The sequence below is a fragment of the Pseudomonas sp. Arb-4-2C genome (assembly GCF_055755015.1).
This window is the reverse complement of the sequence record NZ_CM146899.1, coordinates 5579694-5810379: the sequence shown is the minus strand read 5'-3', so window position 1 is coordinate 5810379 and position 230686 is coordinate 5579694. Positions and strand designations below refer to the sequence as shown.

Below are 230686 nucleotides of genomic sequence, written 5' to 3'. Positions count from 1 at the left end.
GGTCCAGCTTAACTGCGTCGCCGGTCTGTCGTACAGGCTGTGTTTCGTCGCATACTGCGCGGCTTGAATTTCAATCGTTTTACGGAATAACCCGAATGAAACGTACGCCTCATCTGCTCGCCATTCAGTCCCATGTGGTCTTCGGCCATGCCGGCAACAGCGCTGCGGTTTTTCCGATGCAGCGGGTCGGGGTGAATGTCTGGCCGCTCAACACCGTGCAGTTTTCCAACCACACCCAGTACGGCCAATGGGCCGGTGAAGTGCTGGCGCCGCAGCAGATTCCCGAACTGGTCGAAGGCATCGCTGCCATTGGCGAGCTGGGCAACTGCGACGCGGTGCTCTCCGGCTACCTGGGTAGCGCGGCGCAAGGCCGGGCGATTCTCAGTGGCGTTGCGCGCATCAAGGCGGTCAACCCGAAGGCGCTGTACTTGTGCGACCCAGTCATGGGCCACCCGGAAAAAGGCTGCAGTGTGCCGGCTGAAGTCAGCGACTTCCTGCTGGAGGAAGCAGCGGCAGTGGCGGACATCATGTGCCCGAACCAGCTGGAACTGGACAGCTTCTCCGGGCGCAAGCCGCAGTCGCTGTTCGATTGCCTGGCAATGGCTCGGGCGCTGCTGACGCGCGGACCCAAAGCAGTGCTGGTCAAGCATCTGGATTATCCGGGCAAGCCGGCAGATGGTTTCGAGATGTTGTTGGTGACCGCTGACGAAAGCTGGCACCTGCGCCGTCCGCTGCTGGCGTTTCCGCGTCAGCCGGTGGGCGTGGGCGATCTGACGTCGGGGCTGTTCCTGGCGCGGGTGCTGTTGGGCGACAGTCTGGTGGCGGCGTTTGAGTTCACCGCAGCGGCGGTGCATGAAGTGCTGCTGGAGACCCAGGCGTGTGCCAGCTATGAGCTGCAACTGGTACGGGCGCAGGACCGGATCGCGCATCCGCGGGTGAAATTCGAGGCGACGGCGATCAGTCTGTAAGACCGCGTTACGTCCATTCGCGAGCAAGCCCGCTCCCACATTCGGCCGCGTTCTCATGGGGGAACGGCGATTAAATGTGGGAGCGGGCTTGCTCGCGAAGGCTATCTGTAAAGCGACATCATTCCAAAGGGCTGATCAGGCGTCGCCCTTGATCTCCTGATAACGCTTCTCCAGCTCCTGGCGAATCTGCCGGCGCTGCTGAGCCTGCATGTAGCGGCGCTTGTCTTCGCTGTTCTGCGGTTGCAGCGGCGGTACTGCCGCCGGTTTGCGCTGGTCATCCACCGCGACCATGGTGAAGAAGCAGCTGTTGGTGTGGCGCACCGAGCGCTCGCGGATGTTCTCGGTCACCACTTTGATGCCGACTTCCATCGAGGTGTTGCCGGTGTAGTTGACCGACGCGAGGAAAGTCACCAGTTCGCCGACATGGATCGGCTCGCGGAAAATCACCTGATCCACCGACAGCGTCACCACGTAGCGGCCGGCATAGCGGCTCGCGCAGGCGTAGGCCACTTCGTCGAGGTATTTGAGCAGGGTACCGCCGTGGACATTGCCAGAGAAGTTGGCCATGTCGGGGGTCATCAGTACCGTCATCGACAGTTGGGCGTTTCCGGGTTCCATAACGTTCTCACGGATCAAGGCTGGATTGCTGGAAGCACCTCTGCGGGTGCCTGGTCGCTTTTTCAAAAGCACCGTTATCGGGACGCCAGGCGACTGGCTGCCGTCACGCCGGTATCGATCTGTTTCCTTATATTGCACCGCCTTCCAGCCGGAAGTCGCGGTGTTAACCTGCAAAAGGCCCTGTCCAAGGGCAATTCCCACACCAAAAGCGGATTTTTACCCAGCTCGCTCAGACCTTTCTGATGTCTGACCGCGGGTCACGTCATACAAGGAGCCCACACCATGCATGCCATCAGCTTTATTCAGGACCTGGCAGTGATCATGCTGGTCGCAGGTGTGGTCACCGTGCTGTTTCACCGCTTCAAGCAGCCGGTGGTGCTCGGCTACATCGTCGCCGGTTTCATCATCGGTCCGCACACGCCGCCGTTCGGCCTGATCCACGACGAAGAAACCATCAAGACCCTCGCCGAACTGGGGGTGATCTTCCTGATGTTCTGTCTGGGTCTCGAATTCAGTCTGCGCAAGTTGTTCAAGGTCGGCGCCACGGCGTTCATCGCGGCGTTCCTCGAAATCGTGCTGATGATCTGGATCGGCTACGAAATCGGCCGCTGGTTCGACTGGAACACCATGGATTCGCTGTTTCTGGGGGCGATCCTGGCGATTTCCTCGACCACCATCATCGTCAAGGCGCTCAATGACCTGAAGATGAAGAACGAGCGCTTTGCCCAGTTGATCTTCGGCGTATTGATCGTTGAGGACATCCTTGGCATCGGCATCATCGCCTTGCTGTCGAGCATCGCTGTCAGCGGTACGGTCAGCTCGGGTGAAGTATTTTCCACGGTCGGCAAGCTGTCGCTGTTCATGATCGTCGCGCTGGTGGTCGGCATTCTGCTGGTGCCGCGCCTGCTGGCGTACGTCGCCAAATTCGAAAGCAACGAAATGCTGCTGATCACCGTGCTGGGCCTGTGCTTCGGCTTCTGCCTACTGGTGGTCAAGCTCGAATACAGCATGGTGCTCGGCGCCTTCCTGATCGGTGCGATCATGGCCGAGTCGCGGCAGTTGCTGAAAATCGAGCGCCTGATCGAGCCTGTGCGCGACTTGTTCAGTGCGATCTTCTTTGTGGCGATCGGTCTGATGCTCGATCCGATGATCCTGCTGCAATATGCGTGGCCGATCGCGGTGATTACCGTGGCTGTTGTGCTCGGCAAGATGTTGTCCTGCGGCCTCGGCGCGTTTATCGCCGGCAACGACGGACGCACCTCACTGCGCGTCGGTATGGGGCTGTCACAGATTGGCGAATTTTCCTTCATCATCGCTGCACTCGGGATGACACTTCAGGTCACCAGCAACTTCCTGTATCCGGTAGCGGTGGCGGTTTCGGTGATTACCACGCTGCTGACGCCGTACCTGATTCGCGCGGCCGACCCGCTGTCGATCAAGCTGTCTGCCGCAGTGCCCAAGCGTCTCGGGCGGGTGTTCGGACTGTACGGCGAATGGCTGCGCAGCATCCAGCCGCAAGGCGAGGGCGCGATGCTGGCGGCGATGATTCGGCGGATCCTGCTGCAGGTCGGGGTCAATCTGGCGCTGGTGATCGCGATTTTCTTCAGCGGTGCGTTCTTTGCCGGACGGCTGTCGGTGTGGATGCAGGACTGGATCGGCGATCCGAGCTGGCAGAAAGCCTTGATCTGGGGCGGGGCGCTGATGCTGTCGTTGCCGTTTCTGATCGCCGCTTATCGCAAGCTCAAGGCGCTGTCGATGCTGCTGGCGGAGATGGGCGTGAAGCCGGAGATGGCCGGGCGGCACACCCAGCGAGTGCGGCGGGTAATCTCCGAGGTGATCCCGATTCTCTCGTTGCTGGTGATCTTCCTGCTGCTGGCAGCCTTGTCGGCCAGTATCCTGCCGACCAACAAGTTGCTGGTGCTGATCGCCGTGGTCGCGGCCGCCGTGGCGGCGATGCTCTGGCGCTGGTTCATCCGCGTGCACACGCGGATGCAGGTGGCCCTGCTGGAAACCCTCGACAACCACAAGGAGTCGTCGGGGCACTGATCAGTCGGGGCGTCTGGCCACTCAGCTTTCCAGCCAGACGTCCCGTGCCCAATGCCAGACCGATTCCCAGGACTCTTCGGTGATCAACTCTTCTTCGCCGGACCACAGCACCACGGTGCCGTCCTCTTCGACGCAGTAGTAGTTGTCGCCGTCCTGGCAGATCGGGATCAGGTCGCGCGGTACACCGATGTCCCACGCATTGGCTGCGACGTCCGGCAAGTAGGTGTGCGATTGCGGGTCGGTGACAGTCACCGGCTCAAGGCTGCCGTAAACCACATCGCTGACGGTCAGCAAAAACTCTTTGAAGACAAATGGGATGTTGATGAAGAGTTCTTCTTCGACTTCAACCAACTGGTCTTCGTCAGGCAACTCCAGGGGAACCGGTACGGGTTCGTTGGCTTCGCGCAGTTGTTCGATGATTTCTTCCACGTCCGGGATCCTCTTGCTTGAATGGCGCGGTTTATATGGGCCGGTTTATACAGTAGCTCGCTATAGATGCAACCGCGAAATAGAAAACCCCAGCCGAGGCTGGGGTTTTTATTACCACATGCGTAGCGCAGAGGGATCAGCCGTTCTGGCGGATACCGGCCACCAGCCAAGGCTGGTTGTCGCCCTGCGGACGTTCCATGTTCCAGCTTTCGCTGAACACTTCGCCCTGGTCGAAACGCGAGGTCTTCGACACGCCGCTGAAGGTCAGGGTGGCGATGGTCTTGTCGGCACGATCATCCACGCCGTCCAGCTGCACTTGCAGGTTGTCGATGTAGGTCGACTGGAAGCCTTCGCCCAGGTCCGCACGCTCACGCTTGAGGAAGTCGAGCATCTGCGGGGTCACGAACTCGGCGATCTTGTCCATTTCGTTGGCGTCCCAGTGCTGCTGCAGCGACTGGAAATGACTACGAGCGGCGGCAAGGAAGTTCTGCTCGTTGAACCAGGCAGGTGCGTTGATCACCGGACGAGCGGCAACCGGAGCGGCCGAGCCACCGAAGATCGAACCCATGGCAGCAGGCTTCTGCTCGAACACTTCACGCTGCATCGGCGCGCCGGCCGGAGCCAGGTGCTCCTGCTGCTTGCGTCGACGGGCGGCAATGAAGCGGAAGATCACGAACGCAATCACGGCCATGATCAGGATGTCGAAGATCTGCATGCCCTGGAAGCCGCCGCCCATGAACATGGAAGCGAGCAGGCCACCGGCGGCGATGCCGGCCAGAGGGCCGAGCCATTTCGAGGCGCCACCGGCCTTGGCAGCGGCGCCAGCGGCACCGGCAGCACCAGCGGTCGCTGCTGCGCCGCCCATGCCTGGAGAAGAAGGAGCCATCTGGCTGGTCTGGTGCGTCGGCGCAGCGCCGGCGCTTTTGCCACCACCGAAGCGCTTGGCGTTGGCGTCGAGGCTCATCGTCAGGCCGATGCACAACGCCATGGCGATGCTAAGAAAACGTTTCATAAAGGGAATTCCCGTTTGTGGAGACACGCGCGCCATGTTGCACAGCTGAAGTGTTACTGGCTAGCGAGAGAGTGTTTCGGGCTTTTGCCTGACAGGTTACGTTCAGCTCGGTCGAGGCAATCAGGCCATGTACTTTTGGCTGTAGGAAAACTGGATAGGTTCAGTGAGAAATTGCTTAGCGACGAAACGCCAGCATCACCACACCCGCCGTGATCAGACCGATGCCGCCCCATTGGCGCAGGTCGAGTTTCTCGCCCAGCAGGATCACGCCGAGCACCGCCACGAGCACCACGCTGAGCTTGTCCACCGGGGCGACCAGCGAGGCCGGGCCGACTTTCAGCGCGCGGAAGTAGCACAGCCATGATGCGCCCGTACCCAGACCGGACAACAGCAGGAACAAGTAGCTCTTGGCGGAGATCGATCCCAAGGACTGATATTGGCCCGTGGCGTACAAAATCAAGGCCAGACTGACCAGTACCACGATGGTGCGCAGCAGGGTGGCGAAGTCGGAATTGACGTTTTCGATGCCGACTTTGGCGAAGATCGCCGTCAATGCGGCGAAAGTCGCCGAGAGCAGGGCCCAGAATGTCCAGGAAGAAAAGAAGCCTGAGCCCATGAATTGCTCCCGTGTCGAATCGAGGTTTACACAAAACCCTGTGGGAGCGAGCCTGCTCGCGAAAGCTTCACTGCGGTTTATCAGATAAGCCGTGGTGATTTCATTCGCGAGCAGGCTCGCTCCCACAGAAACGCAAAACCAGTATTCAGATCGCTTCCAGCTTGGCGTAACCCAGCATCAGCCACTTGCTGCCCTCGCTGAAATTCACCTGCACCCGCGCCTGCGCGCCGGCACCTTCGAAGTTCAGGATCACACCGTCGCCAAAGATCGAATGGCGTACGGTCTGGCCCAGGCTGAAGCCGGTTTCCGGAATCTCGCTGCCGCTGAACAGGTTGCTGCCGCTCATCGACTGGTTGCCGCCGAACGGTCGGCTGACGCTGTTCGACAGGCGCACTTCCTGAATCAGGCCTTTCGGCACTTCTCGGACGAAGCGCGAGACCTTGTTGTAGGTTTCGCTGCCGTACAGGCGTCGGGTTTCAGCATAGGTCATCACCAGATTCTGCATGGCCCGGGTGATGCCCACGTAGGCCAGGCGTCGTTCTTCCTCAAGACGCCCAGGCTCTTCCAGGCTCATCTTGTGCGGGAACAGGCCTTCTTCCATGCCCACCAGGAACACGTAAGGGAATTCCAGACCTTTGGCGCTGTGCAGGGTCATCAGCTGAATGCTGTCTTCGTGCTCGTCGGCCTGGGTGTCGCCGGCTTCCAGCGAGGCGTGGCCGAGGAACGCCGCCAGAGGCGACAGCTCTTCGTCTTCTTCGGTGTTCTCGAAGTTGCGCGCGGCGCTGACCAGTTCCTCAAGGTTTTCCACCCGGGCCTGGCCTTTCTCGCCTTTTTCCGCTTCGTGATAGGCGATGAGGCCCGATTGCTCGATGACAGTTTGCGTCATCAAGTGCAGCGGCATCTCCATGCACTTGGCGGCGAGGTTTTCGATCAGCTCGATAAACGCTCCCAGCGCACCGGCAGCGCGTCCGGTCAGACCTTTATTGGCCACCAGTTGGCGCATCGCTTCCCACATCGACACGTCGCTGTGGCGTGCATGGTCGCGGATCGCTTCGACGGTTTTTTCGCCAATGCCACGGGCCGGCACGTTGATCACCCGCTCCAGCGCCGCATCGTTGCCGCGCCCTTCGAGCAAACGCAGGTAGGCCATGGCGTTCTTGATTTCCGCGCGCTCGAAGAAGCGCTGGCCGCCGTAGATGCGGTACGGAATGCGTTCGCGCAGCAACGCTTCTTCGAGAACGCGTGATTGGGCGTTGGAGCGGTAGAGAATCGCGATATCGCTGCGTGCCAGGCCGGTTTTCAGCGCGCTTTCGATGGTTTCGACAACGTAGCGTGCTTCGTCGTGCTCGTTGAACGCGGCGTACAGGTTGATCGCTTCGCCGTCGCCGCCATCGGTCCACAGCTCTTTACCCAGACGCCCGGTGTTGTTGGCGATCAGGGCGTTGGCGGCCTTGAGGATGCCGGCGGTGGAGCGGTAGTTCTGCTCCAGACGAATGGTCACCGAATCCGCGAAGTCGGACGAGTACTGATGAATGTTCTCGATTTTCGCGCCACGCCAGCCGTAGATCGACTGGTCGTCGTCGCCGACCACCATCAGGCTGTCGCCGCCCTTGCCCAGCAGACGCAACCAGGCGTACTGCACGGCGTTGGTGTCCTGGAACTCGTCCACCAGAATGTGCCGGAAGCGCTTCTGATAGTGCGCCAGCAGGCCCGGGTGATCGCGCCACAGATCGAGGGCGCGCAGCAGCAGTTCGGAGAAGTCGATGACGCCGGCGCGCTGGCAAGCGGCCTCGTAGGCCTCATAGATGCCGCGCATGGTGGCCAGGTACAAATCGCCGCTGGCCTGAATGTGTTGCGGACGCAGACCTTCGTCTTTCTGCCCGTTGATGAACCACTGGGCCTGACGGGCCGGCCAGCGTTGTTCGTCCAGCCCCAGCTCGCGGATCACCCGCTTGACCAGCCTTTGCTGGTCGTCGCTGTCGAGAATCTGGAAGGTCTGGCTCAAGCCCGCTTCCTGCCAGTGCGCCCGCAGCAAGCGGTGCGCCAGGCCGTGGAAGGTGCCGACCCACATGCCGGCCGGGTTGATACCCAGCAACTGCTCGATGCGGTGACGCATCTCGGCAGCGGCCTTGTTGGTGAAGGTCACCGACAGAATGGAGTGGGGCGAGGCGTTTTCGACCTGGATCAACCAGGCGATACGGTGCACCAGCACTCGGGTTTTACCGGAACCGGCACCGGCCAGGACCAACTGACGGCCAACGGGGGCTGCTACGGCCTGGCGTTGGGCATCGTTGAGGGAGTTCAGCAGAAGGGAGAGATCATCGCGCATCGGGGCATTCTAGGGTGCGCCGCAGGCCCGGGCAAACCGAGCTTTGCATTAGCCGATGAAAGTGCCGCCAATGACGACCGGTCGGTCACTGGCTACAGGCTTTGGCCCGCCTCGCTCTGCGGGTTTTGCCAGCGATCGGGCGGGGAAAAGTTTCGCTCAAATTATGATCTGGAGCAGTTTGGCAACGGGATCGGCTTGTGTATGCTCCGTCCACGTTTCGGGCCCATGCTCACTCCTATAAGAACAAAAACATTGCAAAAGACCCTCAGCTCAGACCTGTCGGGCCCCTCTGTGGAACCCCGGGTCATCCGCAAGCATTACGCCACCGAAATGGCGGTGGAACGCACGCGCCTGCTTTATCAGGGCTCACTGCTGCCCACGTTGTTCATGTTACTCAATGGTCTGGTCTGCGCCGGTTTGCTCTGGAGTCCGCAGCGCTATTTCGTGGTCAGCATCTGGCTGGTCTGGTTGTTGTCGCTGGTGGCGCTGCGAGTGATTCAGGTCGCCGCGTTCGATTCGGCGATCCCGGACCGTCAGGCCCAGCCGATCTGGTTCCGCATGTTCCTGCTGGGCTCGACGATGACCGGTCTGACCCTGGCCGGCGCCGGTATTGCGCTGGTGCCCGCCGACAACTTCATGCAGCAAGCCTGGGTGTTCGGCCTGATCGGCGCCGCGACGTTGTCCGCCAGCGTCGCCTACGCGGTCAGCCTGCCGGCCTTCCTGTCCTTTACCTTGCCGTGCCTGCTGCCGGCGATCGGTTACCTGTTCTGGGGCGGCGATGAACAGGCGCGCGGCTGGGGCTGGCTGGGGCTGATCCTGCTCGGCTCGCTGAGTGTGGTGGCGTGGCAAGTCAATCGGTTGATCGATCGCGGGCTACTGCGGCGCTTCCAGAATCAGCACCTGATCGAGCATTTGCAGCAGGCGCAGAGCCGTAGCGAACAGCTCAATCAAGCACTGGGCAAAGAGGTCGAGCAGCGCCGTTGTGCCGAAGGTGCATTGCGTGAGGCGCAGGTCGAACTGGAAGACCGCGTGGCACAGCGCAGCCGCGAACTGGACGCGGCCAATCAGGCGCTGAGCAAAAGCGAAGCCCGTCTGGCTCTGGCTTTGAAGGCCAGCGAGCTGGGGCTGTGGGACTGGAACCTGCAAACCGACGAAGTTCACCACACACAGATCCAGGAGCTGTTCGGCCTGGCACCGGAATACGTCACGGCGATCCTGCGCGACCTCAAGCCACGCCTGCACCCCGAGGATGTGCCGTCGCTCAAGCAGGCGCTGATCGAGCACCTGAAAGGTCGCACCGAGGACTATCAGATCGAGTACCGCGTACGTCACGGCGACGGTCATTGGGTGTGGATCGAGGATCGCGGCCGCGCCGTGGAGCGCAGTGACAGTGGGCGGGTGATCCGCATGGTCGGCACCCGGCGCGACATCAGCGCCAGCAAAAGCCTTGAAGAGCAGCAAAGGCTGGCCGCCACGGTGTTCGAAGCGGCCAGCGAAGGCATCGTGATTCTCGACCCGAACTACGCGCTGATCGCGATCAATCAGGCGTTCAGCCGGGTCACCGGTTATGACATCGAAGACATGCTCGGGCGCAATGTCGTCGAACTGCCGTGCAGTCGTGATGCGCGGCGCCATTACGTCGCGATCCGTCACGCGCTTGAGCAGCACGGCAGTTGGCAGGGCGAACTGGTCGAGACCCGCAAGAACGGCGAGCTGTATCCGCAGTGGCTGCAACTCAACGCGGTGCGCGACCGTCGGGGAAATGTGAGCCATATCGTCGGCTTTTTCGCCGATCTGTCCGCGCGGCGCGAATCCGAAGAACGCATGCGCTACCTGACGCATTACGATGAACTCACCGGGCTGGCCAACCGCTCGCTGTTCCGCGAGCGCCTGCACGAAGCCCATCAGCGCGTGCGTCAGGGCGGACGGCGCAGTCTGGCATTGCTGCATATCAACCTGGATCGCTTCAAATTGCTCAACGACAGCCTCGGTCACGAGGTGGCGGACCAACTGCTGCAGAAAATGTCCCGGCGACTGGTCAACGCGTTGCCGGAGGCTGACACCATCGCGCGCTTGTCCGGTGATGAATTTGCCGTGCTGTTCGATGCCTATGGCAACTTGTCGAGTCTGGCGCGAGTCGCCACGCGACTATCGAGCAAGCTGCGCCTGCCACTGACCGTTGAGGGGCATGAGTTGGTGGTCAGCGCTTCGATGGGCATCAGCATGCTACCGGACAACGCCCGGGAAATTTCTGCGCTGGTCAGTCAGTCGAACATGGCCATGCAACACGCCAAGCACTTGGGCGGCAACAATTTCCAGTTCTATACCGACAGCCTGCAGGCCAGCACCCTGGAGCGGCTGCAACTGGAAAACCAGCTGCGCAAAGCCATCGAGGACAAACAGCTCAAAGTGTTCTATCAACCGAAGCTGTGCCTGCAAACCGGGCGCCTGAATGCGGCGGAAGCGCTGGTGCGCTGGGACCATCCGAGCATGGGTCGAGTGCCGCCGGGGGACTTCATCGGGCTGGCCGAGGAGACCGGGCTGATCGGGCCGATCGGCGAATTCGTCCTGCGCCAGGCTTGCTGGCAGGCGTGCGAGTGGCAGCGCCAGGGTCTGGAACCGATCCGCGTGTCGGTGAACCTGTCGGTGCATCAACTGCGTCAGGGCAAACTGGTCAGTCTGGTGCGCCAGGTGCTGGAAGAAACCGGGCTGGCGCCGCACTACCTGGAACTGGAGCTCACCGAAAGCCAGTTGCTCGACAGCGTTGAACACATCATCGCCACTTTCCAGCAACTGCGCGATCTGGGCGTGAAGCTGGCGATCGATGATTTTGGCACCGGCTATTCGTCGCTGAGCTACCTCAAGCGCATCCCGGTGGATTACGTGAAGATCGATCAGGCGTTCATTCGTGGACTGGGGCAGAGCAGTGAGGATGCGGCGATCACCCGCGCGATCATTGCCATGGCCCATGGATTGTCGTTGAAGGTGGTAGCCGAAGGTGTCGAGCGGCAAGAGCAGCTGGAGTTTTTACGCGTCGAGCATTGCGATGAAGTGCAGGGCTATCTGATCAGTCGCCCCGTGGAGGCTGCCGCTCTGGCCGGGCTTTTGCGCGAACAGGAAAAACCGTTTTAAGGGCTACATGCACCCCATCGCGCCTGATATGGGGACATGGAGTTACGCATTGAGCAGGCAAAAAGCCAATTCATGTAGTATAACTACAAGCGTGCTACATCCTTGCCCATAAGAAGAGTCCAGCCCCTTGAATCTGCTGCAACACATCGCCCAGTCACGTCACCTGTTACGCAAGTCGGAGCTCAAGGTCGCCGACCACGTGCTGCTTGACCCTGCGGCCGTGATGCACAGTTCCATGGCCGACCTGGCCCACAGCGTTGGCATCAGCGAGCCGACCATCGTGCGCTTCTGCCGGGCCATTGGCTGCTCCGGGTTTCAGGATCTCAAGCTCAAGCTGGCGCAGAGCCTGGCTGCCGGGGCCAGCTTCGGTCAGTTCGCGATTCACGAAGACGATTCGGTCGCCGACTACAGCCTGAAGATTTTCGACACCACGTTGCACACCCTGATGGAAGTTCGCGAGAAGCTCGATCCGGTGGAGTTGCAGCGGGCGGTGACGTTGATGTCGCAGGCGCAGCGCGTCGAGTTCTATGGCTTCGGCGCGTCCGGCGCGGTGGCGGCGGACGCGCAGCACAAATTCTTCCGTTTGCTGCTGACCGCAGCGGCGTACTCCGATCCGCACATGCAGGCGATGTCAGCGGTAACTTTGAAGCCGACCGACGTGGCGATCTGCATTTCCCAGTCCGGCCGCTCGAAGGACCTGCTGATCACCGCCAACCTTGTTCGCGAGAGCGGCGCTTCGCTGATCACCCTGTGCCCGAGTCAGACACCGTTGGCTGAGCTGTCGACCGTCAACCTGGCGATCGATGTGCATGAAGACACCGAAATCTACACCCCGCTGACCTCGCGCATCGCCCACCTGGTGGTGATCGATGTGCTGGCGATGGGCGTGGCCATGGCGCGCGGGCCGAGCCTGGTCAATCACCTCAAGAGCGTGAAACGCAGCCTGCGCAGCTTGCGTTTGTCGCCGAAGGCCGTAAAGGCGCTGGACGATTAAGCAAGGTCATTGCGACCTTGTTCGCGAGCAAGCCCGCTCCCATAGTTGATCTCGATAGACACAGAATTTGTGGTCACCGTAGATCCTCTGTGGGAGCGGGCTTGCTCGCGAAGGCGGCCTCGAAAACACCACAGCTCTATGAAACCTTCATCGCACTGTCATCCCCGCGCAGCCAAACCGTCATCCCCGGCGCCTATCGTGAAACTCCCGTACTCGCCTTGGGAGACTCGAAATGGCTCAGCCCTACGAAGAACGCAACAGCGCCGCGAAAACCCGTCGTCAACAGGAAGACCAACGCCGCATGGAATTCCGTCGCGCGATCGAAGATCGCTTCGAACTCCGTCAGCTTCAGAGCGAAATCAGCGATTTTCCTGAGGACATCGAACTCAACTACTGGCAGGCCGCACCGGCAGCTTCCCGTCGAAGCGCTCAACCAGCGCGCTGATCTGCACCCGTTCGCTGCGGATAAACGCCAGGAAGGCGTGCGCCACCGGTGACAGCCGTTTGGCCTTGGCCTGCACTAGGCACCAGCTGCGAAACAGCGGCAATTCTTCGACCGGCAGCTCGACCAGGCCGCCGGTCGCCAGCTCCAGGTTCAGGGCGTGGCGCGTCAACAGCGCCAGTCCCAGACCCGCCACCACGCATTCGCGCTGGGCTTCGGCCGAGGCCACTTCCTGAGTCTGGGTGAAGTGCACGCGTTTCTCTTTGAAGTATTCCTCGCAGGCCAGTCGCGTGCCTGAACCCGGCTCGCGGATCAGCAGCGTGTAGGGCTCAAGATCCTGCAGGCGCAGCGGCCCCATGTGTGCCAACGGATGGTCCGGGCGCGCCACGGCGACAATCGGATTGTTCAGAAACGGCAGAAACTCCAGGCCCATGTCCTGCGGCACCATCGACATGATCACCAGATCGTCGCGGTTGTCCGAGAGGCGGCGGATCACCTGGCCACGGTTGACCACCGTCAGTTGCAGGTTCACTTCCGGGTGCTGGCGCTTGAAGGCGGCGAACAGGTGTGGCACGAAGTACTTGGCGCTGGATTCCACTGCCAGCTTCAGTTGGCCTTGCAGCGAGCCCTGCATGTCCGACAGCTGCATGTCGAGGTTTTCCAGGCGGCCGAAGATATCTCGGCTGGCCCGCTGCAGGGCTTCGGCAGCCTCGGTCATGTAGAGTTTTTTGCCGACATAATCGAATAATGGCTGGCCGATCAGCTCTTCGAGCTGACGAATCTGTAGGCTGACGGCCGGTTGTGTGAGAGACATTTCATCGGCTGCGCGGCTGTAGGAGCGCAAATCACACACTTCGTTGAAAATCTGCAATTGGCGTAATGTCATACGCATCAAGGACTTACGCATTTCTTATGGGCTCTGACGGCGGGCTGATGGTTTAACTATAAGTCTTTGCTTATGCCTGACCCAATTTTTATTCATTTTTGTTAATCCCTTGCGAGCGCTAGTGTGGGGCTGCGACTAAATTGAAACATTTAGTCACGCGTCGACCTGGGTCTAGCAGGTCGTGGTGCCACCGGCTCAAGGGAACCTCCAAGTGATAACAAAGATCCTGATCGCCAACCGTGGTGAGATTGCCGTACGAATCGTGCGAGCCTGCGCCGAAATGGGCATTCGCTCGGTTGCGATTTTTTCCGACGCCGACCGCCATGCCTTGCATGTAAAGCGCGCGGACGAAGCCCACAGCATCGGTGCCGAGCCACTGGCCGGTTACCTGAACCCGCGCAAGCTGGTGAACCTGGCGGTGGAAACCGGTTGCGATGCACTGCACCCCGGTTATGGCTTCCTTTCGGAAAACGCTGAGCTGGCAGACATCTGCGCCGAACGCGGAATCAAATTCATCGGCCCGTCGGCAGAAGTCATTCGCCGCATGGGCGACAAGACCGAAGCCCGGCGCAGCATGATCAAGGCCGGTGTACCGGTGACACCGGGCACCGAAGGCAACGTTGCCGACATCGAAGAAGCCTTGGCCGAGGGCGACCGCATCGGTTACCCGGTGATGCTCAAGGCCACCTCCGGTGGCGGCGGTCGTGGCATCCGTCGCTGCAACAGCCGCGAAGAGCTTGAACAGAATTTCCCTCGCGTCATCTCCGAGGCCACCAAGGCTTTCGGTTCGGCCGAAGTGTTCCTGGAAAAATGCATCGTTAACCCGAAACACATCGAAGCGCAGATCCTCGGCGACAGCTTTGGCAACGTGGTGCACCTGTTCGAGCGTGACTGCTCGATCCAGCGTCGCAACCAGAAGTTGATCGAGATCGCCCCGAGCCCGCAACTGACTCCGGAACAGCGCGCCTATATCGGTGACCTGTCGGTGCGCGCAGCCAAGGCCGTGGGTTACGAGAACGCCGGCACCGTGGAGTTCCTGCTCGCCGAGGGCGAGGTGTACTTCATGGAGATGAACACGCGGGTGCAGGTGGAACACACCATCACCGAAGAAATCACCGGGATCGACATCGTCCGCGAACAGATCCGTATCGCCTCCGGCCTGCCGTTGTCGGTCAAGCAGGAAGACATTCAGCACCGTGGTTTCGCGTTGCAGTTCCGCATCAACGCCGAAGACCCGAAGAACAACTTTCTGCCGAGCTTCGGCAAGATCACCCGTTACTACGCCCCCGGCGGTCCGGGTGTGCGCACCGACACGGCGATCTACACCGGTTACACCATTCCGCCGTTCTACGATTCGATGTGCCTGAAGCTGGTTGTCTGGGCACTGACCTGGGAAGAGGCGATGGACCGTGGGCTGCGCGCCCTCGACGACATGCGTCTGCAAGGCGTGAAGACCACCGCCGCGTATTACCAGGAAATCCTGCGCAATCCGGAATTCCGTAGCGGCCAGTTCAATACCAGCTTCGTTGAAAGCCATCCTGAACTGACCAACTACTCGATCAAGCGCAAACCCGAAGAGCTGGCCCTGGCCATCGCCGCCGCCATCGCCGCCCACGCAGGCCTATAAATCCAGCTGCGAGCTGTCAGCCACAAGCTTCAAGTGAGAGCGACTCGGCTTTTTCTTGCAGCTCGTAACTTGAAGCTTGCCGCTATGAGGAGATACCAATGACTAAGAAGATCTTCGTTACCGATACCATCCTGCGCGACGCTCACCAATCGCTGCTCGCTACCCGCATGCGTACCGAGGACATGCTGCCGATCTGCGACAAGCTCGACAAAGTCGGCTACTGGTCGCTGGAGTGCTGGGGCGGCGCGACGTTCGATGCCTGCGTGCGCTTTCTGAAAGAAGACCCGTGGGAGCGCCTGCGTCAACTGCGCGCGGCGTTGCCTAACACCCGCCTGCAAATGCTACTGCGCGGGCAGAATCTGCTGGGCTACCGCCACTACAGCGACGATGTGGTCAAAGCCTTCGTCGCCAAAGCTGCAGTCAATGGCATCGACGTGTTCCGCATCTTCGACGCGATGAACGACGTGCGTAACCTGCGCGTGGCCATCGAAGCAGTGAAGGCTGCCGGCAAACACGCCCAAGGCACCATCGCCTACACCACCAGCCCGGTGCACACCATCGACGCTTTCGTCACCCAGGCCAAGCAGATGGAAGCCATGGGCTGCGACTCGGTAGCGATCAAGGACATGGCGGGTCTGCTGACCCCGTACGCCACTGGCGAACTGGTTCGCGCACTGAAGGCCGAGCAGTCGCTGCCGGTATTCATCCACTCGCACGACACTGCCGGTCTGGCGACCATGTGCCAGCTCAAGGCCATCGAAAACGGCGCCGACCACATCGACACCGCGATCTCCAGCTTCGCTTCGGGCACCAGCCACCCAGGCACCGAGTCGATGGTCGCGGCGCTCAAGGGCACCGAGTTCGACACCGGTCTGAACCTCGAACTGCTGCAAGAGATCGGTCTGTACTTCTACGCCGTGCGCAAGAAGTACCACCAGTTCGAAAGCGAATTCACTGCGGTCGACACCCGCGTACAAGTCAACCAGGTGCCGGGCGGGATGATCTCCAACCTCGCCAACCAGTTGAAAGAGCAGGGTGCTCTCAACCGCATGGGTGAAGTCCTCGCGGAAATCCCGCGCGTGCGTGAAGACCTCGGCTTCCCGCCGCTGGTGACCCCGACTTCGCAGATCGTCGGCACTCAGGCGTTCTTCAACGTGCTGGCCGGCGAGCGCTACAAGACCATCACCAACGAAGTGAAGCTGTACTTGCAGGGCGGTTACGGCAAGGCGCCGGGCGTAGTGAACGAAAAACTGCGTCGCCAGGCGATTGGCAGCGAAGAGGTCATCGACGTGCGGCCGGCCGATCTGCTCAAGCCGGAAATGACCAAGCTGCGTGCCGACATCGGCGCGCTGGCCAAGTCTGAAGAAGACGTTCTGACCTTTGCGATGTTCCCGGACATCGGCCGCAAGTTCCTTGAAGAACGTGCCGCCGGCACTCTGACACCGGAAGTGTTGCTGCCGATTCCTGAAGCGGGTGGTGTGACGAAGGCGGGCGGCGAAGGCGTTCCGACCGAGTTCGTCATCGACGTCCACGGCGAAACCTACCGCGTCGATATCACCGGTGTGGGCGTCAAGGCTGAAGGCAAGCGTCACTTCTACCTGTCCATCGACGGCATGCCGGAAGAAGTGGTGTTCGAACCGCTCAACGAATTTGTCAGCGGTGGCAGCAGCAAACGCAAGCAAGCGTCGGCACCGGGTCACGTCAGCACCACCATGCCAGGCAACATCGTCGATGTGCTGGTCAAGGAGGGCGACACGGTCAAGGCCGGTCAGGCCGTGCTGATCACCGAAGCGATGAAGATGGAAACCGAAGTCCAGGCAGCCATTGCCGGCAAGGTCACCGCGATTCATGTCGCCAAAGGCGACCGGGTGAATCCGGGTGAAATCCTGATCGAGATCGAAGGCTGAGATAACTGCCGCGATCCAGCGTTTTAAACCTCGGGGGGGCATGTGCTCCCCTTTTTTTTTGCCTGCGAGGCCCTCTGCAGGAGTGAGCCTGCTCGCGATAGCAGGGTATCGGTCTCTACACAGGTCGACTGATCTACCGCTATCGCGAGCAGGCTCACTCCTACAGGGGGCTCAACGCATCAGAAGGCCATGCGCCACTGGCCCATCACGCCGTAGCTGCGGCTGTCGCTGCCGGCCTCGCCAGTGATGCCGACGCCCAGGGTATTGCGCGCGGACAGGCTGAGGTCGAGACCGGCATTGAGCAGTGCGCTGTTGCGATCCATCTCGGCACCGGTCACCTCAAAGCTTTTCCCGCCCCTCACCAATTGCTGACGCGTGTCGTTGTCGAGCTCGCCGTAGGTGTGCTTCACGCTGGCGCTGAGACGCGGCGTGAGTTGCATGCCATTGGACAGGTGACTGGTTTTCGCCAGACGCAGGCCAACGGTGCTGCTTGGGTTCGCTCGGGTCTGCCCCTCAACGCTCAGCGCCGCATCGCCACCTTTTTCGGTGTATCCGTCTCGCTGGTAACGCTGATAACCAACGCTGGCGAACGGTTCGATGCTGACGTTGCCACGGCCCAGGTTGTAGCCGACTTCGGCAAACAGCTGCTGGGTATTGGCGTCGTAGTTACTCTTGAGCCGGTCGCTGAAACCATTGAAGTCGACATGCCGTTTGCCGCTGCCATCGTGCCTGCCGTAGGAGGCCCCCAGCCGCAGGGCGAGCGGTCCATCCTGGCGCAGGGCGTAGGCACCGAGGTGCCAGCTGTCGAGGTCGCCATCGAACTGCCGGGCATCGAAGCGGGTTAGCGCTTTTGCGCCCATCAGGCCGACATGCCATTGCTCGGCGAGTTGCCAGTCGGCACCCAGGACCAGGCCTTGTGTGGAGTGTTTCAACGCACTGTCGACGTCACGGTCGACCTTGCCGCCATGCCCCAGCGCTTGCAGCCAGACCCGTGCGGATCCGCCATCGCCCGCCGCCAGGCGCGGCGCATTTCCCGTCCCCTGCGCAGGCGTGCGTTTGTCCAGCTGGTGCATCGCCGAGAGCATGCTGGCGCTGACCGGACTGACGCTGCTCAATGTGGCTTTGGCGAGGTTGGCGTTGCTGCCGGCGGCCAACTGTTCCAGTGCCATGTTAGCTGTTGGCTTGTCGGCACCCAGCAGGGCAGTGACAGCCATGCTGGGAGCAACGGAAGAACCAATGGCTTTCGCAGACTCGCCAGAGGGCTCAGGCTTTTGAGGTTGCTGAGGTTGCTGAGGTTGCTGAGGTTGCTGAGGTTGCTGAGGTTGCTGAGGTTGCTGAGGTGAGGAGGAGGGTTCGTCGATGCTTTGAGCGAGCGCCTGGCTATTCTCCGTGGTCGCGAGGCTTTCAAGTGGTATGTCGTTACGGGCGTACAGCAGACCTACGCGTTGTGCTTCGTAATGCAGCGTGGGAGTCATGAACGCCAGATCGTTTTCGACAGTGCCGAACTGTCCCTCAACCTTTCCCGCCTCAAGAATGGTGTGCTGGCTGCTTTGCGGATAATCGCCGGTGGTCACCAGTTTCAGGGTGGCGTCGCCCAGATGGGCAGTGCCTTTGACGAAGACGGTCGGGCTATTGCCGGAGGCATCCACGGCATAAGCCAGTACGGCGGTGCGAGAAAGGCTCAGGTCTCCCGAGACGTTGGGCGCGCCGTACACATCGTCGACGCTCATGCGTCCGTCCACGTTCAGATGGTTCATCGCGCCACTGCCGGCAAAGTGACCGTTCTCCTGAACATTCACAACGCCGTCAATGAGGCCCTGGTTGGTCAGGTCGCCTCCTGACTGGACAGTAGCGCCGCCGCTGATTGCACCTTTGTTGATCAAGATGCCCTCGGTCATTGCCGTGCCAAGAATATGCCCGTCATTGACCAGCAAGGCCTTCGGATGAACCAGTACACCGAGGCTGAAGTCTCCCGGCCCACTGCGTATCCAGCTCCCGCGCCTGACCTCCAGTGCGCTGAAGTTACGGGTTTCACCCAGCGTCCCTTTCTTGTCTGCGTCGAGTTGCAGCAGGTTGTCACCGTCGCCTCCGTCAATCAGACCGGCGAAACTGCCTCGGGTTTGAACGGTGACGAGGTCATTGCGCCCGTCGAGCGCCAGAGCCACGCCATCCTGCGCTTTGTAAGCCTTGTTGACCTTGAGTTGAACGGTATCTGGATGACTGGCGAAGGTATCGATCTGTGATTTGAGTGTTTTTGGGGGGGCGGACGAGGTGTCTTGAAAGTCGAGCGGTGCCTCCTGGGCCATGGACAGATCAGCACATCCCAGTGCCAGGGCAATGGCCAGTGTCAGGTGTTTGGGTCGATAGTGGAATTGAACGGGCATCGAGTTCAGCCTCGGGTGGAAGGAGGCCAAACTCTAAGTCTGCGCCGGCAGACGCCGATGTCAGCTGGATCGCACGGTGCTGCGGGCTACGTCGGTTTGATCGGCGGAAAAGGGCAGCCCGGCGCAGAAGTACCGATTGCATCCTGCCGGTCTGTCGCCCTTTCCTACAAGTTGTGCTGCCGCTAGCCGCTGGTAATGATCAGAAACCCATCAGCCACTGCCCGATCAGCCCACGGCGAAGGTTTGCTGGCTGTTTGCTTTAAACACTCAGGAACGGCATTCGACCAACCCCTTCACCTGCCCCGTCGGCGTCTGGTTCTCATCGCTCAGCCATTGCTCGAACCCCGGCGCTATCGCCGGCCACTCCGAATCCAGAATCGAGTACCACGCGGTATCGCGGTTCTGGCCCTTGACCACCATGTGCTGGCGGAACACGCCTTCGAAGCTGAAGCCCAGACGCTCGGCGGCATATTTGGAGCGGGCATTGCCGTTGTTGCATTTCCACTCCAGGCGCCGGTAGCCCAGTTCGAAGGCGTACTTGGCAAGCAGGTACACCGCCTCGGTGCTTTTCGGTGAGCGCTGCATCGGCGCGCCGAAGGTGACGTGGCCGATTTCGATGCGGCCTTGCGCCGGGACGATCGACATCAGGCTGAGGATGCCTTGCACCTGACCGGTGGTACGGTCGATGACGCTGAAGAAATACGGGTCACTGCTGGCGGCGTGGTTGTTCAGCCAATCGTTGAAGGCACTGCGTTGCGGGAACGGGCCATAAGGCAAGTAATCCCAGAGTTTCGGATCGGCACCGGGACCTTCGAGTGCGGCGAACAGTTGGTCGCCATGGCGTGCCGGGTCGAGTCTTTCCAGACGAATGAAGCGGCCTTCGAGCAAGATGGCGGTGGGGGCGGGCACGCCTTTCCAGTCGGCAAGTGAAGTGGTCATGTACGTGGCTCCTTAAATGGCTTTGCGAAACTGGATGAATCCCGGGCGCTCGGCGATGCGCTCGTAGAGCTGGATCGCAGTGGCATTGGTTTCGTGGGTCAGCCAATGCACTTTGCAGCAGCCGTCAGCCTTGGCCGTAGCGTAAACGTGTTCGATCAGCAGACGGCCCACGCCGGTACCACGGGTTTGCGCAGCCACCAGCAAATCCTGCAAGTAGCAGGAGTTTTCGATGCTCCAGTTCGAGCGATGATAGATGTAATGCACCATGCCTACTGCTTTGCCATCGGCCCAGGCCAAGGCCGCGTGGGTCGGTTCGCTCGGGTCGAGAAAGCGCTGCCAGGTGCTGTCGGTCACCGCGTCCGGCAGTTCGCTGTTGTAGAAACCCAGGTAGGCCTGCCACAGCGGCAGCCATGCGGCGTGGTCGGCGGTGCTGACCTGGCGGATGTCGATCTGACTCATGGTGATTTCCTTAGCGCATCAATTGGGCGAGGGTTTGATCATTGATTTCGGGACTGGCGGCCAGAGCGTCGCGCACGCCGGCGATGTCTTCGGCGCTGCGGTTCTGACTGAGCTTGCGCTTGCCTTCGAGGCGGTCGATGGGAATGGCAAAACCGACGATGGCCTTGAGCATGCCGTCGATATAGTCGGCAGGGGCATCGTCGACCGACCAGGGCTTTGCGCGGCCGGCTTCGTGGCGGTCGGTGAGGGTACTGACGATATCGAGCAGACGACCGCCATCGCTGAAGGTTTCGGCGTGGCCGTAGGCGTGCACGGCGACGTAGTTCCAGGTCGGCACGACTTTGCCGTGTTCGGCCTTGCTGGGGTAAAAGCCCGGGCTGACGTAGGCGTCCGGGCCGGCAAAAATCAACAGGGCTTCGGCGCCGTCGCGTAGATCTTTCCACTGTGGATTGGCCTTGGCCAAGTGTCCGTACAGCGTGCCGTACTCGCCTTGTTCGCAATGCAACAGCACTGGCACATGGCTGGCTTGCAGACCATTTTCACCGTGCGTCACGAGGATGGCGAGGCGGGTGGCGAGGATCAACTCGTGCAGTTGGGACAGCTCATCGATGGCAAAGGCGCGCGGCGTGTACATGGAGATATTTTCCTTGGCGAATGCCTGCATCCTAGGCAGGCTATTGGTCTGTTGTAAGAGCCATTGATGACCAATTTCATAGGTCCATTGCCATGCCCGAATCGCCCACACTGTCCATGCCGTTCAATCCGGCGGGAATCGAACTCGACCGCCGTCAGGGCTTGAGTCGCCAGTTGTATCAAGCGCTGCGGCTGCGTGTGCTGGACGGGCGTCTGGCCAGCGGTACGCGGTTGCCGGCCAGTCGCGATCTGGCGGCGGCGCTGGCCATCTCGCGCAACAGCGTGGTGCGCGCCTACGATCAGTTGTACGCCGAAGGGTTCATTGAAGGGCGGGTGGGTGATGGCACTTACGTTGCGCAATTGCCCCAAACGGTGTTGCCGGCGAAAAAACTATCCACAAAAGTATCCACAGGGTTTTCAACAGGCTTACCCACAGCCTTATCCACAAATTGGCTGGATTTACCTGTGGATCCATCCAGCAAAGTTATCCACAGCGACCCGCTGACTCGAGTCAAAAACAATCATTTGGCGCATCCTCCCAGTGGTCCGCCGCGGGCTTTTCGGGTCGGTGTGCCGGCCTTCGATCTGTTCCCTTTCGACGTCTGGGCCAAGCTGAATGCGGCTTTTTGGCGCAAACCGGATTTGCAGCAGCTGTGTTATGGCGACCCGGCCGGCGATGCACGGTTGCGCGGGATGATCGCGGCCTATTTGCGCAGCTCCCGTGGCATGCAGTGCACGGCTGAGCAAATTGTGATCACCAGCGGCGCGCAGCAGGGGATCAGCCTTTGTGCACAGTTGCTGGTGGAGCCGGGGGACGGCGTGGCAATCGAGAATCCAGGCTACCGCGCGGCCGGTCATGCCTTCGCCGTGGCCGGTGCCCGGTTGCACGGGGTGGCGGTGGACAGTGAGGGCATCGACTGCCAGCAATTGGCGGGACTTGCCGATTGCCGTCTGACCTATGTCACGCCTTCCCACCAGTACCCCACGGGGGTGGTGATGAGTCTGGCGCGGCGGCTCGAACTGCTGGCGTGGGCCGAGCGCACGCAAGGTTGGATCGTCGAGGATGATTACGATGGCGAGTACCGCTACAGCGGGGCTCCGCTGGCGCCGTTGGCCGCGCTTGATCGACAGGGGCGGGTGCTGTATGTCGGCACGTTCGGCAAGGTCGCGTTCCCGGCGTTGCGCTTGGGGTATCTGGTGCTGCCGCCAGGGTTGGTCGATGCCTTTGCCCAGCGACGCGCGGTGGATGTGCGCCATTCCGAAGTCAGCACCCAGGCGGTGATGGCCGAGTTCATGGCCGCCGGGCACTTCCAGCGGCACATCCGCCGCATGCGCCGCGCGGCGCTGAGTCGGCGTAATGTTTTGCTCGATGGCTGGCCGCAGGCTATTGCGGGCGTCGGCCCGTTGCCCGGTGTCGCCGCCGGGCTGCACCTGACCGTGCCGGTCGAGAGCGTGGCGCGCGAAACCGAACTGATCGATCTGGCGCTTAGCGTCGACGTCGAGATCAACGGGTTGAGCAGCTATTGGTTACCGGACTCCAGCACCCCGGTCGATCAACGAGCCGGTCTGGTGCTGGGTTTTGCTGCGGTGCCCGAACGTGAGATCGAGGCGGCCCTCAAACGATTGCGTACGGTATGGCACAACCGCTGAAGCGGACGCCGGTCAAGGTCGCGCTTCCAGTTGCAGGAACGGGCTCGGGTCGCCAATCCGGCGCAGTACATAGTCGAGCGGCGTCAGGCTGGTCAGCGCCTGACGCCGTTCTGCGTTCAGGCTCTTGAGGTGTGCATCGGCGATTTTCAGGTGCGCCGCCGTGAACTGCTCCGGCGGTGCTTCAGGCGAGTCATAGTGAAAGTGTGCCACCCACAGCGGTTGGTCCTGCTCAGTGATGTCGAGCACCTGATATTCCTGGAAGTAATCCTTGCGCTTTTGGGTCTTGATCCGGCCTTGGGCGTTTCTGACGATCCGTACCTGGTGATTGTCCAGCAGCCATTGCACATAGGCCTGTCGAGGCTGGCGTTGCTTGAGCAGGCTGGCCCGCACCGCGACACCTTGAGCGCGCAGGCGGACGGCGGCGCTGTTGAGTTCGGCGCTCAGGTCGCCCACCGGAAGTCGCGTCCCGCCTGAGGCGAGCAAGCGCGCCCGGGCCTGCTCGACACTGATCGCGCTTTGCTCCAGTCGGCGGGCCTGATGGTCGAACAGGTCCTGCATGTCCGCCGGAATCCGGTTGGGCCTCAGTGCGTCGCGACGAGTTCGCTCAATGAATCCATGCACGTCCTCGTTTTGCGTCAGGGCGTTGGCAATGATGTCGATGTCGTCCAGTTGCATCGCTGGCGAGGGTTTGGGTCTGACGGGAAGCATTTCTTCCAGGGGCGACTCAGCGGCGGTCGAAGGTTTGCCGGGCGCAGGGTCGCGTGGCCGGCTCTTGGTGACCTTGGCAACCAGTCGGGAAGGCCCGGCAACGGCGGGTTTGGCGGCGGGCGGCGGGGAGCTGGTGCCGGTTCCCGGCAGCAGGTCGCTCAACTGCTCCTGGGCGCGCTGCCTGAATTCGCCGATCAAGGCGCTTATCCGCGCCAGTTCGTCCGGTTCGACCATGCCGGGATGTTCGCCTGGCAAGTCGCCAAGACGCTGGTCGGCATCGACATAGATATCGAGCAGCCGACTCAGCCAATCGATGCGCTGAGCGGCGGATTCGGCGTTTTCAGGTCTTCTGATCAGGGCGGCATGCCGATGGGTGGCGGTTGCCGCTTCGATAATCAACAGGCCGGTCGCTTCGCGGGCCGCCTCGGTGGCGGTGTCGCGCATGCACACCTCATGGGACATGCCGATGGCATTGGATTTCAAGTCCCACGGGGTGAATGTCGGGAGCAGGTTTCGCAAGCGCTGCGCGGTGGTCATGCCCGCGCTGCCGCTAGCGTCGAGGGGCTCCAGCGAGGTCTGCGACAGTTGCAGGCGCTCGATCATGTCCTGGCTCAAGGCCAGGGCCTGGCGCACTTCTTCGACGTAACTGTGCCGGGCCGGCTCTGATTCGATCACGCGGTTATCTGCCAGGTTGCGGGTCAGTATCGAATACGCGTTCCGTTTGAGGACGAACCACAGGCTGAGGTTTTTTTGCAGCAACGTGGTCATGCGTTGCAGCTCAATGAAATAGCCGTCGCTCCCACCCTTGAGGCGCCACCGCCCAAGCGTTTTCAAGGCCTCGTGGTAATCGTCGATCTGCTTTTCGACCTGTTCGAGGTAGCGTCGGGTTGCCTCTTCGTAGGCATGCCCGGTGTTGCCGAGCAAGGCTTTCTGGGCTTTCTCCAGCTCGGCATGGCCGGCCGCTTCCCGGCTTCTGAATGTCTGCAGAGCGGTGCCCAGTTGTTGCCTTTGCAGTTCCTTTTCCTTGCGCTGAGCCTTGAGCTGGCTTTGCAGGCTGGTGCCGCCAGCACCGCCGCGCAGGCGCAAGCGCGTGTCCACGAACCACTGGCCCTGCGCGTTGTGAATCAATAACGGCCCGGTTTTCGAGGGCGCGTCGGGATAGACGATCTGGACCTGCTGGTCATCGTTTTCCGTCACTTCAAACCAGCGTTCGCCTACCTGCGCATAGGTCCGGGAATCGAGGCGATACAAGCTGGCCTTGTCGCGCAGCAGGGTTTCGATGGCCGTTGCGGTGAGATCCGGGGCCGGTACGGCCAGGCTGTTCAGAAACGTGGTCAATGCCGCAGGCGAGCGACGAGGCACCGAGCCGCTGGCCTCAAGCGAGGTGTAGTGGCTGGAGGGCAACTCGTCGCGCAACAAGGTCGGGAGGTGGGTGACCTTGGGTAGTGCAGGCTTTATCACCGGGGGCAGTTGAGGTTGGGGCAACAGTCCCCTGTCATTGCGCGGCACCGTGCGGGAGCCGGTTTTGCGGCGTACGGCGGCATGATGGGCGAGGATCATCCCCAGGTTCAGCAGCATGTCGGCAACGGCGCCCCACTGAGCCTGCGTATCCCCACGTTGATGGGCGTCCACCACCTGGTCGACCTCACTGATGCTTTGCCAGACCCAGATCGCCGCGCCTGCCGGGCCGCAGAGGAAATTCGCGGCAACGTTGAACAGCGCCCAGCCGCTATCACGCAACAAGGTCCAGCGACGTTGCGCGTTGGACAGCGACTGGCGGTCAGCGAGTTCGGCCATCGCCAGCGCATGGGTCTTGAACAGGACCGGGAACACATCGCCGCTCAGCGTTCTGGAGGAGAGCCTGACCGGCCCGGCCCAGTTCACTGAAGTCCAGGGTTCGGAAAGTAATTGCGCGCCCAGCCATGGGCTGGGCAGGCCAGTGGGGAAGGTGTATTGGGCATATTTGAAACTGGTGTCCGAGTCTGGCAGCCAGGCCAGCACCGAATCCCTCAGTTCGCCTGGCTGATGCAAGGCGTACAGCAGGTTTTGCGCGGAAGGGAATTGCAGCAACGGCTGATCAAGTAACGGGCGATACAACAGGCATGGCCCGGCGTCTGGCCGATGCGCGGCAATGATGAACATGTTGGTGACCGTGTCGCCCTGGGTTTCCCCGGCATGGACGAAGGTCAGCGGACGAATGACCACGGTTGGCGGCTGAGCGGGTGCCGGTTTCAGCCAATCGAGGACACGGCGATAGCCTTGTTCATCCACACCACCGAGGCGACGGAGCTTGCACTCCAGTGCAATCAACGGCAGTAGCGCACGCAGTTGACTGATGTAAAAACGTTGTTGCAAAGGGGCCTGGAGCGGGTCGTCGATCAGGCTGTTCTTGATCAGTTCGGGGTACACCTCACCGATGTTGACCTGGCTTGCCATCTTCGTCAGATAGGCGACGGTCAGCCATGACGGCAGCGCTTGTGGCGGGCTGAATTGCAGCGAGGCCCGATACGGCGCGTTGTTCTGCAAGGCGTACTCACCCAGGGTTTCGGTATGGGTGTCATGCGGGTTGGGCAGGGTCAAGCCGCCGGATTCGAAGCTGTTGGTGATGTTGATATGCAGGCGGTCCAGTGGCAATCCGGCAGCCGTCGCATGATCAGCGATGATCGCTTCACGCATACGGTTCTGTGCATAGGTGTTGATCGGTAGAACCGGTTTCAGTGCCGGGTCTGCCTGGCGGTACAGCAGACCCAGCGCGTTGATCGATTGACTGTACTGATCAAGGTCGGACGCCGTAGCGCCGATCAGCCATTCGGGGATTGAATCGTCCAGGCTAATCAGGGCTTTTTTCTGCGACTCACTGGCTTGCTCGATCAGCGGCGGGAAGTTGCTGCCGTCCTCGGCATCGGTGTCGAGACTTTGCTGGGTGATCGCCCGGATGGCATCGAGCTGATTGGCGATCAGTGCCCAGGCCATGTGGTCGAAAAAATTGCCCGCCGGTTCGAACAATTGCCACTGCAGGTTCTGTCCGTCTGGCTGCAAGTCGATACGTTGCGGCAACGACGCGCCCAACTGCTCCAAGGAGTCGAACGATTCATAACCGTCTTCTACGGTGTACATCATCACCACATTACGCAGCCCATAGCGGCCGGTCAGTACGGCTGCCCCGCCCAGAGTCAGGTGCTGGCGGTGGCCTTGGGCGTCGACAGCGTCAATGTCGATCAGGCAGACCTGGATGGCCGAGAGTGTCTGGTCATGGTTGCGGCGCTCCTGCTTGTCGGGGTGCAGCGAGACTGCCCGGGCGATTCGGCACTGTTCATCGTCCCAGCCGTGCGCGCTGCGAACGTTCAGCGCCTTGCGCAGTGCATCGGATAGCTCCTGCCAGTGCGGCATCTGGTGCCGGGTGCTGTTCCAGTAACCCAGTTGGTGCTCTGCAAAGGCCATGAACAGCAGAGGCGCGTAGTCGTTCAGCAACGCGGCAATGGCTTCGATATCGATGTCCAGATGCACCACGGGCGAGGCCTGGGGATTCAAGGTGAGAAAGTGTTGGCCCTCAAGGTAGTTGGCGTGGGAGCTGTTGAAAAATTGCCGGATCAGCGCCTGGGTCAGCGATTCAAACCGGGTGGGCAGAGCGGCCGGCTCGCCGTCGAGCCATTGCCAGTGCGGTGTGCCGATCATCGCCTGGTCAGGGTCGATGTCCTTGTGCGGATACAGCTGCTTCAGCGCCCGGCGCAGTATGCTGGCGGCAACTTCATCGATCGTCGGTCCACGACTGGTCTGATGGACGATCTGGCTCTTTTGCAGCAAAGCCTGGGTTTCGGTGTCATCTGAGTGCTCGGTCATCGTCATTTTCCTTTTTGACGTTCGGGGCTTATGAGAAAAACAGCGAGCGCGCCAGCTGTGGGCTGATGGCGCTGCGATAGATGGCGATCACTTGTGGGCTGCTGCTGGCGGCATTCAGATCGAAGGTGCCGGTCAGTCGTTGATCCTGCAGTTTCAAGTGGGCGGCGGTGAACGCATCGACTGGTGCGTCGAGGCTGGCGTAATGGAAGTGGGCGTACCACAAGGTCTTCCCGGTGCGCCGCTCGCGAATTTCGTATTCCTGCAGGTAATCCCGACGCGGCCCTTTGAGGCGGCGTCGATCAGCGCCCGCCACAATCTCGATTTCATCCTTGCTCAATAGCCATTCGACACGGGCGGCAGTGGGCGGCTGTTGCTTGATCATCTCGACCCGTACCCGGTAACCCTCGGCGTACAAACGATTTCGCGCCTCCTGCAATTGCGCGATCAGCGCTGGAGGCTCCTCGATGCTGTTCGCTCGCAGCCGGGCCTGCTCCAGGCTCCTGGCGCTCTCATCGAGTTGCTCGGCCCTGTGCTGGAACAATTCCTCGATCTCCACCGGGATACGACCGGGCTTTTTTGCATGCGCTTCGGTTTTCCGCACGAAGCTTTCCACGCCGTCGAGCAGCGTCTGCCCTTGAGTGATCTGGGTCGCGAGGTCCGGGGCCGGAGCGCTCGGGCGGCGACGTCGGGGTTGAACGCGCTCGAGCCAGACGCCGGGGGTTTTCTCATGAAAGGTGGCGATCACGTTGCCGGTCAACGGTGCTTTGACGTCCAGCAGAGTCGGCTGCCCCGGTGCCGTTGGGCGTAATTCACCGACCACCGTGCCCTTGAAGCGGGTTTTGATCACTCGTTTGCGTGACGGTGGTGCGGACCTCGAGGGGCCGGGGCGAGGTTCCACCGGCCGGTGTTCGAGCAGCAGGTTCGCCAGGTGTTCTTCGGTTTGCTGCTGGAATTCGCTGATGCGTGAGCGCAAGTGTCCGAACGGCTGATCGAGGAGTACCTCCTGATGGTTGAGACTGAAGTCTTCAAGCGTCTGGTCGATGGCGGCAAACTGTTCGAGCATGTCATTGAGGCCCTCGATTCGCTCGTTGGCATCCAGGTTCGGGTGTTCGAGCATCAGTTCCTGCGAGGTCTGGATGATCAGGTCGGCCGTTTCGAGCAGCTGAAGCAGCTCGCCCTTGGCCTGACTCAGCGCAACAGAGGCCTGCTCTTTCAGGCAGATATCGCGCCCCAGCGAAACCTGCAGTGCCTTGAGATCGTTGAGGCTGAACGCGGGCAATTTTGCACGGTAGGTATTGGCGATTTCGGCGGCACTTTTGCCCAGTCGGCTCATTTCCTGAAAACGCGACTGAGCAAATTCGACTTTGTTGATCACTTCCTCGGTCAGATCGAACATTTGGCGGTAGGTCGCAGGATCACCGGAACCTTCAGCCGTCTCTTCGGCGTCAAGCAGCACCAGGGTGTCCTTGAGGGTTTGAGTGAAGGCGGGATTGCGTTGATCGAGCCAGGTCTGGTTGAAAAACAACTGGGTCCCGAGCATCTCGGTCATGGCGCTGCGATAGTTGGGAACCGCCTCCAGCAGATTCAGTGATTTGAGCTGGTCGATGGGGATGACGTATTCCCCGGTGCGGCGCTCCAGCGCCTCGAGAAACTTCGCTTGTTCGGCAGGCCGGGTGTCGTCGCTGGCCGCCCTCATGGCGATGTGCGCGGCTGTCAGCTCTTTGCGTGCCTGCTCGCGCTCGGTATCGAATTCGGCCAGTTGTTTCCTGAGCTCGGCGATGTGCTCGAGGTTTTTCTGTTTTTTGGCTTTGCGTCGACTCGACAGACCGCCGCCACGCAGGCGCAGGCGCGTATCGACGAACCATTCGCCGCGCCGATTGCCGATCAATGCAGGTCCTTCGCGTCCTGGTTGCTCGCGTGAGTCGAAGATCGATACTTCGCTCTCGTCCCCGACCGTCACCTCGAACCAGCGTTCAGCCACCTGTGCGTAATAACGGGTGCCCTGGCGATACAAGTGGCGATAAGGTCCGGTTTCGCTGGCTGGCGGGATGAGTGATTCGGGGCGAGTGATCGCGAAGCGATCGAGTGTCTTGGCCAGGCTCAGGGCGGCGTCGGTCAGCAACGCCACCGGGTGCCGCGCTGGGGGCTCGCCGATCACATCAGGCCGTTGAACGATGTTCACCAACGGCTGTGGCGCGGGCTCCTTGGTTTCGACTGCAAGGGGCGCCGGCGCTTTTTCAGCCATGTGGCGGGACGGCGAGTTGCGCGTGCTGGCGTGATGCGCGAGGACCATGGACAGGGTCAGCAACAGGTCGGTCATCGCGGTTTTCTGTTGCCCGGTGTCGCCGGTTTCGGCGGCATCCAGGGTTTGTTGCAGATCGTCCAGGACCTGCCAGATCCAGGCGGCCGTGCCGACTGTTCGACCGAGAAAGGGCAGCGCCGTGTTGAGGAGCAACCAGCCGGTGCGCTTGAAGCTTTCCCAGCGACTTTCGGCATTGGACAGCGATTGCCGATCGGCCAGTTCGACCATGGCGCTGACGCTGGCCTTGAACAGGGACGTCAGGTAATCCTCGGCGCCGACCCGAGTACCCAACGCCAGTGTGCCGCTCATTTGCAGGGAGGTCAGTGGATCGGCGAGCAATTGTGAAAGTGTCCATACCGACGGCCGATCGTCGCTGAACACGTAGTTGGCGTAATTGGCCCGCACACGGTCCGGCAACCAGGCGAGTACCGATTGGCGCAGTTTCGAAGAGTGTTTGATGGCATACACCAGGTTGGCCGGCGACGGGTATTGGGCCAGCGAGTGATCGAGCAGTGGCCGGTAAAGCAGGCACGGTCCCTTGTCCATCTGCCGCGGACCAATCACGAACATGTTGACGACTTCGTCCGTGGTTGTGCCCGGGCGCCACGAGGGATTGAAGGCCAGCGGCCGAATGACGATCTCCTGACCGTCCACCCAACGGTTGGCATCGAGGACCTGAACCGCGGCTGCGACATAGCGATAGCCCAACGCGTCAATCCCGGCCTGCGCGCGGATTTTCTGTTGCAGGGCCAGCAACGGCAATTCGACGCGCAGCCGACTGGTAAACAGGTTCTGCCGCCGCAGGCTTTCCAGCGGATCATCGTGCAGCGTGCGTTTGATCAGCGCGGGATAGTGCTGACCGATGTCGACGCTGACGATCAATGCCTGCAGGTAATTGGCCGTCATCCACTCCGGCACCACGGTGCTGCCGATACTGCGCACGGTCTTGTTGCCCAGCGGCAGCGCGATCAGGTTTTGCAGCGCCAGGTCGGCCAGGCTGAAGGTGTTGCGCTCGGGCTCCAGCAACGGCGTATAACTGCCCCAGACCACCACGCTCTCGACCACGATCTGAATATCGGCCAGGTTCAGTTGTGCGGCATCCGCGTGCTCCTGAAGCATGGCCGCGTGCAGTTGCTCCAGCGCATATTCGCGGATCGGTTTGATGCCGTCGTCAAAGGATTGCTCGGCGTTCTGGCTTTGCACCTGCGCAAGATCCATCAGGTGACGGCTGTAGGCAGTCAAGTCGCTGGGCGAGGCGTCGAGCATCCACTGCGGCAATGCCTGCTCGACCTGGTTGAAGCGTGAGGAGGATTGTCTGTCTGTCGGGTCGAGCTCGTTGGTGGTGCGGCTGATGTGCGGTGCCAGGTTCGTCGCTGCGGGCTGCGTGGCCAGTGCGCCAATCGCTTCGGCCTGCAGCGCAATCAGATTGCAGGCCAGGTGATCGAAGTAGTTGCCATCCGGTTCGATCAGCCGCCATAGCAGATTCGCAGGCGGAGGTCCGTCGATCTGCGCCTGCAGTGACGCCCCCAGTTCCTGCAGCGAGTCGAAGGCCTGAAAGCCGTGAATGAGGGTGTGCGTGAGTATCAGCGTGCGGCTGCCGAGGCTGCCGACCAGTACCGCCATGTCGAGCACGTCGATGTGTTTCGAAGTCCCGTTATGCGTGGTGTCCAGATCGATCAGGCAGGCGCGCGACTGATAGCGGTCATTGGCGCTGCGGGTACTTTTCTGCGGATCAGTGAAGAGACCTCGGGCCATGGCGCGCTGGTCGTCGTCCCACTCAGGATTGGTTTCGACGTTCCACAGATCGCGCAGGGACTGGGCCAACTCTTGCCAGCGCGGGGACGAGGCGCGGGTGAACTGGTTCCAGTACTCGACCTGCTGTTCCTGGAACGCGATAAACAGCAGCGGCGCGATTTCGTTGAGCAGCCTGGCGATGGCTTCGATGTTGACCGGCAGTTGCACCGGCCTCTCGTCCAGTGGTTGCAAGGTGAGGTAGTGCTCGCCATCCAGGTAGGTCACCGGGGTATTGGCAACACCATGGTGTACCAAGGCGTCGGTCAGCGATTCGACATGCGTGGGCCCGGGCACGACGCGCTGGTCGCGCAAGGTCCATCGCGGTGTTATCACCATCGCCAGTCGGGGGTCGATCTGCAATTGCGGGTACAGCGCTTTCAGCGCTGGTTGCAGGGCGCGGGTGGCGACTTCCCTGATTGAGGGACCGGCGACCAGTTGGGTGAGCAGGGCATCCTGAGCGTTGGACAGCACGGGTTCGGCAGGGGGGCTGGAAGTTTCTGACATGGTCACATCCTTTGTGGGAGCAACAGGCACCGTGGCGGGTGCGGTGGGCGATCCGTTGCAAGGTAGTGACGGGCGGAGGGCTCAGGGTGGTAGATAGATATCGCAGGCAAAAAAAGACCTGCGCAGGCGCAGGTCCAGGTGACGGCGGGAAAGTGATACGGCTCAGGTGCCGGACTTGATTTTGGTCCAGGCCCGGGTTCGCGCCCGCTCGGCATCGCGGGGCAATGGCTGCAGGGTGTACAGCGTATTCATCGCCGCGTCGGTCGGGTACAGATTGGGGTTGTTGCGGATCGCCGGATCGACCAGCCCGGTGGCGTCCTTGTTCGGGTTCGGGTAGCCGACGAAGTCGCTGACCGGGGCAATCACTGCCGGTTGCAGCAAGTAGTTGATAAAGGTGTAGGCGTCCTCGGTGTTCTTCGCACCCTTGGGAATCGCGAGCATGTCGAACCAGATCGGCGCGCCTTCCTTGGGCAGGCGCATGTCGACCACCACGCCGTTCTTCGCTTCTTTGGCGCGGTTGGCCGCCTGCGAGAAGCTGCCGGAATAGCCGACCGCGACGCAGATGTCACCGTTGGCGATATCGGCCATGTACTTGGAGGAGTGGAAGTAGGTGATGTACGGGCGGATCTTCATCAGCAGCGCTTCGGCTTTTGCGTAGTCCGCCGGGTTTTTGCTGTTGGGGTCCAGGCCCAGGTGTTGCAGGGCCAGCGGCAGAATCTCCGACGGCGAGTCGAGCAGGGCGACACCGCACTGCTTGAGCTTGCTGATGTTCTCTTCCTTGAAGATCAGGTCCCAGCTGTCCACCGGTGCGTTGTCACCCAGCGCGGCCTTGACCTTTGCCGGGTTGAAGCCGATCAGAATGGTGCCGTACATGTACGGCACGGCGAACTGGTTGCCCGGGTCGTTGGCTTCGATCAGCTTCATCAGTTTCGGATCGAGGTGGTTCCAGTTCGGCAACTTGCTGCGATCCAATGGCTGGAACACCCCGGCTTCGATCTGCTTGGCGAGGAACACGTTGGACGGTACCACCACGTCATAGCCGGAGTTGCCGGTCAGCAGCTTGGCTTCCAGGGCTTCGTTGGTGTCGAAGATGTCGTAGACCAGTTTGGTCTGGGTGTTCTGTGCCTTGAAGTCTTCCAGCGCCTTGGGCGTGATGTAGTCGAACCAGTTGTAGACGCGCAAGGTGCGTTCTTCGGCGTGGGCAGCGCTGCTCAGCAGCGCCGCGCACAGGGCTGGCGCGATCAATTGCTTGAAGCGGTTCATTGTTCAAACCCTTCCAGCACGTTCACCGCGTTGATGCCGATTTCTTCCACCGCGTAACCGCCTTCCATGACGAACAGGGTTGGTTTGCCAAGCGCGGCAATGCGCTTGCCCATGGCCAGATAATCCGGGCTGTCGAGTTTGAATTGCGAGATCGGATCGTCCTTGAACGTGTCGACGCCCAGCGACACGACAATGATGTCGGCGCCGTAGCTGTCGATTTCGTTGCAGGCCTGCTCCAGCGCCGCACTCCACACGTCCCAGCCGGAGCCGGCAGGCAGCGGGTAGTTGAAGTTGAAGCCTTCACCGGCGCCTTCGCCGTGCTCATCGTCGTAGCCGAGGAAGAACGGAAACTCGGCTTCCGGGTGGCCGTGGATCGAGGTGAACAGCACATCACTGCGCTCGTAGAAAATCGACTGCGTGCCGTTGCCATGGTGGTAGTCGACGTCGAGGATCGCGATCTTTTTGTGGCCCTGATCGAGGAAGGCCTGAGCGGCGATGGCGGCGTTGTTGAGGTAGCAATAACCGCCCATCAAATCGCTGGCGGCATGGTGTCCCGGTGGACGGCACAGGGCGAAGGCACTGCGTGCGCCACGCTGGATTTCCGCTTGGGCGGTCAATGCCACTTGCGCTGCGCTGTACGCCGCCTGCCAGGTGCCGGCGGTGATCGGTGCACCGCCGTCGAAGCTGTAATAGCCAAGCTCGCCGTGCAGGCTGGTCGGTTTGATCTGCCGCAGCGTACGTGCCGGCCAGGTGTACGGCAGGAGGTCGCCGTCGGTGTTGAATTCGGTCCAGCGCTGCCAGGCACCCTTGAAGAAATCGAGGTAGTCGCGGCTGTGGATCCGTGCGATCGGCTCGAGGCCGAAATCCTTCGGCGCTTCGACTGCGCCGAGGTTCTGGTTTCTGACCCGCTGCAGCACGTGGTCGGCGCGCGAGGGCATTTCGAAACATGGCTTGAGCTGGCCGTCGATGAGTTCGCAGCGGCCATGGTGCAGGTGGTGATCGTCTGAGTAGATCGTCAGCATTTGTTGTTCTCCGCAGGGCTGATTCGGTTGTCCCCAGTGTTGCGGCGCGCGGCGAATCGGAGAACGGCAGGAAAGGCCAAAAGGGGATCGATATGGCCAAAAGATCTGACCGAAATTCGCCCCTCCTTCAATGCAGCCATGCCTCGATTCAAGGTATGGAATGCGTTCCCTGTGGCAGCGGGCTTACTCGTGAATACAGTGTGTCAGATGTATTGATGGCGACTGACACGCCGCCTTCGCAAGCAAGCCCGCTCCCACAGGACTCCGTGCATGACAGCAAATCGCTGAGCGCCCGCCTTTCAATGTGGGATATCAGTGCGGGCGAAACTGGCTCGGCGCCACACCGCTCCAGCGTACGAACGCGTGGCGGAAACTCGCGGTTTCGCTGAAGCCCAGCGTCTCGGCGATGCGGTAGATCGGCAACTGATCCTCACACAGCATCTGCTTGGCGCGCTCGAAACGCAGTTCGTCGAGCAGCTCCTGATAACTGCTGCCCATGTCTTTGAGGTGGCGGCGCAGGGTGCGCGGCGAGCATTTCATCTGCTGGGCCAGGCCTTCCAGCCCCGGCGCGGCATTCAGTTGAGCGCTAAGCAACTGGCGGATACGCCCGAGCCAGGCCTGGCGGCCGGTAAATTCGAGGTTCTGCTTGCGGCAGCGCTCGGCCATGGCCTGATGGGTGATGGCGTCGGCCAGCGGCAGCGGCTGTTCGAGCCAGCAGCGGTCGAAGGCGAACGCGTTGTCCCGGGCGGCGAAGTGCAGCGGGCTGTCGAAGTGTTCGGCGTAGCTGTCGCGGTAATCCGGCGCCGCGTGCTCGAACCGCGTGGCGAGCAGGGGCAGGGGATGGCCGAGCAGGTCGTCGCAAATCACTTTCAGCGACACCAGGCAGAACTCGGCGTTGAACACTGCCATCGCCGGGCTCTCGCGGTAATCGGCGGCGACGAACCAGATGCGCTCGCCATCGTCTTCCAGGCTCAGTTCGAAAAGTGTTCCCAACAGCGCCGGATAACGAATCGCCAGACGCAAAGCGTCACCGAAGGTGGCACAGGTCAGCAGCGCGTAACCGAGGATGCCGTAGCAGGACACGTGCATGCGTCGGCCCAGTTCAAGGCCGATGTCGTGCTTGAGCGCGACCGCGTTGGCGCAGACCTGCATTTCCTGATTGGTGGTGATGCGCGTGTCGGCGCGGTTCAGGTCCGCGGCACTGATGCCGCTGCCGGCCAGCAGCGCGTCACCGCAAAGGCCCTCGGTCTTGAAGGTGTTGAGGATCAGCGAGACGGCATTGAGGGTGGTGAGGTGGGAGTGCAGCATACGATCTTCCAGCCTGGGGATGGCTGGAGCGCAGCAAGTTACATGCCGGACGCAGATCCCATTGCGGGAGCGGGCTTGCTCGCGAAAGCGTCGTGTCAGTCGACATCAGCCTGTCTGACCTGACGCCTTCGCGCGCAAGCCCGCTCCTACAGGGGGAGTGTGTGGGGTCAGATCAGCTCGCCACACAGGTCCAGTTCGATCAGTCGGCGCACTTCAGCCGATTCCAGGCCTGCACCCAGCAACGCCTGCAACTTGCCGAACGCCGCCTCGCGGGTCATGCCGCCACCGGACAGCACACCAACGCCACGCAACCGGCTGCCGGCTTCGTAAACATCCAGCTCGACGCCGCCTTCGTGGCACTGCGTGACCGCGACCACCACCACACCGTTGTCCCGCGCGCGGCCAAGGCTTTCGAGGAACTCGGGATTGTCGCTCGGTCCGGTGCCGCTGCCGTAGCACTCCAGCACCAGGCCTTGGATGCCGCCGTCGAGCAGGCCGTCGACAATCCCGGCGCTGATGCCGGGGAACAGCGGCAGCACTGCGACATTCGCCAGTTGCTTGGGCTGGTTGTAGTTCAACGCTGCAGGAATCGACGTGGCCTTCACGCCGCCACCTTGACGCTCCAGGCGTTTGAATGGATGACGGCCGAAACTGCGCACTTTCGCGCAACGGGTCGGGGCCAGCAGTTCGCCGTGGAAGTACAGGTGCACGCCCGGCGCCAGGCCCTGGCCGAGGGCAACCAGTGCGCCGCCGAGGTTTTCCCAGGCATCGCTGTCAGTGACGCCCGCCGGCAGCATGGAGCCGGTGAAGCAGACGCGGGCATGCAGGCCGAGCAACTGGAAACTCATCGCGGCGGCGCTGTAGGCCAGCGTGTCGGTGCCATGCAGGATCAACACACTGTCGCAGCCCTGCACGTCAACGGCATCGACCACCGCTTCACGCAATTGCTGCCAATAGGCCGGGGTCATGTTGGCGCTGTCGATCAGCGGCGACATTTCCCGGAAGCGCCACTGCGGCACCACCAACTCAGGCTGGCTGTGCAGGTAGTCGCGCATGCGGGCTTCGAAACCGGACGCCGGGGCCAGGCCATTGGCGCAGGCCTGCATGCCGATGGTGCCACCGGTGTAGAGCACCATGACGTGTTGGGCGGCGGGGAAGGAATTGGCAATCATCTGAGGGTCTCCACAAGAGATGACAGGTGGGAGCGGGCTTGCTCGCGAAGGCGGTGGGTCAGCTAACGATATTTGACTGATTCACCGCCTTCGCGAGCAAGCCCGCTCTCACAGGTAATGCATTGCACTGTAACTGACGGGCGCAGGGGATGCGCCCGTCATTCACCTGTCAGCGTTGCGCTGCAGGGACGCCTTGCGGCTCGACTTCGGTCTTGCCGGCGGCTTGCGGGCTGGTCGGCCAGGCCTTCAGGTCCAGGTCCAGATCGGTAAATTTGCTGGAGTCGAACACGGGCTGTTTGACGCCGGCGCGGCGCTGTCCGTCGTAGTCGCGCATCACGCGCATGCCGACCTTGAACAGCATGGCCAGGGCCACCAGGTTGACGAAGGCCAGGCAGGTCATGGTGATGTCGGCGAAGGCGAACACGGTCGACAGGTCCTGCATCGAGCCCCAGACCACCAGCGCCAGCACCAGACCGCGGAAAATCATCAGCGCGGCGCGGTTGCGGGTGAGGAACTGCAGGCTGTTTTCGCCCAGGTAGTAGTTGTAGAGGATGCAGGTGAAGACGAACAGCGACAGCGCGACGCTGACGAACATGCGACCCCAGTCACCGACCACCGCGGCCAGCGAGTTCTGGGTCAGGACGATGCCGTCACCTTCGAAGCCCGGGGTGTAGAAGCCCGACAGCAGGATCAGCAGCGCGGTGCAGGTGCAGATCACGAAGGTGTCGAGGAACACGCTGAACGCCTGGACCACACCTTGGGCGCCCGGGTGCTTCACGGCAGCCACGGCGGCGACGTTTGGCGCACTGCCCAGGCCCGCTTCGTTGGCGAACACGCCGCGCTTCACACCCATGACGATGGCGCTGCCGAGCAGGCCGCCGAAGGCCGGGTCGAGACCGAAGGCGCTCTTGAAGATGGTTTCGAGCATGGCTGGCACGTGTTCGATCTGGGTGCCGATCACGTACAGGGTCACGCCGATATAGGCCAGGGTCTTGATCGGTACCAGCAGGTCGGAAACCGAGGCAATGCGCTTGATGCCGCCGATGAAGGTGATGGCCAGCAGCACCGCCAGGACGATACCGGTGTGTTGCGGGTCAAAGGCAAAGGCGTTTTGCAGCGAGTGGGTCACGGTGTAGGACTGCAGGCCGATGAAGGCGAAGCCGTAGGTGACCAGCAGCAGGATCGAAAACACCACCGCCATGCCTTTGAGTTTCAGGCCGTGCTGGATGTAGTAAGCCGGACCGCCACGGTACAGGCCGTCGCCATCGGCGCGCTTGTAGACCTGGGCCAGCGTACATTCGAAGAAGCTGCTGGACATGCCGACCAGTGCGGTCACCCACATCCAGAACACCGCACCCGGCCCACCGAGGGTCACGGCGATGCCGACACCGGCGATGTTGCCTGCACCGACACGGCCGGCAAGGCTGAGCATCAGGGCCTGGAACGAGCTGAGCTGCCCGGCGCTGCCTTTGAGGCTGTCGCGGAACACCGCAAACATGTGGAAGAAGTGGCGCAATTGAACGAAACGCGAGCGAATCGTGAAGTAGCTACCGAGCCCGACAATGAGCACGATCAGTACTTTCCCTGAGAGGAAGTCGTTAATGACTTCGAGCATGGATTTTTCCTCGCTGTTTTTTGTGTGAGCAAATGCTGGATGGAAGAAACATCGTGTTACACCGGTGTGCGCACGGCACGACGGGTGAGGCGAAGGTTTCGTCCCGGTTCCATATCGCGGGTTTGTTATTAGTTCGGGTTTCGCATGGGTTGTGGCCTCGTTACCGACGACCGCTCATGCGAAGAGGGGCGGCACTATACCGATCAGTGACGCGCCCGTCTGCACAGTCGTGGTGCAAGCGACGAAACGAGGCTTTGAAACACCCGGCGTTACCGGCGCCGGGCTTGTGCGGGGATTGCTCTTTTGTGGGAGCGAGCCTGCTCGCGAAAGCGGTGGATCAGTCAACCAATGCATCAACTGACAGGCACATTCGCGAGCAGGCTCGCCCCCACATTGATCAGTCCCCAGACATACGGGTCTCAGGATCAGAAAGTTAAAAAAAAGGGCTTGGGGAATCATCCCCAAGCCCTCAAAAGGTGAGAGGTGTCTAGTCCCTCGACCTGGTGAGCGGTGCTACAAGTTACGCGCGGGCTCAGGCTTTGAGCGGAACCAGACGCGGAGCAATCATGTTTTCCGGGCGCAGGATGTCGGCGAGCATGGCTTCGTCGAGCAGACCTTCTTCGCGCACCAGTTCCAGCACGCCACGGCCGCTTTCAAGGGCGATACGGGCGATGCGGGTGGCGTTTTTGTAGCCGATGTACGGGTTCAGCGCGGTGACCAGACCGATCGAGTGTTCGACCAGTTCGCGGCAGCGGGCTTCGTTGGCGGTGATGCCGACGATGCAGTGCTCGCGCAGCATGTCCATGGCGCGTTGCAGCAGGCGGATCGAGTCGAGGATCTTGAAGGCGATCAGCGGCTCCATCACGTTCAGCTGCAGTTGGCCGCCTTCGGCTGCCATGGTCAGCGCCAGATCGTTACCGATGACCTGGAAGGCCACCTGGTTGACGGCTTCCGGAATCACCGGGTTGACCTTGCCAGGCATGATCGAGCTGCCTGGCTGGCGCGCCGGCAGGTTGATTTCGTTGATCCCGGTACGTGGGCCGCTGGACAGCAGGCGCAGGTCGTTGCAGATCTTCGACAGCTTGACCGCGGTGCGCTTGAGCATGCCGGAGAACAACACGAACGCGCCCATGTCGGAGGTGGCTTCGATCAGGTCGGCGGCTGGAACCAGCGGTTGACCGCTGATCAGCGCCAGACGCTGAACGGCCAGCGCCTGATAACGCGGGTCGGCGTTGATGCCGGTGCCGATCGCGGTGCCGCCCAGGTTCACTTCAGTCAGCAGTTCCGGGGCCAGCGTCTTCAGACGGGCCAGGTCTTCGCCCATGGTGGTGGCGAATGCACGGAACTCTTGACCCAAGGTCATCGGCACGGCGTCTTGCAGTTGGGTACGACCCATCTTCAGGACGTGGTTGAATTCTTCACCCTTGGCGGCGAAGGCCTGAATCAGGCTGTCGAGGCTGGCCAGCAGCGCGTCGTGACCCAGCAGCAGACCCAGGCGGATTGCGGTCGGGTAAGCATCGTTGGTCGACTGCGCCATGTTGACGTCGTCGTTCGGGTGCAGGTACTGGTACTCGCCTTTCTGGTGACCCATTGCTTCCAGAGCAATGTTGGCGATCACTTCGTTGGCGTTCATGTTGGTGGAAGTACCGGCGCCACCTTGAATCATGTCGACCACGAACTCTTCGTGGAAATCACCGCGGATCAATCGGGCACAGGCTTCGCTGATGGCAGCGTGCTTGGCTTCGCTCAGGTGACCCAATTCACGGTTGGCGTCAGCGGCGGCCTGTTTGACCATCGCCAGACCTACAACCAGTTTCGGGTAATGCGAAATCGGAACGCCGGAGAGACGGAAGTTGTTCACCGCTCGCAGGGTCTGGATGCCGTAATACGCTTGAGCCGGTACTTCGAGGGCGCCAAGCAGGTCGTTTTCTGTGCGGAAAGATGCAGCGGAGGACATGATAGAAATCATCTCGATATGGACCCGGTCTATGCCGGAACGCTGCGAATGCTAGGCTTGTGGGATTTTTTGGGCCAATGCTGTTAAACACTGGCCTATGCACATTCGGCATAATGCCCGTGTGACGCCGCGTGCGCGGCAGACGTGTGACCTGTTTTGGTGCGTTCCCGGGAGGACGTGATGAATCTGGAAAGCAAATGGCTCGAGGACTTCAGTGCTCTGGCCGCCACTCGCAGCTTCTCGCAGGCGGCCGAACGGCGCTTCGTGACCCAGCCGGCGTTCAGCCGACGGATTCGTAGCCTCGAAGCAGCGCTCGGGCTGACGCTGGTCAACCGTTCGCGCACGCCGATCGAGCTGACGGCGGCCGGGCAGTTGTTTCTGGTGACCGCGCGCACCGTGGTCGAACAGCTCGGGGAAGTGCTGCGTCACCTGCACCATCTGGAAGGCGGGCAGGGCGAGGTGATGCAGGTTGCTGCCGCGCACTCGCTGGCACTGGGCTTCTTCCCGCGCTGGATCGCACAACTGCGCAATGAAGGGCTGAACATCGCCACGCGACTGGTGGCGACCAACGTCGGCGACGCGGTGCATGCGCTACGCGAAGGCGGTTGTGACCTGATGCTGGCGTTCTACGACCCGGATGCAGCGATGCAGATGGACCCGGAAATCTTTCCGTCGTTGCACCTGGGCCAGACCGAGATGCTGCCAGTGTGCGCGGCGGATGCCGATGGCAAGCCGTTGTTCGATCTGGAGGGCGAGGCCAGCGTGCCGTTGCTGGCCTACAGTGCCGGGGCGTTTCTCGGGCGTTCGGTAAACGGCTTGTTGCGCCAGCGCCAGCTGCGTTTCACCACCATCTACGAAACGGCCATGGCCGACAGCCTCAAGAGCATGGCCCTGGAAGGCCTCGGCATCGCCTGGGTGCCGCAACTGAGCGTGCGTGCCGAGCTGGCCCGTGGCGAGCTTGTGGTCTGCGGCGGCCCGCAATGGCACGTGCCGCTGGAGATTCGCCTGTACCGCTGCGCGCTGGTGCGCAAGGCCAACGTTCGGTTGCTCTGGCGCAAGCTCGAAGGCGGCGCTGCACAGGCTTCCTGAACCACGGTAGATCCACGTGTGGGAGCGGGCTTGCTCGCGAAGGCGACGTGTCAGTCGACATCCATGTAGCCGACCTGGCGCCTTCGCGAGCAAGCCTGCTCCCACCGGGGGATTTGCGGTGTTCTAGCGCTGACCTTTGAGTCAATAAAACCGGGCCTTTCGCTCATTTGACAGATGGTCGCATCGGGGGCTGTTTATTGGCTTCTTTGCGGTATACTGCGCGGCCTTCGGCCGGTACGTCCGGCCATTTTTCGTACAATCAAGCCACGCAACCTGCGTGGCTTGTTGTTTTATGACGCGCCTGCGGGCGCTCCAGAGAGAAGAGGCGCGACGATGAGTGCACTGGTTGGCGTGATCATGGGCTCCAAGTCCGATTGGTCCACCCTTAGCCACACCGCCGATATGCTGGAAAAGCTCGGCATCCCGTACGAGGTCAAGGTGGTTTCCGCCCACCGCACCCCGGATCTGCTGTTCCAGTACGCCGAAGAGGCTGAGGGCCGCGGCATCGAGGTGATCATCGCCGGTGCCGGTGGCGCAGCCCACCTGCCAGGCATGTGTGCGGCCAAGACCCACCTGCCGGTGCTGGGCGTGCCGGTGCAGTCGTCGATGCTTTCGGGCGTCGATTCGCTGCTGTCGATCGTGCAGATGCCAGCCGGCATTCCGGTTGCCACCCTGGCCATCGGCAAGGCCGGCGCGATCAACGCAGCCCTGCTCTCGGCGAGCATCCTGGGCGCCAAGCATCCACAGTTCCACGCGGTACTGAAAACCTTCCGTGCCGAGCAGACAGACAGCGTCCTGGACAATCCAGACCCACGTATTGCCTGAGGTTGTTGAGATGAAGATCGGTGTAATCGGTGGCGGCCAGTTGGGCCGCATGTTGGCGCTGGCGGGGACTCCGCTGGGCATGAACTTCGCTTTCCTCGACCCTGCGCCGGACGCTTGCGCCGCGGCACTGGGCGAACACCTGCGGGCCGATTACGGCGATCAGGATCACCTGCGCCAACTGGCCGACGAAGTCGATCTGGTGACCTTCGAATTTGAAAGTGTCCCGGCCGAAACCGTGGCGTTCCTTTCGCAATTCGTGCCGGTGTACCCGAGCGCCGAAGCCTTGCGCATTGCTCGCGACCGCTGGTTCGAGAAGAGCATGTTCAAAGACCTGGGGATTCCGACCCCGGCCTTTGCCGACATTCAATCGCAAGCTGATCTGGACGCCGCCGTGGCTGCCATCGGTCTGCCAGCCGTGCTGAAAACCCGCACCCTGGGTTACGACGGCAAGGGCCAGAAAGTCCTGCGCAAGCCAGAAGACGTGGTCGGCACGTTCGCCGAACTGGGCAGCGTTGCCTGTCTGCTGGAAGGCTTCGTGCCGTTCACCGGCGAGGTCTCGCTGATCGCCGTGCGTGCCCGTGATGGCGAAACCAGGTTCTACCCACTGGTGCACAACACCCACGACAGCGGCATCCTCAAGCTGTCGGTCGCCAGCACCGATCACCCGTTGCAGGCCCTGGCCGAAGACTACTCCAGCCGTGTGCTCAAGCAGCTCGATTATGTGGGCGTGATGGCGTTCGAGTTCTTTGAAGTCGACGGTGGCCTCAAGGCCAACGAAATCGCTCCGCGCGTACACAACTCCGGGCACTGGACCACCGAAGGCGCCGAGTGCAGCCAGTTCGAAAACCATCTGCGTGCCGTGGCCGGTCTGCCGCTGGGTTCGACGGCCAAGGTCGGCGAGAGCGCGATGCTCAATTTCATCGGCGTGGTTCCGCCGGTGGAGAAAGTCGTCGCCATCGAAGATTGCCATCTGCACCACTATGGCAAAGCGTTCAAGGCCGGACGCAAGGTCGGCCACGCCAACCTGCGCTGCGCCGACATGGCCACGCTGCAGGCGCAGATCGTCAAGGTCGAAGCGCTGATCGCCGAGTAACGACAGTTTCATCTGGCAGCGGCGGAACCTTCGGGAACCGCCGTTCTCTGATGGCAGGATGCCAAAGTCTGGCTAGGCTATAGCCAATCAATCAGAGGGAAATGTCATGGGAATTATCGGAACCATTTTTATCGGCTTGATCGTCGGCCTGCTGGCACGCTTCCTCAAACCGGGCGATGACAGCATGGGCTGGATCATGACCATCCTGCTCGGTATCGGCGGTTCGCTGGCGGCCACTTACGGCGGCCAGGCCCTGGGTATCTATCAGGCCGGTCAAGGCGCAGGTTTCATTGGCGCGCTGGTCGGTGCGATCGTGCTGCTGGTGATCTACGGCCTGATCAAAAAGAACTGATCCAAGCGACCAAGCCCTCTCTGCCAACGCGGCAGGGAGGGCTAGAATGCTCGGCGATTCAACGTCCTTCCTTTATCCGAGCATCTTTTACCGAGCACTTCCATGCGCCGTCTTTTGTTGACTCTCCTTTTGCTGGGCAGCGGTCTGGCCCACGCCGGCGAACTGCCGGAAACCGACTGGCTGGAACTGATGCCCAAGTCGGACCAGAAAGCCCTCGAGGCCATGCCCGAAATCGATCACAACTCCCCCGAAGCCACCGGCACCTTCACCGAGAAGGGCGGCATGAAACAGGCCAAGGGCCTGCCGGCGGTGATGTATTCGACCAAAACCGTGGCGTCGATGAACGACAAGCACATCCGCATCGGTGGCTACCCGGTGCCGCTGGAGTCGGATGCCAAGGGGCGTAGCACGCTGTTCTTCCTCGTGCCGTACCCGGGCGCGTGCATCCACGTGCCGCCACCGCCGCCGAATCAACTGGTGCTGGTACGTTATCCAAAGGGCTTGAAGCTGGATGACATCTACACGCCGCTGTGGGTGACCGGCACGCTGAAGATCGAGAAGGTCAGCAATGATCTGGCTGACGCGGCGTATGCGCTGGAGGCGGACAAGGTGCGGGTGGTGAAAGAGTCCGATCTCTGACACCTGCGCAAAACAACTGTGGGAGGGGGCGTGCTCCCGAAGGCGGTGTGTCAGTCAATGGATCAGTTGACTGAAGCATCGCCTTCGGGAGCAAGCCCCCTCCCACAGTTCGTTCTGTTGTTTGGTTTAAAGCGGTTTGCTGCCGACGCTGACGCCCATGGTGTGGCTGGCGCCCGAGGCCAGGTTCACCACGTCATCCATCACATTCGCGGTCTCGATGCACAGCATGCGCTGCCAGCCATCGTTGTCCATGTCGCTAAACGCCGCCGCGCGGTCGATCCACGGGTTCCAGATCACCGCGGTGCGCGAACCAGTGGCGGTCAGGGCGATTCGCCGTTCCCAGGCCGGGTCGACAATGCTCAGTTGCGGCGGCGCATTGAGGTAGATGCGGTCGGTTTCCCCGGCAAAGCGCAGTTCGCCTTGCTGGCTGTGGGTATTCCAGTTGTCCAGGGTCTCGATGTAATTCAAACCATCGACACCGTCGACATGCACGTTGCGCACATCGCTGACGGCGAAATAAGTATGCAAAGCCTGGCTGAGGCTGACTGTTTCGGCGCCCCGGTTATGACTGGTCAGGCTGATGTGCAACTGATCATTCAGATGCAGGGTCAGGGTCAGCTCGACCTGATGCGGCCAGCCCGGGAAACCCGCTTCAGGGTAGGGCAGCTTGAACTCGACCTTGATGCCATCGCCTTCGGCTTCGATGCCGCCCAATTCCCAATCCATCGCCCGGACAAAACCGTGAGCCGGCGCCGGTTCGTCGCTGACGCGCATGGCTTTGACGCTCTGCGGGTTGCGCTCGAAGACGCCGAACCACGGCCAGCACACCGGCACGCCGGCGCGAATGCTTTTGCCGGTCTTGAACACGGCCTTGTCGTTGAGCCAGATGATCGGCGGCTGGCCGTCGATCTGATAACTGAGGATGTGCGCGCCTTGCTGGGCCACCAGCACTTCGGCCTGACCGTGGCGGATGCGCCAGCAGTTCAGTTCATCCAGTTTCACCGCTTCAACGTTGGGCGTGTTCATGGGACAGCTCTCGATCAGACACTTGGGACGACTATCGACCGCAAAACCGCGGCGAGGTTTAACGCGCGCGCGGCGGTACCGAACGGGTGCGCCCGCTGCCATCGATGGCGACGAAGACGAATACCGCTTCGGTCACTTTACGCCACTCGCTGGACAGCGGATCGTCGCTCCACACCTCGACCATCATCTGGATCGAGCTGCGGCCGATTTCCAGGGTCTGGGTATAAAAGGACAATTGCGCGCCGACAGCGACCGGCACCAGAAACGCCATGCGGTCGATGGCTACGGTCGCTACACGACCACCTGCCACGCGGCTGGCCATCGCGGTACCGGCCAGATCCATCTGCGCCACCAGCCAGCCACCGAAAATATCGCCGAAGCCGTTGGTTTCGCGGGGAAGTGCGGTAATTTGCAGGGCCAGGTCGCCTTGCGGGATCGGATCTTCTTGTTCGAGCTCTATCATGCCGGGGGTGCCTCTGACCCGTGACTCTTCGTTGGTATTGCTGGTGGTAGCCGTCTTCAGGAAAAACGATTCAGCACCGAACATACTACGTTCGTCACGTTTTCCATAAGGCGCCTAAAGGGGAAACTCTGCGAAAGCGGCTGGATCCACGCACCAAGGCGACCAACGACGTTTTCGCACAGCAACCCCCTACAAACCGGAGCAAGGTTGCGAGTATATCGGTCGGTAGACTCCGCGACGACCATCGGGTTCTGATTTTGACCGTCAAATACGCGCCTCTATGTGCTTTTTCGAACAATTTGCTATGGTGCCGAACCTGCCCAAGCCACAGCCAGCGTTGTTGTGGCGGTAGATCCGACTATAAGAGAAGCCCTTGCCATGACCACAGCGCCTTCGAGCCTCGCGCAGCCCGAGCAACCCGCACGACCGTTGACCCGCAATGACTACAAGACTCTGTCGCTATCGGCCCTGGGCGGTGCGCTGGAGTTTTACGACTTCATCATCTTCGTGTTCTTCGCCACTGTGGTCGGCAAGCTGTTCTTCCCGGCCGACATGCCCGAGTGGCTGCGGCTGATGCAAACCTTCGGTATTTTCGCCGCCGGTTACCTGGCGCGGCCGCTGGGCGGCATCGTCATGGCGCACTTCGGCGACCTGCTGGGACGCAAGAAGATGTTCACCCTGAGCATTTTCATGATGGCCGTGCCAACGCTGATCATGGGTCTGCTGCCGACCTACGCGCAGATCGGCCTGTGGGCACCGATTCTGCTGTTGCTGATGCGGGTGATCCAGGGCGCGGCGATTGGCGGTGAAGTGCCGGGGGCGTGGGTCTTCGTTTCCGAACACGTGCCGCAAAAGCACATTGGCTACGCCTGCGGCACGCTGACCAGCGGCCTGACGGCGGGCATCCTCCTCGGGTCGCTGGTTGCTACCGCGATCAACAGCCTCTACACACCACTGGAAGTTGCGGATTACGCCTGGCGGATCCCGTTCCTGCTCGGCGGCGTGTTCGGCCTGTTCTCGGTTTACCTGCGCCGCTGGCTGCACGAAACGCCGGTGTTCGCCGAGCTGCAACTGCGCAAGGCGCTGGCCGAAGAGGTGCCGCTGCGAGCGGTGCTGCGTGACCATCGCGGGGCGATTGCGGTCTCGATGCTGCTGACCTGGTTGCTGTCGGCCGGGATCGTTGTAGTGATCCTGATGACCCCGACCGTACTGCAAACGGTCTATCACTTCTCACCGACGGTGGCACTGCAATCGAACAGTCTGGCGATCGTGTTCCTGAGCGTTGGCTGCATCATTTCCGGCGCCCTGGCGGATCGTTTCGGCGCCGGCCGGGTGTTTGTCTTCGGTAGCCTGGGGCTGCTGATCAGCTCCTGGACCTTCTATCACAGCCTCGCCGATCACCCGAACTGGCTGTTTCCGCTGTATGCCCTGACCGGCCTGCTGGTCGGCACCATCGGTGCGGTGCCGTACGTGATGGTCAAGGCGTTCCCGCCAGTGGTGCGCTTCAGCGGGTTGTCGTTCTCGTACAACGTGGCATACGCGATCTTCGGTGGCCTGACGCCAATGGTGGTCAGTCTGCTGCTTAAAGAAAGTGCGATGGGGCCGGCTTACTATGTAGCCGTCCTTTGCACGATGGGGATTCTGGTCGGCGCATGGCTGTGGAAGAAGGGGCGCTAAAAATCTTCACCAGTGGGAGCGGGCTTGCTCGCGAATGCGGTATGTCAGTCTCTATATGAATAGGATGACACGGCCTTTTCGCGAACAAGCCCGCTCCCACATTGGTTCTGCGTTGTTCTCTAATACCTTCGAATCATCTTGTAAAACCCCGATGCTGGCCTTTCATCCAATTGTCATATTTCAGCCATAGAGTGTTCACACGGCCTGCTGATACTTGGCCCCGACTTAACACACCCTATCTGCTAGGAGTAAGGCATGAAACTGAAGCGTTTGATGGCGGCAATGACTTTTGTCGCCGCTGGCGTTGCGACTGCCCACGCGGTAGCCGCTGGCGTTGACCCGGCAATTCCGGCTTACACCAAGGTCACCGGTGTATCGGGCAACTTGTCCAGCGTTGGTTCCGACACTCTGGCCAACCTCATGACCCTGTGGGCTGAGAACTACAAAAAAGAATACCCGAACGTAAACATCCAGATTCAGGCCGCTGGCTCCGCCACTGCGCCACCTGCGCTGACTGAAGGCACCTCCAACCTGGGCCCGATGAGCCGCAAGATGAAGGACACCGAACTGGCGGCCTTCGAGCAGAAGTATGGCTACAAGCCGACCGCTATCCCGGTTGCCGTGGACGCCCTGGCTGTGTTCGTGCACAAGGACAACCCGATCCAGCACCTGACCATGGAACAGGTTGACGCGATCTTCTCGTCCACCCGTCTGTGCGGCGCCAAGGCCGAAGTCAAAACCTGGGGCGATCTGGGCGTGACCGGCGACCTGGCCAACAAGCCAGTGCAGCTGTTCGGTCGTAACTCGGTATCCGGCACCTACGGCTACTTCAAGGAAGAAGCCCTGTGCAAAGGCGACTACAAGCCTAACGTCAACGAACAACCAGGTTCGGCGTCGGTTGTGCAGTCGATCAGCTCCTCGCTGAACGGTATCGGTTACTCGGGCATCGGTTACAAAACCGCCAGCGTGAAAACCGTTGCACTGTCGAAGAAAGGCAGCACCGAGTTCATTGAAGATTCGGAAGAGAACGCACTGAACGGCAAGTACCCGCTGTCGCGCTTCCTCTACGTTTACGTGAACAAGGCACCGAACAAGCCTCTGGCCCCGCTGGAAGCCGAGTTCGTGAAACTGGTTCTGTCCAAACAGGGTCAGGAAGTTGTGGTGAAGGACGGTTACATCCCACTGCCAGCCAAGGTTGCTGCAAAAGCACTGGCTGACCTGGGTCTGCAGGAAGGCGGCGCTGAAGTCGCAAAAAAGTAACAAACTGAGTCCGGAATAAACCCCTCCGGACTCGAGTGTGGGAGCGGGCTTGCTCGCGAAGAGGCCTTCAGATTCAGCACCTCAGTGACTGAGTCACCGCTTTGGCGAGCAAGCCCGCTCCCACACACCCTTCGAATTCTTTGATCCTCCTCCAGTCCCCGCTGGCGGTGGATTTGTTGCGTCACTGCACTGTCATCTTTCTGTCATACAGGATCGCTAGGGTGAGCGCATGAATGATCTGGCCAATTCCCCAATGACTACGACTTCCCCTCCCAAGCGCATTGATTTCAATACGCCTGAGCTGCAACGCAAGCGCCGCATTCGCGCGCTCAAGGATCGCTTCACCCGTTGGTACGTCCTCGTTGGCGGGCTGGCGGTGCTGGCAGCCATCACCCTGATCTTCTTCTTTCTCGCCTACGTCGTTGCGCCGTTATTCCACGGTGCCAGCCTGACCGCGAAAGATGCCGTTACCCCGGCCTGGATGCAGGACGCCGGCAAGCCGCTGATGATTTCGCTCGAAGAGCAGAATCAGGTGGCGATGCGCGTTTCCGACAAAGGCCAGGCGCTGTTCTTCGACATCGACAGTGGCGCTGAATTGAAGCGCGTCGATCTGCCAGTCCCCGCAGGCACCAGCGTGACGTCCATCGGCGAAGATCAGCCAGGTCATCCGCTGGTGGCCGTGGGCCTGTCCAACGGCCAGGCACTGGTGTTCCGCCACACCTATAAAGTCAGCTACCCCGATGGCAAGAAAACCATCACCCCGGCCATCGAATACCCATACGGCAACACGCCGATCGCGGTGAACGAGAGCGGCGGGGCGCTGGAACACGTGAGCCTCAACGCCACCGATTCGACCCTGATGCTGGTGGGTTCGACCGGTTCGCAACTCAATGTGTTGTCGCTGACCAGCGAAGAAAACATGATGACCGGCGAAGTCACCAACGAGCAGAAGCGTATCGATCTGCCGCAGATGACCGAGCCGGTGAAAAACATCTTCGTCGACCCGCGCCAGCAATGGCTGTACGTGGTCAACGGGCGTGCCCAGGCCGACGTGTTCAGCCTGCGTGACAAGAGCCTCAACGGTCGCTACAAACTGCTGGAAAACGCCGACGCTGAAGTCACCGCGTCGACGCAGCTGGTCGGTGGTATCTCGCTGATCATCGGTGACTCCAAGGGCGGCCTGGCCCAGTGGTTCATGGCCCGTGATACCGATGGCGAGCTGCGCCTGAAACAGATCCGTACCTTCCAGATGGGCACTGCGCCAATCGTGGAAATCACTGCCGAAGAGCGTCGCAAAGGCTTCGTAGCCCTTGATGCTTCCGGCAAACTCGGAGTGTTCCACAGCACCGCACACCGCACCTTGCTGGTCGAGCCGGTGGCCGAAGGGCAGGGCCTGTTCGGTCTGTCGCCACGCGCCAACCGGGTGATCGTCGAAGCCGGCGGCAAGCTGCAACCGCTGCTGCTCGACAACCCGCACCCGGAAGTGTCGTGGAGCGCGCTGTGGAGCAAGGTCTGGTACGAGAACTACGACGAGCCTAAATACGTCTGGCAATCGACCGCAGCCAACACCGACTTCGAACCGAAACTGAGCCTCTCGCCACTGACCTTCGGCACGCTGAAAGCCGCGTTCTACGCGATGCTGCTGGCCGCGCCGCTGGCCGTTGCCGCAGCGATCTACACCGCGTATTTCATGGCCCCGGGCATGCGCCGCAAGGTCAAACCGGTGATCGAGTTGATGGAAGCGATGCCGACGGTGATCCTCGGCTTCTTCGCCGGTCTGTTCCTCGCGCCGTATGTGGAAGGGCATCTGCCGGGCATTTTCAGTCTGCTGATGCTGCTGCCGATCGGCATTCTGGTCGCCGGTTTCACCTTCAGCCGTCTGCCTGAGTCGATCCGCCTCAAGGTGCCGGACGGCTGGGAAAGTGCGCTGCTGATTCCGGTGATCCTGTTCGTGGGCTGGCTGTCGCTGTACATGAGTCCGTTCATGGAGAACTGGTTCTTCGGCGGTGACATGCGCATGTGGATCTCCCACGACCTGGGCATCACCTACGATCAGCGCAACGCCCTGGTGGTCGGTCTGGCCATGGGTTTTGCGGTGATCCCGAACATCTACTCGATCGCCGAAGACGCCGTGTTCAGTGTGCCGCGTGGCCTGACCCTCGGCTCCCTGGCCCTCGGTGCCACGCCGTGGCAGACCATGACCCGCGTGGTGATTCTCACCGCCAGCCCGGGGATCTTCTCGGCGCTGATGATCGGCATGGGCCGCGCGGTCGGGGAAACCATGATCGTGCTGATGGCCACGGGTAACACCCCGGTCATGGAAATGAACCTGTTCGAAGGCCTGCGCACCCTGGCCGCCAACGTCGCGGTGGAAATGCCCGAGTCGGAAGTCGGTGGCAGCCACTACCGCGTGCTGTTCCTCTCGGCGCTGGTGCTGCTGTTGTTCACCTTCGTCATGAACACCCTGGCAGAACTGATTCGTCAGCGTCTGCGCAAGAAATACTCGTCGCTTTAAGAAAGGTAGAAGTCTGTGAAACAGAACTCCCTGAATGGATGGTTCAAGAGCGGCGCCCCGGGCGTCTGGATCAGCGGTGGCGCGGTGTCCATCGCGGTCATCATGACCATTGGCCTGCTGGCGGTGATCGCCGTGCGCGGCCTCGGTCACTTCTGGCCGGCGGACCTGATCCACGCCAACTACGACGTACCGGGCCAGGCCAATCACCTGGTCATCGGCGAAGTGGTACAGAAAGAAGAAGTGCCTCGCGCCCGCCTGAAAAGCGCCGGCTTGCCGGTGCCCGACCAGGGCCCGGAATTCATGACTCGCGAGCTGATCAAGGTCGGCAACCGTGACTTGAATGGCAACGACTTCACCTGGATCGTCGGCGAGTGGCTGACCAACCAGACCACGCCGCCAGAATTGATGACGATCGAGCGTCGCGAGTGGGGCAACTTCTACGGCTACCTGGTCAACGTCAAACAGGACGGCAAGGTGATCGCCGAGGGCGAAGCCGCCTGGCCCGAGCTGCAAGCGCGGATCGACCGCGTGAACAAGCTCGCCGCGCAGCTCAAGTCCCTGGAAAAGACCGACATCGGCGCGATCAACTCAGGTCTGGAACGCATCCGTCTGCACGGCCGCAAACTGGAACTGGACGGCAAACTCGATGCCACCGCGCAAGCGGACATGGACGCCGAGCGCGCCGAGCTGAACGCTCGTTATCAGGACATCGAAGCACGTCTGGCCGATCTGCATGCACAGTTCAACCGCGACGCTTTGACTGCCCGCGATGCCAACGGCAAAGAGATCGAAATCGGCCTGGGCAAAGTGGTTCACGCTTACCAGCCGAATGCCATGGGCACGATGGCCAAGATCGGTTTCTACTTCGGCAAGGTCTGGGAGTTCCTGTCCGACGACCCGCGTGAAGCGAACACCGAAGGCGGGATTTTCCCGGCGATCTTCGGCACCGTGATGATGACCCTGATCATGGCGATGATCGTCACCCCGTTTGGCGTGCTGGCGGCGGTGTACCTGCGTGAATACGCCAAGCAGAACGCCTTGACCCGGATCATCCGCATCGCGGTGAACAACCTCGCTGGCGTTCCGGCGATCGTTTACGGCGTGTTCGGTCTGGGCTTCTTCGTCTACGTGCTGGGTGGCTCGGTCGACCGTCTGTTCTTCCCCGAAGCACTGCCGGCACCGACCTTCGGTACGCCGGGCCTGCTCTGGGCTTCGTTGACCCTCGCGCTGCTGGCGGTGCCGGTGGTGATCGTGGCGACTGAGGAAGGTCTGGCGCGTATCCCGCGCACCGTCCGCGAAGGTTCGCTGGCACTGGGTGCGACCAAGGCGGAAACGCTGTGGAAGATCGTCCTGCCGATGGCCAGCCCGGCGATGATGACCGGCATGATCCTCGCCGTGGCCCGTGCTGCCGGTGAAGTGGCGCCGCTGATGCTGGTGGGTGTGGTGAAGCTGGCGCCGTCGCTGCCGGTGGATGGCAACTACCCGTACCTGCACCTGGACCAGAAGATCATGCACCTGGGCTTCCACATTTATGACGTCGGCTTCCAGAGCCCGAACGTCGAAGCCGCACGGCCACTGGTGTACGCCACGGCGCTGCTGCTGGTGCTGGTGATCGCCACGTTGAACCTGTCGGCAGTGTGGATTCGTAACCACCTGCGCGAAAAATACAAAGCTTTGGACAGTTGATATCCCGGTGGGAGCAGGCTTGCTCGCGAAGGCGGTGGGTCAGGCGACATTGAGGTTGAATGTGCCGACTGCTTCGCGAGCAAGCCCGCTCCCACCCTAGATTGAGTACAGCCGCACCAAGCGGCTAACCGAACCGAATTTGTTAGCACAGGGAGCCTCCCATGCAGCACGAAACACATACCCACGGCATCAACATGTCCGCCCTGGGTCGCGATAAACAGAGCCTGAACCTCGCGCAGGAAACCGTTGCCATCGAAGTCCCGGGCCTGAGCCTGTTCTACGGCGAGAAGCAGGCGCTGTTCGACGTCAGCATGAACATCCCGAAACAGCGCGTGACTGCCTTCATCGGCCCGTCCGGTTGCGGCAAGTCGACGCTGCTGCGTACCTTCAACCGCATGAACGACCTGGTTGACGGCTGCCGCGTCGAAGGCGCGATCAACCTGTACGGCAACAACATCTATCGCAAGGGCGAAGACGTCGCCGAGTTGCGTCGTCGCGTCGGCATGGTGTTTCAGAAGCCGAACCCGTTCCCGAAGACCATCTACGAAAACGTGGTCTACGGCTTGCGCATCCAGGGCATCAACAAGAAACGCATCCTCGACGAAGCGGTCGAGTGGGCGTTGAAAGGCGCGGCGCTGTGGGACGAAGTGAAGGATCGCCTGCATGATTCGGCACTCGGTCTGTCCGGTGGTCAGCAGCAGCGTCTGGTGATCGCTCGCACCATCGCGGTTGAGCCGGAAGTGTTGCTGCTCGACGAACCATGCTCGGCCCTCGACCCGATCTCGACCCTGAAAGTCGAAGAGCTGATCTACGAGCTGAAGTCCAAGTTCACCATCGTCATCGTGACCCACAACATGCAGCAGGCCGCACGGGTTTCCGACTACACGGCGTTCATGTACATGGGCAAACTGGTGGAGTTTGGCGACACCGATACCCTGTTCACCAATCCGGCGAAGAAGCAGACCGAAGACTACATCACCGGTCGTTACGGCTGATTGAAGCAGCTGCGAGCGGCAAGCTTCAAGCGGCGAGTTAGAAGCGAAGCGGCATGGATCACCACATAACAGCTTGCAGCTTGTAGCTAGCAGCTCTTGGTTAAACGCTTTTTCGGAGCGAATGCATGATTTCCAAAGAAGGTCTTACCCACCATATCTCCGCGCAGTTCAACGCCGAGCTCGAGGAAGTGCGCAGCCACCTCCTGGCCATGGGTGGGCTGGTCGAGAAGCAGGTCAACGACGCAGTCACCGCGCTGATCGAGGCCGACTCCGGCCTGGCCCAGCAGGTGCGCGAGATCGACGACCAGATCAACCAGATGGAACGCAACATCGACGAAGAGTGCCTGCGCATTCTCGCCCGTCGGCAGCCGGCGGCGTCCGACCTGCGGCTGATCATCAGCATTTCCAAATCGGTGATCGACCTTGAACGCATCGGTGACGAAGCGACCAAGATCGCGCGCCGCGCGATTCAGCTGTGCGAAGAAGGCGAAGCACCGCGCGGTTACGTCGAGGTTCGCCACATTGGCGACCAGGTGCGCAACATGGTGCGCGATGCGCTGGACGCGTTTGCCCGTTTCGACGCTGATCTGGCGTTGTCGGTGGCGCAATACGACAAGATCATCGACCGCGAATACAAGACGGCCCTGCGTGAGCTGGCGACCTACATGATGGAAGATCCGCGCTCTATCTCGCGGGTTCTGAGCATCATCTGGGTGCTGCGTTCGCTGGAGCGGATTGGCGACCACGCGCGCAACATCTCGGAACTGGTGATCTACCTGGTGCGCGGGACCGATGTGCGGCACATGGGCCTCAAGCGCATGAAAGAAGAAGTTGAAGGCACAAGCGGCGAAACCGCTAATGTTCCGGGCGATGCTGACGATAAGTAAGATTGCCTGAGAAAAACGCCCGGCCCTTTGGCCGGGCGTTTTTGTTTATGGCGCTTGAGTCAGGAAATCGAATTGAAAAGCAGCACCCGCGAACGAAAAGTCCCGGCGTGACTGAAGATTGTTGGCAATGTGCCATCAGCAAAAGCGGTATGCTTGCCGGGATTTTTATAGGGGTGTTGGATGAGCAAGATCAGTGTGTTGGTCGTGGACGACGCTTCGTTCATTCGCGACCTGGTGAAAAAGTGCCTGCGTAACTACTTCCCGGGGATTCGCACCGAGGATGCCATCAACGGCAAAAAGGCCCAGGCGATGCTGGCCAAGGAAGCGTTCGACCTGGTGCTGTGCGACTGGGAAATGCCGGAAATGTCCGGTCTCGAACTGCTGACCTGGTGCCGCCAGCAGGACAACCTCAAGTCCATGCCGTTCATCATGGTCACCAGCCGTGGCGATAAAGAGAACGTGGTGCAGGCGATTCAGGCTGGCGTTTCTGGCTATGTCAGCAAACCGTTCACCAACGAGCAACTGCTGACCAAGGTCAAGCAGGCGCTGAACAAGGTCGGCAAGCTCGACACCCTGATGAACAGCGCGCCGACCAAGATGAACTCGGCGTTCGGCAACGACTCCCTGAGCGCGTTGACCGGCGGCAAGCCTGCCGTGGTGGGTGGCGCTCCGGCAGCTGCTGCAGTCAACCCGTTCGCCAAGCCTGCGGTCGCTGCACCAACGCCTGCCGCTGCACCATCGCGTGGCTTGCTCAACAGCCCGCCGGTGCAGGCACCGGCAGCCTCGAAAGCCCCCGTCGGTGGTCGTGGTCAGGGCCAGTTGCGCCTGCCGAGCGGCAACCAGCAATGCGTGATCAAGGCCCTGAGCATCAAGGAAGCGCTGTTGGTGGTGAAGCGCACCGAGACCCTGCCGCAGATCCTCGACAGCGCCGTGCTCGACCTGGAGCAGGGCGACAACGCTGAAATCGCCCGTCTCAACGGTTACCTGCATGCCATCGTCGCCCACGAGCAGAAAGCGGACAGCGACTGGCTGCAACTGACCTTCCGCTTCGTCGACCAGGACGCGCAGAAGCTCGACTACATCTCCCGCCTGATCGCCCGCGGCACGGCGCAGAAGCACTTCGTTCCGGGCGCGTGATTTTCGTCGCCTGACAGTCCGCTTTCGCGAGCAGGCTCGCTCCCACATTGGAATGCATTTCAAAGGTGGGAGCGGGCTTGCTCGCGAAGGGGCCATCACTTGCACGATCAACCTCCCAGACCGCCCAATTTGAAACATCTGTCGACTAGCCTGGTCTGTCTCACCTGCTAGGCTCATTCCCAGGCCTTCCTTCGACAGACTCTTGCCCATGCTCGCGCGCCTGCTGTTTTTCTGTGGTCTTTTCATGGCCTCCACCTCGGCTGTGGCCATGACGATCTACAAATCCACCGATGCCAACGGCGTGGTCTCGTACAGCGACCGACCGAGCAAAGGCTCGCAGGTGTTCGTGTTTCAGGACCGTATGGTCGAGCACCTGGAGCGCCAGGTGTATCTCGACATCAAGAAGCAGAAGGGCACCGATGTGGTGTTTGTGCGCAACGATCTGTACGCACCGGTCGAGGTCGCACTGGCATTTACCGGAATGAGTAACGTGCGTGGCGCACCGGCTCAGACCATTCGCCGGGTGTTGCCGGCGCGCAGTAATACGCGTCTGGCGCTGCTGACGGCGATCACCGGCAGCAAGCCGTTGGTGTATACGCCGCAGTTCCAGTATGCGCTGGGTGACCCTGCGGGAGCCGCTCAGAGCTATCGCTATCCGTTGCCATGGCGGGGCGGGCCGTTCCGCCTCAGTCAGGGTGCCAACGGCCAATACAGCCACTACGGGCCGAAGAACAAATACGCGATGGACATCGCCATGCCGGTCGGCACACAGATCATCGCGGCGCGGGCCGGGGTGGTGGTGAAAACCGAAGACTCGCAGAGCGGGCGCGGCAATGATGCCTCGGGCAATTTCGTCCGGGTGCTGCACGATGACGGCACGATGGGCGTGTACCTGCACCTCAAGCAAGGCTCGGTGAGCGTCCGTGAGGGGCAGCGGGTGACGGTCGGCAGCCCGCTGGCGCTGTCCGGCAACACCGGCAACAGCAGCGGCCCGCACCTGCACTTTGTGGTGCAGCGCAATACCGGGCAGGGCCTGGTGTCGATTCCGTATCAGTTCAACCAGCCGCTGGGGGCGTTGCCCAACTTTGCGTTGGGCAAGCAGTGATGTGTTGCCGCTGCAGGCCCATTCGCGAGCAAGCCCGCTCCCACAGTTGAAATGCATTCCAGTGTGGGAGCGGGCTTGCTCGCGAAAGGATCGGCGTGGTGCCGGATCAGCCGATCAATCCAGCATCAACACCTTCGCCAGCACAATCTTCGGCCCTTTCATCTTCTTGATGATGATCCGCAGGCCTTCGACTTCCAGTACTTCTTCCTCTTCCGGCACCCGTTTCAGAGTCTCGTAGACCAGCCCGGCGAGGGTTTCGGCTTCGATGTGGTCCAGATCAATGCCGAGCAGGCGCTCAACCTTGAACAACGGTGTATCACCGCGTACCAGCAGCTTGCCCGGCTGATAGGCGAGAATCCCGCGTTCGGCCTTGCGGTGTTCGTCCTGGATGTCGCCGACCAGCACTTCCAGCACGTCTTCCATGGTCAGGTAGCCGATGATGTTGCCGTCGGCTTCTTCAACCACAGCGAAGTGCGAGCCGCCCTTGCGGAACTGCTCCAGCAACTGCGACAGCGGCATGTGCCGTGACACGCGCTCCAGCGGACGAGTCAGTTCTGCGAGATTGAACGACTCGGGAATATGGTCCAGCGCCGCCAGCTCCAGCAGCAGGTCCTTGATGTGCAGCAGGCCGACGAACTCCTGGCGCTCGCTGTCGTACACCGGGTAACGGCTGAACTTGTGGCGACGGAACATCGCCAGGATTTCTTTCAGCGGCGCATTGAATTCGAGGGTGATCAGGTCTTCCCGGGAGTTGGCCCAGTCGACCACTTCCAGCTCGCCCATTTCCACCGCCGAGGCCAGCACGCGCATGCCCTGGTCGCTCGGGTCCTGACCACGGCTGGAGTGCAGGATCAGTTTCAGTTCTTCGCGGCTGTAATGGTGTTCGTGGTGCGGGCCGGGCTCGCCTTGGCCGGCGATACGCAAAATCGCGTTGGCACTGGCGTTGAGCAGGTAGATCGCCGGGTACATCGCCCAGTAGAACAGGTACAGCGGCACCGCTGTCCACAGCGAGAGCAGCTCGGGTTTGCGGATCGCCCACGACTTGGGCGCCAGCTCACCGACCACGATGTGCAGGTAGGAAATGATGAAGAACGCGGTAAAGAACGAAATGCCTTTGACCACTTCCGGCGACTGCACGCCGATCGCGCTCAGCAGCGGCTCGAGAATGTGCGCGAACGCCGGCTCACCGACCCAGCCCAGGCCAAGGGAGGCCAGGGTGATACCGAGCTGACACGCCGAGAGGTAGGCATCGAGCTGACTGTGTACGGTGCGCAGGATATGCCCGCGCCAGCCGTTCTTGTCGGCGATGGCCTCGACCCGGGTCGAGCGCAGTTTGACCATGGCGAATTCCGCCGCAACGAAAAAGCCGTTGAGCAAAACCAGGATCAGAGCGAAAAGAATCATGCCGAAATCGGCGAATATTGTTGCGAGGGACAAGCCAGGGGAAGGGTCCATGATGGAGTTTTGCGGGTTCCGTGTGATTCGTAAGAGAGAAAAAATCGCGCCTGAAAGGCAGACGCAAGTCAGCCAATGTAGCGGCTGACATGGCGATTGCCTAGTGGCGCGTGCTGGCCGGCATCACTCGGCGGCGCTGATTGCCCGTGCCTGAGCGACCTGGGCCGGGGCGAAATGGCAGGTGAACGTGCTGCCGTGACCGGGCACGCTGCTGATCTCCATCCGCGCGCGGTGGCGCAGCAACACGTGTTTGACGATCGCCAGGCCCAGGCCAGTGCCGCCGGTATTGGAATTGCGACTGGAATCGACGCGGTAGAAGCGTTCGGTCAGGCGCGGCAGGTGTTTGCTGTCGATGCCGATCCCGGAATCCTGCACGCTCAAGTGCGCGCCCTGATCGTCGCCCCACCAGCGAATGCGGATGTTGCCCTCGGCCGGGGTGTACTTCACGGCGTTGAACACCAAATTGGAAAACGCGCTGCGCAGTTCTGCCTCACTGCCCTTGAGCAGGATCTTTGCGTCAGCTTCGAGAGTAATGCGCTGGTTTTTCTGTCCGGACAACTGCTGCGCATCGCTCTTGATCGATTGCAGCAGCGCATCGACCTGCACCGGCTGGTTGTCCGACGGGTAATCGGTGGCTTCCAGTTTCGCCAGCAGCAACAGATCGTTGAGCAGCGTCTGCATGCGTCCGCCCTGTTGTTGCATCTGTTGCAGGGCACGACTCCAGCGCGGATTCACCTCCTCGACGTTGTCGAGCAGGGTTTCCAGGTAGCCGCAGATCACCGTCAGCGGCGTGCGCAATTCGTGGGAGACGTTGGCGATGAAGTCTTTGCGCATCTGTTCCAGTTGATGGATGCGCGTGACGTCGCGCACCAGCATCAGATGCTCGTTGTTGCCGTAGCGGGTGAGGTACAGCTGAATGCGCACGCGATCATTGGTCGGTGAAGGGATTTCCAGCGGCTCGGCGTAGCTTTCCTGCTCGAAGTACTCCTTGAAGCGCGGATGGCGTACCAGGTTGGTCACCGGTTGGCCGCTGTCCTGCGGGGTCTTGAGGCCGAGCAGGGTTTCGGCGGCGCGGTTCCACCATTCCAGGTTGCCGTCGCTGTCGAGCATGATCACCGCGTCTTTCAGCGCGGCGGTGGACTCCTGCACGCGGTCGATCACCGCTTGCAGACGCCCGCGCACCCGTTGGTCGCGACGTTGCAGGTGGTAGATGCTGTCGAACACCTCGCCCCACAGGCCGTAGCCGTCGGGCGGTGCTTCATCGGGTTGGTGCAGGCGCAGCCATTCGTGCAGGCGCAGCAATTGCTTGAGCGTCCAGGCCAGGTACAGGCCCAGGCCTGCAGCGAGGCTCCAGCCGTAATAGCCGCTGATCAGGCCGATCACCAGACAGGCGGTGACCAGCAACAGCATGTGGCGAATCAGGGTGCCATGCCAGTTTTGATTCACGGAAAATACGGTCCTTGTCAGCGAGTCTGGCGGTCGGGTCAGGCCTTGGTGGAAAACCGGTAGCCAGTGCCGCGCACGGTTTGTACCAGATTTTCGTAGGCGTCGCCGAGGGCCTTGCGCAGGCGCCGGATGTGCACGTCGACGGTGCGCTCTTCAACATAGACGTTGCCGCCCCAGACTTGATCCAGCAACTGCCCGCGGGTGTAGGCGCGTTCCTGGTGGGTCATGAAGAATTGCAGCAGACGGTATTCGGTCGGGCCCATCTCGGCGGGTTTGCCATCGATGGTCACGCGGTGGCTGATCGGGTCGAGCAGCAGGCCGCCGACTTCGATCGGCGCTTCGCCATCGGTCGGGCCGGCGCGGCGCAGCACAGCCTTGAGGCGGGCAACCAGTTCGCGTGGCGAGAATGGCTTGGTGATGTAATCGTCGGCGCCGACTTCAAGGCCCTGGATCTTGTTGTCCTCTTCACCCTTGGCGGTGAGCATGATGATCGGGATGTCCCCGGTCAGCTCGTCGCGCTTGAGGCGTCGGGCCAGTTCGATGCCGGAGGTGCCGGGCAGCATCCAGTCGAGCAGGATCAGGTCCGGTTTGCGGTCAACGATAATGGCGTGTGCCTGCTGCGAGTTCTCTGCCTCGAGGCAGTCATAGCCGGCCATTTCCAACGCAACGGCGATCATTTCGCGAATGGGCGCTTCGTCGTCGACGATCAGAATGCTCCTGCCAACCATGCCTTAATCCTCTTGTCATTTAACTGTCTTGCGCCGCATTAGATAACGGAATTATTGCAGTCGTGTGACAGTATTTTAGTCGCCCGGCGGTTGGCGTGATCCTGGACTAAGCTCTAAGTCCGAATCCTGACAACCACAAAAGAAGGTTTCCATGACTCAAATGACTGCTTCTTTCAAAGCTCTGCTGATGGCTGCTGCGCTGACTCTGCCCGGACTGGCGATGGCGGCCGAACCGGCCATGATGAAAGACGGCATGATGGTCGATCACAAAGGCATGACCGTTTACACGTTCGACAAGGACGCTGGCGGCAAGTCGATGTGCAACGGTGATTGTGCGAAGAACTGGCCACCGATGATGGCGCCGGCGGGTGCCAAGGCTGAAGGCAAATGGACGGTGATCAAGCGTGACGACGGCATGATGCAGTACGCATACGACGGTAAGCCGCTGTATACCTTCATGAAGGATGAAAAGCCCGGTGACATGAAGGGCGATGGCATGAAGGATGTCTGGCACGTGATGCACGAGCACAAGTAAACGCAAATCCCCTGTAGGAGCGGGCCTGCTCGTGAAGGCGTCGTGTCAGTCAGTGTATGTATCAACTGATACACCGCCTTCGCGAGCAAGCCCGCTCCCACAGGTCACGCACCTCAACGCAACGCGTAATCCAGCACGATCCCGACAAAAATCGCCAGCCCGGCCCAATGGTTGTGCAAAAACGCCTTGAAACAACGCATGCGGTCCCGGTCACGGGTGTACCAGAACTCCCACGCGTAACAACCCGCCGCTACCAGCAGGCCGAGATGGAACCACGTCCCCAGCTCGAACTTCGACCCGGCCAGCAGCAGGCAAGCCAATGACAGCGCCTGCAGCGTCAGGATGATCACCCGATCCGCATCGCCGAACAGAATCGCGGTGGATTTCACGCCGATCTTCAGGTCGTCGTCACGATCGGTCATCGCGTAATAAGTGTCGTAACCCACCGTCCACAGCAGGTTGGCGATCCACAGCAGCCATGCGGCGGCGGGCAGTTCACCGGTTTCGGCGGTGAATGCCATCGGCATGCCCCACGAGAACGCCGCGCCGAGCACCACTTGCGGATAATAGGTGTAGCGCTTCATGAACGGGTAGGTGAACGCCAGCGCCAGGCCGCCCAGCGATAGCCAGATGGTCGGCGCATTGGTGCACAGCACCAGCAGGAAACTCACGCCCATCAGCAGCGCGAAGAATACCAGCGCCTCTTTCGAACTGATCTTGCCGCTGGCCAGCGGTCGTTGCGCGGTGCGTTTGACGTGGCCGTTGACCTTGCGGTCGGCCCAGTCGTTGATCACACAGCCACCGGCGCGGGTCAGCACCACGCCGAGCACGAAAATCGCGATGTTGGCCAGCGACGGCGAGCCTTTGCCGGCAATCCACAGCGCCCACAGCGTTGGCCACAGCAGCAGGTAAATGCCGATCGGCTTGTCCATGCGCGTCAGCTGAATGAAATCCCAGGCGCGCGGATTCAAGCGGTTCAGGGACTTGAGCAGGCTCTGGTACATCAGCAGTTCTCCGGATGGGCGCGGGCGGCGCTCCACAACGTCGGCAGGAAAATCTCCGCCACCAGCACGCTCAAGGCGCCACGGTCGAAACGCGAGCGGCGCGCCCACAATTCAGGCGCACGGCAGGCGGCCGGCAACCAGCCTTGCGGGTAGTGGCAGACCTCAATGGCGCGACGCTGAAAGGCGTGGTCGCAAAACAGCAGTTCGCCCAGCGAGCGGCTCCCCAGTTCGTCCATGTGCAAGCCGTCGCCTTGCAGGGCGGCGCGCGACGCCACGCTGCGGGCAAACACCCAGGCCTCGCCGTGACCGCGCAGATACACCTCGCGCACCCAGCCTTCGCTGCCTTCGGCCAGCTCCAGCGCCGCGCATTCGTCACTGCGCAGAGTGTCCCAGCCTTCGAACAACGGCGTGACGCTGAAGCCGTCATTGGACAGCCGCGTCAGGCGGCGGGTCAGCGAGCCTTCGTCGAACAACCAGTCGAGGGTCAACGAATCGGGAAGGGGCGTCAGTCGGCTTTGAGTCAGCCAGAGCGGGGCCGGGCAGGCATTTGAATGGTGCACAATGAGTCATTATTGGCCGCAAATGAGGCGGCGAGCTTAACATGGCGTGCTGCGAATTTGATGGATCCGGGGCGCCGTTGCACCGAACAGGCTTGCATCTGCCCGGCACCATCAGTACAAAACGCCCTGAGCCGGATGGCAGCGCAGCTCCATCGACCATTCGCGCCGACACAAGCCTGAATCCTGAGGAAGTACCTGAATGAACAAGTGGCAATGTATTGTCTGTGGCCTGATTTACGACGAGGCATTGGGTTGGCCGGATGACGGCATCGCGCCAGGCACTAAATGGGAAGACGTGCCGGAAGACTGGCTTTGCCCGGACTGCGGTGTCGGCAAGCAAGATTTCGAAATGTACGCAATCGGCTAATACGGAAAAGGAGTAAGGCATGAACGCACCTGTCGTAATCGTCGGCACCGGGCTTGCTGGCTACAACCTGGCCCGGGAGTTTCGCAAACTCGACAGCGAAACCCCGCTGCTGCTGATTACCGCCGATGACGGGCGCTCTTACTCCAAGCCGATGCTCTCCACCGGTTTCGGCAAGAACAAGGACGCCGATGGCCTGAGCATGGCCGAACCCGGCGCCATGGCCGAGCAGTTGAAGGCCGAGGTGCGCACCCACACGCGCATCAGCGGCATCGACGCCGGCCACAAACGCCTGTGGATCGGCGAAGAAGCGGTGTACTACCGCGACCTGATCCTCGCCTGGGGCGCGGAAACCGTGCGTGTGCCGATCGAGGGCGATGGCGCCGAGCTGGTATTCCCGATCAACGATCTCGAAGACTACGCGCGCTTTCGTGCAGCCGCTGCGGGCAAGCGTCGCATATTGCTGCTCGGTGCCGGCCTGATCGGCTGCGAATTTGCCAACGACCTGATCCTCGGCGGTTACGAGGTGCAACTGGTGGCGCCGTGCGAGCAAGTCATGCCGATGCTGTTGCACCCGGCCGCTGCGGCCGCCGTGCAGGCCGGGCTGGAAAGCCTGGGGGCGCGTTTCCACCTCGGCCCGGTGCTGACTCGTCTGCAAAAAGTCGCGGATGGGCTGGAGGCGCATCTGTCCGACGGTCAGGTGATTGCCTGCGATGTGGTGGTGTCGGCGATCGGCCTGCGCCCGCGCATCGATCTGGCGGCGGCGGCCGGCGTGCAGGTCAACCGTGGCGTCGTCGTTGACCGCCACCTGAAGACCTCTCACGCCAATATTTACGCCTTGGGCGACTGCGCCGAGGTCGATGGGCTGAATCTGTTGTACGTGATGCCCCTCATGAGCTGTGCGCGTGCGCTGGCACAAACCCTGGCGGGCAATCCGACGGCGGTGAGCTACGGCCCGATGCCGATCACCGTGAAAACCCCGGTGTGCCCGTTGGTCGTTTCGCCACCGCCACGGGGCAGCGAAGGGGTCTGGACCATTGAAGGGCAGGGCGCCGACATCAAGGCCCTGTGCCACAGCGCCGACGGCCAGTTGCTCGGCTACGCGCTGACCGGCGCGGCGGTGATGGAAAAACTCGCCCTGAACAAACAGCTTCCGGCCCTGCTGGCGTAAATACCGGTCGTTCTGTCGGAATCACCCCGCTTTTGCCCCTACAAAGGTCGCGGGGAGACTGGCGCAGCCGGTATCCGCGTGCCATCCTCACTCCCGTCTGCCGCAGAGTAGAGCCTGCGGCGCCTTGGGCGCTGTTCCAACGAGAACAGCACGGACATAACAACAAAAAACCGTCAAAGGGGCTTCACTAATGCGTAAACCAGAACTCGCCGCTGCAATCGCTGAAAAAGCGGATCTGACCAAAGAACAGGCCAACCGCGTTCTCAACGCCGTCCTCGAAGAAATCACCGGCGCTCTGCACCGCAAGGACAGCGTCACGCTGGTGGGCTTCGGCACCTTCCTGCAACGCCACCGCGGCGCCCGCACCGGCAAAAACCCGCAAACCGGCGAGCCGGTCAAAATCAAGGCCAGCAACACCGTGGCATTCAAGCCAGGCAAGTCTTTGAAAGACAGCGTCAATCCTTAATGGCGGCGCACTCCCTGAATGACGGGGAGCAGCGCAATAAAAAAATGGGCACACAGATTGCGGTCGGGTGCCCATTTTTTGTGGCTGACGAATGACTGGGATCAGGCCGAGAAGAAATACCGGGTCAGGTGAAAGAAGGTCGGCGCCGCGAAGCAAATCGAGTCCATCCGACTAAGCATGCCACCGTGATCCTTGATCATCGTCCCTCATCTTTTGCGACCAAGCTGCGTTTGATGGCCGACATGAGGCAATCCGAGATTGGGGCGCATTCCCTGAAAAACAGGAGAAATCGTAAGTGCAAAATGGATACATCGATCGTGATATGTGGCCCACTTTGTTGTGAATATTGATTTGTTCAGCCATGGGTACCCAGAACCATGTGGGCAAACTCTTTCTTGCCTGACTGTAGATCCGCGTGCTGCTCCAGGTGCGCGCGCCACGCAGACTCCAGCATGGATCCATCGAAATCGCCGTCAGTAGCAACGAAAGCGGCGGCATCGTCCCTCACTGCCTGGATGTATTGTTTGGAGAGCGCTTTAAAATCGTCCGTCGTCGTAATAAACGGTATTACCGTGGTGATGAGTAATCCATATCCAGTTGTTGAAGAGGGGCTGAAATCTGGGTGGCCATTACTGCTCAATAGCTCAGATCGAACATTGGAGCTAGCGACGAGTGCCAGCGCGGCTAGCCAATAGCGCCCAAAGGCCATGATCCATCTTTTGTTTTGTCGAGTAGCCATGATCTGGTTGAACTCCCTGTCTGATAACGCCCAAGGGGGGCGGTCGACCATAAGCGATGCGTGTCATCGTGTAGATTCAGCCAATGAAAAGCTCTCCGGGTCGCGTGAGCCACAAACACTAAACAATCGAGTCAATATCCAGATGAAACGGCGTGCCCACGGCATGCCCTCCGGTCATCGCTGCGATGGCGGCATCGTGGTCCTGGGCTGCAGGAGGGATCATCGCCAGTTGTTCCTGAACGAGGTTTTCCGGATGGGCGTTCCAACGCAGCAGGTTTTCCTGCACCCACTCGGGCTGTTCGGCATAGCTGCCGTAAACCTCGGCTTCGGTAACTCGCTGGTTCTTCAAGGCCAACAGGCGAGTCTGGGTCGTGGTGATCTTGTCGATTTCATTGTTGAGTGCATCGGTTTTTTGGGTGCTTTCCTGGTGGCGGGCATAGGCGTGGGGGTGGTTTTGAATAGTGCGTTCAATGGCGCGCAATTGGCCTTTGATGTTTGCCAATGCACCGCTGACCCATTCGAACTCCCGATGCGTCACCAGCGAGCGTTTGAGTAACTGCGCCTCTTGCCAGCGGCGCAGGCTGGCCCAGCAGCCGGGGATGTAACTGCTGACCATCGAGTGATCGCCCGCCGCCAAAAGCTGCTTCAGCAATGAACCGCGCTTGGGCAAGCCATTGATGTTCTGCAAGGCTTCGGCGCAGCCGTGATCGTTGATGAGGCTGCAGCCCGGCTGCCAGAGAATGGAGGACTGGTGTTCCTTGTCGAACACCACTGGCATGAAATGGCGCAAGGCACCGTGATGCCCGTAATTCTCACCCGAGAAGTTGATCATCCCCAGGATCAGCAAGGAAAAACCGGCGACCGGGTTAAGGACCAGCACCACTCCGTTTGCGATGTACATCGGCTTGGGGGTGGCAAAGGTGTTCATCCAGGTGGCGGGTACGCTGGGCACGGGGTCGTTCTGGTTGACGATGCGATGGTGGATCAGTGGCTGGGCGCTTTTGATGAAGGTCGTGTCGCCAGCGCGGGGGGCTCCGTAGGTGTAGAGCACGATATCCGGCTGGTAGCGCTGATTCCGGCGCAGCATCTCGGACAAGATCAGTGCTATCGCCCCGCCCAGGCTGTGTCCGGTAATCAGCAGTTTTTGCCCACTGTAAAACCTCTCCAGATAGCTCACGACAAGCGGGAAAACCGCTTGGGCGCCACCGTAGAAGCCACGGTGCACCTTGCCTTCTCCTTCTTGAAAAGGAACCTGATAGGCGTCTCCATCACGCAGGCCATCGGGTAACGTTTCATTGGTTCCCCGGACACTGATCAATATCACCTCGTCGTGATGCGTAATAAAGGCCTGGGTGTCCGTACTGTCGGCTTGTCTGCGATCATCGAAAAAGTGCAGCTTGGCCGGATGTTCCTGTTCATCCCCCAGTGCTGGATCATTCACCTCGGGGTAGAGCTGTGGATCGAACGGCACTACCTCCAGCCGTTTCGAGTAAGGCACTTCTTCATACAACGGGTAGTACTTCTTCGTTTGTGACGCATCGACTTGCCACAACTCATCAAACTGCGGCAGTGCATGGCCGAGCCAATTACCGCTGCTTGGCTGCACGGGGAAACTCACACAGTCGGTCTTGACCGGTTGCGTGTTCGGCTCCTGGCCGAAGTCGGTGTAACTCAGGGTCGCCATCAATGACAGTTGATAGAGGTTGAGTGCGCAGAATTCATTGCCGGTCGACAGCATTGGACGTAGCGCTCGCATGGGGCGTACTTCCAGTACATGGTGCTTGTTCGGCAACAGGGCAATGCCCTTGGGTTTGGGCGGTGGCGGGGCGAAGCCCAACTCGACCGTGGCCATGCTGGCCTGACTGAAGATCGCGCTCATTCCTCCGTCCGGCGCATTGGTATCAATCTGCGCGAACGCTCGGGTTTGGGGCGTGGAGCGCATTAGTTTGTGCACCACTATATTCGGCGGATCACGACGTTCTGCCAGAGGCGGCAAGTGCGCCACATGTTTGACCAGTTCGCTCACTTCAACCTGGTAATAGGCGTTGGTCCCGGCAAGGTCTTTTGCTGGGTTGGCCTGGGTACGCACGCCTGATTTGGTAAAGAAGCGGGTTTTCTCGGCGCGAACCTGGAGTTCGGTGATGGGGAGGGGGTAGTGCTTCCTTCGAATTAACTCACTGTAGTCATCATCTCGACCTTGATATGAATGATTGAGTTTAAGTACCACTGGCCCACGAAAATGGTTTGTGACTTTTCCAGAGCCCTTTGCATCCAGCTTGCCCGTGTAAACGGTGTCCTCATAATCGATGATTTCGTAGATCAACCCGGCATAGGGCTTGCCATCACCAAACTCGTCCACCAATTGAAGGCTCGTCGAATGTCCGCGCATTGGGCAGGCGTGGATGTTGCCTTGCATAAAGGCAGCGACGCTCGGATCTAACGGTTCAATGCTCATGGGGTCTCGTCCTTGTTTTCCGTGCAGCCCGGATAAATGGTGCAAACCCGCTCATCCACCATCCTGAAGGTGCTGAAGTCTTTGTGGTTGCCGTAACAAAACGCATGTTGATCTTCGAAACCTTTCCCCATGCAACGCTTCCAGCCGTTAGGCACCTTTACCCAGGTATCCCCCATGTAGGGCTCCTCTTCTTCGGACAACCTGATCCTCAGCTTTATGGTTTTCCCCGAGAGCTGTGTCAGCGTGTAAGCCGTGAACGGACGACTTCGGCCGACAGTGCCCTGCGCATCCATTTTTTTGCAGGTAAGCAGTTTGATCAGGTAACGCTTCGGCCCGACCGTACGAAAAGACCACATGCATTCACCGAAGAACTCACCTGTACCGACTTCGTCGAAAGTCCCCATGTGCCGCTCCAGTAACTCTGGACGTACGGCAAATGAGGCATAGTCATAACTGCTATCACTACGCTCCGGGCCAAAAACACCGATGATCTTGACCTCTACATGATTCAGCGCCAGCGGGCAGTTGCTCACAGTTCTGTAAAGCGGGATTCGGGAAGTGGGCTCGTAGACCATGTTGGTTTTATTGAATCCAAGCTGGGTATTTTTTCCACCGGGAACCGAGCATGTCTGATCTTTGGCGGGCACGTAGGTGGCCGTCAGGTCGTATTTGAAATTGGGCGGCAAGTCAGGAACAAAGGTGAAAGTGTTCGACTTGCCTGCAACAGAGCAACCCAGGTTCAGGGCGACGCAACCGACAAGTGCCAGACATCGAAGTCCTCGTCTCATAAGGCCCCGCTCTCCTGCAGATACAAGGTCTGCTGATACACCCGCTCAAAGTGCGTCGCCGGGTCTTCGCCGGTTTTGGGCAGCCAGATTTTCGGTGGTAGAAAGCCCGGTGCCTTCAGGCTTTGGGTCAGCAGGAAATGCACCTGTTGCGGCTGTTGCCAGCCCCACAGGTGACTCTGCTGAATTTGCCCCCAGACCCAGTCATCCACATCGAATTGCTCGGCGAGCGTCACCATCGCTTCAGTGTGTTCGCCGACCAGATAGCGCCGGGCGTTATCGAACAGCACGTTGGCGTAAATCCGCTCCGGAATCGGGGTGTGCAGCCACGGCGGATCCGCCGGCAGCGGATGCTCACCCGGGTCAGGGTTGTTGGTGACCGTCCATTGCCCGTCGTGCCAGTAACAGACACTGGTCATCGGCCCGAGCAAGAGCGCGTGCTGCTCCGCTGGCAGATGAGCAAGCGTGCGACCGAGTACGCGACAGTCGTGCACGCGATACAGCGCCTGATTCGGTGGTTCGCCGGTCACCACACGTGCCCGCCAGTGCGCAGTCAGCGCATCGAGGTCAACGTGGCTGACGCTCGCCAGCCAGCCCCAATGCCGTCCGGGCGTATTCAGCAGCGTCTGGATCAGTGGATGCCTGACTGTGCCGATCTGAAAGAGAAACGGGCCGTTTTGTGCCAGCGAATTCGCCACCGTGCTGCCATACAGACTGCGGTAGTGAGCGGCACCCAATTCGGTGCTGAGCGCGATGCGCTCTTCGAGGTGGTCGAGCGAGTCGAGCATCAGCAACAGATCCCGACTCGATTGCGCTTGCTCGTGCAGCCATTGTTCAAGTGTGTTCATGCGACCTCTGTGATGCTGCACTGGCCGGCGCGACAGGCTTCGCACAGCGGGCAGTAGTCCGCGGCCTGTTGGCGGGCGCTGGCGACGATGGATGCCGGGCTGGCGATGTCTGCCATGGATCGGCCGGGCGGGGCTTGCAGCGCCTGCAGCGGCGCCATACCCGGCACAGGCGCGCCGCCCTGTACGATCGGCACGCTGCTGAAGATTCCGCTGGCGTCGATCACGATGTGATGACCGCCCGCCGTCAGCGTCAGGCTCATACCCGCATCGATCACGACATGGCTGGCGGTGACGCGGGCCTGCTGGCCGGCCTGAATCACCAGCGAACCTGCGGACAGGCTACTGGTGCCGCTGATGGTCAGCAGGTCATCGGCATTGATCACCGTGCTGCGCACGCCTTGTTGGGTGCGCAGTTCTTTGCCTTCGATCAGGGTGGTGCTGTCATTGCCCACCTGTTCAAAACGGTCATGGCTGATCTGACTGCGGCTGTCATTGAGGATCAGTTGCTCAATGTCGCGCTGGGCGCGCAGGTAGATTTTCTCCTGCCCGGTGCGGTCTTCGATCGACAGCTCGTTGTAGCCGCCGCTGCGTGGTGAACTCTGACTGCGCAGAACCGTTCGGGTCTTGTGATTCGGTAATGGATGGGCGGGGGAGGTGACCTTGTTGGGCACGCAGCCGGTAATCAGCGGTTGATCCGGGTCGCCTTCCTGGAAGGTCACGATCACTTCCATTCCGACGCGCGGAATGGTCATTGCGCCGAAGCCTTCGCCCGCCCAATTGGAGGCAACCCGTATCCAGCAACTGCTCTTGTCGCTACCGAGTTCTGCCCGATCCCAGGGAAACTCGACGCATACCCGACCGTACTCATCGCAAAAGATCTCTTCACCGGGCGGGCCGGTGACGCGTGCGGTCTGGCAGACCAGCAAGGGCTTTTGTGCGGGCAGCGGAGGTCGGTAAATCACGTCCGCGGGTGTGGCGCTGAAGGTATTGCGATAGCCCTGAGTGAAACCGTCGACGGGTGTTGTAGCGCTGTCGGCGGCTTCCTCGAGAGCCTGTGGGAATTTGCCTCTATGTTGCAGGCTCACCAGCAACCACATGTCGTTGCAATCCTTGCGCGGATGCTCGCTCAGGTCGAACAAGTAGCCGCTGCGCAGCGTCGGCTGATTGCTGGCGCCCTCGACCCGCTGGTAGTCGCTGCGATGCCTCTCCAGAGCCTGGCGCGCGAGCTGTTTGCCCTGCTTTTCGCTCTTCATCAAGAGTGGGTAACGGTAGTCCTCCAATTCGGGCGTGAATTCGGCGGTGAAGCGACTTTCGAGCAACAGGCTGGGACGCTTCAGGTCATAGTCGCGACGGGTGACAGTACTGGTGCGGGTCTTGAAGGCCAGGGTAAAACGATCAATAACCGGGTGCTCGGCAACCATGCCGGAGTCTTGTCGATAAGGTGTCGGCCCAAGCCTGGGGAAAAACACCTGATCGTCGGTGAACACCAGCGTGTGCTGCTCGGACGAGTGCTGGTGATGCCAGGCAAGGCCGTCCTCGGCGCACAAACGCTGGATGAAGTCGAAGTCCGACTGCCCATATTGAATACAGTATTCACGTACGGCGCTGGTGCTGACATGGAAGGTGAATACGTCGGTCTGGATGCCGTGCCCCTGGAGGACCTGCGTGATGATTTGCGGAACGGTCAGATTCTGAAAAATCCGCTGGTCATGACTGAACTGCAAATAGTGCAACGCAGGCACCAGCGTCAGCTCATATTGGGTCAGGCGTTTTCCGCTTTCACCCACCCGTACATCTTCAATGCGTCCGTGAATACCTTCGTCGTTAAACCCCAATTGCAGAAACGCCGGCTGACTGAGCAGGCCTTCCAGATCGATATCCGCTCGTTCGCTGACCAGTTCGATGCGGATGGCGTACAGGCAGCTGATGGCTTCATCGCCATCGAATGCGAGCACCTTGAAGTCGTGGCGAACTCCGGGAATTTGCAGGGTAAAAGGCGCGCAACTGCCCGTGCTGAACATACGCTTGTCCTTAAGCAAAGTGAGTCGATGCGCGGTGTTCGATCGTCCCTGATCGCCACGCGAAAAGAATTTGCCAAGGCACGCTAGCAATGCAGGAAATAAATTGATGTAAGAACTATCTCTGAGATTTGTCAGAGCATTCCGGGCTTGAAAGTTTTGCGCCAATTCAAGGAAATGACTGTAGGAAGTCACTTCGATAATTAGTGAGTTAGCACTGAAGTGCAGTTTCTTTCGAAGCGGTAAAAGTTTCAAAAAAATGAAATGACATCAAATTGATGGCACTTTTATTGTGGGTCGCTGTCTCCGGTAGATTTTTATAAAATCCAGCGAATTTTCGGAAGTGTCCTACTTCTATTTTCTTCGAGAGTTGTCATGCTTGCCGCCGTGTAATGGGACGGACGTTCGGGTCGATACGCTCAATCGGAATCGGGCCGCTCTGGATCAGGGCTTCTGAGGGGGCAGGGCAAATGCATGCAATATAAATCGCTATCAGGGATTCCCCTGCCACATATAGGGCGATCTCCTACACGGCTCAATGAACACTTCGTCTTGTTGTTTAACCAGATGCTTGCTAGTGGCCATCATAGTGATTACGATGCGCCCACTTGAAAGAGCACATCTCAATTGGATGAGTCGCTTTACTGCTCTTCGATACTGTCCAGCGCCGTGGCAATTCCAATAGGCGCATGACTGTAATCCTAAATAAAGGCCATGGATGTCCTACTCAAGCAAACTTTCCGCCCATTACCTCGAACTCGCAAAAGTCTCTGTTTCCAAAGAGAATTTCGCGGGCGAAGACGTTCGTTTCTCGAGCGAATTCGAGGCGCTGGAAAGCGAGCTGGCCAAAGCCTCGTCGATGCACGAAAGCGGGCAGATCGACTGGCTGAAAATCCGTGAAAACAGCGAAAATCTGCTGCGTACCCAATCCAAGGATTTGCGCGTTGGCGCCTGGCTGACCTGGTCGCTGTACCAGCGCGAATCCTTCCCCGGGCTGCTGGCCGGCCTCGGCTTCCTGCACCATCTGTCGGAAAACAATTGGGCCGACGTTCACCCGCTCAAACCCCGCACCCGTGCTGCTGCCATCGGCTGGCTGGTGCCGCGTCTGGAGCAGGTGCTCACCGAAAACATCGCGATCAAGGAACAGCTGCCGATGTTCCGGCAGTTGTCCGAGCATCTGGCCGGCCTCGATGCTGCGTGCACCGAGCACCTGGGCGACGATGCGCCGCTGCTGTTGCCGCTGTCACGTCGCCTGAAAACCATGATCCAGCGTGCAGCCGACAATCAGCCGGCCCCCGGTGTGGTGGGCGCAGCGGTGGCGCAGGTCAAGCAGGCCGCGAGCCAGTTGCTCACCCCCGGCGCACCGATCGACAACGAGAAAGACGCCTACAAGGCCTTGCGTGCCCAGCAGGAAAGCGCGCGCCCGTTGTGCGCCTGGTGGCTCAAGCAGAAAGCCACGGACCTGCGCGCCCTGCGCCTAAACCGCACTTTGCTCTGGCTGCCGATCGACGCGGTGCCTGAGCGCAACGCCGAGCAGATCACCGTGCTGCGCGGCCTGCCGGTCGACAAGCTCAAGCAGTATCAGGATCGCTTCGATCAGGGCAAATATGCCGACCTGCTGGTGGAACTGGAGGCGAGCCTGGCGAAGGCGCCGTTCTGGTTCGATGGCCAGAGGATGGTCTGGGAATGTCTCCAGAACCTCAACGCCGAGATGGCAATGCGCGAAGTGGAAATCCACTTCGCGCTTTTGGTTCAGCGCCTGCCCGGCATCATCGAGTGCCGTTTCCATGACGGCGCGCCGTTTGCCGATCCGTCCACTCGGGCGTGGATCGCCGGCAATGTCATGCCGCACCTGCAAAGCGCCAGCGCGCCACGCAAGGTCGAAACCGACGACGTCGAAACCCAGCCTGCCTGGGAAAAAGCCCTGCAGGAAGTGCTGCCGCTACTGCGCAAGGAAGGCCTCAAGCCTGCCGTGCAGACGCTCAAGCAGGGGCTGCAATCGGCCCACGGCGGACGCGAGCGGTTCTTCTGGCAGTTCGCCCTCGCGCGGCTGTGCTTCATGGCCAAGAAGTACGAACTGGCCAAGAACCAGCTCGAAACCCTCGATCAGACATTACAGGACTCAGGCCTGCACGCCTGGGAGCCCGATCTTGCATTGGAAGTGCTGCACCTGCTGCACAGTTGCTGCGAGTTGTTGCCGCAGAACCATGCAGTGCGTGAACGCAAGGAAGAGATTTATCGCAGGCTGTGCCACCTCGATCTCGAAGTGGTACTCGAATAGGCCCCAGGGCCACAACCGCAAGGAGAAAAGCCATGGCCAAAGAAGGCTCGGTAGCCCCCAAGGAACGCATCAACGTCACCTTCAAACCCGCCACCGGCGGTGCTCAGGAAGAGATTGAACTGCCGCTGAAGCTGCTGGCAATCGGTGACTACACCCACCGCAAGGACGATCGCAAAATCGAAGATCGCAAGCCGATCAGCATCGACAAGATGACCTTCGACGAAGTGTTGGCCAAGCAAGAGCTGGGTCTGACGCTGAGCGTGCCGAACCGTCTGCAGGAAGATGGCGAGGCCGACGAGCTGGCTGTGCAACTGCGCGTCAATTCGATGAAGGACTTCAACCCGGCCAGCCTGGTCGAGCAAGTGCCTGAGCTGAAAAAACTGATGGAACTGCGCGATGCGCTGGTGGCCCTCAAAGGCCCTCTGGGTAACGCACCTGCGTTCCGTAAAGCGATCGAAGGCGTGCTCGCCGACGACGAATCCCGCGGTCGCGTACTCGGTGAGCTGGGCCTGAACGCCGCAGCCCCGGACGCCTGAGACTCCAGTAGCCAAGGAAGCCAACACAATGAGCACTAGCGCAGCACAAGAGAAGAGCGCCGAGAACGGCGAGTACAGCATTCTCGACAGCATCATCGCCGAAACCCGTCTGACTCCGGACGACGAAGCCTACGACATCGCCAAGCGTGGCGTGTCGGCATTCATCGAAGAACTGCTCAAGCCGCAGAACAACGGTGAGCCGGTCAAGAAGGCCATGGTTGACCGCATGATCGCCGAGATCGATGCCAAGCTCAGCCGTCAGATGGACGAAATCCTGCACCACCCGGACTTCCAGGCTCTGGAATCGTCGTGGCGTGGCCTGCAGTTGCTGGTCGATCGCACCAACTTCCGCGAAAACATCAAGATCGAAATCCTCAACGTCTCCAAAGAAGACCTGCTGGACGATTTCGAAGATTCGCCGGAAGTCATGCAGTCGGGCCTGTACAAGCACATCTACACCGCTGAATACGGCCAGTTCGGTGGTCAGCCGGTTGGCGCGATCATCGCCAACTACTACATGTCGCCAAGCTCGCCAGACGTGAAGCTGATGCAGTACGTGGCCAGCGTATCGTGCATGTCCCACGCGCCGTTCATCGCCGCGGCCGGCCCGAAATTCTTCGGTCTGGAAAGCTTCACCGGCCTGCCGGATCTGAAAGATCTGAAAGACCACTTCGAAGGCCCGCAATTCGCCAAATGGCAGAGCTTCCGTACCTCGGAAGACTCCCGTTACGTTGGCCTGACCGTGCCGCGTTTCCTGCTGCGTAACCCGTACGATCCGGAAGAAAACCCGGTCAAGTCGTTCGTGTACAAGGAAACCGTTGCCAACAGCCACGAGCACTACCTGTGGGGCAACACCGCATACGCGTTCGGCACCAAGCTGACCGACAGCTTCGCCAAATTCCGCTGGTGCCCGAACATCATCGGCCCACAGAGCGGCGGCGCGGTTGAAGACCTGCCTCTGCACCACTTCGAAAGCATGGGCGAAATCGAGACCAAGATTCCTACGGAAGTTCTGGTTTCCGACCGTCGTGAATACGAACTGGCCGAGGAAGGCTTCATCTCCCTGACCATGCGTAAAGGCTCCGACAACGCGGCGTTCTTCTCCGCAAGCTCGGTGCAGAAGCCGAAGTTCTTCGGCATCAGCGCAGAAGGCAAGGCTGCAGAGCTGAACTACAAGCTCGGCACCCAACTGCCGTACATGATGATCGTCAACCGCCTGGCTCACTACCTGAAAGTGCTGCAGCGCGAGCAACTCGGTTCGTGGAAAGAGCGTACCGACCTCGAGCTGGAACTGAACAAGTGGATCCGCCAGTACGTGGCCGACCAGGAAAACCCGAGCGCCGAAGTGCGTGGCCGTCGTCCGCTGCGCGCTGCGCAAGTGATCGTCAGCGACGTTGAAGGCGAGCCGGGCTGGTACCGCGTCAGCTTGAACGTGCGTCCGCACTTCAAGTACATGGGTGCCGATTTCACCCTGTCGCTGGTTGGCAAGCTGGACAAAGAGTAAGAGCGACTCATGGACGGATACGGCAGCCTTTTCGAACGCCTCAACGGCGATGCGGAACTACGCAAGGGCAGGAGCCTCGAGGCTTCTGCCATGGCGTCGGTGGCTGCCCATCTGGCCAAAATGCTCAGCACCCGGGCGGGCAGCGTGCAAACGCTGTCCGACTACGGGTTGCCCGATCTCAATGACATGCGCCTGAGCCTGCACGACTCCCTGAGTCAGGCCCGCCTGGCCATCGAAAGCTTCATCGAAGCCTACGAGCCGCGCCTGAGCAACGTGCGTGTCATTTCCCTGCCGCGTGACCACGACCAGCTCCGTCTGGCCTTCAGCATCGAAGGCCTGCTGGAAGTCGAGGGTTTCAAGCGTCAGGTCAGTTTTTCCGCGCGCCTGGATGGCAGCGGTCAAGTGAAGGTCACCTAAGGAGAATCCCGATGTCTGGCAAACCCGCAGCACGAGTATCCGACCCCACCGCTTGCCCACTTCCTGGCCACGGTACCAACCCGATCGCCGCCGGTTCCGGTGACGTGTTCTTCGACGGCCTCGCGGCCGCCCGCCAAGGCGATGCCTCGGCGTGTGGTGGTGCGTTGGTCGGTGATCTGGCGACCACGGTTTTGATCAATGGCAAACCCGCCGCGACCGTGGGTTCGGTGGGGGCGCATGGGAACAAGGTAACGGCGGGTTCCGGGACGGTGATTATCGGGAATTCGCATTCGCCGGCGGCGTTTTCGGGCATTGCTGCGAGTGTCGTGAGCGCAATGGTGGCCGCCGTGATCCCAGCTGCCTCGGCCGATGAAAAGAAGCTGGATTATCGCGTGGGACTGAAGTCTGGCGGCAACTCGATTCTGACGCCGCTGGAGATTCCGGATTTTGCTGAACTGAAATCCGGCTCTTCGAAAAACCGCGAGATGATCGACTTCCTCGTCGAGAACCGCAAAGCCGCCGCCGACAGCGTAAAGCTGGAAGTGCTGGACGGTGAAAAACTGATCTACACCGAAGCCAATACCGCAGTGTTCCTGCCATCTGGCGAGCACCCGTGGCAATGGGACGGCTACGACACCGCCGGCATCCTCGATACCCGAGTGCTGAAAAGCCCGGGCCTGAAAGTACGCCTGACCGCGATTCAAGCGGGAGAGCAACAAATCACCGAAGTGAAGCTTGATTGCTCTGCCGAAGAAGTGGATTGGGTGGATGTGCGGGTTGATCGCAATGCCAAGACGGTGGAAGTGACGTTGCGTCCGAAGTTTTCTGACGGCGGTTCTACCGGTTCTGCGAAAGGCGCCCCGCGCACGCCTTATGCGACTCTGGAAGGATTTGCCAAAGAGGGGATCGAGCGTTACTGGTCGCGTGATGGTAGTCGTGGGAATGGAATTTCCAGCGCAATCACCACCAGCAAAGGTGTCTACAAAGTCACTGTGAAGGTCAACGTCAATGCTGAGCCTTCTGCCGGTAAATTTCCTCTCGTCGACAACTTATCTGAGGGTGGTGGCCGTTCCACCAGTCTCGCGTTTTTTCGCAAGATTCATCACAACATGGGTTACTACATCACCGGCGCATCAAACGGTTTAACCAATGTTTCCTACGCGACGAAATTGGCGGGTGAAGATTTCAAATGCACCGCCGCTCATGAGTTCGGGCATTTCATCCTGAATAAGTATGGCGGTGGCCTCATCCCGATGTACTCCTGGACTCACAAGGACTCTTCGACGCTGACACAAAACGTCAAGCCTGATCACCCCGAGCCAACCACTGGTGAAATCGATGTGATGAATTACTACAGCGGTGATCGCTCAAGTGACTTTTTCAGTCGAGTTGCTGCAGCTGAGCAAGACGTCAAAAGCTTGCTATGGCTGGCCAGAGTTGAATTCGATGATTAGGTTTTTGGGTTTCTGCCTGCCGGTCGCTCTCACCGGCTGTGAGTCGATTTGCCCATGAATTCGATCAGGATTAGTTCGATGATCAAGTACATCGGATTTGCGGTACTGGTATTTCCCCTGACGGGTTGTACCTCTCAGCAGCTTTATCGCAAGGAAATCTACTTGCAGAACGTCTGCGCGGTGCCCCTGACATTGAAGGCATCGCACTTTTCAAACTGGGGCCCGGCGGTTGGAGACTATGTCGCGCCGGTCGGTGCTCGACAGATTATCGGCAGCTACCTCTCGTACGAGAAGGATTCGCTGGTGCGCATTGGCGATGACTACGAATTGCTGATCAGTACTGCAAATGGTTCGAAGGTCATTCATGCGCCGACGCTTAGAGCTGCAATTGCAGACGTCGATTCTTTAAAGCAGGGCGACGTTAGCTCCTGGACGATTGCTGACCGCTCTTTTTGCCCATGACGTACGTATCGACGAATGCCTACAGCATTGTTTTTTTTGCAAAACACGACAAACAGGTAACCCCCCGTGTCCTTTAACCACTACTACCAAAGCGAACTCACCGCACTGCGCCAACTCGGTCGCCGTTTCGCCGAGCGTAGTCCGGCGTTGGCGCCGTTCCTGGGCCAGGCCGGGCGGGATCCGGATGTGGAGCGGTTGCTGGAAGGTTTTGCGTTCCTCACCGGACGCCTGCGCCAGAAGCTCGATGACGAGTTGCCCGAGCTCAGCCATTCGCTGATGCAACTGCTGTGGCCGAACTACATGCGCCCGCTGCCGGCGTTCAGTATTTTGCAGTTCGATCCGCTGAAGCGTTCGGGGCCGGCGCTGTTGGTGGAGCGCGATACGCCGATTGAAAGCAAGCCGATCGAAGACGTGCGCTGCCGTTTCCGCACCTGCTACCCGACCGAGGTGCTGCCGCTGGATCTGGCTGCGCTGAACTACTCGGTGAAGGGCGACGGTTCGCTGCTCAGCCTGCGTCTGGAAATGAGTGCCGACGGCCACCTCGGTGAGCTGGAGCTGAGCAAACTGCGCCTGCACTTTGCCGGTGAGCGCTACATCAGCCAGATGCTCTACCTGAGCCTGCTGCGCAACCTTGAAGGCATCGAGCTGATCCCGCTCGACGGCGCCGGCAAGCCAATCGATGGCGTGGCCGGCAAGCCGATGGCGTTCAAGATTCCCGGTGACCGGGTCAAGCCGGTGGGTTTTGCCGAAGAAGAAGCGTTGATCCCGTATCCGCTGAACACCTTCCGTGGCTATCGCTACCTGCAGGAATACTTCGCCTTCCAGGACAAGTTCCTGTTCGTCGACGTCAACGGCCTGGACATCCTCAAGGCGCTGCCCGAAGACACGCTCAAGCAGATGCGCGGCCTGGAACTGCGCTTCGATATCCGCAAGAGCGGCATCATGCGCATGCGTCCTACGCTGGATAACGTGAAGCTGTTCTGCACGCCGATTGCCAACCTGTTCGCGCACGACGCACTGCCGATCCGCCTCGACGGCAAGCAGGATGAATACCTGTTGCTGCCGGCGGAATTCGATCTGGAAAACTGCGGCGTGTTCTCGGTCGAAACCGTGACCGGCTGGAAGCCCGGTGGCCTCGGTTATCAGGAATACGTGCCGTTCGAATCGTTCGAGCACGACCCGAGTTTCGACGTGCCCAACAGCCGCCCGCACTACAGCATCCGCCAGCGTTCGTCGCTGCTGCACGACGGCCTCGACACCTACCTGAGCTTCGGTATCCGCCACACCGAAGCCCATGAAACCCTGTCGATCGAGCTGATCTGCACCAACCAGAACCTGCCGCGCAAGCTCAAGCTCGGCGACATCTGCATGGCCTGCGAAGAGACGCCGGAGTTCCTCAGTTTCCGCAACATCACCCCTGCCACGTCGAGTTTCGCGCCTCCGCTGAACCGTGACTTCCTGTGGAAGCTGATCAGCAACATGTCGCTCAACTATCTGTCGCTGGCCGACGTCAACGCGTTGAAGGTGATTCTCGAAACCTACGACCTGCCGCGCTACTACGACCAGCACGCGGAGAAGGTCAGCAAACGCCTGCTCGGCGGCCTCAAGCACATCAAGCACCAGCACGTCGACCGGCTGCACCGGGGCTTGCCGGTGCGGGGTCTGCGCACCGAACTGACCATCGACCCGGAAGGGTATATCGGCGAAGGCGACCTGTTCGTTTTCGCCTCGGTTCTTAACGAGTTTTTCGCGCTTTACGCCAGTCTCAATTCGTACCACGAGCTGCGGGTAAAAAGCACACAGGGAGAGGTGTACCAATGGACACCACGTATGGGCCTGCAGCCCCTGCTTTAAGCGGGCTGACGAAGGTAATACGCGAGTACTCGCTGTTTCAGGCCGTGCTGCTGGTGATCGACCGGCTGCGCGAGGCACACCCGTACCTGAGCGAAGACGATCTGTACGACCAGGTGGAGTTCCAGGCCAACCCGAGCCTGGGCTTCCCGCGCAGCGACGTCGACCGTGTGGAGTTTTTCGAAGAGCACGGGCAGATGCGCGCGCGCATGCGTTTCAACCTGATCGGGCTGGTCGGTTCCGGCTCGCCACTGCCGGCGTTCTACGGCGAGCAGGCGCTGGGCGACAGCGAAGACGGCAACCCGACGCGCAACTTCCTCGACCTGTTCCATCATCGCCTGCAACGGCTGATGCTGCCGATCTGGCGCAAGTACCGTTACCGCGCCAGCTTCCAGAGTGGTGCGCTCGATCCGTTCTCGGCGCAGCTGTTCGCGCTGATCGGCCTGGGCGGCGAAGAGATCCGCAAGGCCAAGGAGCTGAACTGGAAACGCTTGCTGCCGTACCTCGGTCTGCTCAGTTTGCGGGCGCACTCGGCGGCGCTGATCGAGGCCGTGCTGCGTTACTACTTCAAGCACGAAGACCTGGTCATCGAGCAGTGTATCGAGCGTCGCGTAGAGATCCTCGACGAGCAGCGCAACCGCCTCGGTCGCGCCAACAGCCTGCTCGGTGAAGACCTGGTGCTGGGCGAGCAGGTGCGCGACCGCAGCGGCAAATTCCGCATTCACATCACCGAACTCGACTGGGAGCGATTCCACGAATTCCTGCCGATCGGGTTCGGTTACCAGCCGCTCTGTGCGCTGGTGCGGTTCACCCTGCGTGACCCGCTTGATTACGACATTCGCCTGGTGCTGCGCCCGGAAGAAATCCGCGAATTGCGCATTGGTGAAAAGAACGACTGTCGCCTGGGGTGGACCAGTTGGCTGGGCTGCGAGAAAGCAGACGGCGTGGTGACTCTGGGCAGCAAAATTCATTAAGGACGTGAGCCATGATCAACGTAGACCTGCAACAACTCATCCAGGCGCTGGACGCCGAAACCCGCCGTGACCTGGAGCGTTCGGCCGAACGTTGCGTGGCCCGTGGCGGCAGCAAGATCCTCGTCGAAGACCTGCTGCTGGGTCTGCTGGAACGTCCGAACGGCTTGCTGTCACGTGCGCTGCAGGATGCAGACGTCGACGCCGGCGAACTGAGCGCCGCGCTGCAATCTCGCGTTGAACACAGTGCCTCGCGCAACCCGGTGTTTGCCCCGGAACTGGTGCAATGGCTGCAAGACGCGCTGCTGGTGGCCAACCTCGAACTGGGCCAGACCCAGGTCGAAGATGCCGCACTGATCCTCGCGCTGCTGCGCAACCCGATGCGCTATGCCGGCAGCCGTTATCAGCCGCTGCTCGCCAAGTTGAACATCGATCGCCTGAAAGAATTCGCCCTGTCGCAACAGGAGCAACCGGCCGCCAACGGCAAGCCGGCCGCTCAGGGCGAATCGCTGCTGCAGCGCTTCACCCACAACCTGACGCAACAGGCCCGCGACGGCAAACTCGACCCGGTGCTGTGCCGCGATGGTGCGATCCGTCAAATGGTCGACATCCTCGCCCGTCGGCGCAAAAACAACCCGATCGTGGTTGGTGAAGCCGGTGTCGGCAAGACCGCCATCGTCGAAGGCCTGGCCTCGCGCATCGCAGCCGGTGAAGTGCCGCAGGTGCTCAAGGGCGTGGAGCTGTTGTCGCTGGACATGGGCCTGCTGCAGGCGGGTGCCAGCGTAAAAGGTGAGTTCGAACGTCGTCTCAAAGGCGTGATCGACGAAGTCAAAGCCTCGCCAAAACCAATCATCCTGTTCATCGACGAAGCCCACACCCTGATCGGCGCTGGTGGCAACGCCGGTGGTTCCGACGCGGCCAACCTGCTGAAACCTGCGCTGGCGCGTGGCGAACTGCGCACCATCGCCGCCACCACCTGGGCCGAGTACAAGAAATACTTCGAGAAAGACCCGGCACTGGCCCGGCGTTTCCAGCCGGTGCAACTGCACGAACCGACCGTCAGCGAAGCGGTGACCATTTTGCGTGGTCTGGCGCAGGTCTACGAGAAGAGCCATGGCATCTACCTGCGTGATGACGCGGTGGTGTCCGCCGCTGAGCTGTCCGCGCGTTATCTGGCCGGTCGCCAACTGCCGGACAAAGCCGTCGACGTCCTCGATACCGCGTGTGCCCGCGTGCGCATCAGCCTCGCCGCCGCCCCGGAAAGCCTTGAGCGCCTGCGCGGCGAACTGGCCGAAGGTGGTCGTCAGCGTCAGGCCCTGCGTCGCGATGCCGAGGCCGGTCTGCTGATTGACCACGAAGCCCTGGATGCACTGGAAACGCGTCTGGACGAAGCCGAAAGCGAAATGGTCGCCCTGGAAAGCCTGTGGACTGAACAGAAACAACTGGCCGAGCGCCTGTTGGAACTGCGTCAGCAACTGGCCAAGGCCCGCGAAACTGCCGCCGTCGAGCCGACCGTCAGTGTGGAAGAAGACGCCGAAGGCACCGTGATCGAAACCCTCGTTGCCGAGATCGAGGAAGGCCAGAGCGTCGAAGCGCTGGAAGCCCAGCTCAACGAAACCCACAGCGCCTTGACCGCCGCGCAGGTCAAGGAGCGTCTGGTCAGCTTCGAAGTCTGCCCGCGTCTGGTGGCTGAAGTGATCAGCGCCTGGACCGGCGTGCCGCTGGCGCAACTGGCTCGCGAGCACAACGCCAAGGTCGCGAGTTTCGCCACCGACCTGCGCACGCGCATCCGTGGTCAGGAACAAGCCGTGCACGCACTCGATCGTTCGATGCGCGCCACAGCGGCTGGCCTGAACAAGCCAGATGCACCGGTCGGCGTGTTCCTGCTGGTCGGTCCAAGCGGCGTCGGCAAAACCGAAACCGCGCTGGCCCTCGCTGACCTGTTGTATGGCGGCGATCGTTTCATCACCACCATCAATATGTCCGAGTTCCAGGAGAAGCACACCGTATCGCGCCTGATCGGTGCGCCACCGGGCTACGTCGGTTACGGCGAGGGCGGCATGCTCACCGAAGCGGTGCGCCAGAAGCCGTACTCGGTGGTGCTGCTCGATGAGGTCGAGAAGGCCGATCCGGACGTGCTCAACCTGTTCTACCAAATCTTCGACAAAGGCGTGGCCAACGACGGTGAAGGTCGCGAAATCGACTTCCGCAATACGTTGATCCTGATGACCTCGAACCTCGGCAGCGACAAGATCAGCGACCTCTGCGAAGACGGTGCACGCCCGACTGCCGAGCTGCTCGAAGAAACCATTCGCCCGGTCCTGAGCAAACACTTCAAACCGGCGCTGCTGGCGCGGATGAAAGTGGTGCCGTACTACCCGGTGGGCGGCCCAGTGTTGCGCGAGCTGATCGAGATCAAACTCGGCCGTCTGGGCGAGCGCTTGAACCGTCGTCAGCTGGATTTCAGCTGGTGCCAGAACCTTGTCGATCACCTGTCCGAGCGTTGCACCCAAAGCGAAAGCGGCGCGCGCCTGATCGATCATCTGCTGGATCAGCACGTACTGCCGCTGGTGGCCGACCGCTTGCTTGATGCGATGGCCACCGGTGAAAGCCTCAAGCGGGTACATGCCACGCTCGACGGCAACGCCAGCGTGACGTGCGAGTTCGCCTGAGGTGGGTGTGATGTTCACTCAAGTGCCGCAGCCACTGGTCTATGCCGAAGCCTTGCTGGCGCAGTTCGCCAGCCTGTCGCGCGCGGCGGACGGGGCTGCGCTGCTGGGTGACTTCGTGCGCGGCCTGGCCGAGCTGAGCGGTTGCGAGCTGACGCAGTTGTACCTGCTCGACGCCACCCACACTTGCCTGGGGATGAACGCCGAGTGCCTCGACGGCGCGCTGCAACCGCGCGCCGCGACCAGCCTGCCGGCGGATTACAACGGCGAGCAATTGCTGCAGTTTGCCCTGTGCCAGAACCGCGTGGTGTGCCTGGATGATCTGGGTGCCAGCCTGCACGAAACCAGCTTCCTGCCGGCCACCGCCGGCACCTGGCAATCGCTGCTGTGCGTGCCGTTGGTCAATCAGCAGAAGGCAGTGGAGGGCCTGTTGTTGTGTGCCAGTCGCCGCCACGTCGACCTGCAGGGTTTCGCCGATTCCCTCGGCCAGCTCGGCTCGTTCGTACTCGGTCAGTTGCACTTGCTGCAACGCCTGCGCCAGCCCGTCGGGGTGGAGGCGCCGGTGAGCCGCAGCGTGCCGAGTCTCAACGGTTATGGCCTGATCGGCAAAAGCGCGGCGATGCGCCAGACCCACTCGCTGATCAGCAAAGTCCTGCACAGCCCGTACACCGTGTTGCTGCGGGGCGAGACCGGTACCGGCAAGGAAGTGGTCGCCCGGGCGATTCACGATTGTGGCCCGCGTCGCTCCCAGGCATTCATCGTGCAAAACTGCGCGGCGTTCCCGGAAAACCTGCTGGAAAGCGAGTTGTTCGGCTACCGCAAAGGCGCCTTTACCGGCGCTGACCGCGATCGCGCCGGGCTGTTCGATGCGGCCAATGGCGGCACGCTGTTGCTGGATGAAATCGGCGACATGCCGCTGTCGCTGCAGGCGAAGATTCTGCGTGTGTTGCAGGAAGGCGAGATCCGTCCGCTGGGCTCCAACGACACCCACAAGATCGACGTGCGCATCATCGCCGCGACGCACCGCGACCTGGCAGTGCTGGTCAGCGAAGGCAAGTTCCGCGAGGACTTGTACTACCGCCTGGCGCAATTCCCGATCGAGTTGCCGGCCTTGCGTCAGCGCGAAGGCGACATCCTCGATCTGGCCCGGCACTTTGCCGAAAAGGCCTGTGCGTACTTGCAACGTGATCCGGTGCGCTGGTCCGACGCGGCGCTGGAACACCTGTCCGGTTACACCTTCCCCGGCAACGTGCGGGAACTCAAGGCGCTGGTCGAACGCGCGGTGCTGTTGTGCGAGGGCGGCGAATTGCTCGCCGAGCATTTCTCCCTGCGCATGGAGCCGATGCCCGAAGACCACAGCGGCCTGAATCTGCGCGAACGCCTGGAAAAGGTCGAACGCACGCTGTTGCTCGATTGCCTGCGCAAGAACGACGGCAACCAGACCCTCGCCGCCCGCGAACTGGGCTTGCCGCGCCGCACGCTGCTGTACCGCCTCGGGCGCCTGAATATCAACCTGGGTGATTTCGATGGTTGATCTAGGGCTGTTTTCTGGAACAGGCGCCGCCTTTGTGGTCAGCCAAGTCCCCTCGCCGCAGGGAGTTCGTGTGCCTCGGTGGTCAGGCTCAAGGCCGCGATGTAGAGCCTTCGCGATCACCTCAAAAACTTATTTCAGCGCCGCCCGCAAGGGTCGGCGCTTTGTGCTTTGTCTACCCCTGGAGACCCTCTGATGTCTGTTCGTTACTGGCACGCTGTCCTGCTGACCCTCGTCGTTCTATGCGGCCTTGGCGGCTGTAGCGGCAATTACAAATTCAACGACAACGACTATCGCCCGTTGGGTGATCCGCAAGCGGTCAATCGCGGCAAGTGACCGCAAGGAGCATCAAACATGGAATTGGTTTTCGAAATGCTGAACACCAAGCAGTTCGTGCCCACCGAGTTGTGCCAGAAGACCTTCAAACAGGCCGGCGGCGTGATCGGGCGGGGCGAGGACTGCGACTGGATCATTCCTGACCGCAAGCGTCATCTGTCCAATCACCACGCGATTGTCAGCTACCGCGAAGGCACGTTTTTTCTCACCGACACCAGCAGCAATGGGGTTCAGGACGGCGACAGCGGTGCACGCTTGCACAAGGGCGAACCGGTGCGCATCGAACACGGCAGCACCTACGTGCTCGGCGACTTCGAAATTCGCGCGCGACTGGTGCGTGACCCGGCGACCTTCGACGGTGAAGTCGGCCGTCCGCGTGCCGCCGGCAGCATCATTCCGGACGACGCGTTTCTCGATCTTGATCCGTTGAATGCGATCGAACAGCAAGAGCGCGTCTATTCGGAAATCGACGAACTGTTGGCCCCGACCGCCAAGCCCGAGGATTCCCGTCAGCGTGCCGACTATGCGCGCATCGACATGGAAAGCCTGATGGTGCCGGAGCTGATCGCACCGGTTGAACCCGAGCCTGCTCCGGCCCCGAAAGCCGTCGAGCGTCAGAGCGAAGGGTTCTGGGAGCATTTCGGTGCGGCGCTGGGCGTCGATGTCAAAAGCCTCAGTCATGACGAGCGCGAAGCACTGGCACTGAACGCTGCGCGTCTGCTGCGGCAGAGCATCGGTGGCTTGCAGCAGAGCCTGCGCACCCGTTCGGAGCTGAAAAACGAGCTGCGTCTGGCCCAGACCACCGTGCAAGGCACCAACAAGAACCCGCTGAAATTCGCCGTCGATCCGAGCGAAGCACTGCAGATTCTGTTGCAGCCGCACAAGCCCGGGCACCTGCCCGCCGAGCAGGCGATCTCTCGGGCGTTCCGCGATCTGCAGGCGCATCAGGTGGCCTTGCTTACCGCGAGCCGCGCCGCCGTACGCGGCACCCTGGAGCATTTCTCGCCGGAACAGCTGACCCTGCGTTTCGAGCGTGACAACAAGCCGTTGATCGCCACGTCGGGCGGCCGCTGGAGAGCGTTCGGCCGTTACCACCAGGCACTGCGTCAGGACGATGACTGGAGCGAGCGTCTGCTGGCCCGCGATTTCGCCCAGGCCTACGAAGAACAGATCCGCCTGATCTCCACCCTCCACACCGACCACCAAGGATGATGCGCATGTCTCGCCGCTCGACCGCTTTTTTCAAGACGCTGACTGCGCTCACCGTGCTGGTGCTGCTCGCCGGCTGCTCGTCGCTGTCGCCATACTCGAAAGTGACCAAGATCAACCTGAAACTGACTGGCAGCGATCAGCTCAACCCGGACCTCAACGGCCGTCCTTCGCCGATCGTGGTGCGCCTGTTCGAACTCAAGCACCCGGTGACCTTCGAGAACGCTGATTTCTTCAGCCTCTACGAGCGCGCCAAGGAATCCCTCAACCCGGACCTGGTGGCCAGCGAAGAACTCGAACTGCGCCCGGGTGAAACCGTGGAAATGAAACTCAGCGTGGAGGAGGGCAGCCGCTACGTCGGCGTTCTCGCCGCGTATCGCGATCTGCCGGAAACCAAGTGGCGCTACACCGTGCAGGTCACTCCGCTGGAGCTGACCGACGCCGATCTGACCCTGGATCAGGCCGGTATCCGCAACACCCATGAAGCGCTCGCCAAGGCGGATGACTGAACATGAATACCCATAAAGTCATTTGGCAGGAAGGCATGTTGCTGCGCCCGCAGCACTTCCAGCACAACGATCGCTATTACGATCACCAGATGAAAACCCGCACCCAGTTGCTGGGTGGCTACACCTGGGGTTTCCTCAATCTGGAGATCGACCTGCAGTTCCTCAACATGGGCAAGCTGGTGATCAGTGCCGCGTCGGGGATCCTGCCGGACGGCAGCCTGTTCGAACTCGGCGGCAACACCGAACCGCTGGCGCTGGACGTGCCGCCGAACACCGGCAACACGCCGATTTACCTGGCGCTGCCGTTGGTTACTGGTAACCACATCGAAGCGCGCCGTCCGGAGCAGTCCGACGTGCTGGCGCGTTACACCGCGTATGACGCCGAAGTGGCCGACTCCAACGCCGGCGACGACTCCGCGAGCCAGGTCAGCTGCGGCCGCCCGGACTTCAAACTGTTGCTCGGCGAGCAGCAGAGCGATCAGGCCTACGTGAAGCTGAAGATCTGCGACGTGCTCGACACCACGCCGGACGGTGTGATCAGCCTCGATCCGGATTTCGTGCCGACCTACATTCAGGCCCACGCTTCCAGCTACCTGCTGTCGTGCCTCAAAGAAGTCATCAGCATGCTCAACCACCGGGGCGACACGATTGCCGAGCGGATTCGCTCCAACGGCAAGGTCGGCGGCGCGGAGGTTGGCGACTTCATGATGCTGCAACTGATCAACCGTACCGAACTGCTGCTGCGCCATTACCTGGGCCTGGAGCAAGTGCACCCGGAAGAGTTGTACCGCACGCTGCTGACCATGCTCGGCGATCTGGCGACTTTCTCCAGCGACAGCAAGCGCCCGCGCCTGGACAGCCGCTACTCCCACGCCGATCAGGGCGCGAGCTTCCGCAAACTGATGGAAGCGATTCGTCAGGTGCTGTCGATGGTGCTGGAGCAACACGCCATCGAGCTGATCCTGCAAGCGCGTCAGTACGGCATCATCGTGTCGCCGTTGCACGACCACAAACTGCTGGGCTCGGCTTCGTTCGTGCTGGCAGCGAGTGCCAACTGCGACTCCGAAGAACTGCGCCAACGCTTGCCGGCGCACCTCAAGGTCGGCCCGGTGGAGCGCATTCGCCAACTGGTCAACCTGCACCTGCCGGGGATCAAGGTCAAACCCTTGCCCGTGGCCCCGCGGCAGATCGCGTTCCACTCGAACAAAACCTACTTCATCCTCGAACTCAGTTCCGAAGACCTGGCGCAACTCGAGCGCTCCGGCGGCTTCGCGTTCCACGTGTCCGGCGAATTCGCCGAGCTTGAACTGAAATTCTGGGCCATCAGGAACTGACCGACATGATCAAGGACATGGAACACAACCAGGACGACAAAACCGTCCTGCTCGACCGTCAGGGCCACGGCCCGGCGTCGAGTCCGCTGACCGACTTCGCTGCGCCACCGCGCTTCGAGCAACTGGAAGAACGGATGATCTACGCTGCGCGCCTGCGCCCGGCGGAGGCGTTCAACATCAGCCTCAATTCGCTGGTGGCGGCCTCGTCCGAACTGCTTTCGGAAGTGGTGCGTCTCAAGCACAGCGAAACCCGCGAAGACCTTTACGCGCTCAACGAGCGCCTGACCGCCGGGCTCAAGCTGTTTGAAGTGCGCGCCCTGCATAACGGCGCCGAAAGCAGCCAGGTGATGGCCGCTCGTTACGTGCTCTGCACCGTGGTCGACGAAGCCGTCGTGACCACGCCGTGGGGCAACGAAAGCGAGTGGTCGCAGATGAGCCTGCTTAGCAGCTTCCACAACGAGACCTTCGGTGGCGAGAAGTTCTTCCAGTTGCTCGATCGCCTGTCGAAGAACCCGGTCAAACACCTGCCGATGCTCGAGTTGATGTACCTGTGCCTGTCCCTCGGTTTCGAGGGCAAGTACCGCGTGCAGGCGCGTGGCATGCTCGAACTCGAAGGCATCCGCGACGCCCTGTACCGGCAGATCCGTCAGTTGCGTGGCGACGTGCCGCGCGAGTTGTCGCCGCACTGGGAAGGCCTCAACGATCAGCGCCGCAACCTGGTGCGCATCGTGCCGGCGTGGATGGTGGTGCTGTTCACTTTCGTCTGCCTGGTGGTGATGTATTCGGGCTTCGCCTGGGTCCTGGGCGAGCAGCGCGACACCGTTCTGCAACCATATCAGCCGCTTGATCCGGCCGCGGTTCAACCGCAGTCGCAGCCGTAACAGGGACGTGTGATGAAAAAGTTTTTCAAGAAAGTCGGCGCCTTCCTGCGCCAGACCTGGGTCTGGACTCTGCTGCTGGTGCTGTTCGTGGCACTGCTGGTGTGGTTCGTTGGCCCGTTGTTGGCAGTGGATGACTACAAGTTCTGGGAAAGCGCGACCTCGCGTCTGCTGACCATCAGCGTGCTGTTCCTGATCTGGGGCCTGACCATGGTCTTCGTCAGCTGGCGCGCGGGTATCCGCAAGAAAGCCGTCGAAGAAACCGAAGACGGCCAGGATCGCATCCGTCGTGACGATCTGATCGAAGAAGAGCAGAAAGAGTTGAAGGCGCGGTTCAAGGACGCGCTGAAAACCCTGAAGACCTCGAGCCTGTATCGCGGCCGCAGCGAACGCTGGCGCAACGATTTGCCGTGGTACCTGCTGATCGGCCCGCAGTCCTGCGGCAAGACCAGTCTGCTGGACTTCTCCGGGCTCGAATTCCCGATCAACAAGATCGACCGCAAGCTGACCCGCGACACCCTCGGCACCCGTCATTGCGACTGGTACTTCGCCGACCACGGTGTGCTGATCGACACCGCCGGGCGCTACACCGCGCAGCCGGACGCGGAAGTCGACGGCAGTGCCTGGACCACCTTGCTCGAGCTGTTGCGCAAGCGTCGTCGCGGGCGTCCGTTGAACGGTGTGCTGGTGACCATTCCGGTGGAATCGCTCATCGGTGGCAGCGAGCAGGACATCGACGCCCTGGCGCGCCAGGTACGCGGTCGCCTGCAAGATGTCTATCAGAAGCTGCACGTCGACGTACCGGTGTATCTGGTGCTGAGCAAGGCTGACAAGCTGCTCGGTTTCGACGAGTTCTTCGATCAACTGACCCGCGAAGAAAGCGATCAAGTGCTGGGTACCAGCTTCCGCAAGGATCAGCTCGGCACCGACGTCGCGGTACTGCGCAGCGAGTTCGAAGAGCTGCTGCGTCGCCTGAACAATCAGGTGATCATGCGCATGCACTCCGAGCGCGATACGCAGCGCCGTGGCCGCATCCTCGACTTCCCGCATCAACTGGGGCAGATCGGCGAGCATCTGTGCCTGTTCGTCGACCTGGCGTTCACCGGCAACCGCTACCAGCGCGCGACGCTGCTGCGTGGTTTCTACCTGACCAGCGCTCCGCACCTGACTCAGGAAATGGACGCGACCACCGCCGGCATCGGCGCCAATCTGGGCATGAATGCCGGCGTGCTGCCAACCCTGCGCAGTGGCCGTTCGCGTTTCATCCATCATCTGTTCAGCCGGGTGATTTTCCCGGAGTCCGATCTGGCCGGCCTCGACAAGCGCGAGCGCAGCCGCATCCATTGGGGTCAGCGTGCGTTGTACGTCGGCGCACTGGCTGCACTGGCGCTGTTCGGCATGCTCTGGGCCGGTGGTTTCTCGGCCAACTACGAGCGTCTGGAAAACCTGCGCGCACTGGCGCAGAACTGGACTCAACAGCGTTCGGCGCTGACCCCGCGTGATGACGCGATGGGCGTGCTGAAAACCCTCGACACCAGCTACGCCGCGACTCAGGTGTTCCCGAAAAAGGGCGACGTCTCGTACCACGAGCGGGGCGGTCTGTATCAGGGCGAAGACGTCAATCCGGTGGTCAGGCAGGCCTACGAGCACGAACTCGAAGTGCAACTGCTGCCACGGGTCGCGACGATGCTCGAAGGGCAGATCCGCGCCAACATGAAGGACCGCGAAAAGCTGCTCAACAGCCTGCGCGCGTACCTGATGTTGAACATGAAAGACCGCCGTGACGCCGCGTGGCTCAAGGACTGGGTCGCCACTGACTGGTCGCAGCGCTACACCGGCAACACCGCGGTGCAGAACGGTCTGAACACTCACCTCGAGCGCCTGCTGAAGCAGCCGTTCATCTACCCGCTGAACGATCAGTTGGTGACTCAGGCACGTCAGGTTCTGCGTTCCGAATCGCTGGCCACCGTGGTCTACCGCATGCTCCGCGAGCAGGCGCGCAACCTGCCGGAATACCGTTTCAGCCAGCACCTCGGCCCGCAGGGCTCGCTGTTCATCGGCACCGAATACGTGATCCCGGGGTTCTACACCCAGCAGGGTTATCAGCAGTATTTCTCGGTGCAGGGTTCGGCGCTGGTCACCGACATCCTGCGTGACAACTGGGTGCTGGGCGAAGGTGCGGGCATCAGCGACATGGACTTGCGTCGCCTGATGGTCGAGCTGGAGCAACTGTACTTCCGCGACTACGCCAACTACTGGAGCGAAGCCGTTGGCCAGGTGGCGTTGCCGCCGATCAGCGACGCCGGTGAAGGCGCCGAGCAACTGGCGGGCCTGACTTCGGCCAACTCACCGGTGCTGGCGTTGCTCACTGAAGTGCGCGAAAACACGCGCTTCCCGGCTGCTGCCGATCCGGTGGATGAAGCCGGTGATGCCGCTGATGCACTGGCGGGGCAGAAGGGCAAACTGGGCAAGGTCGGCAAGCTGGCCTCGGCTGTCGCGGACAAAGCCTCGGCGATGAACGTGGCGAAGAACCTGCCGGACACCGCGAAGAAGTCGCTGCAACGTCGTTTCGAGCCGCTGCACCGGTTGCTTGATGACAACAACGGCCCGGCCGCTGACCTGACCCCGGCCCTCAGTGCGCTCAACGACCTGCAACTGCAACTGTCCGGTCTGGCCCGTTCCAGTACGCCGGAACAAGCCGCGTTCGAACTGGCGAAAACCCGCATGAGCGGCCAGCGTGATGCGCTGACCAACCTGCGTGCTGCCTCGGGTCGCCTGCCGCGTCCGCTGAGCGTGTGGTTCAACGTGCTGGCCGAAGACTCGTGGCGCCTGGTGCTCAACGATGCCTACCAATACCTGAACGGCCGTTATCAGAACGAGCTGTACAGCGTGTATGGCAAGACCATCAGCAAGCGTTATCCGTTCAGCGCCAGCAGCACCAGCGACGTGGCGATCAGCGACTTCCGCGAGTTCTTCCGGGCGCAAGGCACCGTCGACCGCTTCTTCGACAGCTACATGCGTCCGTTCGTCAGCGGTGATCCGGGCAACTACCGGATGCGCAGCGTCGACGGCCACAGCCTGCCGGTGTCGAAGATGTATCTGGACCAGATGGCGGCAGCCCTGACGATTCGCCAGAGCTTCTTCTCGATCAACCCGGCCGAGCCGACCGTGCAGTTCAAACTGGAGCCGTACACCCTCGATCCGGCGGTGAGCCGTTCCGAGTTCAAGTTCGGCGACAAGACCATGGAATACCGCCACGGTCCGATCCTGCCAATGACGTTCAAGTGGCCGACCGATGCTGAAGACGGTCGTACCAGCCTGGTGATGGACAAGATGGCGGGGCGTCCGATCGGTATCGAGAAGAACTCCGGCCCATGGTCGCTGTTCCGTCTGTTCGACCTGATGCAGACCGAGTACCTGACCGGTCGCGACGTGTTGGTGCTGAAAGCCGACGTGGGTGGCCTGCGCGCCAACTACCTGCTGACCAGCCAGCGCACGCCGAACCCGTTCGACATGGGCGTATTGCGCACCTTCCGTATGCCGGTGCAGCTCTGATGCTGGTGGCCAGTCCCTGGCGCAGCGCGGCGCGTACCGACCCGGGCAAGGTGCGGGCGCGCAACGAAGATGCCTTCCTCGACAATCCGCAGCAGGGGCTGTGGGTGGTCGCGGACGGCATGGGCGGTCATCAGGGTGGCGACATCGCCAGCCAGTTGATCGTCGCCAGCCTGGCTGAACTGCCGCAGCACGAGGACTTCGACGAACGCCTCAAAGCCATCCGCCAGTGCCTGCACTGGCTGAACCGGCGTTTGGGGCAAGAGTTGACGGTCACCGCCGGGCGTCACGACAGCATCATGGGCAGCACCGTCGTGGCGCTGCTGGTGGAAGGCAATCGCGCGGCCTGCATCTGGGCCGGCGACAGCCGCTGCTACCTGTGGCGTGGGCAGCGGTTGTATCAGCTGTCCAAGGACCATTCGCTGCAGCAGCAACTGATCGACGAGCAACAGATGAGCGTCGAACAGGCCGCTGCGCACCCAGCGGCCCAGGCCTTGACCCGGGCGGTCGGCGCGGCCGAACAACTGACCCTGGATGTCCTCGAACTCGAGGTCTACCCGGGCGATGCGTTCCTGTTGTGCAGCGATGGTTTGTACCAGGGCCTGAGCAGCGATGCCCTTGGCAACGCCCTCAGCCTGAGTGCGCCGCACGTGGCGCTGGAGCGTCTGTTCGATGGTGCCCTGCGTGGCGCCGCCCGGGACAACCTGACTGCCGTGGTGATCCGCCAATGAGTGAAATCGAATCGTCAGTCGATGACTTGCTGATGAGCGAAGATCAGGCCAACAACCTGACCTACTTCGCCTTCGCCAAGGCAAACAACGCCGAGCCTTTGCTGGCGCCCACCAAGGCCAGCATCGGTGCATTGCCGGACGTACTCGCCGGCCGCTACCACCTCGAGCGTCTGCTCGGGGCAGGCGGCATGGGCGCCGTTTACCGGGCGCGGGATCTGCTGCACGAGCAGTTCGGCGATCCCGATCCTTACATCGCGCTGAAAATCCTCAGCGAAGAATTTGCCGAGTCGCCGGACGCCAGCGCCTTGCTCTACAGCGAGTTCGCCCTGACCCGACGCCTGCGCCACGACAATGTCGTGCGTGCACACACTTTTGAAGTCGACACCGACTGCCAGCGGGCCTTCATCACCATGGAATACATGCGTGGCCTGACCCTGGACAAATTGCTCTGCGAGCGGCCCCTCGGCCTGCCGTGGAAAGAAACGCGCGACATCGCGCTGCCGCTGCTCGATACGCTGGCCTATGCCCACCGTCGTGGCGTGCTGCATGGAGACATGAAACCGAGCAACGTCATGCTCAGCGAAGACGGTCTGCGCCTGTTCGACTTCGGTCTCGGCCAGGCAGACGCGGGCGTGTTGCCCGGCCTGCCGCACCTGAGCCGCGAACGCTTCAACGCCTGGACCCCGGGCTACGCCGCCCCCGAACTGCTTGAGGGCCAACCGTTGTCGGCCAGCGCGGACGTGTACGGCGTGGCCTGCGTGATTTATGAACTGGCGAGCGGCAAACACCCGTTCCGCCGCTTGCCCTCGACCCAGGCCCGCGACGAGCACCTGGAGCGCGAGCTGCAAGCCCCGGCGAATCTGCCAAAACACGGCTGGCCAGCGCTGAAAACCGCGCTGAGCTTCAATGCGGCAGATCGCACCATCACTGCCGATCAATTGCGTGACGCCTTGGGCGCCACTTCGTCCTGGCTGCAACGGTTGCGACTTCGGGCGTAACGGACGACATTCGAACAGGGAGCACTTTATGTTCAACCCAGCTAACGAAACCCACTTCAGCCTCAAGGTCGAAGACTACGTGGGCGACCTGCAAGTGCTGTCGTTCACCGGCACCGAAGGCATCAGCCAGCCGTTTCGTTTCGACCTCGAACTGGTCAGCGAAAACCCCGATCTGGACCTGGAAAAACTCCTGCACAAGCAGGCGTTTCTCGCATTCGATCCACAGGGCTCAGGCATCCATGGCCAGATCTACCGCGTCGCCCAAGGCGATGCCGGCAAACGCCTGACCCGCTACAAAGTCTCGCTGGTGCCGCAACTGCAATACCTGCATCACCGCACCAACCAGCGCATCTACCAGCAGATGTCGGCGCCGAAAATCATCGCGCTGATCCTCGACGAACACGGGATCAAGGGCAACGCCTACAGCTTCCAGCTGAGCCAGCCGTGCCCGGATCGCGACTACTGCGTGCAGTACGACGAAACCGATCTGCACTTCGTCCAGCGCCTGTGCGAGGAGGAGGGCATTCACTACCACTTCCAGCACAGCGAAAAAGCTCATCTGCTGGTGTTCGGCGACGACCAGACCGTGTTCCCCGACCTCGGGCAGCCAACCGCGTACGTGCAAGGCAGCGGCATGGTCGCTGAAGAACCGGTGATCAAAGGTTTCAAACTGCGCCTGGAAACCCGCACCAGCCGCACCACGCGCCGCGACTACGACTTCGAAAAACCGCGCCTGCAAATGGAAGCGGCGTATAAACCGGATGGTGCTTGCGACAGCGAAAACAGCGAACCGGATCTGGAAGACTACGACTACCCGGGCCGCTTCATCGACCGCGCGCGCGGCAAGTTCCTCAGCCAGCGCGCCCTCGAACGCCACCGCGCCGACTACCGCCAGGCCGAAGGTCGCGGCGACCAGACCAAACTGGTCAGCGGCCACTTCATGGCCATGTCCGACCACCCGCGCAGTGAGTGGAACGACCTGTGGCTGCTCACCGAAATCTTCCACGAAGGCAAACAGCCGCAAGTCCTCGAAGAAGGCGTGACCAGCGACACCACCGACAACAAGGACGACTTCCACCAGGGTTACCGCAACACCTTCCTCGCCACCCCGTGGGACGTGTTCTACCGCCCGGCCCTCGAACACCCGAAACCGCGCGTGCTCGGCAGCCAGACCGCCATGGTCACCGGCCCCAAGGGCGAAGAAATCCACTGCGACCAATACGGCCGCATCAAGGTGCAATTCCACTGGGACCGCGAAGGCCTGGCCGACGACAAGACCAGTTGCTGGCTGCGCGTCTCCAGCTCCTGGGCCGGCGACCGCTACGGCGCCATCTCCATCCCGCGCGTCGGCATGGAAGTCCTCGTCACCTTCCTCGAAGGCGACCCCGACCAACCACTGGTCACCGGCTGCCTGTACCACAAGGAAAACCCGGTGCCGTACGCCCTCCCGGCGAACAAGACCCGCAGCGTCTTCAAAACCCTCAGCTCCCCGGGCGGCGGTGGCTACAACGAACTGCGCATCGAAGACAAAAAAGGCGCCGAACAAATCTTCATCCACGCCCAGCGCGACTGGGATGAAAACGTCGAACACGACCAGAAAATCCGCGTCGGCAATGAACGCCACGACACTGTGGTGAAGAACACCTACACCGAACTGAAGGCTGAAGAACACCGAACCACCATCAGCGACCGCAAGATCGAAGCACGGATGGATGACCACCTGACTATTGGTGAGAGCCAGCATGTGAAGCTCGGGACTGCGCAACTGACCAGTGCCGGGAAAGAGATACACATCAAGGCTGGGGACAAGATTGTCATTGAGGCGGGGACTGAGCTGACGATTCTCGGCGGCGGCAGTTTCATCAAGCTGGATGGCGGTGGTGTGACGGTGGTTGGGCCGGTGGTGAAGATTAATGCGGGTGGTGCTGCTGGAACTGGTTCAGGAATTGGTATCAAAGTTCCGGGGTTGCCCGGATTGGCTGACGCAGCGAAAGCGGGAGCGGTGCTGGAGGCGGGGAAGGCGAATCCGACTTGGCTTGAGTTGAATTTGCACCAAAGTAATCTTGAACCTGTTCCTGGAGCCTCTTACCGAGTCGAGTTTTCAGATGGGTCGAGCCGTGAAGGTATCCTGGACACCAAGGGGTTCGCTCGGTTGGAGGACGTGCCACCTGGCCCGATTGAAGTTTATTACGGTGAAGACCCGAGGCCCTTTGATCGTGAGTCAGTCAAGGTAGTTGAGAGTTCCGATGACAAGGTCAATTCAGACCTGCAAAAACTTGGGCTGGATCCCGCTCAAGTTGATTTACAAGCACTGATTGAGCAAGCCGCAGGGAGGCTGAAATGACTGAGGATTTAAAAACGACGAACGCTGCTGGAGACGAAGATCGTAAAGCCGCTTATCAAGAGGCCGCTGTTGAACTGGCAAAAGGGATTGCTTTGGGGGCAGTGCCATTCCTAGGCCAAGCCATTGATGCTTACGATACCGTGGAGTCCTCCATTGATCTCTACAATGCTGGAACTGCAGAGAGTAAAGAGGACGCAAAGTTTGATTTGCTGATGGCTGTCATCGGTTGGATTCCCGGTCCGGGTGACGGACTCAAGAAGAGTTTGCGTATAGTCAATCGCGACCCTCAGCGTTTTGCGCCAGTATTATTTGATCTCCTGCGTTTCGTGTTAGATGAATGTGGTGTAAAAACAAGTCCAGAAGAATTGCTAAAGCAAATTTTTGATGCCTCAAAGTTGCGCGCAGAGTTGGACGATATTATCAGCGGAGTGAAAGGGTCCTCTACTTATAAAAGTTTCCCTGCTTGGACTCAATCTACTATCGTTACTGTGCTTGCTACTGCACGTGACAATATGCCTGAGATGATAGGGATTGTTGAGAAGCGTTTGCTTAAGTGGAAAGGGATGCAGCGCAATAGTTCGGCTATGGCATCGGGCTCAAGTAAGTCGGCCAAAGGTCATAAGCCAGCGGGTAAAGATCCCGCAGTTGCAACGCAAGGTAAGAGCGGCGCAAGTGAAACTCGACCTAACTCTATAGATAAAAACAAAACAGAAAAGAAGAGTTACCACATCTCCAACGAGGGCTTGGGTGTAAGCGGAGAACACATCGCCGACTACATTTGCGCAGTGGAGTTTGGTTGGGGTAAAGATTGGGATGGCCATGATAAGGGAGCTGACGGAAAATGGCTAGAAGGGAAACCAAGCGCAAGTAAACTGGGTAAGCTCTCTAAAGGTGGGAGCCCGAAAAGTCACAATATTCTTTATAAGTTGTCGGACCCTGCTAACGGCACGGGCATCGACGCAGTGTGGAGAGCAGATCCCGCGACGAACGCAGGAAGAAAATTTGCCATTATCGAGGCAAAAGCGAGCAAGAACGAGGATGCTCCAAAATTTTTGAGGAAGCCAAATAATACCCGTAAGCCGAGCATTAATTCAAAACTTGGTGTTTCCGGAGAACCTCAATTGAGCAATCTTCTGGAGCCTATTGAAGAGGCCAAGGATGATAATGATCGTACGGGAAAAGCTGCCGGAAAAAATCGATCAAAGGTATCTGGTAAAAAATCCGCTGATAATACATCTGAGAAGGCTACGAAACCCTCTAAAGCCCAAAAGAACGACTTGATGGTTCAGATGAGTAAAGAGTGGATATCAAAAAATTTGAGGGACGCTGTGGGAGTTACGATGACTAGAGAGATTCTTGATTCTTACTCAAGGCATCTGTTTTTTTCTCCGTTGTATCATCTTTCGGGAAGCCCGGAGGAGCATGCTACAGCACTTCTTAGTGGATCTCCTGAATCCAGCCATGCGAAGCATGCCGCATTTCACTATGGTGAGGATGAGGTAAAGCAAGCTGTGAATAGGCGAAAAAAATCGCTGGCGAAAAAACATGGTGCACTAGATTCTTTGCGGCTTGAGGTTTAAATAGAAAATGAATAGAAGGCAGCCGTTTATTACAGAGGCGTATTATAAAAACCTTGTTGGCTTTTATGATTCTTCGGAATCTTATTGGAGTACTCACAATCTGGAAGAGGATTTTCCGGGTCAGGAAGCATCTTTGAAAGCCTTTGAGGTTAAACAGGATTCTCTCGGCGCTTTGATAATAAAATATACAGCTGGTGAACCGGTTTCAGAGTTGTATGAGCCGCTTGAAAGAGTCGTGCGAAGTTTCGAGATGTATCAAAAGGCCTTGGCTGATTATGAGGGCGTACCTAATATATCGCCACTGGATCTTGAAGAGTCTCCAACCGATTTTGAAGAGTTTGTCCAGGTGGCCAGCCTGTGCATACTTTTGCATCGAAATGATCTTTTGGCCAGATTTGTACATTTGACAGATGCAGCGGGTTTTAATAGTGAGGATACTCTTTACGAAGATTTGCTACGTAAAAACTTAGCAGGAAGGGCTGATATAGATGAGTGGTTTCACCCAGTATATACGAAGCTGATCAGGTCAATTTATGCCTCTAGCAAAACTGAGGCCTCTAAGCTTTTGAATGAGTATTGCGGTCAGTGGTATGAGTCTTTTGGTGACCTCCGGGCGAGTTGGCATGACTCGCATTTAAGTATTGATGGTGATGATGGTAGCTACTTTGGGTACTGGGCCTTTGAAGCAGGTGCTATTGCATTTCTTTATGGGATTGACGATAGCAAAATAGATCATATGGTTTATCCGAAGGACTTGGTTGAGTATGCTAGAAATTATACCGGTTCGAGCATCTTGCAGATTGGTCGAGTTGACTCGGGGCAGCCATGTACTAAACAAGGTTATTGGTTTACTCCTGCACAAGCTAACTCCCGCCGATACTTCAAGCAGGGCGAAATTATGCCGAATGTAGATGATTCGCGATGGGGCGATACGATTTGGTACTGGTCAGGAGAGTAGAGGTTTAATAAATGAACTGGGCACAGACCACTTTTCAGTAATTGTCAAAAAACGTGGTCTGTCCCTGAGGGATCCAGCTTCGAAGTCAGCACCAGTGCTGACTCCACTCCAGAGTCCGGATGCAGGTGGGAGTAGGGCGAGCACATGCAATTCAAAACTCTAGCGGTGTCACTGCTCGGCCTGATGTGGACGATGCCGGCGTTAGCCGAAACCACCACGTTCAGCCCAACCAAAGGCGTCGACGCGACGCTGGTTCTCGAAGGCTCCAAGCTGAACATCGCGGTTAAAACCGAAACGCACAGCGAGTCGCGAACAATCGCTTTTGAAACCGAGAACGAACTCCATGCGCAGTTCGATGATTTCAATTTTGACGGCGCCAAGGATTTCGCGATCTGGCAGCTCGATGACGGCATGGGCACTTACGACTACTACCGGGTGTTCATTTATCAAGCCAAAACCGGCACGTTCGAAGAGTTGCAGCCGGACTGCGGCGATGGCTTCGTTAACCTGCGCGTCGACAAAAAACGTAAAGCGTTGCTCAGCACTTACTGGGAAATGAACCTACCCAAGCAATGCGTCACCCGGTTCGCCAAGCGCAAAACCTGAATGACTCAAGGATGAACACAGTGAACCGTTTCGTTTTTACCCTGCTGGCCATGCTGCTGCCGGTTTCAGTGGCGTATGCGCAGGATGACTGCAGCCATGTCACCTCAAGCCTGGAAATGGTGCCCTGCTCGGAGGTGGCGAAGAAGGCTGCAGATGCGCAGTTGAATGTCAGCTATAAGCAGTTGATGTCGCGGCTTGAGTCTGACTATCGAACAGATCCGGCGTTGGGTGCGGAGTACGCGGCGAAGGTCAAGGAGTCGCAGCGTGCGTGGCTGAAATTGCGTGATGCGAACTGTCCGTTGGAGGCGTTCGAGATCGAGACCGGGATGCCGGCACATGTGTTCGCCGTCAACTCGTGTGTCGCCAGAATGAGCCGCGAGCGTTCGGCGTATCTGGACAAGATTGTCCCTGCTCTTGCAGCCGATAAGAGCACTTCAACGGCGCCGGCCAGCGGCGCGTGTCCTTCGGAGGAGTTCGCTCCCTTCCTGACGGCGTTTTCCGCCAACAGCGAATCTCAACGCCGTCTCACGGCGATGACGGTCAAATCGATGGTGTTGAAACCGGTAGCGGGAAAGGATCGAAGTACCTTTGAGCCTTCGACCTCGGGTGTCAGTGGAGCTACTTTCACCTATCCGCTGATGGCTGCAATCACGCCCGGCAAGACTCCTGGAGTCGAGATTGAAGAAGTGGACGACAGTCACGTCAATGTGGTGGATAAGCGAGCGGGCAACAGCAATGTGAAAGTCTTCAACTTCTCTCGTCAGGCATGTTGGGTGCTTGAGGGGATTGAGGATTGGTCGATCAGTGAGAGGGACCTTATCGCAACACGTAATCCCGGCATGAGCCGCGCCGAGAACTTCTGTGAACAACGTGCTGAAGCTTTAGGAGGGCTGGGATTTCTTGAGCAATATCCGCTGACTGTGGAGTTGATTGAGGCGTCTCTGGAAAATTATGTATGTGCTGCAGAGTCGGGTGATGCGAAGGCGAGCCTGTCGGCGGCACGCCTGAGCCTTTCGCAGATGGCCTCTCAGCTGGAAACCAACAAGGTTGAGGCGTTGTTCAAAGCGGCCTCGAAAATACCAAGTGGGGCTTTGGGCTATGCCACGTTTCTTTGTTCAGGAAACTCCACCGACTATAACGGCCCTTGCCTTCATCCCGAGCAGGCAAAAGAGCAGGTCATTCGGGCGATCACCATGGGTTCCACAGACGCGATGAGTTATCTGGCTTCTACCTTTGAGGGTGGCGAGTTGGGAACTAAGGATATATCCCGAGCGTTAGCCTGTTATCAGATGGCGGCTGACAAAGGTGATCAGTCGAGCATCGACAGTGTGAAGCGATTGGGATCGCAGCCGATCAAGGCCAGTCAGTGCATTTGAAGTTCGGGGTGATGTTTGATGAGCTTCCGCACGTGTTGAGTCTGAGTCCGTCACGCTCAAACGTTTAATACCTGAGCATCTGACGATCGCGATTTTCCTTTAAACTCCCCACCCCCCAAGGAATGCGCTCAGGACACGGAATGCCAGCCCCCTCTTTCTCTCTTCGCTCCGCGATGGTGCTTTGGCTGTATGCCGCCGCGATCGTACATGTGCTCGCCGGCATCACCCTGACTTGGGCCGGGCATTCCGGTTTACTCGACGGCTATCTGCACGTTCTCGAACTGTCGTTCTGGGGCGCAGATGCAGTCCCCTCCGCCGGTCACGAACAGCAGGTCTGGTGGCTCGCGCTGTTCGGCGCGACGCTGCAAAGTTATTCGCTGTACATGCTCGCGCTGGTGCACCTGGGCAATCGCTTGAAAACCCCGGCAGTGTGGGGCTGGTTGATCGCCGGCATCCTGTTATGGGCGCCGCAGGACATGTGGCTCTCAGCGCAACAACAGGTTTGGTCGCACCTTTGGCTCGACGGTTTTGCGTTGCTGGTGTTGTTGCCGCCGCTGATGTGGCTGTATCGCCATGACCGCCGAAAATCCCCTTCATTAAAGACTCCGAGCACATCCAACCCGTTTGTTGGCAGCGTTTTCAAACGCGTACTGATCACCGGCGGCACAGGGTTTATAGGTGAAGCTTTAGTCCACCAATTACTCGATGCCGGTCATTCAATTAGCGTTCTAACGCGTGATCCGCTGAGCGCCGCCACCTTGTTCAACGGCCGCGTCCGCTGCGTGCACTCGCTCAGCGAACTCAGCCGCGACGAAGCCTTCGACGCAGTGATCAATCTCGCCGGCGCCCCCGTCGCCGGCCCACGCTGGACTCCTGAACGTCAGGCGCAACTGCTCGCCAGCCGAGTCGGCACCACCGAAGCACTGATGACCTGGCTGAAAAACACCAAGCACAAACCAAAGCTATGGATTCAAGCCTCGGCCATCGGTTTCTACGGCGTGCGCGATGCCTGCGAAAACCTCGACGAACACGCCAGCAAGGGCGACGGTTTCATGGCCGAACTCTGCGCGCGTTGGGAATCCTCCGCGCAACCGGCCGCCGAGTTTGGTGTGCGTCAGGTGGTGCTACGCCTCGGCGTGGTGTTCGGTCCCGGCGGTGCGTTGACACCGTTGCTGCTGCCGTTCCGCCTGGGTTTCGGTGGTCGGATGGGTGACGGTCAGCAGATCATGAGTTGGGTGCACCGCGACGATGTGCTTAAGGTGATCGCGCGGGCGTTCAACGACGACAGTCTGCGCGGGACCTACAACATGGTGGCACCGGAAACGGTCAGTCAGGCAGTGTTCGCCGAGCAGGCCGGCAAGGTCCTCAAGCGTCCGGTGTGGTTCCATATTCCCGCCGCGCCAGTGCGAGCTTTAGCAGGAGAGATGGCGCAGTTGTTCTTCGACGGTCAGCGCGTGGTACCGCAGCGTTTGACCGAGGCTGGCTACACGTTCCGCTATCCAACCCTCGACGCCGCTCTGCGCGATCTGGCCTGAGGATCGCCCATGAGCAAGCCCTTGATGTACCTGCTGGCCGGCAACGGCAGCGCCGCCGATTGGTGGGATGACGCGCTGCCGCACTTCCAGCGCTACGATGTGGTGCCGCTGGAGTTGCCGGGCTTCGGCGCCAATCCGCAGCCGCCCTGCGAGGATCTCGCGGACTACGCGCATACCTTGCTGGCGATGACGCAGCAGGGCAGCGCGATCATGGCGGTGGGGGTCAATGCCTTGCTTGTGCTGCATGCGTTGCAACGTCGGCCCGGGCACTTTTCCCGCAGCGTTTTGTTGGCACCAGTCGGGGCGTTTTTGTGGCAGCGGCGGTTGCCTGCCCTGATGTCGCCGCTGCCGATCCGCAAGACCATTCACTGGCTGCTGTCGAACAAACCCACGCTGTTTGCGCGCAAGTTTTCCAACCAGACGTGGACGCCTGCGCAGTACCAGCGCATGGGCGCCGGTTATGCGCGCTGCCGTGCGTTTGTGCCGCACTGGGATCTGATTCGCGCCGACACTGCGCTGCCGCTGCTGGAGTGGATCACCGATCCGGTCGAGCTGGTTTGGGGCGATCAGGATGCCGTGCTGGGCATCGAGCAGGCGGCGGCGTGGTCGGCGATTCTGGCCCGCGCTGATCTGACTATCAGTCTCAAACCCGGTTGGGGCCATTACCCGTGGATCGACGCGCCGGCCGAATTTGCCGCGTGGCTGGAGTCCGGCGAGCGTGGTTTTGTCGCGCACACCAAGGGCGGCCGTTTGCGTCTGGCGGAGCTTGCCCGGCAACCGGTGCCGGCGGCGCTGACCCTTAATGATTGCGATGATCCGCGTCTGTCAGCGTTTCTCGCCGCCCTACCTGACGTGACCTGGGCGGTGCGCTCCTCCAGTTATGGCGAGGATCAGGCCGATTCGGCGAATGCCGGTTTGAGTACCACCTATCTGCGCGAGCCGACCGCCAATGTGCCGAAACGCATTGCCGAACTGACGGCCGAAGGCGTCGAGGAAGTGGTGGTGCAACGCTTCATCACGCCGGTAGTGTCCGGGATCGCCTTCCTGCGCCATCTCTCGGTAGAACTGGAGTGGGTTGAAGGCCATCTCGAATCGCTGGCCGATGGTCACGTCAGCCCTTCACAGACAACACTTTCGCGGCTCGGCAATGCGTGGCGCAGCGGCAAGTTCACGGCGTCCAACGGTTTGACCGAAGCGCTGCTGTGGGACTTTCTGCAAGACGTGTTGCGCGTGTTCCACTACGTGCCCGGCGACGTCGAATGGGCCTGGGACGGCGCGCAACTGTGGCTGCTGCAATACCGGCCGATCAGCGATTACGGCTGGCGCCGGCACCTCACAGCCGCCAACATCGCGGAGATCCTGCCGCCGCAACCGAGCGTGCTGGTGGAATACGCCCAGCGCCGCGCGGCAGCGAGTATCCCGGCGATCATGGCGCGCTGGGATGCGCGGGTGTTGCAGGACAACGAGCCGTTTACCGCAGTGTTCGGCGGTGCGTCCTACATCAACAATGACCTGTTTCTCGCCCGACTCGCCGACTGGGGCATCAGCGCCAGTAACTACGCTGGTGAAGTCGGCGGCGCGACGCCGCATTTGCCTTGGCAACCATTGAAGATGCTGCGTTCGCTGCCGCTGTTTTTGCGCATGCAGCGCAATGCTCGCGGCCATTTGCTGAACCTTGAAAACGGCTTGCAGCGCTTCGATCAGGAACTGGCCGAACTCGTCGCCCAAGCTGCCGATGGCCAGCAATTGGCAGATTGGTTCACGCGGTTCTATGTGTTCGTGGTGCAAGGCAACCTGTGCATCGCCACGGCGCTGGCCAGCAGTGGCGGCGACTGGCTGGGCCGCCCGCCGACCGCGTACGACAATCTGGAAAACAGTCCTCATCGATTGCCGTGGGAAACCGATCCGGCCACCCCGCGACCCGCGTCGAGCGAACTGCCGCTACAGCCATTCCCGCAATGGTCCGGGTTGATCCGCCTCGCGCACTCGGCTGGCCTGCCGGGCCTGCGTGGCTACTACCTGCAAGTGCGCGAGTGGTATCGCGACAATCTGATGCGCATCTTCTTCCGCCTGCACCACGCCATGCCGCTGGCGGATCGCGAGCACTGGTTTGCGCCGCATCCGGACGTGCGTACCCGCGATGGCAGCTTCTGGCAGGACGGTTGTGAAGGCGCTGAGCAGGCGATCGGATTCATGATTTATCCGGGGCAGGTGCAAGGTGTACTTGGCGAGGACATCTTGCTGGAGGACACCCTCGATCCGGGCCGTCACGCGCACTATCAGGCCGCGCGGGCGGTGATTGCGCGGATGGGTGGACGGTTGTCTCACGGCTCGACGTTGCTGCGCGAGTTGCGCAAGCCGTCGGCGGTGATGCCGCAGGTGGATCCGGCGTGGGTGGGGTGTGAGGTGGTGTATCGGGATGGTGAACTGGAATTGATGAATTCAAAGGATATGAAGTGAAGCGACAGTTGTTGTGTACGCGTTGGCTGTCGATGGCGGCGGTTAGTCTCTTGGCGGTTTCGGCAACCATGGCATTTGCTGCCGAACCGGTGTTCAACGACTACCGCGTTTCAGGCGTTTTCAGCGGCACTCACCATGAACTCGTGCCACAGGAAAGCAGCAGCCCGGGGATGGACAGTGCACGAGCGAAGGCCTTGAAAGGCAAGGTCAACTTCGCCGGCCATTTCATCCTTCACCAGCTCGGTTGCGGCGGTGGCGCCATCTGCGCCGAGGTGCTCGATGCGCGCACCGGAGAAGTCGTCGGCGGGCTGCCGAATGCCTATGACGGCAGTACGTTCGCCATGCTCTACCAACCCGACAGCCACCTGATCTTCATCACCGGAATCACCCTCGACGGTGAAGAAGACGTTCAGGGCAATTCACTGGAAAGCATCAACCGGAATCGCTACTACGAATTTGTGAACAACGAATTCCGCCTGCTGACGATGACCGACGCGCAATCGCCGACGCTTGAATAAGGATGATGGGATGAACCGTTTTTTAATTCCGAGCCTGCTGAGCGTGCTGCTGCTTTTGCCTTTCGCCCTGCCGGCGAGTGCCAGTGAAAGCAGTTGCTACGGCTACCTCACTGAAATGGTCAGGAGCAGCGACTTCCCGTTTCGGTATGTCGACAAGGACAAGGTCAATCTGCTGATTGATGAGGATGACGGAGAAAAGGTGCGCGCCCAACTGTTCTTTGACACCGATGGCACGGGGACCATTGGCTGGGTCAAATACACCCCCGCGACACGCGTATTGCTCAATACCTCGGCCGAACTGGACGAACCGATGGCATTGTCATTCGATGCCAAGCTTGCGGACGGCTATGCGAAATGCGTGGCTAGACAACCGCGCTCGGCGAAATGCCATCAACGGATGTGCACCTGAACCGGACTTGCACGTCCGAGTCGCCGATTTTGCGGCGACACACAGAGGCTATCGACGAACTGCCAACCTGCCTGGTTCATGGGTATCCCGGCACTTTGCAGGAAATTTCCCATAGGTTTGCAGGCTGGAAGATCAAAAGATCGCGGCCTTCGGCACCTCCTACAGGTATATGTTTCAACAGGTGTAGGACGTTGGGTGCAGAAGCGTGACTTGGCGGTCATCGTGCAGGAAATAGCCAGCATCATCTCCCAATATCGTCAGATAGTGGCGTTATCTCCCGAATCCCTTACACTTCCCCGGCCGTTCATTTTCCTTTTGAGGCTGTGCGCATGAAATTTCGTTTTCTTCTGTGGATGATGGGTTTGTTGATGGGTAAGGCCAGTCGGACAAATCCTGCGTTCCAGCAGCAGTTGGGTGACAAGGATCTGGTGTTTCAGCTGCAGACGCTGGACGGGAAAGTGGCGCGGCATTTCGTGGTGAAGAATCAGCGCATCACCAGCAAGTCTGGCGTGGTGGCAGAGCCGGCGTTTGCGATTGCGTTCAAGGATGCGGGTTATGCCTTTGCCACGATGCAGGCGAAGAACAAGCAACTGGCGTTTATGCAGGGGATTCAGGACAAGTCGATCCAGCTCAAGGGGAATCCGGCGCTGGTGATGTGGTTTCAGGGGTTGATGAAGTATTTGAAGCCTAGGAAGGCCAAGCCGAAGGCTTGATGCGGTCTGTTGGATCGAGGTGGATTTTTCGCGAGCAGGCTCGCTCCCACAGGGGTTGTGTAAAACCTGGGGGAGCGGGCCTGTTTGCTTTTAGGCCTGGCTGAACTGCGAGGCCAGTTCGCGCAGCAGAACTTCGGCTTCGAGGACTTTGCTGACGACGTCGTTGGCTTTGTCGCGGCTCAGGCCGACGCGGTCGAGCAGGGCGTCGGGAATGTCTTCGTCGGGGCCGGAGCCGATGCCGCGGCTGCGCAGCAGGCGTACGGCCAGGCAGACGAGGTTCGGGTATTCGGCGTAGGCGCCGTCGTAGCTTGGGTCGTGCTGGAAGCGCAGGGCGGTGGCCAGTTCATCCGGCATGTCCCAGTAGCGCATCAGCCACGAGCCGATCTGTTCGCGGCTGATGCCCAGCAGGTGCTGCTCGATGTAGCTGTGGCACAGGTGCGGGTTGACCTCCAGGTGGCGGCAGATCAGCGAGAAGTGCGGCGGGAACACGTGGGCCAGCAGCAGGTAGCCGAAGTTGTGCAGCAGACCGGCGAGGTAGGTCAGGCCGGCTTCTGGGCGCTGGGCACGCGGCATCGCGCGGGTCAGGCCTTCGATCACGGCGGCGGTGTAGATCGATTGCTGCCAGTACGGCGTGGTGTGTTGCGGGTGGTCTTTGGGCAGGCTCAGGGTCTTGCCGAGGGCCAGGCCCAGCGCCAAATTGATCACCAGATCGAAGCCGAGTACGCGAACGATCGCGTCTTCCACCGAACGGATCTTGCCCGGCGAAGCGTAGTACGGCGACGCCGCCCAGCTCACCACCTGCGCAGCCAGCGCCGGGTCGGTTTCGACGACGCCGGTGATGTCGTCGATGGTGGCGTTCGGGTCGACGCGCAGCTTGATGATTTTTTGCGCAGTCTCGGCCAGCGGCGGAATCTCGATGGTCGCTTCCAGGCGCTGCTGGATCCGGCGCGCGGTGAACGCTTGCACGGCCTGGGTGATTTCCTCGCGGTCATCGTCGGGGCGGTCGAGGTTCGGGCGGATGCTGCTCAGGGCTTCGCCAAAGTTGGCGGCGCTGGCCTTGGTCAGCATGGTTTTGAAGTCTTCGCTGGCGATTTCCAGCAACAGGCCCGGCTCGCCGGAGTTGATCAGCAACTTTGGCTCGCGCAGCAGGCTTTCTTCGTAGAGGCACGGCGAGCTGGTCAGCGCCGGCAGGCCCGGCAGCAGGCTCAGGCTGTGTTTGCCGAGCATCTTTTCCAGGCGCTCGGTGGACACGGCGGTCAGGCGACGGCCAGTCAGTTCGGCGAGGCGGTTGAGGTCGAGCAGCTGGCTCTGTGGAAACAGCACCATCAGCGCGCCGACGGCATCGTCCAGCAACACGGCTTGTACTTTGCGCGAGGCATTGAGGCCGTGGTGGTCGAGCACTTCTTCGTAGGCGATACCCAGCTTGCCGAGCAGCAGCCGAATTACAGACGGCGCGTGCGGGAGTTCGGGGGCGAGAGCTGCGTCAGTCATGGTGTGTATCCGTTTTTGAAACAATGGCAGGAGTATAACCAGCTCTGTCGGAACGAGCTGTCAGAAACTGCGACGGTGCTCACACTTGGCCGTATTGCTGCCCGTGGCGCAGCCAGCGGTCGAGCAAGGGGCTGACGTGCGTCGGCCAACGTTCCAGCAGGGCTTGGGCGGCGTCGCGCACGGCGGGTAGCAGGTCGGCGTCGCGCATCAGGTCGGCGACCTTGAATTGCAGCAGGCCGGTCTGGCGGGTGCCGAGCATTTCGCCGGGGCCACGCAGTTCGAGGTCTTTTTCGGCGATGACGAAACCGTCGTTGGTCTCGCGCATGATGCCCAGGCGCTGGCGACCGATCTGTGACAGCGGCGGATGGTAGAGCAGCACGCAATGGCTGACCGCGCTGCCCCGCCCGACGCGACCACGCAACTGGTGCAGTTGCGCGAGGCCGAGGCGCTCGGGGTTTTCGATGATCATCAGGCTGGCGTTGGGCACGTCGACGCCGACCTCGATCACCGTAGTGGCGACCAGCAGTTGCAGGTTGCCGGCCTTGAATTCAGCCATGACGGCGGCTTTCTCGGCAGGCTTCATGCGCCCGTGAATCAGCCCGACTTTCAACTCGCCGAGGGCGGCGGTCAGGTCTTCAAAGGTGGTTTCGGCGGCCTGACAGGTCAGTTCTTCCGACTCTTCGATCAGCGTGCACACCCAATAGGCCTGACGGCCCTCGGCGCAGGCGCTGCGCACCCGTTCGATGACTTCGACGCGGCGGGTGTCGGTGACCAGCACGGTGTTGACCGGGGTGCGACCGGGCGGTAGTTCGTCGAGGATCGAGGTATCGAGGTCGGCGTAGGCGCTCATCGCCAATGTTCGTGGAATCGGCGTGGCGGTCATGATCAGTTGATGCGGGCACATGCGCCCGCCGACGCCTTTCTGTCGCAGCGCCAGGCGTTGTTGCACGCCGAAGCGGTGTTGTTCGTCGATGATCACCAGCGCGAGGTTCTTGAACTGCACTTCGTCCTGGAACAGCGCGTGAGTGCCGACCACCATCGGTGTGCCGCTGGCGATCTGTTCCAGCGCGGTGACGCGGTTCTTGCCCTTGAGCTTGCCGGCCAGCCACGCGACGTCGATGCCCAGCGGTTCGAGCCAGCGCTTGAAGGTGATGAAGTGCTGCTCGGCGAGGATCTCGGTCGGCGCCATCAGCGCGACCTGATAACCGGCCTCCAGCGCTTGCAGCGCGGCAAGGGCGGCGACCACGGTTTTACCCGCGCCAACGTCGCCCTGAATCAGCCGCAGCATTGGTTCGTGCTGGCTGAGATCGTAGGCGATTTCGTTGCCAACGCGTTGCTGGGCACCGGTCGGGTTGAAGCCGAGGTTGGCCAGGTATTTCGGCGGCAGCTTCGTCGCTTTCGGCATCGCTGGCGCGCGCAGTGACCGCATGCTTTCACGCAGGCGTTGCTGCGACAGTTGATGGGTCAGCAGCTCTTCGAAGGCGAGGCGATGCTGGGCCCAGTGATGGCCGAGGGCGAGTTCATCGACGTCGGCATCGGCGGGTGGGTTGTGCAGATAGCGGATCGCATCAGCCAGCGGCGCCAGTTGATAGTCACGGGCCAGTTCGGTCGGCAGCCAGTCTGGCAGGGTAGCGGGCTTGAGCAGGGTTAACGTCTGCATGCACAACTGGCGCAGACGCTGCTGGGTCAGGCCTTCGGTGAGCGGGTAGACCGGGGTCAGGGTTTCGTCCACTGGCGGCGGTTCGTCACCGGTGATGGCGCGGTATTCCGGGTGGTAGATTTCCAGCCCCGAGGCGCCGGGTCGCACTTCGCCATAGCAGCGAATCCGCGTGCCGCGCTTGAGGCCTTCTTTCTGCGCATTGCTGAAATGGTAGAAGCGCAGGCTCAGGCCGCCGGTGCCGTCCTGCATGCGCACGACGAGGCTGCGGCGCCGGCCCATGACCACGTCGGCGCCGCTGACGGTGCCTTCGACCACGGCGTCCTGGCCCGGCCGCAAGTGGCCGATCGGCACTACACGGGTGCGATCCTGATAACGCAGCGGCAGGTGAAACAGCACGTCCTGGAGGTTCTCCAGACCGACCTTGGCCAGTTTCTCGGCCATGGCTTCGCCGACACCCTTGAGTGCCGTCACCGACACTTGCGACAGCTCAGTCATGACGCTCGCTTAACCGGCCGTAACCGGCGCTGCGGGCTTGGCAACCGAGCACAGGCGAACGGAGTCGGCGAGGATTTCGATGGCTTTGGGCCGCGGGAAGCTGGCGCGCCAGGCAATCGCCACGGTGCGGAACGGTACCGGCGCCGACAGCGGCCGCACTTCGATCACACCCGGGGCGTAGTGATGGCTGTCCACCGCTGACAGCGGCAGGATCGAGATGCCCAGGCCGGAGGCGACCATGTGGCGGATGGTTTCCAGCGAGCTGGACTCGACCGTGGTGTGCTTGGCGCCGTCGTTGCCCTTGGTCAGGGTCGGGCAGGCTTCGAGCACCTGGTCGCGGAAGCAGTGGCCTTCGCCGAGCAGCAGCAGGCTCTTGTCGTTCAGCAGGGCCGGGTCGATGGTTTCTTTTTGCGTCCACGGGTGCTGAGCCGGCATCAAGACGTAGAACGGCTCGTCGTACAGCGGCAGCGTCAGCACGTCGGCTTCGTTGAACGGCAGGGCGATGATGATCGCGTCGAGCTCGCCGTTGCGCAGTTTGTCCCGCAGCACGTGGGTGAAGTTTTCTTCGATGTACAACGGCATCTGCGGGGCGACCCGGTGCAGTTGCGGAATCAGGTGCGGGAACAGGTACGGCCCGACGGTGTAGATCGCGCCGACTTTCAGCGGTGCAGTCAGTTGGTTCTTGCCGGCCTGGGCCAGTTCACGGATGCCTTGCGCTTGCTCAAGCACTTTCTGCGCCTGGGCAACGATGCCCTCGCCGACCGGGGTCAGGCGCACAGCGCTTTTGCTGCGCTCGAAAATCAGCACACCGAGTTCGTCTTCAAGCTTTTTCACGCCCACCGAGAGGGTCGGCTGGCTGACGTGGCAACGCTCGGCCGCGTGGCCGAAGTGCTGCTCTTGGGCGAGGGTAACGATGTAGCGTAATTCTGTGAGAGTCATAGCGAGCGTCCATGAAGTTGCGGGCCAAGCATAACGGCTGCAATCGATAGACGCACGTTATCAGACTGAGTGAGGAATGCGACACCGGGCAATGTGAGTTTGCCGTTGCCAGATATGCAAAAGGCACCTTTCGGTGCCTTTTTGCTTATCTGGTCGACACATAACCCCTGTGGGAGCGGGCTTGCTCGCGAAGGCTTCGTGTCAGATACATTGATGTCGACTGACACGACGCCTTCGCGAGCAAGCCCGCTCCCACTTGGATCAGCGGCGTCTCTCGAGGGAGTACACAAACGGCGCAACAATTTCGATCGAGCCGTTGTTCAGCATATCGGCCGGGGGCTTGGGCAGCGGTTGCGCGCGGCGGATCATTTCCAGGGTGGCCCGGTCCAGATCGGCGTTGCCGGAGCGGCCCACCAGTTCGAACGACAACACATTACCTTCGGCATCGACTACAAAACGCAGTCGGTTCAAGCCTTCCTTGCCACGAGCCTGTGCGCTTTGCGGGTACTTTTTGTACTTCGCCAAATGCGCGAGCAGGGTGCCTTGCCAACTGGCCTTGGCGGCCATTTGTGCTGGCGACGGGCCTGGTGCCGGCTGGGCGGATTTCTCCGTTGGTGCCTGGGTCGGTTGGGTGTCAGCCGGTTTTTCCTCGGAAGGTTTTTCCTTTGGCGGATCCGGCAGCTTCTTCTCGACGGGCTTCGGCGGCTGAGGCTTTGGCTTCGGTTTAGGTTTCGGCACCGCGATTTCAGCCTTCGGTGCTTCGGCCAGTTTCGGAATCGGCAACTCTTCAACCGGAGCCGGTGGCTGTGGCGGTGTGACGACTTTCGGCGGAGCAGGCGGTGGCGGGGCTGGAACCGGTGCCAACTCGACCATCATTGCCTGGGGCGGCAATTCGATGGGCGCGCGGGCGGTCCAGTTCAGCGCCAGCGCGATGGCCAGCGCGTGAACGCCCAGCACCACGGCCAGGCTACCGCTGTAACGCGTCAGCTTATGGCGCGTCGTGATCATTTCTTGGCTGCGCTCTCAAGGCCCACCAGACCAACCTTCAGGTAACCCGCGGCACGCAGGTTATCCATCACGCTCATCAGGTCACCGTAATCCACGCCTTTGTCGGCCTGGAAGAAGATGGTGGTGTCTTTCTTGCCGTGAGTCTTGGCGTCGAGGATGGCGCCGAGTGTTTCCGGCTTCACTTCGTCTTCGCCAATGAACAGGCGCTGGTCAGCCTTGACGCTGAGGAACACCGGTTTCTCAGGCCGCGGCGCCGGTTTGGCGGTCGAGGCAGGCAGGTCGACTTTGATGTCCACGGTGGCCAATGGAGCGGCCACCATAAAGATGATCAGCAGTACCAGCATCACGTCGATGAATGGCGTGACGTTGATTTCGTGGTTCTCGGCCAGATCGTCGTCTGCGCCTTCTTTCAAATGCAGGCCCATGGCCGATTACCCCACTTTGACCATGTGCGGCTGCGAGCTGCGCTCAGGCTGGTGGTCGAGGTCACGGCTGACCAGCAGCAGGACTTCTGCCGACGCATCGGACACCTGCGCCTTGTAACCGGCGATGGAGCGGGCGAATACGTTGTAGATAACCACCGCCGGAATCGCTGCAACCAGACCTAGGGCCGTTGCCAGCAGCGCTTCAGCGATACCCGGCGCCACGACAGCAAGGTTGGTGGTCTGGGTTTTGGCGATGCCGATGAAGGAGTTCATGATGCCCCACACGGTACCGAACAGACCGACGAACGGCGCGGTGGAACCGATGGTGGCGAGGACGCCGGTGCCGCTGCTCATGTTGCGGCCACAGGCGGCCACCAGGCGTTCAAGGCGGAAGCTGACGCGCTCCTTGATGCCTTCCTTCTCGCGGCTGTTGACCGACAGGCGCATCTCTTCGAGGGCGTCGTGCACCAGCAGGTTGGCGAGGGTGCCTTCTTTGGCTGCAGTCGCGCTGGCTTCCTTGAGGGTGGCGGCTTTTTTCAGGGCGGCGATTTCGCCACGCAGACGACGCTTGGCGCCCATCAGCTCGAAGCCTTTGGCGATCCAGATGGTCCAGGTGATGATGGAGGCAATGGCCAGACCGATCATCACGATTTTCACGATGATGTCGGCGTTCTGGTACATGCCCCATGGCGACAGATCGTGGGCCATGCCCAGGGTGTTATCCGGCTCGAGGACTTCAGGTACGTTCACTTCGCTGGCGTCCACAGCCTGAACCGGGTCGGTGGCGGCTGGAGCGGCGGCAGCAGGTGCGTGCTGTTCGGCGGCTGCCGGAGCGGCTGGCGCCTGGGCGTCAGCGAAAGCGGCGGTCGGCGCCAGCATCAGGCTGAGCAGCAGGGCCGCCACCGCGCTCCAGGCGCGAGGTCGTGTGGTTGGCGAAGCGGGGAATTGATTACGTGTCATGCTGGCCGGACCTGAGATAGAAAAACGGTAATGCTCTTCCAGGCCTCGTGAGGCCGAGAACAAAAGTGACGTGCATTATTGCAAGTAATTCTTGTTAACAAAAGTAATAGAGTTTCTTTTTTTCCTTGATTGCTAGCCACTCGTCCAATGGCGGGGCTAGTCTTTCCCTTTATGACGGGAGATTTTTGATGTCTGCGCCCTCTGTTCTGATCGCCGGTTGCGGTGATGTCGGTAGCCGTCTGGCCAAGCAATTGCTGGCTGGCGACTGGGAGGTACACGGTCTGCGCCGTGATGTTTCACGCTTGCCTGAGGGGGTCATTGGCGTGGCCGGTGATCTGTTCAATGAAGACTGCCCAGAGACCTGGCCGTTCGGCGCGGTGGATTACCTGGTGTATTGCGCGGCAGCCACCGATCACGACGAGGCCGGTTATCGCGCCGCGTATGTGCAGGGTCTGCAGAATGTGCTGAGCTGGCTGGGCGACTATGGCCAGGTGCCCGAGCGGCTGATCTTCGTGTCCAGCAGCAGCGTGTATGGCCAGCAGGAAGGGGAGTGGGTCGACGAGCATTCAGAGACGGTAGCCAGTGGCTATTCCGGACGACTGATGCTTGAGGCTGAGCAAGTCGCGCTCAACAGCGGTATCCCGGCGAGCATCGTGCGTCTGACCGGTATCTATGGCCCGGGACGTGAGTGGCTGTTGACCCAGGTGCGTCGCGGTTATCGGGTCGCGGTCGAGCCGCCGTTGTACGGCAATCGCATTCATGCCGATGATGCTGCCGGCTTGATGGCCTTTTTGCTGGAAGCGGACCGTCGGGGCGAGTCGTTGCAAGACATCTATATCGGTGTGGACGACGCGCCGGCGCCGCTAGCCGAGGTGGTCGCGTGGCTGCGTGACTATCTGGGAGTTACCGAATGGGCGGACGACGCCAGCGTGCGCCGCACCGGCAGCAAGCGCTGCAGCAATGCCCGGGCGAAGGCATTGGGCTGGACGCCGACGTATCCGAGTTACCGCGAAGGTTACGCGGCAATTCTGGAAGGTAAGTGCTGACTCTCTGACCCCGCAAAACACTGTGGGAGCGGGCTTGCTCGCGAAGAAGGCGTGCCAGGCAACATGGATGTCGACTGACACACCGCTTTCGCGAGCAAGCCCGCTCCCACAGGTTTATGTGTGGCTCTCGGTGAGGCTTACTGCTTCTCGAGCAACCACTTGCGTTCGCCGGGGCTGAACTGCGGTTGTTCATCCGCCAGCGCCGTGTTCACCGCCTGCAGGATTTCCAGTTCCTTGCCCTTGCGCACAAAGATCCAGTTGTTGCCCTGGCCGTTCTGCTGCAGCCACATGCTGTCGTGGTCGCTGTTCATCGAGGCACAGTCGCCTGCCAGGCACAGGGCATAGCGATCCGCGCCGGGCAGGCCGGAGACCTGGCCATCGGCCTGGAACTGCACGGTGTTGCCTTCGCCATCGCCGCTGGCAATCTTCCAGCTGCCGCCCAGGTACGCCGAATACAGCGCCCGTTCGAAGCTCGCACCGATCGGTGCGCCTTCCGGCACGGGGATTTGCGCGCGATCGAACAACTGGTCGGGTTCGTTCTCGGTGGCGGCCTGTTTCATCTGGCCTCCGGCACGTTTCAGTTCGCTGCCGGAGCTGCCATAGAAGTCGACTTTCCAGGCGCCGGACTGTTCGCCTTGCAGCCGTCCTTCGACGTTCTCGAAACCGTTGGTGTAGCGGGCCTGACCGGCCTTGGTGTTGACGTCCCACTCCAGGTTCGGGCCATAGGCCTGAAGCGCTTCGCGCAGGGGGCCGCCCTTGGCAGCAGCATCGATCGCCACCTGGTTGATCCAGGTGCCGCTGATGTCACGGTCGGCGGGGTCGCTGGCACAGCCGCCGAGGAAAACGGCGAGTAGCGAGAGAGCAAGCGCTTTGCGCATGGTGGAATCCTTTCAAAACCTTTTCTTTACCGCAGAGCAGTCGGCGCAGCGGTTGAAGGCTGCGCCGTGTGCATTACTCGATGACCAGGATGGCATCCATTTCGACTTGCGAGCCCTTCGGCAGGGCAGCAACGCCGATGGCGGCGCGGGCCGGGTACGGCTGGTCGAAGTATTTGCCCATGATCTCGTTGACCTTGGCGAAGTGGCTCAGGTCGGTGAGGAAGATGTTCAGCTTGACGATGTCCTTGAACGAACCACCGGCTGCTTCGGCGACGGCTTTCAGGTTCTCGAACACCTGGACGGTCTGGGCTTCGAAGCCTTCAACCAGTTCCATGGTCTTCGGGTCCAGAGGAATCTGACCCGACATGTAGACGGTATTGCCGGCCTTGATCGCCTGGGAGTAAGTGCCGATGGCGGCTGGGGCCTTGTCGCTGGTGATAACAGTCTTGGTCATGTATGACTCCTTGTAATGGTTGAGTTATGCACGCATGCGGGTGATGCGGATGACCCCGGTCAGGGCGCGCAGTTTCTTGATCACGCGGGCCAGGTGCACACGGTCGTGGACGCTGACCACCAGTTGGACGACGCTGATGCGGCCATCGCGCTCGTCCATGCTGATTTTCTCGATATTGCCGTCGGCGGCGTTGACGCTGCTGGCCAGCAGGGCGATCAGGCCGCGCTGGTGCTCCAGCTCGACGCGCAGTTCGACGTTGAATTCGCCGGTGACATCCTTGGCCCACGAGAGCTGGATGCATTTTTCCGGGTTGTGGCGGATTTCGCTGATATTGCGGCAGTTGTCCAGGTGCACGACCATGCCTTTGCCCGCCGACAGGTGACCGACAATCGGGTCGCCCGGGATCGGCGTGCAGCACTTGGCGTAGCTCAGGACCAGGCCTTCGGTGCCGCGAATCGCCAGCGGACCTTCCGGACTCGGTAGCTGTTCGCCTTCACCGAGCAGTCGACGTGCCACGACGTAGGCCATGCGGTTGCCCAGGCCAATGTCCTCGAGCAGGTCTTCGATCAGTTCCAGGCGGTACTCGGTGAGCATTGCCTTGACGCGCTCGGCCGGGATCTTCTCCAGCGAGCTGTCGAAACCGTTGAGGACCTTGTTCAGCAGGCGTTCGCCCAGGCTGATGGATTCCGAACGACGTTGCAGTTTCAACGCATGGCGGATGTGCGTACGGGCCTTGCCGGTGACCACGAAGTTGAGCCACGCCGGGTTCGGCCGGGCCCCGGGTGCGCTGACGATCTCGACCGTGGAGCCGCTTTGCAGCGGTTCGGACAGCGGTGCGAGGCGACGGTTGATCCGGCAGGCGATGCAGCTGTTGCCAACGTCGGTGTGCACCGCGTAGGCAAAATCGACCGCCGTGGAGCCTTTGGGCAGCTCCATGATCCGGCCTTTGGGCGTGAACACGTAGACCTCGTCCGGGAACAGGTCGATCTTCACGCTCTCGATGAATTCCAGCGAGTTGCCGGCACGTTGCTGCATTTCCAGCACGCCCTTGACCCACTGGCGGGCGCGGGCATGGGTGCCTTTGGGCTGCTCGTCACCGCTGGATTTGTAAAGCCAATGGGCGGCAATGCCGTTGTTGGCCATTTCTTCCATTTCGCGGGTGCGGATCTGGATCTCGATCGGTACGCCGTGCATGCCGAACAGCGTGGTGTGCAGCGACTGATAGCCGTTGGCCTTGGGGATCGCGATGTAATCCTTGAAGCGCCCCGGCAGCGGTTTGTACAAATTATGTACAGCGCCTAGCACGCGGTAGCAGGTATCGACCTTGTCGACGATGATCCGGAACGCATAGACGTCCATGATCTCGTTGAAGGCCCGACGCTTGCCGCGCATTTTCTTGTAGATGCCGTAGAGGTGTTTCTGACGACCGCTGACTTCGCCCTGAATACCGTCGATGGCGAGACAGTGGCCGAGGGACTCTTCGATCTTGTTGACGATTTCCTTGCGATTGCCCCGGGCGCGCTTGACCGCCTGGTAGATCCGCGCGGAACGCATCGGGTGCATCGCCTTGAAACCGAGGTCTTCGAATTCGATACGAATCGCGTGCATGCCCAAGCGGTTGGCGATGGGCGCATAGATCTCGAGGGTTTCCTTGGCGATCCGGCGGCGTTTTTCCCCGGACAGCACTTCCAGCGTGCGCATGTTGTGCAGGCGGTCGGCGAGTTTGACCAGGATCACGCGAATGTCGCGCGCCATGGCCATGGCCATTTTCTGGAAGTTCTCGGCCTGGGCTTCGGCCTTGGTCTCGAAGTTCATCTGGGTCAGTTTGCTGACCCCGTCGACCAGTTCGGCCACGGTTTCACCGAACTGCGCCTGCAGCGCTTCCTTGGCGATACCGGTGTCTTCGATCACGTCATGCAGCATCGCGGCCATCAGGCTCTGATGGTCCATGTGCATGTCGGCAAGAATATTGGCCACGGCAAGAGGATGCGTGACGTACGCCTCGCCGCTGCGACGGCGCTGACCGTCATGGGCTTGTTCGGCGTAGAAATACGCTCGGCGGACCAGGTTGACCTGGTCGTTGCCGAGGTAGGTCGATAAGCGATCGGCGAGGGCGTCTATGCTCGGCATGATGACTCCTGCCGTAGGCTGTGTTCCCGCGCCGTGCTACGTCGACCAGGCATAGGCTTAGACGGCCTCGTTGGACTCGTCCTCGAATGCAGCGAAGAGCGGTTCATCCTGGACGATTTCCTGCTCGGCGATGAACTCGTAGCTCATCAGGCCTTCAGCGATTTCACGCAGGGCGACAACGGTAGGCTTGTCGTTTTCCCACTGGACCAGTGGCTCTTTGCCGCCGGTGGCCAGTTGACGGGCACGCTTGGTAGAGAGCATGACCAGCTCAAAGCGGTTTTCCACGTGTTCTAGGCAGTCTTCAACGGTTACGCGGGCCATGGTATTCCTCGGAGCGAATGCAATATGCGCGCTGCCCGGTTGGGCGAGCGGACTCAACAGTTTAAAAAATCACCAGCGATTAGGGAAGCGCTGATTTTTTGACCAGACCCTTCAACGCGCTGCAAGCACCAATGTAAAGCGCTTGCAGCGGTTTTGGGAAGTGCTGATTAACCGAGCAATTCGGCCAGCAATTTGCCGAAACGCACTTGCTGGCGTTTCTGTTGCAGCTGATTGGCGCGGAAAATCGCCTTCAGATCGTCCAGCGCGTGGGCGAAATCGTCGTTGATGATCAGGTAGTCGTACTCGACATAGTGACTCATCTCGCTGACCGCTTCGCGCATCCGACCGTCGATGATCTCGTCGCTGTCCTGACCGCGGTTGGTCAGGCGCTGGTGCAGGGCCTGCAACGACGGCGGCAGAATGAAGATCGAACGGGCCTGCGGCATCAGCTTGCGCACTTGCTCGGCGCCTTGCCAATCGATTTCCAGAATCAGGTCGTGACCTTCGTCCAGGGTTTGCTGCAGGCGGCTTTGCGAGGTGCCGTAGAAGTTGCCGAAGACTTCGGCGCGCTCAAGGAAGTCACCGTGCTCGCCCATCTTCACGAATTCTTCGCGGGATACGAAGTGATAGTTCACGCCGTCCACTTCACCCGGGCGCATGGCGCGGGTGGTGTGGGAGATCGAGACGCGGATCTCCGGGTTGGCATCGGTCAAAGCCTTGACCAGGCTGCTCTTGCCTGCGCCCGATGGGGCGGAAATGATGTACAGGGTGCCGGTGCTGTGGGTCATGTCTGTTGCCTTACTCAATATTCTGCACTTGTTCGCGCATCTGCTCGATCAACACCTTGAGGTTGACGGCGGCCTGGGTGCTGCGCGGGTCGAAGGCCTTGGAGCCCAGTGTGTTGGCTTCGCGGTTGAGTTCCTGCATCAGGAAGTCCAGGCGCCGCCCGGCTGCGCCGCCGGACTTGAGCACCCGGCGAACTTCGATGATGTGGGTGCTCAGGCGATCCAGTTCTTCGGCCACATCGCTCTTTTGCGCGAGCATGACCATTTCCTGTTCCAGGCGCTGCGGGTCCAGCTCGGCCTTCATGTCGGCGAAGCGGTCGAGGACTTTCTGGCGCTGGGTGGCGAGCATCTGCGGAACCAGCTCGCGCAGGGTCACGACGTCTTCTTCAATCGAGGTCAGGCGCTCGTTGATCAGGCGAGCCAGCTCCGCGCCTTCGCGCTCGCGGCCGGCCTTGAGTTCCTTGAGGCCTTGATTGAACAGTGCCAGGGCCTCGGCGTTCAGCGCCTGTGGATCGGTCGCGTCGGCCACCAGTACGCCGGGCCAGGCCAGCACTTCCAGTGGATTCAGCGCCGCCGGGTTCTTGATCAGGCCAGCAACGGTTTCGGCAGCGGCGACCAGTTGCGCGGCGCGCTCGCGATCAACTTGCAGTGGTTTGCCGGTGCTTTCTTCGGTAAAGCGCAGGGTGCATTCCAGTTTGCCTCGCGACAGCCCCTGGCGCAGTGCTTCGCGCACGGCGCCTTCGAGGTCGCGGAACGACTCCGGCAGGCGCAGGTGCGGTTCCAGGTAGCGGCTGTTGACCGAGCGCAGTTCCCAGCTCAGGGTGCCCTGGACGCCGGCTTTCTCGACGCGGGCGAAGGCGGTCATGCTGTGCACCATGGCGGTGACCTCGCAATGCAGATCGGCTCGCCAAGAACATCCCGCAAGCTCGATATCAATGAATTTAAGCCGACTGGCAGCAAAGGCGCAGGATTGTAGCGCAGTGCAGCGGATGCGCCCAAACACACGGTGTGACAAAGGGCTGCAGGCCGTCGGTTATGCGCGTTTCAGGGCCCTGGGTCGACGACCGGAATTTTTAACCCGTGCCCAGGCACGGTGCAGCGCTCTATAATGCTCGGCAGTTTTCCGTCCCCAGTACAGGTATTCCCTATGAAACGTCCAAGTGGTCGCGTTGCCGATCAGCTCCGCTCGATCCGCATTACCCGCAACTACACCAAACACGCCGAGGGATCCGTACTGGTCGAATTCGGTGATACCAAAGTCATCTGCACCGTCAGCGTCGAAAACGGCGTGCCGCGTTTCCTCAAAGGCCAGGGCCAGGGCTGGTTGACTGCCGAATACGGCATGCTGCCGCGCGCCACCGGCGAGCGTAACCAGCGTGAAGCCAGCCGTGGCAAGCAGGGCGGCCGCACCCTGGAAATCCAGCGCCTGATCGGTCGTTCCCTGCGCGCTGCGCTGGACATGTCCAAGCTGGGCGACGTGACCCTGTACGTCGACTGCGACGTGATCCAGGCTGACGGCGGCACCCGTACCGCGTCGATCACCGGCGCCATGGTGGCACTGGTCGATGCACTGAAAGTGATCAAGAAGCGCGGCGGCCTGAAAGGCGGCGACCCGCTCAAGCAAATGATCGGCGCGGTGTCGGTTGGCATGTATCAGGGCGAGCCGGTGCTGGATCTGGACTATCTTGAAGACTCTGCCGCCGAGACCGACCTCAATGTGGTGATGACCAGCACCGGTGGCTTCATCGAAGTGCAGGGCACCGCCGAAGGCGCACCGTTCCAGCCTGAAGAGCTGAACGCCATGCTGGAACTGGCCAAGAAAGGCATGAACGAAATCTTCGAACTGCAACAGGCTGCACTGGCCGACTGAGCAGGTTCGTAACCCGCAAGGAGGACGCGATGAGTGATGAGCAAGAGTTACTGCCCAAACCGAGCCAGGAAGTTCGTCAGTGGGCGATGTTTTGTCACTTGTCCGCCTTGCTGGGGATCTGGATTCCGTTCGGCAACCTGATCGGGCCGCTGATCCTTTGGCAGATGAAGCGCGAGACCGATCCGTTCATCGATGCCCAAGGCAAGGAGGCGCTGAATTTTCAGATCACCGTGGCGATTGCGGCAGCGATCTGTCTGCTGCTGATGGTGTTGATCATCGGCTTCTTCCTGCTGGGTCTGCTGGCCATCGGCGCGCTGGTGCTGACGATCATTGCCGGGGTGAAGGCCAATGACGGCTTCCCCTACCGTTACCCGTTCACCTGGCGCCTGATCAAATAACAACCAGCGACGTTTTCCCCTTGTGGGAGCGGGCTTGCTCGCGAATGCGATGGGTCATTCAGCATTAATATCGACTGACACGACGCCTTCGCGAGCCAGCCCGCTCACACAGAAAAATCAGCGCGCACAAAAAAGCCGACAGCGATGTCGGCTTTTTTGCATCCACGAATCGACGCTTAGATGGTCAGCGTCCAGTCGTAGTCGACGATCAGCGGCGCGTGTTGCGAGAACCGTGGCTGACGCGGCAGGCGTGCACTGCGCACGAAGCGCCGCAGGCCCGGGGTCAGGATCTGGTAGTCGAAACGCCAGCCGAGGTTAAGCATCTCGGCCTGTTCGTTGTCCGGCCACCAGCTGTACTGGTCGCCTTCGCGGCTGACTTCGCGCAACGCATCGACATAGCCCATGTTGCCGACAATCTCGTCCATCCAGGCGCGTTCTGGCGCCAGGAAGCCCGGAGATTGCTGGCTGTCGCGCCAGTTCTTGATGTCGAGCTTCTGCTGCGCAACGTACAGCGAGCCACAATAAATGTACTCGCGACGTTTGCGCCGCTGTTTGTCCAGGTACTTGCCGAAGTCGTCCATGAGCTTGAACTTCTGGTTCAAGTCCTCATCGCCGTTCATCCCCGAAGGGAGCAGCAAGGTGGCAATACTGACTTTGTCGAAATCTGCTTGCAGGTAGCGCCCGTAGCGGTCGGCCGTCTCGAAACCGAGACCGCTGATGACAGCCTTCGGTTGCAACCGCGAATACAAAGCCACGCCACCTTGGGCAGGGACTTCAGCATCGCAGGCATAAAGGAAGTAGCCGTCCAGTTGGAAGGCTGGGTCATCCAGTTCAAAGGCGGAGGCACGGGTGTCCTGCAGGCAGATGACGTCGGCATTCTGAGCCTGCAGCCAACTGAGCAAACCACGCTCGACTGCAGCCTGAATACCATTGACGTTCACACTGATGATCCGCATAAATGGCCCCAAAAATCGCGTGCGTGTATGATACACGGCGTCAAGCTAATTAGCTAAATCCGTGGTATTTGGGGTTTTTTTCATGCAAGCGTATCAGCGCGATTTCATTCGTTTTGCCATCGATCGCGGCGTTTTGCGCTTCGGTGAGTTCACCCTGAAGTCCGGGCGCACCAGTCCTTACTTCTTCAACGCCGGCCTGTTCAACTCGGGTTCCGCGCTGGCGCAGCTGGGTCGTTTCTACGCCGCAGCCATCGCCGAGAGCGGAATTCCGTTCGACGTGCTGTTCGGCCCGGCCTACAAAGGCATCCCGCTGGCGGCGACCACCGCCGTGGCGCTGTCCGAGCACCATAACCGTGACCTGCCATGGTGTTTCAACCGCAAGGAAGCCAAGGCTCACGGCGAGGGCGGCAGCCTGGTCGGCGCGCCGCTGACCGGTGACGTGCTGATCATTGACGACGTGATCACCGCCGGCACCGCGATCCGCGAAGTGATGCAGATCATCGCTTCCCAGGACGGCGCCAAGGCTGCCGGCGTGCTGATCGCCCTGAACCGTCAGGAGCGTGGCAACGGTGAATTGTCGGCGATTCAGGAAGTCGAGCGTGATTTCGGTATCCCGGTGATCAGCATCGTTTCGCTGAATCAGGTACTGGAATTCCTGGCAGACGACCCGCAGCTCAAGCAGCACCTGCCAGCCGTTGAAGCCTATCGCGCCCAGTTCGGCGTATAACTGCAAAATATTGTAGTAGCGAGCCTGCTCGCGAAGAGGGCCTCACATTCAACATAGATGTGAGGCAAAGACCCCTTTCGCGAGCAAGCTCGCTCCCACAAAATTTGCGGTGATAAAAAAGACCCCGCTCAGCCAGGCTGAGCGGGGTCTTTTTGTTTGCGCTACCGCTTACGGACGCTTGCGATTGCTGATCAGCGTGCCCACACCGGTATCGGTGAAGATTTCCAGCAGGATCGCGTTCGGCACGCGACCGTCGATGATCAACGAGCTGCCCACACCGCCCTGAACCGCTTCCAGTGCGCAGCGGATCTTCGGCAGCATGCCGCCGTAGATGGTGCCGTCGGCGATCAGGTCATCGACCTGCTGGGTGCTCAGGCCGGTCAGGACCGTGCCCGACTTGTCCATCAGGCCGGCGATGTTGGTCAGCAGCATCAGCTTTTCGGCTTTCAGCGCTTCGGCAACCTTGCCGGCCACCAGGTCAGCGTTGATGTTGTACGACTCGCCGTTCTCACCGACGCCGATTGGCGCGATCACCGGGATGAAGTTGCCCTTGACCAGCAGGTTCAGCAGTTCGGTGTTGATCCCGACCACTTCGCCCACCTGACCGATGTCGATGATTTCCGGCTGGGTCATCTCCGGGGTCTGGCGGGTGACGGTCAGTTTCTTCGCGCGAATCAGCCCGGCGTCTTTACCGGTCAGACCGATGGCGCTGCCGCCGTGGCGGTTGATCAGGTTGACGATGCTTTTGTTGACCTGGCCGCCGAGGACCATTTCCACCACGTCCATGGTCGCGGCGTCGGTGACGCGCATGCCGTCGACAAAGTGGCTTTCGATCGACAGACGCTTGAGCAGATCACCGATCTGCGGGCCGCCGCCGTGAACCACCACCGGGTTGATACCCACGGCTTTCATCAAGACGATGTCGCGGGCGAAGCCGGTTTTCAGCTCCTCGCTTTCCATCGCGTTGCCGCCGTATTTGATCACCAGGGTCTTGCCGACATAACGTCGGATGTAAGGCAACGCTTCGGACAGGACCTGGGCGGTGTGGGCGGCGGCTTCGCGTTCAAGGGTCATTCAGGGCTCCGGGTGAATCAGAACGGTAGTTGGAGATCAGGTGCAACGCGTTTCAGTTGGGCGTGGAACACATCCTTGATGCGCTGCAATTGCGCCTCGTCATCGGCCTCGAAGCGCAGCACCAGCACCGGCGTGGTGTTGGATGCGCGCACCAGGCCCCAGCCTTCGGCGTAATCGACCCGCACGCCGTCAATGGTGGTCAGGTCAGCGCCTGGGCCCCACTGTGCGTCGTGCAGTGCATCAATGATGCTGAATTTGCTCTCTTCGGTCACATGGATATTGATTTCCGGCGTAGAAATATCGTTCGGGAAGGTCGCAAACAGCTCCTCGGCGGTGGATTTTTCCTTGCTGAGGATCTCCAGCAGGCGCGCGGCGCTGTAGATGCCATCGTCGAAACCGAACCAGCGCTCCTTGAAGAAGATGTGCCCGCTCATCTCGCCGGCCAATAGAGCACCGGATTGTTTCATTTTCTTTTTGATCAACGAGTGACCGGTCTTCCACATTAGCGGGCGACCGCCGTATTCCTTGATCAGCGGCACCAGACGGCGGGTGCATTTGACGTCGAAGATGATTTCCGCGTCCGGGTTGCGCGCGACCACGTCACGGGCAAACAGCATCAGCAGGCGATCCGGGTAGACGATGCTGCCGGTGTTGGTCACCACGCCGACACGGTCACCGTCGCCATCGAAAGCCAGGCCGATATCGGCGTTGGTTTCCTTGACCTTGGCGATCAGGTCGACGAGGTTTTCAGGCTTGCCAGGGTCCGGGTGATGGTTGGGGAAGTTGCCATCGACTTCGCAGAACAGCGGGATGACTTCGCAGTTCAATGCTTCGATCAGTTGCGGGGCGATCACGCCGGCTGCGCCGTTACCGCAGTCGACCACGACTTTCATGCGTCGGGCCAGCTTGACGTCCTGGACGATTTCGGTGGTGTAGCGGTCGAGGATCTCGACCTGGGTCACGCTGCCCTGACCGCTGGTCAGGTCATTGGTCTTGATGCGCTCGTGCAGCACCTGGATCTGTTCGTTGGCGAGAGTGTCACCTGCGATCACGATCTTGAAACCGTTGTAATTCGACGGGTTATGGCTGCCGGTGAGCATCACCCCCGACTTGCCGGCCAGTACGTTGGCCGCGTAATACAGCGCCGGGGTCGGCACCAGGCCGACATCGCTGACATGGCAGCCGCTTTCGGCGATACCGCGGATCAGCTCGGCCACCAGTTCCGGGCCGGACAGTCGGCCGTCGCGGCCGACCGACACGTTCGGTTCGCCCTGGGCCAGGCTCTGCGAGCCGATGGCGCGGCCGATCCAGTAAGCGGTTTCGGCATTGAGGAATTCCGGCACGGTGCCGCGAATGTCATAGGCGCGGAAGATGCTGTCGGGAAGCTTCGGGGCGATCTTGGCTGGGGTGCTCATCTGCACAAATGCTCCATCTCGAAAGTGGCGGGACACACCGGCGATTCATTCGACGGCAGGCTCAAACTGAAGGGTATGACGGCGTTTTCCACGCAGAGTTCGTGGTATGAAAGGGCCATGACGCCTTGTCGGGCGTGGCTTTGGTCCGCCAAAACCTTGATTTTCGGTGCTAAACCGCGCAGATGACAATTTCAATTTGTGGTGAGGAAGAGCCTCCCTCACCACGCCCGCTGTCTACCTGATTATTTAGTGCCGGTATGGCCGAAACCGCCGGTACCGCGTTCGGTTTCAACGAACTCTTCGACCATTTCGAAATGCGCCTGCACCACCGGCACCAGCACCAATTGCGCCAGGCGTTCGCCGACGGTCATGGTGAAGTCGGTCTGACCACGGTTCCAGCAGGACACCATCAGCGGGCCTTGATAATCGGAGTCGATCAGGCCGACGAGGTTGCCCAGCACGATGCCGTGCTTATGGCCCATGCCCGAGCGCGGCAGGATCAGCGCGGCGAGATTCGGGTCGCCGATGTACACCGACAGTCCGGTCGGGATCAGCACGGTTTCACCCGGCTTGATGACGATGTCCCGTTCCAGCATGGCGCGCAGGTCGAGGCCGGCGGAGCCTGGCGTTGCGTATTGCGGCAGCGGGAATTCGGTACCGATGCGTGGGTCGAGGATCTTGGCTTGCAAAGCGTGCATGTAAATTAAACCTGGTTCAGACGTTCGGCGATAAAAGTGACCAGTTGGCGAGCGATCTTGCTCTTGCTGGTCTGGGCGAAAACCGTGGCGTGCAGCTCACGGTCAATCACGCTGCAGGCGTTTTCTTCGCTGTTGAAACCGATGCTCGGGTTGGCGACGTCGTTGGCGACGATCAAATCGAGATTCTTGTCTTTCAGCTTGCGTGCAGCGTAGTCGAGCAGGTGTTCGGTCTCGGCAGCGAAGCCGACACTGAACGGACGGTCGGGGCGGGTTGCGATGGTGGCCAGGATGTCCGGGTTGCGCACCATTTGCAGGACGAAGCCGTCGCCGCTTGTAGGGTCTTTCTTGAGTTTTTGCGGGGCAACGACTTCCGGACGGTAGTCCGCCACCGCTGCCGAGGCGATGAACACGTCACACGGGATGGCCGATTCGCACGCCGCGAGCATGTCGCGGGCGCTGACCACGTCGATGCGCGTAACGCGATCCGGAGTCGGCAGGTGCACCGGGCCGCTGATCAGCGTCACGCGGGCACCGGCTTCCACGGCGGCTTCGGCCAGGGCAAAGCCCATTTTGCCGGAGCTGTGGTTGGTGATGTAGCGCACCGGGTCGATGTTTTCCTGGGTCGGGCCGGCAGTGATCACCACGTGCTTGCCGGTCAGCGCCTGACGCTGGAAGCAATCCGCCGCGCATTGGGCCAGGTCGGTGGCCTCCATCATCCGGCCCATGCCGACATCGCCGCAGGCCTGGCTGCCGGAGGCCGGGCCGAAGGTCTTCAGGCCACGGCTTTCCAGGAGTTGCAGGTTGGCCTGGGTCGCCGGGTCGCGCCACATCGCCTGGTTCATCGCCGGAGCGACGGCCACTACAGCGTCGGTGGCCAGCACCAGGGTGGTCAGCAAATCGTTGGCGATGCCTTGGGCCAGGCGGGCGATCAGGTCGGCAGTGGCCGGGGCAATCAGCACCAGATCGGCCCATTTGGCCAGCTCGATGTGGCCCATCGCCGCTTCGGCGGCCGGGTCGAGCAAATCCAGGTGAACCGGGTGCCCGGAGAGGGCCTGCATGGTCAGCGGGGTGATGAACTCGGCGCCGCCATGGGTCATGACCACGCGCACTTCGGCGCCCTGGTCGATCAGGCGACGAACCAGATCGGCGCTCTTGTAGGCCGCGATGCCGCCGCCGACGCCCAGAACGATGCGTTTCCGATACAGCCGCTGCATAGGTCTGCCTTTCATTTCGTGGGTGACATACGTGGCGAAACCCCCTCCCCAGGGTGACTTCGCTCGCAAAAAAGATGGGCTACGATATCACAGCGACCGCTACGGAACAGCGGCGCTCACAGACAAGGAACGTGTATGAGTATTCGCGATTGGCCTGCGGCGGAACGGCCGCGGGAAAGGTTACTTGAACAGGGTTCTGCGAGCCTCTCGGACGCCGAGTTACTGGCGATTTTTTTGCGCACGGGAGTTGTTGGAAAAAGCGCAGTGGACTTGGCGCGACACTTGTTGAATCAGTTCGGCAGCCTGCGTTTGTTGCTTGAGGCCGATCAGGAAGCATTCAGCAAACAGTTAGGTTTGGGGCCCGCAAAGTTTGCACAGTTGCAGGCTGCTCAAGAAATGAACCGGCGGTATCTGGCTGAGCGCTCACGCAGAGAGCCGGCGCTGGAGAATCCGCAGGCGGTTCGGGATTACCTGAAATCGATGCTACGCCACGAGCCGCACGAGGTGTTTGGTTGCCTGTTTCTGGACTCCAAGCATCAAGTATTGACGTTCGAGGCACTGTTTCGTGGCTCGATCGACAACACCAGTGTGCATCCACGTGAAGTGGTGAAACGTGCCTTGGCGAACAATGCCGCGGCCGTGATCCTCTGCCACAACCATCCGTCGGGCAATACCGATCCCAGTCAGGCGGACAGGCAACTGACCAAGCGTTTGCAGAAGGCGCTGGAGCTGATTGATGTGCGGGTGCTCGATCACTTCATCGTTGGCGATGGCGAGCCGTTGTCGATGGCGGAGTGTGGCTGGATGTAGCTTTCAAGAACAAACGCCAACCCCTATGGGAGCGGGCTTGCTCGCGAAGGCGGTGGGTCAGTCATTAAAAATGTTGGCTGATCCGACGCATTCGCGAGCAAGCCCGCTCCCACTGGGGGCTGTGTTGTGGCGGGTTATTTCAGGGTGACCCTGGAATAGTCCTGACGGCCAAACGGGCTGACGGAGTAACCCTGCACGTCCTTGCGCGTCAGCGCATACGCCGTCGGATGCGCCAGCGGCAGCCACAGCGCCTGCTGCTGAATCTGCGCCTGCGCCTGCTCGTACAGCTTGGTGCGCACACCTTGTTCGCTGGTGGTCTTGCCGGCGCTGATCAGCTTGTCCAGGTCGGCGTTGCAGTAGCGGGCGAAGTTGGTGCCGGACTTGACCGCCGCACAGGAAAACTGCGGTGTAAGGAAGTTGTCCGGGTCGCCGTTGTCGCCGGCCCAGCCCATGAACAACAGGTCATGCTCGCCGGCCTTGGCGCGGCGAATCAGTTCGCCCCATTCGATCACGCGGATTTCCGCCTGGATGCCGATTTCTGCCAAGTCTGATTGCAGTAGCTGGGCGCCCAGGCTCGGGTTCGGGTTGAGCAGGCTGCCGGACGGTCGGGTCCAGATGGTGGTCTGAAAACCGTCCTTGAGTCCGGCCTTGGCCATCAGTGCCTTGGCCTTGGCCACGTCGTGAGGATAGCCCGGCAGGTTCTTCGCGTAGCTCCAGGTGTTTGGCGGGTAAGGGCCGCTGGCCGGTTCTGCGGTGTCCTCGAACACGGCTTTGACGTAGTTGGCCTTGTCGAAGGCAAGATTGATCGCCTGGCGGACTTCCGGCTTGTCCAGCGGTGGGTGCTGGCTGTTGATGCCGACGAAGGCGGTCATGAAGGCGTCAGTCTTTTCCACTTTCAGCGTCGGCTCTTGCTGCGCCGCCTTCACGTCCAGCGGTTTTGGCGAAAGCGCGATCTGGCACTCGTTGCGTCGCAGCTTTTGCAGGCGCACGTTGGCGTCCGGGGTGATGGCGAAGATCAGCGGGTCGACCGCAGGCTTGCCGCCGAAGTAGTCCGGGTTGGCCTTGTAGCGTACCGAGGCGTCTTTCTGGAAGCGCGTGAACACGAACGGGCCGGTGCCGACCGGCTGGCTGTTGAGCTTGTCGGTCGCGTCGGCCTTGAGCAATTTGTCGGCGTATTCGGCGGAATAAATGGAGGCGAAGCCCATGCTCAGGGTTGCGAGGAACGTCGAGTCCGGGTGGTCGAGGGTGAAGCGCACGGTCAACGGGTCGAGTGCGTCGATCTTCTTGATCAGCGCCGGCAACTGCATGGACTGGGCGTGCGGGAAGCCGCTTTGCGCCACTTTGTGCCATGGGTTGGCCGGATCAAGCATGCGGTCGAAGCTGAACTTGACGTCTTCGGCGCTCAGGGTGCGGGTCGGCTTGAAATAGTCAGTGCTGTGAAACTTCACCTGCGGGTGCAGTTTGAACACGTAGCTCAGGCCATCGGTGCTGACTTCCCAACTGTCGGCCAGGCTGGGCACGACTTTGCCGCTGGCAGTGTCGAAGTCCACGAGGCGGTTCATCAGTACATCGGCCGAAGCATTGGTGGTGGTCAGCGAGTTGTATTGCACCACGTCGAACCCTTCAGGGCTGGCCTCGGTGCAGACGCTCAGGGCGGCAGCCTGGGCCAGAGGGCTCAGCAGAAGCGGGGCGAGCAACAGGGGTAGGGCAGCGAGGCGCATGGTCGGCTTCCTTTACAGATCGAAGGCCATCTGCAGGTGCAGTCTGGAAAAGGGTTACCCTAGAGGGCTGGATTGCAAATGACTATCCCCTTTTTGCATTTTCGGGGCAGCGCAGTGGCGTTTTTCAGACCGCGGCGCGTGGCGAAAAGTCGGAAACGCCCTGGAGAGCGGTTTTCTGCGACGAGTGGTCAAAACTCGCGGCAGCCTTTATCCAAAGCGTCCGCAGCGGGAAAAAGCGCCTTTTTGCCGGTTGATTGCACATCCATTGTTGTTGCACCCCGGTCTTTCTGGTATAAAGCAGCGCTCTTTTCTAGGGGCCCGGTTCCTTCACTGTAGGTGTAGCCGGTAAGACCTCTAAAGAAACGCGGCGCCTGGCGCCAAATGACTGAGAGATTAAGCGGCCAACCCATGCCGGGTTGGGCATGTGGTTTTAGAGGGCTGAGGCATGTCGAGAGTATGTCAAGTTACCGGTAAGGGTCCGGTAACCGGGAATAACATTTCCCACGCAAACAACAAAACCCGTCGTCGTTTCCTGCCGAACCTGCAGCATCACCGCTTCTGGGTTGAAGAAGAGAAACGTTTTGTGCGTCTGCGCGTATCTGCCAAAGGCATGCGCATCATCGACAAGCGTGGCATCAGTGTCGTGCTCGCCGAACTTCGCCGCGATGGCAAGATTTAAGGGAGCTAATCATGCGTGAATTGATTCGTTTGATCTCGAGCGCCGGTACTGGTCATTTCTACACTACCGACAAGAACAAGCGTACTACTCCGGACAAAATCGAGATCAAGAAATATGATCCGGTTGTTCGCAAGCACGTGATCTACAAGGAAGGCAAAATCAAGTAATTGATTTTTCCCGACTTACAAAAAAGGCCCGTATCTCACGATACGGGCCTTTTTTGTTGCCTGGAGTTTTGTACTGACTGTTGCGACGCTTTCGCGAGCAGGCTCACTCCTACAGTGGAATGCGGTCACCTGTAGGAGTGAGCCTGCTCGCGATAGGGTCGGATCAGCCAGCGAAAATCCTCAGGCCTTCTGTTCAAAGATCACATAGACCTTGCGGCAAGCCTCCAGCACTTCCCAAGTGCCGCGGAACCCTGCCGGAATCACAAAGCGATCGCCAACACGCAACGTCTTGGCATTGCCATCGCTGTCACGCAGCACCGAAACCCCCTGCAGGATTTCGCAATATTCATGTTCGGTGTAATTCACCGTCCATTGGCCAACCGCACCTTCCCACACGCCAACGCCCATTTGCCCACAAGGGCTTTCGTATTGATGGAACACCGCTTGTTCAGGGTCACCTTTGAGCACTTTGGCCGGGTCCGGGCGATAGCGTTCGGCTTCGCTGCTGGTCAGGCTGATGTCGACGACGTTCTGGATGTTCATTGTTGTTTTCTCCCGTGATGACGGCGCGTTGGCTTGAAAGGGCCAAAGTCTATGTTTATTAAAATGAACACCGCAAGGCCGTATAGCGCGCTTATGTCAAATATATTGAAACAACCCCGGCCGCTGGTTTAGGGTGGCGGGTGCCTTGGGCCGAAAAGCAGGCTGGCCGGGCAGCATTCCTGAAGACGACCGCGAAGAACGCGGCGCTCTATTCAACAAGAGGAGGACACTCGAATGACCACCCTGACTCGTGCCGATTGGGAACAACGCGCCCGCGACCTGAAGATCGAAGGCCGCGCCTACCTCAATGGCGAATACACCGACGCCGTCTCCGGCGAGACCTTCGAGTGCATCAGCCCGGTCGATGGCCGTCTGCTGGGCAAGATTGCCAGCTGTGATGCCGCCGACGCCCAGCGCGCCGTGGAAAACGCCCGCGCCACGTTCAATTCCGGTGTCTGGTCGCGCCTGGCGCCGACCAAACGCAAAGCCACCATGATTCGTTTCGCCGGCCTGCTCAAGCAGCACGCCGAGGAGCTGGCGCTGCTCGAAACCCTCGACATGGGCAAGCCGATCAGTGACTCGCTGTACATCGACGTGCCAGGTGCGGCGCAAGCGCTGAGCTGGAGCGGTGAGGCGATCGACAAGATCTACGACGAAGTCGCCGCCACGCCGCACGATCAACTGGGTCTGGTCACCCGCGAGCCAGTGGGCGTGGTCGGCGCCATCGTGCCGTGGAACTTCCCGTTGATGATGGCCTGCTGGAAACTGGGACCTGCGCTTTCGACCGGTAACTCGGTGATCCTCAAGCCGTCGGAAAAGTCCCCGCTGACCGCCATCCGTATCGCTGCGCTGGCCGTTGAAGCCGGTATTCCAAAAGGCGTGCTCAACGTGCTGCCGGGCTACGGTCACACCGTTGGCAAGGCGCTGGCCCTGCATAACGACGTCGACACTCTGGTGTTCACCGGTTCGACCAAGATCGCCAAGCAGCTAATGATTTACTCAGGCGAATCGAACATGAAGCGCGTGTGGCTGGAAGCCGGTGGCAAGAGCCCGAACATCGTGTTTGCCGATGCGCCGGACTTGCAGGCCGCTGCCGAATCCGCCGCCAGCGCTATCGCCTTCAATCAGGGCGAAGTCTGCACCGCCGGTTCGCGTCTGCTGGTCGAGCGTTCGATCAAGGACACATTCCTGCCGATGGTGATCGAGGCGCTGAAAACCTGGAAGCCGGGCAACCCGCTGGATCCGGCGACCAACGTCGGTGCTCTGGTCGATACCCAGCAGATGAACACCGTGCTGTCGTACATCGAATCCGGCCACACCGATGGCGCCAAACTGGTGGCTGGCGGCAAGCGCATCCTGCAGGAAACCGGTGGCACTTACGTTGAGCCGACGATCTTTGACGGCGTAAGCAACGCGATGAAGATCGCTCAGGAAGAGATCTTCGGCCCGGTGCTGTCGGTCATCGCGTTCGACACTGCCGAAGAAGCGATCCAGATCGCCAACGACACGCCGTATGGCCTGGCCGCTGCGGTATGGACCCAGGACATCTCCAAGGCGCATCTCACCGCCAAGGCCCTGCGTGCCGGCAGCGTGTGGGTCAACCAATACGACGGCGGCGATATGACTGCGCCGTTCGGTGGCTTCAAGCAGTCGGGCAACGGTCGTGACAAGTCGCTGCACGCCTTCGACAAGTACACCGAGCTGAAGGCGACGTGGATCAAGCTGTAAGCCTTTAGCGGGAGCCTGGCTCGTTCAGGCTCCCGAACATACAGAGATCCCCTGTGGGAGCGGGCTTGCTCGCGAAAGCGGTGTATCAGTCAGCACATTTGCTGAATGTGAAACCGTATTCGCGAGCAAGCCCGCTCCCACAGTGGTTTTGTGCTGCATACAAGAATATCCACAGGAGCGTGGACCATGCGTTGGGCGACGTATTTCGCCGTGTTGGCGTCTGTCTTGAGTGTCGGTCTGGCCCTGGGGGTCAGCATGCCGTTGGTGTCGTTGCGCCTGGAAGGTTGGGGTTACGGCGCCTTCGCCATCGGTGTGATGGCGGCGATGCCGGCAATTGGCGTGTTGCTGGGGGCGAAGATTTCCAGCCATCTGGCGGCGCGTTTCGGCACGGCGAACCTGATGCGCCTGTGCCTGTGGGCCGGGGCGTTGTCGATCGGGTTGCTGGCGCTGTTGCCGAGTTATCCGATCTGGCTGGTCCTGCGTCTGATGATCGGGGTGATCCTGACCATCGTGTTTATCCTTGGCGAGAGCTGGATCAACCAACTGGTGGTGGAGAACTGGCGCGGGCGTCTGGTGGCGCTGTATGGCAGCAGCTATGCGTTGAGCCAACTGTCTGGTCCGCTGCTACTGGGCGCGCTCGGCACTGAGCACGATTACGGGTTTTGGGTGGGCGTCGGGCTGTTGCTGGTTTCGCCCTTGTTGTTGCTGGGGCGCAGCGGTGCGCCGAGCAGTGAAGCCAGCAGCGTGACCTTCCGCGATCTGTGGGGCTTTGCCCGCGAGTTGCCGGCGATTGCCTGGGCGGTATCGTTGTTTGCAGCATTCGAGGCGATGATCCTGACCCTGCTGCCGGTGTATTGCCTGCAGCAGGGCTTCACCGCCGAGATCGCGCTGGCGATGGTCAGCACCGTGGTGGTCGGTGACGCCCTGCTGCAATTGCCGATTGGCGCCTTGGCGGATTATCTCTCGCGGCGCACATTGTTCACCGGCTGCGCGGTGATCCTGATGTTGTCGAGCCTGGCGATCCCGCTGTTGATCGATACGCTGCTGATCTGGCCGTTGTGGGTATTGTTCGGTGCCAGCGCTGGCGGCTTGTTCACCTTGTCACTCATCCTGATCGGCGAGCGCTATCGCGACGATGCGCTGGTGCGGGCCAATGCGCACATCGCGCAGTTGTGGGGTGTGGGGTGTCTGATCGGGCCTTTGATGGCGGGGGCGGGCAGCCAATGGATCAGCGGGCATGCGTTGCCGTTGTTGATGGCGGTCGGCGCATTTGGGCTGGTGATACTGCTGATGCGCCAAGGTGCATTCGGCACCGAAGCACAGCCTGCTTGAATGCTTCCCTGTGGGAGCGGGCTTGCTCGCGAAAGCGGTGTGTCAGTCAGCACATTGACTGAATGTAAAACCGCATTCGCGAGCAAGCCCGCTCCCACAAGGGACAACCGTGATTACAGCATCCGCTCAAGGCCTACGGCGGTGCTGAACCACGCATTGAACCGCCGCCACCAGCTCCCCGGTTCCTTGGTCAGCGTGTGGGTCTGGCCGTTGTCCTCGGTCACCCAGACGATCTTGCCATCCTGCAGTTTCGCCTCGTAACTCAGCGCTGGCGCCATGCCTTGCAGGGCCAGTTCGCGCACGTGCTCGGCCAGTTCCGGGCTGTCGACCAGGACCCCGACTTCGGTGTTCCACAGCACCGAGCGCGGGTCGAAGTTGAACGAGCCGATAAACGCCTTCTGCCGGTCGAAAATCATCGCCTTGCTGTGCAGGCTGGAATCCGAGCCACGAAACGACTTGCTGTAAAACAGATGCGGGCCGCTGCCGTAGTTATCCCCAGGCTGACGGCGCAGTTCATACAGCTTCACCCCGTGTTCCAGCAGCGCCTTGCGGTATGGCGCATAACCGCCGTGCACCGCCGGCACGTCGGTGGCTTCCAGTGAGTTGGTCAGCAGGCTCACCGACACCCCGGCGTCGGCGCGCCCGGTCAGGTACACCAGCCCCGGCTGACCGGGCACGAAGTACGCCGAGATCATGATCAGCTCTTTGTTGACGCCTTTGAGCTCCGGCGCCAGTTGCGTGGTCAGCAGCAGTTGAGGGTCCGGTTCGTCCTTGGCCAGCACCTTGCTCGGCGCATCCCACAGCGCCTGGTTCCAGGCCCAGATCAGTTCCTTGCGCCAGACATCCATACGCGGTGCGGTCTTGAACGTCATCAGCTGTTGATACAGCGCGTGATTCTGTTTGCGGGTTTCATCCAGCGATTCTTCCAGGCGCGTGCGAGTGTTCTGCAAGTCCTTGGCGGTCGGTTTGCTGGAGAGGAACTCGTTGATCGGCTTGCTCAGCGCACTGTTCCAGTACTGGTCGAAACTGTGCCCGAGTTGCTCGGCCACAGGTCCCACACTGAGCATGTCGATGTCGGTGAAATTCAGGTTCGGCTCGGCATCGAAATACTCGTCACCCAGATTGCGCCCGCCGACGATGGCCACGCTGTTGTCCGCCAGGAACAGTTTGTTGTGCATCCGCCGGTGCTGCAGCGACAGGTTGAACAAGCGTCCGGCGGCGCGGGTCACGCCGGTGCTGCGGCCCAGGTGCAGCGGGTTGAACAGGCGAATCTGGATCTGTGGATGCGCCGCCAGCGTGGCGATGATCGTGTCGAGGCCGTCGCTGGTCGTGTCGTCGAGCAGGATGCGTACGCGCACGCCACGGTCGGCGGCCTTGAGCAGTTCCTCCACAAGCATCCGTGTGCTGACGCCGTCATGGACGATGTAGTACTGCAAGTCGAGGCTGGTCTGCGCGTTGCGGATCAGCTCGGCGCGGGCGGTGAATGCTTCGGTGCTGTTGGACAGCAGGCGGAAACCGGAGCGGCCCTGATAGGGCGCGGCCTGTGCCTGAATCGAGCGGCCGAAGCTGGAGTCTGACGCCGGCAGGGCCTGGCTTGGCTCACGCGGGACGTCGAGGCTGGCGCAGCCGCTCAGGAGCGAGGCGAACATCAGCAAAGCGAGTAGGGGCTGTCTGAAGCTCACGTAGGAACGTTCCGGTCGGCGGCAAAGGTCGGCATATGGACGCTGATCACTCGAAAAAGGTCAGTCGGCTTCGGCCAGCAATTTGATCGCGGCTGCACCGACCTTGCGCACCGCGTCTTCGATTTGCGGTGTCGGTTTGGCAGCGTAGTTCATCCGCAAGCAGTTGCGGTACTTGCCCGAGGCGGAAAAGATGCTGCCGACAGCAATCTGTACACCTTGGTCATGCAGCGCGCGATTGAGCTTCAGCGTATCGAAACCTTCGGGCAATTCGACCCACAACATGAAACTGCCCTGCGGGCGGCTGGCGCGGGTGCCGGCCGGGAAATAACGCGTGACCCAGTCGATCATTACGTCGCGATTGCGCTGGTATTGAGTGCGCATCCGCCGCAAATGCGGTTCGAAGTACCCACCTTTGAGGAATTCGGCAATGGCGATCTGCGGCTGTGGCGCGGTGGAGCCGGTGCTGATGTATTTCATGTGCAGCACCCGCTCCAGATAACGTCCCGGCGCGACCCAACCGATGCGCAGCCCCGGCGCCAGGGTTTTGGAAAACGAACTGCAGAGCAATACCCGACCGTCCTCGTCGAAGGACTTGATCGTGCGTGGACGTGGGTAGGTGTAGGCGAGTTCGCCATACACATCGTCCTCGATGATTGCCACGTCGAAGCGCTGCGCAAGGTTGAGCAGAGCGCGCTTGCGCGACTCCGGCATGATGTAGCCCAGCGGGTTGTTGCAGTTGGGGGTGATCTGGATGACCTTGATCGGCCATTGTTCCAGCGCCAGTTCCAGCGCTTCGAGGCTGATACCGGTCAGCGGGTCGGTGGGGATTTCCAGCGCTTTCATGCCCAGCCCTTTGAGCGTTTGCATGGCGCCGTGAAAGCTCGGCGAATCCACCGCGACGATGTCACCCGGCTCGCAGATCGCGTGGATGCTGGTGGACAAGGCTTCGTGGCAACCGGTGGTGATCACCAGATCGCTGGCGCTTAACTGGCAGCCGGAATCGAGCATCAGTCGGGCGATCTGTTCGCGCAGTTCGAGGGTGCCGTGGATGTTGTCGTAATACAGACCGGGCATGTCCTGGCGACGGCTGATTCGCGCCAGTCCGCGCAGCAGCGGTTTCATGGTTGGCGTGGTCACATCGGGCATGCCGCGACCCAGTTGCACCACGTCCTTGCGCGGCACCGCGCGAATCAGTTCCAGCACCTGATCCCACTGCGAAATCTCCACCGGCCGCTGCGCCGGGCGCCCGACCGCAGGCAGTTCCGGCAGCTCGCGCCCCACCGGCACGAAGTAGCCGGACTTGGGTTTCGGTGTGGCCAGACCGCTGTCTTCAAGCATGCGATAGGCCTGCTGCACCGTGCTGAGGCTAACCCCGTGTTCTACGCTCAAGGCGCGCACCGAAGGCAGGCGATCGCCAGGACGGTAGAAGCCTTGTTCGATGCGGGTGCCGAGCAGCTCGGCGAGGTTCACATACAGGGTCATGGCACTGCCTCGATGCAGGTGATTCGTTAAACCAGTACAGATGCGGCAAAAATCGGTGATTCAGTCTCAGGTACGGCAAATCTGTATGGGATTAATACAGATGTGTTGAATCTGTAATGCTTTTCCCGACCCGCGCATCATGGAATCTCTGGCTACCCAAGTAAACAGGAGCGACAAAAATGAACGGCTTGAGCGATGTGCGGCTGACGTTACACAGTCAGGAACTGGAGGCGGGGCAGAGGGACAGTGCGCGCAATGAGATGTTGCGCAACGCACCGTCCGGCCTGAGTCGCTGGGGCCTGTTCTGGCATCGTCTGCACACACGCAAGGCGTTGCTGAACCTGACGCCGGAGCAACTCAAGGATGTCGGGTTGACCCGCGAGCAGGCGCTGGAGGAGGGGTTGAAGCCGTTCTGGCGGATCTGAATCTTCGGAGCTCATGAGGCCCATTCGCGAGCAGGCTCGCTCCCACAGGAAAATGCATTCCAATGTGGGAGCGAGCCTGCTCGCGAAGGCGTCTTAAATCGCGCCATCTATTTATCAGGCCAGCTCTTTGAGCCGATGCCACAGCATCCCCAACGCCAGCAACGGCGAGCGCAAATGCTTGCCGCCCGGGAAGGTGAGGTGCGGCACCCTGGCGAACAGATCGAACCCGCCGCTGTGCTGGCCGCTGATTGCCTCGGCCAGCAACTTGCCCGCCAGGTGTGTGGCATTCACCCCGTGCCCGGAATAGGCCTGGGCGTAATACACGTTTGGCTGATCATTGAGCCGGCCGATCTGCGGCAGACGATTGGCGCCGATGCCGATCATGCCACCCCATTGATAGTCGATCTTCACTGAAGCCAATTGCGGAAACACTTCGAGCATCTTGGGCTGCATGTACGCACCGATGTCCTTCGGATCGCGCCCCGAATAATGGCAGGCGCCGCCGAACAGCAGGCGCCGGTCCGCCGAGAGCCGGTAGTAATCCAGCGCCACCCGCTGATCGCAGACCGCCATGTTTTGCGGCAGCAGGGCGTGGGCCTGGGCTTCGCTCAGTGGCTCGGTAGCGATGATGTAACTGCCGGCGGGCAGGACTTTGCCGCTCAGTTGCGGGTTGAGGTCATTGAGGTAGGCGTTGCAGCCGAGCACCAGCGTCTTGGCGCGCACCGAGCCTTGCGCGGTGTGCACGCGAACTTCAGGGCCGTAATCGATGCGGGTGACTGCTGACTGCTCAAACAGTTTGACCCCCAGCTGCTGCGCGGCAGCGGCTTCGCCCAGCGCCAGGTTAAGCGGATGCAGATGCCCGGATCCCATGTCGATCAGGCCGCCGACATAGCGTTTGGAGCCGACCACGGTGTGCATCTCGTCGGCTTGCAGCAGGCGGGTCTCGTAGCGATAGCCGAGGCCGCGCAGTTCTTCGGCGTCTTCGGCAAAGCCTTCGAGGTCGCCGGGCTTGTTGGCGAGATCGCAGTAGCCCCAGGTCAGGTCGCACTGGATCTGGAAACGGTTGACCCGCTGACGGACGATTTCCACCGCTTCCAGGCCCATGAGTTTCATCTGGCGAACACCGTCGGCCCCGATGACGTTGGCGAACTGATCGAGACCGTGGCCGACCCCGCGAATCAACTGCCCACCGTTGCGGCCACTGGCGCCCCAGCCGATGCGGTGCGCTTCCAGCAACACCACGCTGAGGCCACGCTCGGCCAGTTCCAGTGCGGTGTTGAGCCCGGAAAACCCGCCGCCGACCACGCACACGTCTGCGATCACTTCACCCCGCAACTGCGAATGATCCGGCTGCGGCAGGCTGCTGGCGGCGTAGTAAGAGGCAACGTGGGGTTGGCTCGCGAAGGTTCGGGCGCGGGCATTCATGGGCATCGTCCAACGGCTGAGTGTCGAGAAAATTTGACGGAGCATAAGCCGCACGCCCGAAGCGGGGCAACACTGGTCGGCCGTTGCTGTGTGGAACACGGCTTTTGCGGCACAATCGCCGCCTATTTCATGTGGGTTACCGTTTCGATGAGCTGCAACCGCCAGACAATCCGCGACCTGCGTCAGCAGATCCCCACGTTCGACTGCGTGCCGGGCTGCCATGACTGCTGTGGGCCGGTGACGACCTCGCCGGAAGAAATGTCGCGCCTGCCGCGCAAGACCCGCGCCGAGCAGGATGCGGCAATGGACGAGTTGAATTGTGTGCACCTGGGGCCGGAAGGCTGCACGGTGTATGAAGAGCGGCCGTTGATCTGCCGGTTGTTTGGTACGACCAAGACGTTGCCTTGCCCGAACGGGCGAGGGCCGGTGGAGCTGATTCATCCGCGGGTTGAAAAGCAGATCTTCGAGTACATGGCTTCGAATCGGCAGGTGCTGGTTTAGCGGGTTCACTCGGCACCGTGGCGCCCCCTTCGCGAGCAAGCCCGCTCCCACAGGGAAATACATTTCAAATGTGGGAGCGAGCTTGCTCGCGAAGGGGGCGCCACAAACCTCAATCCGGAATCGGCAGGCTCAGGCTCTCTTTCACTTCTTCCATCACGATATAGCTTTTTGATTCGCGCACATGCGGCAACTTCAACAGAATGTCGCCCAGCAGCTTGCGGTAGGAGGCCATCTCGGAAATCCGCGCCTTCACCAGGTAGTCGAAATCCCCGGACACCAGGTGACACTCAAGCACATGCGGCAATTTCAGCACCGCGCGCCGGAACTCCTCGAAAGTATCGCCGGATTTGTAGTCGAGGCTGATCTCGACGAACACCAGCAGGCTACCTTTCAAGTGCTGCGGATTGAGCCGGGCGTTATAGCCCATGATGATCCCCTCGCGCTCCAGCCGCCGCACCCGCTCCGTACACGGCGTGGTGGAAAGGCCGACCTTCTCCCCGAGTTCGGTAAACGATATCCGCCCGTCCGCCTGCAGGATCCGCAAGATATTGCGGTCGATCTTGTCCAGCTCACGTTTGGTCTGAGTGTTGGTACGCATAGGGGATGCGCCTCCGTGAAAAGGGTTTTTGCCGAGAATTGTCGCCAAATATAGGCGCTTATACAGTGAAAAGCACTGGCCATTCTTTTTTACACTGCGCGCATCATTGCTCTATCAACAGACGTACGCGGCCCTGCCGCGATGAGGGATACAAAAATGCGCGTAATGGTCTTGGGTAGCGGCGTCATCGGGACCGCCAGTGCTTACTATCTGGCCCGTGCCGGGTTTGAAGTGGTGGTGGTCGACCGGCAGCCAGCCGTGGCCATGGAGACCAGCTTCGCCAACGCCGGCCAGGTGTCGCCGGGTTATGCCTCGCCGTGGGCCGCCCCGGGCGTGCCGCTCAAGGCCATCAAGTGGTTGCTGCAACGCCACGCGCCGCTGGCGATCAAGGCCACCGCCGACATCGACCAGTACCTGTGGATGGCGCAGATGCTGCGCAACTGCACCGCCAGCCGTTACGCGGTGAACAAGGAGCGCATGGTGCGTCTGTCCGAGTACAGCCGCGACTGCCTCGACGAACTGCGTGCGGAAACCGGCATCGCCTACGAAGGCCGCAGCCTCGGTACCACCCAACTGTTCCGCACTCAGGCGCAGCTCGATGGCGCCGCCAAAGACATCGCCGTGCTGAAAGAGTCCGGTGTCCCGTTTGAAGTCCTCGACCGCGCCGGCATCGCCCGCGTCGAACCGGCCCTGGCCAATGTCACCGACATCCTCGCCGGTGCCCTGCGTCTGCCGAACGACCAGACCGGCGACTGCCAGATGTTCACCACGCGCCTGGCTGAAATGGCTGTGAAGCTCGGTGTGGAATTCCGCTTCGGTCAGGACATCCAGCGCCTTGACTACGCGGGTGATCGCATCAACGGCGTGTGGATCGACGGCAAGCTGGAAACCGCCGACCGCTACGTGCTGGCCCTCGGCAGTTATTCGCCGCAACTGCTCAAGCCGCTGGGCATCAAGGCCCCGGTGTATCCGCTCAAGGGTTACTCGCTGACCGTGCCGATCACCAACCCGGACATGGCCCCGACCTCGACGATTCTCGATGAGACCTACAAGGTCGCGATCACCCGTTTCGATAACCGTATCCGCGTTGGCGGCATGGCGGAGATTGCCGGTTTTGACCTGTCGCTGAACCCGCGCCGGCGCGAAACCCTGGAGATGATCGTCAACGACCTTTATCCTCAGGGCGGCAATCTGGCCGAGGCAAGCTTCTGGACCGGTCTGCGTCCGACGACCCCGGACGGCACGCCGATCGTGGGCGCCACGCCGTTCAAGAACCTGTTCCTCAACACCGGTCACGGCACCCTGGGTTGGACCATGGCGTGCGGTTCCGGTCGTTTGCTGGCCGATCTGATGGCGAAGAAAAAACCACAGATCAGCGCTGAAGGCCTCGATATTTCCCGTTACGGCAACAAACCTCAGGAGTCCGCAAAACATGGCAATCCAGCGCCAGCTCACCAATGAGCGCATGAGTCAGATCGTCAGTCACAACGGCACCGTGTATCTGGCCGGCCAGGTCGGCGACGACTTCAACGCCGGGGTTGAGCAGCAGACCCGCGACGTGCTCGCCAACATCGAGCGTTTGCTGGATCTGGCCGGGACTGACAAGCAGCATCTGCTGTCGGCGACGATTTATCTGAACGACATCGAGGCGCACTTTGCCGGGATGAACTCGGTGTGGGACGAGTGGCTGCCCAAAGGTGCTGCACCGGCCCGTGCCACCGTCGAAGCGAAGATGGCCAAGCCGAGCATTCTGGTAGAAATCTCTATCGTCGCCGCGCTGCCATAACCGTTTAAAGATCCCTCTCCCGGCGCTGTTGGTGGTTCACGTCGTCAGCCAGCGCCGGTTTTTCTTCCCATGACCGCCTAGAAGTCTGCCGCCATGCGTCCTGCCCGTGCCCTGATCGACCTAGAAGCCCTGCGCCACAACTACCGAATTGCCCGCGAAGTCACCGGCGCCAAGGCGCTGGCGGTGATCAAGGCTGATGCCTACGGTCACGGCGCAGTGCGTTGCGCCCAGGCGCTGGAAGCCGAAGCCGACGGATTTGCCGTCGCCTGCATCGAAGAGGCGCTGGAGCTGCGCGCCGCCGGGATCAAGGCACCGGTGTTGTTGCTCGAAGGCATCTTCGAAGCCGATGAGCTGGCGCTGATCGTCGAGCATGATTTCTGGTGTGTGGTGCATTCGCTGTGGCAGCTCGAAGCGATTGAGCAGGCGGCCTTGAGCAAACCGATCACCGTGTGGCTCAAGCTCGATTCGGGCATGCACCGTGTTGGTCTGCATCCGAAGGATTACGCGGCGGCCTACCAGCGTCTGCTGGCCAGCGGCAAAGTGGCGAAGATCGTGCTGATGAGCCATTTCGCCCGCGCCGATGAGCTACACGAACAGAGCAGCGTCGATCAGGTCGCGGTGTTCGAGGCTGCGCGCCAGGGCCTGGCAGCCGAAGTCAGCCTGCGCAACTCGCCCGCCGTGCTCGGCTGGCCGCAGATCCACAGCGACTGGGTGCGCCCGGGCATCATGCTCTACGGCGCGACCCCGTTCGAAGAAGCCAACGCCGTGGCCGAGCGCCTGCAACCGGTGATGACCCTCGAATCGAAAGTCATCTGCGTACGTGAACTGCCCGCCGGCGAGCCGATTGGTTATGGCGCCAGGTTCATCACCGACAAACCGATGCGCATCGGCGTGGTCGCCATGGGGTATGCCGATGGCTACCCGCGTCAGGCACCGACCGGCACGCCGGTGCTGGTGGCCGGCAAGCGCAGCCGGATTCTCGGTCGCGTATCGATGGACATGCTCTGCGTCGACCTTACCGATGTGCCGGACGCCGACCTGGGTTCGACCGTTGAGCTGTGGGGCAAAAACATCCTCGCCAGCGAAGTGGCGCAGTGGGCCGACACCATTCCGTACCAGATCTTCTGCAACCTGCGTCGAGTGCCAAGGCTCTATTCCGAGGGTTGAGGCCGCTGCGGGGGCCAAGTGTTGTAAATACTGAACGCTGTCGCCATGATAACGCTCAATATTCTTACAACATCAGGAGGCTCCCGCCTTGGACGTCGGTGAACGACTGCAATCGATCCGCAAGCTCAAAGGGCTTTCCCAGCGTGAACTCGCCAAACGCGCGGGCGTCACCAACAGCACCATTTCGATGATCGAAAAGAATAGCGTCAGCCCTTCGATCAGTTCGCTGAGAAAGGTGCTGGGCGGCATCCCCATGTCCATGGTCGAGTTCTTTTCCGAAGAAATCCTGCAGGAAATTCCGACCCAGATCGTCTACAAGGCCAACGAGCTGATCGACATTTCCGACGGCGCCGTGACCATGAAACTGGTCGGTCGCGCGCACCCGAGCCGGGCCATCGCGTTCCTCAACGAAATCTACCCGCCGGGAGCAGATACCGGCGAAGAAATGCTCACCCATGAAGGCGAGGAAACCGGGATTCTGGTTGAAGGGCGTCTGGAATTGGTGGTGGGTCTGGAAACTTTTATTCTCGAAGCCGGCGACAGCTACTACTTTGAAAGTACCAAGCCGCATCGTTTCCGTAATCCGTTCGACTTGCCTGCGCGACTAATCAGCGCAGCCACGCCGGCGAATTTTTGAAAAGAGAGGTGCCAAGCCGTGACGGCGAAGGCATCCGAAGAGTTTTTCCACTGCGCGGTATAACCCCTTCGACTATGGGGTTGTTTCAGTGTGGCGGGCTACCCGCTATACTTGCGCCCGCCTGCGAACCGTGGCCGCAGGCGTGAATAGCCACCATTGAGGGTGAACGCGTGAACCTAATTATGAAAATGCTGGCCGCACCAGCAACCGTACTGGCCCTCTGGGCTGTCAGCGCTCAAGCTGCGACGAATGACGACATTGCCAAGCGCCTCGAGCCGGTCGGCCAGGTGTGCGTTCAGGGGCAGGAATGCAAGGGTATGGAAGTGGCAGCCTCCGCTGGCGGCGGTGGCGGGGCGAAGACGCCTGATGAAGTGATTGCAAAACATTGCAACGCTTGCCACGGTACGGGCCTGTTGGGCGCACCGAAAATCGGTGACGCGGCGGCCTGGAAAGACCGCGCCGATCACCAGGGTGGCCTCGACGGCCTGCTGGCCAAAGCCATCACCGGCCTGAACTCGATGCCGCCCAAAGGCACCTGCGCCGATTGCTCGGATGACGAGTTGAAAGGCGCGATCCAGAAGATGTCCGGCCTGAAATAAGCCACGCTTCTGACGAAAAAAACCGTCTTCGGACGGTTTTTTTGTGCCCGCGATTCACGGCGTGGGCTGTCCTTTGCAGCAAACTCAGGGCAAGCTCGGTCTACCTCTATTCACGGAACGGGCAGGAGGCTTCAGATGGTGCAGTTGTGTTCGATCGAACAGGCAGTGGACGAGGTGCTCGCACGCTTGCCGGCGCATATCCACATGGGCATGCCGCTGGGGCTGGGCAAGCCCAATCATTTCGTCAACGCGCTGTACCGGCGCATCAAGGACCTGCCCCAACGGCAACTGACGATCTACACCGCGCTGTGTCTGGGGCGGCCGACGCTGGGCGACGGTTTGCAGAAGCGCTTCATCGAACCCTTTGTCGAGCGCGTATTCGGTGACTACCCCGAATTCGATTTCCTCGCCGACCTGCAGCGTGACAGCCTCCCCGCCAACATCCGCATCGAACAGTTCTTCATGCAGCCCGGCAGCCTGCTCAATAGCGCGCCGGCCCAGCAGGATTACGTCAGCAGCAACTACAGCCACGCCGCCCGCGACATCAACGCTGCCGGCCTGAACCTGGTGGCTCAGTTGCTCGCCAGCAGCAGCGAACACCCCGACCGGTTGAGCCTGAGCTGCAACCCGGACATCACTCTCGACCTGTTGCCGATGATCGCCAAGCGCCGCGATGCGGGGGAGACCATTCTGCTGGTCGGTCAGGTACACACCGAGCTGCCGTACATGCCCGGCGATGCCGAAGTTGATATCGACACCTTCGACCTGCTGATCGACGCGAAGGACAGCAGCACTCTGTTTTCCACGCCGAACATGCCGGTGGGATTTCAGGATCATTTCATCGGCCTGCACGCCAGCACCCTGGTGCGTGACGGCGGCACCTTGCAGATCGGCATCGGCTCGATGGGCGATGCGCTGACCGCGGCGCTGCTCGCGCGGCAAGCGGATAACGCCGGTTATCAGGCCCTGCTCAACGACCTCAACCTCAGCCAGTGGGCGCAGTTGATCGAGCGCGAAGGCGGCACCGCACCCTTCGCCAAAGGCCTGTATGGCTGCAGTGAAATGTTCGTCAACGGTCTGCTGGTGCTGGCGGACGCCGGGATCATCCGGCGCAAGGTTTACCCCGACGTACAGACTCAGGAACAGGCCAACGCCGGCACCCTCGATGAAGCGGCGCAAACCGATGGCATCTCGGTGCACGGCGGTTTCTTCCTCGGCCCGCGCAGTTTCTACGAGCGCCTGCGCGAGTTACCGCAGAGCAAGCGCCTCGAATTCAACATGACCCGCATCAGCTACATCAACGAGCTGTACGGGCAGGAGGAACTCAAGCGATTGCAGCGCCTCGATGCACGGTTCATCAACACCGTGTTCACCATGACGCTGATGGGCGCGGGTGTAGCCGATCAGCTGGAAGACGGGCGGGTGCTCAGCGGCGTTGGCGGGCAGTACAACTTCGTTGCCCAGGGCCACGCGCTGCACGATGCGCGCTCGATTCTGATCCTGCGCAGCTGGCGCGAATCCGGTGGCGAAGTCAGTTCGAATATTGTCTGGGAATACGGCCACTGCACGATCCCGCGGCATCTGCGTGACATCGTGGTTACCGAGTACGGCATCGCCGATCTGCGCGGCAAATCCGATGCGGTGGTGATCGAGGCGTTGCTCAATATCAGCGATTCACGCTTTCAACCGGGGCTGATCGAACAGGCGCAGAAGGTCGGCAAGCTGCCGAAGGATTTCCATCTCGATCCACGCTTTGCCGAGAACACGCCGCAGCGTTTACAGGCGATTGCCGCGAGGCATCCGAACCTGTTTCCGGAGTATCCGTTGGGCTGTGATTTCACGGCGATCGAGCGGGATCTGCTGCGGGCGCTGAACTGGCTGAAGAGCAAGTTCAAGCTGACCGAGATTCTGGAACTTGGCAAAGCAGCCCTCGACGCACCCGATGCCTCGACATTCCCCGACCACCTGGAACGCATGCAACTGACACACCCGGAAGGCCTGAAAGAAGACCTCTTCCAGCGCCTGCTCCTCACCGGCCTCAAAGCCACCGCCCAATAACCACCCACCGCAAAACCAACTGTGGGAGCGGGCTTGCTCGCGAAAGCGCCCGATCAGTCAAAGAATTTGTCGACTGGCACGACGCCTTCGCGAGCAAGCCTGCTCCCACAGGGGGAATGCGATGTTGCGGGTTAACGGTGACGGTATCGAAGCCATCCACCCCGAACACCACCGCGAACTAACGGCCTGACCCAAACCAACTGTGGGAGCGGGCTTGCTCGCGAAAGCGCCCGATCAGTCAAAGAATTTGTCGACTGACACGACGCCTTCGCGAGCAAGCCCGCTCCCACAGGGGGAATGCGCTGTTGCGGGTTAACGGTGACGGTATCGAAGCCATCCGCCCCGAACACCACCGCGAACTAACGGCCTGACCCAAAACAACTGTGGGAGCGGGCTTGCTCGCGAAAGCGCCCGATCAGTCAAAGAATTTGTCGACTGGCACGACGCCTTCGCGAGCAAGCCTGCTCCCACAGGGGGAATGCGATGTTGCGGGTTAACGGTGACGGTATCGGCGCCATGCGGGCCGAACACCACCGCGAACTATCGGCCTGACCCAAAACAACTGTGGGAGCGGGCTTGCTCGCGAAAGCGCCCGATCAGTCAAAGAATTTGTCGACTGGCACGACGCCTTCGCGAGCAAGCCTGCTCCCACAGGGGGAATGCGATGTTGCGGGTTAACGGTGACGGTATCGAAGCCATCCGCCCCGAACACCACCGCGAACTAACGCCCTGACCCAAAACAACTGTGGGAGCGGGCTTGCTCGCGAAAGCGCCCGATCAGTCAAAGAATTTGTCGACTGGCACGACGCCTTCGCGAGCAAGCCTGCTCCCACAGGGGGAATGCGATGTTGCGGGTTAACGGTGACGGTATCGAAGCCATCCGCCCCGAAGACCCGCGCGAACTAACGGCCTGACCCAAAAACAACTGTGGGAGCGGGCTTGCTCGCGAAAGCGCCCGGTCAGTCAAAGAATATGTCGACTGACACGACGACTTCGCGAGCAAGCCCGCTCCCACAGGGGGAATGCGCTGTGGCGTTATTCGATGAAGGTGACAACGCCATCCTTCAGCGATTTGACGCGAGCCAGCGATTCAACGCGATAGCCCTGCGAATCCAGCTCGGCACGGCCGCCCTGGAACGACTTCTCGATCACGATGCCCAGGCCGGCCACGGTGGCGCCAGCCTGCTTGATGATCGAGATCAGCGCCTGCGATGCCTTACCGTTGGCCAGGAAGTCGTCGATGATCAGCACGCGATCGCTGCTGGTCAGGTGACGCGGGGAGATGGCCACGGTGCTTTCGGTCTGCTTGGTGAACGAGTAAACGGTCGCCGACAGCAGGTTTTCCGTCAGGGTCAGGGACTGGTGTTTGCGGGCGAAGATCACCGGCACGCCGAGGTTCAGACCGGTCATGATCGCCGGAGCAATGCCCGAGGCCTCAATGGTAACGATCTTGGTGATACCGGAATCCTTGAACAGCGTGGCGAATTCGTCGCCGATCAGCTTCATCAGGGCCGGGTCGATCTGGTGGTTCAGAAAGGCGTCGACTTTCAGGACCTGATCGGAAAGCACGATGCCTTGTTCGCGGATTTTCTGGTGCAATGCTTCCATGAAGCTGTCCTCGTTCAGCGCTTGTGCGCCCTAAGCTTTAAAAAAGTGGTCAATTCTAGCGCTTTAACATCGCGCGTATATCAGCCAGTGCGCTATTGCCTCGCACGGCTTTGACTTCGGTCGGTGTGTCGTCGTTGCCTTCCCACGCCAGATCGTCCGGCGGCAGCTCATCGAGGAAGCGGCTTGGCGCGCAATCGATGATCTCGCCGTACTGTTTGCGCTTGGCGGCGAAGGTGAACGCCAGGGTCTGACGCGCGCGGGTGATGCCCACGTAGGCCAGGCGGCGCTCCTCTTCGATGGTGTCGGCTTCGATGCTGGAGCGGTGCGGGAGAATTTCCTCTTCCATGCCCATGATGAACACGTAGGGGAATTCCAGGCCCTTGGACGCATGCAGGGTCATCATCTGCACGCCTTCGGCGCCGTCTTCCTCTTCCTGCTGACGTTCCAGCATGTCGCGCAGGACCAGTTTGCCGATGGCGTCCTCGACGGTCATCTCGCCGTCTTCGTCTTTTTCCAGGGTGTTCTTCAAGGCTTCGATGAGGAACCAGACGTTGCTCATCCGGTAGTCCGCAGCCTTGTCGCTGGAGCTGTTGGTGCGCAGCCAGTTCTCGTAGTCGATGTCCATGACCATGCTGCGCAGCGCCGAGATCGGGTCTTCGCCGGCGCACTGCTCACGGACCTTGTCCATGAAGCGCTTGAAGCGCGACAGGCGATCGGTGAAGCGGCTGTCCAGATGCTCGCCCAGACCGATTTCGTCGGTGGCGGCGTACATCGAGATCTTGCGCTCGGTGGCGTAGTTGCCGAGTTTTTCCAAAGTCGTGGAACCGATTTCCCGGCGCGGCACGTTGATCACCCGCAGGAAGGCGTTGTCGTCGTCCGGGTTCACGATCAGGCGGAAGTAGGCCATCAAGTCCTTCACTTCCTGACGGCCGAAAAAGCTGTTACCGCCGCTCAGACGGTACGGCACCTGATGGTGCTGCAGTTTCAGCTCGATCAGCTTGGCCTGGTAGTTGCCGCGATAGAGGATCGCGAAATCGCTGTACGGGCGATCGGTGCGCAAGTGCAGGCTGAGGATTTCCATGGCCACGCGCTCGGCTTCGGCGTCCTCGTTGCGGCAGCGGATCACGCGGATCTCGTCACCGTGGCCCATCTCACTCCACAGCTGTTTTTCGAATTCGTGCGGGTTGTTCGAGATCAGCACGTTGGCGCAACGCAGGATGCGGCTGGTGGAGCGGTAGTTCTGCTCCAGCATCACCACTTTCAGGGACGGATAATCGTCCTTGAGCAGCATCAGGTTTTCCGGCCGCGCGCCGCGCCAGGCGTAGATCGACTGGTCGTCGTCGCCCACCACGGTGAACTGGTTGCGTTTGCCGATGAGCATTTTCACCAGCAGGTACTGGCTGGCGTTGGTGTCCTGGTATTCGTCGACCAGCAGGTAACGCACCTTGTTCTGCCACTTTTCAAGAATGTCGGCATGCTCTTCGAAGAGCTTTACCGGCAGCAGGATCAGGTCGTCGAAGTCCACTGCGTTGAACGCCTTGAGCGTGCGCTGGTAGTGGGTGTAGACGATGGCGGCGGTCTGCTCTTTCGGATTACGCGCGTTCTCCAGCGCCTGCGGCGGCAGGATCAGGTCGTTTTTCCAGGCGCCGATCATGTTCTTGATCTCGTCGACACCGTCGTCGCCCGCGTATTCCTTCTGCATGATGTCGGTCATCAGCGCTTTGACGTCGGTCTCGTCAAAGATCGAGAAACCGGGTTTGTAGCCCAGCCGCACGTGTTCCTTGCGGATGATGTTCAGGCCCAGGTTGTGGAAGGTGCAGACTGTCAGGCCGCGACCTTCGCCGGCGCGCAGCAGCGTCCCGACCCGCTCCTTCATCTCGCGCGCGGCCTTGTTGGTAAAGGTCATGGCGACGATGTACTGGGCGCGGATGCCGCAGTTCTGGATCAGATGCGCGATTTTGCGCGTGATCACGCTGGTCTTGCCGGAGCCAGCGCCGGCGAGCACCAATAGAGGGCCGCCGACGTAGTTCACGGCTTCTTGCTGCCGGGGATTGAGTCGGGACATACGAAAATTCGGGAGTCGTTGACGAAATGGGCCGGCATTTTAACAGGCTCAGCGATTTGTGCTGCTCTCTCCGACTTGTGACGCACCGCGCGATTCAAATTTGCCGGTTTTGTTACTTTCGCGGAGGATGCACGGTGATTTTGCGGCTAATGTTCTCATTCGTGACACAAAATAACGTTCTGATAATCGTTGTCATTGAACATCGCAACGGCATAATGCCCCGCCCACATCATTGCAGAGTCTAGGGAGCTAGCTTGTCTACGCCTGTCGAACCCTTGCGTTTGCTGCTACTGGCCGAAGAGCCAGCGTGGACAGCGTTATTGCGCGAGTGTCTGGCTCCGATGGGGAGCGCGGCGGTGCTGATCAGCGCGCCGAGCTGGGAGTCGGTCAGCAGTCTGTTCGAAGACAACCGCCATGCGGTGTTGTTGACCGTTGCCGCGTTGCAGCCGGCCCCGGGCCGTTGCAGCCTGCCGACAGTGTTGCTGCTGGATCACGAACCGGCCACCGCGCCCGATGGCGTCAGCGACTGGCTGGTGTTCGATGCCCTCGACGCCGGCATGCTGCGTCGTTGCCTGCGCCATGTGCGTGAGCGCGGCGTGCTGGAAAACACCCTGCAACGCCTCGCTGAACAGGATCCGCTGACCGGCATCGCCAATCGCCAGGGGTTCCAGACCTTGCTCACAGCGCGCCTCGCAGAGAATGACGGACGTGGCCTGGCCCTCGGGCATCTCGATCTCGACAACTTTCGGCATGCCAACGATGCCCTTGGCCATCAGGCTGGCGATCGCCTGATCCTGCAGGTCGTTGCGCGGCTGAAAAGCCAGCTGGAGGCCGGTGATCAACTGGCGCGCCTGGGCAGCGACGAGTTTGCCCTGCTGATCGATACCCGCCGTGCGCCGCAACGCGCCGAGTGGATGGCCGAACGCATCACTGAAGCCTTGTCCGAACCGTATTGGGTCGATGGCGAAAGCCTGTTGATCGGCTCCAGCCTTGGCATCGCCCACGCCCGCGCACAAGGTGGCGCCGACCCGCTGATGTGGCATGCGCACATCGCGATGCAGCAGGCCAAGAGCACCCAGGGCTGCACCTTCCACATCTTCAACGAACGCATCAACCGCAATGCGCGGAGCATGGCCGACCTCGAAAGCGAGCTGCGCAGGGCTTTGCGTCGCGATGAGCTGGAGTTGCATTACCAGCCACGGCTTAATCTTGAGGACGGCCAGATTGTCGGCCTCGAAGCGCTGGTGCGCTGGCGTCATGGCGAGCGGGGTCTGCTGCCGCCGAGTGAATTCGTGCCGCTGGCCGAACAGAGCGGGTTGATCGTGCCGCTGGGTTACTGGGTGATTTCCCGGGCCCTGCGTGACATGCAGGCCTTGCGCGAGCGAAGCCTGCCAGCGCTGCACATGGCGATCAACCTGTCGTTCCGCCAGTTTCAGGACAGTCAGCTGTTACCGACATTGAGCCGGTTGATCGCTGAGCGAGGGGTCGAGGCGCAGTGGCTGGAGTTCGAGCTGACCGAGACCGCCGTGATGCGCCGCAGCGATCTGGTCAAGCAGACCATGGACGCCCTCGGCCGCCTCGGCGTGCGTTTCTCGCTGGACGACTTCGGCACCGGGTTTTCATCGTTCGTGCACCTCAACAGCCTGCCGATCACCTTGCTGAAGATCGACAAGAGCTTCGTTGGTGGCATGGAACAGCGCGAAGAGAACCGCAAACTGGTGCACGCGATGATCAACCTCGCGCACAACCTGCACCTGGAAGTGGTGGCGGAAGGGGTCGAGACGCCGGAGCAACTGGAACTACTGCGCGGCTTTGGCTGTGATCAGGTGCAGGGCTATCTGATCAGCCGGCCGTTGCCGTTGGCGGAACTGGTGGAGTACCTCACCTTCGGCTCAAGCCAACAGTCAGCCCTCGAAATCGTGAGCTGACCACAATATTCTCCGGTGGATACATAACTCCCCCTGTGGGAGCGGGCTTGCTCGCGAAGGCGTCGTGTCAGTCAAAGCATATGCTGCCTGACCCAGCGCTTTGGCGAGCAAGCCCGCTCCCACATGGAGGCCTCAGTCAGTCTGAGGGACCGTGAACGGACTTGATGCTCCCGGCTCCAGCCGAATCATCCGCTTCATCTTCCATTCAAACGCCAGCGTCAGGCTCACCGCCGCACACGCCAGGCCCAGCGCCAGCCCCCACCACACGCCGGTCGGCCCCCAGTTCAAGTGGAACGCCATCCACCACGCCGCTGGCGCGCCGATCAGCCAATAGCAACCAAGGCCGACCAGGAACGTGGTCTTGGCATCCTTGAGCCCGCGAATGCAACCCATGGCGATGGTCTGCGTGCCGTCGAACAACTCGAACCACGCCGCCACGGCCAGCAGGCTCACGGCCAGACGAATCACCTCGGCAAACGCCGGGTCGTCATGGTCCAGAAACAGGCCGACCAACTGGTTCGGCAGCAACCAGAACACCATTGCAAAACCCAACATCACCACCGCGCCGAATACGATGCCGACCCGCCCGGACATCCGCGCATCGCCCAGTTGCCCGGCGCCGTAATGCTGGCCAACGCGCATGGTGATCGCGTAGGACATCCCCGCCGGCACCATGAACGCCACCGAAACGATCTGCAGGGCGATCTGGTGTGCGCCCAATTGCGTGCTGCCCATGGTGCCCATGCACAGCGCGGCGAAGGCGAACAAGCCGACTTCTACTGCATAGGTGCCGCCGATTGGCAGACCGAGACGCCACAGCTCTTTGAGGTACTGGCGATTCGGCCTCGACAGGCCCGCGCGCAACGGATAAGCGTCGTAGGCCGGATGCCGACGGATGTGCCAGGCCAGCGCCAGCGCCATGCAGTTGGCGACAATCGCCGTGACCAGGCCGATGCCCGTCAGGCCCAATTTCGGCAGGCCGAACATGCCGGTGATCAGCGCGTAATTGAGCAGGAAGTTGGCGACGGTGCCGCCAAGGCTGATGACCATCACCGGCGTCGCCCGACCAATCGCGCTGGTGAAGCCGCGCAGGGCCATGAAGCTCAGGTAGCCGGGCAGGGCGAACGGCAGGGCAATCAGGAACTGCCCGGCGGCGTTGACGTTGGTTTCGGTCTGGCCGAACAGCAGCAACACCGGTTTGAGGTTCCACAGCAGCAGCGCAGCGCCGAGCGCCATCAGCCACGCCAGCCACAACCCGGCCTGAGTCAGGCGTGCGGCGCCGATAATGTCGCCGGCCCCCTTGCGAATCGCCACCAGGGTGCCGACCGCCGCGATCACGCCGATGCAGAAAATCGACACGAACGAATAGCTCGCAGCCCCTAGCCCGCCACCGGCCAACGCTTCAGGGCTCAATCGCGCCATCATCAAGGTGTCGGTCAGCACCATCAGCATGTGCGCCAACTGTGAAGCAATCAACGGCCCCGCCAGCCGCAGGATGGCCCAGAGTTCGGTACGCACAGGATGCTGCATGGTCATCACCACTCATTGAAAGAGGGAATAGGGGACCGTCGATTCTCGGCGCTTGGCAGCGTTTGCACAAAGGGATAAAAAGGATGGGTGGCATGATTAAAACTCATCATGAAAGGATTCTGCCAGGTTGGCTGCATCCCGCTACTGGAGCTTGGTATATGTCTCGTCGTCTTCCTCCCTTGTATGCCCTGCGCGCATTCGAAGCGGCAGCGCGGCACAGTTCGTTCACCCGCGCCGCTGAGGAACTGTCGATCACCCAGAGCGCGGTGAGTCGGCACATTCGTACGCTTGAAGAGCATTTTGCCTGCAAGCTGTTTCACCGCAGCGGGCGCAACCTGCAACTCACCGAGTCCGCCCGGATGCTGTTGCCGGGGATTCGCGACGGCTTTGCTGCGCTTGAGCGCGCCTGCAACACCTTGCGCGCCGAAGACGACATCCTGCGCATGAAAGCACCGTCGACCCTGACCATGCGCTGGCTGCTGGCGCGGCTCAGCCGCTTCCGTCATCTGCAACCGGGCAACGAGGTGCAACTGACCAGTGCCTGGATGGACGTGGACTCGGTCGACTTCAACAACGAGCCTTTCGACTGCGCGGTGCTGCTCAGTGACGGGCATTTCCCGCCGGACTGGGAGGCCAGCCTGCTGTTTCCCGAAGAGCTGATTCCGGTCGGTGCACCGAACCTGCTGAACGATCAACCCTGGGATGTCGCGCGCCTGGCTGCCACCGAGTTGCTGCACCCGACCCCGGATCGGCGTGACTGGCGCAGTTGGCTGGAGCACATGGGGCTGTCCGATCAGGTCTCGCTCAAGGGCGGGCAGGTGTTCGATACCCTTGAACTGGGGATGATCGCGGCGGCGCGCGGTTACGGTGTGTCGATGGGCGATCTGCTGATGGTTGCCGAGGATGTGGCGCAAGGGCGCTTGAGCCTGCCGTGGCCGACCGCCGTCGCCAGCGGGCTGAATTATTACCTGGTGTGGCCGAAGACCCGGCCGGGAGGTGAGCGTTTGCGCCGCCTCAGCGACTTCCTGCAAGGCGAAGTGCGCGCGATGGCGCTGCCGGTGGTCGAGCGCTTGAGCTGAAACGTTCGAGCCGCCACAATGCCGGCCTTGCGCCATAACCCCGCTGTTTACTCAAGTATTCGCTTTTACCGCCGAAAATGAGCAGGTGGGACCGTCGTGCCGGTTTCCACGATTTCACCCCCCATATTAGAAAATTTCCGAGCAGATGCTGCGATCAGGGAGGATCCGGTGGCTCGGCCAGGAGCTGTCCATGTCTCAACCTCGCGCCCGGATCGCCTCGCAGCTGGGCCTCGCGCTCGCTGTGATCCTTGCGATCGTCATCAGTGGCAGTACGGTGTTCGCCCTGCGTTCGCTGGATACCGCCAACCTCGCCACCCGTGAAGAACACCTCGCCAGTGAGGCGCGGCTGCTGGCCGATCAGTTGAGTACCTTCCACGGCACGCTGCGCGAAAGTACGCAGCGCCTGAGCGGATTGTTCGAGAAACGCTTCAGCGCGGGCCTGAGCATTCACGCGGATGAGCCGGTGACGGTTGCCGGTACCCAGACGCCGGGCCTGCATCTGGGCAGCGAAGTGCTGAACAACAACTTCAAGGAAGTCGACGAGTTCAAGCAAATGACCGCCGGTGTCGCCACGCTGTTTGTGCGCAGCGGCGAAGACTTCGTGCGGGTCAGCACCTCGCTGACCAAACAGGATGGCACGCGCGCCATTGGCACCTTGCTCGACCATGCGCACCCGGCCTATGCGAAGTTGATGGCGGGACAGGGCTATGTCGGTCGCGCCTTGCTGTTCGATCGTTCCTACATGACCCAATACACCCCGGTGCGCGACGGCAGCGGCAAGGTGATTGCGGTGTTGTTCGTCGGTTTCGACTACACCGATGCGCAGAACGCCCAGTTCGACAACCTCAAGCGTTTCCGCATCGGTCAGAGCGGCTCGCTGGCGCTGTTGGATGAGCAAAACAAATGGCTGGTTGCGCCAGCGGGTGTGCAGGCACTGGATCAGGCAGTGCCGGTGATCAAAGGTCTGGCCAGGAAACCGGGTAAAGGCGAGTTCTGGAGCGACACCGCCGAAGACTTCTACAGCATCGCCGTACCGTTCGACGGCGGGCCGTGGTCGGTGGTGGCGAGCATGCCGAAATCCGAGATTCGCGCCGTGACCTGGAGTGTCGGCACGCAACTGGCCATCGGCAGTCTGCTGGCGATGCTGATCGCGGTGGGCGCGGCGATGTGGCTGCTGCGCAGCAAGCTGCAACCGCTGGGCGATCTGGTACGTCAGGCCGAAGCCTTGGGCGCCGGCGACCTGAGCGTGCGCCTGAATGTGTCGAGCAACGACGAAATCGGCCAGTTGTCCCGCGCGTTCAACCAGATGAGCCAGGCGCTGTCGACCATGGTCGAGCATATTCGCCGCTCCTCGGAAGAGGTCAACAGCCGTGCCCAGGCGCTGTCCGGATTGTCCGGTGGCGCGTACGAGGGCATGGAGCAGCAGTCGGGCGAGATCACCAGCATGGCCGGTGCGGTGGAAGAGTTCAGCGCCACCTCGCTGAACATCGCCGACAACATGGGCAACACCCAGCGTCTGGCGCAGGAAAATGCCCAGCAGACCCAGATCGGGCGCACCTCGATGGAAGAAGCTTCGTCCTCACTGGAGCAAATTGCTGGCGCGCTGAACACCACCGCTAGCGTGATCAACACCCTCGGTCAGCGTTCCCAGGAAATCGGCGGCATCGTCAGTGTGATCACCTCGATTGCCGAACAGACCAACCTGCTGGCCCTCAATGCGGCCATTGAAGCGGCCCGCGCCGGTGAGCAGGGCCGTGGTTTTGCCGTGGTGGCTGACGAGGTGCGCAACCTGGCGTCGCGTACCCGTCAGGCGACCGACGAAATCTCCGGGATGATCCACAGCATCCAGCAGGAAACCGGCAACGCCATCAGCACCATGGAGCAGGGCAATCTGCTGATGCAGGAAGGCCTGTCGCGCAATGCCAACGTGGCCTCGGCGCTGGCGCGGATCGATGAGCAGAGCCGTTCGGCAGGGCAGCAGTTTGCGGCGATCACCACGGCGACGCAGGAGCAGAGCAGCACGGCGACGTTGCTCAGCAGTAATTTGCAGAGCATCGCACTGGCCAACAGTGAGCAGCGCGAAGTGGTTTCCAATCTGGCGGTCACCGCCAAGGAACTGGAGAAGCTGGCCGCCGATCTGCGCTCCGAGGTTGATCGTTTCCGCTGATGCGGCGTGCCGGTTACTGGTACGCGGAGAGGTCTTCGCTGGAGTCGACCTCTCCCCATTCTCCTGAATAGGCAACGGCCTCGATCGCGACTCGACCGGCGTCGATGACACGCTGCAGGGTATTGGTCATGTGCATCTTGTCGCACTGGTCCGAGGTTAATTCGCCCCGCAGCCGCACGACCTCTGCCCAACCTGCGGGCGTGAAGCGCAGCAGCCCCATGTACTGGCCTTCGACTTCCTCCACCGAATGCGGTTTGTTGCCGATTTCGGCCAGCGTGTTGTCGCTATTGAGCCGGAACGTCTCGGCATCCAGCAGTGGATCGCCAAAACGCTGAGTCCACAACGCCAGCCAATGGGGGTCGTAGGTGACGGCCAGCGACGCTTCGCTGGCCATCAGCGACCGGACGGCGTCCGGGCTGTAAAAAATGTCCGAATAACTGACGATGCATGGCTGGCCCTCAAGCCAGGACTCGGCGCAGGCCAGCGACGACACCATGTTGGTGTCGGCCCAGCGAGGGTTGTGAAATTCGCTCAGGCCCCGGTCGGCCAACAATTCGCGCTTGTAGCCGGTTACCACGGCGATTTCACTGATGCCCGCTGCGCGCAACGATTGCAGTTGCCATTCGAGCAAGGGTTTGCCGCGCAATTCGACCAGACACTTTGGTCGTTCATCGGTGAGGCTTTTCATGCGGCTGCCACGTCCGGCAGCCAGAATAATGGCTTTCACAGCAGTGCTATCCCAACGGTTGTTGAATGGTGTCGGCCTCGCCGAACAACAGCTTTATTCGCTGAACGTCGTGCGATGCAAATTGTGCCTCGCGCTCCGGGTGCCACATCCAGCCCTCCCAAGGCAGAAACAGATGCCGGATCGCTTCGATTTCGCCGTCCTCACTGCGCGCCAGGACTTCAAAGCCTTGCGGGCAACCGGCGAGAGACTGGCTGTGATAACTGTTTACGTCAGCGACGATCCGGCCAGACAGCCGATGCCGGGTACGCACATGCCCGCTGACCGCTTTCAGTTCGCTGCCAGACCAATGCCCCAGCATCTGCATGCCGCGGCAGATACCCAGCACTGGCAGGTTGCGTGCGCGGGCGTGATCGAGCAGGCACGCCTCCGTGTGATCGCGAGCCGGGCACTGGCCGATGTCGTTGCCGCCGGACAACACCAACGCCTGGGGTGCTATGGCTGCCAGCCAATGATCGAGGCTGGCGCCGACCAATCCGTTCGGTACCGGCACGGGAGTGAAGCCCGCCGCCAGCAGGAAACCGACCAGACGCTGATCCAGGGCATCGCGCGTTTCGCCTCGCTCAGGGTGCAGGTCCACGCGCTGACTGACAGCGACAAGCGTCATGTCATCATCTCCACCCGGCGCCCCGGGCAATCCAGATGCAGGATATCCGCCGTCGACCAGCGCCGGTAAAGCACTTCACCAGCACCAATGACAGCCGGCAGGCCGAGCTCACCGGCACGGATCGCCATGTGCGAATTGGCTCCGCCCCACGCGGTGATCAGCCCGGCAATCGGGTACGCGAACAACCAGTCGAACCCGGGATCCGCGTTGGGGATGCAGACAATCGCCCCGGCCAGTTTTTCCCGGTCATTGCATTGCACCACGGGCGCGGTCACACGTTTTTGCGTGATGAAGTTGGGGGCCGTTTCCGGCCACTCGAAGCTCCAGACATCTTCCGGGCGGGTGATCACGGGCGGCAGCGAAACCTTCAGCGTTTCGGCGTAGCGCGCCTTGCCCTGTTCGATACTGCGCAGCAGCACGTCTTGCGGATCGGCGGCGGCAACGTGCAGCTCCTGGAAGGCGCTGATATCGCAATAGGCCAGCTCTTCACGGTCGATGCCGTACTCGGCGCCGACCTGCGCGATCAGCGCCAGGGCGTCCGAGAGGTTGCGGGTGAAATGAAACTTGGCCAGCTCACGCAGCTCGATGCCGTTTTGCAGGAAGTCCAGCAGTCCCACCGGGTCCGGTTGCAGGCCATGGGTCTCGAGCAGTTTCACGATCTCGCGCATCTGCGGCAGCGTCAGCGAAAACGGCTGCAGAGGTTCGGGGGCGGCTGGCCGCTGGTCCCAATCGAAATAGAGCTCCGGTGCTTCATCGTAGCGCGGCGACAGAATGTCGTAGGTGCCCGGACGCAAATGTCCATAGCGCGCCAGGAAAGCGGACTTGTCGAGCGTCGCCCGATCACGGGCCAACTGACCGCTGACGGTCGAAACCCCAGCCATGAACGCATCGTAATCGGCCTGCGAGAAGACCCCGACGCTGACCAGCGATCTGAGCATCTGCACCGCAACGAAGCCCGCACGGGCGAGCCCGGCGAAGGGCAGGGTGCCGTAGCGTTTTGCGTCTTCCAGCAGCCAGTAGATGCGTTCGAGCGGGTCGGCGTTGGAGGCCAGCAGCTCTTCGCGGCGGGCATTGAGCACGTCGAGTTTGTTGGCGTCACTGCGCCACAAACCATCCTTGGGGTGCACGATGCGGTTGGTCAGCTTGCGCAGACTGGAGCTGATGGCTTCCAGTTCGAGGTCGCTAAAGCCCGCATCGGCCAGACGCTCGAGCTGTTGCGACAGGTCCAGTGTGTAGCAGGAGAAAACGATCTCGAACTCCACCTTGTCGTGCAGGGTCGGCTCCGCCAGCAGGCGATCGATGTAGTAATCGACCAGCCGTCCGGCCAGCCCTTCATCAAGGTCGGCCGGGATGAAGGAGTTGAATGACAGACGCACATCGATATACGGCAAACCGAAAAAATGCGGCATCAGCGGGAAGCTGCGCAAGTTGCGGTAGCCATAGTTGTGACGCTGGTAAGCCCAGATGGAGTCGGTCACCAGATCGCGATACAGCGACAGCGCCAGCGGTTTGGGACGGATACCGATGATCTCTGCCGGGTTCCAGTCGGGCATTACGCCGTAGACGGTGCGCTGGCCGATCAGGAACGGATGCGGGCGCATACCACGCGCGACTTTGCGCTCGATGCTTTGCAGGCGTGCAGCCTGCGTTGCGTCGGACTCTGCCGGTGCCGGCAGAATCAACGGCCGCGCCTGCAATAGCCACAAGATCTCGCCGTCGGCTTCACGCGTCACCGCGAACTCGCAATCGACGGGACCACTGCCAAACAGGTCCAGCAGATCCTCGAGCAAGTCAATGATCGGTGAGAGGGACGCAGGCGCTGAAGCCGGACTGTGCGCCGCCTGCTGCCAGAGCCGTCCGCCCATGCCGCCGGTGACCGATGCGGTGTCGTCACCTTCCGACCAGTTAATCACTCGATAAGGCGCGCAGGTATTCGGGTCGTGGGAAAATGCCACGCCGGAGCGAATCACGTTACCGAGCATGGGCTGAATCAGCACCTCGTCGCTCAGGTGCGCCTCGCCATAACTGGCGATAACCTGTTCAACCGCCGACTCAAGCCCTGCTTCCTCGACATTTGGCACCGAGAGAAACGCACCGGCGAAAGAAGCCTGGGCGCTGTCTTCGCGGCCACAGCTGGAGCGCACGATCCAGGAGGTAGCGGGCAGCCGTCCCTGGAGATCCTGAATGCAGGCGCGCCGGTCCGCTTGCCACTGCGCCACGGTGAACGCGAGCAGTGGCGCAATACGTGCCGACGCGAGCCGCCCTTGCAGGCGCGACAGGGTGCCGGCCTTGGTAGAGAAATGCAGGGCCATCAGGCGTTATCTCAGCTGAGCGACCCAGATATTTGTCGAGTACGGAATCTGGATCGACGGCGTCTGCAGGCTTTGCAGGTAATCGTCGATGGCGCTGATGACTTCGTGAAACTTCGCGCCCGCCTGACGCTCCAGCGTGGCGTGGGAGCGCCAGGCTTCCAGGCACCCTGCGATGGATTGCTCGTGGATGACCCGCGCATCCAGATGCACGACCGGGCCAAACAGCTCACTGGCGTCGATCACGGCGGTCTGGTCTTCACGGCGGGTACCGTAGCCATAATCGGCTACGCGTTCTTTGATGATGGCTTCGATGCGCGCCTGAATCGGATCTTCCAGGTTGCGGTGGTTCCACATGCAGGCAAACCAGCCACGTGGCTTGAGAATGCGCGCGGTTTCCTTGAGCGCCTGCTGACGGTCGCAGACATTGAAGGAACTGCCGAAAGTGACCATGTCGAATGCTTGCGCTGCTTGCCCGGTCACTTCACCGGTGCCTTCGTGCCATTTGACATTGGCCAGCTCGGCGGTGCGCTTGATGCCATTGGCACGCATCGCATCGTTGGGTTCCACTGCCGTGACGTCCAGACCGCGGGCAGCCAGCATCAGGGTCAAGTGCGCAACACCGGCGCCGACATCACAGAACTTGTCGCCTTGCTCGGCACCCGCGATCGACAGCATGGCGTCAATGGCAGCATCGGCGTAGTCAGGGCGTTTCAGGTAAGCATCAGCCAGGGTGGTGTAGTCCCATTCGGTTTTCATACTCAGTTCCTTCTATAAATTTTGTTGATCAAATCTTCTGCCAGGCTTTGCCTGGAGCGCTGAGGGTCGAACTCCACAAGCCAGTCTGCCGCTTGCGGCTCGTCGATGGTCAGATCAAGCCCGGCAACGTTGTGCAGTTCGCCCGCATCGAATCGACGGTAGATTCCTTTCGGATCGCGGCGCCGCAACTCCTCGACCGGGACCTTCAAATAAACTTCGAAATAGCCGGGCAGGTGGGCGCGATTCCATGCATGGACTTCGCGAAACAGCGAAATCGTTGCGATCACCACGGTCTGGCCTTGCGCGGCGATCATCCGGCACAAGTGGGCATACTGCATTGCCAGTGCCAGTCGCCCTTCACGGCCATGGTTTTGCGAGTTGGCGGCGGCTGCGCCGAATACCTCGCGCAATTCATCGCCATCGAGCATGACCACCGATTGTCCTGCTGTGCGCAGTCTGGCGACGAACTCACGGGCCAGCGTTGACTTGCCTGCTCCCGAAAGGCCCGTAATCCAGATTACCTGTCCACCAGCTTCACATTTCATAGCGTTCTGACTTGTGTTCGATTCGAGTGTATCGGCAGGCTGTTTCCTCGCATGAGGTCAGGCGTGCGTTATTTTAATGTTTGTCGCGCTGGTTAATGTCCCCGAAAGAGTCAATCGAGAGCGAACAGAACTTCGACTCGTGCCGGTACTCAATCAAGTCATGGAACACTTCCTGAGACTGGGGCAAGTCACTGTACTGTGCCTGGTAGAATTTATTGTATATGTAGTGGCTCTCTTCTTTTCCTAGCAGGCTGAACCCGAGTGCCATATCTCTTAGTTCCTCGCTACTTCTGGCGATGGGCAACATGTTTTCCATTTGCGCTAACCAGGCGTCGACCGTGAGGTTGCTTTCGTCGGTAAAAGGCACGTAGTAGATCGGCAACTTGCAGGTATTAAGCATGAACGAGACACCGCCGGTGGATGCATCGGTAATGATGGTGTCGCATTGTTTGTAGAACACCGTGCTGCTGGTGCCTGCCACGTCGACGGTTATCCATTCATAGGCGGCGAGTTCCTGGCACAGCGCTTTCACTGTGGGATGGGAAAGCTCGGCCATGTACGGGCGCAAGATGAATTTTGCGTGGGGGATCTGCGACTTGACCGCATTGATCACCGTTTGCAGGTTTTCATACAGTGTCGCTCCGTTCGGGCAGATACCCAGCTGGGTCGGCAGAAGCCCGACAACATAATCGTCCGAGGTTTTGTTCGATGGCGGTGCGGATTCGAAGATGCCGGGAATTTTCACCGGCAGCGTAGCCACTGGGCTGGTGTTACGCATATCCGAACGCAAGGCCAACCCATCGGTCAGCATCGTTTTCAGGGCCTTTCGGTCGCGACGGTATGCCTGCAATCCCGCCGTAAGCAAATCAAAGCCCGACCGGGATGATGAGATGATCGCATCCCAGTACGAGGTCAGTTCTGCATAGTAATACTTGTCTTTGGTCGGCATTCCGACATTGCCGTGACTGATGAAGATGGCAAAGTTTGAATCATCCAGCAAGCGTCCGGCATAGGCATCATTTGAGATGACAATCTGCGATTTCAGACCGGCAATGTAATCATTGCCCACCTGCTTGACCGGGAAGTCGAGGATGGCTTCGACGTCCTCTTTGCTTAAACCGGTACGGTCAGTATTCAGCACGATACAGTTATACTTGCCCCGAAGCGAGTTGAGCGCCGGAATCAGATACTCAAGATAGGTTTTGCCGCCATCAGCCACGTTACTGATCAAAAAAACATTTTTCATGATGAGGTTGTGCTTTTAAAATTTGTTTAATTGAAGTCAATATCAAGCTGACCAATAACGCCGGACAAGGACTTTGTAGTTATATATATTAAAGTTAACGACCAGGCATACGCATGCAAGCCAGAGATGGCTTGAGTCGTGACTACACTGGTTTATTTAACGGTTTTGCCCGGTGAGCAATAGAAATCTTGTCCATGATGTCCCGCCTCCATTTCCACGCTGCAAAATGCTCTATGTCTTGTCGATAGACGGATAACTAGTAAAAAAGAGCGCCGCCGTTATATCACATCTCGGCTAATGGCCATCAGTGCCCGGAGGTTTATTTTTCGGCGCGAATCTGTTTGCGACAAGCCCTGCCGTCCTTATTGTGTTGCCGGTCGGTATTGCAACGCCTCTGCCAGATGTTCGCGCCTGATGTCTTGTTCCTGGCCCAGATCCGCCAACGTCCTGGCGACCTTGAGCAGCCGATGCGCCGAGCGCAGTGACAAGGTCAGCCGTTCACAGGCTGATTCCAGCCAGGTCTCATCGGCTGTGGATAACTTGCAGTGTCGGCGCAGCCCCGGCAGATCAAGAAACGCATTGGCACACCCTTGGCGTTTCTGTTGACGTTCGCGGGCCTCGGCCACCAACGCGGCGGCGCTGGCGCTGTCCTCTCCAGGCTTTACCGCAGGGTTCAACGCCGTCGCCTCTCGCGCTACCGTCAGGTGCAAATCGATCCGGTCCAATAGAGGGCCCGACAGCTTGTTGCGATAGCGCTGGACCATGTCCGGCGTACATGAACACTTGCCACTGGGTTCGCCAAGATATCCACAGGGGCAAGGATTCATTGCCGCCACCAACTGAAACCGTGCCGGAAAGCGTACACGCTCCTTGGCCCGGGCAATCACGATGTTCCCGGACTCCAGTGGCTCGCGCAGCACCTCAAGCACCTTGCGATCAAACTCCGGCAATTCATCAAGGAACAACACGCCGTGATGGGCGAGGGTGATTTCTCCAGGTTGCGGTTTTGAGCTGCTGTGACATATGGGAATAGATGCAACGCAGCTACGCTGCAACCCGCATTATGTCGTATGATTTACCGGATTAATATGCAATTCAAACCTATCAATAGGTGCAACTGGCCAAATTATGGATAGCAATAGCTGCAACCAGCCTCGGTTCTCAGTTGCGAGGCGCATAAAATCTACGACGCGTAGCCTTTCTGGAGTGTTTGCTTTTCGCGGACAGGGCGTTGCTTTCGAGTCCATGCTTGAACGCGACTTCCTCAGTCGCATGGATTTCAGGAAGGACGTTCTGACGGTCGTATCGCAGCCGGTGCAACTGAATTTCGTTGCTCGCAGCGGCCGGTCTTACACCTATACCCCCGATTATCTTGTCCATTTCCATTCCCACACCCACCTGCTCCCCATGCTGGTGGAGGTCAAGCCGGCTGAAAACTGGCGTGAGAACTGGCGCGACCTGTTACCGAAATGGAAGGCAGCATTGCGGTATGCGAAGGAGCGAGGCTGGCGCTTCCATATCTATGACGAATCGCGGATCAGAGGCCAATCGCTGAAGAACATCCAGTACTTGGAACGATTCAAGAATGCGGATTACGCGGATCAGGATCTGGACGCCATTATTCGCACGGTCGCTTTCAAGGGCATTGCATCGGTCAGCTATCTCCTGGCACTGCACTTTCAAGGTGCTGAAGCCTTGGGCAAGTCCCACATTTTTCATCTCATCGCGACCCGTCAGCTGGATTGCGACATTTCTGGGCCTCTGAGCGATTCGCTAGAGGTCATGGTGGCCGAATGAATGAATTTGTGAGTGGACAGCCGCAGAGGGGGAAGATTGACCGGTCGTTCGTCAATATCGTGCCGGGCGAGCTTGCCTGCTACCAGAAAGAGGTATTTCGGATCACCCAGGTATTGGATTTCCAGTCCGTGCTGGCGATCAATGTCGAAAGCGGGCAACCGAAGGTGCTTCAAATCGGCGAGCTCAAGCCCTTTCTTGGAGACAAGGTCAAAGGGCCGTATGCCGATTACGACTTGGAAGACATCGGTGCCGAGGAATGGGCCATTGCACAGAAACGCTACGCCGTCATTGCACCCCTTCTGGGCATCGACGGTCAGTCACGTAGCGTGGTAGAGCAACGTGCGAAGGATGCCGGTGTTGACGCCGTTACGGTTTACCGATGGCTGCGCCGTTACAAAGAGCAAGGCGAAGTGACCGCACTCATACCGCTCAAGCGTGGATGGGGCAAAGGTCGTTCCAGGATCTCTGAAGGCGTCGAGAAGGTTATTGCCGAGACCATTGACGATTTTTACCTGACCGAGCAACGCCCTGATGTTGCCTCGACGGTTTATGAAGTCCGAAAACGTTGCAAGGCTTTGAAGCTGTCTCCTCCAACCGTGTCGACGGTGCAGGCGCGGATCAAGAACATTCCTGATCGGACGCGTTTGCGAAGACGCGGCGATAAAGAGCTCGCGGGCAATAAATATGACCCGCGTCCGGGCGGGCTCAACACGGAGTACCCGCTCCAGATCGTACAGATCGACCACACGCCGGCGGACATGATCATTGTCGACGACGTCCACCGGCGCCCCATCGGTCGTCCTTGGCTGACTCTGGCAATCTGCGTGTACTCGCGAATGGTGACCGGCTACTACCTGTCGATGGATGCTCCCTCTGCGGTCTCGGTGGCGATGTGTGTTGTCCATTCCATCCTGCCCAAGGAAAAGTGGTTGGGACTTCATGGGGTGGATGCTGAATGGCCGGTATGGGGAAAAATGAGCACCCTGCACAGTGATAACGGCGCTGACTTCAAGACCAACAGTCTTGTGCAGTCCTGTGTGAACCACAATATTCGTCGCGACTTCAGGCCAAAGAAAAACCCGCAATGGGGCGGACACATTGAGCGCTGGATGGGCACGTTCGCCGGCATCAATAAAAAAGACCGGGGCGCCACCTTCAGCAATCCTACTGAGCGTCGTGAATATGACTCTGAGAAGCAGTCGATCTACACGTTTGCAGAGTACGAGCAGCGGTTGGTCAGAAACCTCATCAAGTACAACAACAAGTTCCATGAAGAGATCGACATGGCGCCGATCAAAAAATGGAATCTAGCGTTCTTCGGAGACAAAGAGCACGACCCAATTGTGCCGCTACCGCCCAGGGTCGCAGATCCTTGGGGTTTCCAACTCGACTTCCTGCCTTCGACGCTGCGAACCATCCATCCCTACGGTGTGGAAATGGATGCGATGTATTTCGCTGAAGCACTTCGGCCCTGGATAGGTGCAACCGATCCCAAAACAGGCAAGGCGCGAAAATTCCTTTTTCGCCGCGACCCTCGGGACATCAACCGAATCTGGTTTTACGACCCGGCTTTGAAAGAACACTTCGAGGTGCCGATCATTCGCGGTCGATACGCCGGCGTTACGGTTGGTGAATACGTCAACGCCAAGAAAAAAGCGAGGAAAGCAGGACGCGACGCGGTCAACCACGACGTCATCGAACGGATGTTGGACGAGAACAAGCAGCAGGAGACTGAGGCTGCCGTGCGCACCAAGCAGGCCCGCAAAAGTGCTCAAAAGCGTACGAACAACACAAAGCAAACTACGCCGGCACGTCCCACGCCACACGTCGAGCCTAAGTTTCCACCTACTGGTTTACCTGAATCGCCGCAGCTGTTGTCGGTTGATGAAGTGGACACCTTCGGAGAAGTCTGGTGACCGATTACGTTCATATCACACCCCAGTTCAGAGACGTGATGCAAAAGACCGATCTTGATCGGCTCGCATTTCTGGATGAGCCCCGCTGGGTTGATTACCAGGCAGCTAATAATCTAATGGATATCCTCAATGGCTTGCTACGCAAGCCCGAGCGCCCTCGCATGCCAAACCTCATGCTTGTCGGTGAATCCAACACTGGCAAAACCACGGTGGTCACGCGGTTCAAGGAGCTATCAGGGCAGCCCTACATCAGCGACGATGCGGTGAGCGTGCGGCCTGTGATTTGCGCTGAAGTTCACAAGCCCGATGAGCGAGAGCTGTATAACGCCATCCTCCGAGAGTTTTGGGCACCTCACAACCCCGTCGCGCCGTTGGAAAAACTTCGACATCAGGCCATCCATCTCTTGCGTGATGCGCGCACTCGGATGCTCATCCTTGACGAAGTGCATACGATTAATAACGGATCGGCTGCCAAGCGTATGGATGTCATGAACGAGTTGAAGATGCTCTCGAACATTCTCCACATTCCTTTGGTGTTGGTCGGCACTCGAACGGCACTTCAGCTACTGGTGCTGGATTCGCAGTACTCAAGTCGCTTTGAGGTTGTCTCGCTGCCCAACTGGTCGGTCAATGCCGAATTCCAGCGTTTCCTGAAAAGCTTTGAGTCAGTGCTCCCGCTCAAATCCGCTTCAAAACTGTACTCGCCGGAGCTCACCCCGCTCATTCACGCGATCTCCAATGGCAACACGGGCAACATCGAATACCTTTTACGTGAGTGTGCAAAAGAGGCGATCCGAAACGGTTCGGAAGTGATTGACCGTCGGTTGCTCGAGAAAAACCAATGGATGCGTCCTACCAGTGCAGATGGGGTGCGGGAGCGAGTCCTGTAAATGCCGTGTGGCCATTGGTGCCACCTCTTCTCCGGGACGAGGTCATCTCGTCCTGGTTGATGCGATGTGCTTTGGCGCAGGGGTGCGATGCAACAACGCTCACAGGCGAGGTCTGGCCAAGGCTGAGATTCTGGTGCAGCGATCCGGACAGGGAGTTATCCATTGAGCAAGCCCATCGCTTAAGTCGGCTTTCAGGCATACAGGCAGCCGCGCTTCAGACGGCCACTCTACAGTCGCTGTACCATACGATGACGGGGATATCGAGTTTTCCAAGAGGGATAGCTCCCTGGTTTCTTTGTCTGGGAAGTCGAAACCGACGCCGATGCGGTGGCCTTCAATACTGCCCAAAGTGCTTCATGGAACAAATCCCCCATTACGTGCTGCAGGATCGGCTGGCCTGGCACAGCACGTGCCCGGTGCATCAGGTGATACTGCTGGATCGCTGTGAATGCTGCCAGGCACCGTTGTGCCCCCAGTTGATAACCCCGCCGCAAGAGACGCTTGGTCGGTGTCATCGGTGTGGGTATGAGCTGCGCTTAGCCTCAACTGAGGCTGCACAGGTCAGTGCTCTAAGTTTTCAACGTGAAACCGATGGCCTATTTTTCCGACATGCGCGGCGTTACGGCGATCACCTTCTGCTGCTGACGGAATGGCTTGCTCTATCGCGCTGGATGATTGGTATATTGCGCACTGCAGCGCGTGCACCCAGCCCCTGCACGCAGATGTTTTTCCGTGAGCTTGGTGTCAACCTGACCGAACTTGAACCCCCACCGACAGGCCTGCCGTTCGAGTACTTGTCACCCGCAGACCGCGCAAGCCTTCTGGTCAACGTGTGGAGCATGCTGGAGGTCGGTCCCGAACGATTGATGGCGGTGGCCGAACGCGAACGCATCCGGCCGTCGCTGCTGCTGCCGCGCGCGGGTGAATTACCGGCCTCACTTAACGGGCTGAGTGCAGTGTTGAAAAGCAGGCGACACCTCAACAACCGCCGGTCTTCAATCGACAATCCGCGCTCTGTCAAAAGCGTGTTGATGAGGTGGCAACGATTGCTCAGGAAGTTTCAACGATGACGCCCTCGGAATTGTCGCTGCAATGCGATGAATGCCAATGCATCGCGACGAAGATTCACCGGGTCCACAGGGGGCGGCGATTCTGCAACACCTGCTATGCCCGACTGTTCAAGCGCCGATTGTGTTCGGGCTGCGGCAATTTCGGCCGGCTACCTATATTTGAAAAGGACGCCAAATGCATCCGCTGCGAATCGAAAGCGCCTTGTGTACGGTGCAAGAGGATCGGAAAGCCGGTTGGAGTGATGACGCCTTACGGCCCGGCATGTGCCAGCTGTGCTCATCACTTTTCCGACCCTGAACCGTGTGAACGGTGCGGCAGAATGTCGACGCAATTAACCCGAGTGCTTGCGATCGATCCCGATGTTCGCTGCTGTCCTCGATGCGCAAGAGAAGGCGCGGCAACATGCCCGGATTGCCGGCATCACCGTTTCTTGGTTCAGTGCAACGATGGTTGCATGCGGTGCAAATTGTGCGCTGAAAAAGGCGAGGTTCAGTGTGCCACCTGTACCCGGTTGATGCCGGCGGGACGCAAAAACGAATGTGAGAACTGCGCTTGGGAAAAGAGCCTCGATAGGCGCGCGCGTATTCATGTCGAGGTGTTTGATAATGCCAGTACGCGTCAACGATTCAATGAGTTCTGTCAGTGGCTCAAAAACCAGATGGGAGCTCACAAGGCTGCGCTGAAACTCAAACACTACGTACCCTTTTTCAGTTTCTTGGATGCGCATCCTGTTGGATTGCCTTCGTATGTATTTCTGCTTGAGCACTTCAGCGCCGAAGGGCTCCGCCGAATGCAGACACCGATGCTATGGCTGCATACTCGCTATGGCATTACGGCCGATGAGCAGCTGCGCAAGGAGCATTCGGAAAAACGCAGAATTCAAGAGATGATCGAGTCGACGCCGGCGGGCGTTGGTTTGGATACGCTGCTGGGATACCGGACGTATCTATTGCTCAAGCAAGGCGACGGGAGCACGTCGATCAGCTCTGTTCGGCTCTCCTTGCGTGCTGCAAAAAATGTTCTGGCTTCTGCGTCAGAGCAGTTCGATAAGTTGCCTCCGCAAAAGACGGTGACGGCGTATCTCACCCATACGCCTGGCCAACGAGCGACCGCACAAGGTTTTATCAGTTACCTGAACCGCATTCATGGACTGAGTCTTTCTACTGAAATCAATGAACGCTCAGTCGCCAGGGCAAAAAACCATAAGTTGGAAGCGCAACTGTTCGCTTTGCTCTCCGTCGGCGGCGAAGGCGAGGCTTACGAACGCAGTTGGATCAAGGCTGCCCTGATGGCGTTACATGGTGTGCGCAATGTAAACAAGAAGGCTCTCGTATATAGCGCGATGGCCATGCAGAACGCGGCTGGGTTTAACGTTGTGATCAATGCCAAAAACTACTGGGTTCCAAGCCCGGCATCGGCACCAGGCTATTTGGCTGGTCGCTTCGACCAGCAATAGTCGTCAGCCCGCCGCAAATGAAGTTCACGTTTGCGAAGAACGCGTTCTTGACTCATTAGCATCGAGGGATCGTCCTTTAGAGCAGCATTTGTAGTCAACCGGGGTGATCCCCGTAAGCTGAATAAAAGCCCGTGCTATCAAGCTTCATTACATTCGCCCCGTAGATGAAATCAAGGCTCATCTGGAAGCTCGCAAAGCTTGGCTGATCAAATATATGCAGTCAGCGACTGTGCTGTTTGCCGGCCCTCTGGCAGATGAACAAGGGGGCTTTATCCTGGCGTTCGGTGACGACAACTCGGACATCGAAAAAATAATCGCAGAAGACCCGTTCGATATTCACAGGCTGGCGAGTTTCGAGATCGTGGGTTGTGATCCTGCCCTACGCACTGATGAGTTCCCTGCTCGGTGGGCCCATGGAGCAAAGCCGACTGCATGTATCTGAAGCATGGTTCCGTCCAAGCAGCGGGCGCTTGGCCGTGGTGAGATGAGATCTCGGGTGTCGCGAGTTGTACTGAAATTAGGGAGTTTATGTCTGGAGGATAAACTTCCTAATTTCAGTACATATCGCCGTCACACCAAGCACCGGGACTCGCTCAGACAAGCCTTATTCCTAGATGGTAGAAGGCGTAGAAAACCGTTGTGCCGACCTCCGTGTGATGGCGGAAAATGTTATGCCGATGCTTAAACCGTGTTCTCAGCTTTCGGAAATTCCCGTTGGCAGTGCGAATTTCAGTGCAAATTCTGGAGATCTCGACCAACGCTTCGGCTTCATTGTTGATCTCCATCAGAAGCCCGGACATTTTCTGCTCGCTGTACACAGTGCCGTTTCGAACCTTCTTGCGCTGGAGTTCGAACATGTAGAAGCAGCGGTCACCGATCTTGATACGAATGACCAATATCCCACGTCGCCTCACAGCATTGTCCTTGTACGCCAACCAGATCCGGCTTTTATCTGAAGGCGCTTCGGAGAGAGTAAACGTCGGAAGTGCCAGCAATTTGAAGTCTGCGCTTTGCACGAAGCCTTCGCCTTCTGATAGCCAGGACACGCTCGATAATAGTTTTTTTTCTTCTAAGCGCTGGAGCTCCGTCCATACAGCCTGAATTGCACCTCCATCTCCCTGGACGCGCTTCGCGAACGCAGTGAACTTACCGACACCCTTGTTAGATCCTCTTGGGTCTCCGGTGGAGAATACCTTGGGCGTGCCCGGTGGAATCGGGAGGACGCGTTTTTTCGAAAGCGATCGATCATCGTACGACAAGGTATGAGGACATTTGGGCCCCAGGATTTCAAATCCCGGATCGGGTTTGGACCAACGTAAGGCGCCCTGATCCGGTTCCTGATGGTCTGTGATCGAAAAAGGATCCTGCGATTTTGGCGCTTCAACTTTGATCCGCATCGTGTCTTGAGGAGTCTGATCCTGTTCAGCATCTTCCCTGGTGTATTTGACCCGGCTTATCTCATAGGAATGATCTTGAGGCTGACTCATGCCTGTTACTTCGTAGCACAGAAATGTACTGTGATTATTAATCCAGCGACCGCGAGCCTGCACCTTTGCAGGGCCTTGAAACCAAGGCCTGACCCGCAGGCCGAGCTCTTTCATATTCTTGCCGTGAGCATTGTCCAGTTCAGCGTACAGTAGCTTGGCCACCTTTTCGGTGTAGTCATTGTATAACGCGTGAGCCAGAAATAGCCCATCATCGTCAGGAACGTTGGGGTGGGGTCTGACAATCCAGCTGTTGGGATCTTTCGAGGTGTCGGCATAAAGAATCTTCTGCACTTTTGGCCAAGGATAGGTCGTCAGGATTCTGGCCATGTCCGATGTGCTGCCATAACACCGGTAGAGAAACTCGATACAGGGGATCAGCAGGTTTTTTTCATCCGGCAGGGGGAAGCTGAGAAACTCGGTCACTACATCGTCTGTTGGCCGGCCTCGCAACGGATAATCGGTTTTGAAATAGGGAGCGGATTGATGATTGCCGTGAATACTGACGTAGGACCAGGCACCTTCAGTGAAGTCCGCGGAAAACTCCTGGTCTTTACCCAGATCGGTTTCGGCAATGCATTTCCCCCCTTGCCAAATTGTCCCCAAGCGAAAGCTGCCTAACCTGCTTACGCCGATCGATGCTTGAGTCACGCCAGAGGGAATATCGTTGCGGTCTAGAAATCGAAAGACGACATCCACCAGTGGGATGCTTTCTGCTTCAAAGTTTTTTTTGATGCGTTCGTAGGACCAGACCACCACCGTGCCATTGCGGATGTGACTGATGGCTTCGCCATCTTTGGTAGTACACAGATTTAAGCGTGGCGGAACTCGCTTGATTCGATGGAACAATTCACAACTCCGAATATTCAGGAGGATCAGGCTCGTCACTGTTTGATGGCTGACTTAGCTGGACTCACGCATATCGTCCTGATTTGGTTAAAGCTCCGTCAGAGGGGCTGTACGTTACCTGCAAAAACGGTGCTTCACCAAGTTGGCAAATGGTGCTAGCGGATGGTTTTGTCTGGCGTCTTGATGAGCTGGGTCAGAAGCGCACTGCCTACCTTGCTTGGTTTGGCTCCTGTCCCCGATTCGGAGGAGCGCTCTGAGTCAACAAGCTCCAGAGAGCTAAGACCTAATGTCCCCGACCTGCGATGATGTTAAAACTCAAATCAAAAATGAGTTTTGAAGGTTTCGGCCCGCAAAAAGCTTCCCCAAGTAGCTGAAGGCTGATCTCTTGATGATCAAAATTCGCAGCTATCGTGCTAAATTGTCCGATAGGATCTAGTGCCGTCATTTGAGTCTCGGAAGGATTTTGATACCAGCGCTAGGTTGAGCCAAAATATCGTGGGTTATTAAATTTTGCGTTAATGCTGTTGGTATATTGTAATTGTGATTCTTGGCGTTAAATTAATTAAAAATCAGCTATTTTTTGTATTTGGTCTAAGCGGAATTTGGTATTATCTTTAAATGAAAGAAGCTCACTTAACACGCTGCCAAGTTGCCACGCCTCCTGACGTAGTCCGGTTGGTTTGGTCGTTAATTTCCTCGCAGCGGCCTGGGCAAGTTTTCGATTCTGTATTGGATCTTGGTGCCGGGGATGGACGCTTTAGCCATGTGGAAGGTATGTATCAATCTTATATTGGTGTTGAAAGGGATAAGAGCAAAACGCTCAATGTCAAACTTCCTCCTTCCGCTAATTTAGTCATAGCTGACGCGTTTCAGTGGAAAGGATCAGATTATGAGATATGTGTAGGTAATCCACCTTACATCCGTCATCACGGTTTAGATGCTAAATGGCGGGACTTGGCGCTGCGCAATATTGAAGCCAGTGGTGGGCCTTCCCTAAAGAAAACAGCCAATGCTTTCATTTTGTTTCTCACTCAGGCACTCACGCGCACAAAATACGATGGGATTGTCGCTCAAGTCGTACCTTATGAATGGGTGACACGGCCTAGTGCTGCGGAACTTCGTGAGTTCATTAAAGAAAAGGGATGGGATGTTTATGTGTATCGATTTGACTCAAACATTTTCCCCACAGTCCTAACCACTGCCTCCATCACGATAATCGATAAGCGAGGTACGGCTGGGACATGGAAATTTGGGACCATTAACCGTTCGGGCTCGGTTACGTTATCAAACCATGCCTCTGGCACTCGTTCAAAAGTCCTTGCGTATGCGAACGGGTCCGACATCTGTAAGGCAATACGCGGCTTGAGCCCCGGTGGCCAAGAAATCTTTGTACTCACAGAAGAGGAACGTCTATTTCATTCCCTCAAACGAGGCATTGATGTCCGGCCCTGCGTGACATCTCTTCGGTCCGTCAATCAAGAGATGGAACACTTGGATGAGGCTACGTTTGAGCGACTTTTCGTACGCGCGGGTGCCCGTTGTTGGCTGATCAGAAGCGATTTGGATGATCACTCACCAGAATTGAGGCGCTATCTTAGCGATACCAACGATGATGCTTGGAAGAAGTACAGTACGTGTACATTACGCAAAATTTGGTGGCGATATCGTCCACATCCAGCTCCCGCGTTGCTTGTAGCCTCTGGCTTCACTTCAAAGGGGCCAAAAGCGTTGCTGAACCAGGTCGGCGCAGTGGCGGTAGGATCTGTATATGGCGTCCTGCTGGACGGACCTCCTGAATTGCCGCAAATCATGCTTACCAAATTGCGAGACTATGATTTCCGACGGCGATTGGTGCATCATTCCAACGGCCTCAAAAAAGTTGAGGTTCGTCAATTGAACGCCGTTTTGGCCGACTTGCTTCCACGTTGAAGCATTAAACACAATGAGCGCGACCGCATGGCAATGGATGACCAGAAAGGTAAAAAAATTGCGCATTTCCATATCAGCGCAGCCCTGTTTGAGGAGCTAGGCGAACGTTTAGTCAGCAAACCGGAGATCGCGCTCGCCGAGCTGATTAAAAATAGCTACGACGCTGATGCCGAAACCTGCACGGTGAGGATTTCTGATGACCTCATTGAGGTGGTTGATAACGGCCATGGGCTGACGGAACACGAGTTCCTGAATAATTGGATGACCGTCAGCAGTACGAATAAGGCCAAGGCCAGGCATTCACGTAAGTACAAGCGTCAGATGGCGGGATCGAAAGGCGTTGGTCGATTCTCTGCACGCTTTCTTGGGACTGTCCTCGAAGTCGAGTCGACCGCTCACGAAGCGAGCTCCAATGCTTTGATGACGTTAAAAGCTACTTTTAACTGGCTAGACATATCAGCCAAACGCGATGTGTCTGAGATCAGCATTGAATACACCGTTGGACCCGCTGCGCACGGCCAGTCGTCTGGAGTGAAACTGTCGATTCGTACCCTGAGGGATAATGTTGCGGACCTCCCAGTTTCAAAGGTTCGCACCGATGTCCTACGGTTGGTGAAGGCTGATGGCGGTCTTGAGCAGCCAGACTTTGCCAGCAGTCAGTCCCAATCTCAATCCGATCCCGGATTCCAGATTTCCTTTCCACAAGGCGACGAAGAAGATGGCGCGCAGGAAAATCTGGCCGCTTCGATTCTTGAGAAATATATCGCTAGGGCACGGGTCGCTGTTGATGAGAGCGGCAAGGTCGACTTCCAAATTTATTGGAAAGGATTGAAGAAACCTGTAGAGAAAAAGACCTTCCAACTGGCCGAGCTGGCCAAGCCCTACACGTCCAAAGTGTTGTCAGCCCAGGCGGGGGAAGTCGATGCGCGAGGCTTGCCTGAAGAGCTGAAAAACGTTGATTACCTGCCACTGGCCCGTGGCTTCAATAGCCCCGTGCTTATGGACCTGCGCTTTTTTCCTAGTCGCCAGGGTACGTTCGCTGACCTGCCAGTCAATGGCAAGGAGGCAATGAAATGGGTCAAAGAAAAATCTGGTATAGCCGTGGTGGACAATGGTTTCGCTATGCCGGCCTATGCGGATGAAAACAGCGATTGGCTTGCAATCGAGGCGTCTAAAGCGTCGAACGAACGCAATTGGCAGTCGATATTTACTCCTTTCTTCTATCCAATGGACCCGACGGCCAAGCGAAGTCCGGGACTAAACCCCATGCTCGCGTTGCCGCGCATGTCTCAATTAATTGGCCGTGTGCATGTAGCTACGCGCAAGGTCCCGGCTGACATTAAAGAGGATGATGACTGGCTGCAGCCGAACATGGACCGGGAGCAGCTTAGGGAGAATGGTGCGTATCGGCTGCTATGGCACCTCGTCAGATTCACCGTTGAGGCTTTAGCTCACTTCGACCGATCGTTCCGGCTGAAAGACGAAGAGCGTAAGGACGCTGAGGCGAGGAAGAACGCACGAACCGGGCTTGCGTCCGCCATTGCCCAGATCAGTTCGTCTTCCGAAATTAACGCCGATCACAAACGGGCGATGCTTCGTCAACTGCAAGAGGTGGAGCAGCAATTCACCATTGCAGAGGAGTACGACAAAAGTGTTCGGATGTCGCTGGAACTTATGTCCATGATGGGAGTGATGGCTGGATTCATGACCCATGAGTTCGACAAGATTCTGGGGAGCATCCACACGGTCGGCAGTATTCTACAGCGCTTGGCAGTTGACCACCCAGAATTGGCGGACGACGCAGAGCTTGTGCTGAAGAACGAAGTCATTCTAGGCCAGCAAGCCGAATATATGCGGTTGTACGTAGGTGTATCGCGCAAGCTCACTGTCACTCCGTTTAAAGCAAAGTCTCAGGTGAAGGTTGCGATACGAACATTAGAAGCGCTTGCAATCGAACACGGTATTGAAGTTGAGATTGATATCGACGCTAACTTGCCGGGCCCGGCTGTGCCGTTGGCTGCCTACCATGGCGTGGTCATCAATCTGGTCTCCAATGCAATGAAAGCACTTGTCGCACGGGTCAGCACCGATGATCGCAAAATCAAGCTCTATGCAATCAATGCTGACAGCAAGCACGTCTTAGTTTGCGCCGATAACGGTATCGGTATTCCCGAGTATGTGCAGGATAGAATCTGGGACCCGCTGTTTACGACGACGGAAGGTCAAGACGACCAAAACCCGCTAAATTCTGGCCTGGGCCTGGGGCTGCCCGTAGTCAAACGTGTAGTTGACGGTGTAGGCGGTAAAATTGAGCTCATGAAGAGATCTCCCCCCGGATTTGTCACTGCCTTCAGAGTGGCATTTCCAGTTGAGGCTAAGGACTAAGGAGGTTCTGTGTGTAAGGTATTGATAATTGAAGATGAGTTAGTTGCGATTGAAAAATTTCAGCTCTTATCTAAAGACAGTGAACTTACGTTCCTATCACCTGCAGATGTCGGACTGGTCGGGTGGGTGCCAAAGGAAAACGAGTCTGTCGAGGAACAGTTAGCCAAACTTCTGAAAGCCCAGATTGAGCAACATCAAATAGATTTGGTATTGCTGGACACCGATCTTTCTCGTGGTCGTTCATTACAGCCTCATTCCAGCTACAAAGCGGCGTTGCGTGAGCTGGGAATGCCGGTTTGTCGATATCAAAAAGGTGGTACCGAGCCACCCTTAGCGCGACTGCAGCAGTTGCAACGTACCGTTCGCGATGGTGCATCGGCGATCTGGATCCCAAAAGCTTTCGTGAGTGGCGATCGTATCAATGGACTTGTTCCACGTCTGATCGCGATTAGCAAAGGGTTTAAGGACATTCTTGCTGTACTGAAAGCAAAACCTGATCTACTGGACGATAAGCATCGGCATAGTCCTGCCGATGTCTTAGCAAGCGTGCTCGGAGATGCAGATCTTTCCTACGAATTTCTTGGATACGCTGCACAGAATCTTGTTTATTTTGCTAAGCCCGAGAAAGAAGTTCGGGATCAGGAAATATCAAAAGAGCAACGATACGCGACGCAGCTAGGTTATTGGCTGTACAACTATATTATTACTTTTCCCGGCCCAATTTTGACGGCGCCGGCGGCGGCCGCCTATCTCAACGTCCTCCCGGATGAACTGGGGGAGAGGGAAGATTTTTCTTCTTTAATGACCAGAGCTCATTATCGCGGCCCTTTTGACCAAGTGGAGCCGTACTTTTGGCGCACACGTCTTATAGCTCTGCTTGACGAATGCAATGGAGACTTGGCAACGCATGAGTTGATCACTGGTGCACCACTGCGACGGATAGATTCGGACAATGTCGGTGATCCATCCTTTGTCTGCATGATCACTGGGGCGGCCATCACTCAAGACCAGTCGGCGACAAGTCCAGATTGGGTGCCTTCGGGTGCGACCGAAGCAAAAATCAAAGAGGAAGTGTTGGACGAACTTGGTCCTTTAGCAGGAATCTGAAGTTATGCAAGGGTATGCACTATTCAAGCGGCATGTTTTAGAAATACAGAAAGCTGCTGACATCGTTATTGAGCGAGGCCTGCAAACAAAGGCGGTTTGGCCCGAGTTGATAATGGATGACGCAGGGGAGGAAGGGTCGAAGTTGCGATTCGCACAGCCGGCAATTATTTGGAACGCGCCCCTGAGAGGTTCGTCCAAGTCATCCAGCAAGCGAGCGATTGTAATGGATGGTAGTTTTTATTTTAAGAATGAAACCTTTGATAAAGGCGGCGCATCTTTAGAGGTTTATAGTGTCACGAACTCAGCCGGTCAGTGTACGCTTAAGTTGTTGGAGGCCATGCACTTCGATATCGAGCCTGACGCTGACCAATCTCCGTTTCATCCTATGTTTCATGTCCAGTTTGGTAAAAACAACCATTTGGACCTAGGAGCGCTAGAGGGGAAAATTGTTCGATTGGCAAGGGTAGAGCCGGGTCGGATAGTGATCGATAGAGATATCCATATGCCGACTCGAGATGTGCGCATTCCAACGCCTCAGATGGACTATCTGTCCATGCTAGTGATGGTGGTTGCTGATTATTTTTGTGGAAGCGACAGTTCCAACGAGGTGACTCTCGGGTTTAAGAAGCTTTTACAAACGGTGAAGAACCCAAAAAATGCCGCGCGAATGGGCAGGCAGTCACGTCGACTGGAGGAACGATGGGCTCCCCACGAGGGTAGTACACCGTTCGCGGCAGCCCATTGGTATCAGGAAAGTTGCTCGTAGTTGTTTGGTAATCGGTATCTAGAAGGGGGCGAATCGCGAGCTGATGCCTTCTTCTAACCCGTTTGATCTGTAGATCGTAGCGTAGCTGGTCTTAAACCTTTATTTGGGAAACGATCTATGGCTACCGGGCTTGAAGACCATGACAGAGAAGTAGAAAGGCGTCCCATTACCTTCTTTGACATTTGGAATCCTTGGCGAAGGTCGGTCATTGAGCAACATCGTTTCTACGTTGAGCAGGGGAAAACTAAGCTCTTGTCTCAATTCAAGAATATTGAGACAGAAGCGCATGAGGCCGCTGAGCGATGGCTAGAAAAACGCTGTGAACACTTTGACCCCGATCAAGATGACCCCGGAAGTTTCGAAGAAGACGCCTACCAGGAAGGCGTTGAATATCACAGGCTTCTGAGTGAGCTCCGTGATCAAACCAGGCTCAGCATCGTGGCCGGGATGTACCACTCCTGGGACAAGGAACTACGTCGATGGCTTGTGTCCGAGATTCAGCACTGGCACAGAGGTCCAAGCGTTACAGAGGCGCTATGGAAAGCAACATTTGAAGAGATTTTGGAGTTACTGGTGAGTTGTGGGCTTGCCCAGGCAGGCGCGGGGTATCTTCATAAGCTGAGCGCTTGTCGATATGTTGTAAACGTTTATAAGCACGGCGAAGGGAGTTCCTTGGAGAGACTTAAAGCCCTCCATCCAGAGTACTTGCGCGGGCTGTCTGTTGAACAAAATGATCTCGAGGCTCTTTTTATAGATCACACCAGTCTGTTGGTGACAGATCATCAGCTTGAGGACTTCTCCGGCGCGGTTATTGAATTCTGGCGTAAGATTCCAAAACGGATCAGCAGCAACACGCTTAACGTTCCGGCGTGGTTCGCAAAGGCGAGAGAGAAAGATCTCAAACTGCCAACGCGCTAAACCCCCACCGCCCCATTAAAACACCGAATTTCCTCCGTTCTGACTGGACGTAGCACGCCCGGCTAAAACGCGCCTGCGTCCGTTCAGTCAGATCACGCTTCAGCCCTTTGGCAAACGACATCAGAGCGACATCCCTTCCGTTGCTTGCACCAGAAATTCGTCGACCTGGCGGGACCCAACTGTAGTGGAGAGCATCTCGATGGGGCTTTTGCCTAAGAAGGCTTTCTTCGGTTTCGACAGCCAGCGCATGGCCTTGGCACCGTCGCCAAAAAAAGACTCAGATAAAGCGATAGTGTGCGCCAGACGAAATAGATGATCGCTCTGACTGGTCGTCAAACGCTCTCCAATGGCCAGCTTCATATTGAGTGTTGTGGTAGGGACTACAGCGTCCTGAGTTGCAGAGTCGATAAGTCCTGACTCTCGCATGGCCGCTAGGGTATTTGCCTCAAAGCCAGCAACGATCATTTCGTGGATTTGTTGAGTCGTTGCGTCAACGGGGATATTGAGCAAAACCTGCATGCGGTTTCGGTAGCGATCCTCGGCTTGCGCGCGTGTGGCGTGGTCGATTCCGAGAGGCTCGGATGAAAGGTCGCGGATTGGCGTCAGGATAATTGTGTCACCAGAGACGGTGATCGCCAGGTCATCCCCGATCACCAAGCCCATCTCCTCCAACAAGGCATCAGGTAGATCGACGATGATGTCGCCGCTGCCATCCTCGGTGGCCCTAGCCTGTACAAACCATTGTCTGTCGTTCTTCATATCATTCACCCGAAATGCCGTCAGCGAGTGTGCGTAACCCTATGCTCGCGCGAACTGTGCAGGCTGTCATGAAATAAAGGGGCCTTCGCATCTGAACAAACCTCGATTGCGATAGGTGATCCAATCGCCGTGCTCGCCCTCGTTCAACCGAGGCTCAGTAGATCATCCAGCGTAATTCTTTGTCGCGTGCCCGTGCCGAGCAAGACGTACAAGGTGTTTCGTGTGAAGAAGAACCCTGTGCGTTCGTGGCTCAGCTGGAAGCTGCTGCGCACCCAGTCACCTGGGTTAAAGCGCTCGCGACTATCGAACACTACGCTGCGCGCGTAGACCAATACCGGTTCTAACCCCATGGTGCGTACCGCGTCATACTCTGTACCGCACGGTTCGAGTTCGAGCAGCGTCCAGTCCCGCACCAAACAAAACGAACGCTGGCCAAAATGGCTTTCGACAAAGCTGATTGCTTCTTCTGCTGACAGGTCGCACCCGTTGATGATCTCACCTTGCCCGCTGAAGAGTTGCTGTAGCCTAGCGAGATCCATAGCGAATACCCTGATAGGAAAGCGTTTAAAGTCCGGGTCGTCAGGTGTTTGGAGCGACCGCTGTTGTTCGCCCAGATTGATGTTGAGCGCGTCTCCAGGCGAAGTCAAACGTGGTTTTTCGGGAGCTTCGTTGGAATCGACTGCGTATTTCGATTCCTACCTGGTCGCAGTAAGCCGGCTTTTTCAAGCCGTTCGGAAGAGCCCCGAACGGCTACTAGGTTAAGACATTAAACTACTTCGAATCGCTACCTTCATCCGCAGCGTTCAGTAATTTCTCCAGGGCTTGATAGCCCTCGTCGCGGCGCATTAGGAAACCCACGACATCTTCCGCGTCGAAACTGAACGCCTCCGTTTCCATGACCGTTCTGAAAAACGTGTTAGCCAGGACGATGCCGCCCTGGTTAAGCCAAGGCTCTACGATTCTGCTATCCAGTTGATCGAAGAATGTCGATAGAACGGCTGTCGCCAAGGGCCGCATATCAATGGAGGAGGAGGAAAGCTCCCAGTGCCAGCGTCCCTCAGTGGGACAAAACGTTGGGCTATCATCATTGAGCATGTAGTTCCAATTGCTGCTTTCCCACATCCACGGCATGGGCAGGAGCAGATATGGTGCTTGGCCTTCTCGGTAGACAGTAACTTCGTGAGTGTTACCGTTGCCCCATACCTCGACCGGTCGTTTTTGAAAGTATTTAAGGGCACGCTCGCGTAGCTTGAAAGCTGCCAGTCGAGCGTTGACGCCACTTTGTACTTGGGCGGCGGTCCTGCCTTCGGCCACTTCCATCACCGCTGTTCCAATATCAATGTTCAGTTCGTGCAATGGTTGCAGATTTAGGTAAAGACGTCCTATTAGTGGCTCCGGCAGCTTAGCGACGCACCCCGCTTCTAGGATAATCGGCACAATTCGAACTTCTGGATTATCGGCAATCTTGCTCAGCATTTTGAGCTCGCGGTGCAGTCCTGAACCTTCTATTTGGGCTGCATTGACATAGTCCTGGTCACATAAGCACAAGATTTGGATCGGTCGCTTGCACAGTGCCTTGGCGATGACTCCATCAATAGAGTCACCAAGTGCAATGCTGTCACGATCCCAAAATACGTCATGGCTCCAACTGATTTGGGTAAGGACCCTTTGGCGTACCCATTCCTTGTTCTCAAATCCATTGCCCCATGCGTAGGAAATGAAGATGTGGCCACGGTTTTCTACTTCAGTCATTTTCCAAATCTTCTGCGGAGAGAGCGACTTCGCCAGGTCGCTTTGCTGGATCGACGAGTTGCGATGCACTTTTCGATGAGAAAGACATTACCGAGAAATGATGAAGGCTCATAGCCATCATCTTGGGGATTCTGGGTCATAAAAAGACTTTGAGCCGCGTCAATCATGCCTTTCTGTCGAGTGAGGTAGAGAGCGCCTTCTCGGACGAGATGCACAAGGGCTACAAAGCGAGCAATGCTACTCACAACCATGAGATCTCCCGTGATGTAGGTGGATGACCGCGATAAAGAACGGACTCAGCTTTACGCAGAGATCCAAGCTCAGTTCCAATTGCAGCTGCGGGAAGAGGTGAGGCAGCGGGCGGCATTTGTAGTCGACGTTAAAGGCGTTCCAATCAAGGGGGCTGTGAGGATGCGCGAGGGTGATGTCATTCGACTGTTGTGTTAAAAATTTCATCAAAACTAGCGTTTACAGCTTGATAGCAAAACGCTAGCTTACGCATCATTGTGATTGCATTCGCATCTCGTACGTCTATCAGTTGGTCCAGTGAGGCGTTTATTTAAACTGTTATCATCGTGTTTTGAGTTGATGCCGTTGCATTGCGTCACACATGACCTAACCTGCTCGAATGAGCCTAAGCAGGCGAACCAACACGCAACAGGAAGCGTCATACGGGTTGGCGATTATCGCCAGGTGGTGAGAAGCACCACCCACATGGTCCACCGCAGCACATGCGCGGTTGAACGGAATCGGGACAAGAAGGTACGTAGAGGCTAAATGTCTAAATTGGAATCGAGGCTTGCCAAGCATATCCATCTCTCCGGAGGTCGGAATGCTATTGATCGCCTGCTTTTCGGATTTGAGTGGGAAGCGGGGTTGGATCAGGGCGTCATGGCCAACCTGTCAACCATCGTTCGCGATATCGCCGAGCTCCCCCGGTGCATCGAAATTAGGTCTGCTGAGAAAGAGATTGATAATCCTCAGTCTGATTTTGCTACGTTCAAAAAGTCTACAGATTTGACTCAAATCATTGCAGACGATGGGGAAGATGCTGATGCGGTCGATACGGCAAAAACCATTGAACTCAATATTCGTGAAAACGGATTCATGTTTCTGCTAAACGATGTAGCGCATTCCGACTGGGAAATTAGTCGTAATCGTGCACTTGAAACTTCTAAGGCGGCAGTTACTGAACTATTGAATACGGTTGCGCCGGAGTCAATAGGGCTTAAGGTTGTGACAAGTTTTAAGTTTGATCGCGAACTTCGCTTTGATGAGATTTTGAATAATCAGAGTGATTGGATACCGATGTCGATATTTAAGGGTGCTTCTTATTGGCGGTTTGAGCATTCATTTTATGAGCCGTTCGCTAATGGTACGGCGATTAAAACAACCTTTAACTTGTTGCACTCTCCAGTGAATAACGATAAAGACAAGCTTGTGATTAGCTGCTTGCACCGTTTGATTTTTGGTGATCCCTCACCGATTACTACTGAGCTACTTCGCAAGTCATATGATGATTTGTATAAGAAGAATAAAATGATCGTTGCCTCCCTCCTGAGCGAAGATGCTGGGGAGTTTTTCGGCTTAGTGCCAGAAGGTGACAGTTATGCATCCTAGTACTCAGGACTTTGTTGTCAATCAAGCTCTTCTCGTCCGCTTGGCAAAAGAGGACAATATTGAGCGTGATTGTTTTTACAGTCATTCGGAGTTGCAGCCGGTTGCAGCTTTTAAAGAGCGAGCTTTCAATACCCGACTTTTTCCATCTTTTCCATGCGTTGGAGGCGTCGGTTTTTCTGGTGGCTACCCGTGGGAAGCCGTGGCATTTCTGACTAAGGCAAGAAGTGTCTTGGATAACTGGCCATCTTTTCCTACAGAAGAGCCAAGTGTTCAAGTCATGTTGAAGATGGCTCGATTCAGCCATGAATCTGTTGTATCAAAAATTTCGGCTCTTCTTATTGATGCTCAGATAGTAGGGGCGCGTAGCTATCCCGACTATGGTAATGCTTTCGTACGTCTTGATGATTTTGAAAATGAAGAGCCTGATTGGGACGGGATGGGTGGTCAGCCTGCTGATGGCTGTACTGTGCAAGCGGTTAGGCTTTTATTGAATCAAGTTCGTGGGCTTTCTATTTCAAGGCCAAGTTTGACTTTGAGTAATAACGGCGCGGTTTCTGTGATATGGAAAGATGAATCGCGATTTGCTACTTTAAAATTCAAAGGCAGCGATCAATATTCAGCTATCGTCTTGGTGAACCGTAAACCGATTCTTGCCATGAACTGCTTGGTAAGCCAGTTACCTCAAGAACTACAAATTTTTCTGACTGAGAGTTTCAGGGAAGATGTCACAGCTCATTTGTCCGAATTGCCATACGGTCTTCGCTAGTTCGCTGGGAAGCCAAGCGGCAGCTGCTAAGCTTTCGAAGGTACTGACATGCACAGAGTGCAATGCAGAGACACATTCGACTACCGTTCACTCGCCAGGCGTCGTCCTTAACGATGAGATGGTTGCATCCTGCGCTTGTCATCCTTATCACGTGCTTGAAGACGGTACTCTCTCTCCTGACACCGTCGCTCATGCATACGCACAAGGGATGTCAGTTACTCGGTTGAGTAAGGTTGAGTCTGGGGAAGCTCACGTGATGAGCTTTTGTGCGACCAGCTTCACTGGTCGGGGCAAAGGTGCGCGCGGGAAGAAAAAAGCGGCGGGCATTGCGATTGTCAGGACTGGCGATGCCCGAGAAGTGTTCTATGACTGTGGTAGTCAAGCCTTCAAGGTGTATGACACTGCCAGCGAAACCATGAATTTTCATGCCGATATTTTCGCGACGAATTTCTTCGGCAATTCAGAAGAACTCTCGGTTGAAGATCAGGCAGCAAGGTTGGCCGCTCAAATGGCTTTGATCGATAGGATGGAGCTGAAGCTGCTGCCTACTTAAAAGGGCGTACTAGGCGACTTCTACTCCCTCGTTACGACGCATCGAGAAGCAAAAATGTCTTCCGTGTTGCTCGCCAACGATGATCGTTCTAAAGGTGAGCGTCCGGCGAACTCACCTTCTTGAGTCCAGTTTTAAGGACGATGGTAGCCACGAACTCAAGCGACGCATCGATCTTTAACCCTGGCCTATGCCTGTAGGTAATACGTTGCAACCAACCTCGCATACCTTAGCCTGATCGCACCAAGCGGTGCTTCCGCTATCTGCATCTATCTGAGATACGCTGCCACTGCGCAGCAGCGACTTTTGCGTCAGCAGATATCATATTTCTGCGAATCCTGCCGCCTTCAAACGGCCAATGGCCACCGATTTAACTTGGGACCTCCGCACCTTTCGTGCTAACGACCTATTTTTTGATCACGCAGGTCGGCAGTGCGGGTCAGGAACAATTGGTCGCGAGATCAATTGAGTAGTTGCATCGACCGGATCACTCATTGCATTCGACTTGACCAGTGCAAAGGATCTCCTCGACTAGCTCAACCCAAAGCAAGCGGTGGCGAAAGTTGTTCAAGAGCAGAGTCTGGCCGTAGAGCGGTTATCTGGCCCACCTAGCGATCGCTCAGCTCGCCTAAATGGGTGTCCGGTTTCATTAGACCACTACAAAGTGGATCGTGGCGCGTTTAGCCGTCGTCATCGGCATGGAAAACGGTGGGTTGGGCAGATCTCAAAAAGAGAATCCTAAATTGTTAAGTCGTCCGTTCTCTGATTTCAATACGCCGCTATTTACCTTAACGTATGGCAGATTGACTCCATTGTAAAAATGTTGCGGGGATCACATGGACGTACGCTATTGGGAAGGAGGTCTCCTTTCTTTTGAGATCGACGCTATCGACAAGATGGCCAAAGCATTCGGGCCCAAATCGCTTCCACCGGAACCTGGGTCAGGCTGCACGAAAGGGAAGTCGTTTGACGTTCTGAAACAATTGAAGAAGCCTGAGGCAGGCAATGGGGTATGGCCTTGGCGCGGCTATGCCGGCTTTCGTTTTGCGAATTCGCGGGGCTCAGATGGCGAGTTCGATCTTGTCATCGTCACCCATAGCCTCGTTCTTGTTGTGGAGCTTAAGCACTGGCGCGGTGAGATCACTAATCACGGAGGTAAATGGCATCAAGACGGGAAGGAAACAGAAGTCTCGCCGGTAGACAAAACCCGTCGGAAAACCTATGAGCTGAGGAAACGAATCAAGGGCCTAAAGTCTCAACTGCCTAATGGGAAAGAGCCCTGGATCGACTTCTGCATTGTGCTCACCGGAAAATGCACTCTGAATCTTCCTGAGGTCGAGATGCAGCATGTCATGCTGCTAAATGACTTTCTGGAAATGGCCGATCCTAAGTGCTTTAAAGACCGATTCAACGCGCGTTCGAATATCGGATTGAATGAGCATTTCGGCTTCTTCGATGACATCATCAATGAAGGCACGGTTAAGCCCAAAGAGCTTGTTGTCGATGACTACCGTGCGCAGTCTCAAGCGGTATTCTCACACCCTACAGAAGTCTACCGAGAGTACGACGCGGTCAATATCCATAACAAGGATGACCATGCGATGGTGCGGCTCTGGGACTTTTCGAAGCTCGATGACATCCGTGCTCGAACGGCTGAAGGACGGTACCGAATCCTCTCGCGCGAGAGGGATGTCATGGTCTACCTCCGCCTGCGCGATCAGGAGTTGATGCATCGTTGTGCTCGTCCTAAGCGTAATGCCAGCCCAGACAGTGTTACTGAGCAATATGCAGAATTGCTTGAAATGCCGGACGGGCATTACCGCCTAAACGAGTTCATCAACCGCTTTGTGGAGCGGATGACCGCGCTTGAGCGCGTCCAGCTTTTTAAAATCCTGCTGTCCCAATTTGCCGGACTGCACGGATTCAACATTGCTCACCGTGATTTGGGTGATCACAGTGTGTGGTTCTCTCCATCGTCATCGATCGCCCTTTCCAACTTCATCAGCGCCTATTACCAGCCTGTCGGTACTCTCGGCGATTTACGTACCTTGCTGAGCATCGGTGCTATCGCGCTCCCCGAAGACCAAGACACTGCCATGGAAGGCAGTACGCCATTTCGTCGTGATGTCTTCGCGCTCGGGCTGATGGGTTGGCATCTGCTTCAGGCCCGTCCAATGCCTCTGAAGCTCGATGTCGCCTACGTTGCAGGTGTTCAAGCTCAGGTTGAGACGGCAGAAGATTGGCCTGCCAAGGTGCTTGCACAAGCGTTGCGGAATGATCCAAAGCAGCGATTCGATCACGCCAGCGCATTTCAGCAGGCATTGAGCGAGTCCACGCCGGACAACTCTGCGAGTTTTGAGTTTGATAACCGGCGGCTGGACGTTTTTTCTACCGATCTACGGCTGAGCTCCGCTTACCGGGAGGACGATGATCCTATCGCCGACACGGCTGAGAAACTGATTTATCGATCCGGCCCCTTGGTCGTGAAATCATGGCCGTCGATTAATGCCCGGGACCCCAAGGATGGCCAAGGGCCGATGTTGATGGCTTTCTTTGAAGTCATGGAACAGCTGAAAGGCAGCGGTTTCGCCTTTTTGCCAAAAATTGAACACTTTGGTTACGATCGTAGCGGTAACCCATTTCTGGCTCAGGAGCATGTCGATGGTGAGCACTGGGATGAGCTGAAGGGGTTGTCGATTGAAACTCGTATTGTCGTCGCCCATGGACTCATCGAAGCAGTTGACGGGTTGCATGGTCAGCAATTGAACCACGGCGATCTGCATCCACACAACGTCAAAGTCAATGTCGGTCCCGCTCCCGAAAAGACCCAGGTCTACCTGCTCGACTGTCCGGATTTCTCGGCTTCAGGCGCGTCATCGGTCAATACCCGCTACAGCCCGGTATTGGAATACTGCACCCCAGCAGAGCGAGACAACTTTGCTGTAATGCGAATGGTCTTTGAGCTCCTGGACATGGATTGGGAAGTGCCTACGCAGAAGGATATTCCCGATCTGAGAGCGGCTGTCGCGCACGAGATGGACACGGAATCCGGCTTTCTGTCCCTAGAGCGCTTCAAGGATGCTCTAGACGCCGCTTTCACTCCTGCAAAAACGATTGAAACCGTTTCTATCGTCCTTCGAAACAGAAGTGGCGAGGCATTTGAGATTCTGCCTGACAACGGGAAAGTATCTGTTGTCGTGAAGCCCGACCAAAAAGCCCCCACCAAAGCCCTGGAGGTAACGTTCGCAGGTGTTGGCGGGCAGTTACTGACCGAGTTCAATCCCGCTACCAAGCAGTTTGTAAATGCGTTCAGGGCCGTTCAGGAGATGCGAGTTCCTGCCTATTTGGCGCGTCAGGCAAACCACTACATAGAGGCGCGGTTCAGTGTTTCGGGCGGTACCAGCGTCAATGTTTATGAGCTGACTAAGCTTCTGGTCAAAGACGAGGCATTTTTAAGCCTTGCCGCACAGGTACATGACGCCGAAGTGCGTAAGCAAGCGGCGATTGAGGTCGGTGAAAGCGTTGCGGACTCGATTACCGGTGAGGACGAGGACAACGGACTGGCCATAGATGAGGCGCAGCTAGAAACTGTGAAAGTGCGCAGTTTCCCAGTCAGTCAGATTTGGAAAACCATAACCTCTACTGAACTTGAGGCCCAGCCCTCTTTCCGTGTTTCCGAAGAGCCACACTTCCATAAGGATGGCGTAGGACTTTTGATTCCCTACGCCATGAATGCAAAGGCCCTTGAGGGTTTTGAGGCGGGAGACAACATCCGGCTGATCCTCAGAGACGGGGAGAAGGATATTGATATCGGTGAGATCAACCTGGGCATGAGCGTGCGTGATGCAGTCTACGTGCTTGCCTCCAATCGTTCGAAGCGCGTGCAGGCTGGCTCTCAATTGTTCCTCCAAAGTCGGCAAAACAAGACATCAATGACGCGTCGTCGTGGTGCGATGGAACGGATTTTGAACCGGCAGTCAGTGCTGCCAGATTTGATGGATTACTTCGACGAAAAATGCAAGTTGGCACCACGGGCGTATGCTGAAAAGCCCACCGATGCGGACTTTGCAGTGTACGAGCGCACCACTGCTAGCGGAACGGTCATCGGGCTGAATGAGGCGCAGCGCGCCGCATTTACGCAGCTTATCACTACGGGCCCGGTGGGCCTTTTGCAGGGACCTCCGGGGACAGGTAAGACAGAGTTTATCGCGGCCTTCATCCATTATCTGATCAGCAAGGTCGGGGTGCGAAATATCCTCCTTGTCAGCCAGTCTCATGAAGCTGTCAATACTGCAGCAGAACGGATCCGCGCGCACTGCCGTCGGCTGGACACCGAGCTGAACGTTGTGCGCTTCAGTAACCGTGACCAGGTTGTCTCTGAGGAGCTACTGGACGTTTATTCTCGCAATATCGTCGACCGCCAGAGAAATGGGTTTAGCGCTGAACTTAAGGAACGCGTGGGTTTCATGGCTTCGTCGCTGGGTTTGAGTAAGGATTTTGTTCAGACGATGGTCGATGTGAATCAGCGAGTGTTTCACTTGGTTCGATCGCTGAAAAAACTGGACGAGGAAATTTTGCGCGCTCAGGGAGACGGAGCAGAACGAGTGGCCTTGCAAGCGCTGAAGTCCTCTCTGATGGGCGAGCTGAATCTAAATGCCAGCTTGTTTCTTGGCGAACTGGGTGAGGTCGAAAGCAGACCCCAAGAATTGTTGAAGCGCATCTATGATCACGTCCAAACGGTTCATGGAGTTCGGCCTCCGGAATTCAAGCACTGCCTTGACCTGATCCAGCTTTCTCATGAGTACGTTGAGCGCCTGTCGAGCAACAGGGCCAATTATGATGAGTTCCTAATGCGGTCCAGGACATTGGTTTGCGGCACCTGCGTGGGTATCGGGCTGCAACATCTCAAGCTTGCAGAAACCCATTTTGATTGGGTCATCATCGACGAGGCTGCTCGATCGGCGCCGAGTGAATTAGCGATCGCCATGCAGGTGGGCTCTCGGGTTCTGCTGGTCGGCGACCACAACCAACTGCGTCCTACCTATGAGGAAGAACATAAGGCAGCCATTGCTCGTTCCCTGGGCGTTACCACGAGCTCAGCTGAATTCCAGCAGGTCATGCGCAGCGACTTTGAGCGAGTGTTCCAATCGCAGTATGGGCGCGCCACTCGGGCGACGCTCAATACGCAATATCGAATGCTCCCAGCGATTGGCGATCTGGTTAACGAGATCTTCTATGACATCGACCTTGAGAACGGTTACAGACCAAGTCCCAACTATTTTTCACAAAAGGTTCCTGAGTGCTTGTCCCATGTGGTCACTTGGATCGACACCAGCGAGTTAGGCAAAAAAGCCTACGACAGCGGCACGCTGAGCCTGTCTAACAATGCTGAAGCGGATGCGATCATACGGCTGTTGGAAGAAATCGCAGAGGACACCGAATTTTGCGCGGGCATGGCTATGGAGATGGCCGAGTCGCAAGAGCCTCCAATCGGGGTCATCTGCATGTATCTCGATCAGCGAAAACTAGTGAGAAAGAGATTTGCCGAGAAAGTTTGGTCGGAGGAGTTCCGCAAGCTGGTAAAAATCGAGACCGTCGATAGTTATCAGGGTAAAGAAAACAACATCATCATCGTCTCCCTGACTAGGGCTAAACCGGATCAATCACCTGGCTTTTTGGCGACCCCGAATCGTATCAACGTCGCGATGTCACGCGCGATGGAGCGGTTGGTCATCGTAGGCAGTTTGAAAATGTGGAGCGGCAGGAACGCGAGGCTTCCATTGGGTCAGGTAGCCAGCTTTATCCAGACGAAACAGGACACGATCAACTACTGCATCAAACCGGTGACGCCGGCCAGGAGGGTTGTCTGATGGAGCTTAATCCAGTTGTTCTATTCGAGCTGGACGTCGTTGTGCCTGCGCAACAGTTTCGTATTGAGTACACCCTTGTGGACAAAGGGGGGCTGCCAGTCGTACCGGAATTTCTTCTGCGGCTGCTCAAGATTTCGGCGTTGCTACCAGCTGAAATCGCCAATTATTTCGGGTTTACGGCTCAAGAGCTCAGTTTTGCAATCACACCGTTTCTACAAACGGGGGAGCTTAAAACGCGTCCTGATGGACGAATAGAGCTGACCGATAAAGGCCGTGGCTTGTTTGCCAGCAACCATGAGTCACCGATTGTGAAGCGCAAGGAAGAGCGCGAGCAGATGTTCGTGTTTGAGCTCCTGTCGTTTACTTGCCTTGGAAAAAGCCTTGGAGATGCCGACTCCAAACGTTGCCTGGAATTGCAGGCGCCAAGCGATACGCTTTCCGAGTCTGGAGCGAAGGCCGTCGGTGCGTTCATGCGTCAGATTTACGACATATATCGCGCTGGTCACCTAGGCGGGCAGGCGCAGGATGCATTGCCGCCGGAGCTCTACAAGGTCGCAGGCGTTCAAAAAGTAAGGGATGGCTGGGAGAAGATAGAAGAGCGTGTAAGCATCGATGCCGACTCTCGGCAGATACGCTTTGTCGCGAAGGAAGGCCTGCGCGAAAACGAGATCTATATGCGTCAGCGTACGGAGCAGTTGAGCCGCATGCTAGGTAGAGGAAACCTCAATCAGGTTCTTCAGCTCGCCGACATCTTGGGAGATTCAGAAGCCTACGACTTTTTGTCTTCAAATGGGCTGGACCTTTCTGCTCTGTACAACAGCGCGAGTGCCGTTGCACAGGTTAGAGAGTCTTCCGGGCTGCGACTTTTTGGATCGCTTCAGCTACAGCAAAACTGGGATAGAGTTTTTTCGGTGCTGCGCAAACATCAGAAAGCGCTTCAGGGTGAACCGCAAGCAGCCCCGATTAGCCTGTCCTGGCTGGCTCCGGCCTCTCACGAACTCTGGGGCCGCTCGGCTAGGCATGCCCAGATTTGCAGTGCATTTTCTGAGCTCTCAAAAACAAAAAGCAAGGGAGTCGGGAGTGATGGTAAACCGGTTTTCGACGCTAAGATTTTGATCCCTGTTTCTGCCAGCGATGATTGGCCGGCGATTAAGCGCGCAAAAGGCGACTGCAACAATGCCAGGCAGCTTCTGTGCGGTTTTGTTGAGTCAGAGCAACTGGCTCCGCTTGAGGCGATGGTCATTCACGGAAAATGCGCGGTTGTGATTTACCACTTGGTTTTGCCGACGTTGTCTCCGGTGCCTATCCCATTCGGATTTATCACGGAGGATGCCGCCAAGATCCTTAATGTGGAAAACCTGATAAACCGCACGGTGAGCGAGTATGTCACAGGTAATACGCAGCGTTACCTCGGTAGATTCGAGCGCCCCGCCGCCTGAGCACAGAGACTGGGAACGATTGCAGCGATGGGGTAAAGGCGTCGAGCTTTCGACCTGAAGGACGGCTGTTTTGGCATACCCCGGGATAACGCGAACACTTCGGCAGCCCCTTAGCCGCGATGGCTTTGGGGCAGCTTGACTCAACAGATTCAGATTTATCCGGCCACCGATGCAACAACCCATTCATCTACACTTCCGAGGTCTGCCTCGATAGGTAACCATGCTTGAGTTTGCTACGCTCACTGGCACCGCGCGCTAGCTAACTAGGGCATGCCCTAGAGCGAAATGCCTAGGGCTTGGAATTGTGCGGCGGCTTACCGCATTCTGTCGCTCGGGGGGATGGTGAGTGGACGGGCCTCGCTGCGCCATCTTGATAATCGTAACCCGAACCGTTCAGATATGGTCAGGCGGACTCAAGGTTAACTTTCATCAATGGTCTTAGCATGAGGGTGCCAGATGAGCATCGACAAAGCGACCGAATTGGTTACTACCCGTAGCGAAGAAAACACGAATCTTCGACTTCGAGTCGGATGGACGCCTCTGCTCGTGGCTGACCGTCAGGAAGGCGCCTGCCAATGGCTACTTGTTGGCGCTGACGGCGATTGACCCAGTTCCCGAAGATGTCCCTGATCCAGTTGGACCCACTGAAACACATTGCCTAAGCAGGGGCTATGCCGATTTGGAGGTGTAGCATTCTTGCGTCGGTAAATGTTTCAATTCGGCATAGCCTTCAACAAACCAGTGCGCAAGAAGTTGCGCAGTTGTCCGTAATAAAAACTCGATAAAAACCGCTACAGGCCTTGCCGGTCAAGGCTTCCAGCCAAGTGCGCAAGAAGTTGCGCAGTATTGCGCAACTTCTTGCGCACTTTTCGACGAATTCAGTGGGAATTTTCTCCGTATCTGCGAAGAAAACGAACTAAACCCCCGGTTTATAAGGGTTTGAAAAAGTTGGCATATTAATTGATGGCAACTGGCCGCCTCTTGGGTGATATCACCTATCGGCGCACCCCACGATTCAGCAAGGAGAGCATCCCATGGCAACACCAGCGTACATGTCGGTTACCGGCGAAAAACAAGGCCTGATCACTGCCGGCGCCTTCACCGCCGACTCCGTTGGCAACACCTACCAGGAAGGTCACGAAGACCAGGTGATGGTTCAGGCTTTCACCCACGACGTGATCATCCCGCGTGACCCGCAATCCGGTCAGCCAACCGGTCAGCGCGTTCACAAGCCAGTTGTGATCACCAAGGTCTACGACAAGGCTTCGCCTCTGCTGCAAGCGGCTCTGACCTCCGGCGAGCGCATGAGCGAAATCGTTATCCAGTGGTACCGCACTTCGGCTCAAGGTACCCAAGAGCACTACTACACCACCAAACTGGAAGACGCGATCATCGTCGCCATCAACAACAAAATGCACAACTGCCAGGATCCAGGCAACGCGCACTTCACTCACCTGGAAGAAGTGCAGTTCACCTACCGCAAAATCACCTGGACCCACGAAGTATCCGGTACTTCGGGTTCCGATGACTGGCGTGCTCCAGTCGTTTAATCGCGACTAATTGTTGTAACGCCTCGGCCGGTTTCGCCGGTCGGGGCGGATTCACTTTTAAAGAATCTTTGCCAATAGCCCCACAGCGGGCTGTTGCGCGTCGCAGCACTGCGCGAGGAACAAGGGATGTTCTCACCGGCCAACCAGCCTCATTTCAATCTGACCGTCGATGGCATCGACAGCGACTTCCAGGTGCTGTCGTTCACCGGTCGTGAGGCCCTTAACACGCCGTTCGAATTCGAGCTGGAACTGGTCAGCGAAAAGGCTTCGATCAACCTCGAAAGCGTGCTGCACAAACTGGCGTTTCTTCAGCTGTCGCCGAGCGGTACCGGCATCCACGGGCTGGTCTACAGCATCGCCCAGGGCGAGGCGGGCAAGCGCCTGACGCGCTACAAGATCTCCCTGCGCCCGCAACTGGCGTACCTCGCGCACCGGGTCAATCAGCGCATTTTCCAGCAGATGACCGTGCAGCAGATCATCAGCCAGGTTCTGGAAGAACACGGCATCCTTGCCAGCGATTACCACTTCCAGCTCAGCGCGATTTATCCCGAGCGCATTTACTGCGTGCAGTACGACGAGTCGGACCTCGATTTCATCCAGCGCCTGTGCGAAGAGGAGGGGATTCACTACCACTTCCAGCACACCGCCAGCGGTCACAAACTGACCTTTGGTGATGACCAGACGGTGTTCCCGAAACTGGCGCCAGTGGCCTATCAGCAGGACTCCGGACTGGTTGCCGACAAACCGGTGGTCAAGCGTTTCGGCCTGCGTCTGGCCACCCGTACCAGCCGCACCACGCGGCGCGATTACGACTTCGTCAAACCGAAGATCGAGCTGGAAAGCGACGCCAAAAGCAGCGCGCAACCGGACCTCGAAGACTACGATTACCCGGGCCGTTTCGTTGATCGTGAGCGTGGCAAACACCTGGCCAATCGCGCGCTGGAACGCCATCGCAGCGACTATCGTCTGGCCGAAGGCAACAGCGATCAGCCGATCCTGGTCAGCGGGCATTTCCTCGCCCTGACCGACCACGCCAACCCGACGTGGAATGACTTGTGGCTGCTCACCGAAATTCTGCACGAAGGTAAACAACCGCAGGTGCTGGAAGAGTCGGTCACCAGCGACACCACCGACAACAAAGACGATTTCCACCAAGGCTACCGCAACCGCTTTAGCGCGATTCCGTGGGACGTGCCGTACCGTCCGCCGCTCGATCACCCGAAACCGAAAGTCCTCGGCACCCAGAGCGCCGTGGTCTGCGGCCCTGAAGGCGAAGAGATCTACTGCGACCAGTATGGCCGGGTGAAGGTGCAGTTCTTCTGGGACCGCGAAGGCAAGCACGACGACATGACCAGTTGCTGGATGCGCGTTGCATCGAGCTGGGCAGCCGAGACCTTTGGCTCGATCAACATTCCGCGGGTCGGCATGGAGGTGTTGATCACCTTCCTGGAAGGTGATCCCGATCAGCCGCTGATCACCGGTTGCCTGTACCACGGCGCCAATCTGCCGCCGTACAAGCTGCCAGATTTCAAAACCCTGGCCACGGTCAAGAGCAAGGAATACAAGGGCAGCCGCGCCAACGAACTGCGCATCGACGACACCACCAGCGAGATCAGCATCGCGCTGCGCAGTGATCATGGTGCGAGTGCGATCAACCTCGGCTACCTGACCCATCCGCGCCCTTCAGGTGGGCAGCCGCGAGGAGAGGGTTTTGAGTTAAGAACTGACCGCCACGGTGCGGTGCGTGCCGGTGCCGGTCTGCTCATCACCACCGAGCCGCGCCCGAACGAATCCAAGCACCACAAGGATTTACCGGAGACCGCTGAACGCCTCGCGACGGCCAGCGATCAGCAAGACGGTTTTGCGGTGCAGGCCAAAGAGCTTCAGGCTCAGGATGCGGGTGATCAGGACGACGTCGCCAAAGCGCTGCACGCCCAGCATCAAGGCGTGCTCGGCAGTGGTCCTGCGAACATGACCGCCAACGAATTTCCGGAATTCACTGAGCCGCATCTGGTGCTCGCCAGCCCGGCCGGTATCGCCCTGACCACACCGCGCTCCAGCCACATCGCCACCGGCGAACACCTGGCGTTGAGCAGTACCGGTCACACAAGTTTCTCCATCGGCAAACGCCTGCTGGCCAGTGCCAGCCGTGGCATGCGCCTGTTCGTGCAAAGCATGGGTTGGCGTCTGGTCGCAGCCTCCGGCGATATCGACGTGCGAGCGCTGAAGGACAGCATCAACCTGCTGGCCAAACTCAACATCACCGCTAACGCCGACCGCATCACCATCACCGCCAAAACCGAACTGGTGATCCAGGGCGGCGGCAGCGCCACCACCTACAACGCCGGCGGCATCACCCACGCCACCAGCGGCCCCTACACCGCGCACGCGGCGAACTTCGCCTACACCGGGGCGAAAAGTCTGGCCGGGGTATTCCCGGAACCGCCGAAACCGGGCAAAGGCGCGCTGGAACTGTTCAACCAGTACGCCGGGCGTCAGGGCATCAAGGAAGGCGATTACGAAGTCATCGATGCGCTGGGCAAAAGCATCAAGGGCAAGCTCGACGCCAAGGGTTTCGCCAGCGTCGCGGGCGCCGCCCCAGGCCCGGCGCGGGTGCTGTTCGGCAAGGACCCGGCGGACACCTGGAGCGATGGCAGTTACATCGGCAAGCCGGAGTGGCCATTGAATCCACCGGGGGCCGAGGACGTGCCGAGTCAGGTGCAAGCCATGGTCGCGCAGGTCTTGCCTAGCAAGAGTTGGGACATGTTGGAGAAGGGCAAGGACATGGCGCAAACAGGGATGAGTGCGATGCAAACGGCGCAGCAGATGAAAGGTGTGGTGCAGGGCGGGGTGGTCGGGTTGCCGAAACTGGCGAGTGCGGCGTTGCCGAGTGCTTCGGGGCTTCTAGGGGCGGCGAGCAAGGCGGGCAAATTGCCGAGCCTGCCTGCACCGAGTCTGCCAAAACCTTCCTTGAAAACCCCGGGCCTGCTGGCGGGTGAGATGCTGTCATGACCACTGAAAATGCTGTTGTAAAACGTGAACCTCAAGTTGCCATCGTTCCCCTGAATGCCATCGACATTCAGGATGTTGCCAGCGGTGCGGCAACCTTCGACGCCTGGCTTCAATCCGCCAGTGGCGGTGTGGTCACTCTTGATCGGATCAAGAACGTCGCCGGCGCCTTACCCGTGGTGGGCAACATCATGGCGCTGGTCGATGCGCTGGGTGACATCGTCACCCTGTCGAACGCCAAGCAGCGCGACTTGCTCGCGTGGGCCAGCCTTGGCATCAACCTGATCGGCGTATTGCCTTTACCACCGGCAATGGCAGCGGCGCGCATGACACTGCGCCCGACACTGTTTCTGGTGCGTCAGGAGATGAGGGCCAGCAGCAAGTTGTTGCTCAGCACTTCCGTGATCGAGGTGCTGGTTGGTCACCTGAACGCCTCGATTATCGGCACACTGGATGATTTTGTTGAACAGGCCAAAGGCAAGTTGCCCGGTATTTTGGCGGACGCTGGCAAGCTCGGCGAAGAAGTCGTTAACGAAATTGCCAAAGGCATCGAAGCGGTGGCGTTTGGCAATCTGGATGCCAAAGGTGATCTGAATGCAGCCAGCATCCAGGCAAGCGCTGCGGCCGACCAATTCAAGAATGATCCGCTGGCGTCTTTCAGCAATATTTTTGGGGCTGCCAACAGTGCGCTGAAGTCAGCAGGCAAAGGCCTGGCCAACAGCGTGGCGCAAAATCTTGTTCCTGATGACCTCAAAAAAAACGTTTCCGCCGAAACCAAAAAACTGCGGGCGATGGGCCCGGAACTACGCACCCAATTGAGCAAGCTGGACGACGAGTCCGTTCAGAACTCCATCGGTTGGTTGCTGCTGATCCTTTCCGGCGCCGTGACATTGTGGCGCAAGCGCAATGCCCATGGCCAGAACGCCGCCGTCCACCCGGAGAAGACCGGACAGGCGAAGCGTACGGCATCTGAGGGACAGTTGGCCGCCCACGGCCAACAGGCACCGGCGAAAGGCGCGCCCAATCCAAAGAAAGGCCCCTGTGAATGCGCCACGCCATACAGCATCAATTTCGCCATAGGCTCTGAAAGCCTCAGCCATACCGATTTCAGCCTGCCCGGCCCCTTCCCGATCGAATGGACACGCACCTACAACTCACGCCTCGACGCCTTCGATCAGAGCGAACTCGGCGCTCGCTGGATCAGCGAATTCACCACGCGCTTCGACTGCGTGGACGATGGCCTGACGTTCTGCGACGCTGACGGCCGCGACCACAGCTACCCGCTGCCAAAGGTCGGCCTGTTCCACTACGACGCCATCGAAAACATCACACTGGTTCGCAGTGGCGAAGACCAGTTGCTGTTGTGCCGTGGCTTCGAACGCAAGGAAACCTACGTCCGCCGTGGCCAGCGCTTTGTGCTGAGCAATATTTCGCTGCGTAACGGCGCCGGGGTCATGCTGCATTACGAGCATCGTCACGGCGAACACTCGGTGCTCTCCGACCTGATCACCTACCAGGAAAACGACATCAGCAAGGTGCACCTGCACCTCGGCACGATGATCGACGATCACGGCCGGTTTATCGGCCTCTGGCAGATCGTTGACGGCGAGCCGTTGCGACAACTTTGTGCGTACCAATACGACGCCTATGGCGACCTGATTCAGGCGCAGGACGAGAACGGCGCAGTCTGGTCGTATCAGTTCCAGCATCACCTGATCACCCGCTACACCGACCGCACCGGGCGCGGCATGAACCTGCAGTGGGACGGTTCAAGCGCCAAGGCCAAAGCCGTGCGCGAATGGGCCGATGACGGGAGCTTCGACACGCGTCTGGAGTGGGACGAAAACATCCGTCTGACCTACGTCACCGACGCGCTTGGCAACGAGACCTGGCACTACTACGACATCCTTGGCTACACCTACCGCATCCGTTACGCCGACGAGCGTTCGGAATGGTTCTTCCGCGACGACGCCAAGAACATCGTGCGCCGCGTGAATGCCGATGGCAGCACCGATCGTTACAGTTACGATGAGCGCAGCAACCTGCTCGAGCACATCCGCGCCGATCACACGGTGATGCATTACGCCTACGATGATCAGGATCTGCTGATCAAGATCAGCGATGCCGAGGGCGGTCAGTGGCAACACGCTTATGATGATCAGGGCAATCTGGTCGAAGCGCTCGATCCGCTCGGCAACAAAACCGAATACGCCTACAACAAGGCCGGCCAGACCACGGCGATCAAGGATGCCAACGGCAACGAAAAAACACTCGACTACAACGACGCCGGGCAACTGGTCGAGTACGTCGATTGCTCGGGCAAGACCAGCACCTGGGAATACAACGAACTGGGGCAGATGATCTGCTTCACCGACGCGGCCGGGAGCGCCACCGAATTCGAATACAAGGCTGGCCAACTGGTGCTGATTAAGCACCCGGACAAGACCGAGGAACGCTTTGAGCGAGACGCTGAAGGTCGATTGTTGGCGCATGTCGACGGTCTCGATCGTTGCACCACGTGGAGCTATAGCGCTGCCGGTTTGATCACCGAACGTGTCGATGCCGCCGAGCAGACCCTGCACTATCGCTGGGACCGTCTCGGACGGCTAACGGCACTGGAAAACGAAAACGAACAACGCGCCCACTTCCACTACGACCCGGTCGGTCGTCTGCTCGAAGAGCGCGGCTTCGATGGGCGCAGCACACGTTATCAATACGACCCGCTCACCGGTCGCCTCGCCCAATCAGTCAATGGCAAACGCGTCATTTCGTTGAGCTTCGACCCGATGGGTCGTTTGACTGAACGTCGCGCCACCCTGGGCGACCAGTCGCAAAGCGAAACCTTTGCCTACGATGGTAACGGCAACTTGGTGCTGGCCAATAACGCCGACAGCCGCCTGCAATGGTTCCACGACCCGGCCGGCAATCTGCTGCGCGAACACCAACATTACCTCGGACTGGAAAAACCCACCGTCGCGATCTGGCAGCACGAGTACGACGTGCTCAACCAGCGAGTTGCCACCGTTCGCCCCGACGGCCACCGCGTCAGTTGGCTGACGTACGGCAGCGGTCACCTGCTCGGCCTGCGCCTGGATGAACACGAACTGATCGGCTATGAGCGTGACGACCTGCACCGAGAAGTCGCTCGCCATCAAGGCAACCACCTGCTGCAAACCCAAAGCTGGGATCCGGTCGGTCGCTTGCAGGAGCAATTGCTGGGACGCAGCGACGACAAATCCACGCTGCTCAAACGCGAATACACATACGACGCTGTAGGCCAACTGACGGACATCAACGACAGCCGCCGCGGGCCAATCGCCTATCGCTACGATCCTGTCGGTCGTCTGCTTAGCGCCGTAACGCGTCAAGGCGTGGAAACTTTTGCCTTCGACCCAGCCGGCAACCTGCTCGACGACAAAGCGACAGAGATTCGCCGACCACTGGATCTGACCCCACCGCGCAGCAAATTGGTCGACAACCTACTGCGCGAATACGTCGGCACGCATTACGACTACGACGAACGCGGCAACCAGATTCAGCGCTGGAACAACGGCCAGCGCAGCGATCTACGTTGGGACCTGTTTGATCGACTGGTGCATTTCGAGGACACGCGCCTGAGCGTGGATTTCGCCTACGACGCACTGGGGCGCCGCCTGCACAAAAACTCCCGCGCGCACTATAAACAGCGCCCGGAAGCAGGCTCTCTCTGGAACAGAAACGAACACGCTCGCAAACAGCGAGAACTCGGCTGCGGCTTCACCTTGTACGGTTGGGATGGTGACAATCTAGCCTGGGAAAGCAGTCCAGCGCAGAGCGATGGCGAACCGAGTCGCACGGTGCACTACGTCTTCGAACCGGGGACTTTTGTTCCTGTTGCGCAGGCTGTACGGCATGCACCGATCAATCTGATCGGACTGCCGGATTACAGCGGTGAATACAGCTTCGATGAAGACCCGGTGTGGAATCACAAGGCAACGGCGTTACCGTTTGATGCGTTGGCCTGGTACCAATGTGATCACCTCGGTACGCCGCAGGAACTGACAGATTCCCAAGGCAACCTGGCCTGGACCGCGCAATACAAGGCGTGGGGGCAGGTGACGGAGCATCGCTCGGAATGGGCGAGGCAGCATGGTGTGATGAACCCGATCAGGTTCCAAGGGCAATATCACGATCATGAGACAGGGCTGCATTACAACCGTCATCGCTATTATGATCCAACTGTTGGCCGCTATATCAGTACAGATCCTATCGGTTATGCAGGTGGCCTGAACGGATATACCTATGCTCCTAACCCAACAGGCTGGGTTGACCCCCTCGGACTCACAAGTACAATCGATGGAACCGGGAAGAAAGTACCTCTTAGTGATCTAGGAGTTCCTGATGGGAAGCTTTTTGATCCAAAGCCCGATATAACCACAGCTTATAAGCGAGCTCCGGATTGTGGTCCTACTAGAGGGCAAACAGCGGAGATGCAGGGCCTTAGCTGCGTCAGGTGCGGAAAGAAAGCTCCTAAAATGGTCGCGGATCATAAAGATGCGCTTGTAGTAGAATATTATCGAACGGGTACTAATGATGTTGGGGCTCAAACATCATTGGAAGCAGTACAGCCCCATTGCCCTACCTGCTCTCGTCAGCAGGGGGGACACGCTTCGGCATTTTCAAAATGTATGAAAAGTAAACTAGGAATTTAGCTATGAAGCAGGCCGATCTGATCACTCCTGATGAATCTCAAAGACAGGTGTGTGCTAAGTATGGATTACCCTTACACGCCCCTGAGGAAATGGTCGCTATTGCCTTGGATACTCTGCATAAGTCTCCAATTTACGGGACTAGGGTCAAACTACCTGAGGGGGGTACGATCAGTTGGTTTATTCACTGTGGAGAACATTCGCCTGTTAGTGGTTTTTACCAAGCGCTTCACACCGGCCATTTAATGGAGGAGCTTCCGGAGGTAGTGAAATATCTTTTCCTACCTGAAGGTGCGAAATTCATTATCGACAGAGAGGGTTACGAGGATGTCTGGATGGCTGAGCTGGATCCAGCAGAATGAGTGAATTCTCTTAACTCTCCCCGGAAAAAATTATACTTTTCAGGGTTTATTTAAATATGATTTGGTCCTTGAGATTTGCCTAAAGACCATACGAGAGTTGTGTTCCATTAGCTGGAGTCTTTGGAGCTGAGACCGTAGGAGCATAAGTGCGCAATAAACCGGGCACATACTATTTCACGTCGAGTAGCGCGGCTTGGGTACAAGCACAGTAAATAATTGTAATGATCTCTTGCGAGCGTTTCATTTATGGCGATCACTTCTAATCAAGGATATGCAAGGTGAAAGACGTCATTCGCTTGGGCGACTCCACCAGCCATGGTGGAGTGGTGCTCGAAGCATTTCCCCAGACTGATCTCAATGGGAAACCGATTTCGGGTGTCGGCCACAAGGTCAGTTGTCCACTTTGCAAAGGTATTTTTCCTATCGCAGAAGGTAGTAGTACCTATTCAGTTGGCGGCACTCCAATTGCACTGCACGGTATGAAAACCGCTTGTGGTGCTAGCTTGATTGCAAGCGGTCCTAAGGGAGCAGTTATTAGTTGATTCCTGAAGTGCGCCGCAAGTCGAATGTGATCCAGTATCCATCGCGGATGTCGTTGCCGCTTTATCCGGTCGGGCTCGTGATCAGACGATAGTCTCGCGATCACAGCCCTCCGAGACAAAGGTTTGTGATCTTCGTAATCCCGAAGGCCTTATGACAATCTTGATTGTGTCGTCGCAACAAAGCCCCCCCCAACGTTGAGCGTACGCAAGTTTAGAAGCACTCTAAACCTCGGTGCAGCGCCCGTCTTTACTGGGGAGAGTTGACAAATCAGTCGTGAGACATGACGGCGTTTCAGTTGCATCTATTTCCGTTTAGTTGCATTTATTTTCAAATGTCACAGCTGCCGCCGACCAGCGCCGGACCGGATGCCGAGTGGTGCGGCTGACGAAACGGGCGTTGTGGCCAATGCGTCAGCGGCACGCCACTGGCGACCGATTGAATCGCCGCCACCTCCAGGGCCTCGCATTCGGACAGCGGCGGCAGCAGCCCCGGCAAGCGACTCGCCAACAAGGTCTTGCCGGTCCCCGGTGGCCCACTGAACAGCAGGTTATGCGCGCCCGCCGCAGCAATCAGCAGTGCCCGTTTCGCTGCCATCTGACCTTGCACTTCATTCAGGTCGGGGTAGGGTTTCGCCGCATGGATCAGCCCGTTCGACACATAGGGTTCCACTGGCGTATGCCCGTTGAAATGCGCCACCGCCTCCAGCAAGTGATCCACTGCAAACACCTTCAATCCCGAGGCCAGGCAAGCCTCCTCAGCATTCGCCCGCGGCACCACCAGTGCACGACCGGCCTTGCGCGCCGCCAGTGCTGCCGGCAACACCCCGCGCACCGGCCGCACTGCGCCGGACAACGCCAACTCACCCAGACACTCCACATCATCCAGTGTCAGGCACGGCACCTGCACACTCGCCGACAGAATCCCGAGGGCGATCGCCAGATCAAACCGCCCGCCATCCTTGGGCAAATCCGCCGGCGCCAGATTCAAAGTGATCCGCCGCGCCGGAAACTGCAGCCCGGAATTGATGATCGCGCTGCGCACCCGATCCTTGCTCTCCTTCACTGCGGCTTCGGGCAGGCCGACCATGGTCAGTGACGGCAGACCATTGGCCAGATGAACTTCGACAGTAACAGCGGGAGCATCCACGCCAATCTGGGCGCGACTGTGGACGATGGAGAGGGACATGGTCGTTCCTTGAGCTGAATCGGGGGCCGCTTCCTGCGGGTTTTTTAAGGGTAGTTGGGGAAGGGGGATCTGGCGGAGGCGAACTTTCACTGGATGTTGCGGGTAGTCGCCAACCCATTTCGAGGCGAAAAAAAACCGCCTCGAGGAGGCGGTTTTTACTGTGCAGGCTTTGGTGAGGCCAAGGCCTGTGCATCGTTGGTGGACGCAATCACGTCCGCTGAGACTATGGATGTTTGCCTCGTTGAGGCAAACATCCGAGCCAGCTCTCACCCGTCATTGCCGGTCTGGAGTGGCGGCCGGCGGCGTCAGCTTGGCTTCCAGCTCTGCGACTTTGGCTTCAAGGCTTTCAAGGCGAGCGCGAGTCCGCGCCAGGACGACCATCTGGCTATCGAATTCTTCGCGGCTCACCAGGTCCAGTTTGCTGAAGGCGCTTTGCAGCAGCATCTTGAACTGGCTTTCGATTTCGGCTTTCGGCAGCGGGGTGTCGCCGCTGAAAAGGCGGGAGGCGGTGCCGCTCAGGGCGTCGAGGAAGTCTTTGGGCGCGAGCATGGAATGTGTCCTGTAAACAGTGGCGGGCAGTGTATCACGCAGTGTCTATAGTCATTGGCGCAGGCACGGATGCACGCTTTTCGCGCAAGCGGACGGACGGCAGCGCACCGTTGTTGTGCGTAACCGTCGGGGCTTTTTTGCGCAAGCGCCTGCGGCAGCGGCCAAGGGATTGAAATCAGAGGAATTTGGCGAGATGGCAAGCTTTCTGCTTAGTCGGTAGTGACCCATGCACTGATGCAGTCGCTGTGACGAATGCAGTGCGGCAGGCGGAGCGGGGAGTTTCGTCAGCAGCGGTTAGCTGGCGTCAGTCGGGCAGGTAAGGCCGACGATGCGTTACAAAGCCAGGCACTGCGCTTAGACTTGAGTCGGGTTTGTTTTCCTGGGGCAAGTCCACCAATTCGGGAGAGAGTTTCATGAAGCTAGTCACTGCCATCATCAAGCCGTTCAAGTTGGACGACGTGCGCGAGTCGCTGTCCGAAATCGGCGTGCAGGGCATTACCGTTACTGAAGTCAAAGGCTTCGGCCGGCAGAAGGGTCACACCGAGCTGTATCGCGGCGCGGAGTATGTGGTCGATTTTCTGCCCAAGGTGAAAATCGACGTTGCTATCGACGACAAGGATCTGGATCGGGTTATCGAGGCGATAACCAAGGCTGCCAACACCGGCAAGATCGGTGACGGCAAGATCTTCGTGGTCAATCTGGAACAGGCGATTCGCATCCGTACCGGCGAAACCGATACCGACGCGATCTAAACGCCGCCACAAACCCAACGCCCCAGGAGAAAACAATATGACTCTGCGTAAATTCGCAGGGCTAGGCGCCCTGTTGTCCATCGTAATGCCCGGCCTGGCTATGGCGGCAGATCCGGTGGCACCTCCAGTCCTCAATTCCGGCGATACCGCCTGGATGCTGACCTCCACAGCCCTCGTGCTGTTCATGACCATTCCTGGCCTCGCGCTGTTCTACGGCGGCATGGTGCGGTCGAAAAACATTCTTTCGGTGATGATGCAGTGCTTCGCCATTACCGGCCTGGTCACCATCCTGTGGTTCCTTTATGGCTACAGCATGGCGTTCGACACCACCGGGATGGAAGCCAACGTCGTCAACCTGAACTCCTTCGTCGGCAGCTTTGCCAAGGCCTTCCTCGCGGGTGTCACGCCTGCCAGCATCACCGGCCCGGCAGCGCTGTTCCCTGAAGCGGTGTTCGTCACTTATCAAATGACCTTCGCCATTATCACTCCGGCGCTGATCGTCGGTGCCTTCGCCGAGCGTATGAAGTTCTCCGCGATGCTGGTGTTCATGGGCGTCTGGTTCACCCTGGTCTATGCGCCGATTGCGCACATGGTCTGGAGCGGTCCGGGTTCGTTGCTGGGCGACTGGGGCGTGCTCGATTTCGCGGGCGGCACCGTGGTTCACATCAACGCCGGTATCGCCGGTCTGGTGGCGTGCCTGGTATTGGGCAAGCGCAAAGGCTTCCCGACCACACCGATGGCTCCGCACAATCTCGGTTACACCCTGATGGGCGCAGCGATGCTGTGGGTCGGCTGGTTCGGCTTCAACGCAGGTTCCGCCGCAGCGGCCAACGGCACCGCCGGCATGGCGATGCTGGTCACCCAGATCGCTACCGCTGCCGCGGCACTGGGCTGGATGTTCGCCGAGTGGATCACCCACGGCAAACCTAGCGCACTGGGCATCGCCTCGGGCGTGGTTGCAGGTCTGGTGGCAATCACTCCGGCAGCCGGTACCGTGGGCCCGATGGGTTCGCTGATCATCGGTCTGGCGGCCGGTGTGGTGTGCTTCTTCTGCGCCACCACGCTCAAACGCAAACTCGGTTACGACGATTCCCTGGATGCCTTCGGCGTGCACGGTATCGGCGGTATCCTCGGCGCGATCCTCACTGGTGTGTTCGCCGCACCGGCCATGGGCGGCTTTGGCACCGTGACCGACATCGCTTCACAAGTGTGGATTCAGTGCAAAGGTGTCGGCTTCACGGTGATCTACACCGCGATCGTCACCTTCATCATCCTCAAGGTACTGGACGTGGTCATGGGCCTGCGTGCCACCGAGGAAGAAGAAGCAGTGGGTCTGGACCTGGCACAACACAACGAACGCGGCTACAACCTGTAAGTACGCGCATCGAAAAAACTTGCCCGGCTTGCCGGGCATTTTTTTGTCTGGAATTTGTCATTGAAGGGAAGGCTGAAAGGATTTTTCGTACGGCTTTGGTCGTGTTTACGACGGACGTTTTTCTGCGGTCAATCGCTTACATCATTGCAGGAATATTAGGGCCTTTGTTTTTTCCCAGAGCGCGCTAGAATGCGCCCCGAACGTGCGGAGAACTGTATGTGGCAACAGACTCTGATAACCCTGCGGGCACGGCCCCGGGGCTTTCATCTGGTAACGGACGAGTTACTCGCCGGCCTGCCTGAACTCAAGGCGTGCCGGGTCGGTCTGTTGCATTTGTGGCTGCAGCATACCTCGGCGTCGTTGACCATCAACGAGAACGCCGATCCGGCGGTCCGTCGCGACTTCGAACGATTTTTCAATCGTCTGATCCCACAAGGAACAGACGGCTATGAGCATAACGACGAAGGCCTGGACGACCTCCCGGCGCACTTCAAGGCCAGCGTGCTTGGTTGCCAGATCAGTCTGCCGGTTTCGGCAGGTCGCCTGGCACTGGGAACCTGGCAAGGCGTTTATCTGGGCGAGCACCGTGATCATGGCGGTGCCCGAAAAGTCCTCGCCACCTTGCACGGTGAAGGGGCATAACCGCTGGTCAGCAGCGGTTAACGATTTTTTAACGGCGACTTTCGACAGTTGCCAAAGCTGGTCTATAACTAATCTGCTTTTCGCAAGTCATGAGGTAGAACATGAGCGACGATGATCTGGAAAACGACGACCTCGAAGTAGGCGACGAAGACGAGGCCGAGGAAGGCCTGGAAGCAGCAGCGGAAGACGTTGCTGACGACGATGGTGGTGACGATACGCCGGCCCCGGCTGCCAAAGGCAAGGCCAAGGCTGCGGTGTCGGTTGATGAGTTGCCGAGCATCGAAGCCAAGAACAAGGAGCGCGACGCCCTGGCCAAGGCCATGGAAGAGTTCCTGTCGCGTGGCGGCAAGGTTCAGGAAGTGGAGGCCAATGTGGTCGCCGATCCGCCGAAGAAGCCGGACAACAAGTACGGTAGCCGCCCTATCTGAGGCGTGCCACTTGCTTGCTGAAAAAGCCCGCCGTCGCTGCGGGCTTTTTCATGCCTGAAATAAAGAACTGAAGCGAACGCAGGTCCCTTGTGGGAGCGAGCCTGCTCGCGAAAGCGGTGGTTCGGTCAACATCAGTATTGAATGAGAGATTGCCTTCGCGAGCAGGCTCGCTCCCACGGCGGGAGTCGATCAGTTCGAGCTGGCATTCCAGCGCGCCAGCAGCGCCGGCAAATCGGTCAGGCTGCGGATTTCGGCATCCGGCAAGCGCTCCGCCTCCCAGACCTTGCCGGTCGGGTTGAACCAGATCGCGCGCATGCCCGCCTGCTGCGCTCCGGCAATGTCATCGCCCGGATGATCGCCAATGTGCACCGCCACATCAGCGCTCACGCCACCGCGTTGCAACGCTTCGTGAAACAGTCGTGCATCCGGTTTGGCGATGCCGATGTCTTCAGCACACAACGCAAACTTGAAGTAATCCGCCAGCCCCAGCCGACGCACATCGGCATTGCCATTGGTGACCACGCCGAGGGCGTAGTGGTTGGCGAGGGTTTCCAGCACCGGCTCGACTTCAGGGAACACTTGGATCTGATGCCGCGCATGCAAGAACACTTCAAAGCTCTTGTCGGCCAGATCCGAGGCTTCGCCGTGGGCGTACCCGGCTTCCTCCAGTGCGTGAAACAGCACGCGCCGGCGCAATGCGCTGATGCGGTGCTTGAGGCCCGGCTCGCTGGCCAGCACCCGCTCGCGAATCGCCCACAAATGCTCCACTGGCACTGCCCCGAGGTTCGGTGCATGTTCGCTGAGCCATTCGCGCAATACCGCTTCGGCGCTGACGATCACCGGGGCGGTATCCCACAGGGTGTCGTCGAGGTCGAAGGTAATCAACTGGATGTTCATGAATCGTCGCCTTTGCTGCGTTTGGCCCTTGGGTGGGCACTGTCGTAGACCGCCGCCAGGTGCTGGAAGTCCAGGTGGGTGTAGATCTGCGTGGTCTTGATGTCCGAGTGGCCGAGCAACTCTTGCACCGCGCGCAGGTCTTGCGAGGATTCCAGCAAGTGGCTGGCGAAGGAGTGCCGCAGCATGTGCGGGTGCAGGTTCTGCCCCAGCTCGCGCTCGCCGGCCAGTTTGACCCGGACCTGAATCGCTCGTGGACCGAGGCGCCGGCCTTGCTGGCTGACGAACACCGCGTCGTCCGCCGGATTGGTCATGGCCCGCAGCGGCAGCCATTGCTCGATCGCTTCGCGGGCCTTTTTGCCCACCGGCAGCAAGCGGGTTTTGCTGCCCTTGCCCAATACCTGAACCATGCCATCGGCAAGGTCGAGTTGATCAAGATTGAGCCCGGTCAGTTCGGAAAGGCGCAGGCCGGAGGAATAGAACAACTCCAGAATCGCCTGATCGCGCCGCGCTAGAAAATCATCCTCGACCGCACCTTCAAGCAGTTGCAATGCGCGGTCGGTGTCGAGGGTTTTCGGCAAGCGCCGTTCGCCTTTTGGCGGCGCCAGGCCCGTGGCCGGGTCATGGTCGCAAAGGCCTTCGCGATTGAGATAGTGGTAGAGCCCGCGCACTGCCGAGAGCAATCGGGCAAGGCTGCGCGAAGACTGACCCTGCGCATGCAGGCGGGCGATCAGGCTGCGCAGGCGCTGGATGTCCAGCGCGGCCCAACTACCGATGTTCTGTTTGACGCACCAGCCGAGGACTTTATCAAGGTCGCGGCGGTAGGCCGACAGGGTGTGCGGCGACACCTGTCGCTCACTGCGCAAATGTTCGCAGTAAGCGTCCAGTTGTCGTTCCATGCTCAGCGTACCGAGCGCAGGGAGCTGTTGACCCGTGGCAGCACACGGCCCATGACTTCGGCGATGTAGCTCAGGAACAGCGTGCCGACCGAGCTCTTGTAGTGCTGCGGATCACGGCTGGCGATCGCCAGAATGCCGTGAATGCCTTGATGGCTGACGGCGACCACCGCGGTTGAGCCGATCTGCTTGCGCTGCTCTTCGCCGAACAGGAAGTCCAGTTCATGTTCACGCAGGCTGCCGCTGACGCTCTTGCCTTCGGTGAGCAGGCCGCCGATCGCGGTTTGCGCGTCGGCGTGAGTCACCCAGCGGCCGACCGGGGCCGGGTTGTCGCCGAGCAGGATCAGACTGACGAAAGGCACTTGGAAGTCCTGGCGCAGACTGTCTTCAACGCTGATCACCACGTCTTCGAGGCTTGCAGCGTCCATCAGGGACAGGATCAGGCGGCGGGTCTTGTCGAACAGACGATCGTTATCGCGGGCCACGTCCATCAACTGCGAGAGGCGGTGGCGCATCTCGATATTGCGGTCGCGCAGGATGGTCATCTGTCGTTCGACCAGCGACACGGTGTCACCGCGCTGATGGGGAATGCGCAGGGCAGGCAGCAGTTCTTCGTGTTCGACGAAGAAGTCCGGATGAGCCTCCAGGTACGCGGCAACCGCTGCCGCCTCCAGGCTCTCGGACGCTGATTCGTCGGACTGTCGGGCGGGTACCTGAGGCTTATCGGTCATGGTTTCTGCTCACTCAAAGACGCACTTGTCCTTCGTATACACGCACTGCCGGACCGGTCATCAGCACCGGTTGGCCTGGCCCCGCCCACTCAATGGACAGACGCCCGCCGGGCAGGTCGATCAACAGCGGCGAATCCATCCACCCCTGGCTGATTGCCGCGACAGCCGCAGCGCAGGCGCCGGTGCCGCAGGCCTGGGTTTCCCCGGCGCCGCGTTCCCAGACGCGCAGTTGCGCGCGGTTACGATCAATGACCTGGATGAAACCGACATTGACCCGTGCCGGGAAGCGCGGATGGTGTTCGATTTTCGGCCCCAGTTCATGCACCGGTGCGTTATTGATGTCTTGCACGCGCAACACGGCGTGCGGGTTACCCATCGACACGGCGGCCAGTTCGACTGTGGTGCCGTCGACTTCCAGCTGGTAGCTGGAAGCCTGCGCCGGCGCGTCGAACGGAATGTCCGCCGGCACCAGACGCGGCGCGCCCATGTTGACGCCGATCTGGCCGTCGTTACGCACGTCCAGCTCAATGATGCCGCCTTTGGTCTCGACGCGAATCTGCCGTTTGGCAGTCAGGCGCTTGTCGAGCACGAAGCGGGCAAAGCAGCGCGCACCGTTGCCGCACTGTTCTACTTCCGAGCCATCGGAGTTGAAGATCCGGTAACGGAAATCCACGTCCGGATTACTTGGCGCTTCGACGATCAGCAACTGATCGAAACCGATACCGGTGTGCCGGTCGCCCCATTGCTTGGCGTGCTTGGGCTGAATATGCGCGTGCTGGCTGACCAGGTCGAGAACCATGAAGTCATTGCCCAGGCCGTGCATTTTGGTAAAACGCAGCAGCATGGGTTACTCCGGCAGCAGGCTTTCGCCGGCAAACAGCTCGGCCACGGTTTCGCGGCGGCGCACTTCAAATACCTGATCACCGTCTACCAACACTTCAGCGGCACGGCCACGGGTGTTGTAGTTGGAGCTCATCACGAAGCCGTAGGCACCAGCCGAATGCACGGCCAACAGATCGCCTTCTTCCAGGGCCAGTTCACGGTCCTTGGCCAGGAAATCACCGGTTTCGCAGATCGGGCCGACCACGTCGTACGGGCGTGCAGCGGTGTCACGCGGCTTGACCGCGGTGACGTCCATCCAGGCCTGATACAGCGCCGGGCGGATCAGGTCGTTCATCGCCGCGTTGACGATGGCGAAATCCTTGTGCTCGGTGTGCTTGAGGTACTCGACCTGGGTCAACAGCACGCCGGCGTTGGCGACGATGAAACGGCCCGGCTCGAACACCAGTGCCAGATCACGACCGTCCAGACGCTCGCGCACAGCCTTGATGTAGTCGCCGGCCAATGGCGGCTCTTCATCGCGATAACGCACGCCCAGCCCGCCACCGAGATCGATGTGGCGCAGATGGATGCCGCAATCGCCGAGGCGATCGACCAGATCCAGCAGGCGGTCGAGCGCATCGAGGAACGGTGGCAGGGTGGTCAGTTGCGAGCCGATGTGGCAGTCGACGCCGACCACTTCCAGGTTCGGCAGGTGTGCGGCACGCACGTACACGTCTTCGGCGTCGGCAATGGCGATGCCGAACTTGTTCTCTTTGAGACCGGTGGAAATGTACGGGTGGGTGCCGGCATCGACGTCTGGGTTCACGCGCAGCGAAATCGGTGCGCGAACACCCAGCTCGGCGGCGACGACTTGCAGGCGCTCCAGCTCGTCGGTGGATTCAACGTTGAAGCAGTGCACGCCGACTTCCAGGGCGCGACGCATGTCGTCACGGGTCTTGCCGACACCGGAGAACACGATCTTGTCGGCGCTGCCGCCAGCGGCCAGCACGCGTTCCAGCTCGCCACGGGACACGATGTCGAAACCGGCACCGAGACGGGCCAGGACATTCAGCACGCCGAGGTTGGAGTTGGCCTTGACCGCGTAGCAGACCAGGTGCGGCATGCCGGCCAAGGCATCGGCGTAAGCCAGATACTGGGCTTCGATGTGTGCGCGCGAGTAAACGTAGGTGGGCGTGCCGAAGCGGTCGGCGATGGCGGACAACGCCACACCTTCCGCGAACAGTTCCCCGCCACGGTAGTTAAAAGCGTCCATGGCGATCCCTTATTGGTAAACGTCGTGCTTGTGAGCTTTGGACGGCTGCTTTTGCGAAGACTGGGCTTGCTCGGCCGGGTCCTGATCGTCATCCGGCAGGTACAGCGGGCCTTTTTGACCACAGGCCGAAACGAGGCAGGCAACCGCGACGAGCGCAGCAAGGGAAGAGATCAGGCGCTTCATGGCGAAATCCTTGAAAATGCGTTAATTGCGCCGGAGTATACCGGCCACCCGACAGCTTGCCTATGCGAGGGAGTTCCCGTCCGGCGGGGCTTGTCCGGATGCACACCAAACCCTGTGGGAGCGGGCTTGCTCGCGAAAGCGGTGGTTCAGCAGTCAAAAAAGTTGGATGTGCCGGCCCCTTCGCGAGCAAGCCTGCTCCCACAGGTACGGTGTTTACAGTGCCCATTGAGGCCCTTGGTCGTTATCCTTTGCAATCGGCCGACAGCGTCCGTATCTTGCGGCGCTTGAGCCTGAGCAGACATTTTTTGAGGTTGCCACAATGAGTTTGTCCGAAGCGCGTTTCCACGATCTGGTCGATGCCACCCAGCAGGCGTTGGAAGAGTTGCTGGAGGATCATGCCGACGATATCGAGATCACGGCCGGCATGATGACCATCAAGTTCGATAACGGCAGCCAGCTGATCATCAGCCGCCAGGAGCCGCTGCGTCAGCTGTGGCTGGCGGCGCGTTCCGGTGGTTTCCATTTTGACTACGACGAAGAGTCGGGCAAGTGGAGCTGCGAGAAGTCCGAAGAACTGCTCGGCGAAGTGTTGGCCCGCTGTGTTCAGGACCAGGCCGGTCTTGAGCTGGATTTCGAAGAGATCTGATCGTGACCGAGGTTGCCCCGCGCCCACCCAAGCCGCTTTACAGCAACGTCAGCCCGGCGGTGCCTTCGCCGTGCAGCGGCGTGTGTCGTCTGGATGAACAGAAGGTGTGCCTCGGCTGCTTTCGCCATGTCGAGGACATTCGCGAATGGCGCTCGGCGGACGATCAGCGCCGCCGGGTAATCTGCGCACAAGCGCTGCAACGCCGCTCTCAAGCCTGATACGAACCTGTGGCGAGGAGCAAGCTCCCTCGCCACAGGGGTGCTTGCCCGATCAAAAGTGCGTGGCTTGTATATTTTTTGAGCTGTGATAGTGTCCGAACACGCCTCAACCCATCGAGGCCTGGTGAAAACCCCGTCTTTTTTGGCGGGGTTTTGCTTTTTTTGTGTGCAGAAGAAAGGAGTCTGCCCGGATCATGACCGCACCTTCCATCACCCTTACCCGTCTGGACGTGCAACGTCTGGAGCGCCTGATCGACAACCTGAACGAGAAAGACCAGGCTGCGCCGGGCGTGATCGCGCTGCAAACTGAACTGGATCGCGCCGACACCGTGGTCGGCCACGATGAAGTACCCGCCGATGTCGTGACGATGAATTCCCGTGTGCATTGCCGCGAAGAGGGCAGTGGCAAGGACTATCACCTGACGCTGGTCTATCCCAAGGACGCCAACGCCGATGAAGGCAAGATCTCGATTCTGGCCCCGGTCGGCAGCGCGCTGCTGGGCCTGAAGGTCGGTCAGCACATCGACTGGCCGGCACCGGGTGGCAAGACCCTGAAACTGACCTTGCTGGAAGTCGAATCGCAGCCGGCCAACGGCGGAGAGTTCCGCGAGTAACCCCGCCTCAGACCTGTTCGAGCGCCTCGTTCAGGGCGCGCTCCAGGTCGGCCTTGTAGCGTAGATACAAATTGCTGGAACTCTGAGCATCACCGAGCAGGCCCGACAGATCCAGGTCGGTGATGTAGCAGCGATAGCGCTCGGTCTCGCGGCGCTGCTCGACGATCTCCCGGGCGACCACATGAAACAACTGGTCGCCATGTTCCAGCTCGCTGAATTCCCGTTGATTGCAATACAGGGTGACCTGCACCTCTGCCGGTGCCGCTTTGCCGATGATTGCCTGTACGTCGTAGAACGGTTTGTTGACCGGGGTCTGCGGCGCCGGCCGTGCTTCGACCCGCCGCGCGCGTCCCGGGCCCGAAGGCAATAACTGGTAATACAAAGTCTCGAGACTGATCGCCGGACTGCCGTCCATCGGCAGCAGCGCTTCACGCCGGTACTGGATCGATTGCAGGAAGCGTTGCAGCGGCACCAGCAGACTCTGCTCATCGTGATACGGCAAACGTTGCTGCCACAGTGCGTTGAACTCATCCAGCACGTACAACTCGGCCTGTTGCTCGGTGATCCGGTAGAACACCTGGATCGATTCCGGCTGCCCCATCGGCAGGATCAGCGCCAGGTCGTGTTCTTCCAGCGCCATCGGGTCCAGGTGCAGCGGGCTGTAACGTGCCTGTTCTTCGCCGAGGTAATCCAGCAGCGCCGGCAATGTCGCGAGGGCGACATGATTGACCTGTCCCGGTACCAGCTCCAGCACGTGATAGTGCTGTTGCACCTGAATCAGGTAGCGATGGTTCAGCTCGCTGAGCAGCAGGTTTTGCGCGGTATCAACGATCTCTTCAACACGGCGGGCAATGAACTGTGCGCGGTTGTGGCAGAAGCAGCGTACTTTCAATGAGGGTTGCTGCGGGCCGCGTGGCAGGTTGTTGAGGTAATCGCGCAGGCAGTCGAGCAGCGCGTGGGGACCGTCAAAGCGGTTGACCAGCACTTCGTTCCAGCTGTTGAGCGTGACCTGATCCAGCGTCAGCACGAGGTTTTCACGGACCCCGGCGTAGCTCAGCGAGTCGGTGCGCTCGGTGGTCATCAGAATGTTCAGATCGCGGTGATGCTTGAGCGGGTCGACGCCGACGTTGACCAGCATCAGTACTTCGCTCGGAACGGCCGCACGCAACAGCGGCTCTTCGGCGACGGTGGGCAAGGGCAGGGCGATGCACTGCTGCAGGCTGCCAAGCAGGTTGAACAGTTCGAACTCGCTCAGGTCGCTGGTGCCCGGGTGCAGAGCCAGGCGGGTGCTACTGTCGATCACGCCGTTGCGGTGGCACCAGGTCAGTAGCTCCAGCAGATGACGGCTGCGCTTGATCGGCGCGAAGTGCTCCCACTCCAGCGCCGTGAGGCTGCCGTTATACAGGCCCCAGTGAGTTTGCCCCGGTTCCTTTTTGTTCGGCGACTGCACCAGCGTCAGGGTGTCTTCGGCCAGATCCGGGGCGATCCCGGGGTTGATGAACTCGACCTTGTCGGCCTTGCGCTCGAACGCGGCATACAGCCGTCGGCCGAGCACATTCAGATCGCGCTTGTTGATCAGGCTGACGGTCTGTTCGGTGCGGGCGAACTGGGTCAGGAAGCGATAGCTGTAGTTGAGCTCGTTGACCAGCGCGCGGCGTTCGGCGCTGACCTGGCGGACTTTCCACTGGCTGCGGCTGTCGAGCAGTGCCAGTTGGCGCTGATCCCAATGCCATTCGCTCGCCAGACGCTCCAGCAGCGAGCGTTGCCAGCCCTGGCTGCGGCTGTTGCCGGTCAGCTTGCGGTTGACCTTCAGGTACAGCGCGCGGCGCACCAGCTCCAGACGCTCCGGTTCGTTACGGGCGGTGAGGTATTCCTCGATGCGCCGGTACACGACCATGTACGGATCCAGCTCATCCAGATCCAGCTGATTGGCGAATACCGCTTTTTTGAAGCGCAGGCTCAGGCACTGTACCTGCGGGTGTTCGCTGGCGTAGACCTCGGTCAGCAACAGCTTGAGCACCGACTTGTAGGGCGACTCGATGCCTTTGAACAGCTGCCATAGCCCGGCGCCAACGAACTCTCCCGGTGGAATCGTCGCCAGATGCCCGAGGTCGAGGGTCTCGTCGGCGCGAATGAAACGCTTGGACAGCAAGGTGTGGGTGTACAGGTCGTAAGCGGTTTCTTCGTAGACCGGCACCAGCCACCAGATCGGCGTGCGCCCGGCCAGCCAGATCGCCGTGCGGTAAAACTCGTCGAGCAACAGGTAATGCTGGGTGGTGCCGCAGTCTTCGGAACTGAGCTGGGTGTCGCGCTCGCCTTTGACGAAGCGTACCGGATCGATCAGGAAGAAATGTGCCTCGGCGCCCTGGCTGGCGGCCCAGGTTTCGAGCAGCTGGCATTTCTTGCGCAGCTCGGCCAGTTCGCTATCGCTCAGGTCCGGCGCATGGCAGACCCACACGTCCATGTCGCTCTGATCGGCCTGGGCCAGGGTGCCGAGGCTGCCCATCAGGAACAGCCCGTGAATCGGTCGTGGCGGGTTGCTGCCGTGGCGCGGTTTGTAGGAGAACGAGCGAGTCAGACGTTGGGCTTCGGCGAGCGCGTTGGCATCCGGCTCGTAGTTGGACAGTCCGGCTGGCGTGCTGCCCGAGACATAACCTGGCAGCAGCGGGTGATTGACGTGGAAGAACAGCGGCAGCAGGGTCAGCACGCCTTGCTGGCGGGTCGACAAGCCTTCAAGTGCGCGGCCGAGCCGGCCTTCATTGAGTTTGAGAAAACGCGCACGCAACTGGCTGAGTACCTTTCGGTCGATGCCTTCGTCCAGGTCGGGGCGGATTTCATGGGTGCGCGTCATGTCAGCTCAAACCGGCTCGCAGGCTCGGACGAAGAGGGTCTCGGAATGGGAGCCAGTTTAGCCTCTGCGCAGCGGGACTTTTAAGCTGAATTTGTTTTTGACGTCAGATTTTTAACGCGAGGCGATCAAGTGGGCCCGCGGAAATCCCGTGGCAGGAGTTCCCGTGGGCAAAGACGGGGGGAATCAGGCGGTTTCCTGCTCTCTCAGAATGGTCAGCACGGTTTGCACATTTTGCGCGGCATCACGACCCAGACTGGTCAGATACCCGCCATCGGGCTGGTCGGTGAGTTCTTTTTCGAAGAGGCGTTTGGCGGCGGCGATGTGTTTCGGGGCAGCGGTCTGATGAATTTTCAAACCTTCCTGGGAACTGTCCAGGTTGAAGAGTGCGAGGACTTCCAGTTCGGCAACCAGCTCAGGGGTAAGCGACATAAGGACTCCAGACTTTCTAGGAATTGGACGACAGCGCCCCTAAGGTGAACCCGCTTTTGCGGCATGTCCAGTGCTCAGATCAGGGTTTTTGTCTTGAGGCGAATTCCAGTGTAGTCGGGGCTCGTGAGATGGCTGGACGGATACGTAACAAACATTGTGGGAGCGGGCTTGCTCGCGAAAGCGGTGGGGCCATCGACGAAAACATTGGATGTGCCGGCCCCTTCGCGAGCAAGCCCGCTCCCACAGGGATATAGGGGTTTACTGCTTTTCCGGTGGCAGCTCTGGCAGTGCACGCAGTGCCGCTTCGTACCATTGGGTGTCGAACGCGCGGTCTTCATCGAGCATCGCGTCAATTTCATAGGCCAGCACGTGCGCCATCAGATTGAGGATCTCTTCGCGCTCGACGCCCACCAGCGTCAGCTTGTTGAAAGTCGCCTTGGCCGCTGGCGGGTTGTCGCTTTCGATCTGGTTCTCGATGGCTTCGATCAACGTCGCCTCGGTGAACTCTTCTTCGTCGTTGTCGATGTCTGTCGGCTCGCTCATGGCAGGCTCCTCAAGGAAAGGCGCCAGTTTACCCGCATTCAGCGGCGTGATGCTGCTGGCAGGATCGAGTCCGGCGATCTATAAACAGTGACTGCCCACCCCGCACGGCCTGGAGGCTATGTGATGTTCAAGCTTTATGGATTCGCTGTCAGCAACTACTACAACATGGTCAAACTGGCGCTGCTGGAAAAAGGCCTGGCGTACGAAGAGGTGACGTTCTACCCGACGCCGACCCCGGAGTCACTGGCCATCAGTCCGCGCGGCAAAGTCCCGGTGCTGGGTGTCGAGGCGGGTTTCATCAATGAAACCGCGGTCATCCTCGAATACCTCGAACAGACCCAAAAAGGTACGCCACTGCTGCCGAGCGATCCGTTCGAGCGCGCGCAGGTGTTGGCGATAGCCAAGGAAATCGAGCTGTACATCGAGCTGCCGGGCCGCGCCTGTTATGGCGAAGCATTCTTTGGCGCATCGGTGCCGGAGGCGATCAAGGAAAAAACCAAAGCCGAGCTGTTGCTGGGTTTTGCTGCGCTGGGACGTCACGGCAAGTTCGCCCCTTACGTGGCGGGCGACAGCCTGAGCATTGCGGATTTGTATTTCCTTTACAGCGTGCCGCCGGCGTGTGCGGTCGGGAAAAAGCTGTTCGATCTGGATTTGCTGGCTGAGATGCCGAAGGCCAAGGCGCTGCTGGAGCGGCTTGAGCAGAATCCGCATGTGCAGAAGATTGCGGCGGACAAAGAGGCGGCGATGCCGACGTTTTTGGCGATGATCGCGGCGAAAAAATGAGATTTGTAGCGTTCTGAAGTCAGCATTCGCGAGCAAGCCCGCTCCCACATTGGATCTGTGCTGAACACAAATTTTGTGAACGCCCTGAGTCCAATGTGGGAGCGAGCCTGCTCGCGAAGCTTTTAGCGGCTGGCGATCAGCGCCTGGCCGCGCACCACCGCAGCCTTGACCTGCGCCGGCGCGGTCCCGCCGATGTGGTCACGGGCATTCACCGAGCCTTCCAGAGTCAGCACGGCGAACACGTCCTGCTCGATCTGATCGCTGAACTGACGCAGTTCTTCCAGGCTCATTTCCGCCAGATCCTTGCCGGTGTCCACGCCGTACTTCACGGCGTGACCGACGATTTCGTGGCAGTCACGGAACGGCAGGCCACGGCGTACCAGGTAGTCCGCCAGGTCGGTCGCGGTGGAGAAACCGCGCAGGGCCGCCTCACGCATGATCGCGTGTTTCGGCTTGATCGCCGGGATCATGTCGGCAAAGGCCCGCAGCGAGTCGCGCAGCGTGTCGGCGGCGTCGAACAGCGGTTCCTTGTCTTCCTGGTTGTCCTTGTTGTAGGCCAGCGGCTGGCCTTTCATCAGGGTCAGCAGACCCATCAGTGCACCGAACACCCGGCCGGTCTTGCCACGCACCAGCTCCGGTACGTCGGGGTTTTTCTTTTGCGGCATGATCGAGCTGCCAGTGCAGAAGCGGTCCGGCAGATCGATGAACTGGAACTGCGCGCTGGTCCACAGCACCAGCTCTTCGGAAAAGCGCGACAGGTGCATCATCGCGATGCTTGCCGCCGAGCAGAACTCGATGGCGAAGTCGCGATCGGAAACGTTGTCCAGCGAGTTGCCGCCCACGGCGTCGAAGCCCAGCAGTTGCGCGGTGTATTCGCGGTCGATCGGGTAGGTGGTGCCGGCCAGTGCAGCGCTGCCCAGTGGCATGCGGTTGGTGCGCTTGCGGCAGTCGACCAGGCGTTCGTAGTCGCGGCTGAGCATTTCGAACCAGGCCAGCATGTGGTGCCCGAAGGTCACTGGCTGCGCAGTCTGCAGGTGGGTGAAGCCCGGCATGATGGTCGCGGCTTCGCGCTCGGCTTGCTCCAGCAGGCCTTTTTGCAGGCGGGTGATCTCGGCCAGGATCAGGTCGATCTCGTCACGCAACCACAGGCGGATGTCGGTGGCGACCTGGTCATTGCGGCTGCGCCCGGTGTGCAGTTTCTTGCCGGTGATGCCGATGCGGTCGGTCAGGCGCGCTTCGATGTTCATGTGCACGTCTTCGAGGTCGACGCGCCAGTCGAACTGGCCAGCCTCGATTTCGGTCTGGATGGTCTTCAGGCCATCGATGATGCTGTCGCGCTCGGCATCCGTCAGCACGCCGACCTTGGCCAGCATGGTGGCGTGGGCGATCGAGCCCATGATGTCGTGGCGATACAGGCGCTGGTCGAAAGTGACGGAGGCGGTGAAGCGGGCGACGAAGGCGTCGACGGGTTCACTGAAGCGGCCGCCCCAGGACTGATTGGTCTTGTCAGTGCTCATGAATTCGCTCGTATCGGCTTGGAGAAAGAAGGCGTGAAACGCTGGCGCGGATAATAACAGGGTTGCCAATCCTGTCGCTGACACCGGTCGATACGTTTTTTTCTCATCTGCTGGTTCATAGTCGGCGCTCTAACCGGGGGATTTGCGCAAGGATATTTTTCGATTGAGCAATATCAGCCCGGCAAGCGTCTACAGTAGGACATGAGGGTCGGCGCGACTGCGGATCGCGCAAACGTCCGGACGCCGACTATAAGAAGAGGGGGTGGGTGGATTTGTCCTTTGGCAAACCCCGTGAGAAACGCAGGAAACAGCGGGCTTTGAGCAGTACGACCCGGGCACTGGCAAATATTGCTGGCCGACGTACGGCACTTTTTGGCGCTCGGGCTAGTCTTAGCGTGGATCGCGGTGACGGACGTCACTTCACCTGTCTACGCTATCCTTGTGCGAGACTCACGCAGGAATCCAGCGCAATATGAATGTCCTGATCGTTGATGACGAACCACTGGCTCGCGAGCGCCTAAGCCGTATGGTAAGCGAGCTCGAGGGTTACACAGTCCTGGAGCCCAGCGCCACGAATGGCGAAGAGGCGTTGGCGCTGATCGACAGCCACAAGCCGGATATCGTGCTGCTCGATATCCGCATGCCGGGCCTCGATGGCCTGCAAGTGGCTGCCCGTCTGTGCGAACGCGAAACGCCGCCCGCCGTGGTGTTTTGCACCGGCCCCGATGAATTTGCCGTGGAAGCCCTGCAGGCCAGCGCCGTGGGCTATGTGGTGAAACCCGTGCGAACCGAACATCTGCATGACGCCCTGAAACGGGCTGAACGTCCCAACCGGGCCCAACTCTCGGCCCTGACCCGCCCTGCTGCCGAAAGCGGCAACGGCCCGCGCAGTCATATCAGCGCCCGCACCCGCAAAGGCATCGAGCTGATCCCGCTGGATCAGGTGGTCTACTTCATTGCCGATCACAAGTACGTGACCTTGCGCCATGAGAGCGGCGAAGTACTGCTGGACGAACCCCTCAAGGCCCTCGAAGACGAATTTGGTGAACGCTTCGTGCGTATCCACCGCAACGCGCTGGTCGCCCGTGACCGCATCGAGCGTCTGCAACGCACGCCACTGGGGCATTTCCAGTTATTCCTCAAGGGTCTGAACGGCGATGCATTGATCGTCAGCCGCCGGCATGTGGCCGGTGTGCGCAAAATGATGCAGGGCCTGTAACCCGGTCATTCCGGGCGGTTCCGGAGTCTTTTTACCAGGCATTGCCGGCCAGGGAGGCCACGCCGTATCTGATTCAAGTCAAAGTGGATTTGGCTGAGCTGTTATTATCCGCCGTATCTATTCAGTACGGATTGATCCATGTCCTCTCGCGAAATCCGCATCGCCACCCGTAAAAGTGCGCTGGCCCTCTGGCAGGCCGAATACGTCAAAGCCCGTCTGGAAGCGGCCCATCCGGGTCTGCTGGTGACGCTGGTGCCCATGGTCAGTCGCGGCGACAAGCTGCTCGACTCACCGCTGTCGAAAATCGGCGGCAAGGGCCTGTTCGTCAAGGAACTGGAAACCGCGCTGCTGGAGAATGAAGCCGACATCGCCGTGCACTCGATGAAAGACGTGCCAATGGACTTCCCCGAAGGTTTGGGTCTGTTCTGCATCTGCGAACGCGAAGACCCGCGTGATGCCTTCGTTTCCAATACTTACGCCAGCCTCGACGCGTTGCCTGCCGGTGCCATCGTCGGTACCTCCAGCCTGCGTCGTCAGGCACAGCTGCTGACCCGCCGCCCCGATCTCGAGATCCGCTTCCTGCGCGGTAACGTCAACACTCGCCTGGCCAAGCTCGATGCCGGCGAGTACGACGCGATCATCCTCGCGGCGGCCGGTCTGATCCGTCTCGGTTTCGAAGACCGGATTACCTGCGCGATCAGTGTCGACGACAGCCTGCCCGCCGGTGGCCAAGGCGCCGTCGGTATCGAATGCCGCAGCGCCGACAGGCAAATCCATGCCTTGCTCGCGCCACTGCATCACGCCGATACCTCTTCGCGTGTGACCGCCGAACGGGCCCTCAACAAACATCTGAATGGCGGCTGCCAGGTGCCGATCGCCTGCTACGCCGTGCTCGAAGGTGAGCAGTTGTGGTTGCGTGGCCTGGTGGGCGAGCCGAGCGGTGGCAAGCTGCTCAGCGCCGAAGCGCGCGCACCGCGTACCGATGCCGAAGCGCTGGGTGTGAAGGTCGCTGAAGACCTGCTCAGCCAGGGTGCCGACGACATTCTCAAAGCGGTCTATGGCGAGGCAGGTCACGAGTGACCGGCTGGCGCCTGCTGCTGACGCGCCCTGCGGACGACTGCACGGCGCTGGCCGAGGTGTTGGCCCAAGCCGGTTTTTTCAGCAGTTGCCTGCCGCTTCTGGACATCGCACCGCTGCCGGTCTCTGAGAAAATACGTCAGGCGATGACCCAGTTGCCGAACTGCAGCGCAGTCATCGTGGTCAGCAAACCGGCGGCGCGAATTGCTGTCGACCTGCTCGATACTTTTGACCTGAACCCGGTATCGATGCCGTGGTTCAGCGTCGGTGCGGCGACGGCGCAGATTCTTCGCGATCGTGGCCTGGACGTGCACTTCCCGGCCACCGGCGATGACAGCGAAGCCTTGCTGCAATTGCCGCGTCTGCGCGAAGCCGTTGCGCAGCCTGATGCGCAGGTGTTGATCCTGCGCGGGGAGGGTGGTCGTGAGCTGCTCGCCGAGCGTCTGCGCGCGCTAGGTGCTAGTGTCGAGTATCTGGATTTGTATCGGCGCGACCTGCCGGCCTATCCGCCGCACGAGCTGACGCGGCGGATTGCAGCGGAACGCTTGAACGGGCTGGTGGTCAGCAGTGGACAGGGTTTCGAGCACTTGCGCCGCATGGCCGGCGCTACCTGGCCTGCGATTGCGCAGTTGCCGTTGTTTGTTCCAAGCCCAAGGGTCGCCGAGCTGGCACGTGCCGCCGGGGCTCAAACAGTTGTGGATTGCCGCGGCGCGAGTGCCGCGGCTTTGCTGACGGCGTTACGGGAGCATCCCGTGCCCGTTCTCTAATGCAAAGGATGGATACGTGAGCGAAACAGCCTTGCCCAAAGATGACGTCCAACCTGTGATCGATGCCCAGGTTGAAACTCCACCGCCGGCCAAAGAGCCGCGCCGAGGCAACGGACTGGCCATTGTCGCCCTGTTGCTCGGCGCTGCCGGCGTGGCGATCGGTGGCTGGGGTGTCTGGCAGGTGCGTCACCTGCAGACCAACACCGCACAGCAGTCGGGCCAGGTGCAGGCGCTGAACGATCAGGCGCAGAGCCTCAAGCTCAATGAGCAGCGCCTGACCGAGCGCCTCGCGCAGTTGCCGGGTGCCGACGAGCTTGCTGATCGCCAGCGTCTGGTGACGCAATTGCAGGGTGATCAGCAGCGCCTCAACCAGCGTCTGGAAACCGTCCTCGGCGCCAGCCGCAAGGACTGGCGTCTGGCCGAGGCCGAGCATCTGCTGCGCCTGGCCAGCTTGCGTCTGTCAGCCTTGCAGGACATCAGCAGCGCCCAGGCGCTGGTGCAGGGTGCCGACGAAATCCTCCGTGAACAGAACGACCCGGGCTCGTTCGCTGCTCGCGAGCAAGTGGCAAAAACCCTTGTTGCCCTGCGCAGCACCGAGCAGCCGGATCGCACCGGCTTGTTCCTGCGCATTGGCGCCTTGCGTGATCAGGTCATCGAGCTGACCGAGCTGGCGCCGGAGTACAAGGATCGCGGCGAATCGCTGCTGGGCCTGACCGCCGACGGCGATGGTGCCAGTCGCTGGGCACAGTGGTGGGATCAGGTTTCGCGTTACATCCGCATCGACTTCAACGCTGACAAGAATGTGAAGCCACTGCTGGCCGGGCAAAGTCTGAGCCAGGTGCGCCTGGCCCTGAGCCTGGCGCTGGAGCAGGCGCAGTGGGCCGCGCTCAATGGTCAGGCGCCGGTTTACACCCAGGCGCTGACTGAAGCACGAGACGTGCTCAAGGGCAATTTCAATCCGGATAATCCGCAGAGCAAAATCATGCTCGAACAGGTCGCCGAGCTGAGCCAGCAACCGGTCACGGTCAAGACGCCCGACCTGACCGGCACGCTGAGCGCGGTGCAGGGTTATCTGGAGCGACGTAACGTCAACGCTGAAGAATCGGTCAAACCGTTCGCCAAACCTGCCGCCAACACTGCGCAGGAGACCACGCCATGAAACGCCTGTACGTGATCGTGTTTCTGGTGATTGCCGCGACGGCAGCGCTGGGCCTGGCGATTGCCGAACACTCCGGGTACGTGCTGGTTGCCTACAAGAGCTTCCGTTACGAGGCGAGCCTATGGGCCACGCTGGGGCTGATCGCGGTGCTGTGGCTGCTGATCTGGGGCATCAAGGCGCTGGTCGAACTGGTCATGGCTTCCAGCGGCGTGGTCAATCCGTGGTCGCGGCGTAACCGCAGCCGTCGGGTTCAGGTGGCGATCGAACACGGTCAGCTGGATCTGGCAGAAGGACGTTGGGCCAGTGCGCAACGGCATCTTTCTCGCGCTGCAGAAGCCGAGCGCCAGCCGCTGCTGTATTACCTCGGCGCCGCACGCGCGGCCAACGAACAGGGCAAGTACGAGGAGTGCGATCACTTGCTCGAGCGTGCGCTGGAGCGCCAGCCGCAGGCCGAACTGGCAATTGCCTTGAGTCACGCGCAACTGCAGACCGATCGCGGTGACACCGACGGCGCACTGGTGACCCTGCAGGCGATGCACGAGCGGCATCCGCACAACGTGCAGACCTTGCGTCAGTTGCAGCGTTTGCATCAACAGCGCGGCGACTGGTCGGCTGTCATCCGTCTGTTGCCGGAGCTGCGCAAGGACAAGGCGCTGCCACCGGCTGAGCTGGCAGAGCTCGAACGTCGTGCCTGGGGTAACAACCTTTCGCTGGCGGCGCACCGCGACGAGGACGGCAAAGTCGGTCTGCAGTCACTCAATCGTGCCTGGGAGCAACTGAGTTCGGCCCAGCGCCAGGAGCCGGCGCTGGTGCTGGCGTATGCCGAGCAACTGCGTCAGCTGGGCGCTCAGGTCGAAGCCGAGGAAGTGCTGCGTGGCGCCCTCAAGCGCAAGTACGACAGCCATCTGGCGCGACTGTATGGCTTGGTGCGCGGTAGCGATCCGGCGCGTCAGTTGCAGACCGCCGAAGGCTGGCTCAAGGATCATCCGGCCGATCCGAGCCTGTTGCTGACCTTGGGACGGCTCTGTCTGCAAGCCAGTTTGTGGGGCAAGGCACGGGATTATCTGGAGAGCAGCCTGCGGGTGCAGCGCAATCCGGAAGCCTGCGCAGAATTGGCGCGCCTGCTCGCGCAGCTGGGTGACACCGAGCGCAGCAATCAGTTGTTCCAGGAAGGTCTCGGACTGCTGGATGAGCGCCTCCTGGCCGCGCCATTGCCGGTGCCGGTTCACGCTTGAAATCACGAGGGAGGATGCTCCCTCGTTAACGTTCTGCGAACGAATAATTACCTCTGACCGACGTCTTAGGCAAAGTCCTACAGTCGGCTACGCCTATTCCTCTCGCCCCTGTCGGGTTTTCCCTACACTCCTGTTGAACTGTCGGCAGGGACCCGCCTTGAAAGGCTGACAAGCTTTCCTCTACCGTAACTGCCTGTCTCTACTGTTACGGAAAAGCCATGTCGTTGGCCTGTTCACGCTCCTTGTTTTTCACGGCTTTCACTGCAGGGGCTCTGGCCCTGGGAGCTTCCTATTACCTCGAATACGCGGTCGGGCTGACGCCCTGCAGCCTGTGCCTGGCGCAACGATTCTTCATGGCATTGCTGACGGTCTGTTGCGGGCTGGCGGCGGTCCATGGCCCGCGGCGTGTCGGCTTGTCGCTGTACTGGATGATCATGTTTTGCGTCAGTCTGGGCGGGACGACCGCCGCCTGGCGGCAGGTGTTGTTGCAGAGCGATCCGCTGGTGCAAATGACGAGCTGCGCGCCCGATTCCGAAGCGCTGTTTAGCAACCTGCCGTGGTTGTGCGCAACGGTGCGGATGTTTAAAGGCGGTGTCGATTGCGCAGATATTTCCTGGACGCTGTTCGATTTGAGTATCCCGGAATGGAGCCTGCTGTTCTTTGTGGCAATGTCGATCCTGGCGGTGTACCAATTGCTGCGGCTGGTCTGGAGCGCTCTGCAACGACCGCTCAGCGGCGAAGCGTCGCACCGTATGCTGATCAGGGATTAAACACTTGTATGAACTTTATCTCCTGCGTACCTTGAAGCCATAGGCGTGCGGGCATAATCTGGCCCGCACGTGTCATTGGATTTATGTTGCTCGATGACGCTCTGCCCGGTCGGCCTCCAAGCGATAAAAGCCAGAAGAGGGGCGCGGGTGTAGAGCAGCATGACCCACAAGGGAAGAGAGATCGCCATGCTCGAAAGTTGTCAGAATGCTCAGGAACGCTGGGGTGGAGTTCATCTGCTGATCGACCGCTGGTTGCAAGAGCGTGAAGAACTGATCGGTGCCTACGACAAGCTCGGTGCGCAACCTGAGGCGCTGTCCGAGAACCGCAAGCCCTTGCAGGAATTCTGCGGTGTGCTGGTCGATTATGTCTCGGCCGGGCATTTCGAGATCTACGAACAGCTGACGGGCGAAGCCAAGGCGTTCGGTGATACGCGCGGCCTAGAACTGGCCGAAACAATCTATCCACGCATCGACGTCATCACCGAGAAGCTGCTGGCGTTCAACGATCTGTGCGATGAGGGCAAATGCGTCGCCGAGAAGTTCAAGGAGCTGGGCGGCCTGCTTCACGAGCGCTTCGAGCTGGAAGACTGTCTGATTGAGGTGCTGCACACGGCACACAAGGAAGTAGACACAGCGCAAGCCTGACTGGTTTTTCGCAGGCATAAAAAACGCGGTACGCCGAAAGCGCACCGCGTTTTTTTATGCCTGTGAATCGGGGGCGGTCAGCTTGTTGCGCCGCGCAACTCGACTTCAAACACCAGCGGCGTAAACGGCGCAATCAGATCGCCCGCACCGTCGGCGCCATAGGCTTGATCAGATGGAATCACCAGTCGCCACTTGGCGCCCACCGGCATGTTCTGCAACGCGGTACGCCAGCCGGCAATCACGCTGTCGAGGCTGAACCATTGCGGCTGAGTGTTCTGATCGAACACCGTGCCATCGGGCAGTCGACCAACGTAAAGCACCTGCACTTTTCCATCCGGCCCGGCCTTGGCGCCATTGCCCGGTGTCAGCTCGGTCAGCAGGATGCCGTCGGCCAGTTCCTTGACACCTGGTTTGGCTTTTTCTGCGGTGAGAAAACGTTGCTCGTTTTCCATCGCGGCATCGCTTGAAGGCAGCGCCGAATGTTCGGCGTTTTGCGCTTCATGATCGGCCAGGATCTGCTCGATCCGCGCTTCGCTCAGGGCCAGTGGCTTGCCTTGATAGGCCTGCTGCAAACCGTCGACCAGTGCCTGGATCTGCAATTGCGGCACCTCTTGGCGCAGCCGTTCACCGAGACTGGCGCCGAGGCTGTAGGCCAGATCATGGGCGTCGCTCGTGGTGGTTTTTTCGTCGGCGTGGGCGGCGGAAAAAATCATGCAGAGGGATAAAAAAAAGTAGCGCGACATGGGCACTCTCCGTCCTGAGATGCGGGCGATTATGCCAGCGCGAACGTCTGCAACGGTGAACTGCTTTTGTCTTTGTGCAGAACATTTTCACTTCGTTGCAACGCAATGGTTTCGTTACTGTCAAGATGACCTAGCGGCGGTAACTGCAGAGGTCTAGTATGAGCCGCACTCACGTCAGCCAGGAGGTAAACCATGTCGGCCACCAAGAAGCCTGTAAACACTCCGTTGCACTTACTCCAACAACTCTCGGGCAGCCTGCTCGAGCATTTGGAAAACGCTTGCTCCCAAGCCTTGGCTGATGCTGAAAAACTGCTCGCCAAACTGGAAAAGCAACGCGGCAAGGCGCAAGAAAAACTGCACAAGTCCCGCACCAAATTGCAGGACGCAGCCACTGCCGGTAAAGCCAAGGCACAGAACAAGGCCAAGGCTGCCGTGAAGGAGCTTGAAGACCTGCTCGATGCGCTGAAGGATCGTCAGTCCGACACCCGCAGCTACATTCTGCAACTCAAGCGCGATGCCCAGGAAAGCCTGAAACTGGCCCAGGGTGTCGGTCGCGTGCAGGAAGCCGCCGGCAAGGCGCTGACCTCCCGCGCAGCCAAACCTGCAGCAGCACCTGCGAAGAAAGCGGCAGGCAAACCTGCTGCGGCGAAAGCCCCTGCGAAAACCGCTGCTGCCAAGCCTGCTGCAAAAACCGCGGTGAAAAAACCTGCTGCGGCCAGCGCTGCAAAACCTGCCGCACGCACTGCCGCCGCCAAGCCGGCTGCTGCAAAACCAGCTGCCAAACCGGCTGCTCGCAAAGCGACTCCGGCAAAAACCGCCGCGGCTAAACCAGCGGCCAAACCCGCTGCCAAAGTTGCAGTAAAACCGGCTGCCAAGCCAGCCGCCAAAACTGCAGCGGCCAAGCCTGCGACCAAACCGGTCGCTGCAAAACCAGCTGCCAAAGCCGTTGCCAAGCCTGCCGCGAAAACCGCTGCCAAACCTGCTGCGGCCAAACCGGCAACCGCTGCTGCCAAGCCAGTTGCCAAGCCTGCTGCCAAACCAGCAGTTGCCAAGCCAGCAGCAAAACCAGCCGCCAAACCTGCCGCGAAAAAACCGGCCGCCGCCAAACCAGCCGCCGCGAAACCGGCGACCGCACCTGCCGCCAAGCCAGCCGCTCCAGCGCCGGCCGCTGCACCTGCCGCCGCCGCTTCTACCTCGACCACCACGACTGCGCCAACGCCGGCCGCTGCGTCGAGCGCCACCAGCAACCCGACCAGCGCTTCCTAAGTGCCGGTTGCCGCGACGCGCAGCACTTGCAGCGCGTCGCGGTTCGGGCTGGCGGCCATTGCCGCCAGACGCTCAAGCCATTCTTCCGACGCGGATGCAGCCTGCAACGGCCAGTCCTGAGCGACCTGTTCCAGTTGCCACAGCAGATGCCGTTCGGCTTCCAGCTCCAGCGCCTTCATCTGTTCACGCAGGGCCTTGAGCACCGGGTCTTCCTCGGCCAGGGTTTTCCATTGAGTGCGTAATGCACGCAGCGGCTGCACCACCTCCACATCCCAAGGCCCCACCAGCATTTTCAGCTGTTCTACGCGCTGTTCGTCGCAGGCCACGCCACGTTGTTCCAGCCACAGACCGCACAGCAACAGGCACACATTGGCCCCCGCCGTTTGCAGTTGCAGGCAGGCATGTTCCACGCCCGGTCGGGCGTAGATGGCAAGGGAAAAGCTCCACAGGTCAGAGGACATCGTGCTACTCGCGCCAGTTGTGAGCGAAGCTGGTAGACTCCGCCGCCATTATGATCCGACTTCA

General features: G+C 59.5%; 187 protein-coding genes and 6 pseudogenes (1 of these 193 running past the window's edge). 111 read left to right on the top strand and 82 right to left on the bottom strand.

Annotated features, from left to right (window positions below; all coding sequences use genetic code 11):
• Positions 1-95 precede the first annotated feature (95 nt).
• Positions 96-968, top strand: coding sequence for a pyridoxal kinase PdxY (pdxY, locus tag AC0J41_RS26365; protein WP_473013983.1), 873 nt, complete (start codon positions 96-98; stop codon positions 966-968).
• Positions 969-1103: 135 nt separating this feature from the next.
• Here pdxY and AC0J41_RS26360 read toward each other — a convergent pair whose 3' ends face one another.
• Positions 1104-1586: an acyl-CoA thioesterase gene (locus AC0J41_RS26360; RefSeq protein ID WP_003229693.1), complete on the bottom strand. Its 483-nt coding sequence runs from the start codon at positions 1584-1586 to the stop codon at positions 1104-1106.
• Positions 1587-1868: 282 nt separating this feature from the next.
• Here AC0J41_RS26360 and AC0J41_RS26355 point away from each other — a divergent pair, with 282 nt between their 5' ends.
• A complete protein-coding gene (locus AC0J41_RS26355) occupies positions 1869-3632 on the top strand; it encodes a cation:proton antiporter (RefSeq protein ID WP_473013982.1) in 1764 nt (587 codons plus the stop codon).
• 21 nt (positions 3633-3653) lie between these two features.
• Here AC0J41_RS26355 and AC0J41_RS26350 read toward each other — a convergent pair whose 3' ends face one another.
• The 4 genes from AC0J41_RS26350 to uvrD form a co-directional block, all read right to left on the bottom strand.
• The gene (locus AC0J41_RS26350) at positions 3654-4061 is read right to left on the bottom strand and encodes an SMI1/KNR4 family protein (protein WP_095113175.1); all 408 of its coding nucleotides are present in this window, start codon (positions 4059-4061) and stop codon (positions 3654-3656) included.
• Positions 4062-4197: 136 nt separating this feature from the next.
• Positions 4198-5073: a Tim44 domain-containing protein gene (locus AC0J41_RS26345; protein WP_025112631.1), complete on the bottom strand. Its 876-nt coding sequence runs from the start codon at positions 5071-5073 to the stop codon at positions 4198-4200.
• Positions 5074-5248: 175 nt separating this feature from the next.
• Positions 5249-5689 (bottom strand): EamA family transporter, encoded by a 441-nt coding sequence (locus tag AC0J41_RS26340; protein WP_016984014.1) that lies wholly within the window; start codon positions 5687-5689, stop codon positions 5249-5251.
• 145 nt (positions 5690-5834) lie between these two features.
• The gene (uvrD, locus tag AC0J41_RS26335) at positions 5835-8018 is read right to left on the bottom strand and encodes a DNA helicase II (RefSeq protein WP_025112633.1); all 2184 of its coding nucleotides are present in this window, start codon (positions 8016-8018) and stop codon (positions 5835-5837) included.
• Positions 8019-8219: 201 nt separating this feature from the next.
• Between uvrD and AC0J41_RS26330 the strand changes: the two genes are divergently transcribed.
• The 3 genes from AC0J41_RS26330 (at position 8220) to AC0J41_RS26320 (ending at position 12589) form a co-directional block, all read left to right on the top strand.
• A complete protein-coding gene (locus tag AC0J41_RS26330; protein ID WP_473013981.1) occupies positions 8220-11150 on the top strand; it encodes a putative bifunctional diguanylate cyclase/phosphodiesterase in 2931 nt (976 codons plus the stop codon).
• A gap of 127 nt (positions 11151-11277) precedes the next feature.
• Complete coding sequence (hexR, locus tag AC0J41_RS26325) at positions 11278-12144, top strand: transcriptional regulator HexR (RefSeq protein ID WP_007962240.1); 867 nt, start codon at positions 11278-11280, stop codon at positions 12142-12144.
• A gap of 232 nt (positions 12145-12376) precedes the next feature.
• The gene (locus tag AC0J41_RS26320) at positions 12377-12589 is read left to right on the top strand and encodes a PA3496 family putative envelope integrity protein (protein ID WP_007962241.1); all 213 of its coding nucleotides are present in this window, start codon (positions 12377-12379) and stop codon (positions 12587-12589) included.
• On the opposite strand, the gene AC0J41_RS26315 is transcribed toward AC0J41_RS26320, so the two are convergent.
• Positions 12531-13493, bottom strand: a complete 963-nt coding sequence (locus AC0J41_RS26315) for a LysR family transcriptional regulator (protein ID WP_041073865.1) — start codon at positions 13491-13493, stop codon at positions 12531-12533. The two genes, AC0J41_RS26320 and AC0J41_RS26315, sit on opposite strands and share 59 nt — an antisense overlap.
• 190 nt (positions 13494-13683) lie before the next feature.
• Between AC0J41_RS26315 and AC0J41_RS26310 the strand changes: the two genes are divergently transcribed.
• Positions 13684-15099: an acetyl-CoA carboxylase biotin carboxylase subunit gene (locus AC0J41_RS26310; protein WP_025112637.1), complete on the top strand. Its 1416-nt coding sequence runs from the start codon at positions 13684-13686 to the stop codon at positions 15097-15099.
• A 98-nt stretch (positions 15100-15197) separates the two neighbouring features.
• Positions 15198-17006, top strand: a complete 1809-nt coding sequence (gene oadA, locus AC0J41_RS26305; protein WP_473013980.1) for a sodium-extruding oxaloacetate decarboxylase subunit alpha — start codon at positions 15198-15200, stop codon at positions 17004-17006.
• A 179-nt stretch (positions 17007-17185) separates the two neighbouring features.
• On the opposite strand, the gene AC0J41_RS26300 is transcribed toward oadA, so the two are convergent.
• The 4 genes from AC0J41_RS26300 to AC0J41_RS26285 form a co-directional block, all read right to left on the bottom strand.
• Positions 17186-19390 (bottom strand): autotransporter outer membrane beta-barrel domain-containing protein, encoded by a 2205-nt coding sequence (locus AC0J41_RS26300; protein ID WP_473013979.1) that lies wholly within the window; start codon positions 19388-19390, stop codon positions 17186-17188.
• Between the two features lie 267 nt (positions 19391-19657).
• Positions 19658-20329, bottom strand: a complete 672-nt coding sequence (locus tag AC0J41_RS26295; protein ID WP_473013978.1) for a GNAT family N-acetyltransferase — start codon at positions 20327-20329, stop codon at positions 19658-19660.
• Between the two features lie 12 nt (positions 20330-20341).
• Positions 20342-20788 carry a GNAT family N-acetyltransferase gene (locus AC0J41_RS26290; protein WP_473013977.1) on the bottom strand — a complete coding sequence of 149 codons (447 nt, stop codon included), beginning with the start codon at positions 20786-20788 and terminating at the stop codon, positions 20342-20344.
• A gap of 10 nt (positions 20789-20798) precedes the next feature.
• Positions 20799-21422: an FMN-binding negative transcriptional regulator gene (locus AC0J41_RS26285; protein WP_025112642.1), complete on the bottom strand. Its 624-nt coding sequence runs from the start codon at positions 21420-21422 to the stop codon at positions 20799-20801.
• Positions 21423-21514: 92 nt separating this feature from the next.
• Here AC0J41_RS26285 and pdxR point away from each other — a divergent pair, with 92 nt between their 5' ends.
• The gene (gene pdxR / locus AC0J41_RS26280; protein WP_473013976.1) at positions 21515-23071 is read left to right on the top strand and encodes a MocR-like pyridoxine biosynthesis transcription factor PdxR; all 1557 of its coding nucleotides are present in this window, start codon (positions 21515-21517) and stop codon (positions 23069-23071) included.
• Between the two features lie 12 nt (positions 23072-23083).
• Here the strand turns inward: pdxR and AC0J41_RS26275 are convergent, their stop codons facing one another.
• From AC0J41_RS26275 to aspA, 8 genes are all read right to left on the bottom strand, one after another.
• The gene (locus tag AC0J41_RS26275) at positions 23084-27619 is read right to left on the bottom strand and encodes a hypothetical protein (protein ID WP_473013975.1); all 4536 of its coding nucleotides are present in this window, start codon (positions 27617-27619) and stop codon (positions 23084-23086) included.
• 28 nt (positions 27620-27647) lie between these two features.
• Positions 27648-32219 (bottom strand): hypothetical protein, encoded by a 4572-nt coding sequence (locus AC0J41_RS26270; protein ID WP_473013974.1) that lies wholly within the window; start codon positions 32217-32219, stop codon positions 27648-27650.
• Positions 32220-32381: 162 nt separating this feature from the next.
• Positions 32382-33482 carry a polyamine ABC transporter substrate-binding protein gene (locus AC0J41_RS26265; protein WP_025112646.1) on the bottom strand — a complete coding sequence of 367 codons (1101 nt, stop codon included), beginning with the start codon at positions 33480-33482 and terminating at the stop codon, positions 32382-32384.
• Positions 33479-34504, bottom strand: a complete 1026-nt coding sequence (locus tag AC0J41_RS26260) for a histone deacetylase family protein (RefSeq protein WP_473013973.1) — start codon at positions 34502-34504, stop codon at positions 33479-33481. The genes AC0J41_RS26265 and AC0J41_RS26260 overlap by 4 nt, the downstream gene beginning before the upstream one ends.
• 312 nt (positions 34505-34816) lie before the next feature.
• A complete protein-coding gene (locus tag AC0J41_RS26255) occupies positions 34817-35812 on the bottom strand; it encodes an AraC family transcriptional regulator (RefSeq protein ID WP_025112648.1) in 996 nt (331 codons plus the stop codon).
• 167 nt (positions 35813-35979) lie between these two features.
• A complete protein-coding gene (locus AC0J41_RS26250) occupies positions 35980-36984 on the bottom strand; it encodes an asparaginase (RefSeq protein WP_473013972.1) in 1005 nt (334 codons plus the stop codon).
• 169 nt (positions 36985-37153) lie between these two features.
• Entirely contained in the window at positions 37154-38599 is a 1446-nt protein-coding gene (locus AC0J41_RS26245; protein ID WP_473013971.1) for an alanine/glycine:cation symporter family protein, read from the bottom strand.
• 532 nt (positions 38600-39131) lie between these two features.
• The gene (gene aspA / locus AC0J41_RS26240) at positions 39132-40556 is read right to left on the bottom strand and encodes an aspartate ammonia-lyase (RefSeq protein ID WP_003229645.1); all 1425 of its coding nucleotides are present in this window, start codon (positions 40554-40556) and stop codon (positions 39132-39134) included.
• 180 nt (positions 40557-40736) lie between these two features.
• On the opposite strand from aspA, the gene AC0J41_RS26235 reads away from it, so the two are divergent.
• The 5 genes from AC0J41_RS26235 to AC0J41_RS26215 all read left to right on the top strand — a co-directional run bounded on the left by AC0J41_RS26235 (position 40737) and on the right by AC0J41_RS26215 (position 44554).
• Complete coding sequence (locus AC0J41_RS26235; RefSeq protein WP_007962273.1) at positions 40737-41645, top strand: LysR substrate-binding domain-containing protein; 909 nt, start codon at positions 40737-40739, stop codon at positions 41643-41645.
• Positions 41646-41978: 333 nt separating this feature from the next.
• A complete protein-coding gene (purE, locus tag AC0J41_RS26230; protein WP_003229641.1) occupies positions 41979-42470 on the top strand; it encodes a 5-(carboxyamino)imidazole ribonucleotide mutase in 492 nt (163 codons plus the stop codon).
• A 10-nt stretch (positions 42471-42480) separates the two neighbouring features.
• On the top strand, positions 42481-43563 hold the full coding sequence (locus AC0J41_RS26225) for a 5-(carboxyamino)imidazole ribonucleotide synthase (protein ID WP_473013970.1): 1083 nt from the start codon (positions 42481-42483) through the stop codon (positions 43561-43563).
• A gap of 106 nt (positions 43564-43669) precedes the next feature.
• Positions 43670-43915 carry a GlsB/YeaQ/YmgE family stress response membrane protein gene (locus tag AC0J41_RS26220; RefSeq protein ID WP_003229635.1) on the top strand — a complete coding sequence of 82 codons (246 nt, stop codon included), beginning with the start codon at positions 43670-43672 and terminating at the stop codon, positions 43913-43915.
• 102 nt (positions 43916-44017) lie between these two features.
• The gene (locus AC0J41_RS26215; RefSeq protein ID WP_025112652.1) at positions 44018-44554 is read left to right on the top strand and encodes a DUF3299 domain-containing protein; all 537 of its coding nucleotides are present in this window, start codon (positions 44018-44020) and stop codon (positions 44552-44554) included.
• 126 nt (positions 44555-44680) lie between these two features.
• On the opposite strand, the gene AC0J41_RS26210 is transcribed toward AC0J41_RS26215, so the two are convergent.
• Positions 44681-45580: a D-hexose-6-phosphate mutarotase gene (locus AC0J41_RS26210; RefSeq protein ID WP_473013969.1), complete on the bottom strand. Its 900-nt coding sequence runs from the start codon at positions 45578-45580 to the stop codon at positions 44681-44683.
• Positions 45581-45638: 58 nt separating this feature from the next.
• The gene (locus AC0J41_RS26205) at positions 45639-46043 is read right to left on the bottom strand and encodes an acyl-CoA thioesterase (RefSeq protein WP_003229628.1); all 405 of its coding nucleotides are present in this window, start codon (positions 46041-46043) and stop codon (positions 45639-45641) included.
• 378 nt (positions 46044-46421) lie between these two features.
• Between AC0J41_RS26205 and AC0J41_RS26200 the strand changes: the two genes are divergently transcribed.
• From AC0J41_RS26200 to AC0J41_RS26165, 8 genes are all read left to right on the top strand, one after another.
• Complete coding sequence (locus AC0J41_RS26200; protein WP_025112654.1) at positions 46422-47720, top strand: MFS transporter; 1299 nt, start codon at positions 46422-46424, stop codon at positions 47718-47720.
• Between the two features lie 255 nt (positions 47721-47975).
• Complete coding sequence (locus AC0J41_RS26195; protein WP_025112655.1) at positions 47976-48980, top strand: phosphate ABC transporter substrate-binding protein PstS; 1005 nt, start codon at positions 47976-47978, stop codon at positions 48978-48980.
• A 481-nt stretch (positions 48981-49461) separates the two neighbouring features.
• The gene (locus AC0J41_RS26190) at positions 49462-51495 is read left to right on the top strand and encodes an ABC transporter permease subunit (protein ID WP_473016037.1); all 2034 of its coding nucleotides are present in this window, start codon (positions 49462-49464) and stop codon (positions 51493-51495) included.
• A 15-nt stretch (positions 51496-51510) separates the two neighbouring features.
• Positions 51511-53181 carry a phosphate ABC transporter permease PstA gene (gene pstA / locus AC0J41_RS26185; protein ID WP_473013968.1) on the top strand — a complete coding sequence of 557 codons (1671 nt, stop codon included), beginning with the start codon at positions 51511-51513 and terminating at the stop codon, positions 53179-53181.
• Positions 53182-53342: 161 nt separating this feature from the next.
• The gene (pstB, locus tag AC0J41_RS26180) at positions 53343-54176 is read left to right on the top strand and encodes a phosphate ABC transporter ATP-binding protein PstB (protein WP_102357857.1); all 834 of its coding nucleotides are present in this window, start codon (positions 53343-53345) and stop codon (positions 54174-54176) included.
• Positions 54177-54301: 125 nt separating this feature from the next.
• Positions 54302-55063: a phosphate signaling complex protein PhoU gene (phoU, locus tag AC0J41_RS26175; protein ID WP_007954334.1), complete on the top strand. Its 762-nt coding sequence runs from the start codon at positions 54302-54304 to the stop codon at positions 55061-55063.
• Positions 55064-55243: 180 nt separating this feature from the next.
• Positions 55244-56200, top strand: coding sequence for a response regulator (locus AC0J41_RS26170; RefSeq protein ID WP_473013967.1), 957 nt, complete (start codon positions 55244-55246; stop codon positions 56198-56200).
• A gap of 208 nt (positions 56201-56408) precedes the next feature.
• Complete coding sequence (locus tag AC0J41_RS26165; protein WP_473013966.1) at positions 56409-57305, top strand: peptidoglycan DD-metalloendopeptidase family protein; 897 nt, start codon at positions 56409-56411, stop codon at positions 57303-57305.
• Between the two features lie 114 nt (positions 57306-57419).
• Here the strand turns inward: AC0J41_RS26165 and AC0J41_RS26160 are convergent, their stop codons facing one another.
• From AC0J41_RS26160 to phoB, 3 genes are all read right to left on the bottom strand, one after another.
• Complete coding sequence (locus AC0J41_RS26160) at positions 57420-58760, bottom strand: hemolysin family protein (RefSeq protein WP_025112661.1); 1341 nt, start codon at positions 58758-58760, stop codon at positions 57420-57422.
• A gap of 123 nt (positions 58761-58883) precedes the next feature.
• Positions 58884-60170, bottom strand: a complete 1287-nt coding sequence (gene phoR, locus AC0J41_RS26155) for a phosphate regulon sensor histidine kinase PhoR (RefSeq protein ID WP_473016036.1) — start codon at positions 60168-60170, stop codon at positions 58884-58886.
• 74 nt (positions 60171-60244) lie between these two features.
• A complete protein-coding gene (gene phoB / locus AC0J41_RS26150; RefSeq protein WP_007896474.1) occupies positions 60245-60934 on the bottom strand; it encodes a phosphate regulon transcriptional regulator PhoB in 690 nt (229 codons plus the stop codon).
• Positions 60935-61085: 151 nt separating this feature from the next.
• Between phoB and AC0J41_RS26145 the strand changes: the two genes are divergently transcribed.
• Positions 61086-61469: a COG4315 family predicted lipoprotein gene (locus tag AC0J41_RS26145; protein WP_025112663.1), complete on the top strand. Its 384-nt coding sequence runs from the start codon at positions 61086-61088 to the stop codon at positions 61467-61469.
• Between the two features lie 113 nt (positions 61470-61582).
• Here AC0J41_RS26145 and ubiA read toward each other — a convergent pair whose 3' ends face one another.
• Both ubiA and AC0J41_RS26135 read right to left on the bottom strand, forming a co-directional pair.
• Positions 61583-62473 carry a 4-hydroxybenzoate octaprenyltransferase gene (ubiA, locus tag AC0J41_RS26140; protein WP_473013965.1) on the bottom strand — a complete coding sequence of 297 codons (891 nt, stop codon included), beginning with the start codon at positions 62471-62473 and terminating at the stop codon, positions 61583-61585.
• The gene (locus AC0J41_RS26135; RefSeq protein ID WP_025112665.1) at positions 62473-63033 is read right to left on the bottom strand and encodes a chorismate--pyruvate lyase family protein; all 561 of its coding nucleotides are present in this window, start codon (positions 63031-63033) and stop codon (positions 62473-62475) included. Before AC0J41_RS26135 ends, ubiA begins: the two co-directional genes overlap by 1 nt.
• 199 nt (positions 63034-63232) lie before the next feature.
• Between AC0J41_RS26135 and AC0J41_RS26130 the strand changes: the two genes are divergently transcribed.
• The 3 genes from AC0J41_RS26130 to AC0J41_RS26120 all read left to right on the top strand — a co-directional run bounded on the left by AC0J41_RS26130 (position 63233) and on the right by AC0J41_RS26120 (position 65034).
• The gene (locus AC0J41_RS26130; RefSeq protein ID WP_025112666.1) at positions 63233-63400 is read left to right on the top strand and encodes a rubredoxin; all 168 of its coding nucleotides are present in this window, start codon (positions 63233-63235) and stop codon (positions 63398-63400) included.
• A gap of 19 nt (positions 63401-63419) precedes the next feature.
• Positions 63420-64568, top strand: a complete 1149-nt coding sequence (locus AC0J41_RS26125; RefSeq protein ID WP_473013964.1) for an NAD(P)/FAD-dependent oxidoreductase — start codon at positions 63420-63422, stop codon at positions 64566-64568.
• Between the two features lie 190 nt (positions 64569-64758).
• A complete protein-coding gene (locus AC0J41_RS26120; RefSeq protein ID WP_003213368.1) occupies positions 64759-65034 on the top strand; it encodes an HU family DNA-binding protein in 276 nt (91 codons plus the stop codon).
• A gap of 101 nt (positions 65035-65135) precedes the next feature.
• On the opposite strand, the pseudogene AC0J41_RS26115 reads toward AC0J41_RS26120, so the two are convergent.
• From AC0J41_RS26115 to AC0J41_RS26090, 6 genes and pseudogenes are all read right to left on the bottom strand, one after another.
• Positions 65136-65281 (bottom strand): annotated as a pseudogene (locus tag AC0J41_RS26115) (phosphatidate cytidylyltransferase); the annotation flags it as partial.
• A 108-nt stretch (positions 65282-65389) separates the two neighbouring features.
• Positions 65390-65773: a DUF2388 domain-containing protein gene (locus AC0J41_RS26110; RefSeq protein WP_473013963.1), complete on the bottom strand. Its 384-nt coding sequence runs from the start codon at positions 65771-65773 to the stop codon at positions 65390-65392.
• Between the two features lie 118 nt (positions 65774-65891).
• Positions 65892-68228, bottom strand: coding sequence for a lipase family protein (locus tag AC0J41_RS26105; RefSeq protein ID WP_473013962.1), 2337 nt, complete (start codon positions 68226-68228; stop codon positions 65892-65894).
• Positions 68225-69016, bottom strand: coding sequence for a hypothetical protein (locus AC0J41_RS26100; RefSeq protein ID WP_473013961.1), 792 nt, complete (start codon positions 69014-69016; stop codon positions 68225-68227). The genes AC0J41_RS26105 and AC0J41_RS26100 overlap by 4 nt, the downstream gene beginning before the upstream one ends.
• Positions 69013-69861, bottom strand: a complete 849-nt coding sequence (locus AC0J41_RS26095; protein ID WP_473013960.1) for a DUF4123 domain-containing protein — start codon at positions 69859-69861, stop codon at positions 69013-69015. The genes AC0J41_RS26100 and AC0J41_RS26095 overlap by 4 nt, the downstream gene beginning before the upstream one ends.
• Positions 69858-71882 carry a type VI secretion system Vgr family protein gene (locus tag AC0J41_RS26090; RefSeq protein WP_473013959.1) on the bottom strand — a complete coding sequence of 675 codons (2025 nt, stop codon included), beginning with the start codon at positions 71880-71882 and terminating at the stop codon, positions 69858-69860. Before AC0J41_RS26090 ends, AC0J41_RS26095 begins: the two co-directional genes overlap by 4 nt.
• A gap of 715 nt (positions 71883-72597) precedes the next feature.
• On the opposite strand from AC0J41_RS26090, the gene tssA reads away from it, so the two are divergent.
• The 28 genes and pseudogenes from tssA to AC0J41_RS25950 all read left to right on the top strand — a co-directional run bounded on the left by tssA (position 72598) and on the right by AC0J41_RS25950 (position 107601).
• Positions 72598-74160: a type VI secretion system protein TssA gene (gene tssA, locus AC0J41_RS26085; RefSeq protein WP_473013958.1), complete on the top strand. Its 1563-nt coding sequence runs from the start codon at positions 72598-72600 to the stop codon at positions 74158-74160.
• A 32-nt stretch (positions 74161-74192) separates the two neighbouring features.
• The gene (tssB, locus tag AC0J41_RS26080; protein WP_003229587.1) at positions 74193-74696 is read left to right on the top strand and encodes a type VI secretion system contractile sheath small subunit; all 504 of its coding nucleotides are present in this window, start codon (positions 74193-74195) and stop codon (positions 74694-74696) included.
• A gap of 28 nt (positions 74697-74724) precedes the next feature.
• Positions 74725-76200 (top strand): type VI secretion system contractile sheath large subunit, encoded by a 1476-nt coding sequence (tssC, locus tag AC0J41_RS26075; RefSeq protein ID WP_025112673.1) that lies wholly within the window; start codon positions 74725-74727, stop codon positions 76198-76200.
• Between the two features lie 9 nt (positions 76201-76209).
• On the top strand, positions 76210-76617 hold the full coding sequence (gene tssE / locus AC0J41_RS26070) for a type VI secretion system baseplate subunit TssE (protein ID WP_003229582.1): 408 nt from the start codon (positions 76210-76212) through the stop codon (positions 76615-76617).
• A gap of 11 nt (positions 76618-76628) precedes the next feature.
• Positions 76629-76923, top strand: a pseudogene (locus AC0J41_RS26065) (PAAR domain-containing protein); the annotation flags it as partial.
• A gap of 1226 nt (positions 76924-78149) precedes the next feature.
• Complete coding sequence (locus AC0J41_RS26060; protein WP_473013957.1) at positions 78150-78533, top strand: hypothetical protein; 384 nt, start codon at positions 78150-78152, stop codon at positions 78531-78533.
• A gap of 66 nt (positions 78534-78599) precedes the next feature.
• Complete coding sequence (tssF, locus tag AC0J41_RS26055) at positions 78600-80387, top strand: type VI secretion system baseplate subunit TssF (RefSeq protein ID WP_025112678.1); 1788 nt, start codon at positions 78600-78602, stop codon at positions 80385-80387.
• Positions 80351-81358: a type VI secretion system baseplate subunit TssG gene (gene tssG / locus AC0J41_RS26050; protein WP_025112679.1), complete on the top strand. Its 1008-nt coding sequence runs from the start codon at positions 80351-80353 to the stop codon at positions 81356-81358. Before tssF ends, tssG begins: the two co-directional genes overlap by 37 nt.
• 11 nt (positions 81359-81369) lie before the next feature.
• Positions 81370-84027 (top strand): type VI secretion system ATPase TssH, encoded by a 2658-nt coding sequence (gene tssH / locus AC0J41_RS26045; protein ID WP_473013956.1) that lies wholly within the window; start codon positions 81370-81372, stop codon positions 84025-84027.
• Positions 84028-84037: 10 nt separating this feature from the next.
• Positions 84038-85558 (top strand): sigma-54 interaction domain-containing protein, encoded by a 1521-nt coding sequence (locus tag AC0J41_RS26040; RefSeq protein WP_025112681.1) that lies wholly within the window; start codon positions 84038-84040, stop codon positions 85556-85558.
• Between the two features lie 192 nt (positions 85559-85750).
• Positions 85751-85891, top strand: a complete 141-nt coding sequence (locus tag AC0J41_RS26035) for a type VI secretion protein (protein WP_473013955.1) — start codon at positions 85751-85753, stop codon at positions 85889-85891.
• An 18-nt stretch (positions 85892-85909) separates the two neighbouring features.
• Entirely contained in the window at positions 85910-87103 is a 1194-nt protein-coding gene (gene tagH / locus AC0J41_RS26030; RefSeq protein ID WP_025112682.1) for a type VI secretion system-associated FHA domain protein TagH, read from the top strand.
• A 5-nt stretch (positions 87104-87108) separates the two neighbouring features.
• Positions 87109-87609 carry a type VI secretion system lipoprotein TssJ gene (tssJ, locus tag AC0J41_RS26025; RefSeq protein ID WP_025112683.1) on the top strand — a complete coding sequence of 167 codons (501 nt, stop codon included), beginning with the start codon at positions 87109-87111 and terminating at the stop codon, positions 87607-87609.
• 2 nt (positions 87610-87611) lie between these two features.
• Positions 87612-88943: a type VI secretion system baseplate subunit TssK gene (gene tssK / locus AC0J41_RS26020; RefSeq protein WP_025112684.1), complete on the top strand. Its 1332-nt coding sequence runs from the start codon at positions 87612-87614 to the stop codon at positions 88941-88943.
• A 5-nt stretch (positions 88944-88948) separates the two neighbouring features.
• Complete coding sequence (gene icmH / locus AC0J41_RS26015) at positions 88949-89824, top strand: type IVB secretion system protein IcmH/DotU (RefSeq protein ID WP_008078709.1); 876 nt, start codon at positions 88949-88951, stop codon at positions 89822-89824.
• Between the two features lie 12 nt (positions 89825-89836).
• On the top strand, positions 89837-93376 hold the full coding sequence (tssM, locus tag AC0J41_RS26010; protein ID WP_025112685.1) for a type VI secretion system membrane subunit TssM: 3540 nt from the start codon (positions 89837-89839) through the stop codon (positions 93374-93376).
• On the top strand, positions 93376-94104 hold the full coding sequence (locus AC0J41_RS26005) for a PP2C family protein-serine/threonine phosphatase (protein WP_025112686.1): 729 nt from the start codon (positions 93376-93378) through the stop codon (positions 94102-94104). Before tssM ends, AC0J41_RS26005 begins: the two co-directional genes overlap by 1 nt.
• On the top strand, positions 94101-95102 hold the full coding sequence (locus tag AC0J41_RS26000) for a serine/threonine-protein kinase (protein WP_025112687.1): 1002 nt from the start codon (positions 94101-94103) through the stop codon (positions 95100-95102). The genes AC0J41_RS26005 and AC0J41_RS26000 overlap by 4 nt, the downstream gene beginning before the upstream one ends.
• 28 nt (positions 95103-95130) lie before the next feature.
• On the top strand, positions 95131-97446 hold the full coding sequence (locus tag AC0J41_RS25995) for a type VI secretion system Vgr family protein (RefSeq protein WP_473013954.1): 2316 nt from the start codon (positions 95131-95133) through the stop codon (positions 97444-97446).
• On the top strand, positions 97443-99026 hold the full coding sequence (locus AC0J41_RS25990) for a hypothetical protein (protein WP_473013953.1): 1584 nt from the start codon (positions 97443-97445) through the stop codon (positions 99024-99026). Before AC0J41_RS25995 ends, AC0J41_RS25990 begins: the two co-directional genes overlap by 4 nt.
• 7 nt (positions 99027-99033) lie before the next feature.
• Entirely contained in the window at positions 99034-99984 is a 951-nt protein-coding gene (locus tag AC0J41_RS25985) for a PoNe immunity protein domain-containing protein (protein ID WP_473013952.1), read from the top strand.
• Between the two features lie 144 nt (positions 99985-100128).
• A complete protein-coding gene (locus AC0J41_RS25980) occupies positions 100129-100590 on the top strand; it encodes an XAC2610-related protein (RefSeq protein WP_473013951.1) in 462 nt (153 codons plus the stop codon).
• Between the two features lie 20 nt (positions 100591-100610).
• Positions 100611-101966 (top strand): lysozyme inhibitor LprI family protein, encoded by a 1356-nt coding sequence (locus AC0J41_RS25975; protein ID WP_473013950.1) that lies wholly within the window; start codon positions 100611-100613, stop codon positions 101964-101966.
• Between the two features lie 140 nt (positions 101967-102106).
• Positions 102107-103501 (top strand): TIGR01777 family oxidoreductase, encoded by a 1395-nt coding sequence (locus AC0J41_RS25970; RefSeq protein WP_473013949.1) that lies wholly within the window; start codon positions 102107-102109, stop codon positions 103499-103501.
• A gap of 9 nt (positions 103502-103510) precedes the next feature.
• On the top strand, positions 103511-105961 hold the full coding sequence (locus AC0J41_RS25965; protein WP_473013948.1) for a PEP-utilizing enzyme: 2451 nt from the start codon (positions 103511-103513) through the stop codon (positions 105959-105961).
• 68 nt (positions 105962-106029) lie between these two features.
• Entirely contained in the window at positions 106030-106479 is a 450-nt protein-coding gene (locus AC0J41_RS25960; protein WP_473016035.1) for a hypothetical protein, read from the top strand.
• Positions 106480-106489: 10 nt separating this feature from the next.
• Positions 106490-106888: a hypothetical protein gene (locus AC0J41_RS25955; protein ID WP_473013947.1), complete on the top strand. Its 399-nt coding sequence runs from the start codon at positions 106490-106492 to the stop codon at positions 106886-106888.
• 329 nt (positions 106889-107217) lie between these two features.
• Entirely contained in the window at positions 107218-107601 is a 384-nt protein-coding gene (locus tag AC0J41_RS25950) for a helicase (protein ID WP_047596805.1), read from the top strand.
• Between the two features lie 90 nt (positions 107602-107691).
• Here AC0J41_RS25950 and AC0J41_RS25945 read toward each other — a convergent pair whose 3' ends face one another.
• The 6 genes from AC0J41_RS25945 to exbB form a co-directional block, all read right to left on the bottom strand.
• Positions 107692-109092: an aminoacyl-tRNA deacylase and HDOD domain-containing protein gene (locus AC0J41_RS25945; protein ID WP_025112697.1), complete on the bottom strand. Its 1401-nt coding sequence runs from the start codon at positions 109090-109092 to the stop codon at positions 107692-107694.
• A 79-nt stretch (positions 109093-109171) separates the two neighbouring features.
• Positions 109172-111247 (bottom strand): ATP-dependent DNA helicase RecG, encoded by a 2076-nt coding sequence (gene recG / locus AC0J41_RS25940; protein ID WP_025112698.1) that lies wholly within the window; start codon positions 111245-111247, stop codon positions 109172-109174.
• Positions 111248-111256: 9 nt separating this feature from the next.
• Entirely contained in the window at positions 111257-112186 is a 930-nt protein-coding gene (locus AC0J41_RS25935) for a hydrogen peroxide-inducible genes activator (protein WP_025112699.1), read from the bottom strand.
• Positions 112187-112447: 261 nt separating this feature from the next.
• The gene (locus AC0J41_RS25930; protein ID WP_473013946.1) at positions 112448-113194 is read right to left on the bottom strand and encodes an energy transducer TonB family protein; all 747 of its coding nucleotides are present in this window, start codon (positions 113192-113194) and stop codon (positions 112448-112450) included.
• Positions 113191-113619 (bottom strand): TonB system transport protein ExbD, encoded by a 429-nt coding sequence (gene exbD / locus AC0J41_RS25925; protein ID WP_473013945.1) that lies wholly within the window; start codon positions 113617-113619, stop codon positions 113191-113193. The genes AC0J41_RS25930 and exbD overlap by 4 nt, the downstream gene beginning before the upstream one ends.
• A gap of 6 nt (positions 113620-113625) precedes the next feature.
• A complete protein-coding gene (exbB, locus tag AC0J41_RS25920) occupies positions 113626-114579 on the bottom strand; it encodes a tonB-system energizer ExbB (protein ID WP_025112702.1) in 954 nt (317 codons plus the stop codon).
• A gap of 188 nt (positions 114580-114767) precedes the next feature.
• Here exbB and AC0J41_RS25915 point away from each other — a divergent pair, with 188 nt between their 5' ends.
• Positions 114768-115625 carry an SDR family oxidoreductase gene (locus AC0J41_RS25915; protein ID WP_473013944.1) on the top strand — a complete coding sequence of 286 codons (858 nt, stop codon included), beginning with the start codon at positions 114768-114770 and terminating at the stop codon, positions 115623-115625.
• Between the two features lie 137 nt (positions 115626-115762).
• Here AC0J41_RS25915 and AC0J41_RS25910 read toward each other — a convergent pair whose 3' ends face one another.
• From AC0J41_RS25910 to AC0J41_RS25885, 6 genes are all read right to left on the bottom strand, one after another.
• A complete protein-coding gene (locus tag AC0J41_RS25910) occupies positions 115763-116503 on the bottom strand; it encodes a putative periplasmic lipoprotein (protein WP_025112704.1) in 741 nt (246 codons plus the stop codon).
• Positions 116504-116576: 73 nt separating this feature from the next.
• A complete protein-coding gene (locus AC0J41_RS25905) occupies positions 116577-116957 on the bottom strand; it encodes a RidA family protein (protein WP_003229509.1) in 381 nt (126 codons plus the stop codon).
• A 24-nt stretch (positions 116958-116981) separates the two neighbouring features.
• Positions 116982-119087, bottom strand: a complete 2106-nt coding sequence (gene spoT / locus AC0J41_RS25900; RefSeq protein ID WP_007920338.1) for a bifunctional GTP diphosphokinase/guanosine-3',5'-bis pyrophosphate 3'-pyrophosphohydrolase — start codon at positions 119085-119087, stop codon at positions 116982-116984.
• Between the two features lie 57 nt (positions 119088-119144).
• Positions 119145-119408 carry a DNA-directed RNA polymerase subunit omega gene (gene rpoZ, locus AC0J41_RS25895; RefSeq protein ID WP_008030604.1) on the bottom strand — a complete coding sequence of 88 codons (264 nt, stop codon included), beginning with the start codon at positions 119406-119408 and terminating at the stop codon, positions 119145-119147.
• Between the two features lie 167 nt (positions 119409-119575).
• Complete coding sequence (gene gmk, locus AC0J41_RS25890; RefSeq protein WP_025112706.1) at positions 119576-120196, bottom strand: guanylate kinase; 621 nt, start codon at positions 120194-120196, stop codon at positions 119576-119578.
• 10 nt (positions 120197-120206) lie between these two features.
• Complete coding sequence (locus AC0J41_RS25885; RefSeq protein WP_115986348.1) at positions 120207-121070, bottom strand: YicC/YloC family endoribonuclease; 864 nt, start codon at positions 121068-121070, stop codon at positions 120207-120209.
• A 270-nt stretch (positions 121071-121340) separates the two neighbouring features.
• Here AC0J41_RS25885 and rph point away from each other — a divergent pair, with 270 nt between their 5' ends.
• Positions 121341-122063: a ribonuclease PH gene (gene rph, locus AC0J41_RS25880; RefSeq protein ID WP_025112708.1), complete on the top strand. Its 723-nt coding sequence runs from the start codon at positions 121341-121343 to the stop codon at positions 122061-122063.
• Positions 122064-122092: 29 nt separating this feature from the next.
• Entirely contained in the window at positions 122093-122461 is a 369-nt protein-coding gene (locus AC0J41_RS25875; RefSeq protein ID WP_025112709.1) for a DUF4870 domain-containing protein, read from the top strand.
• Positions 122462-122637: 176 nt separating this feature from the next.
• On the opposite strand, the gene AC0J41_RS25870 is transcribed toward AC0J41_RS25875, so the two are convergent.
• The gene (locus AC0J41_RS25870; RefSeq protein ID WP_007920349.1) at positions 122638-123417 is read right to left on the bottom strand and encodes an exodeoxyribonuclease III; all 780 of its coding nucleotides are present in this window, start codon (positions 123415-123417) and stop codon (positions 122638-122640) included.
• A gap of 82 nt (positions 123418-123499) precedes the next feature.
• Between AC0J41_RS25870 and pyrE the strand changes: the two genes are divergently transcribed.
• The gene (gene pyrE, locus AC0J41_RS25865; protein WP_473013943.1) at positions 123500-124144 is read left to right on the top strand and encodes an orotate phosphoribosyltransferase; all 645 of its coding nucleotides are present in this window, start codon (positions 123500-123502) and stop codon (positions 124142-124144) included.
• 168 nt (positions 124145-124312) lie between these two features.
• Here pyrE and argB read toward each other — a convergent pair whose 3' ends face one another.
• From argB to coaBC, 4 genes and pseudogenes are all read right to left on the bottom strand, one after another.
• Positions 124313-125218 carry an acetylglutamate kinase gene (gene argB, locus AC0J41_RS25860; protein ID WP_003229488.1) on the bottom strand — a complete coding sequence of 302 codons (906 nt, stop codon included), beginning with the start codon at positions 125216-125218 and terminating at the stop codon, positions 124313-124315.
• 17 nt (positions 125219-125235) lie between these two features.
• Positions 125236-126612, bottom strand: a pseudogene (locus AC0J41_RS25855) (phosphomannomutase/phosphoglucomutase); the annotation flags it as partial.
• A gap of 263 nt (positions 126613-126875) precedes the next feature.
• On the bottom strand, positions 126876-127331 hold the full coding sequence (gene dut, locus AC0J41_RS25850) for a dUTP diphosphatase (RefSeq protein ID WP_473013942.1): 456 nt from the start codon (positions 127329-127331) through the stop codon (positions 126876-126878).
• Between the two features lie 5 nt (positions 127332-127336).
• A complete protein-coding gene (coaBC, locus tag AC0J41_RS25845) occupies positions 127337-128545 on the bottom strand; it encodes a bifunctional phosphopantothenoylcysteine decarboxylase/phosphopantothenate--cysteine ligase CoaBC (protein ID WP_003229480.1) in 1209 nt (402 codons plus the stop codon).
• A 135-nt stretch (positions 128546-128680) separates the two neighbouring features.
• Between coaBC and radC the strand changes: the two genes are divergently transcribed.
• Positions 128681-129355 carry a RadC family protein gene (gene radC / locus AC0J41_RS25840; protein WP_025112714.1) on the top strand — a complete coding sequence of 225 codons (675 nt, stop codon included), beginning with the start codon at positions 128681-128683 and terminating at the stop codon, positions 129353-129355.
• 134 nt (positions 129356-129489) lie between these two features.
• Here radC and AC0J41_RS25835 read toward each other — a convergent pair whose 3' ends face one another.
• A complete protein-coding gene (locus AC0J41_RS25835) occupies positions 129490-131076 on the bottom strand; it encodes an ABC transporter substrate-binding protein (RefSeq protein WP_473013941.1) in 1587 nt (528 codons plus the stop codon).
• Between the two features lie 445 nt (positions 131077-131521).
• Here AC0J41_RS25835 and rpmB point away from each other — a divergent pair, with 445 nt between their 5' ends.
• A complete protein-coding gene (rpmB, locus tag AC0J41_RS25830; RefSeq protein ID WP_003229474.1) occupies positions 131522-131755 on the top strand; it encodes a 50S ribosomal protein L28 in 234 nt (77 codons plus the stop codon).
• Between the two features lie 11 nt (positions 131756-131766).
• Positions 131767-131922 (top strand): 50S ribosomal protein L33, encoded by a 156-nt coding sequence (gene rpmG / locus AC0J41_RS25825; protein WP_003177274.1) that lies wholly within the window; start codon positions 131767-131769, stop codon positions 131920-131922.
• A gap of 180 nt (positions 131923-132102) precedes the next feature.
• Here rpmG and AC0J41_RS25820 read toward each other — a convergent pair whose 3' ends face one another.
• Positions 132103-132465: a cupin domain-containing protein gene (locus AC0J41_RS25820; protein ID WP_025112716.1), complete on the bottom strand. Its 363-nt coding sequence runs from the start codon at positions 132463-132465 to the stop codon at positions 132103-132105.
• A 234-nt stretch (positions 132466-132699) separates the two neighbouring features.
• Between AC0J41_RS25820 and AC0J41_RS25815 the strand changes: the two genes are divergently transcribed.
• Both AC0J41_RS25815 and AC0J41_RS25810 read left to right on the top strand, forming a co-directional pair.
• Complete coding sequence (locus tag AC0J41_RS25815) at positions 132700-134193, top strand: aldehyde dehydrogenase (RefSeq protein ID WP_016985821.1); 1494 nt, start codon at positions 132700-132702, stop codon at positions 134191-134193.
• 186 nt (positions 134194-134379) lie between these two features.
• The gene (locus AC0J41_RS25810) at positions 134380-135525 is read left to right on the top strand and encodes an MFS transporter (protein ID WP_025112717.1); all 1146 of its coding nucleotides are present in this window, start codon (positions 134380-134382) and stop codon (positions 135523-135525) included.
• A 113-nt stretch (positions 135526-135638) separates the two neighbouring features.
• Here AC0J41_RS25810 and AC0J41_RS25805 read toward each other — a convergent pair whose 3' ends face one another.
• Both AC0J41_RS25805 and AC0J41_RS25800 read right to left on the bottom strand, forming a co-directional pair.
• The gene (locus AC0J41_RS25805) at positions 135639-137207 is read right to left on the bottom strand and encodes a phospholipase D family protein (RefSeq protein WP_025112718.1); all 1569 of its coding nucleotides are present in this window, start codon (positions 137205-137207) and stop codon (positions 135639-135641) included.
• A 60-nt stretch (positions 137208-137267) separates the two neighbouring features.
• On the bottom strand, positions 137268-138689 hold the full coding sequence (locus tag AC0J41_RS25800) for an aminotransferase-like domain-containing protein (protein ID WP_473013940.1): 1422 nt from the start codon (positions 138687-138689) through the stop codon (positions 137268-137270).
• Positions 138690-138868: 179 nt separating this feature from the next.
• On the opposite strand from AC0J41_RS25800, the gene AC0J41_RS25795 reads away from it, so the two are divergent.
• Positions 138869-139114, top strand: a complete 246-nt coding sequence (locus tag AC0J41_RS25795; protein ID WP_025112720.1) for a DUF1127 domain-containing protein — start codon at positions 138869-138871, stop codon at positions 139112-139114.
• Between the two features lie 114 nt (positions 139115-139228).
• Here AC0J41_RS25795 and AC0J41_RS25790 read toward each other — a convergent pair whose 3' ends face one another.
• Positions 139229-140539 carry an NAD(P)/FAD-dependent oxidoreductase gene (locus AC0J41_RS25790; RefSeq protein ID WP_473013939.1) on the bottom strand — a complete coding sequence of 437 codons (1311 nt, stop codon included), beginning with the start codon at positions 140537-140539 and terminating at the stop codon, positions 139229-139231.
• 147 nt (positions 140540-140686) lie between these two features.
• Here AC0J41_RS25790 and AC0J41_RS25785 point away from each other — a divergent pair, with 147 nt between their 5' ends.
• Positions 140687-141040: a YkgJ family cysteine cluster protein gene (locus AC0J41_RS25785; protein ID WP_473013938.1), complete on the top strand. Its 354-nt coding sequence runs from the start codon at positions 140687-140689 to the stop codon at positions 141038-141040.
• Between the two features lie 109 nt (positions 141041-141149).
• Here AC0J41_RS25785 and AC0J41_RS25780 read toward each other — a convergent pair whose 3' ends face one another.
• The gene (locus tag AC0J41_RS25780; protein ID WP_003177284.1) at positions 141150-141638 is read right to left on the bottom strand and encodes an Lrp/AsnC ligand binding domain-containing protein; all 489 of its coding nucleotides are present in this window, start codon (positions 141636-141638) and stop codon (positions 141150-141152) included.
• 156 nt (positions 141639-141794) lie between these two features.
• Here AC0J41_RS25780 and dadA point away from each other — a divergent pair, with 156 nt between their 5' ends.
• The 6 genes from dadA to AC0J41_RS25750 all read left to right on the top strand — a co-directional run bounded on the left by dadA (position 141795) and on the right by AC0J41_RS25750 (position 147885).
• Complete coding sequence (gene dadA / locus AC0J41_RS25775; protein ID WP_025112723.1) at positions 141795-143099, top strand: D-amino acid dehydrogenase; 1305 nt, start codon at positions 141795-141797, stop codon at positions 143097-143099.
• Positions 143071-143424 (top strand): RidA family protein, encoded by a 354-nt coding sequence (locus AC0J41_RS25770; protein ID WP_025112724.1) that lies wholly within the window; start codon positions 143071-143073, stop codon positions 143422-143424. Before dadA ends, AC0J41_RS25770 begins: the two co-directional genes overlap by 29 nt.
• 93 nt (positions 143425-143517) lie before the next feature.
• Entirely contained in the window at positions 143518-144591 is a 1074-nt protein-coding gene (alr, locus tag AC0J41_RS25765; RefSeq protein ID WP_473013937.1) for an alanine racemase, read from the top strand.
• A gap of 88 nt (positions 144592-144679) precedes the next feature.
• A complete protein-coding gene (locus tag AC0J41_RS25760; protein WP_025112726.1) occupies positions 144680-145228 on the top strand; it encodes a cupin domain-containing protein in 549 nt (182 codons plus the stop codon).
• A 182-nt stretch (positions 145229-145410) separates the two neighbouring features.
• Positions 145411-145827 carry a c-type cytochrome gene (locus AC0J41_RS25755; RefSeq protein ID WP_025112727.1) on the top strand — a complete coding sequence of 139 codons (417 nt, stop codon included), beginning with the start codon at positions 145411-145413 and terminating at the stop codon, positions 145825-145827.
• A 135-nt stretch (positions 145828-145962) separates the two neighbouring features.
• Positions 145963-147885 (top strand): acetyl-CoA hydrolase/transferase C-terminal domain-containing protein, encoded by a 1923-nt coding sequence (locus tag AC0J41_RS25750; protein ID WP_473013936.1) that lies wholly within the window; start codon positions 145963-145965, stop codon positions 147883-147885.
• Positions 147886-148920: 1035 nt separating this feature from the next.
• Here AC0J41_RS25750 and AC0J41_RS25745 read toward each other — a convergent pair.
• Together AC0J41_RS25745 and rep are read right to left on the bottom strand one after the other, a co-directional pair.
• On the bottom strand, positions 148921-149493 hold the full coding sequence (locus AC0J41_RS25745) for a xanthine phosphoribosyltransferase (RefSeq protein ID WP_025113230.1): 573 nt from the start codon (positions 149491-149493) through the stop codon (positions 148921-148923).
• 55 nt (positions 149494-149548) lie between these two features.
• Complete coding sequence (rep, locus tag AC0J41_RS25740; RefSeq protein WP_025113231.1) at positions 149549-151558, bottom strand: DNA helicase Rep; 2010 nt, start codon at positions 151556-151558, stop codon at positions 149549-149551.
• A gap of 254 nt (positions 151559-151812) precedes the next feature.
• Here rep and AC0J41_RS25735 point away from each other — a divergent pair, with 254 nt between their 5' ends.
• The gene (locus AC0J41_RS25735) at positions 151813-153486 is read left to right on the top strand and encodes a putative bifunctional diguanylate cyclase/phosphodiesterase (RefSeq protein WP_473013935.1); all 1674 of its coding nucleotides are present in this window, start codon (positions 151813-151815) and stop codon (positions 153484-153486) included.
• Positions 153487-153618: 132 nt separating this feature from the next.
• On the opposite strand, the gene AC0J41_RS25730 is transcribed toward AC0J41_RS25735, so the two are convergent.
• On the bottom strand, positions 153619-155016 hold the full coding sequence (locus AC0J41_RS25730; protein WP_025113233.1) for a NorM family multidrug efflux MATE transporter: 1398 nt from the start codon (positions 155014-155016) through the stop codon (positions 153619-153621).
• A 158-nt stretch (positions 155017-155174) separates the two neighbouring features.
• Here AC0J41_RS25730 and AC0J41_RS25725 point away from each other — a divergent pair, with 158 nt between their 5' ends.
• Complete coding sequence (locus AC0J41_RS25725) at positions 155175-156095, top strand: LysR substrate-binding domain-containing protein (RefSeq protein ID WP_473013934.1); 921 nt, start codon at positions 155175-155177, stop codon at positions 156093-156095.
• A 190-nt stretch (positions 156096-156285) separates the two neighbouring features.
• A complete protein-coding gene (locus tag AC0J41_RS25720) occupies positions 156286-158262 on the top strand; it encodes a methyl-accepting chemotaxis protein (RefSeq protein ID WP_473013933.1) in 1977 nt (658 codons plus the stop codon).
• A 13-nt stretch (positions 158263-158275) separates the two neighbouring features.
• Here the strand turns inward: AC0J41_RS25720 and AC0J41_RS25715 are convergent, their stop codons facing one another.
• From AC0J41_RS25715 to AC0J41_RS25685, 7 genes and pseudogenes are all read right to left on the bottom strand, one after another.
• On the bottom strand, positions 158276-158989 hold the full coding sequence (locus tag AC0J41_RS25715; protein WP_025113236.1) for a phosphocholine cytidylyltransferase family protein: 714 nt from the start codon (positions 158987-158989) through the stop codon (positions 158276-158278).
• A gap of 7 nt (positions 158990-158996) precedes the next feature.
• Positions 158997-159614, bottom strand: coding sequence for a gamma-glutamyl-gamma-aminobutyrate hydrolase family protein (locus tag AC0J41_RS25710; RefSeq protein ID WP_473013932.1), 618 nt, complete (start codon positions 159612-159614; stop codon positions 158997-158999).
• Positions 159611-161926, bottom strand: a complete 2316-nt coding sequence (locus tag AC0J41_RS25705; RefSeq protein WP_473013931.1) for a PEP-utilizing enzyme — start codon at positions 161924-161926, stop codon at positions 159611-159613. The genes AC0J41_RS25710 and AC0J41_RS25705 overlap by 4 nt, the downstream gene beginning before the upstream one ends.
• 6 nt (positions 161927-161932) lie before the next feature.
• Positions 161933-162682, bottom strand: a complete 750-nt coding sequence (locus AC0J41_RS25700) for a class I SAM-dependent methyltransferase (RefSeq protein ID WP_473013930.1) — start codon at positions 162680-162682, stop codon at positions 161933-161935.
• A 2-nt stretch (positions 162683-162684) separates the two neighbouring features.
• Entirely contained in the window at positions 162685-163227 is a 543-nt protein-coding gene (locus tag AC0J41_RS25695; protein WP_473013929.1) for an adenylyl-sulfate kinase, read from the bottom strand.
• A 73-nt stretch (positions 163228-163300) separates the two neighbouring features.
• The gene (locus AC0J41_RS25690; RefSeq protein ID WP_473013928.1) at positions 163301-164473 is read right to left on the bottom strand and encodes a hypothetical protein; all 1173 of its coding nucleotides are present in this window, start codon (positions 164471-164473) and stop codon (positions 163301-163303) included.
• A gap of 362 nt (positions 164474-164835) precedes the next feature.
• Positions 164836-165483: pseudogene (locus tag AC0J41_RS25685) on the bottom strand (ATP-binding protein); the annotation flags it as partial.
• Between the two features lie 235 nt (positions 165484-165718).
• On the opposite strand from AC0J41_RS25685, the gene AC0J41_RS25680 reads away from it, so the two are divergent.
• The 5 genes from AC0J41_RS25680 to AC0J41_RS25660 all read left to right on the top strand — a co-directional run bounded on the left by AC0J41_RS25680 (position 165719) and on the right by AC0J41_RS25660 (position 171603).
• The gene (locus tag AC0J41_RS25680; RefSeq protein ID WP_473013927.1) at positions 165719-166270 is read left to right on the top strand and encodes a TnsA endonuclease N-terminal domain-containing protein; all 552 of its coding nucleotides are present in this window, start codon (positions 165719-165721) and stop codon (positions 166268-166270) included.
• Positions 166267-168186, top strand: a complete 1920-nt coding sequence (locus tag AC0J41_RS25675) for a transposase (protein WP_473013926.1) — start codon at positions 166267-166269, stop codon at positions 168184-168186. The genes AC0J41_RS25680 and AC0J41_RS25675 overlap by 4 nt, the downstream gene beginning before the upstream one ends.
• Positions 168183-169076: a TniB family NTP-binding protein gene (locus AC0J41_RS25670; protein ID WP_473013925.1), complete on the top strand. Its 894-nt coding sequence runs from the start codon at positions 168183-168185 to the stop codon at positions 169074-169076. The genes AC0J41_RS25675 and AC0J41_RS25670 overlap by 4 nt, the downstream gene beginning before the upstream one ends.
• Positions 169028-170146, top strand: coding sequence for a TniQ family protein (locus AC0J41_RS25665; protein ID WP_473013924.1), 1119 nt, complete (start codon positions 169028-169030; stop codon positions 170144-170146). The genes AC0J41_RS25670 and AC0J41_RS25665 overlap by 49 nt, the downstream gene beginning before the upstream one ends.
• Positions 170147-170601: 455 nt before the next feature.
• Positions 170602-171603, top strand: coding sequence for a hypothetical protein (locus AC0J41_RS25660; protein WP_473013923.1), 1002 nt, complete (start codon positions 170602-170604; stop codon positions 171601-171603).
• A 593-nt stretch (positions 171604-172196) separates the two neighbouring features.
• On the opposite strand, the gene AC0J41_RS25655 is transcribed toward AC0J41_RS25660, so the two are convergent.
• Positions 172197-173936, bottom strand: coding sequence for a hypothetical protein (locus AC0J41_RS25655; RefSeq protein ID WP_473013922.1), 1740 nt, complete (start codon positions 173934-173936; stop codon positions 172197-172199).
• Positions 173937-174554: 618 nt separating this feature from the next.
• Here AC0J41_RS25655 and AC0J41_RS25650 point away from each other — a divergent pair.
• From AC0J41_RS25650 to AC0J41_RS25630, 5 genes are all read left to right on the top strand, one after another.
• Positions 174555-175865 carry an Eco57I restriction-modification methylase domain-containing protein gene (locus AC0J41_RS25650; RefSeq protein WP_473013921.1) on the top strand — a complete coding sequence of 437 codons (1311 nt, stop codon included), beginning with the start codon at positions 174555-174557 and terminating at the stop codon, positions 175863-175865.
• Positions 175866-175892: 27 nt separating this feature from the next.
• Positions 175893-178250, top strand: a complete 2358-nt coding sequence (locus AC0J41_RS25645) for a sensor histidine kinase (RefSeq protein WP_473013920.1) — start codon at positions 175893-175895, stop codon at positions 178248-178250.
• A 9-nt stretch (positions 178251-178259) separates the two neighbouring features.
• Positions 178260-179357: a hypothetical protein gene (locus AC0J41_RS25640; RefSeq protein ID WP_473013919.1), complete on the top strand. Its 1098-nt coding sequence runs from the start codon at positions 178260-178262 to the stop codon at positions 179355-179357.
• A gap of 4 nt (positions 179358-179361) precedes the next feature.
• Positions 179362-180123 (top strand): hypothetical protein, encoded by a 762-nt coding sequence (locus AC0J41_RS25635; RefSeq protein ID WP_473013918.1) that lies wholly within the window; start codon positions 179362-179364, stop codon positions 180121-180123.
• 117 nt (positions 180124-180240) lie between these two features.
• Positions 180241-181041: a hypothetical protein gene (locus AC0J41_RS25630; RefSeq protein ID WP_473013917.1), complete on the top strand. Its 801-nt coding sequence runs from the start codon at positions 180241-180243 to the stop codon at positions 181039-181041.
• A gap of 120 nt (positions 181042-181161) precedes the next feature.
• Here the strand turns inward: AC0J41_RS25630 and AC0J41_RS25625 are convergent, their stop codons facing one another.
• The 3 genes from AC0J41_RS25625 to AC0J41_RS25615 form a co-directional block, all read right to left on the bottom strand.
• On the bottom strand, positions 181162-181800 hold the full coding sequence (locus tag AC0J41_RS25625) for an antitoxin Xre/MbcA/ParS toxin-binding domain-containing protein (RefSeq protein WP_473013916.1): 639 nt from the start codon (positions 181798-181800) through the stop codon (positions 181162-181164).
• A 143-nt stretch (positions 181801-181943) separates the two neighbouring features.
• Positions 181944-182447, bottom strand: a complete 504-nt coding sequence (locus AC0J41_RS25620) for a DUF6957 family protein (RefSeq protein WP_473013915.1) — start codon at positions 182445-182447, stop codon at positions 181944-181946.
• Positions 182448-182571: 124 nt separating this feature from the next.
• Entirely contained in the window at positions 182572-183552 is a 981-nt protein-coding gene (locus AC0J41_RS25615; protein ID WP_473013914.1) for a toll/interleukin-1 receptor domain-containing protein, read from the bottom strand.
• 777 nt (positions 183553-184329) lie between these two features.
• On the opposite strand from AC0J41_RS25615, the gene AC0J41_RS25610 reads away from it, so the two are divergent.
• The 10 genes from AC0J41_RS25610 (at position 184330) to AC0J41_RS25565 (ending at position 203948) form a co-directional block, all read left to right on the top strand.
• On the top strand, positions 184330-185172 hold the full coding sequence (locus AC0J41_RS25610; protein ID WP_473013913.1) for a hypothetical protein: 843 nt from the start codon (positions 184330-184332) through the stop codon (positions 185170-185172).
• Positions 185162-185938, top strand: a complete 777-nt coding sequence (locus AC0J41_RS25605) for a hypothetical protein (protein ID WP_473013912.1) — start codon at positions 185162-185164, stop codon at positions 185936-185938. The genes AC0J41_RS25610 and AC0J41_RS25605 overlap by 11 nt, the downstream gene beginning before the upstream one ends.
• 253 nt (positions 185939-186191) lie before the next feature.
• Positions 186192-186491 carry a hypothetical protein gene (locus AC0J41_RS25600; protein WP_473013911.1) on the top strand — a complete coding sequence of 100 codons (300 nt, stop codon included), beginning with the start codon at positions 186192-186194 and terminating at the stop codon, positions 186489-186491.
• A gap of 833 nt (positions 186492-187324) precedes the next feature.
• Positions 187325-192358, top strand: coding sequence for an AAA domain-containing protein (locus tag AC0J41_RS25595; RefSeq protein ID WP_473013910.1), 5034 nt, complete (start codon positions 187325-187327; stop codon positions 192356-192358).
• Positions 192358-193797 carry a hypothetical protein gene (locus AC0J41_RS25590; protein ID WP_473013909.1) on the top strand — a complete coding sequence of 480 codons (1440 nt, stop codon included), beginning with the start codon at positions 192358-192360 and terminating at the stop codon, positions 193795-193797. Before AC0J41_RS25595 ends, AC0J41_RS25590 begins: the two co-directional genes overlap by 1 nt.
• Before the next feature lie 1034 nt (positions 193798-194831).
• Entirely contained in the window at positions 194832-195347 is a 516-nt protein-coding gene (locus AC0J41_RS25585; protein ID WP_007949952.1) for an Hcp family type VI secretion system effector, read from the top strand.
• 126 nt (positions 195348-195473) lie between these two features.
• Positions 195474-198359: a type VI secretion system Vgr family protein gene (locus AC0J41_RS25580; RefSeq protein ID WP_473013908.1), complete on the top strand. Its 2886-nt coding sequence runs from the start codon at positions 195474-195476 to the stop codon at positions 198357-198359.
• A complete protein-coding gene (locus tag AC0J41_RS25575; protein WP_473013907.1) occupies positions 198356-203047 on the top strand; it encodes an RHS repeat-associated core domain-containing protein in 4692 nt (1563 codons plus the stop codon). The genes AC0J41_RS25580 and AC0J41_RS25575 overlap by 4 nt, the downstream gene beginning before the upstream one ends.
• A gap of 2 nt (positions 203048-203049) precedes the next feature.
• Positions 203050-203406 (top strand): immunity protein Imm33 domain-containing protein, encoded by a 357-nt coding sequence (locus AC0J41_RS25570; protein WP_473013906.1) that lies wholly within the window; start codon positions 203050-203052, stop codon positions 203404-203406.
• A 278-nt stretch (positions 203407-203684) separates the two neighbouring features.
• Positions 203685-203948: a PAAR domain-containing protein gene (locus AC0J41_RS25565; RefSeq protein WP_420647507.1), complete on the top strand. Its 264-nt coding sequence runs from the start codon at positions 203685-203687 to the stop codon at positions 203946-203948.
• 343 nt (positions 203949-204291) lie between these two features.
• On the opposite strand, the pseudogene AC0J41_RS25560 reads toward AC0J41_RS25565, so the two are convergent.
• Both AC0J41_RS25560 and AC0J41_RS25555 read right to left on the bottom strand, forming a co-directional pair.
• Positions 204292-205134: pseudogene (locus AC0J41_RS25560) on the bottom strand (YifB family Mg chelatase-like AAA ATPase); the annotation flags it as partial.
• Between the two features lie 273 nt (positions 205135-205407).
• A complete protein-coding gene (locus AC0J41_RS25555; RefSeq protein WP_473013905.1) occupies positions 205408-205683 on the bottom strand; it encodes an accessory factor UbiK family protein in 276 nt (91 codons plus the stop codon).
• 413 nt (positions 205684-206096) lie between these two features.
• Here AC0J41_RS25555 and glnK point away from each other — a divergent pair, with 413 nt between their 5' ends.
• From glnK to sutA, 4 genes are all read left to right on the top strand, one after another.
• The gene (gene glnK / locus AC0J41_RS25550) at positions 206097-206435 is read left to right on the top strand and encodes a P-II family nitrogen regulator (protein WP_002555808.1); all 339 of its coding nucleotides are present in this window, start codon (positions 206097-206099) and stop codon (positions 206433-206435) included.
• 37 nt (positions 206436-206472) lie between these two features.
• Positions 206473-207810, top strand: coding sequence for an ammonium transporter (locus AC0J41_RS25545; protein WP_025113244.1), 1338 nt, complete (start codon positions 206473-206475; stop codon positions 207808-207810).
• Positions 207811-208026: 216 nt separating this feature from the next.
• The gene (locus AC0J41_RS25540) at positions 208027-208452 is read left to right on the top strand and encodes a secondary thiamine-phosphate synthase enzyme YjbQ (RefSeq protein WP_003229414.1); all 426 of its coding nucleotides are present in this window, start codon (positions 208027-208029) and stop codon (positions 208450-208452) included.
• 101 nt (positions 208453-208553) lie between these two features.
• Complete coding sequence (gene sutA / locus AC0J41_RS25535) at positions 208554-208880, top strand: transcriptional regulator SutA (RefSeq protein ID WP_007920420.1); 327 nt, start codon at positions 208554-208556, stop codon at positions 208878-208880.
• Between the two features lie 189 nt (positions 208881-209069).
• Here the strand turns inward: sutA and AC0J41_RS25530 are convergent, their stop codons facing one another.
• The 6 genes from AC0J41_RS25530 to lptM are packed head-to-tail and all read right to left on the bottom strand — an operon-like array spanning position 209070 to position 213679.
• Positions 209070-209777: an HAD family hydrolase gene (locus tag AC0J41_RS25530; protein ID WP_473013904.1), complete on the bottom strand. Its 708-nt coding sequence runs from the start codon at positions 209775-209777 to the stop codon at positions 209070-209072.
• The gene (gene xerC, locus AC0J41_RS25525) at positions 209774-210673 is read right to left on the bottom strand and encodes a tyrosine recombinase XerC (RefSeq protein WP_025113246.1); all 900 of its coding nucleotides are present in this window, start codon (positions 210671-210673) and stop codon (positions 209774-209776) included. The genes AC0J41_RS25530 and xerC overlap by 4 nt, the downstream gene beginning before the upstream one ends.
• A gap of 2 nt (positions 210674-210675) precedes the next feature.
• Positions 210676-211401, bottom strand: a complete 726-nt coding sequence (locus tag AC0J41_RS25520) for a DUF484 family protein (RefSeq protein ID WP_473013903.1) — start codon at positions 211399-211401, stop codon at positions 210676-210678.
• Between the two features lie 13 nt (positions 211402-211414).
• Positions 211415-212245 carry a diaminopimelate epimerase gene (gene dapF, locus AC0J41_RS25515; RefSeq protein WP_007964539.1) on the bottom strand — a complete coding sequence of 277 codons (831 nt, stop codon included), beginning with the start codon at positions 212243-212245 and terminating at the stop codon, positions 211415-211417.
• A gap of 3 nt (positions 212246-212248) precedes the next feature.
• Entirely contained in the window at positions 212249-213496 is a 1248-nt protein-coding gene (gene lysA, locus AC0J41_RS25510; protein ID WP_473013902.1) for a diaminopimelate decarboxylase, read from the bottom strand.
• Positions 213497-213505: 9 nt separating this feature from the next.
• Positions 213506-213679: an LPS translocon maturation chaperone LptM gene (lptM, locus tag AC0J41_RS25505; protein ID WP_007911098.1), complete on the bottom strand. Its 174-nt coding sequence runs from the start codon at positions 213677-213679 to the stop codon at positions 213506-213508.
• A 319-nt stretch (positions 213680-213998) separates the two neighbouring features.
• Here lptM and cyaY point away from each other — a divergent pair, with 319 nt between their 5' ends.
• The 3 genes from cyaY (at position 213999) to rnk (ending at position 215157) form a co-directional block, all read left to right on the top strand.
• Positions 213999-214325: an iron donor protein CyaY gene (gene cyaY / locus AC0J41_RS25500; RefSeq protein WP_007964535.1), complete on the top strand. Its 327-nt coding sequence runs from the start codon at positions 213999-214001 to the stop codon at positions 214323-214325.
• Between the two features lie 2 nt (positions 214326-214327).
• Complete coding sequence (locus AC0J41_RS25495) at positions 214328-214543, top strand: DUF1289 domain-containing protein (RefSeq protein WP_473013901.1); 216 nt, start codon at positions 214328-214330, stop codon at positions 214541-214543.
• A gap of 194 nt (positions 214544-214737) precedes the next feature.
• Positions 214738-215157, top strand: coding sequence for a nucleoside diphosphate kinase regulator (rnk, locus tag AC0J41_RS25490; RefSeq protein WP_025113251.1), 420 nt, complete (start codon positions 214738-214740; stop codon positions 215155-215157).
• A gap of 7 nt (positions 215158-215164) precedes the next feature.
• Here the strand turns inward: rnk and AC0J41_RS25485 are convergent, their stop codons facing one another.
• The 3 genes from AC0J41_RS25485 to AC0J41_RS25475 form a co-directional block, all read right to left on the bottom strand.
• Positions 215165-218008, bottom strand: coding sequence for a class I adenylate cyclase (locus AC0J41_RS25485; RefSeq protein ID WP_473013900.1), 2844 nt, complete (start codon positions 218006-218008; stop codon positions 215165-215167).
• A 183-nt stretch (positions 218009-218191) separates the two neighbouring features.
• On the bottom strand, positions 218192-218437 hold the full coding sequence (locus tag AC0J41_RS25480; protein ID WP_003229392.1) for a TIGR02647 family protein: 246 nt from the start codon (positions 218435-218437) through the stop codon (positions 218192-218194).
• Positions 218438-218695: 258 nt separating this feature from the next.
• Positions 218696-218980: a hypothetical protein gene (locus tag AC0J41_RS25475; RefSeq protein ID WP_025113253.1), complete on the bottom strand. Its 285-nt coding sequence runs from the start codon at positions 218978-218980 to the stop codon at positions 218696-218698.
• A 123-nt stretch (positions 218981-219103) separates the two neighbouring features.
• Between AC0J41_RS25475 and AC0J41_RS25470 the strand changes: the two genes are divergently transcribed.
• Positions 219104-219763 (top strand): glutathione S-transferase family protein, encoded by a 660-nt coding sequence (locus AC0J41_RS25470; RefSeq protein WP_473013899.1) that lies wholly within the window; start codon positions 219104-219106, stop codon positions 219761-219763.
• 122 nt (positions 219764-219885) lie between these two features.
• Here AC0J41_RS25470 and argH read toward each other — a convergent pair whose 3' ends face one another.
• Positions 219886-221280, bottom strand: a complete 1395-nt coding sequence (gene argH / locus AC0J41_RS25465; protein WP_473013898.1) for an argininosuccinate lyase — start codon at positions 221278-221280, stop codon at positions 219886-219888.
• 326 nt (positions 221281-221606) lie between these two features.
• On the opposite strand from argH, the pseudogene AC0J41_RS25460 reads away from it, so the two are divergent.
• From AC0J41_RS25460 to AC0J41_RS25425, 8 genes and pseudogenes are all read left to right on the top strand, one after another.
• A pseudogene (locus tag AC0J41_RS25460) lies at positions 221607-221756 on the top strand (sensor histidine kinase); the annotation flags it as partial.
• Positions 221753-222499, top strand: coding sequence for a LytR/AlgR family response regulator transcription factor (locus AC0J41_RS25455; protein WP_003229385.1), 747 nt, complete (start codon positions 221753-221755; stop codon positions 222497-222499). The pseudogene AC0J41_RS25460 and the gene AC0J41_RS25455, both read left to right, overlap by 4 nt.
• Before the next feature lie 138 nt (positions 222500-222637).
• The gene (gene hemC, locus AC0J41_RS25450) at positions 222638-223579 is read left to right on the top strand and encodes a hydroxymethylbilane synthase (protein WP_473013897.1); all 942 of its coding nucleotides are present in this window, start codon (positions 222638-222640) and stop codon (positions 223577-223579) included.
• Positions 223576-224343: a uroporphyrinogen-III synthase gene (locus tag AC0J41_RS25445; protein ID WP_473013896.1), complete on the top strand. Its 768-nt coding sequence runs from the start codon at positions 223576-223578 to the stop codon at positions 224341-224343. Before hemC ends, AC0J41_RS25445 begins: the two co-directional genes overlap by 4 nt.
• A gap of 16 nt (positions 224344-224359) precedes the next feature.
• A complete protein-coding gene (locus AC0J41_RS25440; RefSeq protein WP_473013895.1) occupies positions 224360-225502 on the top strand; it encodes a uroporphyrinogen-III C-methyltransferase in 1143 nt (380 codons plus the stop codon).
• On the top strand, positions 225499-226737 hold the full coding sequence (locus AC0J41_RS25435; protein ID WP_025113259.1) for a heme biosynthesis protein HemY: 1239 nt from the start codon (positions 225499-225501) through the stop codon (positions 226735-226737). The genes AC0J41_RS25440 and AC0J41_RS25435 overlap by 4 nt, the downstream gene beginning before the upstream one ends.
• Before the next feature lie 218 nt (positions 226738-226955).
• On the top strand, positions 226956-227507 hold the full coding sequence (locus tag AC0J41_RS25430; RefSeq protein WP_473013894.1) for a disulfide bond formation protein B: 552 nt from the start codon (positions 226956-226958) through the stop codon (positions 227505-227507).
• Between the two features lie 186 nt (positions 227508-227693).
• Complete coding sequence (locus AC0J41_RS25425) at positions 227694-228152, top strand: Rsd/AlgQ family anti-sigma factor (RefSeq protein ID WP_025113261.1); 459 nt, start codon at positions 227694-227696, stop codon at positions 228150-228152.
• Between the two features lie 77 nt (positions 228153-228229).
• Here the strand turns inward: AC0J41_RS25425 and AC0J41_RS25420 are convergent, their stop codons facing one another.
• Positions 228230-228895 (bottom strand): FKBP-type peptidyl-prolyl cis-trans isomerase, encoded by a 666-nt coding sequence (locus AC0J41_RS25420; protein ID WP_025113262.1) that lies wholly within the window; start codon positions 228893-228895, stop codon positions 228230-228232.
• Positions 228896-229087: 192 nt separating this feature from the next.
• Between AC0J41_RS25420 and AC0J41_RS25415 the strand changes: the two genes are divergently transcribed.
• Positions 229088-230161, top strand: coding sequence for an AlgP family protein (locus AC0J41_RS25415; protein WP_473013893.1), 1074 nt, complete (start codon positions 229088-229090; stop codon positions 230159-230161).
• Here AC0J41_RS25415 and AC0J41_RS25410 read toward each other — a convergent pair.
• Entirely contained in the window at positions 230158-230622 is a 465-nt protein-coding gene (locus tag AC0J41_RS25410; protein ID WP_025113264.1) for a TIGR02444 family protein, read from the bottom strand. The two genes, AC0J41_RS25415 and AC0J41_RS25410, sit on opposite strands and share 4 nt — an antisense overlap.
• 50 nt (positions 230623-230672) lie before the next feature.
• Between AC0J41_RS25410 and AC0J41_RS25405 the strand changes: the two genes are divergently transcribed.
• Positions 230673-230686 carry the 5' portion of an ATP-binding cassette domain-containing protein gene (locus AC0J41_RS25405; RefSeq protein ID WP_025113265.1) on the top strand. It continues 1897 nt past the right edge of the window, so the window shows 14 of its 1911 coding nt (coding positions 1-14); its start codon is at positions 230673-230675; its stop codon lies off the right edge, out of view.

Excerpts from the sequence above, each read along its gene's own strand:
- pdxY (WP_473013983.1), top strand. The coding sequence starts at position 96 with ATGAAACGTACGCCTCATCTGCTCGCCATTCAGTCCCATGTGGTCTTC.
- AC0J41_RS26360 (WP_003229693.1), bottom strand. The coding sequence starts at position 1,586 with ATGGAACCCGGAAACGCCCAACTGTCGATGACGGTACTGATGACCCCC.
- AC0J41_RS26355 (WP_473013982.1), top strand. The coding sequence starts at position 1,869 with ATGCATGCCATCAGCTTTATTCAGGACCTGGCAGTGATCATGCTGGTC.
- AC0J41_RS26345 (WP_025112631.1), bottom strand. The coding sequence starts at position 5,073 with ATGAAACGTTTTCTTAGCATCGCCATGGCGTTGTGCATCGGCCTGACG.
- AC0J41_RS26340 (WP_016984014.1), bottom strand. The coding sequence starts at position 5,689 with ATGGGCTCAGGCTTCTTTTCTTCCTGGACATTCTGGGCCCTGCTCTCG.
- uvrD (WP_025112633.1), bottom strand. The coding sequence starts at position 8,018 with ATGCGCGATGATCTCTCCCTTCTGCTGAACTCCCTCAACGATGCCCAA.
- AC0J41_RS26330 (WP_473013981.1), top strand. The coding sequence starts at position 8,220 with ATGCTCCGTCCACGTTTCGGGCCCATGCTCACTCCTATAAGAACAAAA.
- AC0J41_RS26320 (WP_007962241.1), top strand. The coding sequence starts at position 12,377 with ATGGCTCAGCCCTACGAAGAACGCAACAGCGCCGCGAAAACCCGTCGT.
- AC0J41_RS26315 (WP_041073865.1), bottom strand. The coding sequence starts at position 13,493 with ATGCGTAAGTCCTTGATGCGTATGACATTACGCCAATTGCAGATTTTC.
- oadA (WP_473013980.1), top strand. The coding sequence starts at position 15,198 with ATGACTAAGAAGATCTTCGTTACCGATACCATCCTGCGCGACGCTCAC.
- AC0J41_RS26300 (WP_473013979.1), bottom strand. The coding sequence starts at position 19,390 with ATGCCCGTTCAATTCCACTATCGACCCAAACACCTGACACTGGCCATT.
- AC0J41_RS26295 (WP_473013978.1), bottom strand. The coding sequence starts at position 20,329 with ATGACCACTTCACTTGCCGACTGGAAAGGCGTGCCCGCCCCCACCGCC.
- AC0J41_RS26290 (WP_473013977.1), bottom strand. The coding sequence starts at position 20,788 with ATGAGTCAGATCGACATCCGCCAGGTCAGCACCGCCGACCACGCCGCA.
- AC0J41_RS26285 (WP_025112642.1), bottom strand. The coding sequence starts at position 21,422 with ATGTACACGCCGCGCGCCTTTGCCATCGATGAGCTGTCCCAACTGCAC.
- pdxR (WP_473013976.1), top strand. The coding sequence starts at position 21,515 with ATGCCCGAATCGCCCACACTGTCCATGCCGTTCAATCCGGCGGGAATC.
- AC0J41_RS26275 (WP_473013975.1), bottom strand. The coding sequence starts at position 27,619 with ATGACCGAGCACTCAGATGACACCGAAACCCAGGCTTTGCTGCAAAAG.
- AC0J41_RS26270 (WP_473013974.1), bottom strand. The coding sequence starts at position 32,219 with ATGTCAGAAACTTCCAGCCCCCCTGCCGAACCCGTGCTGTCCAACGCT.
- AC0J41_RS26265 (WP_025112646.1), bottom strand. The coding sequence starts at position 33,482 with ATGAACCGCTTCAAGCAATTGATCGCGCCAGCCCTGTGCGCGGCGCTG.
- AC0J41_RS26260 (WP_473013973.1), bottom strand. The coding sequence starts at position 34,504 with ATGCTGACGATCTACTCAGACGATCACCACCTGCACCATGGCCGCTGC.
- AC0J41_RS26255 (WP_025112648.1), bottom strand. The coding sequence starts at position 35,812 with ATGCTGCACTCCCACCTCACCACCCTCAATGCCGTCTCGCTGATCCTC.
- AC0J41_RS26250 (WP_473013972.1), bottom strand. The coding sequence starts at position 36,984 with ATGATTGCCAATTCCTTCCCCGCCGCCCAACACGTCATGGTGCTCTAC.
- AC0J41_RS26245 (WP_473013971.1), bottom strand. The coding sequence starts at position 38,599 with ATGCTCGAAGTCATTAACGACTTCCTCTCAGGGAAAGTACTGATCGTG.
- aspA (WP_003229645.1), bottom strand. The coding sequence starts at position 40,556 with ATGTCCTCCGCTGCATCTTTCCGCACAGAAAACGACCTGCTTGGCGCC.
- AC0J41_RS26235 (WP_007962273.1), top strand. The coding sequence starts at position 40,737 with ATGAATCTGGAAAGCAAATGGCTCGAGGACTTCAGTGCTCTGGCCGCC.
- purE (WP_003229641.1), top strand. The coding sequence starts at position 41,979 with ATGAGTGCACTGGTTGGCGTGATCATGGGCTCCAAGTCCGATTGGTCC.
- AC0J41_RS26225 (WP_473013970.1), top strand. The coding sequence starts at position 42,481 with ATGAAGATCGGTGTAATCGGTGGCGGCCAGTTGGGCCGCATGTTGGCG.
- AC0J41_RS26220 (WP_003229635.1), top strand. The coding sequence starts at position 43,670 with ATGGGAATTATCGGAACCATTTTTATCGGCTTGATCGTCGGCCTGCTG.
- AC0J41_RS26215 (WP_025112652.1), top strand. The coding sequence starts at position 44,018 with ATGCGCCGTCTTTTGTTGACTCTCCTTTTGCTGGGCAGCGGTCTGGCC.
- AC0J41_RS26210 (WP_473013969.1), bottom strand. The coding sequence starts at position 45,580 with ATGAACACGCCCAACGTTGAAGCGGTGAAACTGGATGAACTGAACTGC.
- AC0J41_RS26205 (WP_003229628.1), bottom strand. The coding sequence starts at position 46,043 with ATGATAGAGCTCGAACAAGAAGATCCGATCCCGCAAGGCGACCTGGCC.
- AC0J41_RS26200 (WP_025112654.1), top strand. The coding sequence starts at position 46,422 with ATGACCACAGCGCCTTCGAGCCTCGCGCAGCCCGAGCAACCCGCACGA.
- AC0J41_RS26195 (WP_025112655.1), top strand. The coding sequence starts at position 47,976 with ATGAAACTGAAGCGTTTGATGGCGGCAATGACTTTTGTCGCCGCTGGC.
- AC0J41_RS26190 (WP_473016037.1), top strand. The coding sequence starts at position 49,462 with ATGCAGGACGCCGGCAAGCCGCTGATGATTTCGCTCGAAGAGCAGAAT.
- pstB (WP_102357857.1), top strand. The coding sequence starts at position 53,343 with ATGCAGCACGAAACACATACCCACGGCATCAACATGTCCGCCCTGGGT.
- phoU (WP_007954334.1), top strand. The coding sequence starts at position 54,302 with ATGATTTCCAAAGAAGGTCTTACCCACCATATCTCCGCGCAGTTCAAC.
- AC0J41_RS26170 (WP_473013967.1), top strand. The coding sequence starts at position 55,244 with ATGAGCAAGATCAGTGTGTTGGTCGTGGACGACGCTTCGTTCATTCGC.
- AC0J41_RS26165 (WP_473013966.1), top strand. The coding sequence starts at position 56,409 with ATGCTCGCGCGCCTGCTGTTTTTCTGTGGTCTTTTCATGGCCTCCACC.
- AC0J41_RS26160 (WP_025112661.1), bottom strand. The coding sequence starts at position 58,760 with ATGGACCCTTCCCCTGGCTTGTCCCTCGCAACAATATTCGCCGATTTC.
- phoR (WP_473016036.1), bottom strand. The coding sequence starts at position 60,170 with ATGCTGTTGCTGGTCACCGCCTGTCTGGTGATCGGCCTGATCAGCGGC.
- phoB (WP_007896474.1), bottom strand. The coding sequence starts at position 60,934 with ATGGTTGGCAGGAGCATTCTGATCGTCGACGACGAAGCGCCCATTCGC.
- AC0J41_RS26145 (WP_025112663.1), top strand. The coding sequence starts at position 61,086 with ATGACTCAAATGACTGCTTCTTTCAAAGCTCTGCTGATGGCTGCTGCG.
- ubiA (WP_473013965.1), bottom strand. The coding sequence starts at position 62,473 with ATGTACCAGAGCCTGCTCAAGTCCCTGAACCGCTTGAATCCGCGCGCC.
- AC0J41_RS26130 (WP_025112666.1), top strand. The coding sequence starts at position 63,233 with ATGAACAAGTGGCAATGTATTGTCTGTGGCCTGATTTACGACGAGGCA.
- AC0J41_RS26125 (WP_473013964.1), top strand. The coding sequence starts at position 63,420 with ATGAACGCACCTGTCGTAATCGTCGGCACCGGGCTTGCTGGCTACAAC.
- AC0J41_RS26120 (WP_003213368.1), top strand. The coding sequence starts at position 64,759 with ATGCGTAAACCAGAACTCGCCGCTGCAATCGCTGAAAAAGCGGATCTG.
- AC0J41_RS26110 (WP_473013963.1), bottom strand. The coding sequence starts at position 65,773 with ATGGCTACTCGACAAAACAAAAGATGGATCATGGCCTTTGGGCGCTAT.
- AC0J41_RS26105 (WP_473013962.1), bottom strand. The coding sequence starts at position 68,228 with ATGAGCATTGAACCGTTAGATCCGAGCGTCGCTGCCTTTATGCAAGGC.
- AC0J41_RS26100 (WP_473013961.1), bottom strand. The coding sequence starts at position 69,016 with ATGAGACGAGGACTTCGATGTCTGGCACTTGTCGGTTGCGTCGCCCTG.
- AC0J41_RS26095 (WP_473013960.1), bottom strand. The coding sequence starts at position 69,861 with ATGAACACACTTGAACAATGGCTGCACGAGCAAGCGCAATCGAGTCGG.
- AC0J41_RS26090 (WP_473013959.1), bottom strand. The coding sequence starts at position 71,882 with ATGTTCAGCACGGGCAGTTGCGCGCCTTTTACCCTGCAAATTCCCGGA.
- tssA (WP_473013958.1), top strand. The coding sequence starts at position 72,598 with ATGTCCTACTCAAGCAAACTTTCCGCCCATTACCTCGAACTCGCAAAA.
- tssB (WP_003229587.1), top strand. The coding sequence starts at position 74,193 with ATGGCCAAAGAAGGCTCGGTAGCCCCCAAGGAACGCATCAACGTCACC.
- tssC (WP_025112673.1), top strand. The coding sequence starts at position 74,725 with ATGAGCACTAGCGCAGCACAAGAGAAGAGCGCCGAGAACGGCGAGTAC.
- tssE (WP_003229582.1), top strand. The coding sequence starts at position 76,210 with ATGGACGGATACGGCAGCCTTTTCGAACGCCTCAACGGCGATGCGGAA.
- AC0J41_RS26060 (WP_473013957.1), top strand. The coding sequence starts at position 78,150 with ATGATCAAGTACATCGGATTTGCGGTACTGGTATTTCCCCTGACGGGT.
- tssG (WP_025112679.1), top strand. The coding sequence starts at position 80,351 with ATGGACACCACGTATGGGCCTGCAGCCCCTGCTTTAAGCGGGCTGACG.
- tssH (WP_473013956.1), top strand. The coding sequence starts at position 81,370 with ATGATCAACGTAGACCTGCAACAACTCATCCAGGCGCTGGACGCCGAA.
- AC0J41_RS26040 (WP_025112681.1), top strand. The coding sequence starts at position 84,038 with ATGTTCACTCAAGTGCCGCAGCCACTGGTCTATGCCGAAGCCTTGCTG.
- AC0J41_RS26035 (WP_473013955.1), top strand. The coding sequence starts at position 85,751 with ATGTCTGTTCGTTACTGGCACGCTGTCCTGCTGACCCTCGTCGTTCTA.
- tagH (WP_025112682.1), top strand. The coding sequence starts at position 85,910 with ATGGAATTGGTTTTCGAAATGCTGAACACCAAGCAGTTCGTGCCCACC.
- tssJ (WP_025112683.1), top strand. The coding sequence starts at position 87,109 with ATGTCTCGCCGCTCGACCGCTTTTTTCAAGACGCTGACTGCGCTCACC.
- tssK (WP_025112684.1), top strand. The coding sequence starts at position 87,612 with ATGAATACCCATAAAGTCATTTGGCAGGAAGGCATGTTGCTGCGCCCG.
- icmH (WP_008078709.1), top strand. The coding sequence starts at position 88,949 with ATGATCAAGGACATGGAACACAACCAGGACGACAAAACCGTCCTGCTC.
- tssM (WP_025112685.1), top strand. The coding sequence starts at position 89,837 with ATGAAAAAGTTTTTCAAGAAAGTCGGCGCCTTCCTGCGCCAGACCTGG.
- AC0J41_RS26005 (WP_025112686.1), top strand. The coding sequence starts at position 93,376 with ATGCTGGTGGCCAGTCCCTGGCGCAGCGCGGCGCGTACCGACCCGGGC.
- AC0J41_RS26000 (WP_025112687.1), top strand. The coding sequence starts at position 94,101 with ATGAGTGAAATCGAATCGTCAGTCGATGACTTGCTGATGAGCGAAGAT.
- AC0J41_RS25995 (WP_473013954.1), top strand. The coding sequence starts at position 95,131 with ATGTTCAACCCAGCTAACGAAACCCACTTCAGCCTCAAGGTCGAAGAC.
- AC0J41_RS25990 (WP_473013953.1), top strand. The coding sequence starts at position 97,443 with ATGACTGAGGATTTAAAAACGACGAACGCTGCTGGAGACGAAGATCGT.
- AC0J41_RS25985 (WP_473013952.1), top strand. The coding sequence starts at position 99,034 with ATGAATAGAAGGCAGCCGTTTATTACAGAGGCGTATTATAAAAACCTT.
- AC0J41_RS25980 (WP_473013951.1), top strand. The coding sequence starts at position 100,129 with ATGCAATTCAAAACTCTAGCGGTGTCACTGCTCGGCCTGATGTGGACG.
- AC0J41_RS25970 (WP_473013949.1), top strand. The coding sequence starts at position 102,107 with ATGCCAGCCCCCTCTTTCTCTCTTCGCTCCGCGATGGTGCTTTGGCTG.
- AC0J41_RS25965 (WP_473013948.1), top strand. The coding sequence starts at position 103,511 with ATGAGCAAGCCCTTGATGTACCTGCTGGCCGGCAACGGCAGCGCCGCC.
- AC0J41_RS25960 (WP_473016035.1), top strand. The coding sequence starts at position 106,030 with ATGGCATTTGCTGCCGAACCGGTGTTCAACGACTACCGCGTTTCAGGC.
- AC0J41_RS25955 (WP_473013947.1), top strand. The coding sequence starts at position 106,490 with ATGAACCGTTTTTTAATTCCGAGCCTGCTGAGCGTGCTGCTGCTTTTG.
- AC0J41_RS25950 (WP_047596805.1), top strand. The coding sequence starts at position 107,218 with ATGAAATTTCGTTTTCTTCTGTGGATGATGGGTTTGTTGATGGGTAAG.
- AC0J41_RS25945 (WP_025112697.1), bottom strand. The coding sequence starts at position 109,092 with ATGACTGACGCAGCTCTCGCCCCCGAACTCCCGCACGCGCCGTCTGTA.
- recG (WP_025112698.1), bottom strand. The coding sequence starts at position 111,247 with ATGACTGAGCTGTCGCAAGTGTCGGTGACGGCACTCAAGGGTGTCGGC.
- AC0J41_RS25935 (WP_025112699.1), bottom strand. The coding sequence starts at position 112,186 with ATGACTCTCACAGAATTACGCTACATCGTTACCCTCGCCCAAGAGCAG.
- AC0J41_RS25930 (WP_473013946.1), bottom strand. The coding sequence starts at position 113,194 with ATGATCACGACGCGCCATAAGCTGACGCGTTACAGCGGTAGCCTGGCC.
- exbD (WP_473013945.1), bottom strand. The coding sequence starts at position 113,619 with ATGGGCCTGCATTTGAAAGAAGGCGCAGACGACGATCTGGCCGAGAAC.
- exbB (WP_025112702.1), bottom strand. The coding sequence starts at position 114,579 with ATGACACGTAATCAATTCCCCGCTTCGCCAACCACACGACCTCGCGCC.
- AC0J41_RS25915 (WP_473013944.1), top strand. The coding sequence starts at position 114,768 with ATGTCTGCGCCCTCTGTTCTGATCGCCGGTTGCGGTGATGTCGGTAGC.
- AC0J41_RS25910 (WP_025112704.1), bottom strand. The coding sequence starts at position 116,503 with ATGCGCAAAGCGCTTGCTCTCTCGCTACTCGCCGTTTTCCTCGGCGGC.
- AC0J41_RS25905 (WP_003229509.1), bottom strand. The coding sequence starts at position 116,957 with ATGACCAAGACTGTTATCACCAGCGACAAGGCCCCAGCCGCCATCGGC.
- spoT (WP_007920338.1), bottom strand. The coding sequence starts at position 119,087 with ATGCCGAGCATAGACGCCCTCGCCGATCGCTTATCGACCTACCTCGGC.
- rpoZ (WP_008030604.1), bottom strand. The coding sequence starts at position 119,408 with ATGGCCCGCGTAACCGTTGAAGACTGCCTAGAACACGTGGAAAACCGC.
- gmk (WP_025112706.1), bottom strand. The coding sequence starts at position 120,196 with ATGACCCACAGCACCGGCACCCTGTACATCATTTCCGCCCCATCGGGC.
- AC0J41_RS25885 (WP_115986348.1), bottom strand. The coding sequence starts at position 121,070 with ATGGTGCACAGCATGACCGCCTTCGCCCGCGTCGAGAAAGCCGGCGTC.
- rph (WP_025112708.1), top strand. The coding sequence starts at position 121,341 with ATGAAACGTCCAAGTGGTCGCGTTGCCGATCAGCTCCGCTCGATCCGC.
- AC0J41_RS25875 (WP_025112709.1), top strand. The coding sequence starts at position 122,093 with ATGAGTGATGAGCAAGAGTTACTGCCCAAACCGAGCCAGGAAGTTCGT.
- AC0J41_RS25870 (WP_007920349.1), bottom strand. The coding sequence starts at position 123,417 with ATGCGGATCATCAGTGTGAACGTCAATGGTATTCAGGCTGCAGTCGAG.
- pyrE (WP_473013943.1), top strand. The coding sequence starts at position 123,500 with ATGCAAGCGTATCAGCGCGATTTCATTCGTTTTGCCATCGATCGCGGC.
- argB (WP_003229488.1), bottom strand. The coding sequence starts at position 125,218 with ATGACCCTTGAACGCGAAGCCGCCGCCCACACCGCCCAGGTCCTGTCC.
- dut (WP_473013942.1), bottom strand. The coding sequence starts at position 127,331 with ATGCACGCTTTGCAAGCCAAGATCCTCGACCCACGCATCGGTACCGAA.
- coaBC (WP_003229480.1), bottom strand. The coding sequence starts at position 128,545 with ATGCAGCGGCTGTATCGGAAACGCATCGTTCTGGGCGTCGGCGGCGGC.
- radC (WP_025112714.1), top strand. The coding sequence starts at position 128,681 with ATGAGTATTCGCGATTGGCCTGCGGCGGAACGGCCGCGGGAAAGGTTA.
- AC0J41_RS25835 (WP_473013941.1), bottom strand. The coding sequence starts at position 131,076 with ATGCGCCTCGCTGCCCTACCCCTGTTGCTCGCCCCGCTTCTGCTGAGC.
- rpmB (WP_003229474.1), top strand. The coding sequence starts at position 131,522 with ATGTCGAGAGTATGTCAAGTTACCGGTAAGGGTCCGGTAACCGGGAAT.
- rpmG (WP_003177274.1), top strand. The coding sequence starts at position 131,767 with ATGCGTGAATTGATTCGTTTGATCTCGAGCGCCGGTACTGGTCATTTC.
- AC0J41_RS25820 (WP_025112716.1), bottom strand. The coding sequence starts at position 132,465 with ATGAACATCCAGAACGTCGTCGACATCAGCCTGACCAGCAGCGAAGCC.
- AC0J41_RS25815 (WP_016985821.1), top strand. The coding sequence starts at position 132,700 with ATGACCACCCTGACTCGTGCCGATTGGGAACAACGCGCCCGCGACCTG.
- AC0J41_RS25810 (WP_025112717.1), top strand. The coding sequence starts at position 134,380 with ATGCGTTGGGCGACGTATTTCGCCGTGTTGGCGTCTGTCTTGAGTGTC.
- AC0J41_RS25800 (WP_473013940.1), bottom strand. The coding sequence starts at position 138,689 with ATGACCCTGTATGTGAACCTCGCCGAGCTGCTCGGCACCCGCATCGAA.
- AC0J41_RS25795 (WP_025112720.1), top strand. The coding sequence starts at position 138,869 with ATGAACGGCTTGAGCGATGTGCGGCTGACGTTACACAGTCAGGAACTG.
- AC0J41_RS25790 (WP_473013939.1), bottom strand. The coding sequence starts at position 140,539 with ATGAATGCCCGCGCCCGAACCTTCGCGAGCCAACCCCACGTTGCCTCT.
- AC0J41_RS25785 (WP_473013938.1), top strand. The coding sequence starts at position 140,687 with ATGAGCTGCAACCGCCAGACAATCCGCGACCTGCGTCAGCAGATCCCC.
- AC0J41_RS25780 (WP_003177284.1), bottom strand. The coding sequence starts at position 141,638 with ATGCGTACCAACACTCAGACCAAACGTGAGCTGGACAAGATCGACCGC.
- dadA (WP_025112723.1), top strand. The coding sequence starts at position 141,795 with ATGCGCGTAATGGTCTTGGGTAGCGGCGTCATCGGGACCGCCAGTGCT.
- AC0J41_RS25770 (WP_025112724.1), top strand. The coding sequence starts at position 143,071 with ATGGCAATCCAGCGCCAGCTCACCAATGAGCGCATGAGTCAGATCGTC.
- alr (WP_473013937.1), top strand. The coding sequence starts at position 143,518 with ATGCGTCCTGCCCGTGCCCTGATCGACCTAGAAGCCCTGCGCCACAAC.
- AC0J41_RS25755 (WP_025112727.1), top strand. The coding sequence starts at position 145,411 with ATGAAAATGCTGGCCGCACCAGCAACCGTACTGGCCCTCTGGGCTGTC.
- AC0J41_RS25750 (WP_473013936.1), top strand. The coding sequence starts at position 145,963 with ATGGTGCAGTTGTGTTCGATCGAACAGGCAGTGGACGAGGTGCTCGCA.
- AC0J41_RS25745 (WP_025113230.1), bottom strand. The coding sequence starts at position 149,493 with ATGGAAGCATTGCACCAGAAAATCCGCGAACAAGGCATCGTGCTTTCC.
- rep (WP_025113231.1), bottom strand. The coding sequence starts at position 151,558 with ATGTCCCGACTCAATCCCCGGCAGCAAGAAGCCGTGAACTACGTCGGC.
- AC0J41_RS25730 (WP_025113233.1), bottom strand. The coding sequence starts at position 155,016 with ATGCAGCATCCTGTGCGTACCGAACTCTGGGCCATCCTGCGGCTGGCG.
- AC0J41_RS25725 (WP_473013934.1), top strand. The coding sequence starts at position 155,175 with ATGTCTCGTCGTCTTCCTCCCTTGTATGCCCTGCGCGCATTCGAAGCG.
- AC0J41_RS25720 (WP_473013933.1), top strand. The coding sequence starts at position 156,286 with ATGTCTCAACCTCGCGCCCGGATCGCCTCGCAGCTGGGCCTCGCGCTC.
- AC0J41_RS25710 (WP_473013932.1), bottom strand. The coding sequence starts at position 159,614 with ATGACGCTTGTCGCTGTCAGTCAGCGCGTGGACCTGCACCCTGAGCGA.
- AC0J41_RS25705 (WP_473013931.1), bottom strand. The coding sequence starts at position 161,926 with ATGGCCCTGCATTTCTCTACCAAGGCCGGCACCCTGTCGCGCCTGCAA.
- AC0J41_RS25700 (WP_473013930.1), bottom strand. The coding sequence starts at position 162,682 with ATGAAAACCGAATGGGACTACACCACCCTGGCTGATGCTTACCTGAAA.
- AC0J41_RS25695 (WP_473013929.1), bottom strand. The coding sequence starts at position 163,227 with ATGAAATGTGAAGCTGGTGGACAGGTAATCTGGATTACGGGCCTTTCG.
- AC0J41_RS25690 (WP_473013928.1), bottom strand. The coding sequence starts at position 164,473 with ATGAAAAATGTTTTTTTGATCAGTAACGTGGCTGATGGCGGCAAAACC.
- AC0J41_RS25680 (WP_473013927.1), top strand. The coding sequence starts at position 165,719 with ATGCTTGAACGCGACTTCCTCAGTCGCATGGATTTCAGGAAGGACGTT.
- AC0J41_RS25675 (WP_473013926.1), top strand. The coding sequence starts at position 166,267 with ATGAATGAATTTGTGAGTGGACAGCCGCAGAGGGGGAAGATTGACCGG.
- AC0J41_RS25665 (WP_473013924.1), top strand. The coding sequence starts at position 169,028 with ATGGATGCGTCCTACCAGTGCAGATGGGGTGCGGGAGCGAGTCCTGTA.
- AC0J41_RS25660 (WP_473013923.1), top strand. The coding sequence starts at position 170,602 with ATGCGGTGCAAATTGTGCGCTGAAAAAGGCGAGGTTCAGTGTGCCACC.
- AC0J41_RS25650 (WP_473013921.1), top strand. The coding sequence starts at position 174,555 with ATGAAAGAAGCTCACTTAACACGCTGCCAAGTTGCCACGCCTCCTGAC.
- AC0J41_RS25645 (WP_473013920.1), top strand. The coding sequence starts at position 175,893 with ATGGCAATGGATGACCAGAAAGGTAAAAAAATTGCGCATTTCCATATC.
- AC0J41_RS25635 (WP_473013918.1), top strand. The coding sequence starts at position 179,362 with ATGCAAGGGTATGCACTATTCAAGCGGCATGTTTTAGAAATACAGAAA.
- AC0J41_RS25630 (WP_473013917.1), top strand. The coding sequence starts at position 180,241 with ATGGCTACCGGGCTTGAAGACCATGACAGAGAAGTAGAAAGGCGTCCC.
- AC0J41_RS25625 (WP_473013916.1), bottom strand. The coding sequence starts at position 181,800 with ATGAAGAACGACAGACAATGGTTTGTACAGGCTAGGGCCACCGAGGAT.
- AC0J41_RS25615 (WP_473013914.1), bottom strand. The coding sequence starts at position 183,552 with ATGACTGAAGTAGAAAACCGTGGCCACATCTTCATTTCCTACGCATGG.
- AC0J41_RS25610 (WP_473013913.1), top strand. The coding sequence starts at position 184,330 with ATGTCTAAATTGGAATCGAGGCTTGCCAAGCATATCCATCTCTCCGGA.
- AC0J41_RS25605 (WP_473013912.1), top strand. The coding sequence starts at position 185,162 with ATGCATCCTAGTACTCAGGACTTTGTTGTCAATCAAGCTCTTCTCGTC.
- AC0J41_RS25595 (WP_473013910.1), top strand. The coding sequence starts at position 187,325 with ATGGACGTACGCTATTGGGAAGGAGGTCTCCTTTCTTTTGAGATCGAC.
- AC0J41_RS25590 (WP_473013909.1), top strand. The coding sequence starts at position 192,358 with ATGGAGCTTAATCCAGTTGTTCTATTCGAGCTGGACGTCGTTGTGCCT.
- AC0J41_RS25585 (WP_007949952.1), top strand. The coding sequence starts at position 194,832 with ATGGCAACACCAGCGTACATGTCGGTTACCGGCGAAAAACAAGGCCTG.
- AC0J41_RS25580 (WP_473013908.1), top strand. The coding sequence starts at position 195,474 with ATGTTCTCACCGGCCAACCAGCCTCATTTCAATCTGACCGTCGATGGC.
- AC0J41_RS25575 (WP_473013907.1), top strand. The coding sequence starts at position 198,356 with ATGACCACTGAAAATGCTGTTGTAAAACGTGAACCTCAAGTTGCCATC.
- AC0J41_RS25570 (WP_473013906.1), top strand. The coding sequence starts at position 203,050 with ATGAAGCAGGCCGATCTGATCACTCCTGATGAATCTCAAAGACAGGTG.
- AC0J41_RS25555 (WP_473013905.1), bottom strand. The coding sequence starts at position 205,683 with ATGCTCGCGCCCAAAGACTTCCTCGACGCCCTGAGCGGCACCGCCTCC.
- glnK (WP_002555808.1), top strand. The coding sequence starts at position 206,097 with ATGAAGCTAGTCACTGCCATCATCAAGCCGTTCAAGTTGGACGACGTG.
- AC0J41_RS25545 (WP_025113244.1), top strand. The coding sequence starts at position 206,473 with ATGACTCTGCGTAAATTCGCAGGGCTAGGCGCCCTGTTGTCCATCGTA.
- AC0J41_RS25540 (WP_003229414.1), top strand. The coding sequence starts at position 208,027 with ATGTGGCAACAGACTCTGATAACCCTGCGGGCACGGCCCCGGGGCTTT.
- sutA (WP_007920420.1), top strand. The coding sequence starts at position 208,554 with ATGAGCGACGATGATCTGGAAAACGACGACCTCGAAGTAGGCGACGAA.
- AC0J41_RS25530 (WP_473013904.1), bottom strand. The coding sequence starts at position 209,777 with ATGAACATCCAGTTGATTACCTTCGACCTCGACGACACCCTGTGGGAT.
- xerC (WP_025113246.1), bottom strand. The coding sequence starts at position 210,673 with ATGGAACGACAACTGGACGCTTACTGCGAACATTTGCGCAGTGAGCGA.
- AC0J41_RS25520 (WP_473013903.1), bottom strand. The coding sequence starts at position 211,401 with ATGACCGATAAGCCTCAGGTACCCGCCCGACAGTCCGACGAATCAGCG.
- dapF (WP_007964539.1), bottom strand. The coding sequence starts at position 212,245 with ATGCTGCTGCGTTTTACCAAAATGCACGGCCTGGGCAATGACTTCATG.
- lysA (WP_473013902.1), bottom strand. The coding sequence starts at position 213,496 with ATGGACGCTTTTAACTACCGTGGCGGGGAACTGTTCGCGGAAGGTGTG.
- lptM (WP_007911098.1), bottom strand. The coding sequence starts at position 213,679 with ATGAAGCGCCTGATCTCTTCCCTTGCTGCGCTCGTCGCGGTTGCCTGC.
- cyaY (WP_007964535.1), top strand. The coding sequence starts at position 213,999 with ATGAGTTTGTCCGAAGCGCGTTTCCACGATCTGGTCGATGCCACCCAG.
- rnk (WP_025113251.1), top strand. The coding sequence starts at position 214,738 with ATGACCGCACCTTCCATCACCCTTACCCGTCTGGACGTGCAACGTCTG.
- AC0J41_RS25485 (WP_473013900.1), bottom strand. The coding sequence starts at position 218,008 with ATGACGCGCACCCATGAAATCCGCCCCGACCTGGACGAAGGCATCGAC.
- AC0J41_RS25480 (WP_003229392.1), bottom strand. The coding sequence starts at position 218,437 with ATGTCGCTTACCCCTGAGCTGGTTGCCGAACTGGAAGTCCTCGCACTC.
- AC0J41_RS25475 (WP_025113253.1), bottom strand. The coding sequence starts at position 218,980 with ATGAGCGAGCCGACAGACATCGACAACGACGAAGAAGAGTTCACCGAG.
- AC0J41_RS25470 (WP_473013899.1), top strand. The coding sequence starts at position 219,104 with ATGTTCAAGCTTTATGGATTCGCTGTCAGCAACTACTACAACATGGTC.
- argH (WP_473013898.1), bottom strand. The coding sequence starts at position 221,280 with ATGAGCACTGACAAGACCAATCAGTCCTGGGGCGGCCGCTTCAGTGAA.
- AC0J41_RS25455 (WP_003229385.1), top strand. The coding sequence starts at position 221,753 with ATGAATGTCCTGATCGTTGATGACGAACCACTGGCTCGCGAGCGCCTA.
- hemC (WP_473013897.1), top strand. The coding sequence starts at position 222,638 with ATGTCCTCTCGCGAAATCCGCATCGCCACCCGTAAAAGTGCGCTGGCC.
- AC0J41_RS25435 (WP_025113259.1), top strand. The coding sequence starts at position 225,499 with ATGAAACGCCTGTACGTGATCGTGTTTCTGGTGATTGCCGCGACGGCA.
- AC0J41_RS25430 (WP_473013894.1), top strand. The coding sequence starts at position 226,956 with ATGTCGTTGGCCTGTTCACGCTCCTTGTTTTTCACGGCTTTCACTGCA.
- AC0J41_RS25425 (WP_025113261.1), top strand. The coding sequence starts at position 227,694 with ATGCTCGAAAGTTGTCAGAATGCTCAGGAACGCTGGGGTGGAGTTCAT.
- AC0J41_RS25420 (WP_025113262.1), bottom strand. The coding sequence starts at position 228,895 with ATGTCGCGCTACTTTTTTTTATCCCTCTGCATGATTTTTTCCGCCGCC.
- AC0J41_RS25415 (WP_473013893.1), top strand. The coding sequence starts at position 229,088 with ATGTCGGCCACCAAGAAGCCTGTAAACACTCCGTTGCACTTACTCCAA.
- AC0J41_RS25410 (WP_025113264.1), bottom strand. The coding sequence starts at position 230,622 with ATGTCCTCTGACCTGTGGAGCTTTTCCCTTGCCATCTACGCCCGACCG.